General features: G+C 71.6%; 212 protein-coding genes, 8 tRNA genes and 4 pseudogenes (1 of these 224 cut by a window edge). 86 read left to right on the forward strand and 138 right to left on the reverse strand.

All coding sequences use genetic code 11. From position 1 onward, the window contains the following. Nucleotides 1–127 precede the first annotated feature (127 nt). From ACFYOH_RS16545 to pgsA, 7 genes are all read right to left on the reverse strand, one after another. On the reverse strand, nt 128–880 hold the full coding sequence (locus tag ACFYOH_RS16545) for a YebC/PmpR family DNA-binding transcriptional regulator (RefSeq protein WP_228618861.1): 753 nt from the start codon (nt 878–880) through the stop codon (nt 128–130). 48 nt (nt 881–928) lie between these two features. Continuing rightward, nucleotides 929–1,537, reverse strand: a complete 609-nt coding sequence (gene pdxT / locus ACFYOH_RS16550) for a pyridoxal 5'-phosphate synthase glutaminase subunit PdxT (RefSeq protein WP_388626195.1) — start codon at nt 1,535–1,537, stop codon at nt 929–931. A gap of 39 nt (nt 1,538–1,576) precedes the next feature. Then, nucleotides 1,577–2,482 (reverse strand): pyridoxal 5'-phosphate synthase lyase subunit PdxS, encoded by a 906-nt coding sequence (gene pdxS, locus ACFYOH_RS16555; protein ID WP_388626197.1) that lies wholly within the window; start codon nt 2,480–2,482, stop codon nt 1,577–1,579. A gap of 126 nt (nt 2,483–2,608) precedes the next feature. Next, nucleotides 2,609–3,151 carry a hypothetical protein gene (locus tag ACFYOH_RS16560; RefSeq protein ID WP_388626199.1) on the reverse strand — a complete coding sequence of 181 codons (543 nt, stop codon included), beginning with the start codon at nt 3,149–3,151 and terminating at the stop codon, nt 2,609–2,611. A gap of 517 nt (nt 3,152–3,668) precedes the next feature. Then, nucleotides 3,669–4,829 (reverse strand): glycosyltransferase family 4 protein, encoded by a 1,161-nt coding sequence (locus ACFYOH_RS16565; protein ID WP_388626201.1) that lies wholly within the window; start codon nt 4,827–4,829, stop codon nt 3,669–3,671. Next, nucleotides 4,826–5,734 (reverse strand): phosphatidylinositol mannoside acyltransferase, encoded by a 909-nt coding sequence (locus ACFYOH_RS16570; protein WP_388626203.1) that lies wholly within the window; start codon nt 5,732–5,734, stop codon nt 4,826–4,828. Before ACFYOH_RS16570 ends, ACFYOH_RS16565 begins: the two co-directional genes overlap by 4 nt. Beyond that, nucleotides 5,731–6,453: a phosphatidylinositol phosphate synthase gene (gene pgsA / locus ACFYOH_RS16575; RefSeq protein WP_388626604.1), complete on the reverse strand. Its 723-nt coding sequence runs from the start codon at nt 6,451–6,453 to the stop codon at nt 5,731–5,733. Before pgsA ends, ACFYOH_RS16570 begins: the two co-directional genes overlap by 4 nt. Before the next feature lie 241 nt (nt 6,454–6,694). Between pgsA and ACFYOH_RS16580 the strand changes: the two genes are divergently transcribed. Together ACFYOH_RS16580 and ACFYOH_RS16585 are read left to right on the forward strand one after the other, a co-directional pair. Beyond that, on the forward strand, nt 6,695–8,896 hold the full coding sequence (locus ACFYOH_RS16580; protein WP_388626205.1) for an elongation factor G-like protein EF-G2: 2,202 nt from the start codon (nt 6,695–6,697) through the stop codon (nt 8,894–8,896). Nucleotides 8,897–9,108: 212 nt separating this feature from the next. Continuing rightward, the gene (locus tag ACFYOH_RS16585) at nt 9,109–10,755 is read left to right on the forward strand and encodes a hypothetical protein (protein ID WP_388626206.1); all 1,647 of its coding nucleotides are present in this window, start codon (nt 9,109–9,111) and stop codon (nt 10,753–10,755) included. Between the two features lie 30 nt (nt 10,756–10,785). Here ACFYOH_RS16585 and ACFYOH_RS16590 read toward each other — a convergent pair whose 3' ends face one another. Next, complete coding sequence (locus ACFYOH_RS16590; RefSeq protein WP_228618846.1) at nt 10,786–11,343, reverse strand: HIT domain-containing protein; 558 nt, start codon at nt 11,341–11,343, stop codon at nt 10,786–10,788. 67 nt (nt 11,344–11,410) lie between these two features. Between ACFYOH_RS16590 and ACFYOH_RS16595 the strand changes: the two genes are divergently transcribed. Further along, on the forward strand, nt 11,411–12,067 hold the full coding sequence (locus ACFYOH_RS16595) for a potassium channel family protein (RefSeq protein WP_388626208.1): 657 nt from the start codon (nt 11,411–11,413) through the stop codon (nt 12,065–12,067). Between the two features lie 37 nt (nt 12,068–12,104). On the opposite strand, the gene thrS is transcribed toward ACFYOH_RS16595, so the two are convergent. The 3 genes from thrS to ACFYOH_RS16610 form a co-directional block, all read right to left on the reverse strand. Next, a complete protein-coding gene (gene thrS / locus ACFYOH_RS16600; protein WP_388626210.1) occupies nt 12,105–14,081 on the reverse strand; it encodes a threonine--tRNA ligase in 1,977 nt (658 codons plus the stop codon). A 119-nt stretch (nt 14,082–14,200) separates the two neighbouring features. Next, the gene (locus tag ACFYOH_RS16605; protein ID WP_388626211.1) at nt 14,201–15,433 is read right to left on the reverse strand and encodes a hypothetical protein; all 1,233 of its coding nucleotides are present in this window, start codon (nt 15,431–15,433) and stop codon (nt 14,201–14,203) included. Next, the gene (locus ACFYOH_RS16610) at nt 15,430–15,996 is read right to left on the reverse strand and encodes a DUF4365 domain-containing protein (RefSeq protein WP_388626213.1); all 567 of its coding nucleotides are present in this window, start codon (nt 15,994–15,996) and stop codon (nt 15,430–15,432) included. Before ACFYOH_RS16610 ends, ACFYOH_RS16605 begins: the two co-directional genes overlap by 4 nt. Nucleotides 15,997–16,164: 168 nt before the next feature. Here ACFYOH_RS16610 and ACFYOH_RS16615 point away from each other — a divergent pair, with 168 nt between their 5' ends. Next, nucleotides 16,165–16,890, forward strand: coding sequence for a 3'-5' exonuclease (locus tag ACFYOH_RS16615; RefSeq protein WP_388626214.1), 726 nt, complete (start codon nt 16,165–16,167; stop codon nt 16,888–16,890). Here the strand turns inward: ACFYOH_RS16615 and ACFYOH_RS16620 are convergent. The 6 genes and pseudogenes from ACFYOH_RS16620 to ACFYOH_RS16645 all read right to left on the reverse strand — a co-directional run. Continuing rightward, nucleotides 16,862–17,734, reverse strand: a complete 873-nt coding sequence (locus ACFYOH_RS16620) for a DUF2207 family protein (RefSeq protein ID WP_388626216.1) — start codon at nt 17,732–17,734, stop codon at nt 16,862–16,864. The two genes, ACFYOH_RS16615 and ACFYOH_RS16620, sit on opposite strands and share 29 nt — an antisense overlap. Nucleotides 17,735–18,067: 333 nt before the next feature. Further along, nucleotides 18,068–18,298 carry a hypothetical protein gene (locus ACFYOH_RS16625; protein WP_388626218.1) on the reverse strand — a complete coding sequence of 77 codons (231 nt, stop codon included), beginning with the start codon at nt 18,296–18,298 and terminating at the stop codon, nt 18,068–18,070. A gap of 57 nt (nt 18,299–18,355) precedes the next feature. After that, nucleotides 18,356–18,427, reverse strand: a tRNA-Val gene (locus ACFYOH_RS16630). Nucleotides 18,428–18,466: 39 nt separating this feature from the next. Then, on the reverse strand, nt 18,467–18,913 hold the full coding sequence (locus ACFYOH_RS16635) for an SRPBCC family protein (RefSeq protein WP_388626605.1): 447 nt from the start codon (nt 18,911–18,913) through the stop codon (nt 18,467–18,469). Between the two features lie 124 nt (nt 18,914–19,037). Beyond that, a pseudogene (locus ACFYOH_RS16640) lies at nt 19,038–19,385 on the reverse strand (Tat pathway signal sequence domain protein); the annotation flags it as partial. Then, a pseudogene (locus ACFYOH_RS16645) lies at nt 19,355–19,792 on the reverse strand (ABC transporter substrate-binding protein); the annotation flags it as partial. The pseudogenes ACFYOH_RS16645 and ACFYOH_RS16640, both read right to left, overlap by 31 nt. Before the next feature lie 133 nt (nt 19,793–19,925). On the opposite strand from ACFYOH_RS16645, the pseudogene ACFYOH_RS16650 reads away from it, so the two are divergent. Next, nucleotides 19,926–20,153: pseudogene (locus ACFYOH_RS16650) on the forward strand (IS110 family transposase); the annotation flags it as partial. Nucleotides 20,154–20,170: 17 nt separating this feature from the next. Here ACFYOH_RS16650 and ACFYOH_RS16655 read toward each other — a convergent pair. The 4 genes from ACFYOH_RS16655 to ACFYOH_RS16670 form a co-directional block, all read right to left on the reverse strand. Next, the gene (locus ACFYOH_RS16655; RefSeq protein WP_388626606.1) at nt 20,171–20,410 is read right to left on the reverse strand and encodes a hypothetical protein; all 240 of its coding nucleotides are present in this window, start codon (nt 20,408–20,410) and stop codon (nt 20,171–20,173) included. 237 nt (nt 20,411–20,647) lie between these two features. After that, nucleotides 20,648–21,643: an alpha/beta fold hydrolase gene (locus tag ACFYOH_RS16660; RefSeq protein WP_388626219.1), complete on the reverse strand. Its 996-nt coding sequence runs from the start codon at nt 21,641–21,643 to the stop codon at nt 20,648–20,650. Nucleotides 21,644–21,975: 332 nt separating this feature from the next. Further along, nucleotides 21,976–22,047, reverse strand: a tRNA-Val gene (locus ACFYOH_RS16665). Nucleotides 22,048–22,131: 84 nt separating this feature from the next. Then, nucleotides 22,132–22,581, reverse strand: coding sequence for a TIGR02611 family protein (locus tag ACFYOH_RS16670; protein WP_388626221.1), 450 nt, complete (start codon nt 22,579–22,581; stop codon nt 22,132–22,134). 217 nt (nt 22,582–22,798) lie between these two features. Here ACFYOH_RS16670 and ACFYOH_RS16675 point away from each other — a divergent pair, with 217 nt between their 5' ends. Together ACFYOH_RS16675 and ACFYOH_RS16680 are read left to right on the forward strand one after the other, a co-directional pair. Then, nucleotides 22,799–23,212, forward strand: coding sequence for an SsgA family sporulation/cell division regulator (locus tag ACFYOH_RS16675; protein WP_004002642.1), 414 nt, complete (start codon nt 22,799–22,801; stop codon nt 23,210–23,212). Nucleotides 23,213–23,517: 305 nt separating this feature from the next. Next, entirely contained in the window at nt 23,518–24,078 is a 561-nt protein-coding gene (locus ACFYOH_RS16680; RefSeq protein ID WP_388626223.1) for a CGNR zinc finger domain-containing protein, read from the forward strand. 112 nt (nt 24,079–24,190) lie between these two features. On the opposite strand, the gene ACFYOH_RS16685 is transcribed toward ACFYOH_RS16680, so the two are convergent. Continuing rightward, entirely contained in the window at nt 24,191–24,343 is a 153-nt protein-coding gene (locus ACFYOH_RS16685; protein ID WP_165289388.1) for a hypothetical protein, read from the reverse strand. Between the two features lie 123 nt (nt 24,344–24,466). Then, complete coding sequence (locus tag ACFYOH_RS16690; RefSeq protein WP_388626225.1) at nt 24,467–24,910, reverse strand: hypothetical protein; 444 nt, start codon at nt 24,908–24,910, stop codon at nt 24,467–24,469. Nucleotides 24,911–25,174: 264 nt separating this feature from the next. On the opposite strand from ACFYOH_RS16690, the gene ACFYOH_RS16695 reads away from it, so the two are divergent. Continuing rightward, nucleotides 25,175–25,699, forward strand: coding sequence for a DsbA family protein (locus ACFYOH_RS16695; protein WP_388626227.1), 525 nt, complete (start codon nt 25,175–25,177; stop codon nt 25,697–25,699). Nucleotides 25,700–25,713: 14 nt separating this feature from the next. Here ACFYOH_RS16695 and ACFYOH_RS16700 read toward each other — a convergent pair whose 3' ends face one another. From ACFYOH_RS16700 to ACFYOH_RS16710, 3 genes are all read right to left on the reverse strand, one after another. Continuing rightward, entirely contained in the window at nt 25,714–26,538 is an 825-nt protein-coding gene (locus ACFYOH_RS16700; protein WP_388626229.1) for a GNAT family N-acetyltransferase, read from the reverse strand. A gap of 73 nt (nt 26,539–26,611) precedes the next feature. Continuing rightward, nucleotides 26,612–27,433, reverse strand: coding sequence for an aminotransferase class IV (locus ACFYOH_RS16705; protein ID WP_388626231.1), 822 nt, complete (start codon nt 27,431–27,433; stop codon nt 26,612–26,614). Beyond that, nucleotides 27,430–28,485, reverse strand: coding sequence for a chorismate-binding protein (locus tag ACFYOH_RS16710; protein ID WP_388626233.1), 1,056 nt, complete (start codon nt 28,483–28,485; stop codon nt 27,430–27,432). Before ACFYOH_RS16710 ends, ACFYOH_RS16705 begins: the two co-directional genes overlap by 4 nt. A gap of 178 nt (nt 28,486–28,663) precedes the next feature. On the opposite strand from ACFYOH_RS16710, the gene ACFYOH_RS16715 reads away from it, so the two are divergent. The 5 genes from ACFYOH_RS16715 (at nt 28,664) to ACFYOH_RS16735 (ending at nt 29,141) form a co-directional block, all read left to right on the forward strand. Further along, nucleotides 28,664–28,736: transfer RNA gene (locus tag ACFYOH_RS16715), tRNA-Gly, on the forward strand. Nucleotides 28,737–28,774: 38 nt separating this feature from the next. Next, nucleotides 28,775–28,848 (forward strand) — tRNA-Cys (locus ACFYOH_RS16720). Nucleotide 28,849: 1 nt separating this feature from the next. Continuing rightward, nucleotides 28,850–28,921: transfer RNA gene (locus tag ACFYOH_RS16725), tRNA-Val, on the forward strand. A 47-nt stretch (nt 28,922–28,968) separates the two neighbouring features. Continuing rightward, nucleotides 28,969–29,040: transfer RNA gene (locus tag ACFYOH_RS16730), tRNA-Val, on the forward strand. Nucleotides 29,041–29,069: 29 nt separating this feature from the next. After that, nucleotides 29,070–29,141, forward strand: a tRNA-Val gene (locus ACFYOH_RS16735). Nucleotides 29,142–29,188: 47 nt separating this feature from the next. On the opposite strand, the gene ACFYOH_RS16740 is transcribed toward ACFYOH_RS16735, so the two are convergent. From ACFYOH_RS16740 to ACFYOH_RS16750, 3 genes are all read right to left on the reverse strand, one after another. Next, entirely contained in the window at nt 29,189–29,476 is a 288-nt protein-coding gene (locus tag ACFYOH_RS16740; protein WP_388626234.1) for a zf-TFIIB domain-containing protein, read from the reverse strand. Between the two features lie 80 nt (nt 29,477–29,556). Continuing rightward, nucleotides 29,557–30,516, reverse strand: coding sequence for a phosphotransferase family protein (locus tag ACFYOH_RS16745; RefSeq protein ID WP_388626236.1), 960 nt, complete (start codon nt 30,514–30,516; stop codon nt 29,557–29,559). Nucleotides 30,517–30,765: 249 nt separating this feature from the next. After that, complete coding sequence (locus ACFYOH_RS16750) at nt 30,766–30,942, reverse strand: hypothetical protein (RefSeq protein WP_228618820.1); 177 nt, start codon at nt 30,940–30,942, stop codon at nt 30,766–30,768. 602 nt (nt 30,943–31,544) lie between these two features. Here ACFYOH_RS16750 and ACFYOH_RS16755 point away from each other — a divergent pair. Further along, entirely contained in the window at nt 31,545–33,008 is a 1,464-nt protein-coding gene (locus ACFYOH_RS16755; protein WP_388626607.1) for a protein kinase, read from the forward strand. On the opposite strand, the gene ACFYOH_RS16760 is transcribed toward ACFYOH_RS16755, so the two are convergent. The 9 genes from ACFYOH_RS16760 to ACFYOH_RS16800 form a co-directional block, all read right to left on the reverse strand. Beyond that, entirely contained in the window at nt 32,975–33,793 is an 819-nt protein-coding gene (locus ACFYOH_RS16760; protein ID WP_388626237.1) for a TrmH family RNA methyltransferase, read from the reverse strand. The two genes, ACFYOH_RS16755 and ACFYOH_RS16760, sit on opposite strands and share 34 nt — an antisense overlap. An 88-nt stretch (nt 33,794–33,881) precedes the next feature. Then, entirely contained in the window at nt 33,882–35,114 is a 1,233-nt protein-coding gene (gene cobA / locus ACFYOH_RS16765; protein ID WP_388626239.1) for a uroporphyrinogen-III C-methyltransferase, read from the reverse strand. A 167-nt stretch (nt 35,115–35,281) separates the two neighbouring features. Beyond that, the gene (gene cobT / locus ACFYOH_RS16770; protein ID WP_388626241.1) at nt 35,282–39,298 is read right to left on the reverse strand and encodes a nicotinate-nucleotide--dimethylbenzimidazole phosphoribosyltransferase; all 4,017 of its coding nucleotides are present in this window, start codon (nt 39,296–39,298) and stop codon (nt 35,282–35,284) included. Nucleotides 39,299–39,692: 394 nt separating this feature from the next. Further along, nucleotides 39,693–40,922 carry a precorrin-6y C5,15-methyltransferase (decarboxylating) subunit CbiE gene (gene cbiE / locus ACFYOH_RS16775; protein ID WP_388626243.1) on the reverse strand — a complete coding sequence of 410 codons (1,230 nt, stop codon included), beginning with the start codon at nt 40,920–40,922 and terminating at the stop codon, nt 39,693–39,695. Between the two features lie 87 nt (nt 40,923–41,009). Then, nucleotides 41,010–41,648, reverse strand: coding sequence for a GNAT family N-acetyltransferase (locus ACFYOH_RS16780; protein WP_388626244.1), 639 nt, complete (start codon nt 41,646–41,648; stop codon nt 41,010–41,012). 132 nt (nt 41,649–41,780) lie between these two features. Then, nucleotides 41,781–42,611 (reverse strand): MetQ/NlpA family ABC transporter substrate-binding protein, encoded by an 831-nt coding sequence (locus tag ACFYOH_RS16785; RefSeq protein WP_388626246.1) that lies wholly within the window; start codon nt 42,609–42,611, stop codon nt 41,781–41,783. A 71-nt stretch (nt 42,612–42,682) separates the two neighbouring features. After that, a complete protein-coding gene (locus ACFYOH_RS16790) occupies nt 42,683–43,420 on the reverse strand; it encodes a methionine ABC transporter permease (protein WP_388626248.1) in 738 nt (245 codons plus the stop codon). Next, on the reverse strand, nt 43,417–44,451 hold the full coding sequence (locus tag ACFYOH_RS16795; RefSeq protein ID WP_388626609.1) for a methionine ABC transporter ATP-binding protein: 1,035 nt from the start codon (nt 44,449–44,451) through the stop codon (nt 43,417–43,419). Before ACFYOH_RS16795 ends, ACFYOH_RS16790 begins: the two co-directional genes overlap by 4 nt. Before the next feature lie 343 nt (nt 44,452–44,794). Then, a complete protein-coding gene (locus ACFYOH_RS16800; RefSeq protein WP_388626249.1) occupies nt 44,795–45,445 on the reverse strand; it encodes an HAD family hydrolase in 651 nt (216 codons plus the stop codon). Nucleotides 45,446–45,533: 88 nt separating this feature from the next. Between ACFYOH_RS16800 and ACFYOH_RS16805 the strand changes: the two genes are divergently transcribed. Continuing rightward, nucleotides 45,534–45,893 carry a hypothetical protein gene (locus ACFYOH_RS16805; RefSeq protein WP_351021782.1) on the forward strand — a complete coding sequence of 120 codons (360 nt, stop codon included), beginning with the start codon at nt 45,534–45,536 and terminating at the stop codon, nt 45,891–45,893. A gap of 7 nt (nt 45,894–45,900) precedes the next feature. Then, complete coding sequence (locus ACFYOH_RS16810) at nt 45,901–46,332, forward strand: hypothetical protein (protein WP_388626610.1); 432 nt, start codon at nt 45,901–45,903, stop codon at nt 46,330–46,332. Here ACFYOH_RS16810 and ACFYOH_RS16815 read toward each other — a convergent pair. From ACFYOH_RS16815 to ACFYOH_RS16825, 3 genes are all read right to left on the reverse strand, one after another. Next, nucleotides 46,320–46,817 (reverse strand): GNAT family N-acetyltransferase, encoded by a 498-nt coding sequence (locus ACFYOH_RS16815; protein ID WP_388626612.1) that lies wholly within the window; start codon nt 46,815–46,817, stop codon nt 46,320–46,322. The two genes, ACFYOH_RS16810 and ACFYOH_RS16815, sit on opposite strands and share 13 nt — an antisense overlap. Nucleotides 46,818–46,862: 45 nt before the next feature. Further along, nucleotides 46,863–47,369 carry a sigma-70 family RNA polymerase sigma factor gene (locus ACFYOH_RS16820; RefSeq protein ID WP_388626250.1) on the reverse strand — a complete coding sequence of 169 codons (507 nt, stop codon included), beginning with the start codon at nt 47,367–47,369 and terminating at the stop codon, nt 46,863–46,865. Between the two features lie 92 nt (nt 47,370–47,461). Continuing rightward, on the reverse strand, nt 47,462–48,637 hold the full coding sequence (locus tag ACFYOH_RS16825; RefSeq protein WP_388626252.1) for a glycerophosphodiester phosphodiesterase: 1,176 nt from the start codon (nt 48,635–48,637) through the stop codon (nt 47,462–47,464). Between the two features lie 364 nt (nt 48,638–49,001). On the opposite strand from ACFYOH_RS16825, the gene ACFYOH_RS16830 reads away from it, so the two are divergent. Then, a complete protein-coding gene (locus ACFYOH_RS16830) occupies nt 49,002–49,673 on the forward strand; it encodes a lysophospholipid acyltransferase family protein (RefSeq protein WP_388626254.1) in 672 nt (223 codons plus the stop codon). A 112-nt stretch (nt 49,674–49,785) separates the two neighbouring features. Here the strand turns inward: ACFYOH_RS16830 and ACFYOH_RS16835 are convergent, their stop codons facing one another. The 5 genes from ACFYOH_RS16835 to ACFYOH_RS16855 all read right to left on the reverse strand — a co-directional run bounded on the left by ACFYOH_RS16835 (nt 49,786) and on the right by ACFYOH_RS16855 (nt 56,339). After that, the gene (locus ACFYOH_RS16835) at nt 49,786–51,309 is read right to left on the reverse strand and encodes an MFS transporter (protein ID WP_388626256.1); all 1,524 of its coding nucleotides are present in this window, start codon (nt 51,307–51,309) and stop codon (nt 49,786–49,788) included. After that, on the reverse strand, nt 51,306–51,857 hold the full coding sequence (locus tag ACFYOH_RS16840; protein WP_388626258.1) for a TetR/AcrR family transcriptional regulator: 552 nt from the start codon (nt 51,855–51,857) through the stop codon (nt 51,306–51,308). Before ACFYOH_RS16840 ends, ACFYOH_RS16835 begins: the two co-directional genes overlap by 4 nt. A gap of 83 nt (nt 51,858–51,940) precedes the next feature. Continuing rightward, nucleotides 51,941–52,912, reverse strand: a complete 972-nt coding sequence (locus ACFYOH_RS16845; RefSeq protein ID WP_388626259.1) for an aldo/keto reductase — start codon at nt 52,910–52,912, stop codon at nt 51,941–51,943. A 750-nt stretch (nt 52,913–53,662) separates the two neighbouring features. Then, nucleotides 53,663–55,093: an argininosuccinate lyase gene (gene argH / locus ACFYOH_RS16850; protein WP_388626261.1), complete on the reverse strand. Its 1,431-nt coding sequence runs from the start codon at nt 55,091–55,093 to the stop codon at nt 53,663–53,665. A 49-nt stretch (nt 55,094–55,142) separates the two neighbouring features. Then, nucleotides 55,143–56,339, reverse strand: coding sequence for an argininosuccinate synthase (locus tag ACFYOH_RS16855; RefSeq protein WP_388626262.1), 1,197 nt, complete (start codon nt 56,337–56,339; stop codon nt 55,143–55,145). A gap of 169 nt (nt 56,340–56,508) precedes the next feature. Here ACFYOH_RS16855 and ACFYOH_RS16860 point away from each other — a divergent pair, with 169 nt between their 5' ends. The 3 genes from ACFYOH_RS16860 to ACFYOH_RS16870 all read left to right on the forward strand — a co-directional run bounded on the left by ACFYOH_RS16860 (nt 56,509) and on the right by ACFYOH_RS16870 (nt 58,744). Then, nucleotides 56,509–57,351: a hypothetical protein gene (locus ACFYOH_RS16860; RefSeq protein ID WP_388626264.1), complete on the forward strand. Its 843-nt coding sequence runs from the start codon at nt 56,509–56,511 to the stop codon at nt 57,349–57,351. A gap of 97 nt (nt 57,352–57,448) precedes the next feature. Then, on the forward strand, nt 57,449–58,036 hold the full coding sequence (locus ACFYOH_RS16865; RefSeq protein ID WP_388626266.1) for a pyridoxamine 5'-phosphate oxidase family protein: 588 nt from the start codon (nt 57,449–57,451) through the stop codon (nt 58,034–58,036). 3 nt (nt 58,037–58,039) lie between these two features. Continuing rightward, the gene (locus ACFYOH_RS16870) at nt 58,040–58,744 is read left to right on the forward strand and encodes a L,D-transpeptidase (protein WP_388626268.1); all 705 of its coding nucleotides are present in this window, start codon (nt 58,040–58,042) and stop codon (nt 58,742–58,744) included. On the opposite strand, the gene ACFYOH_RS16875 is transcribed toward ACFYOH_RS16870, so the two are convergent. Next, the gene (locus ACFYOH_RS16875) at nt 58,731–60,260 is read right to left on the reverse strand and encodes a sensor histidine kinase (protein WP_388626270.1); all 1,530 of its coding nucleotides are present in this window, start codon (nt 60,258–60,260) and stop codon (nt 58,731–58,733) included. The genes ACFYOH_RS16870 and ACFYOH_RS16875 overlap by 14 nt on opposite strands. Further along, nucleotides 60,257–60,997, reverse strand: coding sequence for a response regulator transcription factor (locus ACFYOH_RS16880; protein WP_388626272.1), 741 nt, complete (start codon nt 60,995–60,997; stop codon nt 60,257–60,259). Before ACFYOH_RS16880 ends, ACFYOH_RS16875 begins: the two co-directional genes overlap by 4 nt. 208 nt (nt 60,998–61,205) lie before the next feature. Here ACFYOH_RS16880 and ACFYOH_RS16885 point away from each other — a divergent pair, with 208 nt between their 5' ends. From ACFYOH_RS16885 to ACFYOH_RS16905, 5 genes are all read left to right on the forward strand, one after another. After that, complete coding sequence (locus tag ACFYOH_RS16885; RefSeq protein ID WP_388626274.1) at nt 61,206–62,558, forward strand: ferric reductase-like transmembrane domain-containing protein; 1,353 nt, start codon at nt 61,206–61,208, stop codon at nt 62,556–62,558. Nucleotides 62,559–62,577: 19 nt separating this feature from the next. Beyond that, nucleotides 62,578–63,087 (forward strand): FMN-binding protein, encoded by a 510-nt coding sequence (locus tag ACFYOH_RS16890; RefSeq protein WP_388626276.1) that lies wholly within the window; start codon nt 62,578–62,580, stop codon nt 63,085–63,087. 73 nt (nt 63,088–63,160) lie between these two features. Then, nucleotides 63,161–64,543 carry a ferric reductase-like transmembrane domain-containing protein gene (locus ACFYOH_RS16895; protein ID WP_388626278.1) on the forward strand — a complete coding sequence of 461 codons (1,383 nt, stop codon included), beginning with the start codon at nt 63,161–63,163 and terminating at the stop codon, nt 64,541–64,543. Between the two features lie 17 nt (nt 64,544–64,560). After that, nucleotides 64,561–65,367: an FMN-binding protein gene (locus tag ACFYOH_RS16900; protein WP_388626280.1), complete on the forward strand. Its 807-nt coding sequence runs from the start codon at nt 64,561–64,563 to the stop codon at nt 65,365–65,367. After that, nucleotides 65,360–66,163, forward strand: coding sequence for an FAD:protein FMN transferase (locus tag ACFYOH_RS16905; RefSeq protein WP_388626282.1), 804 nt, complete (start codon nt 65,360–65,362; stop codon nt 66,161–66,163). The genes ACFYOH_RS16900 and ACFYOH_RS16905 overlap by 8 nt, the downstream gene beginning before the upstream one ends. A gap of 222 nt (nt 66,164–66,385) precedes the next feature. On the opposite strand, the gene ACFYOH_RS16910 is transcribed toward ACFYOH_RS16905, so the two are convergent. The 8 genes from ACFYOH_RS16910 to ACFYOH_RS16945 form a co-directional block, all read right to left on the reverse strand. Beyond that, nucleotides 66,386–67,150 (reverse strand): hypothetical protein, encoded by a 765-nt coding sequence (locus ACFYOH_RS16910; RefSeq protein WP_388626283.1) that lies wholly within the window; start codon nt 67,148–67,150, stop codon nt 66,386–66,388. After that, nucleotides 67,140–67,727 carry an RNA polymerase sigma factor gene (locus ACFYOH_RS16915; protein WP_388626614.1) on the reverse strand — a complete coding sequence of 196 codons (588 nt, stop codon included), beginning with the start codon at nt 67,725–67,727 and terminating at the stop codon, nt 67,140–67,142. The genes ACFYOH_RS16910 and ACFYOH_RS16915 overlap by 11 nt, the downstream gene beginning before the upstream one ends. Nucleotides 67,728–67,825: 98 nt before the next feature. Beyond that, complete coding sequence (locus tag ACFYOH_RS16920) at nt 67,826–68,371, reverse strand: arginine repressor (RefSeq protein WP_055704023.1); 546 nt, start codon at nt 68,369–68,371, stop codon at nt 67,826–67,828. Nucleotides 68,372–68,378: 7 nt separating this feature from the next. Next, nucleotides 68,379–69,584, reverse strand: coding sequence for an acetylornithine transaminase (locus tag ACFYOH_RS16925; protein ID WP_388626284.1), 1,206 nt, complete (start codon nt 69,582–69,584; stop codon nt 68,379–68,381). Further along, complete coding sequence (gene argB, locus ACFYOH_RS16930) at nt 69,581–70,480, reverse strand: acetylglutamate kinase (protein WP_388626286.1); 900 nt, start codon at nt 70,478–70,480, stop codon at nt 69,581–69,583. The genes ACFYOH_RS16925 and argB overlap by 4 nt, the downstream gene beginning before the upstream one ends. Then, nucleotides 70,477–71,628: a bifunctional glutamate N-acetyltransferase/amino-acid acetyltransferase ArgJ gene (gene argJ, locus ACFYOH_RS16935; RefSeq protein WP_388626288.1), complete on the reverse strand. Its 1,152-nt coding sequence runs from the start codon at nt 71,626–71,628 to the stop codon at nt 70,477–70,479. The genes argB and argJ overlap by 4 nt, the downstream gene beginning before the upstream one ends. Nucleotides 71,629–71,743: 115 nt before the next feature. Beyond that, on the reverse strand, nt 71,744–72,772 hold the full coding sequence (gene argC / locus ACFYOH_RS16940; RefSeq protein ID WP_388626290.1) for an N-acetyl-gamma-glutamyl-phosphate reductase: 1,029 nt from the start codon (nt 72,770–72,772) through the stop codon (nt 71,744–71,746). A 158-nt stretch (nt 72,773–72,930) separates the two neighbouring features. Beyond that, on the reverse strand, nt 72,931–73,533 hold the full coding sequence (locus ACFYOH_RS16945; protein ID WP_388626291.1) for an ABATE domain-containing protein: 603 nt from the start codon (nt 73,531–73,533) through the stop codon (nt 72,931–72,933). Nucleotides 73,534–73,615: 82 nt separating this feature from the next. Between ACFYOH_RS16945 and ACFYOH_RS16950 the strand changes: the two genes are divergently transcribed. The 4 genes from ACFYOH_RS16950 to ACFYOH_RS16965 all read left to right on the forward strand — a co-directional run bounded on the left by ACFYOH_RS16950 (nt 73,616) and on the right by ACFYOH_RS16965 (nt 76,279). After that, nucleotides 73,616–74,848: a cysteine desulfurase gene (locus tag ACFYOH_RS16950; RefSeq protein ID WP_388626293.1), complete on the forward strand. Its 1,233-nt coding sequence runs from the start codon at nt 73,616–73,618 to the stop codon at nt 74,846–74,848. A 51-nt stretch (nt 74,849–74,899) separates the two neighbouring features. Next, entirely contained in the window at nt 74,900–75,325 is a 426-nt protein-coding gene (locus tag ACFYOH_RS16955) for a MerR family transcriptional regulator (RefSeq protein ID WP_388626295.1), read from the forward strand. Beyond that, nucleotides 75,322–75,759: a carboxymuconolactone decarboxylase family protein gene (locus ACFYOH_RS16960; RefSeq protein WP_388626297.1), complete on the forward strand. Its 438-nt coding sequence runs from the start codon at nt 75,322–75,324 to the stop codon at nt 75,757–75,759. Before ACFYOH_RS16955 ends, ACFYOH_RS16960 begins: the two co-directional genes overlap by 4 nt. Before the next feature lie 67 nt (nt 75,760–75,826). Then, nucleotides 75,827–76,279, forward strand: a complete 453-nt coding sequence (locus tag ACFYOH_RS16965; protein WP_388626298.1) for a DUF6314 family protein — start codon at nt 75,827–75,829, stop codon at nt 76,277–76,279. On the opposite strand, the gene ACFYOH_RS16970 is transcribed toward ACFYOH_RS16965, so the two are convergent. Next, complete coding sequence (locus tag ACFYOH_RS16970; RefSeq protein ID WP_388626300.1) at nt 76,261–76,854, reverse strand: histidine phosphatase family protein; 594 nt, start codon at nt 76,852–76,854, stop codon at nt 76,261–76,263. The genes ACFYOH_RS16965 and ACFYOH_RS16970 overlap by 19 nt on opposite strands. Before the next feature lie 180 nt (nt 76,855–77,034). On the opposite strand from ACFYOH_RS16970, the gene ACFYOH_RS16975 reads away from it, so the two are divergent. Both ACFYOH_RS16975 and ACFYOH_RS16980 read left to right on the forward strand, forming a co-directional pair. Then, nucleotides 77,035–77,610 (forward strand): IS607 family transposase, encoded by a 576-nt coding sequence (locus ACFYOH_RS16975; protein ID WP_388626302.1) that lies wholly within the window; start codon nt 77,035–77,037, stop codon nt 77,608–77,610. Further along, nucleotides 77,603–79,237 carry an IS200/IS605 family accessory protein TnpB-related protein gene (locus ACFYOH_RS16980; protein ID WP_388626304.1) on the forward strand — a complete coding sequence of 545 codons (1,635 nt, stop codon included), beginning with the start codon at nt 77,603–77,605 and terminating at the stop codon, nt 79,235–79,237. Before ACFYOH_RS16975 ends, ACFYOH_RS16980 begins: the two co-directional genes overlap by 8 nt. On the opposite strand, the gene ACFYOH_RS16985 is transcribed toward ACFYOH_RS16980, so the two are convergent. After that, entirely contained in the window at nt 79,234–79,668 is a 435-nt protein-coding gene (locus tag ACFYOH_RS16985; protein WP_388626305.1) for a GNAT family N-acetyltransferase, read from the reverse strand. The two genes, ACFYOH_RS16980 and ACFYOH_RS16985, sit on opposite strands and share 4 nt — an antisense overlap. Nucleotides 79,669–79,685: 17 nt before the next feature. Then, nucleotides 79,686–81,164, reverse strand: coding sequence for a PLP-dependent aminotransferase family protein (locus ACFYOH_RS16990; protein WP_388626306.1), 1,479 nt, complete (start codon nt 81,162–81,164; stop codon nt 79,686–79,688). Between ACFYOH_RS16990 and ACFYOH_RS16995 the strand changes: the two genes are divergently transcribed. Together ACFYOH_RS16995 and ACFYOH_RS17000 are read left to right on the forward strand one after the other, a co-directional pair. Continuing rightward, nucleotides 81,163–82,074, forward strand: coding sequence for a DMT family transporter (locus ACFYOH_RS16995; protein WP_388626308.1), 912 nt, complete (start codon nt 81,163–81,165; stop codon nt 82,072–82,074). The genes ACFYOH_RS16990 and ACFYOH_RS16995 overlap by 2 nt on opposite strands. 20 nt (nt 82,075–82,094) lie before the next feature. Further along, nucleotides 82,095–82,316: a DUF1918 domain-containing protein gene (locus ACFYOH_RS17000; protein WP_388626310.1), complete on the forward strand. Its 222-nt coding sequence runs from the start codon at nt 82,095–82,097 to the stop codon at nt 82,314–82,316. Here the strand turns inward: ACFYOH_RS17000 and ACFYOH_RS17005 are convergent. After that, nucleotides 82,286–83,512, reverse strand: coding sequence for a glycoside hydrolase family 10 protein (locus ACFYOH_RS17005; protein ID WP_388626312.1), 1,227 nt, complete (start codon nt 83,510–83,512; stop codon nt 82,286–82,288). The genes ACFYOH_RS17000 and ACFYOH_RS17005 overlap by 31 nt on opposite strands. Before the next feature lie 170 nt (nt 83,513–83,682). On the opposite strand from ACFYOH_RS17005, the gene ACFYOH_RS17010 reads away from it, so the two are divergent. After that, the gene (locus tag ACFYOH_RS17010) at nt 83,683–84,558 is read left to right on the forward strand and encodes a 3-hydroxybutyryl-CoA dehydrogenase (RefSeq protein WP_208901850.1); all 876 of its coding nucleotides are present in this window, start codon (nt 83,683–83,685) and stop codon (nt 84,556–84,558) included. A gap of 148 nt (nt 84,559–84,706) precedes the next feature. Continuing rightward, on the forward strand, nt 84,707–84,964 hold the full coding sequence (locus ACFYOH_RS17015) for a hypothetical protein (protein WP_388626314.1): 258 nt from the start codon (nt 84,707–84,709) through the stop codon (nt 84,962–84,964). On the opposite strand, the gene ACFYOH_RS17020 is transcribed toward ACFYOH_RS17015, so the two are convergent. From ACFYOH_RS17020 to ACFYOH_RS17040, 5 genes are all read right to left on the reverse strand, one after another. Further along, the gene (locus ACFYOH_RS17020; protein WP_365717301.1) at nt 84,961–85,497 is read right to left on the reverse strand and encodes an NUDIX hydrolase; all 537 of its coding nucleotides are present in this window, start codon (nt 85,495–85,497) and stop codon (nt 84,961–84,963) included. The genes ACFYOH_RS17015 and ACFYOH_RS17020 overlap by 4 nt on opposite strands. Before the next feature lie 65 nt (nt 85,498–85,562). Continuing rightward, on the reverse strand, nt 85,563–86,903 hold the full coding sequence (locus tag ACFYOH_RS17025; RefSeq protein WP_388626316.1) for a transcriptional regulator: 1,341 nt from the start codon (nt 86,901–86,903) through the stop codon (nt 85,563–85,565). Between the two features lie 124 nt (nt 86,904–87,027). Then, complete coding sequence (locus ACFYOH_RS17030; RefSeq protein WP_388626318.1) at nt 87,028–88,119, reverse strand: PP2C family protein-serine/threonine phosphatase; 1,092 nt, start codon at nt 88,117–88,119, stop codon at nt 87,028–87,030. Between the two features lie 186 nt (nt 88,120–88,305). Beyond that, nucleotides 88,306–88,701, reverse strand: coding sequence for an iron chaperone (locus tag ACFYOH_RS17035; protein ID WP_388626615.1), 396 nt, complete (start codon nt 88,699–88,701; stop codon nt 88,306–88,308). Between the two features lie 137 nt (nt 88,702–88,838). Then, nucleotides 88,839–89,294 carry a carboxymuconolactone decarboxylase family protein gene (locus ACFYOH_RS17040; RefSeq protein ID WP_388626319.1) on the reverse strand — a complete coding sequence of 152 codons (456 nt, stop codon included), beginning with the start codon at nt 89,292–89,294 and terminating at the stop codon, nt 88,839–88,841. 190 nt (nt 89,295–89,484) lie between these two features. On the opposite strand from ACFYOH_RS17040, the gene ACFYOH_RS17045 reads away from it, so the two are divergent. Further along, nucleotides 89,485–91,878, forward strand: a complete 2,394-nt coding sequence (locus ACFYOH_RS17045) for an ATP-binding protein (RefSeq protein WP_388626320.1) — start codon at nt 89,485–89,487, stop codon at nt 91,876–91,878. 69 nt (nt 91,879–91,947) lie between these two features. Here ACFYOH_RS17045 and pheT read toward each other — a convergent pair whose 3' ends face one another. The 7 genes from pheT to infC form a co-directional block, all read right to left on the reverse strand. Continuing rightward, nucleotides 91,948–94,470: a phenylalanine--tRNA ligase subunit beta gene (gene pheT / locus ACFYOH_RS17050; protein WP_388626321.1), complete on the reverse strand. Its 2,523-nt coding sequence runs from the start codon at nt 94,468–94,470 to the stop codon at nt 91,948–91,950. Further along, nucleotides 94,470–95,591, reverse strand: coding sequence for a phenylalanine--tRNA ligase subunit alpha (pheS, locus tag ACFYOH_RS17055; protein WP_388626322.1), 1,122 nt, complete (start codon nt 95,589–95,591; stop codon nt 94,470–94,472). Before pheS ends, pheT begins: the two co-directional genes overlap by 1 nt. Nucleotides 95,592–95,746: 155 nt before the next feature. After that, the gene (locus ACFYOH_RS17060) at nt 95,747–96,883 is read right to left on the reverse strand and encodes an ATP-binding protein (protein WP_388626323.1); all 1,137 of its coding nucleotides are present in this window, start codon (nt 96,881–96,883) and stop codon (nt 95,747–95,749) included. A 51-nt stretch (nt 96,884–96,934) separates the two neighbouring features. Then, nucleotides 96,935–97,792 (reverse strand): TrmH family RNA methyltransferase, encoded by an 858-nt coding sequence (locus ACFYOH_RS17065; protein WP_388626324.1) that lies wholly within the window; start codon nt 97,790–97,792, stop codon nt 96,935–96,937. Nucleotides 97,793–97,988: 196 nt separating this feature from the next. Beyond that, a complete protein-coding gene (gene rplT / locus ACFYOH_RS17070; protein ID WP_004002577.1) occupies nt 97,989–98,372 on the reverse strand; it encodes a 50S ribosomal protein L20 in 384 nt (127 codons plus the stop codon). 98 nt (nt 98,373–98,470) lie between these two features. Further along, entirely contained in the window at nt 98,471–98,665 is a 195-nt protein-coding gene (rpmI, locus tag ACFYOH_RS17075; protein ID WP_003977225.1) for a 50S ribosomal protein L35, read from the reverse strand. A 115-nt stretch (nt 98,666–98,780) separates the two neighbouring features. Then, complete coding sequence (gene infC, locus ACFYOH_RS17080) at nt 98,781–99,443, reverse strand: translation initiation factor IF-3 (RefSeq protein ID WP_078630469.1); 663 nt, start codon at nt 99,441–99,443, stop codon at nt 98,781–98,783. Between the two features lie 375 nt (nt 99,444–99,818). Here infC and ACFYOH_RS17085 point away from each other — a divergent pair, with 375 nt between their 5' ends. Further along, entirely contained in the window at nt 99,819–100,175 is a 357-nt protein-coding gene (locus ACFYOH_RS17085; RefSeq protein WP_228618719.1) for a DUF1844 domain-containing protein, read from the forward strand. An 18-nt stretch (nt 100,176–100,193) separates the two neighbouring features. On the opposite strand, the gene ACFYOH_RS17090 is transcribed toward ACFYOH_RS17085, so the two are convergent. Beyond that, nucleotides 100,194–100,925, reverse strand: coding sequence for an SseB family protein (locus ACFYOH_RS17090; protein ID WP_388626325.1), 732 nt, complete (start codon nt 100,923–100,925; stop codon nt 100,194–100,196). A gap of 129 nt (nt 100,926–101,054) precedes the next feature. Between ACFYOH_RS17090 and ACFYOH_RS17095 the strand changes: the two genes are divergently transcribed. Further along, nucleotides 101,055–102,011 carry a serine hydrolase gene (locus ACFYOH_RS17095; RefSeq protein WP_388626326.1) on the forward strand — a complete coding sequence of 319 codons (957 nt, stop codon included), beginning with the start codon at nt 101,055–101,057 and terminating at the stop codon, nt 102,009–102,011. A gap of 34 nt (nt 102,012–102,045) precedes the next feature. Here the strand turns inward: ACFYOH_RS17095 and mycP are convergent, their stop codons facing one another. Both mycP and ACFYOH_RS17105 read right to left on the reverse strand, forming a co-directional pair. Further along, nucleotides 102,046–103,242, reverse strand: a complete 1,197-nt coding sequence (gene mycP / locus ACFYOH_RS17100; RefSeq protein ID WP_388626327.1) for a type VII secretion-associated serine protease mycosin — start codon at nt 103,240–103,242, stop codon at nt 102,046–102,048. After that, entirely contained in the window at nt 103,239–104,126 is an 888-nt protein-coding gene (locus ACFYOH_RS17105) for a hypothetical protein (RefSeq protein ID WP_388626328.1), read from the reverse strand. Before ACFYOH_RS17105 ends, mycP begins: the two co-directional genes overlap by 4 nt. 1,290 nt (nt 104,127–105,416) lie before the next feature. Between ACFYOH_RS17105 and ACFYOH_RS17110 the strand changes: the two genes are divergently transcribed. Continuing rightward, nucleotides 105,417–106,619, forward strand: coding sequence for an amino acid deaminase/aldolase (locus tag ACFYOH_RS17110; RefSeq protein WP_388626329.1), 1,203 nt, complete (start codon nt 105,417–105,419; stop codon nt 106,617–106,619). A gap of 9 nt (nt 106,620–106,628) precedes the next feature. Here the strand turns inward: ACFYOH_RS17110 and ACFYOH_RS17115 are convergent, their stop codons facing one another. From ACFYOH_RS17115 to ACFYOH_RS17125, 3 genes are read right to left on the reverse strand one after another with little or no spacing between them, the layout of a single operon-like run. Next, the gene (locus ACFYOH_RS17115; protein WP_388626330.1) at nt 106,629–107,411 is read right to left on the reverse strand and encodes a 3-oxoacyl-ACP reductase; all 783 of its coding nucleotides are present in this window, start codon (nt 107,409–107,411) and stop codon (nt 106,629–106,631) included. Beyond that, nucleotides 107,408–108,781, reverse strand: a complete 1,374-nt coding sequence (locus ACFYOH_RS17120) for an aldehyde dehydrogenase family protein (RefSeq protein WP_388626331.1) — start codon at nt 108,779–108,781, stop codon at nt 107,408–107,410. The genes ACFYOH_RS17115 and ACFYOH_RS17120 overlap by 4 nt, the downstream gene beginning before the upstream one ends. Before the next feature lie 23 nt (nt 108,782–108,804). Further along, nucleotides 108,805–110,163 carry a glutamine synthetase family protein gene (locus ACFYOH_RS17125; RefSeq protein WP_388626333.1) on the reverse strand — a complete coding sequence of 453 codons (1,359 nt, stop codon included), beginning with the start codon at nt 110,161–110,163 and terminating at the stop codon, nt 108,805–108,807. 95 nt (nt 110,164–110,258) lie between these two features. Here ACFYOH_RS17125 and ACFYOH_RS17130 point away from each other — a divergent pair, with 95 nt between their 5' ends. Both ACFYOH_RS17130 and ACFYOH_RS17135 read left to right on the forward strand, forming a co-directional pair. Further along, nucleotides 110,259–111,011, forward strand: coding sequence for a FadR/GntR family transcriptional regulator (locus ACFYOH_RS17130; RefSeq protein WP_388626335.1), 753 nt, complete (start codon nt 110,259–110,261; stop codon nt 111,009–111,011). A gap of 52 nt (nt 111,012–111,063) precedes the next feature. Then, on the forward strand, nt 111,064–111,750 hold the full coding sequence (locus ACFYOH_RS17135; protein ID WP_388626337.1) for a gamma-glutamyl-gamma-aminobutyrate hydrolase family protein: 687 nt from the start codon (nt 111,064–111,066) through the stop codon (nt 111,748–111,750). Nucleotides 111,751–111,816: 66 nt separating this feature from the next. Here ACFYOH_RS17135 and ACFYOH_RS17140 read toward each other — a convergent pair whose 3' ends face one another. Next, on the reverse strand, nt 111,817–112,740 hold the full coding sequence (locus ACFYOH_RS17140; protein ID WP_388626338.1) for a LysR family transcriptional regulator: 924 nt from the start codon (nt 112,738–112,740) through the stop codon (nt 111,817–111,819). 70 nt (nt 112,741–112,810) lie between these two features. Here ACFYOH_RS17140 and ACFYOH_RS17145 point away from each other — a divergent pair, with 70 nt between their 5' ends. Further along, complete coding sequence (locus tag ACFYOH_RS17145) at nt 112,811–113,974, forward strand: TDT family transporter (protein WP_388626340.1); 1,164 nt, start codon at nt 112,811–112,813, stop codon at nt 113,972–113,974. Here ACFYOH_RS17145 and ACFYOH_RS17150 read toward each other — a convergent pair. Further along, nucleotides 113,886–114,605: a helical backbone metal receptor gene (locus ACFYOH_RS17150; protein WP_388626342.1), complete on the reverse strand. Its 720-nt coding sequence runs from the start codon at nt 114,603–114,605 to the stop codon at nt 113,886–113,888. The genes ACFYOH_RS17145 and ACFYOH_RS17150 overlap by 89 nt on opposite strands. After that, entirely contained in the window at nt 114,605–115,174 is a 570-nt protein-coding gene (locus ACFYOH_RS17155; RefSeq protein WP_388626344.1) for a helix-turn-helix domain-containing protein, read from the reverse strand. The genes ACFYOH_RS17150 and ACFYOH_RS17155 overlap by 1 nt, the downstream gene beginning before the upstream one ends. Before the next feature lie 395 nt (nt 115,175–115,569). On the opposite strand from ACFYOH_RS17155, the gene ACFYOH_RS17160 reads away from it, so the two are divergent. Continuing rightward, nucleotides 115,570–116,505: a 5'-3' exonuclease H3TH domain-containing protein gene (locus tag ACFYOH_RS17160; protein WP_388626346.1), complete on the forward strand. Its 936-nt coding sequence runs from the start codon at nt 115,570–115,572 to the stop codon at nt 116,503–116,505. 105 nt (nt 116,506–116,610) lie between these two features. Next, nucleotides 116,611–117,456, forward strand: a complete 846-nt coding sequence (locus tag ACFYOH_RS17165) for a siderophore-interacting protein (protein ID WP_388626348.1) — start codon at nt 116,611–116,613, stop codon at nt 117,454–117,456. A gap of 13 nt (nt 117,457–117,469) precedes the next feature. On the opposite strand, the gene ACFYOH_RS17170 is transcribed toward ACFYOH_RS17165, so the two are convergent. The 3 genes and pseudogenes from ACFYOH_RS17170 to ACFYOH_RS17180 form a co-directional block, all read right to left on the reverse strand. Then, complete coding sequence (locus ACFYOH_RS17170; protein WP_388626617.1) at nt 117,470–118,402, reverse strand: 5'-nucleotidase; 933 nt, start codon at nt 118,400–118,402, stop codon at nt 117,470–117,472. Nucleotides 118,403–118,437: 35 nt separating this feature from the next. Next, nucleotides 118,438–118,569: pseudogene (locus ACFYOH_RS17175) on the reverse strand (ABC transporter permease); the annotation flags it as partial. Between the two features lie 7 nt (nt 118,570–118,576). Next, nucleotides 118,577–119,158 (reverse strand): GNAT family N-acetyltransferase, encoded by a 582-nt coding sequence (locus ACFYOH_RS17180; RefSeq protein WP_388626350.1) that lies wholly within the window; start codon nt 119,156–119,158, stop codon nt 118,577–118,579. Between the two features lie 65 nt (nt 119,159–119,223). On the opposite strand from ACFYOH_RS17180, the gene ACFYOH_RS17185 reads away from it, so the two are divergent. Next, nucleotides 119,224–120,174, forward strand: coding sequence for an RluA family pseudouridine synthase (locus ACFYOH_RS17185; RefSeq protein WP_388626352.1), 951 nt, complete (start codon nt 119,224–119,226; stop codon nt 120,172–120,174). 44 nt (nt 120,175–120,218) lie between these two features. Here ACFYOH_RS17185 and ACFYOH_RS17190 read toward each other — a convergent pair whose 3' ends face one another. The 16 genes from ACFYOH_RS17190 to ACFYOH_RS17265 all read right to left on the reverse strand — a co-directional run bounded on the left by ACFYOH_RS17190 (nt 120,219) and on the right by ACFYOH_RS17265 (nt 136,646). Next, nucleotides 120,219–121,706, reverse strand: coding sequence for a cytochrome P450 (locus ACFYOH_RS17190; RefSeq protein ID WP_388626354.1), 1,488 nt, complete (start codon nt 121,704–121,706; stop codon nt 120,219–120,221). 46 nt (nt 121,707–121,752) lie between these two features. Beyond that, complete coding sequence (locus ACFYOH_RS17195) at nt 121,753–122,373, reverse strand: ATP/GTP-binding protein (protein ID WP_388626355.1); 621 nt, start codon at nt 122,371–122,373, stop codon at nt 121,753–121,755. Then, nucleotides 122,354–122,776 carry a DUF742 domain-containing protein gene (locus ACFYOH_RS17200; protein ID WP_388626356.1) on the reverse strand — a complete coding sequence of 141 codons (423 nt, stop codon included), beginning with the start codon at nt 122,774–122,776 and terminating at the stop codon, nt 122,354–122,356. Before ACFYOH_RS17200 ends, ACFYOH_RS17195 begins: the two co-directional genes overlap by 20 nt. Further along, complete coding sequence (locus ACFYOH_RS17205) at nt 122,773–123,177, reverse strand: roadblock/LC7 domain-containing protein (RefSeq protein WP_351242683.1); 405 nt, start codon at nt 123,175–123,177, stop codon at nt 122,773–122,775. The genes ACFYOH_RS17200 and ACFYOH_RS17205 overlap by 4 nt, the downstream gene beginning before the upstream one ends. Beyond that, nucleotides 123,174–124,841, reverse strand: a complete 1,668-nt coding sequence (locus ACFYOH_RS17210) for a sensor histidine kinase (RefSeq protein WP_388626358.1) — start codon at nt 124,839–124,841, stop codon at nt 123,174–123,176. Before ACFYOH_RS17210 ends, ACFYOH_RS17205 begins: the two co-directional genes overlap by 4 nt. A 344-nt stretch (nt 124,842–125,185) precedes the next feature. Beyond that, nucleotides 125,186–128,038, reverse strand: a complete 2,853-nt coding sequence (locus tag ACFYOH_RS17215) for a DEAD/DEAH box helicase (protein ID WP_388626360.1) — start codon at nt 128,036–128,038, stop codon at nt 125,186–125,188. Between the two features lie 84 nt (nt 128,039–128,122). Next, entirely contained in the window at nt 128,123–129,067 is a 945-nt protein-coding gene (tatC, locus tag ACFYOH_RS17220; protein WP_388626362.1) for a twin-arginine translocase subunit TatC, read from the reverse strand. 47 nt (nt 129,068–129,114) lie between these two features. Then, the gene (gene tatA, locus ACFYOH_RS17225; RefSeq protein ID WP_388626364.1) at nt 129,115–129,399 is read right to left on the reverse strand and encodes a Sec-independent protein translocase subunit TatA; all 285 of its coding nucleotides are present in this window, start codon (nt 129,397–129,399) and stop codon (nt 129,115–129,117) included. A gap of 239 nt (nt 129,400–129,638) precedes the next feature. Continuing rightward, nucleotides 129,639–129,833, reverse strand: a complete 195-nt coding sequence (locus ACFYOH_RS17230) for a hypothetical protein (RefSeq protein ID WP_388626366.1) — start codon at nt 129,831–129,833, stop codon at nt 129,639–129,641. 10 nt (nt 129,834–129,843) lie between these two features. After that, nucleotides 129,844–130,104 carry a hypothetical protein gene (locus ACFYOH_RS17235; RefSeq protein WP_388626619.1) on the reverse strand — a complete coding sequence of 87 codons (261 nt, stop codon included), beginning with the start codon at nt 130,102–130,104 and terminating at the stop codon, nt 129,844–129,846. A gap of 143 nt (nt 130,105–130,247) precedes the next feature. Then, nucleotides 130,248–131,237 carry a helix-turn-helix transcriptional regulator gene (locus ACFYOH_RS17240; RefSeq protein WP_388626368.1) on the reverse strand — a complete coding sequence of 330 codons (990 nt, stop codon included), beginning with the start codon at nt 131,235–131,237 and terminating at the stop codon, nt 130,248–130,250. Nucleotides 131,238–131,251: 14 nt separating this feature from the next. Beyond that, nucleotides 131,252–132,205, reverse strand: a complete 954-nt coding sequence (locus ACFYOH_RS17245; protein WP_388626369.1) for a helix-turn-helix transcriptional regulator — start codon at nt 132,203–132,205, stop codon at nt 131,252–131,254. A gap of 180 nt (nt 132,206–132,385) precedes the next feature. Further along, a complete protein-coding gene (locus ACFYOH_RS17250; RefSeq protein WP_228618670.1) occupies nt 132,386–132,757 on the reverse strand; it encodes an FKBP-type peptidyl-prolyl cis-trans isomerase in 372 nt (123 codons plus the stop codon). Nucleotides 132,758–132,868: 111 nt separating this feature from the next. Next, a complete protein-coding gene (locus tag ACFYOH_RS17255; protein ID WP_388626371.1) occupies nt 132,869–133,870 on the reverse strand; it encodes an FKBP-type peptidyl-prolyl cis-trans isomerase in 1,002 nt (333 codons plus the stop codon). A 145-nt stretch (nt 133,871–134,015) separates the two neighbouring features. Then, nucleotides 134,016–135,377: a Pup--protein ligase gene (gene pafA / locus ACFYOH_RS17260; RefSeq protein ID WP_055709514.1), complete on the reverse strand. Its 1,362-nt coding sequence runs from the start codon at nt 135,375–135,377 to the stop codon at nt 134,016–134,018. 9 nt (nt 135,378–135,386) lie between these two features. After that, the gene (locus ACFYOH_RS17265) at nt 135,387–136,646 is read right to left on the reverse strand and encodes an MFS transporter (RefSeq protein ID WP_388626373.1); all 1,260 of its coding nucleotides are present in this window, start codon (nt 136,644–136,646) and stop codon (nt 135,387–135,389) included. 93 nt (nt 136,647–136,739) lie between these two features. Here ACFYOH_RS17265 and ACFYOH_RS17270 point away from each other — a divergent pair, with 93 nt between their 5' ends. Then, a complete protein-coding gene (locus tag ACFYOH_RS17270) occupies nt 136,740–137,756 on the forward strand; it encodes a LacI family DNA-binding transcriptional regulator (RefSeq protein WP_388626375.1) in 1,017 nt (338 codons plus the stop codon). 85 nt (nt 137,757–137,841) lie between these two features. Here the strand turns inward: ACFYOH_RS17270 and prcA are convergent, their stop codons facing one another. The 6 genes from prcA to arc form a co-directional block, all read right to left on the reverse strand. Continuing rightward, entirely contained in the window at nt 137,842–138,597 is a 756-nt protein-coding gene (gene prcA / locus ACFYOH_RS17275; RefSeq protein WP_388626376.1) for a proteasome subunit alpha, read from the reverse strand. Nucleotides 138,598–138,659: 62 nt separating this feature from the next. Continuing rightward, a complete protein-coding gene (prcB, locus tag ACFYOH_RS17280) occupies nt 138,660–139,505 on the reverse strand; it encodes a proteasome subunit beta (RefSeq protein WP_388626378.1) in 846 nt (281 codons plus the stop codon). Then, nucleotides 139,457–139,690: an endonuclease VII domain-containing protein gene (locus ACFYOH_RS17285; protein WP_388626379.1), complete on the reverse strand. Its 234-nt coding sequence runs from the start codon at nt 139,688–139,690 to the stop codon at nt 139,457–139,459. Before ACFYOH_RS17285 ends, prcB begins: the two co-directional genes overlap by 49 nt. A gap of 383 nt (nt 139,691–140,073) precedes the next feature. Beyond that, nucleotides 140,074–140,292 carry a ubiquitin-like protein Pup gene (locus tag ACFYOH_RS17290; RefSeq protein ID WP_023551933.1) on the reverse strand — a complete coding sequence of 73 codons (219 nt, stop codon included), beginning with the start codon at nt 140,290–140,292 and terminating at the stop codon, nt 140,074–140,076. A 172-nt stretch (nt 140,293–140,464) separates the two neighbouring features. Beyond that, the gene (dop, locus tag ACFYOH_RS17295) at nt 140,465–141,976 is read right to left on the reverse strand and encodes a depupylase/deamidase Dop (RefSeq protein ID WP_388626380.1); all 1,512 of its coding nucleotides are present in this window, start codon (nt 141,974–141,976) and stop codon (nt 140,465–140,467) included. Between the two features lie 231 nt (nt 141,977–142,207). Continuing rightward, complete coding sequence (gene arc / locus ACFYOH_RS17300; RefSeq protein ID WP_388626382.1) at nt 142,208–143,974, reverse strand: proteasome ATPase; 1,767 nt, start codon at nt 143,972–143,974, stop codon at nt 142,208–142,210. 521 nt (nt 143,975–144,495) lie between these two features. Between arc and ACFYOH_RS17305 the strand changes: the two genes are divergently transcribed. Then, nucleotides 144,496–144,798, forward strand: a complete 303-nt coding sequence (locus tag ACFYOH_RS17305) for a ferredoxin (RefSeq protein WP_351206632.1) — start codon at nt 144,496–144,498, stop codon at nt 144,796–144,798. A 19-nt stretch (nt 144,799–144,817) separates the two neighbouring features. Here ACFYOH_RS17305 and ACFYOH_RS17310 read toward each other — a convergent pair whose 3' ends face one another. The 3 genes from ACFYOH_RS17310 to ACFYOH_RS17320 form a co-directional block, all read right to left on the reverse strand. After that, nucleotides 144,818–145,399: a hypothetical protein gene (locus tag ACFYOH_RS17310; protein WP_388626383.1), complete on the reverse strand. Its 582-nt coding sequence runs from the start codon at nt 145,397–145,399 to the stop codon at nt 144,818–144,820. Nucleotides 145,400–145,643: 244 nt separating this feature from the next. After that, entirely contained in the window at nt 145,644–146,543 is a 900-nt protein-coding gene (locus ACFYOH_RS17315) for a tRNA (adenine-N1)-methyltransferase (RefSeq protein WP_388626385.1), read from the reverse strand. 76 nt (nt 146,544–146,619) lie between these two features. Continuing rightward, nucleotides 146,620–148,398, reverse strand: a complete 1,779-nt coding sequence (locus tag ACFYOH_RS17320) for a site-2 protease family protein (protein ID WP_388626387.1) — start codon at nt 148,396–148,398, stop codon at nt 146,620–146,622. Between the two features lie 184 nt (nt 148,399–148,582). On the opposite strand from ACFYOH_RS17320, the gene ACFYOH_RS17325 reads away from it, so the two are divergent. Both ACFYOH_RS17325 and ACFYOH_RS17330 read left to right on the forward strand, forming a co-directional pair. Continuing rightward, nucleotides 148,583–149,614 (forward strand): PD-(D/E)XK nuclease family protein, encoded by a 1,032-nt coding sequence (locus ACFYOH_RS17325; RefSeq protein WP_388626389.1) that lies wholly within the window; start codon nt 148,583–148,585, stop codon nt 149,612–149,614. A gap of 14 nt (nt 149,615–149,628) precedes the next feature. Continuing rightward, nucleotides 149,629–150,300: a response regulator gene (locus ACFYOH_RS17330; protein WP_388626391.1), complete on the forward strand. Its 672-nt coding sequence runs from the start codon at nt 149,629–149,631 to the stop codon at nt 150,298–150,300. A 75-nt stretch (nt 150,301–150,375) separates the two neighbouring features. On the opposite strand, the gene ACFYOH_RS17335 is transcribed toward ACFYOH_RS17330, so the two are convergent. The 4 genes from ACFYOH_RS17335 to metH all read right to left on the reverse strand — a co-directional run bounded on the left by ACFYOH_RS17335 (nt 150,376) and on the right by metH (nt 158,519). Next, complete coding sequence (locus ACFYOH_RS17335) at nt 150,376–151,953, reverse strand: ABC transporter substrate-binding protein (RefSeq protein WP_388626393.1); 1,578 nt, start codon at nt 151,951–151,953, stop codon at nt 150,376–150,378. A gap of 98 nt (nt 151,954–152,051) precedes the next feature. Beyond that, the gene (locus tag ACFYOH_RS17340) at nt 152,052–153,656 is read right to left on the reverse strand and encodes an ABC transporter substrate-binding protein (RefSeq protein ID WP_388626395.1); all 1,605 of its coding nucleotides are present in this window, start codon (nt 153,654–153,656) and stop codon (nt 152,052–152,054) included. A gap of 432 nt (nt 153,657–154,088) precedes the next feature. Further along, on the reverse strand, nt 154,089–154,790 hold the full coding sequence (locus ACFYOH_RS17345) for an HAD family hydrolase (RefSeq protein WP_388626397.1): 702 nt from the start codon (nt 154,788–154,790) through the stop codon (nt 154,089–154,091). Between the two features lie 213 nt (nt 154,791–155,003). Beyond that, on the reverse strand, nt 155,004–158,519 hold the full coding sequence (gene metH, locus ACFYOH_RS17350; protein ID WP_388626398.1) for a methionine synthase: 3,516 nt from the start codon (nt 158,517–158,519) through the stop codon (nt 155,004–155,006). A gap of 275 nt (nt 158,520–158,794) precedes the next feature. Between metH and ACFYOH_RS17355 the strand changes: the two genes are divergently transcribed. The 7 genes from ACFYOH_RS17355 to ACFYOH_RS17385 all read left to right on the forward strand — a co-directional run bounded on the left by ACFYOH_RS17355 (nt 158,795) and on the right by ACFYOH_RS17385 (nt 166,565). Then, entirely contained in the window at nt 158,795–159,559 is a 765-nt protein-coding gene (locus tag ACFYOH_RS17355; protein ID WP_388626400.1) for an IclR family transcriptional regulator, read from the forward strand. A gap of 356 nt (nt 159,560–159,915) precedes the next feature. Next, nucleotides 159,916–160,710, forward strand: a complete 795-nt coding sequence (locus ACFYOH_RS17360) for an MIP/aquaporin family protein (protein ID WP_388626402.1) — start codon at nt 159,916–159,918, stop codon at nt 160,708–160,710. Nucleotides 160,711–160,772: 62 nt separating this feature from the next. Continuing rightward, entirely contained in the window at nt 160,773–162,311 is a 1,539-nt protein-coding gene (gene glpK / locus ACFYOH_RS17365; protein WP_388626404.1) for a glycerol kinase GlpK, read from the forward strand. Nucleotides 162,312–162,359: 48 nt separating this feature from the next. Next, the gene (locus ACFYOH_RS17370) at nt 162,360–163,976 is read left to right on the forward strand and encodes an FAD-dependent oxidoreductase (protein ID WP_388626406.1); all 1,617 of its coding nucleotides are present in this window, start codon (nt 162,360–162,362) and stop codon (nt 163,974–163,976) included. A 167-nt stretch (nt 163,977–164,143) separates the two neighbouring features. Further along, the gene (locus ACFYOH_RS17375; RefSeq protein WP_388626408.1) at nt 164,144–164,689 is read left to right on the forward strand and encodes an SMI1/KNR4 family protein; all 546 of its coding nucleotides are present in this window, start codon (nt 164,144–164,146) and stop codon (nt 164,687–164,689) included. A 45-nt stretch (nt 164,690–164,734) separates the two neighbouring features. Then, the gene (locus ACFYOH_RS17380; protein ID WP_388626409.1) at nt 164,735–165,406 is read left to right on the forward strand and encodes a FadR/GntR family transcriptional regulator; all 672 of its coding nucleotides are present in this window, start codon (nt 164,735–164,737) and stop codon (nt 165,404–165,406) included. Nucleotides 165,407–165,581: 175 nt separating this feature from the next. Beyond that, nucleotides 165,582–166,565 carry a PAC2 family protein gene (locus ACFYOH_RS17385; protein WP_388626410.1) on the forward strand — a complete coding sequence of 328 codons (984 nt, stop codon included), beginning with the start codon at nt 165,582–165,584 and terminating at the stop codon, nt 166,563–166,565. 65 nt (nt 166,566–166,630) lie between these two features. Here the strand turns inward: ACFYOH_RS17385 and mshC are convergent, their stop codons facing one another. From mshC to ACFYOH_RS17405, 4 genes are all read right to left on the reverse strand, one after another. Beyond that, entirely contained in the window at nt 166,631–167,860 is a 1,230-nt protein-coding gene (gene mshC, locus ACFYOH_RS17390) for a cysteine--1-D-myo-inosityl 2-amino-2-deoxy-alpha-D-glucopyranoside ligase (protein ID WP_388626412.1), read from the reverse strand. 102 nt (nt 167,861–167,962) lie between these two features. Beyond that, entirely contained in the window at nt 167,963–168,802 is an 840-nt protein-coding gene (locus ACFYOH_RS17395) for an SCO1664 family protein (protein ID WP_388626413.1), read from the reverse strand. Then, nucleotides 168,766–169,356, reverse strand: a complete 591-nt coding sequence (locus tag ACFYOH_RS17400) for a DUF3090 domain-containing protein (RefSeq protein WP_388626415.1) — start codon at nt 169,354–169,356, stop codon at nt 168,766–168,768. Before ACFYOH_RS17400 ends, ACFYOH_RS17395 begins: the two co-directional genes overlap by 37 nt. Nucleotides 169,357–169,455: 99 nt before the next feature. Next, the gene (locus ACFYOH_RS17405) at nt 169,456–170,142 is read right to left on the reverse strand and encodes a histidine phosphatase family protein (RefSeq protein ID WP_388626416.1); all 687 of its coding nucleotides are present in this window, start codon (nt 170,140–170,142) and stop codon (nt 169,456–169,458) included. 62 nt (nt 170,143–170,204) lie between these two features. On the opposite strand from ACFYOH_RS17405, the gene corA reads away from it, so the two are divergent. Next, nucleotides 170,205–171,200: a magnesium/cobalt transporter CorA gene (gene corA / locus ACFYOH_RS17410; RefSeq protein WP_388626418.1), complete on the forward strand. Its 996-nt coding sequence runs from the start codon at nt 170,205–170,207 to the stop codon at nt 171,198–171,200. Between the two features lie 12 nt (nt 171,201–171,212). Here corA and ACFYOH_RS17415 read toward each other — a convergent pair whose 3' ends face one another. Next, nucleotides 171,213–172,001 (reverse strand): ferritin-like domain-containing protein, encoded by a 789-nt coding sequence (locus tag ACFYOH_RS17415; protein ID WP_388626420.1) that lies wholly within the window; start codon nt 171,999–172,001, stop codon nt 171,213–171,215. Between the two features lie 165 nt (nt 172,002–172,166). After that, complete coding sequence (locus tag ACFYOH_RS17420) at nt 172,167–173,222, reverse strand: LLM class F420-dependent oxidoreductase (RefSeq protein ID WP_388626421.1); 1,056 nt, start codon at nt 173,220–173,222, stop codon at nt 172,167–172,169. A 163-nt stretch (nt 173,223–173,385) separates the two neighbouring features. Between ACFYOH_RS17420 and ACFYOH_RS17425 the strand changes: the two genes are divergently transcribed. After that, a complete protein-coding gene (locus tag ACFYOH_RS17425) occupies nt 173,386–174,369 on the forward strand; it encodes an aldo/keto reductase (protein WP_388626423.1) in 984 nt (327 codons plus the stop codon). Next, nucleotides 174,366–176,606: a helix-hairpin-helix domain-containing protein gene (locus tag ACFYOH_RS17430; protein ID WP_388626425.1), complete on the forward strand. Its 2,241-nt coding sequence runs from the start codon at nt 174,366–174,368 to the stop codon at nt 176,604–176,606. The genes ACFYOH_RS17425 and ACFYOH_RS17430 overlap by 4 nt, the downstream gene beginning before the upstream one ends. Nucleotides 176,607–176,704: 98 nt before the next feature. Here the strand turns inward: ACFYOH_RS17430 and ACFYOH_RS17435 are convergent, their stop codons facing one another. Continuing rightward, nucleotides 176,705–177,409, reverse strand: coding sequence for a hypothetical protein (locus ACFYOH_RS17435; RefSeq protein ID WP_388626427.1), 705 nt, complete (start codon nt 177,407–177,409; stop codon nt 176,705–176,707). A gap of 47 nt (nt 177,410–177,456) precedes the next feature. Between ACFYOH_RS17435 and ACFYOH_RS17440 the strand changes: the two genes are divergently transcribed. Beyond that, a complete protein-coding gene (locus ACFYOH_RS17440; protein ID WP_388626428.1) occupies nt 177,457–177,645 on the forward strand; it encodes a DUF5703 family protein in 189 nt (62 codons plus the stop codon). Nucleotides 177,646–177,722: 77 nt separating this feature from the next. On the opposite strand, the gene ACFYOH_RS17445 is transcribed toward ACFYOH_RS17440, so the two are convergent. From ACFYOH_RS17445 to ACFYOH_RS17455, 3 genes are all read right to left on the reverse strand, one after another. Further along, nucleotides 177,723–178,712: a chaplin gene (locus ACFYOH_RS17445; RefSeq protein WP_388626429.1), complete on the reverse strand. Its 990-nt coding sequence runs from the start codon at nt 178,710–178,712 to the stop codon at nt 177,723–177,725. 164 nt (nt 178,713–178,876) lie between these two features. Beyond that, complete coding sequence (gene chpH / locus ACFYOH_RS17450; RefSeq protein ID WP_388626431.1) at nt 178,877–179,110, reverse strand: chaplin ChpH; 234 nt, start codon at nt 179,108–179,110, stop codon at nt 178,877–178,879. 176 nt (nt 179,111–179,286) lie between these two features. Then, complete coding sequence (locus ACFYOH_RS17455) at nt 179,287–180,612, reverse strand: M20/M25/M40 family metallo-hydrolase (protein ID WP_388626433.1); 1,326 nt, start codon at nt 180,610–180,612, stop codon at nt 179,287–179,289. Between the two features lie 217 nt (nt 180,613–180,829). Between ACFYOH_RS17455 and ACFYOH_RS17460 the strand changes: the two genes are divergently transcribed. From ACFYOH_RS17460 to polX, 4 genes are all read left to right on the forward strand, one after another. Beyond that, nucleotides 180,830–180,917, forward strand: a tRNA-Leu gene (locus ACFYOH_RS17460). Between the two features lie 260 nt (nt 180,918–181,177). Further along, nucleotides 181,178–185,038 (forward strand): Pls/PosA family non-ribosomal peptide synthetase, encoded by a 3,861-nt coding sequence (locus tag ACFYOH_RS17465; RefSeq protein ID WP_388626435.1) that lies wholly within the window; start codon nt 181,178–181,180, stop codon nt 185,036–185,038. A gap of 65 nt (nt 185,039–185,103) precedes the next feature. Further along, on the forward strand, nt 185,104–186,441 hold the full coding sequence (locus ACFYOH_RS17470; RefSeq protein WP_388626436.1) for a M1 family metallopeptidase: 1,338 nt from the start codon (nt 185,104–185,106) through the stop codon (nt 186,439–186,441). 9 nt (nt 186,442–186,450) lie between these two features. Next, on the forward strand, nt 186,451–188,181 hold the full coding sequence (gene polX, locus ACFYOH_RS17475; protein ID WP_388626438.1) for a DNA polymerase/3'-5' exonuclease PolX: 1,731 nt from the start codon (nt 186,451–186,453) through the stop codon (nt 188,179–188,181). 6 nt (nt 188,182–188,187) lie between these two features. Here the strand turns inward: polX and ACFYOH_RS17480 are convergent, their stop codons facing one another. Next, nucleotides 188,188–188,502 (reverse strand): dsRBD fold-containing protein, encoded by a 315-nt coding sequence (locus ACFYOH_RS17480; protein WP_388626439.1) that lies wholly within the window; start codon nt 188,500–188,502, stop codon nt 188,188–188,190. A gap of 86 nt (nt 188,503–188,588) precedes the next feature. On the opposite strand from ACFYOH_RS17480, the gene ACFYOH_RS17485 reads away from it, so the two are divergent. Continuing rightward, on the forward strand, nt 188,589–188,963 hold the full coding sequence (locus ACFYOH_RS17485; RefSeq protein ID WP_388626441.1) for a YchJ family protein: 375 nt from the start codon (nt 188,589–188,591) through the stop codon (nt 188,961–188,963). Nucleotides 188,964–188,984: 21 nt separating this feature from the next. Here the strand turns inward: ACFYOH_RS17485 and ACFYOH_RS17490 are convergent, their stop codons facing one another. Continuing rightward, entirely contained in the window at nt 188,985–189,686 is a 702-nt protein-coding gene (locus ACFYOH_RS17490) for a FadR/GntR family transcriptional regulator (RefSeq protein WP_388626443.1), read from the reverse strand. 140 nt (nt 189,687–189,826) lie between these two features. On the opposite strand from ACFYOH_RS17490, the gene ACFYOH_RS17495 reads away from it, so the two are divergent. Genes ACFYOH_RS17495 through ACFYOH_RS17510 form a run of 4 tightly spaced genes read left to right on the forward strand, consistent with a single transcriptional unit; the run spans nt 189,827 to nt 193,599 of the window. Then, nucleotides 189,827–190,345 (forward strand): gluconokinase, encoded by a 519-nt coding sequence (locus ACFYOH_RS17495; RefSeq protein ID WP_388626445.1) that lies wholly within the window; start codon nt 189,827–189,829, stop codon nt 190,343–190,345. Nucleotides 190,346–190,383: 38 nt separating this feature from the next. Continuing rightward, nucleotides 190,384–191,781, forward strand: coding sequence for a GntP family permease (locus ACFYOH_RS17500; protein ID WP_388626446.1), 1,398 nt, complete (start codon nt 190,384–190,386; stop codon nt 191,779–191,781). A 13-nt stretch (nt 191,782–191,794) separates the two neighbouring features. After that, nucleotides 191,795–192,559: an SDR family oxidoreductase gene (locus ACFYOH_RS17505; RefSeq protein WP_388626447.1), complete on the forward strand. Its 765-nt coding sequence runs from the start codon at nt 191,795–191,797 to the stop codon at nt 192,557–192,559. 14 nt (nt 192,560–192,573) lie between these two features. Further along, nucleotides 192,574–193,599 (forward strand): L-idonate 5-dehydrogenase, encoded by a 1,026-nt coding sequence (locus tag ACFYOH_RS17510; RefSeq protein WP_388626449.1) that lies wholly within the window; start codon nt 192,574–192,576, stop codon nt 193,597–193,599. Here the strand turns inward: ACFYOH_RS17510 and ACFYOH_RS17515 are convergent. The 3 genes from ACFYOH_RS17515 to ACFYOH_RS17525 all read right to left on the reverse strand — a co-directional run bounded on the left by ACFYOH_RS17515 (nt 193,596) and on the right by ACFYOH_RS17525 (nt 196,037). Further along, entirely contained in the window at nt 193,596–194,222 is a 627-nt protein-coding gene (locus ACFYOH_RS17515) for a cytochrome b/b6 domain-containing protein (protein ID WP_388626451.1), read from the reverse strand. The two genes, ACFYOH_RS17510 and ACFYOH_RS17515, sit on opposite strands and share 4 nt — an antisense overlap. After that, a complete protein-coding gene (locus tag ACFYOH_RS17520) occupies nt 194,206–194,934 on the reverse strand; it encodes a molybdopterin-dependent oxidoreductase (protein ID WP_388626453.1) in 729 nt (242 codons plus the stop codon). The genes ACFYOH_RS17515 and ACFYOH_RS17520 overlap by 17 nt, the downstream gene beginning before the upstream one ends. Nucleotides 194,935–195,035: 101 nt before the next feature. Then, entirely contained in the window at nt 195,036–196,037 is a 1,002-nt protein-coding gene (locus tag ACFYOH_RS17525) for a hypothetical protein (protein ID WP_388626455.1), read from the reverse strand. Nucleotides 196,038–196,366: 329 nt separating this feature from the next. Here ACFYOH_RS17525 and ACFYOH_RS17530 point away from each other — a divergent pair, with 329 nt between their 5' ends. From ACFYOH_RS17530 to ACFYOH_RS17545, 4 genes are read left to right on the forward strand one after another with little or no spacing between them, the layout of a single operon-like run. Beyond that, nucleotides 196,367–197,263, forward strand: a complete 897-nt coding sequence (locus tag ACFYOH_RS17530; RefSeq protein WP_388626456.1) for a DMT family transporter — start codon at nt 196,367–196,369, stop codon at nt 197,261–197,263. A gap of 22 nt (nt 197,264–197,285) precedes the next feature. Next, a complete protein-coding gene (locus ACFYOH_RS17535) occupies nt 197,286–197,801 on the forward strand; it encodes an NUDIX hydrolase (protein ID WP_388626458.1) in 516 nt (171 codons plus the stop codon). Nucleotides 197,802–197,822: 21 nt separating this feature from the next. Next, nucleotides 197,823–198,215 carry a YidH family protein gene (locus tag ACFYOH_RS17540; protein ID WP_388626459.1) on the forward strand — a complete coding sequence of 131 codons (393 nt, stop codon included), beginning with the start codon at nt 197,823–197,825 and terminating at the stop codon, nt 198,213–198,215. Continuing rightward, nucleotides 198,203–198,526, forward strand: coding sequence for a DUF202 domain-containing protein (locus ACFYOH_RS17545; protein WP_388626460.1), 324 nt, complete (start codon nt 198,203–198,205; stop codon nt 198,524–198,526). The genes ACFYOH_RS17540 and ACFYOH_RS17545 overlap by 13 nt, the downstream gene beginning before the upstream one ends. Here ACFYOH_RS17545 and ACFYOH_RS17550 read toward each other — a convergent pair. Beyond that, nucleotides 198,523–199,527, reverse strand: coding sequence for an NADP-dependent oxidoreductase (locus ACFYOH_RS17550; protein WP_388626461.1), 1,005 nt, complete (start codon nt 199,525–199,527; stop codon nt 198,523–198,525). The genes ACFYOH_RS17545 and ACFYOH_RS17550 overlap by 4 nt on opposite strands. A gap of 114 nt (nt 199,528–199,641) precedes the next feature. On the opposite strand from ACFYOH_RS17550, the gene ACFYOH_RS17555 reads away from it, so the two are divergent. The 4 genes from ACFYOH_RS17555 (at nt 199,642) to ACFYOH_RS17570 (ending at nt 203,448) form a co-directional block, all read left to right on the forward strand. After that, the gene (locus ACFYOH_RS17555) at nt 199,642–199,941 is read left to right on the forward strand and encodes a hypothetical protein (RefSeq protein WP_388626463.1); all 300 of its coding nucleotides are present in this window, start codon (nt 199,642–199,644) and stop codon (nt 199,939–199,941) included. Between the two features lie 169 nt (nt 199,942–200,110). Further along, on the forward strand, nt 200,111–201,133 hold the full coding sequence (locus tag ACFYOH_RS17560; protein ID WP_388626465.1) for a phosphotransferase family protein: 1,023 nt from the start codon (nt 200,111–200,113) through the stop codon (nt 201,131–201,133). A gap of 7 nt (nt 201,134–201,140) precedes the next feature. Further along, nucleotides 201,141–202,355 carry an acyl-CoA dehydrogenase gene (locus ACFYOH_RS17565; protein ID WP_388626467.1) on the forward strand — a complete coding sequence of 405 codons (1,215 nt, stop codon included), beginning with the start codon at nt 201,141–201,143 and terminating at the stop codon, nt 202,353–202,355. Nucleotides 202,356–202,527: 172 nt separating this feature from the next. After that, entirely contained in the window at nt 202,528–203,448 is a 921-nt protein-coding gene (locus ACFYOH_RS17570) for a LysR family transcriptional regulator (RefSeq protein ID WP_388626469.1), read from the forward strand. Here the strand turns inward: ACFYOH_RS17570 and ACFYOH_RS17575 are convergent. The 3 genes from ACFYOH_RS17575 to ACFYOH_RS17585 are packed head-to-tail and all read right to left on the reverse strand — an operon-like array spanning nt 203,387 to nt 206,456. Then, nucleotides 203,387–203,980 carry a TetR/AcrR family transcriptional regulator gene (locus tag ACFYOH_RS17575; RefSeq protein ID WP_388626471.1) on the reverse strand — a complete coding sequence of 198 codons (594 nt, stop codon included), beginning with the start codon at nt 203,978–203,980 and terminating at the stop codon, nt 203,387–203,389. The genes ACFYOH_RS17570 and ACFYOH_RS17575 overlap by 62 nt on opposite strands. A 26-nt stretch (nt 203,981–204,006) precedes the next feature. Beyond that, nucleotides 204,007–205,686: a class I adenylate-forming enzyme family protein gene (locus ACFYOH_RS17580; RefSeq protein ID WP_388626472.1), complete on the reverse strand. Its 1,680-nt coding sequence runs from the start codon at nt 205,684–205,686 to the stop codon at nt 204,007–204,009. Beyond that, nucleotides 205,683–206,456, reverse strand: a complete 774-nt coding sequence (locus ACFYOH_RS17585) for an SDR family oxidoreductase (protein WP_388626474.1) — start codon at nt 206,454–206,456, stop codon at nt 205,683–205,685. Before ACFYOH_RS17585 ends, ACFYOH_RS17580 begins: the two co-directional genes overlap by 4 nt. A 104-nt stretch (nt 206,457–206,560) precedes the next feature. Here ACFYOH_RS17585 and ACFYOH_RS17590 point away from each other — a divergent pair, with 104 nt between their 5' ends. Then, nucleotides 206,561–207,793, forward strand: coding sequence for an exo-beta-N-acetylmuramidase NamZ domain-containing protein (locus tag ACFYOH_RS17590; RefSeq protein WP_388626475.1), 1,233 nt, complete (start codon nt 206,561–206,563; stop codon nt 207,791–207,793). A 93-nt stretch (nt 207,794–207,886) separates the two neighbouring features. Then, nucleotides 207,887–209,188 (forward strand): serine-threonine protein kinase, encoded by a 1,302-nt coding sequence (locus ACFYOH_RS17595; RefSeq protein WP_388626477.1) that lies wholly within the window; start codon nt 207,887–207,889, stop codon nt 209,186–209,188. Nucleotides 209,189–209,513: 325 nt separating this feature from the next. On the opposite strand, the gene ACFYOH_RS17600 is transcribed toward ACFYOH_RS17595, so the two are convergent. Next, on the reverse strand, nt 209,514–212,300 hold the full coding sequence (locus ACFYOH_RS17600) for a penicillin acylase family protein (protein WP_388626478.1): 2,787 nt from the start codon (nt 212,298–212,300) through the stop codon (nt 209,514–209,516). A 220-nt stretch (nt 212,301–212,520) separates the two neighbouring features. Between ACFYOH_RS17600 and ACFYOH_RS17605 the strand changes: the two genes are divergently transcribed. Then, nucleotides 212,521–213,123 carry a hypothetical protein gene (locus ACFYOH_RS17605; protein ID WP_388626479.1) on the forward strand — a complete coding sequence of 201 codons (603 nt, stop codon included), beginning with the start codon at nt 212,521–212,523 and terminating at the stop codon, nt 213,121–213,123. Between the two features lie 111 nt (nt 213,124–213,234). Further along, a complete protein-coding gene (locus ACFYOH_RS17610) occupies nt 213,235–213,963 on the forward strand; it encodes a 3-keto-5-aminohexanoate cleavage protein (RefSeq protein ID WP_388626481.1) in 729 nt (242 codons plus the stop codon). Here ACFYOH_RS17610 and ACFYOH_RS17615 read toward each other — a convergent pair. Next, nucleotides 213,909–214,646: a hypothetical protein gene (locus tag ACFYOH_RS17615; RefSeq protein WP_388626483.1), complete on the reverse strand. Its 738-nt coding sequence runs from the start codon at nt 214,644–214,646 to the stop codon at nt 213,909–213,911. The two genes, ACFYOH_RS17610 and ACFYOH_RS17615, sit on opposite strands and share 55 nt — an antisense overlap. A gap of 151 nt (nt 214,647–214,797) precedes the next feature. On the opposite strand from ACFYOH_RS17615, the gene ACFYOH_RS17620 reads away from it, so the two are divergent. Next, nucleotides 214,798–215,865 (forward strand): RNA ligase (ATP), encoded by a 1,068-nt coding sequence (locus tag ACFYOH_RS17620; RefSeq protein WP_388626484.1) that lies wholly within the window; start codon nt 214,798–214,800, stop codon nt 215,863–215,865. A gap of 34 nt (nt 215,866–215,899) precedes the next feature. Here the strand turns inward: ACFYOH_RS17620 and soxR are convergent, their stop codons facing one another. After that, nucleotides 215,900–216,358 (reverse strand): redox-sensitive transcriptional activator SoxR, encoded by a 459-nt coding sequence (soxR, locus tag ACFYOH_RS17625; RefSeq protein ID WP_388626486.1) that lies wholly within the window; start codon nt 216,356–216,358, stop codon nt 215,900–215,902. Between the two features lie 130 nt (nt 216,359–216,488). On the opposite strand from soxR, the gene ACFYOH_RS17630 reads away from it, so the two are divergent. After that, nucleotides 216,489–216,950, forward strand: a complete 462-nt coding sequence (locus ACFYOH_RS17630) for a MaoC family dehydratase (protein ID WP_388626488.1) — start codon at nt 216,489–216,491, stop codon at nt 216,948–216,950. Nucleotides 216,951–216,963: 13 nt separating this feature from the next. On the opposite strand, the gene ACFYOH_RS17635 is transcribed toward ACFYOH_RS17630, so the two are convergent. The 3 genes from ACFYOH_RS17635 to ACFYOH_RS17645 form a co-directional block, all read right to left on the reverse strand. Next, nucleotides 216,964–217,587 (reverse strand): TetR/AcrR family transcriptional regulator, encoded by a 624-nt coding sequence (locus ACFYOH_RS17635; protein WP_388626490.1) that lies wholly within the window; start codon nt 217,585–217,587, stop codon nt 216,964–216,966. 73 nt (nt 217,588–217,660) lie between these two features. Further along, nucleotides 217,661–217,948 carry a YiaA/YiaB family inner membrane protein gene (locus tag ACFYOH_RS17640; protein ID WP_388626491.1) on the reverse strand — a complete coding sequence of 96 codons (288 nt, stop codon included), beginning with the start codon at nt 217,946–217,948 and terminating at the stop codon, nt 217,661–217,663. Nucleotides 217,949–218,021: 73 nt separating this feature from the next. Further along, nucleotides 218,022–219,173 carry an acyl-CoA dehydrogenase family protein gene (locus ACFYOH_RS17645; protein WP_388626621.1) on the reverse strand — a complete coding sequence of 384 codons (1,152 nt, stop codon included), beginning with the start codon at nt 219,171–219,173 and terminating at the stop codon, nt 218,022–218,024. A gap of 102 nt (nt 219,174–219,275) precedes the next feature. On the opposite strand from ACFYOH_RS17645, the gene ACFYOH_RS17650 reads away from it, so the two are divergent. The 3 genes from ACFYOH_RS17650 to ACFYOH_RS17660 all read left to right on the forward strand — a co-directional run. Beyond that, on the forward strand, nt 219,276–219,935 hold the full coding sequence (locus ACFYOH_RS17650) for a TetR/AcrR family transcriptional regulator (protein ID WP_388626493.1): 660 nt from the start codon (nt 219,276–219,278) through the stop codon (nt 219,933–219,935). A gap of 41 nt (nt 219,936–219,976) precedes the next feature. Further along, nucleotides 219,977–220,690, forward strand: coding sequence for an ArsR/SmtB family transcription factor (locus ACFYOH_RS17655; RefSeq protein WP_388626495.1), 714 nt, complete (start codon nt 219,977–219,979; stop codon nt 220,688–220,690). Between the two features lie 175 nt (nt 220,691–220,865). Then, on the forward strand, nt 220,866–221,089 hold the start of the coding sequence (locus ACFYOH_RS17660) for a DMT family transporter (RefSeq protein ID WP_388626622.1). 712 nt of this gene lie beyond the right edge of the window; 224 of the gene's 936 nt are visible here — the first part of the coding sequence; it begins with the start codon at nt 220,866–220,868; the stop codon falls past the right edge of the window.

Raw genomic sequence — 221,089 nt, forward strand, 5'->3', positions numbered from 1 at the left:
GGGGCCGCCCCTCTCGGTCGTCCGGACCCGATGCGGCGGTCCGGCGCTGCGGTGGGGGGGGGGGGGGGGGGGGGGGGGGGGCCCCCCCCCCCCCCCCCCGCCGGGAATCCGCTGAACCCGCGGAGGGTTACGCGTCGACCTTCTCCATGATCTCGTCGCTCACGTCGAAGTTGGCGAAGACGTTCTGCACGTCGTCGCTGTCCTCGAGCGCGTCGATCAGCTTGAAGATCTTCTTGGCGCCCTCCTCGTCCAGCTCGACCTGCATGGTCGGGACGAAGTTGGCCTCGGCGGATTCGTAGTCGATGCCGGCCTCCTGGAGGGCGGTGCGGACCGCGACCAGGTCGGTGGCCTCGCTGATGACCTCGAAGTTCTCGCCGAGGTCGTTGACTTCCTCGGCACCGGCGTCCAGGACCGCGCCGAGCACGTCGTCCTCGGTCAGCTCGCCCTTGGGGACGATCACGACGCCCTTGCGGTTGAACAGGTACGACACCGAGCCCGGGTCGGCCATGGAGCCGCCGTTGCGGGTCATGGCCACGCGGACGTCGGAGGCGGCGCGGTTGCGGTTGTCGGTGAGGCACTCGATGAGCACCGCGACACCGTTGGGGCCGTAGCCCTCGTACATGATCGTCTCGTAGTCGGCACCGCCGGCCTCGAGACCACCGCCGCGCTTGATCGCGGAGTCGATGTTCTTGTTCGGCACCGACTGCTTCTTGGCCTTCTGGACGGCGTCGTAGAGCGTCGGGTTACCGTCGAGGTCGACGCCTCCCATGCGCGCCGCGACCTCGATGTTCTTGATCAGCTTCGCGAAGAGCTTGCCGCGCTTGGCATCGATCACGGCCTTCTTGTGCTTCGTCGTGGCCCATTTAGAGTGGCCGGACATCTGCCTGTCTCCTTCGCGTAACCAATCTCTGTACGAACGTCAGAGATCCTACAAGGACTCCGACGCCCGGTTGGCGCGCACCATGTCGACGAACAGGGAGTGCACGCGGTGGTCGCCGGTCAGTTCCGGGTGGAACGACGTGGCGAGCGCGTTGCCCTGGCGGACGGCGACGATGTGGCCGTCGTGCTCGGCGAGCACCTCGGCCCCGGCGGCCACGGACTCCACCCAGGGAGCGCGGATGAACACGCCCTCCACAGGATCGCCCGGGATGCCCTTCACGTCGACCGCGGCCTCGAACGACTCGTTCTGCCGGCCGAAGGCGTTGCGGCGCACGATCATGTCGATGCCGCCGATGGTCTCCTGGCCCGAGCGCGGGTCGAGGATCTTGTCGGCGAGCATGATCATGCCCGCGCAGGTGCCGTAGACGGGCATGCCGTCGGCCACGCGCGCGCGAAGGGGCTCCATCACGCCGAAGAGGACGGCCAGCTTGGAGATGGTGGTGGACTCGCCGCCGGGCAGGACGAGGCCGTCGACCTCGGCGAGTTCCTCGGGGCGCCGCACCGGCCTGGCCACGGCGTCGGCCGCGGCCAGGGCGATGAGGTGCTCCCGTACGTCGCCCTGGAGGGCCAGGACGCCTATGACGGGTGCATCAGTCATGTGTGTCGTGCAGTCCTTGGAAGAGTCCTCGGCAGGTGGTCACCAGCCGCGGTTGGCGTAGCGCTCGGTCTCGGGGAGGGTGTCGCAGTTGATGCCGACCATGGCCTCGCCGAGGTTGCGGGACGCGTCGGCGATGATCTTCGGGTCGTCGTAGAAGGTGGTGGCCTTCACGATGGCGGCGGCGCGCTTGGCCGGATCGCCGGACTTGAAGATGCCGGAGCCGACGAACACGCCCTCGGCGCCGAGCTGACGCATCAGGGCCGCGTCGGCCGGGGTGGCCACGCCACCGGCGGAGAAGAGGACCACCGGGAGCTTGCCCAGCTCGGCGACCTCCTTGACCAGCTCGTACGGGGCGCGCAGCTCCTTGGCGGCGGCGTACAGCTCGTGGTTGTCGAAGCCGCGCAGCTTGGCGATCTCGTTCTTGATCTGGCGCAGGTGGCGGACGGCCTCCACGACGTTGCCGGTGCCGGCCTCGCCCTTGGAGCGGATCATCGCGGCGCCCTCGGCGATGCGGCGCAGGGCCTCGCCCAGGTTGGTGGCGCCACACACGAACGGGGTGGTGAAGGCCCACTTGTCGGAGTGGTTGACCTCGTCGGCCGGGGTGAGGACCTCGGACTCGTCGATGTAGTCGACGCCGAGGGACTGGAGCACCTGGGCCTCGACGAAGTGGCCGATGCGGGACTTGGCCATGACCGGGATCGAGACGGCGTCGATGATGCCCTCGATCATGTCCGGATCGGACATACGGGCCACGCCGCCGTCCTTGCGGATGTCGGCCGGGACCCGCTCCAGGGCCATGACGGCGACGGCGCCCGCGTCCTCGGCGATCTTCGCCTGCTCCGGCGTGACGACGTCCATGATCACGCCGCCCTTGAGCTGCTCCGCCATGCCGCGCTTCACGCGGGCGGTGCCGGTCTCGGGAGCCTGGTTGTCGATGGTGGACACGGGTGACCTCACTGATGGTGAAGAGGATTCTCTGCACCACCGAGGAAACGCGAGTGGACCAGGCCACAGCAAGGGCCAATGGCAAGCAGGTGGATCCTTTTCGTCCAGGGAGGGTTCCCCCGGGGTTCAGGAGGCCCGCTCCACCAGGGCCGCGGGGGGCTCGTCGTCCATCTCGAAGGCCAGGGGGAACGGGGCGTGGCCGGCCAGCCGGAACCAGCGGACCTTGCGATGCTCACGGAGCCTTCTGGCGGCTCCTACGGCGTCGTTGTGGAAGCGGCGGGCCATCGGGACCCGGCGCACCGCCTCGGCCAGCTCACGCGCCGCCTCCTCCCCTCCTGGGGCCTCCCTTACGGCCTCCACCTGCGCCGGATCCCCGAAGACCGCGCGCAGGGCCTGGCTCAGCTCGCTCTCGGCGACTTCCCGCTGCTCCTCCTCGGCCTGCCGGGCGGCGTGCGCGGCCTCGTACAGCACGATCGAGGCGGCTGGGTCCAGCACGCCCGAGGTGGCCAGTTCCTGTGCCACGGAGGCCCGGCGCAGCAGCTGCGCGTCGAGCGCGGCCCGCGCGGCGTCCATCCGCACATGCAGCCGGTCCAGCCGCCCGGCCGTCCAGCTCAGGTACACGCCGATCGCGAGGAGGGCGACGAGGATCCAGATGAGGGTTGCGGTCACGGGCGAAGGCTATCGGCACGCTCGGTCCGCCCTCGAAGCCCGTTCGGCCCCGGCCAGTGGGCAGCGGGCCTCCGCGATCCCACCATTCCCACACCGGCCCGAGCGCCACCCGCGACTCCGTCAGTCCCGCCCCACCGGTCCCGGGCCAGCCGGAAACAGGCTCCCGCAATCCCACCATTCCCGCACCGGCCCGAACCCCGCCCGCGGGCCGGCCGCCCACCGCAACGGCCCGAAACGCGTCGGTCGCACCCACGGGCACCCCCCACACCGGCCCGAGCGCCACCCGCGACTCCGTCAGTCCCGAGCCCGACGGAAGCTACGGCGCCAGCCCGGTCTGTCCCGGGCGCGCCCGAATCCACTGCCCCGCCCCGTCAGTCCCCCGCCCGCCCGAAGCGAGCACGCACTCCCGTCAGCCCAGCACGCCCGAAGCCAGCACCCAGTCCCGTCAGCCCAGCCCACCCGAAGCCAGCACCCAGTCCCGTCAGCCCAGCCCACCCGAAGCCAGCACCCAGTCCCGTCAGTCCCGGGCCAGGCCGAAGCGGGCGCGGAGGCCCGACCGCTCGTCCGTGGCGACCGCCGCCGTGCCGGTGGTGACGGTTTCGTACACCGACAGGATGTCCGCGCCGACCGTGGACCAGTCGAAGCGCCGTACATGGGCGCTGCCGCGTTCGCGCAGCTCCGTGCGGCGGGCCGGGTCCGCCAGGAGGCGGACGGCGGCCCCGGCGAGCGCGTCGGCGTCCTCGTTGGCGAAGACCTCGCCGGCCTCGCCCTTGTCGAGGACCTGCACGAAGGCGTCCAGGTCGGAGGCGAGCACGGGCGCGCCCGCCGACATCGCCTCGACCAGGATGATGCCGAAGCTCTCGCCGCCGGTGTTGGGCGCGACGTACAGGTCGACGCTGCGCAGGAAGCGCGCCTTGTCCTCGTCGCTGATCATGCCGAGGAACTCCACACGCGCGCGTAGCTCCTTCGGCAGGTCCTCCACGGCCGCCTCCTCGTCGCCCCGCCCGGCGACCAGCAGGCGCGTCTGCGGGCGGGCCGCAAGGATCTTCGGCAGCGCCTTCATCAGGACCGGCAGGCCCTTGCGCGGCTCGTCGATACGGCCGACGAAGCCGATCGTGTCGCCCTGCCACTCCGGCTTCGGCTCGGCCTTGGCGAAGAAGTCCACGTCGACGCCGTTGGGGATGACCACCGCGTCCCCGCCGAGGTGCTCGACCAGCGTCCGGCGGGCGTACTCGCTGACCGCGATCCGGGCGCTGATCTTCTCCAGGGCCGCCTGGAGGATGGCGTACGCGGCGATCATCGCGCGCGAGCGGGGGTTGGAGGTGTGGAAGGTGGCCACGATCGGGCCGGAGGCCGCCCAGCAGGTCAGCAGCCCCAGCGAGGGCGAGGTCGGCTCGTGGATGTGGACCACGTCGAAGGCGCCCTCGTGCAGCCAGCGCCGCACCCGCGCGGCCGACAGGAAGCCGAAGTTCAGGCGGGCCACCGAGCCGTTGTACGGCACCGGGACCGCGCGGCCGGCCGAGACGACGTACGGCGGCAGCGGCGTGTCGTCGTCGGCCGGGGCGAGGACGGACACCTCGTGGCCGAGGCGGAGGAAGTACTCGGCGAGGTCGCGGATGTGGAACTGGACGCCACCGGGCACGTCCCAGGAGTACGGGCAGACGATCCCGATTCTCACGAGGGTCCCTTCGCGGGGTCGAGGTCGGCGAGCCACAGCCGCTGCAGCATGTGCCAGTCCTCCGGATGGTCGGCGATCCCGGTGGCGAAGGCGTCGGCCAGCGCCTGTGTCATGACAGACGTCTTCTCGGCCCGGGTACCTGACTCGGGCACCTCGACCGGGGGATGCACACGGCCCTGCATGACGGGCGAGTCGTCGTACCAGAGCGTGACCGGCAGCAGCAGCGCGCCGGTCTGCTGGGCGAGCAGCGCCGGGCCCGCGGGCATCCGGGTCTTCTCGCCGAAGAAGTCCACCTCGACGCCGGAGGCGGACAGATCGCGGTCGGCGACCAGGCAGACCAGGCCGCCGTCACGCAGCCTGCGGGCGAGGGTGCCGAAGGCGGAGCCGCCGCTGTGCGGCAGGACCTCCATGCCGAGGCCCTCGCGGTAGGCGACGAAACGGTCGTACAGCGTCTCGGGCTTGAGCCGCTCGGCGACTGTGGTGAACGGCGTCTCCAGCTTGGTGGTGACCCAGGCGCCGGCCAGGTCGTAGTTGGCCATGTGCGGCAGCGCGAGGATCACACCCCCGCCGGCGGCCAGTCCGTCGGTCAGGAAATGTATGTCCTTGGGATCGAAGCCCGACTTCACGCGCTCGCGGCTCCAGGCGGGCAGCCGGAAGGACTCCATCCAGTAGCGCAGGTACGAGCGCATGCCCGCGCGGGACAGTTCGCGCAGGCGCTCGGGGCCTGCGCCGGGCACCACGCGCGCGTAGTTGCTCTCCAGCCGCTGCACGCCCTTGCCGCGCTGCTTCCAGGCGAGATCGGCGATGCTCTGCCCGAGCCGCACCGCGACGGGTTCGGGGAGCTTCTTGACGGTGCTCCAGCCGACCCCGTACAGCCCGTCTGTGAGCCGTTCGGCGGCGCTCACTTCGCGGCCTCGCTGGGGCTCTGCCGGTCCGCGGCGGCCTCGGCCTCGGCGGACTCGCGGCGGACGGTGACGACCCGCTGGATCAGCGTGACGAGGCTGCCGACGGCGACGATCCACAGGGCGATCGGCAGCAGCCACTGGATGCCCGGCACACCGAACTTGTGCAGGCCCGCGAAACCGGCCGCGACCAGCGAGATCACCAGCCGCTCGGCGCGTTCGACCAGGCCGTTGACCGCGACCGGCAGCCCGATGGACTCGCCGCGCGCCTTGGTGTACGACACCACCTGCCCGCTGGCCAGGCAGAAGATCGAGACGGCGCACAGGACGTCGTTGTTCCCGTTGCCCGCGTACCAGAGCGCGAAGCCGCCGAAGATCGCGCCGTCGGCGACCCGGTCGAGGGTGGAGTCCAGGAAGGCGCCCCAGCGGCTGGAGCGGCCCAGCTGGCGGGCCATGTTGCCGTCGACCAGGTCGGAGAAGACGAACAGGGTGATCACGACCGTGCCCCAGAAGAACTCGCCCCGGGGGTAGAAGACCAGCGCGCCCGCGACCACACCGGCCGTGCCGATGAGCGTGACCGTGTCGGGGCTCACGCCCCGGCGGATGAGAAACGCGGCGAACGGCGTGAGGACACGCGTGAAGAATGCACGCGCGTACTTGTTCAGCATGGCCTTCCCGACGGTCGGTGTCGCCGCGGCCCTGGTGGCCTCCGGCTGGCCCATCGTAGCCACGCGCGCGTGCGCGTGACGGGCGGGCACCCGCGGCCCGTGGCGCGAACCGGTGCGGGCCGCCGTGCGCGGCGCGCGCGCGGCGCGATCGGCGTGCGCGATTGTCGTTCGTATGGACGCAGCATGACGGGAGTGGAAAGCTCGAATAACCGCGGGCGTCGCCGGAGCCGCCAGTGCACGCGGGTCCCGCGTGTCCGCGCCCACAGTGACCTCACCGTGCACGGGAGGCAGGATCATGGGCGACAAGACTCAAACGCACCACCCCGGGGCCGCCGGCAGGGCTCTGGAGGCCGACCAGCCCGCATCCGTACGGAACGTGGTGCTGGTCGGCCACTCCGGTTCGGGCAAGACGACTCTGGTGGAGGCCCTCGCGCTGGCCGCGGGGGCGGTGAACCGGGCGGGCCGCAAGGAGGACGGCGGCACCGTCTCGGACTACGACGAGATCGAGCACCGGCAGCAGCGCTCGGTACAGCTCTCCCTGGTGCCGGTCGCCTGGGACGGCATCAAGATCAACCTGCTCGACACCCCCGGATACGCCGACTTCGTCGGGGAGCTCAGGGCCGGTCTGCGCGCAGCGGACGCGGCCCTCTTCGTCGTCTCGGCCTCGGACGGCGTGGACGGCTCCACCCGGATGGTGTGGGAGGAGTGCGCGGCCGTCGGCATGCCGCGCGCGATCGTGATCACGCACCTGGAGGCGGCCCGCGCCGACTTCGAGGAGATGACCCGCGTCTGCGCGGAGGCCTTCGGCGGCGACGACCCCGATGCCGTGCTGCCGCTGTACCTCCCGCTGCGCGGCCCCGAGGGACCCGACGGGCACGCGCCCGTGACCGGGCTCGTCGGACTGCTGTCGCAGAAGCTGTTCGACTACTCGACCGGGGAGCGCAAGGAGTACGAGCCCGGCGAGGACCAGCTGCCGGACATCGAGGAGGCCCGCAACCGGCTCATCGAGGGCATCATCGCCGAGAGCGAGGACGAGACCCTCATGGACCGCTATCTCGGCGGCGAGCAGGTCGACGTCAAGACGCTGATCCAGGACCTGGAGCGGGCCGTCGCCCGCGGCTCGTTCTTCCCCGTCCTGGCGGCCGCCCCCGCCGCCGAGGGCGCCAAACAGGGGCTTGGCACGGTGGAACTGCTGGAGCTGGTCACCGGCGGGTTCCCGACCCCGTTCGAGCACCCGCTGCCCGAGGTCACCACCATCGACGGCAAGGCGCGCGCGCTGAAGCCGTGCGACACCGGCGGCCCGCTGGTCGCCGAGGTCGTCAAGACCTCCTCCGACCCCTACGTCGGCCGGGTCTCCCTGGTGCGTGTCTTCTCCGGCACCCTGCGCCCCGACCAGACGGTGCACGTCTCCGGGCACGGGCTGGCCGACCGCGGCCACGAGGACCACGACGTCGACGAGAAGGTCGGCGCCCTGTCCATGCCCTTCGGCAAGCAGCAGCGCCCGGTGACGCACGCGGTCGCCGGCGATCTGGTGTGCGTGGCCAAGCTCGGCCGGGCCGAGACAGGGGACACGCTGTCCGCGAAGGACGACCCGCTCCTGATGGAGCCCTGGCGGATGCCCGACCCGCTGCTGCCGCTCGCCATCCAGGCGCACAGCAAGGCCGACGAGGACAAGCTCTCGCAGGGCCTGTCCCGGCTGGTGGCCGAGGACCCGACCATGCGTCTGGAGCAGAACCAGGACACCCACCAGGTGGTCCTGTGGTGCCTGGGCGAGGCCCACGCGGACGTCGCCCTGGAACGGCTGCGCAGCCGCTACGGCGTCCAGGTCGACGTCGTCCCGCACCGGGTCTCCCTGCGGGAGACGTTCGCGAACAAGGCCGGCGGACGCGGGCGGCATGTGAAGCAGTCCGGCGGGCACGGGCAGTACGCCATCTGCGAGATCGAGGTGGAGCCGCTGCCGGGCGGCTCGGGCATCGAGTTCGTGGACAAGGTGGTCGGCGGCGCCGTACCGCGCCAGTTCATCCCGTCCGTGGAGAAGGGCGTACGGGCACAGGCCGCCAAGGGTGTCGCCGCGGGATATCCGCTGGTGGACGTGCGGATCACGCTGCTGGACGGCAAGGCGCACTCGGTGGACTCCTCCGACGCCGCCTTCCAGACCGCGGGCGCGCTCGCGCTGCGCGAGGCCGCGGCGGACGCGAAGATCCATCTGCTGGAACCGGTGGCCGAGGTGTCCGTGCTGGTCGGCGACGACTACGTGGGCGCCGTGATGAGCGACCTGTCCAGCAGGCGCGGCCGGCTGCTCGGCACCGAACAGGTGGGTTCCGGGCGGACGCTGATCAAGGCCGAGGTGCCCGAGTTCGAGATCGGCCGGTACGCCGTCGACCTGCGCTCGCTGTCGCACGGCACGGCACGGTTCGACCGCGCCTACGCCCGGCACGAGCCGATGCCGCCGCAGATCGCCGAACGGATCCGGGAACAGGCAGGTGAGAACGGGTAGTTCAGCACCCGCGAGCCGGGTGCGCGGGCGGGCGGCTTCGGCCGTCCGCCCGCGGGTTGTCGGTGGCGGCGGATACGCTGATCACCTGATCGGGTCGTGCCGCAGCCGTCCGGTTGTGACGGGTAATCGACGCGACGGCCCGTTCAACAGGTGTGCGGAGCAGGGAAGTCGGGAAGGCCGCAGAAGCGACACCGGCGGCGATGGGGGCGGGAATGTCGTTCGGAACGGAGTGGGACGGGCCTCAGGTGCCCGTCTCGGGCGACGCGAGTCAGGCGGCGACCGCCGCGCTGGCCTCCGCGGCGTACCGGGACAGCCCGATGGAGGAGATCAAGAAGGCCGACAACGAGTGGCACGAGTCGACCCTCAAGCCCGGCAGGATCGCCCTGCTGCGGCCGAACCTCGGTGAGGCGTTCTCGCGGGCCGTGATCGGCCGGATGCTCGCTCCCGACCGCAAGCCGCTCATCCAGTCCTTCGGCACCGAGCCCCAGTTCGTCGTCGAGCACTGCCTCGCGGCGAACAACATCCGCCGGGAGCGCGACAACCGCCTGACCGCCGTGACGGTCCTGTGCGGCGTCCTCTTCCTGCCCGGGCTGCTCGCCTGGCTGCTCGTCTTCCAGCTGCGCACGTTCGTCGCCACGCGCGAGGACAAACGGGCGGGTGCGCTCGCCACCGCCCTGCTCCTCGGGGTCGGCGTGCTCGCCGCGCTGTTCCTCATCAAGATGCCGTTCACCGGCTTCTGGGCGTGGTACGCCCGGGCGTCGGTCGTGCTCCCCGTGCTCGGCTGGTTCTGGGCCAAGCGGATCTGCGAGCGCACGGCCAAGGATCTGCGGGCCCGCTGGGACGGCCTGCTCTCGGGGACCAGCGTCGGCGCCAAGGTGCCCGAGGCCGTGCCGCGCGGCCCCAACCAGACCGCGGCCGAGGAGCTGCGCCAGTCGCTGGCCCGGCTCAGCGCCGAGCAGCAGTCCAACTCGGTCTTCTACGCCGGTCCCAAGGGCATACTCGGCATGGGCACCCGGTGGGGCGCCTGGCAGCTCGCCGAGGACCTGGTGCCGGCCGACCCGGCCCGGGAGATCCACCCCTTCCGCAGCTGGGACGTGATACGCGCGATCCACGACCAGCTCTCCCTGCTGGAGCGCGGCCCGCTGAACACCGGCGGGTTCCCCAGGCCGTCCATCAAGCACTGGATTGTCACGCCGATCGGCGAGAAGGCCACGGCGGTGTCCCGGCCCGAGGGCACCGACGTCGAGGCCTTCCAGGTCAAGACGCACGCGATACAGGAGATCTGCAACAAGCAGCAGTTCGGCAGCGGTGACCGGCACTATCTGGGCGTGCAGTGGACGCTGTGGGACGGGCAGTTGGTCCTCACCATGCTGATCACGGTGACGGTGCTGCACGAGACGCTGCGCATCGAGGTGACCGGGCATGCGCTGGGTCCGGTGAACGCGCTGTTCACCACCAAGCCGGAGCCGCCGAGCAAGGAGGTGGCCAAGTCCCTCAAGCCCTGGGAGACCAGGAAGATCATGCTGCCGCTGGTCACCACCGACGAGGTGGTACGGCTCGCCGCGCGCGCCCCGCTGACCTGGTACCCGCCGGTGCTCAACTGGCTCGGCGGCTCGCTCGTCCTGCCCGAGCCGTTCGGTCTGCGGCACGCCTGGGCCGACCAGCCCTGGCGGCACCGCTTCATGGCCGACGACGCGCTGCGCGCGGCCACCCCGGTGCTGCGGGTGGTGCACTCGGCGGCGATCCGGGTGCTGGAGGAGAACGGCGTGGACACGGAGAAGTTCGGCACCCGTTCGTCCTTCCTCAGCGGACAGGTCCAGGACCCGACGCCGAAGAAGGCCGACCTCTACGACGCGTGAGCGGTGCCCTCGGCAGAGGGCACCCCGCGACTACGCCGGCCAGGCCTCCGCCAGCATCTTCCTGGTGTCGGCCAGCAGCTGCGGCAGCACCTTCGTGTGGCCGACGACCGGCATGAAGTTCGTGTCGCCGCCCCAGCGCGGGACGATGTGCTGGTGCAGGTGGGCGGCGATGCCGGCGCCCGCGACCGTGCCCTGGTTCATGCCGATGTTGAAGCCGTGCGCGCCGGACGCGGTGCGCAGGGCCGTCATCGCCTGCTTGGTCAGCTCGGCGAGCTCCGCGGTCTCCGGACCGGTCAGGTCCGTGTAGTCGGCGACATGGCGGTAGGGCACCGTCATCAGATGGCCGCCGTTGTACGGGTAGAGGTTGAGGACGGCGTAGACATGCTCGCCGCGCCGGACGATCAGCCCGTCCTCGTCGGACTTGGCCGGGATCGTGCAGAAGGGGCAGCCGTCGTCGGCCCCCGGGCCGCTCGGCTTGTTCTCGCCCTGGATGTAGGCCATCCGGTGGGGCGTCCACAGGCGCTGGAACGCGTCCTGCGTCCCCACTCCGATCTGCTGCTCCGGCTCACTCGTCATGCTAGGCAGCATATGGCTTCGCCCGTTCGCGGCGTGTCGCCGGGGCGGCGGGAGAAAGGTCACCGGCCAAGCTTGGCCGGTGGACGACGACAGCCGCCGGGCGCTCTGGGAGCAGCGCACCGAGATCCCCCTCTTTCTGGCGTCGCTGGTCTTCCTGGCCGCGTATGCCACCCATGTCCTGGCTCCGGGCCTGCCCGCCTTCTGGCACAGCGTGTGCAAGCTGGTGATGCTCGCCCTCTGGGTGCTGTTCGCCGCGGACTACGGGGTGCGCTGGCGGCTCAGCGGGCAGGGGCTGCGCTTCGTCCCCACGCACATGCTGCACACGATGGTGGTCATTCTGCCGCTGCTGCGCCCGCTGCGGATCGTTCCGCTGTACGACGCGGTACAGCGCAAGGCCGGCCAGCCCCGGCTCTCGCTGCACGCACGCGTGATCTCCTACGCCGGCCTGTCCACCCTGCTGCTCGGCTTCTCCGGTGCTCTCGCGGTCTACCAGGCTGAGCGCGGAGCCCCCGGCACCACCATGCGCACGTTCGGGGACGCCGTGTGGTGGGCGGCGTCGACCCTCACCACGGTCGGCTACGGCGACATCACCCCGGTCACCCCGATGGGCCGGACGATCGCCATCGGGATGATGATCGGCGGCCTCGCCCTGCTCGGTGCGGTGACGGGCTCGTTCTCGTCCTGGCTGATGCAGACCTTCACCCGCGAGGGAGACGAAAGGCCCCCGGGGAAGTGAACCTCCCCGGGGGCCTTCGTACGGAGCCGGTGCCGGATCAGACCTGGGCCCGCTCCTGAACGACCTGCGCGATCTTCGCGATGGCCGCGTCGAACGGGATGCCGTTCTCCTGCGAGCCGTCGCGGTAGCGGAACGACACCGAGCCGTTCGACATGTCCTCGTCGCCCGCGATGACCATGAAGGGCACCTTCTGCTTCTGGGCGTTGCGGATCTTCTTCTGCATGCGGTCCGAGGAGGAGTCCACCTCGACGCGCAGGCCCTGCTTCCGGGCCGCCGCCGCGAACTTCTCCAGGTACTCCACGTGCGTGTCGCCGATCGGGATGCCCAGCGCCTGGACCGGGGCCAGCCACGCCGGGAAGGCACCCGCGTAGTGCTCCAGCAGGACCGCGAAGAACCGCTCGATGGAGCCGAACAGCGCGCGGTGGATCATGACCGGACGCTGCTTGGAGCCGTCGGGGCCGGTGTACTCCAGGTTGAACCGCTCGGGCAGGTTGAAGTCGAGCTGGATGGTCGACATCTGCCAGGTCCGGCCGATCGCGTCCTTGGCCTGGACGGAGATCTTCGGGCCGTAGAAGGCGGCGCCGCCCGGGTCCGGGACCAGGGGCAGGCCCTGCTTCTCGGCGACCTGGCGCAGGGTCTCGGTCGCCTCCTCCCAGACCTCGTCGGAGCCGACGAACTTCTCCGGGTCCTTGGTGGACAGCTCCAGGTAGAAGTCGGTCAGACCGTAGTCGCGCAGCAGGCCGAGGACGAAGGTGAGCGTCTTGTCCAGCTCCTCGGACATCTGCTCACGGGTGCAGTAGATGTGCGCGTCGTCCTGGGTGAAGCCGCGGGCGCGGGTCAGGCCGTGCACGACGCCCGACTTCTCGTACCGGTACACGGTCCCGAACTCGAAGAGGCGCAGCGGCAGTTCGCGGTAGGAGCGGCCGCGCGCGTCGAAGATCAGGTTGTGCATCGGGCAGTTCATGGGCTTGAGGTAGTAGTCCACGCCCTCGTCGAGCTGCATGGGCGGGTACATGCCCTCGGCGTACCAGTCCAGGTGCCCGGACGTCTCGAAGAGCTTCCCCTTCGTGGCGTGCGGGGTGTAGACGAACTCGTAGCCCTCCTCCTCGTGGCGGCGCCGCGAGTAGTCCTCCATGACCCGGCGGACGATGCCGCCCTTGGGGTGGAAGACGGCGAGGCCGGAGCCGATCTGCTCCGGGATGGAGAAGAGGTCCAGTTCGGTGCCGAGCTTGCGGTGGTCGCGCTTCTCGGCCTCGGCGAGGAAGTCCAGGTGGGCCTTCAGCTCGTCCTTGGACGGCCAGGCGGTGCCGTAGATGCGCTGGAGCATCGGGTTCTTCTCGCTGCCGCGCCAGTAGGCGGCCGCGTTGCGCATCAGCTTGAACGCCGGGATGAGGCGGGTCGAGGGCAGGTGCGGACCGCGGCAGAGGTCCTTCCAGCACAGCTCGCCGGTCTTGGCGTCCAGGTTGTCGTAGATCGTCAGCTCGCCGGCGCCGACCTCGACGTCCGCGCCGTCGTCGGAGGAGGCCGAGCCCTTGAGGCCGATCAGCTCCAGCTTGTACGGCTCGGCGGCCAGCTCCTCACGGGCGGCCTCGTCGGTGACCACACGGCGGGCGAAGCGCTGCCCCCGCTTCTGGATCTCCTGCATCTTCTTCTCGATGGCCTTGAGATCCTCGGGCGTGAACGGCTTCTCGACGTCGAAGTCGTAGTAGAAGCCGTCCTTGACCGGCGGGCCGATGCCCAGCTTGGCCTCGGGGAACAGCTCCTGCACGGCCTGCGCCATGACGTGCGCGGTGGAGTGGCGCAGGATGTTCAGGCCGTCCTCGGACGAGATCTCGACGCCCTCGACGGTCTCGCCGTCCTCGACCTCATAGGCGAGGTCCTTCAGCTCGCCCCCGACACGCGCGGCGATGATCGAGCGCTCGCCCGCGAAGAGGTCGGCGGCCGTAGTGCCCGTCGTCACCACGCGTTCTTCCCGCTCGGAATCGCGTTGGATGATCACACGGACGTCTGACACCGGTCTCTCCTGACTGAAGGTGGGTGCGGCGCCATACCAGGAGCGCGCGCACAGGCGATCGTACCGACCTCACCGCGCCGACCGCGAAACGGTCACCCACAGTCCCCTGTCGTCACTCCTCAGTCCTCGTCCCCGTACGCCTCCCCGCAGGCCTCCTCGAAGAAGTCGAGGTTCTCCTGCAGCGACTTCAGCAGCCGGTCCCGCTCGCCCTCGTCCACCTGTACGGGTACGACCCCGGAGGCGCCGGTCAGCCGGCGGAAGCCGCCCCGGCGCTCCAGCCGGCCGTGCACGCGCACCGGGAGTCCGACGAGGTGGGCGTGGCCGGCGATGCGGTAGTCCTCCTCGTCCAGGGTGACGCGGACGTGCGGGACGTCGGCTCCGGCGAGGACGCGCAGCCGTACGGTGCCCTCGCCGCCGGGTCCGGAGCGTCGCATACGGACCACGGCGCCGGTGATCCGGACCGGTACGGAGGGTTCCTCGCGCAGATAGCGGGCGGCAGCCTCGCGCAGCACGGGCAGGTCGCCGGGTGAGAACTCGACGGGCTCGGCGGAGGGGGCGCAGCCCTCGGGGACGCCGACGCCGGGTGCCCAGGCGACGGCGATCCGGGCGCCCTCGGTGCCCCGCACGAGCGCGGCCAGCGCCTCGGTCAGTTCGCGGCTGACGCCCGCCTCGACCGCGCCGTCGAAGGCGTCCATGCCGCCGGTGGCTCGCTGGTAGTCGACGGCCTCGCGGGCGGCGTACAGGGCCTGGTGCAGGCGGACGGCGAGCGCGCGGCCGGTGGGCACGGGCACGAAGGCGGTGAGGTGCCGGCCCTCGGCGGCGGGGCCGACGAGGACGTCCTGCAGCAGTGCGGCGGCGGAGCGGCGGTGGCGGGCGCCGTAGTACCCGGCACGCGCGCGTGTGGCGAGTGCGGCGGCGAGCAGCATCTGCCGGGCGGCGCCGCGCAGTTGCTCGTCGGCCGACCAGGGCGCGGCGCCGACGGGTCCGCTCGGGGTGTCACGCCACCAGCGGATCTCGTCGCTGGGCACGGCGAGGGAGATCAGCACCTCGCGCGCCGCGGGGGTGTGGCTGCGGGCGAGGGCGTCGAGGGCCTCGCCGAGCAGGTCGTCGCTGTCGGGGAAGGCGCGGCTCTCGGGCACCAGCAGGCTGGTCCCGCCGGCGCCCGGTCCCGGCGGGGTCCAGCGGCCGTAGCGCCCGGGGGCTCCGCCACGCCGCTGCCAGCCGTGCCGGTGCAGCAGGGCGCCGAGCACGGCGGGATCGACCTCGGCGGGGTCCGGGGGCCGGTTCCAGGCGAGGTCGTCGGGATGCGGCCGGACCTGGCGCGGCAGTTCCTCGTACGGACGGCTCCTCATGGCCTGCCTCCCGTCCCGACCCGCGTCATGATCTCGCAGAGCGCCCGGTCGTCGAAGATGCGTGTGGTCGGTATCCGCACGGTGGTCCGGTGCCGGCCCGTGATGGGGCGGCCGGCGAGGTTGACCCAGTAGCAGCAGTGCCTGAGGTCGAGCCGGTCGTGGCTGGCCCGCAGCCAGTCGTCCTGCGAGCGCGGGACGAGCATGACGACCAGGATCTTGTGCACCGAGACGGGTGTGCGGGCGAGCTTGCGCAGATGGTCGTTGTCGAGGGTGAAGGAGAAGGTGCGCCCCGGAGGGTTCGGCGCGACCTGGTACGTGGCCTTCAGCTGCACCTTGATGGTGACCTCGTCGTCGACGGTGTGTCCGGGCGCGCTGTGGCTGACGTGCCAGTCGATGCCGTTGTCCGGGAAGGGCTGGGACAGCGAGCAGCCGGCCGCGGCGGCGACCGCGTGCAAGTAGCCGACCTGCAGTGTCTCCATGCAGGCGGTGGTGGCGAGCGTGCCGCGAAGGTGGCCCGTGCGATCGGGCAGCAGCCCGCCCCGCTCGGGCTGCGCTATGGCCATGACCAACAGCCTTCCAAGCCAAGAGTTTCCCCGCTGCGGGCCGCTGAACTGCAAAGACCCGTACTCCTGTTGTCTCCCCCCGGCGTACGGCGCAAACGGCCCGGGTATCACCAAACGGGCAGAAGACGGAACGTCACCTGCCCCGGGTGAACGAGGAGTTGGGTTGGGATGACGTACTGGTACGAGGGGCCGCTGGCCGCCTTCGACACGGAGACGACGGGCGTGGACGTCGAGACCGACCGGATCGTGTCGGCCGCCGTCGTCGTCCAGGACGCGCCGGGCACCCGGCCCCGGGTCACCCGCTGGCTGGTGAACCCGGGTGTCCCGGTGCCCGAGGAGGCCACCGCGGTGCACGGGCTGACGGAGGAGCACCTGCAGCGCAACGGCCGCTGGCCGGCGCCGGTGATGTACGAGATAGCCGAGCATCTGGCGGAGCACGCCGCGATGGGCCGCCCGCTGGTGGTGATGAACGCGCCCTTCGATCTCACCCTGCTGGACCGGGAGTTGCGTCGGCACCGGGCGTCCTCGCTGGACCGCTGGTTCGAGGCGACCCCGCTGCACGTACTGGACCCGCGCGTGCTGGACAAGCACCTGGACCGCTACCGCAAGGGCCGCCGCACCCTGACCGACCTGTGCGCGCACTACGGCGTGACACTGCAGGGCGCGCATGACGCGGGAGCGGACGCCCTGGCCGCGCTGGAGGTCGTACGGGCCCTCGGCCGCCGTTTCGCGACCCGGCTGGAGCGCCTGACCCCCGCCGAGCTGCACACACTCCAGACGGGCTGGCACGCGGCACAGGCCCGCGGGCTGCAGGCATGGTTCGCACGCAGCGGCTCGGAGGAGACCGTCAGCACGGACTGGCCGCTCAGGCCGGAACTGCCGGCGGCGGCATAGGCGGAGCGGGTACCGCCCCCGGTACGGCGGTCACCAGGAGCCGCCTCCGCCACCGCCCGCTCCGCCACCGACGCCTCCGCAGGAGCCTCCTGCGCCGGAGCCGCCACCGGAGCCACCGCCGCTGGAGGACGGCGTCCGGGAGGAGAGCGCGGCGTTGACGACGAGTCCCAGGGCCGGCGCCGGCCCCAGCCGCACGGCGGGCGAAGAGGGCTGCCAGGTGGGCACGGCGGACGTCTCGACGGCGTGCCGCCAGGTGTCGCCCAGGCCGAGGGCGGCCCGCCCAGGCCGTGTAGAGCCGGACCTGCTCGTCGTCGAGGGGCTGCTCGGCAAGAGTCACCGACGGGTCGGCGAGGTAGCGCCGGAACGCCTCCACCCGCCGCCACTGGGCGCTGCCCTCGGGTGCGCGGCGGTGCAGCTCCCAGGCGCGCCGCGCCAGCGCGAGGCCGGCACAGAAGACGACCGCGCCCGCGATGAGCACCGGTCCTCCCGCCGCGAGGCGGCTGCCGCCGAGGCCCGCGCCCACCGCTGCCGCGACGAAGCCGAGCACGGCGGCGGCCCTGCCGGCGTACCGTCCGGTGCGGGCCCGGCGCACGGACGCCGGGTCCCACAGACCGGAGTCGGTCTGCCATTGCCGCAGGTGGCGGGCGAGCGCATGCCAGCCCGTCTGGAAGGACGAGTCGTACATGCCCAGGGTGATCCGGTCGCGCCCGGCGAAGATGTACCGCAGGACCTCCCTGGCGACCGGATCGTCGGACCCGGCGCCCCTGCTGCTGCGGCGCAGGGTCGGAGCGTGCCCCTCGCCGCCGAGGACGAGGTGGCCGTCGGCGACGGCGCCGAGCAGCAAGCAGGTAGGGGGCCACGACGTGGATGTCGACGCGGGACCGGTCGACCTGCCAGCCGGTGCCGACCGCGTCCCAGGCCGGCCTGCCCTTCTTCACGACGTCCTGCAGGTGTACTGGACGCGGTAGCGGTGCACGCCGGTCACGGCCTTGCCGGGGTCGCCGGTCTTGATGCGGGCGGCGATCTCCCGGTGGCCGTTCGGCTAGGTGCAGTAGTCGCCCGTGGTGAGTTCCCAGGGGACGCGGTGGCCGTCCATGCTGACGGCGATGTGGACCTCGTCCTCGTCGAAGGGCAGGTCCGGCAGGTCGCGGTAGATGCCGTGCCGTTCCAGGTGCGGTTAGCCGAAGTCGTAGTCGATGACCTCGGTGATCCGGGCGCTGCCGTCGGCGGCGATCCGTGCGCCGACCCACATCGTGGTGACCCGTTCGGTGTTGAAGGTGATCCTGGCGAGCGCCACGACGCCGCCCAGCACGAGTGCGAGCAGGAGGATCCTGATCACACTGCGGACCCGGAGCCGGCGCACCTGCGCGCCAAGTCTCGGTCCTTCCCCGCCCTGTTCCTCGCCCATGACGCCCCCCATGGCATCAAAAGAGCCGGTCCGCTGGGCGGACCGGCTCTTTCCCGGTGGGCGATACTGGGTTCGAACCAGTGACCTCTTCGGTGTGAACGAAGCGCTCTCCCACTGAGCTAATCGCCCGGGAACGCAGTGAACAATACAGGTCCCGGCGCGGATCCTTCAAACCGCTTGGAGGCGGCGCAGCAGCCCGCGCCGTCCGGACCGCATCATCAGGCGGTGGTTGGCGCGGAAGACCGGGCGGCCGGGCACGGCGAGCCGGCGCAGCAGCGGCTTGTGCACGTCCACTTCCTGGTCGTAGCGCGCCAGGGTCCCGGAGCCCTCCGCCGTGACCGTCCAGCGCGCCCAGCCCTCGATGTCGCCGGACAGGGTGACCTCCAGCACACCGGCGTCGGGGTCGCGGTGGGCCTGCCGCGCGGTGAAGGTCATGTCGTACGGCAGGAGGGAGCGGACGGTGATCACCCCGGTGTCGGCGTCCAGCCTGGTCACCGAGCGGACCTGCGGCCACCAGCCCGGATAGTCCTCGGGCCGCTCCAGCACCGCGTACACGACGGCGGGCGGGGCGGGCAGGGACCACCGGCTGCGGAAGCGGTAGTGGGTCCAGTCCATGGGAGGAGTCTGCCCGGCGAGGCGGGAGATCTGAGTACGCGTACTCATGGCGCCGCACCGAGCGCCGGGCCAGACTCGGTGGGCGAGCGCCGCCGCCCGTGCGACGGCGCTCCCCCTACGCCGGCTAGGGCATCCTGTCGCCGAGCAACGCCAGGTTCCCGATGGCCGCGAGGCCGTAGAGCGCGGTGTCGTTGCTGGACACCCAGCTCGCCTCGCCGCCCTCGACCAGGGTGACGGGGCCGGTCAGTCTCTCGGTCTTCCACGGCGAGGACTCGGTGCAGCCGTCCGAGCCGTAGAACTTGGTCCAGGCGCGCCTGGCGAAGGTGGCGTCCCCGGTCTGTACGTAGGCGTCGAGGCGCGAGTGGCCCTGGAAGAGCGGCAGGGTGCCGAAGTCGGAGCCGTAACGGGCCTTCTGCTCGGCCTTGGTGGCGTTGAAGTAACGGCAGTAGTCCAGGTAGGCCTCCTTGAACCGACGACGAGTGCCATGGTGTTGGAGCCGACGGGAATTCCGAGCTGCTTTCCGTCGACCTCGCCGACCTTCGTGACGCCGTTCCGGAAGTGATCCAGGGTCAGATTACCTGCCTGCACCTGGGACTTGAGGTCGAGGAGAATTCCCCGCTTGTCGTATTTCCGGAGAAAGGTGACGGCATTTTGGAAAACGTCCGGGGAATTTCCGCCGGCCGCCTGGGTCTGGAACTTCTCCCAGAAGGACGCGTACGTCTGGAAGTCCGTCTTGACCTTGATCTTCGGGTACTTCTTCTCGAAGAGCGCGATGGTCTGGTTGATCTTCTTGGCCCGCTCCTCGGCACCCCACCAGGAGTAACGGACCGTCACCGCCCAGTCCCCGGCACCGCTTCCGCCCCCGCACCCGGTCGTCGTGCCCGCCGGGGCTCAGGGAGCACGGTGCGGGGTGGCCGTGGGTCCGGCCGAAAGCCGTGGGGCGGCCGGATGTCGGGCGGAACGGGTGCGGGGCGGCCGGAACGACAACGACACGGTGCGAGCCCGCCGCAGCTCAGGCAGCACAATGAGAGGCAGCGGCCCCGGGGTCCGGCCGGCCTTCCTCTCCGCGTTCGCCGCACTGGGCGACTCGGAATCGCGGGCCTACTACGACAAGAAGATCGCGCACGGCAAGCACCACACCCAAGCCCCGCTCTGCCTCGCCCGACGACGGGCCGACGTCCTCTTCGCCATGCTCCGCGACGGAACCTTCGACGAACCTCAACCCGCTGCGGCCAGGTGAGGAGTTCAGACCGTTGGTCAGTCCTCCGGCCGAAGTCGCTGACGAGCGGCCTCAAGCCGCTGGTCGTAGTCAGGCGCGAACAGCTCAGGAAGCGCTTTGTCCAGCGTTCCGGCGATCCGATGGATCGGGGCCCAGACCGCCGGATCGTCGACAACGCGGCTGAAGTCCGTCATCTGCAGCTTCTCCAGCCAGTGCGACAGCACCAGTGCCTCGTCACTCGTCAGCTTGATCGTGACCTGGCTCTCGCCCACGAACACCCCTACAACTCGGCCACCGCCCCCGACGACACGAACCTGCTGGTCTTCGACCTTGACCAAACGCATAGGGGCCCCCGCAGCCCAGCCGACACGATGCGAGGCAGCTGCCCCGAGGTCCGGCCCAAGACCGCCGGTAACCCAGACGTCCGCGAAACCGGCGCGGAGCGACCGGACGTCGCGCGACACGGTGCGAGCGCCGCAGCTCAGGCAGCGCGGTGCGGGGCGGGCGGCCCGAGCTCAGGTGGGCAGGGTGGTGAGCCAGTCGGTCAGGATCCGGTTCGTCTCCTCCGGGCGCTCCTGCTGGACGAAGTGACCGCAGCCGTCGAGGACGTGTGAGCCGAGCAGGCCGGGCAGGGTCTTCGGGTACGCCTCGACCGCGTCGGCCAGCCAGGCGAGCGAGGCGTCCAGGGCGCCGCCGACGAACAGCGAGGGCTGCGTGATCGGGGCGCCCTCGTGACCGGCCAGGTCCGCCCAGTCCCGGTCCATGTTCCGGTAACGGTTCAGCGGCCCGGTCATCCCGGTCCGCTCGAACTCCCCGGCCAGGAAGTCGAGGTCAGCCTCGCTCAGCCAGGCCGGCGGCGGGCCGGCGGGGAACCGTTCGCGCAGGGTGCCGCCGCGGCCGACGAAGTGCGGGTCGGGGGCGCCCGGCGCGGGCATGGTGCCGGCGGACAGGGCGGCGTAGAAGCCCGCGAGCCAGCCGCGTACGTCCGGCTCGATCTCCGCCTCGGCCCGGCCCGGCTGCTGGAAGTAGGACGCGTAGAACTCCTCGCCCCCGCCCATCCGCGCGAGGACCTCGCTGGGCCGCGGGCCGCCGGGCGGGGTGTACGGCACGCCGAGCAGAGCCACGGCCCGGAACACGTCGGGCCTGGTCAGAGCGGAGGTGGCGGCGATCGTGGCGCCCCAGTCGTGCCCGACGACCACCGCCGACTCCTCCCCCAGGGCCTCCACCACGGCCACGTTGTCCGCGACCAGGTCGAGCATCCGGTACGCGTCCACGGCCACCGGCTTGGACGAACGGCCGTAGCCCCGCACGTCGACGGCCACGGCGCGGTAACCGGCGGCGGCCAGGGTCGGCAACTGGTGCCGCCAGGAGTACCAGGACTCCGGGAACCCGTGCACCAGCAGCACGAGGGGGCCACTGCCCTGCTCCACGAGATGCACACGCCCGGCAGGTGACGGGACCAGGCGGTGGGTGGGGGTGGGAGTGGGAGTGGGGGCGGGGGGCTTCGGCATGGGGGCTCCCGGGGTGTTCTCGGGCGGCATGGGTTCTGGGGGGCGCCGGGCCTCTCGAGGGCGGTGCGGCGTCGGTTCTGTCGGTGCGCTGGTCTGTTCGGATTGCCTGCCGGGCGGGCGGCGTACGGAGAGGGGCCGAGCGAGGCGGGCCGGGCGGTGGCGGGCGGCTCGTGGATGCGGTGCGACGACGACCCGGCGGCCGTGCCGCGTCGATTGCGGTCGGTGTCGACGATGGTGCAGTGGGCGGACCGGAGGCCACGAGGGATGTTGCCGGTTCTGCAAAAAAAGCCGGCGGCCCACCTGCTCTTTCGCAGGTGGGCCGTCGGTCCGGGTGGGCGATACTGGGTTCGAACCAGTGACCTCTTCGGTGTGAACGAAGCGCTCTCCCACTGAGCTAATCGCCCGGGCGCAGGAAGAACATTACCCCATGTCAGGGGGTGCTTCCGACCACGGGCCGGGGCGGCGGACGGCCGGTCGCCGGAGGCGCGTCACTGATTCTTGATCTTCCACGGCATCACGAGGCCGAACTTCCACGCGTAGATCCCGACCAGCACGGCCACGATCACCAGCCCGACCACGGTAAGCGTGATGTTGCGGCGGCGCACCTTGGGATCGAGGGCCCGCTGGGCGGCCTCGGTGACCTTGCGCTTGGTCCAGCGGAGCACGAGCTGTGCCCAGACGAACTCGGTCGCCCAGATCGCCATGCCGCCGAAGATCACTACCCAGCCGGGGCCCGGCAGCGGCAGCATGATGACGCCGGCGACGACGACCGCTAGGCCGACCACGAAGACGCCGACCTGCCAGCTCAGGTGCAGCAGCCGGCGGGCCTTGACGAATTCCGGCGCCCGGGAGCCGAGCCCGGTACCGGTCCCAGGTCCGGCGCTCTGCCCCGCTTCCTGCCGATCCGCCCTCTCCCCGTCCGCCGTCACGACGACCACGCCCGCTCGTCACTCCCCGTATTCATACAGACAAACCCTACCGGAGTGAATCCAGTCACCGGAATGGTCGTAGATCTCGTACGAGTTCTCGGCCGGAAGAGTTACGTAAACACACGCAAAACCCTCAGAGGGGTTTACAACGGCATCGTAGGTGGCATGTCGATTTCGCCGACGTGCGAATCCCCGAGCGCACACTGAGCGAAAGGCCCTGGCGCTTATGAACACCACGGTCAGCTGCGAGCTGCACCTGCGCCTCGTTGTGTCGAGCGAGTCCTCCCTGCCTGTCCCCGCAGGCCTGCGGTACGACACGGCCGACCCCTACGCCGTGCACGCCACCTTCCACACCGGAGCCGAGGAGACCGTCGAGTGGGTGTTCGCCCGCGACCTCCTCGCCGAGGGGCTCCACCGGCCCACCGGAACCGGCGACGTCCGTGTCTGGCCGTCGCGGAGCCATGGTCAGGGCGTCGTGTGCATCGCCCTCAGCTCCCCGGAAGGGGAGGCCCTCCTCGAAGCCCCGGCGCGGGCCCTGGAGTCCTTCCTGAAGCGAACCGACGCCGCCGTGCCACCCGGCACGGAGCACCGGCACTTCGATCTGGATCAGGAGCTCTCGCACATCTTGGCGGAGAGCTAGGTCGCGGCCCCCGAAAGCAGCCCGGCGCCGTCCACTCGGGGAGACGGCTCGGGCCAAGACAACCGCATACGGCACAGCCCGGCGCCGTCACCGTGAGCGATTCACGCGGGACGGCGCCGGTCTGTGCACACGGAGCCGCCACGGAAAGGATCGGCGCACGGTGCCGCGGGCGGGAACCAGCTCGGCCGCGCAGGCGTTCTACCGGCAATCGAGGTCGGCGGGGGCCGGTGCGGTGGGCTGGGTTGTCGCTACCATCGGCCAGCATCGGCGGGCGTCCGCCCGACCCTCAGGCCAGGGAGCGAAACGTGCTGATCACCCACGACACCCGGTGCGCCCTCGACACCGTGGTGGATCTGGTGAACACCGCGCCGGAGGACGACGCGGCGGCCGACGGACTGCCCGATGTCCCGGCTCTCGTGGATTTCGTACGAAACCACGAGATCAGCGATGTCGGTGTGCTGTCGGAGTTCGATCTCTCGGCTGTGCGCAGGGTCCGGGGGCGCTTTGCGGCGATCTTCGCCGCGCCGGACGAGCGTTCGGCCGCCGGGTTGATCAACGAGCTGGTCGCCGCGGCGGGCACCACCCCGCGTCTGACGGACCACGACGGCTACGACTGGCATGTGCACTACTTCGCACCCGGCGCCTCGGTGGCCGACCATCTCGCCGCCGACTGCGGGATGGCGCTCGCCTTCTTCGTGGTGGCCGGGGAGCGGGAACGGCTGCGGCGCTGCGAGGCACCGGACTGCCGGCGCGCCTTCGTCGACCTCTCCCGCAACCGCTCGCGCCGCTACTGCGACAGCCGCACCTGCGGCAACCGACTGCACGTGGCCGCGTACCGGGCCCGCCGCAAGGAGGCGACGGGCTGACGAACGCCGGGCGAGGCGCCGTAGGGGATCCTGTCGTGCGCCGCGTGCGGATGATCGGGGGCTGAGAGCGACGTCGGTCCCGGCGGGTGGCGCCGGGACGGACGTGTACGGCTCACAGCAACAGCAGATCGTGCAGCGCAGCCATGAGGAGCAGACACCCGATCACCGCAAGGAAGATCATCAGCGGTGGCTGGGATAGGGCGAAGAGGCACCCGCGCGGCTCGTCCTTCGGCGGCGCGGCCTCGCTCTGTCTCGTGTCCAGCATCTCGCTGCCGATCATGACGCAGGAGAGGCCCCGAGCGCGATCAACGCACCCGCTATATGCGGGAGTTGCCAGATATCGCGCCGTCTCGTCCGACTTGCTTCCGGTTGTGAACGGTTCCTGACGTCATATGCCGTGCTTCTTGAGGATGGCCTCGATGTCGCTGAAGTCGTCGCCGGAGCCGGTGGCGCGCGGGGCGGTGGCAGAGCCGGTCGCGGGCCGGTTGCCCGGCCCCAGCGAAGGAGCGGACGCCCCCGGCGTCACGGCCTCGGAGCCTTCGCCGCGGGCCGCCTTGCGCTGGGCGCGGGTGCCGCCGCGCCGGCGTTCGACCGCCCGGGTGCCGGCGAACAGGAGCCAGGCCGCGCCCAGCACCCCGAAGCCCGCCCAGGCGGTGGGGCTGAAGGCGGTGTCCGCGAGCCAGCCGACGACCCCGGTCATCACCAGGCCGACCGGCACCAGCGAGTAGGCCGCGATGCGGGTCGCCGCGAGGAATCGCTTGCGGTAGGCCATGACCACCGCGATGCCCAGGCCCGCCGCGGACACGGCGGAGCAGACGGTCTCGGCAATCATCCGGTCCTCCTGGCGAGCTCGGTCGGGTGCGGTGCGACGCGCGGCGGGCGCGGCACACCGGAACGGCGCCCGCCTCCGTCCCCTCCATCCTGCACCGCCGCCTCCTCGCGATGCCATGCCCCGGCCGGACATCAGGGACATCTCCGGGTCGTCTCCTACTGGGGTGCCGGTGCGGTGCCGCGCCCCCTGAACACCCTCTGACCGGGAAGGCCGCCGTACCGTCCCGATTGGGTCGCCCGCGTCCGGCCTGGAAGACTGGTCGGCATGAGCGACTCCTCCCCCGTACGCGCCGATGCCCTGATCCTCGACGTCTGGTGCGAACTGCAGTGCCCCGACTGCCGCACCGCCCTGGACGACGTCCGCGCCCTGCGCGCCCGCTACGGCGACCGGCTGGACCTGCGGCTGCGGCACTTCCCGCTGGAGAAGCACAAGCACTCCTTCGCCGCCGCGCAGGCCGCCGAGGAGGCGCTGGAGCAGGGCAAGGGCTGGCCGTACGTGGAGGCCGTGCTGGAGCGGGTCGAGGAGCTGGACCGCGAGGGGGAACCCCTCCTGGTCGAGGTGGCCCGTGAACTCGGCCTGGACGCCGAGGAGTTCGACACCGCGCTGATCGACGGCCGGCACATCCTGATCGTGGACGCCGACCAGGCCGAGGGCAAGGCGATCGGGGTGACCGGCACCCCGACGTACGTGATCGGCGACGAACGCCTCGACGGTGGCAAGAGCCAGGAGGGGCTGCGCGAGCGCATCGAGGAGATCGCCGACCGGCTGCTGGGCGAACAGGGGGCCTGACCCGGCGGGAACCCCTACAGCAGGGGCTTGGAGAGGGCGCGGGTCGTCGTCTCGTAGCCGAGTGACTCGTACAGCCGCTCGGCCGGGGTGTTGCCCGCGAACACATTGAGGCCGAGGACCGGCCGGCCGGCCTCGATCGCCTGGCGCTCGGCCAGCAGCATGAGCGTACGGCCGTGCCCCCGGCCCCGGTGGGCCGCGTCTGTCTCGACGTCGAACACGAACGCCTCGTCGTCCTTCAGGGCCACCCACAGCGTGCCCACCCGGGCCCCTTGATGCTCCAGGACGCTGAAGATCATGCCGTCGGTCGCGAGACCGTGCGGCAGCAGTGTCTCGTGGTCGCGGCGGGACTTGGCGCGGGCCGTGGCCTCGGGGACGCCGCGCTCGATCCACATGCGTGCGTAGTGCTCGCTCTCGTACGCGTGCCACGCCTCGTACTCCACCGCGGTCATGGGCCGCGCGCTGCTGCCCGGCGGCAGTCCGGGCGGGGTGGCCCCGAGGCGCTTCTCCATGCCGCGGTTGCGCAGGGTGTAGCCGAGGGCGCCGAACAGGCGCAGGGCTATGGCGGCGGAGGCGGGGACGAGGGTCTCGATCTGCGTGCAGCCCCAGCCTCGCGCCACCTCCTCGGCGGCGAGCGCGGCCACCGTGCCCCGGCCGCGCCGCCGGTCGGGCTCGTCGATTCGCAGGTCGATCACGCGGGCCACCGAGTCGCCCAGCGACGGCGAGGTGCCGAGGTGGAGCTCGCCGACGGGACGGCTGTTCACGCACACCTGGTAACGGCGGGACCGGGTGCCGTCGGGGTGCTGCTGCAGCGGCTCGAGCGGCCGCAGGGTCGTGGTCATCCCTGGTGTTCTACCCGCAGCCGACGACCGAGTCAGCCTGTTTTTCCGCGCCGCCGTCGGCCCGTCCCCCGGCTCAGGGGTCCAGGTCCTGCCCGGACCGCTCGCCGAAGATCCGCATGGCCTTGGCGGTCACCGGGCCCGGGGTGCCGGGCAGCTCGCGGTCGTCGACCCGGTGGACGGCCTGGACGTCGCGCAGGGTCGAGGTGAGGAAGATCTCCTCGGCGCTCCGCAGTACGTCCAGCGGCAGGTCGGTCTCCTTGGCGCCGGTCCACTCGACGGTCAGCGCGCGGGTGATGCCGGGGAGGCAGCCGGAGGCTACCGGCGGGGTGTGGATCTCGCCGTCGAGGACGACGAAGACGTTCGACCCGGTGCCCTCGCAGAGCTGTCCGACCGTGTTGCCGAACAGCGCCTCGGACGCGCCGTGTTCGTGGGCCCGGGCCAGGGCGACGACGTTCTCGGCGTACGAGGTCGTCTTCAGACCGGTGAGCGCGCCGCGCTCGTTGCGGGTCCAGGGGACGGTGATCACGGCGGTGGTGTCCGGGCGGCGGGTGGTCTCGCCGAGGGCGACCACGAGGGTCGGGCCGTGCTCGCCGCGGTCGGAGCCGAGCGGGCCGTGGCCGCCGGTGTAAGTGATCCGGAGCCGGCCGAGCGGCATCGGGTTCGCCTCCAGGACCGCCGCGCAGGCCTCGCGGACCTCGTCGTGGTCGGGGTCGGGCAGGCCGAGGCCCCGGGCCGAGCGGGTCAGCCGGTCCAGGTGCCGGGTGAGGGCGAACGGCCTGCCGTGGACCGCCTTCACCGTCTCGAAGATGCCGTCGCCGACGGTCAGCCCGTGGTCGAAGACGGAGACACGCGCGGATTCCAGGTCCCGCAGCCCGCCGTCCAGCCAGATCCTCATGCCAACACCCCTCCGCTTGCCTCGTACGTGCCCGACGCTACCGCGAGCAGCCGGGATGCCTTCAGTTCGGTCTCCCGCCACTCCCCCTCGGGGTCCGAGCCCCAGGTGATGCCGGCGCCGGTGCCGAAGCGCAGCACGCCCTCGGCGCGGTCGATCCAGAAGGTGCGGATGCCGACGGCCAGCTCGCCGGTGCCCCGGTCGGCGTCGACCCAGCCGATGCCGCCGCAGTACGGCCCGCGCGGGGCCGTCTCCAGGGCCTCGATGATCCGCAGGGCGCTCGACTTGGGCGCGCCGGTGACCGAGCCGGGCGGGAAGGCGGCGGCCAGCAGGTCCGGCCAGCCGGCCCCGTCCCGCAGCTCGCCGCGGACCGTGGAGACCAGGTGGACCAGGCCGGGGTGCTTCTCCACGGCGCACAGATCGGGAACGGTCACGCTGCCGGTGGCGCAGACACGCCCGATGTCGTTGCGGACCAGGTCCACGATCATCACGTTCTCGGCGTAGTCCTTCTCCAGCAGGTCCGCCTCGGTGCGTCCGGTGCCCTTGATGGGCCCCGACTCCACGACACGCCCGACCCGGCGCAGGAACAGCTCGGGCGAGGCGGTGGCGATCTCCACGCCGTGCTCGGGCAGCCGGATCGTCCCGGCGTACGGCGCCGGGTTGCCGCGGGCCAGCAGGGAGGTCAGGGCGTCCACGTCGGCGTCCGGGGCGACCGGCGCGCCGAGCACGCGGCAGAGGTTGGCCTGGTAGACCTCGCCGGCCGCGATGTGCGCGCGTATCCGGCGGACGGCGGCCGTGTACGCGGCCCGGTCCAGGCTGGAGGTCCAGTCCTCCACCGCCGGACCCCGCCAGCCGCCCGGCACCGGGGCGGGCACCGGCGCCTCGCGCACGTCCGCGAAGCGTGCGCAGGTCAGCCGCCCCTCGAAGTCCGCGCAGACGGCCCAGAAGCCGGAGGAGTCCAGGGCGGCGGGGTCACTGGTCACATCGAGGAGGCCGGTGGCGACGCGGTCGCCGAAACGGGCCAGGGGAAGGAGGCCGGAAGGGTGGTGCAGCACGTGGTCGAGTCTAGGTCGGGTGTCCCGCAGGTGGCCCCGGGATGTCCCGGAGGCGGCTGTGACCACGGGGTGCGCCGGGGGCAGCGCAGCACGCTGCGCAAACGCGTTTTTGTACTGGCCCGGGAATCCGCTAGAGTTCAACACGTCGCCGGGACGCGCAAGCGGATCGAAACGACAAGCGGACGTAGCTCAGTTGGTAGAGCGCAACCTTGCCAAGGTTGAGGTCGCGAGTTCGAGCCTCGTCGTCCGCTCGAAGGAAGAAGGGGTCGTCCCGATCCCCTACACTCCTGGTGGAGTGGCCGAGAGGCGAGGCAACGGCCTGCAAAGCCGTCTACACGGGTTCAAATCCCGTCTCCACCTCCAAGGACGATTAGCTCAGCGGGAGAGCGCTTCCCTGACACGGAAGAGGTCACTGGTTCAATCCCAGTATCGTCCACTGGATCTTCTCGGAGGATCCACGGGTCTTCTCGAAGATCCTCGCCCGCGCGATTAGCTCAGCGGGAGAGCGCTTCCCTGACACGGAAGAGGTCACTGGTTCAATCCCAGTATCGCGCACTGTCCGTGACCCCCGGGTCACGGCCTGCGGACGATTAGCTCAGCGGGAGAGCGCTTCCCTGACACGGAAGAGGTCACTGGTTCAATCCCAGTATCGTCCACACACCAGGAAGCCCCCGGTCTCGCGACCGGGGGCTTCTTCGTGCGCTCAGCTGGAGAACAGCATGTGCGCCCAGCTCTTGTGATGACCGTGGTGTTCATGGTGCCCATGGTGGCCGTGGTGACCGCCGTGCGGGGCGCCCCAGGCGGGCGCGGGCGGCGCCGGGTACGCCTGCGGGGCGGGCGGGACGGGCTTGGACCACTGGGCCTCCAGCTGGGTCAGCGCCTCCAGCTCGCCGTAGTCGAGGAAGATGCCGCGGCACCCGCTGCACTGCTCGATCTGGACGCCGCTGCGGTTGTAGGTGTGCATCGGCGCGTGGCACTTCGGACAATGCATGGTCGGCTCAACTCCTCGCCGGTCGATCCTGCTTCATGCTTCCCCAGGACAGACTCCGTCCCGCCCTGGCCGGTTGCAGCCTAGTCCGTGACTTCGGGCGCCAACTGGTGTGAAATCGGGGCCATTCGGGCACAGGCGTCGACGACTGCCCGTTCCACCTCGTCCAGCGGGCGGCCGGCCGCGAGCGCCTTGGCGACGGCGAGGGCGGCCGTCTGCACGGTCAGCGCGCGGGCCGGGACGTCGAGGGCGGGCCAGGGATCGCCGGCGGCGGGTACGGCCGGGCCGCCGGCTCGCTGGTACGTGGCGAGGAAACGGGTCCACTCGTCGGGCGGCAGGAGCCCGCAGGCGTACCAGGCGGCGGGGCGGCCGAGGTCCCAGGCCGGGACGCCGTGGCCCAGGTCGTCGACGTCGATCAGGCGCCAGGGGCCGTCCGGTGCCGGGTGGCGGACGAGCTGGCCGAGGTGCAGGTCGCCGTGGCAGAGGGCGGGCGGGCCGGGCATCGGGGCCTCGGCGCGGGCCCAGTCGGGGAGCCCCGCCCAGGCGGCGAGGACGGGGCCGGCCGCCGGGTGGGGCTCGGCTCGCAGAGCCGTGCGCAGCCGGGCGACGGCACGGGCGGCCTTGACGGGGCCGCGCATCGGTGGCAGGCCGTCGGGCGGGGGCGTGCGGTGCAGGCGGGCGAGCAGGGCGGCGGTGGCCTCCCAGGGCGCCGCGTCCCGGTCGTCGGGGTCCACGGGAGCGCCGTACGGCCAGAAGGTCACCAGGCGATCCCGCTCGGAGCTGGGGGCCGGGGTGAGCGGCGCCAGGAGGACGTCCCGCAGGCGGGCGGCCACGGCGAGGCGTCGCGTCAGCTCGGCGGGGTCCGTACCGGGGGCGTGGGCCTTCGCGACGGTGTGTGCGTGCCGTACGACGGTGGCGTCGGGGCGGTCGGCGAGAGGGGCGCTGCCACACGCGCAGCGGGCGTCGCCGGTGCCGTTCGGGTGGGCGACGGCTCTGGCCTTCGCGGTGAGCGCGGGTATGAGGGCGGGGCTGTCTGCGGTCAACGGTGCCTCGGGAGGGTCGGCTGCGCGGCTGAGCGTACTGGCGCCGGCCGGGGGCGGGGGACGCTCGCCCGCGCCGGCGGGGCGTCTCCCCCAGACGGCAATGCCCCGCACCCCGCCCAAAAACGGCGCATGCCGGCGCAGCTCCCCAGCTGCGCCGGCATTTGTGCCGTCCGCCGCACCCCCGTCCCCACGGGGTTTCCTGGATGGATGTCCCCGCCCGGACCGCTCTTCCGGGCCTGGGGTCGCCGCTCAGCGCCCCAGCATCGCACCCACGGACGACGCCTGTGTGGCCACCGTCTCCCAGCCGTCGCAGACGAGCAGGAGCAGGGCCGCCAGAGGAAGGGCCATGAGCGTCGCCACCAGGGGGTGGCGGCGGCCCGTCCGGCGCGGTGCGAACGCCGGGCGTCGCGGTGCCGTGTGGGCCATGGTCCCTCTCCTGACCGTGTCGGATGTCCTCGGCAGCGGCGGGTGTCTGACCTCGGGGGACGAGTGCTGCACCCGCCGCTTGACCTCAAATCTAGGCGCGGGGCGGCTGCCGGGCGTCATGCCCTCGTATCGATTGCCGGGCCTCCCCGAGGATGAGCCACAACTCGGGACGTACTCCCCTGGGTGGAGACGCGGGTCAGGGTCTCGGGGTCTTCCCGGAAGGGGTGCCCACTGTGTCCGGTCATTTCCGAAGCATCCGACGGACACAGGGAGTGACTTCGATCACTCCGGGCGGGTGCGGGACCTGCGTCGCCTCCGGTGCGTGGCCCGTCCCGCGCCCGGGTCCACGGCCGTTCCGCGGTGGGTGCCGGACGGCTGTCCGCACCCGCGCCGCCTGCCATGTCGCGACCTCAACACCCGGATGTCCAGGATCGGTTGAGGGTCGCCTCGGCTCAAGGCCCCCATGCGGGCTCACTTCCTGACCGCGTTTCATGTCGTACCGGTACTCGGCGCAATCCGTCCGGCCCGGAGGGCGCGGCCTCTGCGCGCAGGCGGCCGTGGAAACGTAAGCTGTGCCACGTCACAGGGACCGGGCAGCGGGGATGAACATGGCGATGATGCGCCTGAGGCGCGAGGACCCGCGCGTCGTCGGCTCGTTCAGGCTTCACCGACGGCTCGGCGCGGGCGGGATGGGCGTGGTCTACCTCGGCTCCGACAAGAAGGGGCAGCGGGTCGCCCTGAAGGTGATCCGGCCCGATCTGGCGGAGGACCAGGAGTTCCGGTCGCGGTTCGCCCGTGAGGTCTCGGCGGCCCGGCGGATCAGGGGCGGCTGCACGGCCCGGCTGGTCGCCGCGGACCTGGAGGCCGAGCGGCCGTGGTTCGCCACGCAGTACGTACCCGGGCCCTCCCTGCACGACAAGGTCGCCGACGAGGGCCCGCTGAGCGCGGCCGACACCGCGGCGGTCGGCGCGGCGCTCTCCGAGGGCCTGGTCGCGGTGCACGAGGCCGGTGTCGTCCACCGGGACCTCAAGCCCTCCAACATCCTGCTGTCCCCGAAGGGGCCGCGGATCATCGACTTCGGCATCGCCTGGGCCACCGGCGCCTCCACGCTGACCCACGTCGGTACGGCGGTCGGCTCCCCCGGCTTCCTGGCGCCCGAGCAGGTGCGCGGCGCGGCCGTCACCCCGGCAACGGACGTGTTCTCCCTGGGGGCGACCCTCGCCTACGCCTCCACCGGCGACTCGCCCTTCGGGCACGGCAGTTCCGAGGTGATGCTGTACCGGGTGGTCCACGAGGAACCGCAGCTGCTCGGTGTACCGGATGCGCTCGCCCCGCTGGTGCGGGCCTGTCTGGCGAAGGACCCCGAGGACCGGCCCAGCACGCTGCAACTGTCGCTGCGGCTCAAGGAGATCGCAGCCCGCGAGGCGCAGGGCATGAGCGAGGGACGGCCGCCGGCGCCGCGCGCCGCGGAGGCGGACCGGCCCACCGGGCGGCTCGTCGACACCTACCCCGAGCAGGAGCGCACCCAGCGGCGCACCGCCCCCGGCACGCCGGTGCCGCGCGGTGGTGCCCCCGCCCGGGGCGGCGCGCCGTCGCGCGGCGCAGCGCCCTCGCGGACCGGCGGCGGCCGGCGCGGCAACGGTACGGGCTCCACGGCACGGCCGGGCTCCGCGCGCTCGACCCCGGCGCCGCGCGGCTCCGGTGCACGCTCGGGCGGCGCGAACCGTCCCGCTGCCCGGGGCGGTTCCGGGCGGCCGGCGCAGCGTACGACGGGCACCAAACTGCGGCCCGCCAATCCCCGGCTGCTGCGCCAGCGGCTGTTCGTCTTCGTCGTGGTCACGTTGCTCGTGGCGCTCGGCATCGCGGTGGCGCAGGGCTGCCAGGGGCCGGCCCGCGGCCTCGGCGACGACGGCGGCCGGCGTCAGCGGCACGCACAGCCGAGCCGTCTGGCGGACGCCGGTCAGCCGGTGTCCGACCGGTACGGGCCGAAGCCGAGCCAGGACATCGAGAGGTACCCGGCCGGCCGGGGCGGTCAGGCCTCCGGGCGGCCGGTGGTCACCGCGTAGAAGGCGACCGCCGCGGCCGCGCCCACGTTGAGCGAGTCGACGCCGTGGGACATCGGGATGCGGACCCATTCGTCGGCGGCGACCAGGGCCTGGGTGGACAGTCCGTCGCCCTCGGCGCCGAGCATCAGGGCCACCCGGTCCATCCGGTGCGGGGCGGCCTCGTCCAGGCTGCGCGCCTTCTCGTCCGGAGTGAGAGCGAGCAGCGTGAAGCCGGCCTCGCGGACCGACTCCAGGCCCTTCGGCCAGGTCTCAAGACGGGCGTACGGCACCGAGAACACCGCGCCCATGGAGACCTTGACGCTACGGCGGTACAGCGGGTCGGCGCAGTCCGGCGACAGCAGGACCGCGTCCATGCCGAGGGCGGCGGCCGAGCGGAAGATGGCGCCGATGTTGGTGTGGTCGTTGACCGACTCCATGACCACGACCCGGCGGGCGGAGCGCAGGAGCTCGCCGGCCGTGGGCAGCGGCTTGCGCTGCATGGAGGCGAGGGCGCCGCGGTGCACGTGGTAGCCGGTGACCTGCTCGGCGAGCTCGGGACTCACGGCGTAGACCGGGGCGGGGAGTTCGTCGATGACGTCGCGCATGACGTCGATCCACTTGGCCGAGAGCAGCATGGAGCGCATCTCGTAGCCCGCTTCCTTGGCCCTGCGGATGACTTTCTCGCCCTCGGCGATGAACAGGCCCTCGGCGGGTTCGCGCTTGCGGCGCAGCTCGACGTCGGTCAGGCCTGTGTAGTCGCGCAGGCGCGGGTCGTCGGGATCCTCGACGGTGATGAGATCGGCCACAGGGTGATACTGCCTTGTCCTGGGTGTGCTGCCAACGGCTGGGAACGGGTACGTTACCCCGGGTTACGCGTGATCAAGCGATAGATGATCAGGCGGCGGGCTCCGGGCCGACCGTCACGACCTCGCCGATGACGATGACCGCCGGTGGCTTCACTTCCGCGGTCCGTGCCGTCTCGGCGACCGTGGCGAGGGTCGCGTCGACGCGGCGCTGCGCGGCCGTCGTACCCTCCTGCACCAGCGCGACCGGGGTGTCGGGGGACTTGCCGTGCGCGACGAGCGTCTCGGCGATCTTCCCGATCTTGTCGACGCCCATCAGGATCACGAGCGTGCCGGTGAGCTTCGCCAGCGACGGCCAGTCGACCAGCGAACGCTCGTCGTCCGGGGCGACATGGCCGCTGACGACCGTGAACTCGTGCGCCACGCCCCGGTGGGTGACCGGGATGCCGGCCGCGCCCGGCACGGAGATCGAGCTCGAGATGCCGGGGACCACGGTGCAGGGGATGCCGGCCTCGGCGAGCGCCTGGACCTCCTCCATGCCGCGGCCGAAGACGAACGGGTCGCCACCCTTGAGCCGTACGACCGACTTGCCCTGCTTGGCGTGCTCGATGAGCGCGTTGTTGATGGCCTCCTGGGCCATGAACCGGCCGTACGGGATCTTCGCCGCGTCGATCACCTCGACGTGCGGCGGGAGTTCGTCGAGCAGGTCCCGCGGGCCGAGCCGGTCGGCGATGACCACGTCCGCCTCGGCGAGCAGCCGGCGGCCGCGGACCGTGATCAGGTCCGGGTCGCCCGGGCCGCCGCCGACCAGGGCGACGCCGGGGGTGCGGGTGCGGTGATGGGGTGCGACGAGCGTGCCGTCCCGCAGGCCTTCGACGACCGCGTCCCTGATGGCGGCGGTGTGGCGGGGGTCGCGGCCGCGTGCGTCCGTGGTGAGTACGGCGACGGTGACGCCCTCGCTGTGACCGGTCGCCGGGGTCCAGGCCGTGGCCTGGTCGGCGTCGTCCGAGCGCACGCACCAGACGCGGTGACGCTCGGCTTCGGCGGAGGCGGCGGTGTTGGTGTCGGGGTCGCTGGTGGCGATGAGGGCGTACCAGGCCTCGGCGAGGTCGCCGTCCTGGTACGGGCGCCTGATCCAGGTGAGCTCGCCCGCGTCCGCCATGGCCTCGACGGAGGGGGTCGCCTCGGGGGACACGACGACGATGTCCGCGCCGGCCGCGATGAGTGCGGGGAGGCGGCGCTGGACCACCGTGCCGGCGCCGAGGACGACCACGCGGCGGCCGGAGAGGCGGAGGCCTACGGGGTAGGCGGGGTGTTCGGCCATGGCGGTGGCTCCTGCGGTGGCTGGGCGGTGGCGCTGACGTGCGGATTTTATGGGGCGCGGGGTCTTCGCGGGGCAGGTGTCCGGTGGCTGGGCAACGTGGTCGGCCACAACCTCGGCGCGCTGGTAAGGGGTCCGGCACCACAGCCCCGGACCCCTTGCGCAGGCCGCTACTTCTCGGTGACCCCCGCCGAATCGAACGTAGCCACCTCGTGCATCGCCCGTGCCGTGCTCTGCACCAGCGGCAGCGCGAGCAGCGCGCCCGTGCCCTCGCCCAGACGGAGGTCGAGGTCGACCAGGGGGCGCAGGCCGAGCTTGTTCAACGCCGCCACGTGGCCCGGCTCGGCGCTGCGGTGGCCCGCGATGCAGGCCGCGAGGACCTCGGGGGCGATGGCGCGGGCGACCAGGGCCGCGGCGCCGGCGCTGACGCCGTCCAGGATCACCGGCGTACGCAGCGAGGCGCCGCCGAGGAGCAGGCCGACCATGGCCGCGTGCTCGAAGCCGCCGATCGCGGCGAGGACTCCGATCGGGTCGGCCGGGTCCGGCTGGTGGAGTTCCAGGGCGCGGCGGACGACCTCGGTCTTGCGGGCCAGCGTCTCGTCGTTGATGCCCGTGCCGCGACCGGTCACCTCGGCCGGGTCGGCACCCGTGAAGACCGAGATGAGGGCGGCCGACGCCGTGGTGTTCGCGATGCCCATCTCGCCGGTGAGCAGCGCCTTGTTTCCGGCCGCCACCAGGTCGCGGGCCGTCTCGATGCCGACCTCGATGGCCGCCTTGGCCTCCTCGCGGGTCATCGCGGGGCCGGTGGTCATGTCGGACGTACCACCGCGGATCTTGCGGGGCAGCAGGCCGGGGGTCGCGGGCAGGTCGGCGGCGACACCGACGTCCACGACGCACACCTCGGCGCCCACCTGGTTGGCGAAGGCGTTGCAGACCGCTCCCCCGCCCAGGAAGTTGGCCACCATCTGGGCGGTGACCTCCTGCGGCCAGGGGGTGACGCCCTGGGCGTGCACGCCGTGGTCGCCTGCGAAGATGGCGACGGCGGCAGGCTCCGGGATCGGCGGCGGGCACTGCCGGGACAGCCCGGACAGCTGTGCGGAGATGATCTCCAGCATGCCGAGCGCACCGGCCGGCTTGGTCATGCGCTTCTGGCGCTCCCAGGCCTCGCCGAGGGCCTTGGCGTCGAGCGGGCGGATCTGTGCGACGGTCTCGGCAAGCAGGTCGTGGGGTTCCTCTCCGGGCAGGGCGCGGCGGCCGTAGGTCTCCTCGTGCACCACCCAGGACAGGGGGCGTCGCTTGGACCAGCCGGCCTGCATCAGCTCGGGCTCGTCCGGGAATTCGTCGACGTACCCGACGCACAGATAGGCGACGACCTCCAGGTGCTCGGGCAGGCCGAGCGCGCGGACCATCTCCCGCTCGTCGAAGAAGCTGACCCAGCCGACGCCGAGGCCTTCGGCGCGGGCGGCGAGCCAGAGGTTCTCCACCGCGAGCGCCGAGGAGTAGGGCGCCATCTGCGGCTGGGTGTGACGGCCGAGGGTGTGCCGGCCGCCGCGGGTGGGGTCGGCGGTGACGACGATGTTGACCGGGGTGTCGAGGATGGCCTCGATCTTCAGTTCCTTGAACTGCTTGGCCCGGCCCTTCGGCAGCGACTTGGCGTAGGCCTCGCGCTGTCGCATCGCCAGTTCGTGCATCGTCCGTCGGGTCTCGGCGGAGCGGATGACGACGAAGTCCCAGGGCTGCGAGTGGCCCACGGAGGGCGCCGTGTGGGCGGCCTCCAGGACACGCAGCAGCACCTCGTGCGGGATGGGGTCGCTGCGGAAGCCGTTGCGGATGTCCCTGCGCTCGCGCATGACCTTCAGGACGGCCTCGCGCTCGGCGTCGGCGTAGCCGGGCGCGGCGGGGACGGTGGGCTGGGGTGCTTCCGCCACGGCGGCCGTGCTCTCTTCTTCCCGGTCTTCCGGGTCTTCCCGGTCTTCCTGGTCGGCGGCCCTGGTCCGCAGGTCCTCCGCGTGCTGTACGACATCGGGGGCCGCGGTGGATGCGGGCTCGGCCTCGCGGGGCGCCGGCACCGTGGCCACCGGCTCCTGCACGTCCTCCGCGGGGAGGACCAGGGGCTGCGGCGGGGTCGGCGCCAGGTGCGGGGTCGTCGGCACCTGGCCCTCGACCTGCACGAACTGTCCGAGCGGCTGCTCCGGGTGCGCCTGAAGCGGAACGTTGGAGGGCAGCGGCTCGGCCTGCTCGGCGCTCTCGGGGTGCGCGGCGGCCGGTACGGGGGTGCCGTCGGCGACCGGATCGGCGGCGGCCTCGGCGGGCTGGGTCTGCGGGTCGGCGGGCGCGTCCACCCCGTTCGCGGGGGCTGCCTCGGCGACGGCGGCCTGGCCGACCTGGTGGACCGCGTCCTGGGCGACCGGCTCGGCCTGGGCCTCACCCGGCGGCTGCGGCACGGCGGCGGGCTGCGTCATGCCGGGGACGGCCTCGGTGGCGGCCGCGACGGGTCCGGCCAACTGGGGACCCTGGGCCGGGAAGGGGTGCGGCTCGGGCGTGTCGGCGCCGTCAGCGGCAGCTGTTGCCTGCGCCGGCTCCGGAGCGTGGGCCTGAGCGCCGGGCTCGACCACGGCCACCGGCTCGGGCACCGGTACGGCTTCGGCGGCGGGCGCGTCCTGGGCGGCGCCGGGCGCGAACTCGGCGGCGGCGGGCCGGCCCTCCGCCGCGCCGGGCTGCGGCTGCGCGGCGACGGGGCTGTTCGGGTCCGGCTGGGCCGGGGCGGCGGCCCCGTCCTGGGCGGGGACGCCCTCCTCTGCGAACTGGGCCGCGCCCGGCGCCTGCTGCACGGAAACGGAGTTTGCGATCTCGGCGGCGCCCTGCGCGGCGACCGTCTCCGGAGCGTTCGTGACGGCCTGCCCGGAGTCGGCGACGGGCGCGCCCTCGCCCTGCTCCGAGGACTGCACCGGCGCGGACGGCTCGGCGCCGGTGGCTGATGCCCCAGCGTCCTCCGGCACCTGACCGGGCACAGGCTCGTCCGGCACCGCCTGAACCTGGGCCGCATGAGCGGCATCCGGATCGGCGGGGTGCCCCGGCGCCGTCTCCGGCGCGAGGGCGGCCACAGCCGGATCGGCGGCCGCGTCGGCCCCCACGGCGGCGGCCTGCTCGGCCTCGGGCGCCACCACGGCAGCCTCGACTGCCAGGCCGGCCTGTGCCTCGGCCACGGGCGCACCGGCGCCGGCGTCGAGGCCACCCTCCACGGCGGCCGTGGTGTCCACGGGCTGCGCACCGGTCACGCCCTGACCGGCCTCGCCGGAGAGCTGCCGGCCGTTCTCGGTGCCCTCGCCGGGGACAGGCGTCTCCACTCCCTCGGAGCCGTCGGGCCCGTGCCCCGGGACCAGAGGCTGAACGCCCGCGGGTACCGCGTACACGCCGTCGTGGCCATGCACCGGCTGCATGCCGTCGTGGCCGTGGACCACCTCCGCGGGGCCCGGCGCGTGTGCGGCCGCCTGGTTGGCGAGCCGGGCGACGGCGGCCTGGGCGGCGCCGGAGGGGTCGGCCTGGGCGGCGGTGCCCGCCGAGGCGGCGGCCGGGTCAACCGTTTCGGCAGCCGGTGTCTGCACACCCACCTGGGCCACCGCGACCGCCTCGGGGACTGCGGGCGCCGCGCCCCAGGGGGCCGCGCTCTGCGGCGCCATGTCGCGCAGCGGCTGGGCGTCGAGGTACTCGGGGCCGGTCGCCGCCGGACCGGGCTGCCGCAGCGGCGCTCCGGCCGGGCCGCGGTCGGCGAGAGAGCGGACCGGGCTGGCGGAGGTGTCGGGGATCGGCGGGCCGAGGTGCAGCGGACGGCGCGGCGGCTGCGGGGCGGCCGGCTGCTCCTGCGGGGCCGCGAGGATCGGTGAGGGCGGCACGGACACCGGGGCCGGGTTGGGCAGTCGGACGCCGCTGAGGTCGACGGAGCCGCTGTCGCGGCCGGCCGTCTCGTGCGGGCCCGGCTCGTGGACGGCCTCGACGACCGGTTCCGGAGCGGGTGGCGGCACCTCGTTGCCCCATGCGCCCTGGGCGCCCGGCAGCAGCAGCTCGTCGTCCTCGGCGGGTGCCTCGGCGAGGTAGGTGTACGCACCGTGCGCGGGGACGCCCGGCTGCTCCACCATGCCTGCGCTCTCCGGCTGCCCCTCGGCCGGGACCTGGCCGGTGTCGGTCATGCGTACCCCTCGCCCATCGGTTTAGTGCTCCTACGACCAGCTCACCCGGAACGGCGCACCGACCGCCCGTAGTGAAGAACGAGCGTCCGTGCCCAGCGGCACGAACGACCCTCCGGAAAAGGCGACAAAGCCATTCAGTGGCATTGTCCCGGCCGTTGCGCCGTCGCGACAGCATGATCCGCGACAGCCCGCTGTGGACTGCGCCACGTTGCGCGTCCTCCGGTTCCGCAGTACCACACCCACCCCAAAACGGGCGCGCTTTCCGGACATTGACGAACGAACTTCCGGGCCGCCCGGTGTGGCACAACGATCGGCCAGCCTACCGCGCGCAGTACGACAACAGGATCACGGGTTGCGATCCAAGAGCGCCCACCCGTCGCCCGACCACCACCCCTCAACGGGGCGCTTCGCGCCGCAGCAATTCTCCGGTGAGCAGGAACGCGACGCTCCGCTCGGTCTCGGACCAGGTGCGGGTGTCGAGTTCGACCGACTGCAGCAGCGCGCACTCGACCCGGTATCCGTGCTCGGTCAGGTCGCGGCCGACGAGTTCGGCCGCGTCGCGGGTCGCGGCGTGCGTGACGATGCGCTGCGGGCGCCGGTCGGCGACCGCGGTGACGACGGCCGCTCCCCCGCCGCCGACCCGGACGACGTCCGGTTCGGGCAGGTTCTCCAGGACGTGCGGGGCGGTGCCCTGGACCACTTGGAGCTGGACGCCGTACCGGCGCCCGGCCGCCTCGGTCCGGGCGCAGGCCCCCGGGTCCCGGTCGACGGCGATGACGGCCGCTCCGGCGCGCGCGGCCTCGGCGGTGAACGCGCCGGAGCCGCAGCCGATGTCCCAGACCAGGTCGCCGACCCGGGGCCCGAGGCGGGCGAGTTGGGCGGCGCGCAGCAGCTCCGTCTCGCCCTCGCCGAGTCCGCCACCGGGTCCGTCGCCGTACGAGGCGTCGGGCTGCACCCAGCCGCGCGGGCCGGCGCCCGGGTCGCGTCCGGCGATCCAGCCGCCGCTGCCACCGGCCGTCACGGGGCCGCCGATGACGATGACGACGTTGGGGTCGCGCCAGGTGTGGTCGGCGGCCTTGTCGGAGGTGACGACGGTGACCTGCTCGCGTTCGGTGCCCAGTTCCTCGCAGATGACGAAGGTCCGGTGGACGCCCTCCAGCAGGAGTCCGAGTTCGGCGGGTCCGGCGCCGGGTGCGGTGAGGACGGCGACCTTGGTGTGGGCGCGGCAGACGTTCACGGCCCGGCGCAGGGTGCGCGGGTGGGCGACGACGACCTGGGCGTCGTCCCAGGGCATGCCGGCGCGGGCGAAGGCGGCGGCCACCGAGGAGACGGCCGGGACGACCTCGACCTCCAGGCCGAACTCCGGGGCGCGCAGGGTGCGGACGACGCCGAAGAAGCCCGGGTCGCCGTCGGCGAACACGACGGCGCTGCCGCGGTGGGCGGCGATCCGGCGGGCGGCGAGCGCGACGCTGCCCAGGCGGACGCGTTCGGCGGTGGGCGGGACCTCGGGCAGTGCCAGGTGGTGGGCCGCGCCCGCCACGAGCGTGGCGGCGCCGAGGGCGGCGCGTGCCGTGCCGGTCAGCGGCGAGCCGTCCCAGCCGATCACCGTGACCCGGTCGGCCATCGTCGTTTCTCTCCAGGTCTGCGCAGGTCGTCAGGGGTGCGGGCCCGTAGCCGGGCTCCCTGAGCGTACCTGGTGAGGCTCAGGGGCTCAGTTCCAGTCGGAGTACGACGCGAAACCGTCCGTGTCGGCCAGCTGCTCGCCGGCCCCGGCCAGGTCCTCCGGCAGCAGGCTCCAGACGATGACGTCGGTGCGGACATCCGTCCATGTGCCGTCCGCTGCTCTGCTGCGTGCTATCCAGGCGCCCCGCAGGACGCCCTCGCTGATGCAGCCGATCTTCTGGGCGACCTGTTGGGAGGCGGTGTTGTCGGCGGCGGTGCGCAGCTCCAGGCGTTCGAACTTCTGGTCGTGGAACAGCCACTGCGCGGTGGCCAGGGCGGCCTCGGAGGCGTAGCCCTCGCCGCGGGCCCATGGCGCGATGACGTAGGCGATCTCCGCCGAGCGCACCCGCCAGTCGGTGTTGCTCAGACGGACGGTGCCGACCAGGCGCTGGGTGAGGAACTCGTCGACGGCGAACACGATGCCGCGGCCGTCGGCGCGTTCGGCGGGCGCCTGGGCGCTGATCCAGTCCCGGGCGTCCGCCTCGGTGTAGGGCTGGGGAACCGAGGTCCAGGTGGTGACCAGTTCGTCGTTCATCATCTCGGCGAAGGCCTCGATGTCCGACTCCTCGAAGGGGCGCAGGACCAACCGCTCCGTGCTGATGGAGACGTTGGGAAAGGTGCCAGTCATGCGCCGCTCCGTAACTTCTGAAAAACCTTCAGGGCCTGCTGAACTGCCCAGCATGCAGCATGAAACCACTGAACCGCACGACGGGGTCCACCCCCGGGCGAGGGAGCGGACCCCGTAGCTGTGCGGGTCTGCTCAGAAGGACGGGATGACCGAGCCCTGGTACTCGTCCTCGATGAACTTCTTGACCTCGGGCGAGACGAGGAGCTTGGCGAGCTTCTTGACCCGCGGGTCCTTCTCGTTGCCCTTCTTCACGGCGAGGAAGTTGCCGTAGGGGTTGTTCTTCGCGGACTCCAGGACGATGGCGTCCTTGGCGGGCTTCAGACCGGCGGAGATGGCGTAGTTGCCGTTCACCACGGCCGCGTCGACGTCGTCCAGGGAGCGCGGGGTCTGGGCCGCCTCGACCTCCTTGAACTGGAGGTGCTTGGGGTTCTTGGTGATGTCCTGCGGGGTGGCCTCGTTGCCGACGCCGGACTTGAGGGTGATGAGCCCGTTGTCGGCGAGCAGCTTCAGGGCGCGGGCCTCGTTGACGGCGTCGTTCGGGACGGCGATGGTCGCACCGCTCTTCAGCGCGTCGGCCTTCTTGACCTTGTGGGAGTACAGGCCGAGCGGCTCCAGGTGCACCGTGACGACGGGCACGATGTGGGTGCCGCGCTTGCTGTTGAAGTCGTCCAGGTACGGCTGGTTCTGGAAGTAGTTGGCGTCCACCGAGCCGTCCTCGGTCGCCGTGTTCGGCGTGATGTAGTCCGTGAACTCCTTGACCTCGAGGTCGAGGCCCGCCTTCTTCGCCAGGTTCTTCTTGACGAAGTTCAGGATCTCGGCGTGCGGGGTCGGGCTCGCGGCGACGACCAGCGGCCCGCTGTAGCCGGAGGAGGCGGAGTCCTTGCCGGAGCCGCAGGCGGTCAGCCCGAAGGTGAGGGCTCCGGCGGCGAGGACGGCGGTGGTGAGCTTGGCGGTGTTACGCACGAAAAGTGCCTTTCCTTAAGGGTGGTGCGACCCCGTGTATGGGTGAACGGGGAGTCTCAAAGGCGCCGCGCTTACGCGGCCTTTCTGACGTCGGCCGCGGCGGGCTCCGTAGCCTTCAGCAGGCGGAGCTTGGGTGCCGGCCCGGAGCGGCCGCCGCGGCTGTGCAGGGAGCGGGCCGCGAGGTCGCCGGCGAACTGGATCAGGGAGATCACGACGGCGAGGATGGCGACGGTGATCCACATCAGCTCGGTCTCGAAGCGCTGGTAGCCGTAGCGGACGGCGAGGTCGCCGAGGCCGCCGCCGCCGACCGTGCCGGCCATGGCGGAGTAGCCGATGAGCGCGATGACCGTGGTGGTGGTGCTGGCGATCAGCGAGGGCAGGGCCTCGGGGACGAGGACCTTGCGGACGATCGTCCAGGTGTTGCCGCCCATGGACTGCACGGCCTCGACGAGACCGTTGTCCACTTCGCGGACAGCCGTCTCGACCAGCCGGGCGAAGAAGGGGATGCCGCCGATGGCGAGCGGCACGATCGCGGCGGTCGTACCGATCGTCGTCCCGGTGACCCAGCGGGTGAAGCTCATCAGGGCGACCATCAGGATGATGAACGGCATCGACCGGCCGATGTTCACGATCTGGCCGATCACCTTGTTGGCGAGGACGTTCTGCAGCAGGCCGCCCCGGTCCGTGAGGACGAGGAGGATGCCGAGCGGGAGGCCGGCGGCGACGGCGATCAGGGTCGACCAGAGCACCATCCGGAACGTCTCGCTACACGCCTGCGACAGCAGCGGCTGCATCTCGGACCAGGTCACTTGGCACCTTCCTTCACCAGCAGGGCCTCCTGGCCCACCACGTCGATCTGCAGGCCCTGTTCGCGCAGGAACCCGATCGGCACCACGTTGTCCTCGTAGCGGCCGGGCAGCTCGATGCGCATGCGGCCGATCTGGAGGCCGCCGACGGTGTCGATGGCGGCGCCGAGGATCGAGATGTCGATGTTGTAGGTGCGGGAGAGCTGGGAGATGACCGGCTGGGTGGCGGCCTCGCCGTGGAAGGTGACGTCGATGACGGTCCGGTCGGCACCGGTGCGCTCGCCGCTCACCGGGAACAGCGCGGCGGCCAGCTCGGAGCCGGGGGTGGCCAGCAGCTCGCTGACCGTGCCGGACTCCACGATGCGGCCCTTCTCCATGAGGGCGGCGGAGTCGCAGACCGCCTTCACGACGTCCATCTCGTGGGTGATGAGCAGGACGGTCAGACCCAGCTGCCGGTTCAGATCGCGCAGCAGCTGGAGGATGGACCGGGTGGTCTCGGGGTCGAGCGCGCTGGTGGCCTCGTCGGAGAGCAGCACCTTGGGGTCGCCGGCGAGGGCGCGGGCGATGCCGACGCGCTGCTTCTGGCCGCCGGACAGCTGGGCCGGGTAGGCCCTGGCCTTGTCGGCGAGACCGACCAGGTCGAGCAGCTCCAGCGCCTTGCGGGAGCGTTCCTTGCCGGACGTGCCGAGGATCTCCAGCGGCAGCTCGACGTTGTCCTGCACGGTCCGCGAGGAGAGCAGGTTGAAGTGCTGGAAGACCATGCCGATGCGGCTGCGCGCCCGGCGCAGCTCCTTGCCGGCGCGCGGGCCGCGGCCGGCCAGGGCGGTGAGGTCCTGTCCGGCGACGGTCACGGTGCCGGAGGTGGGGCGTTCCAGCAGGTTGACGCAGCGGATGAGGGAGGACTTGCCGGCGCCGGACTGGCCGATGACGCCGTAGACCTCGCCTTCGCGGACGTGGAGATCGACGCCGTCGAGGGCGGTGACGTCACGGCCGCGGGAGCGGTAGACCTTGGTCAGGCCCGAGGTGGTGATCACAGGATTTCCGTCACTGTCGAGTGCGCGGGCGTGGGTGTGCCCGGGCACGGGTGCATGCGGTTCAGGCATGGGGAGTGGATGTGCGTCTCGTACGGACTGCGCGCACGGACAAGCCACGGCTCTCGCTTCGGGGCGCGAGGCTCAGCTGATGCGGGGGCCCTCTAGAAGGCGCACATTCGACACATCAGGCGACACATACAACGAGCACCGGGCGTCATGGTCGCCTCGGTCGCAAGGGTGCGGCAGCTCGTCGTGGTCATGCGATCAGTAAAGCAGACGTATGGTCCTGACCGGTCGCCGCTGTCCGGATAGTGGACAGCGGCGGACAGCCCGGAACGGGCCCTCAGCGGCGGACGGAGATCTCCACACCTCCGTCGGTGACCAGTGCCGACAAGGCCGACAGGTCCGCCACTACGAGGTCGGCGTCGAGGTCCTCCGCGCGGTGGGTTGTGGCCAACGCCACGGTGGTCATTCCGGCGGCGCGGCCCGCCCGGAGCCCGGCCGGGGCGTCCTCGAAGACGACGCAGTGCGCGGGGTCGACGCCGAGCCGCCGGGCGGCGAGCAGGTAGGGCTCGGGGTCGGGCTTGCCACGGGTGATGTCGTCGGCGGCGATCAGCGTCTTGGGCAGGATGCCGACGGCGTCCAGCCGGGCCTCGGCGAGCCGCCGGGTGGCGGAGGTGACGACGGCCCAGCGGTCGGCGGGCAGGAAGTCGAGGAGGTCCCGCGTGCCCGGCAGCAGCCGCACACCGCCATCGGGTACGTCGTCCACCTCCAGCTGCTCGACCCGGGCGACGGCCTCCGGCACCAGGCGGGCGGGCAGCAGGTCGGCGACTATCTCGGCGGCGGGCCGCCCGTGCAGGGCCACGCGCCCGAACTCCTCGGCGGTGACCCCGTACTCCCCGGCCCACCGGGTCCAGCAGCGCTCGACGGAGTCGAGGGAGGAGACGAGAGTGCCGTCGTTGTCGAAGAGGAGGGCGTGCGCGTGGATCGTCATGCCGTGACCCTACGATGTGGTCTAGACCCTGTGGCCTACGGGCGGGGTCGGGGGCCGGCGCCCGTTTCGGCCGTAATAGGGTCACCGCATGCTCAATGCCCTGACGCTGGTGACCGGGGTCGCCGCGCTGTTGCTCGCCGCCTGGTGCGGCTGGGCCGCCTACCGGGACCAGCCGACCAAGGACTGGCACTTCATCGGCATGGCCGTGGTGTCGCTGCTGGCCGTGGTCCAGCTGGTGGTCGGGATCGTGCAGCTGGCGCGGGGCGAGAAGCCGGAACAGGGTACGACGATCTTCGTGGCGTATCTGCTGGGCGCGTTCGCGTGCGTTCCGGCGGCGGGGTTCATGTCGCTGGCCGAGCGGACCAAGTGGGGCTCGGTGACGGTGGCCGCGGGCGGTGTGGTGCTGGCTGTGCTGGAGGTGCGGCTCTATGACATCTGGGGAGGCTGAGACCGAGATGACGGCGGTGGAGGAGAAGCCGGCCCGGTTGATCGGCGGGCCGGGCATGCTGCTCGTCTGGTTCTACGGTGTGATGGTGGTCGGGGCGGTGTCGCGGTCGGCGTACCAGATCTCCACGGAGTTCGACCGGGCGCCGCTCGCCTACGCGCTGTCGGCGGTGGCGGGCGTCGTGTACGGGTTCATCACGTACACGCTGATCCGGGGCGGGGAGACCGCTCGGCGGGCGGCGTTGGTGTGCTGCGCCGCCGAGCTCGCGGGCGTGCTGATCGTCGGTACGTGGACACTGGTCGACCGCTCGGCCTTCCCGGACGCGACCGTGTGGTCGTACTACGGGGCGGGGTACATCTTCATCCCGGTGCTGCTGCCGGTCTCCGCGATGTACTGGCTGCGCAAGGCGCGGGAGCAGGGGCGCTCGGCTCACGCCGTCTGAACGAAAGCCCCCGCCGGTTTCTCCAGGACGATCATCTCCACCCCGTCCGCGCCCTTGGACCGGCCCACCGTCTCGTAGCCCACGCGGCGGTACAGGCGGAGGTTGCCCTCGCTGCGGTGGCCGGTGAAGAGGCGGAAGCGGGTGGCGCCGCGCTCCTCCACGAGCGCCGCCTCGGCCGCGCGCAGCAGTCGCGCGCCGATGCCGTGGCCCTGCAGACGGGGGTGGACGCAGAGCTTGCCGATGTCGGCCGCGCCGTCCTCGCCGACCTTGCCGCGCACCGAGCCGACCACCTCCTCGCCGAGCCGGGCGACGAAGACGCAGTCGGAGGCGACCTCCTGGCGGACGGAGTCCAGGGTTTGGACGAGCGGGTCGATGCGGTAGTTGCCGTACAGCGCCGCCTCGCTCTGGAAGCACAGGTACTGGAGCCTGAAGATCTGCTCCGCGTCCTGCTCGGTCGCCACCGAGATGGTCACGCTCATGCCCATGTGCGCACGCCTCCCGCTCACCTGATCACCTGTCGTCCCTCACTCCTATCCCCGCACTTCGCGGGCTGCAACCTCCGGCGTGAGCAATCGGCGCAGACATCCCAGACATCTGGAGCGTTCCGGGCCGAGACTGCCCTGTGAGATACCCAACTCCCCCGCGATCTCCCGGTATGTCAGGTCCTTCGGCGACAGCAGTGCCTCGATGAGCCGGGGGCAGCGGCCGGGCAGCCGGCGCACCGCGTCGCGCAGCGCGCGGTACCGGGCGGCCGTGAGGGCCTGCTGCTCGGGGTCGGTGCGGGCGTCGTCGGGCGGTTCGGCGCCGTACGGGCGTTCCCGGCGGGTGGTGCGGCGGCTGCGGCGGGCCTCGGCGCGTACGGCCTTGCGCAGCCAGCCGTGCGGGTCCGGCGGCGGCCCCTCGGTCTCCAGCCGCTCCAGCAGGCGGAGCCAGACGGCCTGCTCCAGGTCGCCCGGCTCGCTCCCGGCGGCATATGCCTCGGCCGAGGCCTCGGCGGTGAGCAGCGGGCCCAGGGCGGCTACCAGGTCGTGGGTCATATGCGGAACGACGCGCCGCCCCGGGAGCAGGTTTCCGGGGCGGCGCACAGTCACCCCGAACGGAGTGACGGCAGGGCCGTGGGTTGACGCGGTCAGCCGGCCAGGAAGTCGGCGCGGGCGAGCACGCCGGTGTCGGCGTTGTCCGTGAAGACGCCGTCGATGCCGGTCGCGAAGTACGTCTTGAAGGCGCCGAAGGAGTCGCCGTAGCCGTCGGCCGCGCTGCCCTTGCGGTACTCGGCCGGGAGGAAGGGGTTCTCGTTGCGCATGGTGTAGGGGTGCAGGACCAGGCCCACCCTGTGCGCGTCGGAGACCAGGGTGGTCGGCTTGGTGAGGTTGCCGTTCGCGTCCTTCGGGATGATCAGGTCCAGGGTCGGGCCGATGCCCTGGGCGTAGCCGGCGATCTCCCTGAGGCCCTTGGGCGTGATCAGGTCGGCGACCGTACGCGGGTCACCCGCCTCGACGAAGTCGTAGGGGCGGCTGGCCGCCGAGGAGAGCAGCACGACGAGCGGGTTGTCGACCAGCTGGTTCAGCTTCTGGATGCTGCTGGGCTCGAAGGACTGCAGGATGACCGGCGAGTTCCGGCCGTCCTTGCCGTACTTGCGCAGCAGCTTCGCGACCCGCTCCTCGAGGCCCAGGCCGAGCTTGCGGAAGTAGGTGGGGTGCTTGGTCTCGGGGTAGATCCAGACCTGCTTGCCGCGCTTGCGGGTCTGCTCGTCCTGCCACTTCAGGACCTCTTCGAACGTGGGGATCTCCCAGCGCCCGTTGTAGAGGGTGTTGTGCGGCCGGTTGGCCGGTATGCGCTCGACCGCGCGCAGGGTCTTCAGCTCGGCGAGCGTGAAGTCCTCGGTGAACCAGCCGGTGGTGGCGACCCCGTCCAGCGTCTTGGTGGTCTTGCGGTCGGCGAACTCCGGATGGGAGGCGACGTCGGTGGTGCCGCCGATCTCCGGCTCGTGCCGGCAGACCAGATGGCCGTCCTTGGTGGGCACCAGGTCACCGGCCTCGACGACGTCGGCGCCCAGGTCCAGGGCCAGGTTGTACGAGCCGAAGGTGTGCTCGGGGCGGTAGCCGCTGGCACCGCGGTGGCCGATGATCGCCGGCACCGGCAGGCTCTTCAGGCCCCGGCCGCCCGCTCCGGACGGCCGGGTCCCGGCGGCCTCGGCCGCGCCCGGCAGCCCGAGGACCGCCCCGCTCGCGCCGAACACCGCCGCGCCGAGGATCGCCCGCCGTCCGGTGCCCTGAGTCTTCTCGTTCGCCTGGTCGCTGCCCATCGGCGCCCTCCTGCCATCCGTCTTGAGTGCGGGCCGATCGTAGGGGCGGACAGATGACCGCAGGGAGGCCCTCGACGAAACACGCGGGTGACTCCGTATGTCCTGTGGGAGGCGGGTGGTGACGGGTCGTCGCATCGGTGGCCGGGGCCGGGCCGCCGACCGGGTGACGGCTTCGCGCGATCTCCGTCACACCGCGGCGGAGGTGTTACGGGGCGTCCCCGCGGCGTCACCGCAGGTAAACCCACGTCAACACTTCGTAAGACCTCGGTGAACCGCCCGTACCCGATGTGCGCCGGGCCCGGGGCCGCGAGTAATGTCCTCACCTGCACAGACTCATATCGACCCCTCGACATCGGAGGCCCCGTTGTCCCGCTTCGCGCTCATCAAGGCAGTGCTCGGACCGATCATGCGCCTGATGTTCCGCCCACAGGTGGAGGGCGTGGAGCACATCCCCGGCGACGGGCCGGTCATTCTGGCCGGCAATCACCTCACGTTCATCGACTCGATCGTCCTGCCGCTCGTCACCAAGCGGCAGGTGTTCTTCATCGGCAAGGACGAGTACGTCACCGGCAAGGGCGTCAAGGGCCGGCTGATGGCCTGGTTCTTCACCGGCGTCGGCATGATCCCGGTGGACCGGGACGGCGCGAGCGGCGGCGTGGCCGCGCTGATGACCGGGCGGCGGATCCTGGAGGAGGGCAAGGTCTTCGGGATCTACCCCGAGGGCACCCGGTCGCCCGACGGCCGGCTGTACCGGGGGCGCACCGGTATCGCGCGGCTGACGCTGATGACCGGTGCGCCTGTTGTTCCGTTCGCCATGATCGGCACGGACAAGTTGCAGCCGGGGGGAGCCGGAATTCCGCGGCCGGGCAAGGTGACGGTTCGTTTCGGTGAGGCGATGGAGTTCTCCCGGTACGACGGGATGGACCGGGACCGGTATGTGCTGCGGGCCGTGACCGACTCCGTGATGGCTGAGGTCATGCGGCTGTCGGGGCAGGAATACGTGGACATGTATGCCACGAAGGCGAAGGCCGCCTAGTCGCCGTACCGGGCACGGGATCTCTTGCGGGTGCCGCTCCGTTGTGGTTGCTCGCGCCCACGCGGCGGAGCCGCACATCGACACAGCCACGCGCCCCTTTGGGGCGCTTCGCTCACCCCGCGCTTTCCAGATGCTGCCCCTTCAGCAGGAACCACGCCACCACCGCCGTTCCCAGCAGGACTACCGCTCCCGCGCCCGACGCCAGGTGCAGGCCCTGGAGGAAGGAGTCCCGGGACGCGTTCAGGAGTGCCTCCGCGGTGTGCGGGGGCATTTTTGATGCCGCCTCCACTGCGGCGCCCAGTGATTCGTGGGCCTGGTCCGGGGTGCCGGCCGGGCCGGTGAAGTCGCGGTAGGCGCCCGTGACGATGGAGCCGAGCAGGGCGATGCCCAGGGCCGCGCCCAGTTCGTACGCCGTCTCGGAGACCGCCGAGGCGGCGCCCGCCTCCTCCTTGGGCACGCTGGAGAGGATCACGTCGGCGGTGACGGTGAAGGAGAAGCCCGCGCCGATGCCCACGACCAGGAGCGCGACGCCGAGCACGGGGTAGCCGGTGGACCGGCCGAGAGCGGTGAGCGCGGCCAGAGCCAGGCCGACCGCCGCGAGGCCGCCCGAGACCACGGCGCGGACCGAGAAGCGACGCGCCGCGCGGCCCGCGATGAGGCCGGCCGCCACCGCGCCCACGGCGGCGGGCAGTTCGGCCAGGCCCGCTTCGAACGGGCGCCTGCCCTGGACGAGTTGCAGGTACTGGGAGAGGAAGAACACCAGGCCGGACATGCCCAGCACGGTCAGCAGGTCGGCGAGGACCGCCCCGCTGAAGCCACGGCGCCTGAACAGCCGCATGTCCAGCAGCGGGGCCGGCATGGTGAGCTGACGGTGGACGAAGCCGTAGAGGGCCGTCGCGCCGAGCAGTGCCGTGCCGAGCACCGGCCAGGTGAACCCGTGCGTGGCGGCCTCCTTGACCGCGTACACGACGCCGATCATGCCGACCAGCGACAGGACGACGCTGATCAGGTCCCACGGGCCGGGGTTCGGGTTGCGGGACTCGGGCAGCGTGCGGATGCCGACGAGGACCAGGACCGCCATCACCGGCAGGTTGATCAGGAAGACCGAGCCCCACCAGAAGTGCTCCAGGAGGAAACCGCCGGTGATCGGGCCGACGGCCGTGCCGGCGGAGGCGGTCGCGCCCCAGATGCCCACGGCGAGGCTGCGCTCGCGCGGGTCGTGGAAGAGGTTGCGGATCAGGGCGAGGGTGGCGGGCATCAGGGTCGCGCCCGCGACACCGAGCAGCGCCCGCGCCAGGATCATCAACTCCGGTGTGGAGGCGTAGGCGTTGAGGACCGATATCGCGCCGAACGCCGTGGCACCGCCGAGCAGGATCCGCTTGCGGCCGATGCGGTCGCCGAGGCTGCCCATGGAGACCAGCAGACCGGCGATGACGAAGGAGTAGACGTCGCCGATCCACAGGAGCTGGGTGCCGGAGGGGCCCAGGTCCTCGCTGATGTAGGGGGTCGCCAGGCCGAGGACGGTGGCGTCGACGGCCACCAGCAGCACGGCCAGGACAAGGACGGAGAGCGCGAGCCAGCGGCCGGGGCGCGTCACCGCCTCCGTCGTCGCGGCCGGCTGCAGGGTGCTGGTCATGATTCCTCTCTTCGTAGCGCGCCGCCGAGCAGCAGCTCGGCGACCATCGTCGGGAAGTCCCTGGCGGCCACCCGGCCGTCCAGGGTGGCCCAGGCGCAGGAGGCGATCAGGCCGTACAGCGCCTCGGTGAGCCAGACCGGGGTGAGGTCGATCCGGAACTCGCCCGTCTGCTGGCCGCGCTGGAACACCGCGCCGACGCGGGTGTCCAGGCGCAGCCATCCGTCGTTCTGCCGCTCGCCCTCCCACAACTGGCTCTCGCCGTACAGGAAGGCGAGCAGTCCGGCCGCGGGCTGGATCTCGCGCACCAGCCTGCGTACGGCCTCGCCCGCGGGCCCCTCGTCCAGCCGGGCCCGGTCCACGGCCGCCTCGCACTCCTCGATGCCGAGCGCCTCCAGCGCTCGTACGAGGGCATCGCGGCCGGCGAAGTGGCGGTGCAGCGTGGCCCGGCTGATCCCGGCGGCCTTGGCGACCTCGTCCATGGTCGCGGTGGGTTTACGGGTCAGCAGGGCGGCCGCGCTGCGCAGCACCTGGTCACGATCGAGAGCCATGAGACAAGTGTAGCCCAGATGAGACATCTTTGTCTCATGCTGGGCGTGCGCGACTCATTGCCGTCGGTCGGGACGGGTGTCGGTCAGTGCCAGGGCAGCTGGCCGCGCCGCTCCCAGTAGGCGCGCGGGTCCTCGGCGAGCGTGGCGAGGCGGGTCAGCTGGTCCACGCCGAGGTCGACGGCGGGAGCGTGCAGGTTGGAGACGAGCTGGGTGACCGTCGCGGCGCCGGAGAGCACGACGCCGGCCCACGGCTGGCGCAGGATCCAGGCGAGGGCCACCGCGTCACAGCCGAGGCCGCTCTCCTCGGCGACGGCCCTGAGCATCTCCGGGGCGTGCGGTGCGGCCAGCCGGCCGTTGGCCATGCCCTCCTTGACGATCACGGTGAGCCCGGCGTCGTGCGCCTCGGCGAGCGCGGGGGCCGCCGAGGTCTCGAACACGTTGTACGTCGACTGGACGGTACGGAACAGGGGCTCGCCGTCGGCGGTCAGCCGGAGGGCGGCGCGGATCGCGTCCGCCTGGGCGGGGCCGCTGGTGGAGAAGCCGATGGTCAGGCCCTGGGCGGCGGCCTCGGCGAGCCGGGCGTGGAGGTCCTTGTCGGTGAGGGCCGGGCTGTCCGGGGTCACCGAGTGGATCTGGTAGAGGTCGAGCCGGTCGCCGAGCACGGCGTCGGTCTCGGCGCGCTGCCGCTCGTACGCGGCGAGGCTGTGGTCCTTGACCTCGTGCTGTTCTGCCTCGGTGGACCAGCCGGCGGTGTAGGTGTAGCCCCATTTGCTGCCGATGACCACATCGTCGATGTCGGGGCGGGCGTTCAGCCAGTCGGCGAGGAACTCCTCGGAGCGGCCGTAGGAGCGGGCGACGTCGAAGTAGCGGACGCCTTGGGCGTAGGCGGCGTCGAGGAGTTCGTGGGTGCGGGTGCGCAGCGAATCCGCGCTGCGGTTCTCTCCGAGGTCTTCTTCGCGGCCGAGGTTGATGTAGCCGGGGCGGCCGACTGCGGCGAGGCCGAGTCCGATGTGCGCGGTGGGCGTGGTCACGGTGGCCAGGCGGCTGAACGGCATGGGGGCTCCCTGCACGATCGGCGTAGGGGATCTCACTTCAGGGGAGGATCTCGCACCAATCTACCCAGCCCTGCGCAGTTCAGCCCGCGCCTGGGGCCGTCGTCGGATGTCACGCCCACGGCGTTTTCACTCTGGCGGTCCCGACTCTCTTCTTCGACATCGGCGAAACCCTTGCGGCCCTCAGCGAGGTACGCAAGGACATCATCTCCGACCCCGGGTCCGGCCGGCCCGGCTGAGCGAGTCGGCCGCCACCCAGTAGCGAAATGCCTCGGTGCCGGGCCCGGCGCTGTCCGGCTGCGGCGCGGTCTCCGCGATGGCGTCGGGAAGGGCTGGGTGTCCAGATGGGGGACCGGATGCGGGACGGGCATTGTCGCTTGCTGTGGCTGCACTGTCATGGCAGCTCCATGGGAGGGGATCAGATGGGGGGTGGTGAAGTGCACCAAAGGGACCCTTTTGACCAAGCGGCTCCGGATTCGGTACGAGGCCCCCGTCGCCCGGTGTCAATTCGAACAGGAGCAAGCGGACGCGCCTCCGACCGGCACGGCGGCGGATGAGCGGGCCGGCCCTCCTGGCCCGCGCGCGGTGCACACGGGCCGCCGAACCCGGCGAGGTCGGCGGCCAGTCGGGGACGGTGCCGGCGTCCGGGGCCCACCGTCGGTTCGCCGGGTCGGCGTTGAGCTTCTGTCACCACACGCCCGGCGCAGCCAGAAGGGCCCGGACATGGTGTCCGGGCCCTTCTGGCTGCGCCGGCTAGGCCGTCCTGGCCGTCGCCCACTCGTGTTGTGCCGCCACGTCGGCCTTGACCTCCGACAGCTGGACGGCGACCGCGCTCGGTGCCGTACCGCCCCTGCCGTTGCGGGACGCGAGCGCGCCCGGGACGTTCAGGACCGTCCGGACCTCCGGGGTCAGGTGGGCGGAGATCTTCGCGAACTGTTCGTCGGTCAGCTCGTCGAGTTCCTTGTTCTCGGCCTCGGCCGTCTTCACGCACTCGCCGGCGACCTCGTGGGCGACGCGGAACGGCACGCCCTGCTTGACCAGCCACTCGGCGATGTCGGTGGCGAGCGAGAAGCCGGCCGGGGCCAGTTCCTCCATGCGCTCGCGGTTGACCGTGAGGGTGGCGATCATGCCGGTGAAGGCGGGGAGCAGGACCTCCAGCTGGTCGCAGGAGTCGAAGACCGGCTCCTTGTCCTCCTGGAGGTCGCGGTTGTAGGCGAGGGGCAGGGCCTTCAAGGTCGCCATCAGACCCGTCAGGTTGCCGATCAGGCGGCCGCTCTTGCCGCGCGCCAGCTCCGCGATGTCCGGATTCTTCTTCTGCGGCATGATCGACGAGCCCGTGGAGAACGCGTCGTGCAGGGTCACGAAGGAGAACTCCTTCGTGTTCCAGATGATGATCTCCTCCGCGATCCGGGAGAGGTTCACCCCGATCATCGCGGTGATGAAGGCGAACTCCGCCACGAAGTCACGGGAGGCCGTGCCGTCGATGGAGTTGCCGACGCTGCCGTGCTCGAAGCCGAGGTCCTGGGCGACCGCCTCCGGGTCCAGGCCGAGGCTGCTGCCCGCGAGGGCGCCCGAGCCGTACGGCGACACCGCCGTGCGCTCGTCCCACTGGCGCAGGCGCTCGGCGTCCCGGGACAGGGACTGGACATGCGCCAGGACGTGGTGGGCGAAGAGCACCGGCTGGGCGTGCTGGAGGTGGGTGCGGCCGGGCATCGCGACGTCCGGGTGGGCCTCGGCGAGGCCGATCAGGGCGTCCTGGAGGTCGGCGATCAGGCCGCCGATGGCGCGGGCGTGGTCGCGCAGGTACATCCGGAAGAGGGTGGCGACCTGGTCGTTGCGGGAGCGGCCCGCGCGCAGCTTGCCGCCCAGGTCCGGGCCGAGGCGCTCCAGGAGGCCGCGCTCCAGGGCGGTGTGCACGTCCTCGTCCGCGATGGTGCCGACGAAGGCGCCGGAGGCCACGTCGGCCTCCAGCCGGTCCAGCCCGGCGATCATGCGCTGCAGCTCGTCCTCGGTGAGGAGACCGGCCTTGTGCAGCACGCGCGCGTGGGCACGCGAACCGGCGATGTCGTAGGGCGCGAGCCGCCAGTCGAAGTGGACGGACGCGGACAGCTTCGCCAGGACCTCGGCGGGACCGTCGGCGAAACGGCCGCCCCAGAGCCGTACGTCACCGCTGTTGCTGCTCACTTGCGCTGCTCCTAGAGAGGTGGGTCGGTTACGCGAGGTGTGCGTCAGGCTATGCCTGCAGATCGCGCCGGGCGGCGATCTTCGAGGACAGGCTGTAGATGTCGATGAAGCCCTTGGCGGCGGACTGGTCGAAGGTGTCGCCCGTGTCGTAGGTCGCCAGGTTGAAGTCGTACAGGGACTCGGCCGAGCGCCGTCCGGTGACGACCGCGCGGCCGCCGTGCAGGGTCATGCGGATGTCGCCGGTCACGTGCTCGTTGGCCTCGTTGACGAAGCCGTCCAGGGCGCGCCTGAGCGGGGAGAACCACTGGCCGTCGTAGACGAGTTCGCCCCAGCGCTGCTCGACCTGCCGCTTGTAGCGGGCGAGTTCGCGCTCGACGGTGACGTTCTCCAGCTCCTGGTGGGCGGTGATCAGGGCGATCGCGCCGGGAGCCTCGTACACCTCGCGGGACTTGATGCCGACGAGGCGGTCCTCGACCATGTCGATCCGGCCGATGCCCTGGGCGCCGGCGCGCGCGTTGAGCTGCTGGATCGCCTGGAGGACGGTGACGGGCCTGCCGTCGACGGCGACGGGGACGCCCGCCTCGAAGCCGATGATCACCTCGTCGGCCTCGCGGGGCTCCGCCGGGTCGGCGGTGTACTCGTAGATGTCCTCGATCGGGGCGTTCCAGATGTCCTCCAGGAAGCCCGTCTCGACCGCGCGCCCGAAGACGTTCTGGTCGATGGAGTACGGCGACTTCTTGGTGGTGGCGATCGGGAGTCGCTTGGCCTCGCAGAACGCGATGGCCTTGTCCCGGGTCATCGCGTAGTCGCGGACCGGGGCGATGCACTTCAGGTCGGGGGCGAGGGCGACGATGCCGGCCTCGAAGCGGACCTGGTCGTTGCCCTTGCCGGTGCAGCCGTGGGCGACGGTCGTGGCGCCGTGCTTCTTGGCGGCGGCGACCAGGTGCTTGACGATCGCCGGCCGAGAGAGGGCGGAGACCAGCGGGTAGCGGTCCATGTAGAGGGCGTTGGCCTTGATCGCAGGGAGGCAGTACTCCTCGGCGAACTCGTCCTTGGCATCGGCCACTTCGGCCTCGACGGCACCGCAGGCGAGGGCACGCTTGCGGATGACGTCCAGGTCCTCGCCGCCCTGGCCCACGTCCACCGCGACGGCGATGACCTCGGCGCCCGTCTCCTCGGCGATCCAGCCGATGGCGACGGAGGTGTCCAGACCGCCCGAATAGGCGAGTACGACGCGCTCGGTCATGGGTTTCTCCTCACACTGCACCTGTGTCATGCATGAGTATGCAGAGCAATGCATGATTCGTCAATTGCCGAAGCCTTTGAACGGGGGAAATCGCTTTCCCGTACTCCTCCGCGAACGCAGGCGCCGCGTTGGCAACTCAGGACACTTCCCGACCGAGTGAGGCATTCCTATGTCCAGGGCTCTTCCGAAGTACAACAAGCGACGCGTGGCGCTCATCGGCAGTGCGGCCGCGGTGGCGCTCTCCGGTGCGGTGATCGCCACATCGGCGCTGGCCGGGACGCCGGCGAAGAGCGACGGCGCCGCGAACGCCCGCACCCTCGCCAGCCCTGGCACGATCACCTGCCCGGACGTCGCCTCCGAGCTCCCGGCCGTCCCCGCCTCCGCCAAGGCCGAGGTCGACCGCAACCTCACCCTCCTCCAGACCCAGATCCAGGAAGCCGACAAGCGTCTGCAGACCACCGTCGGCCAAGGCGGACCCAACTTCGTCAACAACGCCATCCTCGGACCCCTCAAGGACAAGCGCGTCTCCACCCTCGACCGCATCGCCATCGCCATCGGCCGCACCACCACCAAGCCCACCGGACTGGACTCCCTGGCCGCCTGCACCCTGAACGCGAGCGGGAGCGGGAGCGCGGCCACCGGTGCCGCCGCACCCAGCACGGCCGCGACCCGGCAGTCCGGCACCGGCGCGAGTACGACCGCCGGCGGCAGCACCGGAGCCGGCACGATCACCTGCCCGGACGTCGCCTCCGAGCTCCCGGCCGTCCCCGCCTCCGCCAAGGCCGAGGTCGACCGCAACCTCACCCTCCTCCAGACCCAGATCCAGGAAGCCGACAAGCGTCTGCAGACCACCGTCGGCCAAGGCGGACCCAACTTCGTCAACAACGCCATCCTCGGACCCCTCAAGGACAAGCGCGTCTCCACCATCGACCGCATCGCCATCGCCATCGGCCGCACCACCACCAAGCCCACCGGACTGGACTCCCTGGCCGCCTGCACGCTCACCAAGTGACGTGACAGGCGGCCGTGGCCGCCCCGACGAGCGCCGGCCGGGGCGGCCACGGCAATTCCTTAGACAGCCAAACGAGTTCCGTCGATAATCGCTGGACATGGGAAAGACCTACGAGCGCATCGACGGCAGGCTCCGTACGTTCATCGAGGAGCAGCCCCTCTTCTTCACCGCGACCGCCCCGCTGTCCGGCGACGGCACGGTCAACCTCTCCCCCAAGGGCCTCAAGGGCTCCTTCGCCGTGCTCGACGAACTGACCGTGGCCTACCTGGACTTCGCGGGGTCCAACGCCGAGACCATCGCGCATCTCAGGGAGAACGGCCGGATCACCCTGATGTGGTGCGCCTTCCAGGGCCCGCCGAACATCGTGCGGGTACACGGCCGGGGCGAGCCCGTCTTCCGGGACGACCCGCGCTTCAAGGAGCTCCTCACCCACTTCCCCGGCATCGACCCCAACCCGCACGGACTGCGCGCGATCATCGTCGTCCACGCGGAACTGGTCCGGGACACCTGCGGATACGCCGTCCCCTACATGGCGTACGAGAGCGACCGCGACCTGCACGGAAAGCGTTTCGCGCGGGAGGACGACGCCTCGCTCGGCGCGTACTTCGAGAAGAAGGAGCACGTCGCGACGAGCCTGGACGGACTACCCGGGCTGCCGTTGCCGCTTCCGCCGTCTACCGTCTGAGCCATGCGCCCCGGTGTCGTGCTCGCCCTCGTGTCCGCCTCCTCGCTCACCCTGCTCGGCCTCGCACCGGGTCCCGAATCCGTGCCGCTGCCCGCACGGATGGCGGACACCGGCGGCGGCAGCCAGCTGATCACCGCCCAGGCGCCCGGCGCGCACTCGACGTCGGGGACGGTCGTCTGGTGGGACCTGCGGGGCGGGCGGTGGGTGCAGGCGGGCTCGGCACCGGCGCGGTTCGGAGCGAACGGGCTGATGGAGGGGGCCACCCGGAAGCAGGGCACGAACACGACCCCGACCGGGCTCTACGGCCTTCCCTTCGGCTTCGGGATCAAGCCGGCGCCGAGCGGGACGAGCGTCGAGTACCGGGCGGTGAAGGAGAGTTCCTGGTGGTGCCAGGACAATGACTCGGCATCGTACAACCGTTGGGTGGACCCGCTGCCCACCGACTGCCGCGCCTCGGAGTCCGAGCACCTGATCACGTACCGCACCCAGTACGCGTACGGGCTCGTCATCGGCTTCAACTACGGCCGTCCCGTGCGGGCGCGGGGTGCGGGGATCTTTCTGCATGTCAACGGGCGTGCGGCGACCGCTGGTTGCGTGTCGGTGCCGGAAGAGGCCATGCGGCGGATCCTGCGGTGGGCGAACCCTGGGAAGCGACCTCATGTCGCCATCGGGACGGCGAGCGGAGCCACCGCTCTCACCCGGTACTGACCGGGCCGTGCGCGGTTCCTCGCGCCCCTTGGGCCGGCAGGCGCACCCTGAATGTCGTGGAGCCCGGGGCGCTGTCCAGCGCCACACTCCCCCCGTGCGCCTCCACCACCGCCGCCACGATCGACAGGCCCAGGCCCGCTCCGCCGCCGGAGGCATCCGTGCGGCGGCGGTGGTCTGCTCTCGTGAAGCGTTCGAAGACGCCCGGCTGGACCTCCTCGGGGACGCCGGGGCCGTTGTCGTGGACCGAGAGGACCGCCGAGTGCGGGTCGGTTTCCAGCGTCACCGTCACCTTGGTGCCCACGGGCGTGTGCAAACGTGCGTTGGCCAACAGGTTGGCCACCACCTGGTGGAGGCGGTGGGCGTCGCCCGGGATCGTCACCGGGTCCTCGGGGAGGTCCAGGGACCAGCGGTGGCCGGGGCCCGCGGCGCGGGCGTCGGTGACCGCGTCCAGGACCAGGTGGGTCAGGTCCACCGGGCGGCTCTCCAGCGGGCGGCCCGCGTCCAGGCGGGCCAGCAGGAGCAGGTCGTCGACCATCTCGCCCATGCGGGCCGACTCGGCCTTGATGCGCTGCAGGGCGCGGGTGACCTCCGGCGGCACCGGGCCGGGGTGGAGGAGCGCCAGCTCGGCATGGCCGCGGACCGAGGCGACCGGGGTGCGCAGCTCGTGGCTGGCGTCGGCCGCGAAGCGGCGCAGCCGCTCCTCGCTGGCGTGCCGTTTGGTCAGGGCGTCCTCGACGTGCCGGAGCATGCGGTTGAACGCCGCCGCGACCCTGCCGACCTCGCTGCGCGGGTCGCTGTCCGGGGCGCGCGGCGGCAGCGCCACCTCACCGCTGGCCAGGGGCAGCTCGCTGACCCGGGTGGCGGTCGCCGCGACCCGGCTCAGCGGGCGCAGCGACCAGCGGACCCACAGCGCCCCGGCGACCCCGGCGGCGATCAGGGCCAGGCCGAGGACGACCACGGCGACCAGTTCGAGGCGGGTGACCGCGGCCCGTACCGGCTCCGTCGGCAGGCCCGTCACCAGGACGTCGCCGTCCTTCCCCGGCCACGCGATCAGGCGGTAGTCGTGCAGGTGCGACAGGCACACGGTGTGGCCCCGGCCGTCCACCGGCAGCCCGGCCAGGGCCGCGCGGTCCGCGGCGGTCAGGGTGATGTCGGGGTTCTGCCGGTCGCTGGCGGGCACCACCGCCGCGTTGGTGACCCGGCCGTTCACCAGGCGGGCGCCGAACGTCTCCGTGGCCTGGCGGCGGGTGTCGCCGTGCTCGTCGCCGTCCCGGTCCGAGGGCTTCGAGGGCTGGTAGCTGCCGTGCTCCAGGCTCTGCGGGAAGGCCGCTCCGGCCTGCTGGATCTGCTGGTCGAGCCGGCGGGTGAGAAAGCCGTTCAGCTCGACGACGGCGGCCACGCCGACCGCGGCGCAGCTGATCGCGAGCAGCACGACCAGACCGGCGGTCAGCCGGGCGCGCAGGGTGCGGGGCCGGGGCAGCCGGGCCAGGGCGCCGCGCAGGCCGAGGCGGCTCACCTGGCCGCCGGTTTCAGGACATAGCCGGCCCCGCGCACGGTGTGGATCATGGGCTCGCGGCCCGCGTCGACCTTCTTGCGCAGGTAGGAGATGTACAGCTCCACGACATGGGCGCGGCCGCCGAAGTCGTAGGACCACACCCGGTCGAGGATCTGCGCCTTGCTCAGCACCCGGCGCGGGTTGCGCATGAGGAAGCGGAGGAGCTCGAACTCGGTGGGTGAGAGCTCGATCAGCTCGCCGCCCCGGGTGACCTCGCGGGCCTCCTCGTCCATCACCAGGTCGCCGACCGTCAGCCGTGGTCCCTCCTCCTGCTGGCGGGCCATGCCGGCACGGCGCAGCAGGCCGCGCAGCCGGGCCACGACCTCCTCCAGGCTGAAGGGCTTGGTGACATAGTCGTCGCCGCCCGCGGTGATGCCCGCGATCCGGTCCTCGACCGCGTCCCGAGCCGTGAGGAAGAGCACACAGACGTCCGGCTTCACCTCGTGCAGCCGGCGCAGCACGGCGAAGCCGTCGGTGTCCGGGAGCATCACGTCCAGGACGACGGCGTCGGGCAGCAGCTCGCGCGCCCCGGCGACGGCGGACGCGCCGTCACCGGCCGCGCGCACCTCCCAGCCCTCGTAGCGCAGGGCGCCGGTGAGCACCTCCGCGAGGTCGGGGTCGTCGTCGACGACGAGGACGCGCAGCGGGGTGCCGTCGGGTCGGGTGAGGGCCGGGCGGCCGGAACGGGTGGTGTTCATCGCGCCTTCCAGCATCACCCATGTGGAGGAGTGCGAGGCACCGCCACCGCTCTGAGTTTTCTCTGAGAGCCCTGAGGTCCGCTGAACGCAGTCTGAGAACCGGCTCTGAATCTGCTCTCAAAAGCCCTGTTCAGCGCCTCGCTCAGAGGACCCTCAGAACTTTCCGCCGCACAGTGGCCCGGTACGACGGACGAAGGGACGGCGATCGATGACCACCGTGGATGCACGGCGGGCGGCCCCGCCCGTGCCCCTGACCGCACGGCGCTCCCCCGCGGGGCCCGTGCTGGCCGTGCTGTGGGCCGGGGCGGCGGCCGTGGTCGCGCTCTGGTGGGCGGACACCGGGTCCGTGGTCGGTGCGGCCGGCTGGCTGACCGGCGCGGGCCGGATCGCCGGGCTGCTGTGCGGGTACGCCTGCGCGGTGCTCGTCGGTCTGATGGCGCGGGTGCCGCTGCTGGAGACCCGGATCGGCTCGGACCGGGTGGCGCGCTGGCACGCGATGGCCGGCCGGTACACGGTCTGCCTGCTCGTGGCGCACATCGTGCTGATCCTCGCCGGGTACGCCGCCCAGGACCGGGCCTCGCTCTGGCACGAGGCGGTGACCGTCGTCCTGGACTACCCGGACATGCTCAAGGCCACCGCCGGCACGGTGATCCTCTTCGCGGTCGGCATCACCTCGGTCCGGGCCGTGCGCCGCCGCACCAGCCACGAGTTCTGGTACTACGTCCACCTGCTGACGTACGCGGCCGTCTTCCTGGCCTTCTTCCACCAGCTGACGCTGGGGAACGAGTTCAACGGCAAGCCGGTGGCGACCGCCGTCTGGTACGCGCTGTACCTGGGCGTCGCCGCCCTGGTGCTGTGGTTCCGCGTCCTCGCCCCGGTCCGCCTCAACCGGCGCCACCAGCTGCGTGTGGACTCGGTTCACCTGGAAGCGCCGGGTGTGTACTCGGTCGTCCTACGCGGTCGGCACCTGGACGAGCTGGGGGCGCGGCCGGGGCAGTTCTTCCGCTGGCGGTTCCTCGGCGAGGGCCTGCGCTGGACCTCGACGCCGTACTCCCTGTCGGCGCCGCCGCGCCCGGATCTGCTGCGCGTCACGGTCAAGGCGCTCGGCGACCACAGCGCGGCCGTCGCGACGCTGCGGCCCGGCACCCGGGTGTGGGCGGAGGGCCCGTACGGCTCGCTGACCGCCGACCGGGCCACCAGCCACCGCTCCCTGCTGATCGCGGCCGGCGTCGGCGTCACCCCGCTGCGGGCGCTGTTCGAGACGCTGCCGGGCGAGGTCACCCTGCTGTACCGGGCGCGCCGCGCCGAGGACCTGGCGCTCGGCGCGGAGCTGGAGGCGATCGCCCGGTGGCGCGGCGCCCAGGTGCTGTACGCGCTGAACGGTCCGCAGGGCGAGCGCCCGGCCATCACGGCGGAGTCGCTGCGCGCGACCTTCCCGGGCCTCGCCGGCCACGACGTCTACATCTGCGGGCCGCACGGCTTCGCGCAGGACGTGTACGGGGCGCTGCGGGCGGCCGGGGTCCCGGACCGCCGTATCCACCACGAGTCCTTCGAGCTGTGAGAGCTGAGAGGCAGATCACGTGCATGCCCTGAAGAAGAACCGTCCGCTCCGCCGGATCGTGCTGGCCAGTGCCGCGACCGTCTCCGGGATGGTGCTGCTGCTGTCGCTGAAGCCGCACACGAGTCCCGTGCTGGCCACCGCCGACACCAAGTCGCCCACGGTGTCGAGCAGTTCGGCCCCGTCGAGCGGATCGGGCGGGTCGTCGGGCGGATCGAGCGGCTCCTCCAGCGGCTCCACCTCGGGGAAGGCCGTCAGCAAGACCGCCACCGGGGACACCGTCCAGACCCGCTGGGGTCCGGTCCAGGTGCGGGTCACGACCAAGAACGGGAAGCTGACGGACGTGACGGCCGTGCAGTACCCGCAGGACAACCCGCGCGACCAGGAGATCAACAGCTACGCCCTGCCCCAGCTGCGGCGTGAGGCGCTGGCCGCGCAGAGCGCGGACATCGACATGGTGTCGGGCGCCACGTACACCAGTACCGGCTACAAGCAGTCCCTGCAGTCCGCCCTGGACTCGGCGGGACTGTGAGGCGGGGCCGCTGAACACTCGGCGCATGCGGCACGTATCTGTGGGCCAAGGGTCAAGTCCCCACGGAGGAACCGTGACCACCACGCTCGCAGGCGGACGTGCCGCCCGCCGCCAGACGATGCGCCGCATCCGCCCGCGCCGCTCCCCGGCCGTACCGCTGCTGCTCGCCGTCTGGGCGGGCGCGGCGGGCGTGCTGTGGCTCTGGTGGCACAACACCCCGTCCATCGCCGACGACACCGGCAGGATCCTCAACGCGGGCCGGATCACGGGCCTGTTGGCCGGCTATCTGATGGCGCTGGTGGTGCTGCAGATGGCGCGCGTGCCGGCGCTGGAGCGGCGGGTCGGCTCGGACCGGGTGGCCCGCTGGCACGCGATGAGCGGCCGCTACACGCTCTGCCTGATCGTGGCGCACGTCTTCCTCACCATGTGGGGGTACGCGCTGCAGGCGGGCAAGTCGCTCGGCGACATCGTCCAGCAGACCATCGACTCCATCAACCAGCTGCCCGACCTGGGCAAGGCGGCCATCGGCACCGGCCTGTTCGTGCTGATCGGGCTGACCTCGATCAGCGGGATCCGCCTCCGGTTGGCGTACGACACCTGGTACCACGTGCACCTGATGACGTACGCGGCGGTGTTCCTGACCTTCTGGCACCAGATCACCACCGGAAACGACTTCGCGGTCGAGCCCATGGCGAAGACCTTCTGGTACGGCCTGTACGGCGTGGTCACCGCGCTCGTCCTCTGGTACCGGATCCTCACCCCGATCCGGCTGAACCTCCGGCATCGAATGCGTGTGGAGGCGGTCATCGAGGAGACGCCGGGCGTCGTGTCGGTGCTGATCGGCGGGCGGAGGCTGCACCGGATGGGCGCGGAGGCGGGCCAGTTCTTCCGCTGGCGCTTCCTCGCTCCAGGCATGCGGTTCAGCTCGCACCCGTACTCGCTGTCGGCGGCGCCCCGCCCGGACATGCTGCGGATTACGGTGAAGGCGATCGGCGACCACAGCGAGCGGCTGCGCGAGCTGACGCCCGGCACCCGGGTGTGGGCCGAGGGCCCGTACGGTGCGCTCACCGCGCAGCGCCGCAGCCAGGGCAAGGTGCTGCTGGTCGCGGGCGGCGTCGGCATCACCCCGATGCGGGCGCTGTTCGAGACGCTGCCCGGGGCGGCCGGTGACATCACCCTGCTCTACCGGGCCAACAGCACCCAGGACCTGGCGCTGTGGGACGAACTGGCGAAGATCGCCGACGAGCGAGGCGCCCGGCTGATGTACGCGGTGAACAGCCCCGACGGGGAGCGGCCGGACATCTCCGCGGAGAACCTCCAGCGGAAGATCCCGGACATCGACCGGCACGACGTGTTCATGTGCGGCCCGGCCGGGTTCGCGCAGTCGGTGTACGAGGCACTGCGCGGCGCGGGGGTCCCCGCCCGCCGCATCCATCACGAGTCCTTCGAGATGTGAGCGGGAGCTACGGACAGATGAGGAAGAGCCACCCCATTCGACGGGTCGTGCTGGCCACCGCCGCGACCGTGTCCGGTGTCGTGCTGCTGCTGTCGCTGAAGCCGGCGTCCGATCCGGCCGCGGCGTCGGCCGCGGGCGCGGCCCCCCAGCAGACGGCGGCGGGGCAGGCGTCTGCGCAGGGCGGTCAGCAGGGCAGCGCCCAGGCTGCCGCCGGCACGGTGACCGGTGACGCGACGCAGACGCAGTACGGAACCGTGCAGGTACGGCTGAGCGTCGCGGGCGGCCAGATCACCAAGGCCGAGGCGGTGCAGGCGCCCAAGGGCGGACTCAGCGACCAGAAGACGGCGCTGGCCGTCCCCAAGCTCAACCAGGAGGCCGTCGCGGCGCAGAGCGCGCAGATCGACGCGGTGTCCGGGGCGACGTACACGAGCAACGGCTACAAGAAGTCGCTGCAGTCGGCGCTGGACAGGATGAAGTCGGCCGCCTCCTCCGGCTCCAAGACCTCCGGTTCCTCCGGTGCCGGGGCCTCCGGCTCCTCCGGTGCGGCGCAGGCCCGCACGGTCACCGGGAAGGTCGCGCAGACGCAGTACGGCCCGGTACAGGTGCGGATCACGGTCAGCGGTGGCAAGATCACCAAGGCCGAGGCCGTCCAGGCGCCCAAGGGCGGACTCAGCGACCAGAAGACCGCGTTGGCGGTCCCCAAGCTGAACCAGGAGGCCGTCACGGCCGGCAACGCGAACATCGACGCCGTCTCCGGCGCCACCTACACCAGCACCGGCTACAAGCAGTCGCTCCAGTCGGCGCTGGACCAGGCCGGTGGCTGACACGGTGGCCGAGTCGGCCGAGGCTCCCGCCGCGGTGCGTCATGCGGAGGAGGTCATGGGGACCGTCTTCTCCTTCGACGTCCGCGGCGGGGAACCCGGTGCGGTACGCGAGGCGCTGGCCGAAGCCGTCGCCGGTCTGCACCGGGCGGACGCGGTGTTCAGCACCTACCGCGAGGACAGCGAGGTCTCACGGCTGGCCCGGGGTGAGCTGACCGTGGCGCAGTGCGCGCCGGAGGTGGCCGAGGTGCTGGACCTCGCGGCCGAGGCGGAACGGGTGAGCGAGGGCTGGTTCAGCACGCGCTACCAGGGCTCGCTTGATCCCACCGGCATCGTCAAGGGCTGGGCCGCCGAGCGGGCCGCGCGGCTGCTCGCGGGGGTGGCCGGGGTGCGCGGGGTGAGCGTCAACGGCGGCGGGGACGTCCAGCTCCTCGGCTCGCCGGAGCCGCAGCGGCCCTGGCGGGTGGGGGTAGCGGATCCGCTTCGGCCGGGTGGTCTGGCGGCGGTGATCTCGGCGGCGGGCGTGGCCGAACTGTCGGTGGCGACCTCGGGCACCGCCGAGCGGGGCGCGCACATCGTGGATCCGCGCACCGGAAGGTCCGCGGTGTCGGACCTGGTGGCCGTGACCGTGGTCGGGCCCCGACTGACCTGGGTCGACTGCTGGGCCACGGCAGCCTTCGCGATGGGCTCCCGGGCGGGGCTGGCGTGGCTGGAGTCGCTGCCGGACGTGGAGGGGCTGCTGATCACGGCCGGTGACGAGGTGCGGTGCACCGGGGGGCTGGCGGCGCGGCTGGGCTGACCGGATTCCTCCCTCACGGCACGACGACGGGAGCATGCGGCGCCGCCGAGGTCACCGTCACAGCCACCACGGCCACGAGGTCAGGGTAAGCAGCGTCACGCGGTCCGGGACCCGGGCCGCCCGCAGCGCCTCGTACCCGTCCTGCGCGAAGCCGTGTGGCCCTGGAGGGGACCCTGCCGCGGCGCCCCTGAGACTCGGGCACCGCCGATGACCGGCCCGGGTTCACACCAGCGGTTGCACCACGTGCCCCATCTCCAGGTGGGCCGTGGCGAGGACGGTGCCGCCGAGGGTCGTCAGCCGGGCGCCGGAGACGGTCGAGAGGTCGCCGGGCGCGGCCACGCCCCACTCGCCGTGTCCGGCGATCAGGGGGAAGTCGCCGACCCGTACGGTCGTGCCGTCGGAGTGCTCCAGCAGACAGGTGACCTTGCCGGTGTACGAGCCGTGGGAGCCGGCGGAGTCGACGGACACGAAGATCCAGCCGGGGGTCTCGGGGTGGACGTAGACCTCGCCGACCTTGCCGCCGCTCGTGGCCGAGGTCATGTCGCCGATCAGCATGGGCTCGGACTCGGTGGCGGGCGCGGTCGAGGCGACGACCTCCTCGATGGCGGTGCCGATCCCCCAGCCGGCGAAGCCGATGGCGACGGTGAGCGCGGTGGCGACGGCCGCGAGCCGCAGCCGGGCACGCCGGGCACGCCCGCGCAGGTCCCGGGACGCACGGCCGGCGGCGCCCGTGGAAGCCTCGGGTGCCGGAGCCTGCTCGGCCAGCCTGCGCGCCACCCGGGCCTCGAACCCGGCCGGCGGCTCGCTGTCCGGCAGCAGGCCGATCAGCCGGTCGCCGACCAGGGTGAGCTGGCGGACGTACTCCCGGCAGTCCGCGCACCGGTCCAGATGCGCGACGGCCTCGGCGCGCTCCCGGCCGGGCAGCACGCCCAGCGCCAGCTCGGCGCCGATCTGCCGGAGCTTGTCGCAGTTCGCGTCACTGGACATGGTCGCCTCGCTTCAAGGGCGCGAGCGTGGTGCGCAGCTTCGCCATGGCGGCCCTGATGCGTGTCTTGGCGGTGCCCAGCGGGATGCGCTCTGCGTCGGCGATCTGCTGGGCCGTCATTCCGTAGATGCCGGCCATCACCAGGGCCCTCGCCTGTTCCCGGGGCAGCCGCCCCACGGCGGCCCGCAGCTGGGAGGAGGCCTCGTCGGCCAGCGCCCACTGCTCGGGGGTCTCGGTGACGACACCGATGACGGAGTCGAGGTCCTCGGGTGCCATCGGCTCGGTCCGCCGGGCCCGGACGGCGTCGACGGCGAGGTTGTGCGCGATGGTCGTCAGCCAGGTGGTGACCGAGCCGCGGCGCGAGTCGTAGATCTGGGCGTGACGCCACGCGCGCTCGAACGTCAACTGGGCGACGTCCTCGGCGAGTTGCGCATCCCCGGTGACGGCCATGGCGACCCCGAAGACCCGGTGCTGGAACCTGCGTACGAAGATCACCGCGAGTTCCGGATCAGCGGAGGCCAGCCCGGCCAGCAGGGCTTCGTCCGGGAGGCGGCCCACGGGGAACCGGAAACCCGACACACCCCCGTATACGGCCGACGGCCGCCAGTGGATTGCCCGCCCGCCGCGGAAGATCACACTCTCATTCTCCGCCGACGGGCTGGGCCCCGCATGCGGGCTCAGTGACCGTTCTGGGCCAGCCGCAGCAGGTGGTCCGCCAGGGCCTGGCCGCCGCTCGGGTCCCGGCTGATCAGCAGCAGCGTGTCGTCACCGGCGATGGTGCCGAGGATGTCGTGCAGCTCCGCCTGGTCGATGGCCGAGGCGAGGAACTGGGCGGCCCCCGGCGGGGTACGCAGGACGACCAGGTTGGCGGAGGCCTCCGCGGAGATCAGCAGCTCCTGGGAGAGCCGCCGCATCCGCTCCTCCTTCGCCGACTCCCCCAAGGGCGCGCGGGGGGTACGGAATCCGCCCTCGCTCGGCACCGCGTAGATCAGCTCGCCGTCGGTGTTGCGGATCTTCACCGCGTTCAGCTCGTCGAGGTCCCGGGAGAGCGTCGCCTGGGTGACGCTCAGCCCGTCGTCGGCGAGCAGCTTCGCCAGCTGGCTCTGCGACCGCACCGGCTGCCGGTTGAGGATGTCCACGATCCGGCGGTGCCGCGCGGTCCGGGTCTGCGGCACGGCCGGTCCGGCACCCGCCGCCTGCTCGTGGTCCTGCGCCTGGCTCATCGTCGTCCTATTCTCCGGATCGTCCGTCCCCATCCACTGGGTTCGCTGCGTCGAGGACACCGGGCAGCGCCTGGAGGAAGGCACCCACCTCGGCGTCCGTGATGTTCAGCGGCGGCATCAGCCGTACGACGTCGGGAGCGGGCGCGTTCACCAGGAACCCGGCCTCCTGGGCCGCCTGCTGCACCTGTGGCGCGTGCGGCCCGGTGAGCACGATACCCAGGAGCAGGCCGGCGCCCCGCACATAATCGATCAACGGGTGGCCGAGACCCTCGATTCCCTCGCGCAGCTTCTCGCCCTGCCGCTTGACGTTCTCCAGCAGCCCGTCGTCGGCGATGGTGTCGAGTACGGCCAGTCCGGCGGCGCAGGCGACCGGGTTGCCGCCGAAGGTCGTACCGTGCTGGCCGGGCCGGAGCAGTTCGGCGGCCCGGCCGAAGGCCACGGTGGCACCGAGCGGCAGCCCGCCGCCGAGCTGCTTGGCGAGCGTGACGACATCGGGCAGGACGCCCTCGTGGGCCTGGTACTCGAACCAGGTCCCGGTACGGCCGATTCCGGTCTGCACCTCGTCCAGCACCAGCAGGGCGCCTGTGGCGGCGGTGATCGCGCGGGCCGCCTTCAGATAGCCGGCCGGGGGCACGACGACACCGTTCTCGCCCTGGACCGGCTCGATGATGACCAGCGCCGTCTCCTCCGTGACCGCGGCGGCGAGCGCCTGGGCGTCGCCGTAGGGCACGTGGGTGACCTCGCCGGGCAGCGGAAGGAAGGGGTCCTGCTTGGCCGGCTGGCCGGTGAGCGCGAGGGCGCCCATCGTCCGGCCGTGGAAACCGCCGGTGGTGGCGACCATGTGGGTGCGCCCGGTGAGCCGGCCGATCTTGAAGGCGGCCTCGTTGGCCTCGGCGCCGGAGTTGCAGAAGAAGACGCGGCCCTCCCGGCCGAAGAGCTGGAGCAGCCGTTCGGCGAGGGCGACGGTGGGCTCGGCCAGGAAGAAGTTGGAGATGTGCCCGAGCTGTCCGATCTGGCGGCTGACGGCCTCGACGACCGCCGGGTGGGCGTGGCCCAGCGCGTTGGTGGCGATGCCGCCGACGAAGTCGTGGTACTCCCGGCCCTCGGCGTCCCACACCTTGACACCCTCGCCGCGCACGAGGGGCAGGCGGGGGGTGCCGTAGTTGTTCATGAGCGCGCCCTGCCAGCGCTGGGTCAGCTCCTGGTTGCTCATGACTCCCCCTGTTCGTCGGGCACGACCATCGTGCCGATGCCTTCGTCGGTGAAGATCTCCAGCAGGATCGAGTGCTGGACCCGGCCGTCGATGACGCGGGCGGTGTGCACCCCGTTGCGCACGGCGTGCAGACAGCCCTCCATCTTCGGCACCATGCCCGAGCTCAGCTCCGGCAGCAGCTTCTCCAGTTGGGAAGCGGTGAGGCGGCTGATCACCTCGTCGGAGTTCGGCCAGTCCTCGTAGAGGCCCTCGACGTCGGTGAGGACCATGAGGGTCTCGGCGCCCAGTGCCGCAGCGAGTGCCGCAGCCGCCGTATCGGCATTGACGTTGTAGACATGTCCGTCGTCCTGACTGCGGGCGATGGAGGAGACGACCGGGATACGGCCGTCGGCGAGCAGCGCCTCGATGGCGCCCGTGTCGATCGCGGTGATCTCGCCGACCCGCCCGATGTCGACGAGTTCGCCGTCGATCTCGGGCTGGTGCCGGGTGGCGGTGATGGTGTGCGCGTCCTCGCCGGTCAGACCGACGGCGAGCGGCCCGTGCTGGTTGAGCAGACCGACCAGCTCTCGCTGCACCTGTCCCGCCAGCACCATCCGTACGACGTCCATGGCGTCCTCGGTGGTGACGCGCAGGCCCGCCTTGAACTCGCTGACGATGCCGTGCCGGTCGAGCGCGGCGCTGATCTGCGGGCCGCCGCCGTGCACGACGACCGGCTTGAGGCCGGCGTGCCGCAGGAAGACGACGTCCTGGGCGAAGGCCGACTTCAGCTCCTCGTTCACCATGGCGTTGCCGCCGAACTTGATGACGACGACCTTGCCGTGGTGCCGGGTCAGCCAGGGCAGCGCCTCGATGAGGATCTGGGCCTTGGGCAGGGCCGTGTGCTTGCGAGTGCTCATGAGGAGTAGGCGCTGTTCTCGTGGACGTAGTCGGCGGTGAGGTCGTTGGTCCAGATGGTCGCGGTCTCGGTGCCGGCGGCAAGGTCGGCGACGATGTGCACCTCGCGGTAGCGCATGTCGACGTTCTCGCGGTCCTCGCCGACGGAGCCGTTCTTGCACACCCACACGCCGTTGATGGCCACGTTGAGCTGGTCCGGCTCGAAGGCTGCCGAGGTGGTGCCGATCGCGGAGAGCACCCGGCCCCAGTTGGGATCCTCGCCGTGGATCGCGCACTTGAGGAGGTTGTTGCGGGCGATGGAGCGGCCCACCTCGACGGCGTCCTCCTCGCTCGCCGCGTTGATCACCTCGACCTTGATGTCCTTGCTGGCGCCCTCGGCGTCCCGGATGAGCTGCTGCCCGAGGTCGTCGCACACCTGCCGTACGGCGTCGGCGAACCCGGCGTACTCCGGGGTGATGCCGGAGGCGCCGGAGGCGAGCAGCAGCACGGTGTCGTTGGTGGACATGCAGCCGTCGGAGTCGACCCGGTCGAAGGTGACCTTCGTGGCGGCGCGCAGGGCCCGGTCCAGGGTCTCGCTGTCGAGGTCGGCGTCGGTGGTGAGGACGACCAGCATGGTGGCGAGGCCGGGGGCCAGCATGCCGGCGCCCTTGGCCATGCCGCCGACGGTCCAGCCGTCCCCGGTGACGACGGAGGTCTTGTGGACGGTGTCGGTGGTCTTGATGGCGATGGCGGCCTTCTCGCCGCCGTGCTCGGACAGCTGGGCGGCGGCCGTCTCGACACCCGGGAGCAGCTTGTCCATGGGCAGCAGGACGCCGATGAGTCCGGTGGAGCACACGGCGACCTCGATGGCGCCCCGGCCGAGCACCTCGGCCGCCTTCTCGGCGGTCGCGTGGGTGTCCTGGAAGCCCTTGGGGCCGGTGCAGGCGTTGGCGCCGCCCGAGTTGAGGACGACGGCTGAGACCTGGCCGCCCCTGAGGACCTGCTCGGACCACAGCACCGGCGCGGCCTTCACACGGTTGGAGGTGAAGACGCCCGCGGCGGCACGACGCGGCCCGTTGTTGACCACGAGGGCCAGGTCGGGGTTGCCGTTCTCCTTGATCCCGGCGGCGACGCCCGCCGCCGTGAATCCCTTGGCTGCCGTGACACTCACTGCATCTCCCTGTTCGCTTCTCCGCCCGTGCAGCGCGCCGGTGCGGGCTTCGTCGTCGACTGCGGCGCGGTGGCTGCACGTGCTCCCCCAGCTACCGCTGGGAGGTACCCCCAGCTCACGGAGCGACTCCCGTCGTGGAAAGCCCCGTGGTCTCCGGGAGACCCAGGGCGATGTTCATGCTCTGGACGGCACCGCCCGCGGTGCCCTTGGTCAGGTTGTCGATGGTGCTGATCGCGATGATGCGGCCCACGGCCTCGTCGTACGCGACCTGCACCTGAACGGCGTTGGAACCGTAGACGGACGCCGTCGCGGGCCACTGGCCCTCGGGCAGCAGATGGACGAAGGGCTCGTCGGCGTAGGCCTTCTCATAGGCGGCGCGGACGGAGTCCGCCGTCACGCCCGCGACAGCGGACGCGCTGCACGTGGCGAGGATCCCGCGCGGCATCGGGGCGAGCGTCGGTGTGAAGGAGACCGAGACCCGCTCCCCCGCCGCCCCGCTGAGGTTCTGGATCATCTCGGGGGTGTGCCGGTGGCCGCCGCCGACGCCGTACGGCGACATGGAGCCCATGACCTCGCTGCCGAGCAGATGCGGCTTGGGCGCCTTGCCCGCGCCGGAGGTGCCGGACGCGGCGACGATCACCGCCTCCGGCTCGGCGAGCTGGGCGGCGTAGGCCGGGAACAGGGCGAGGGTGACGGCGGTGGGGTAGCAACCGGGCACCGCGATGCGCTTGGACCCCTCCAGCGCGGCGCGGGCGCCCGGAAGTTCGGGGAGGCCGTAGGGCCAGGTGCCGGCGTGTGCGGAGCCGTAGAACCTCTCCCAGTCGGCCGGGTCCTTCAGCCGGAAGTCGGCGCCCATGTCGACCACGAGGACATCGGGCCCGAGCTGCTCGGCGACGGCGGCGGACTGCCCGTGCGGCAGCGCGAGGAAGACGACGTCGTGCCCGGCGAGCGCCTCGGCCGTGGTCTCGGTGAGCACGCGGTCGGCCAGCGGCAGCAGATGCGGCTGCAGCGTGCTCAGCCGCTGGCCGGCGTTGGAGTTCCCGGTCAGGGCACCGATCTCGACCTCGGGATGCGCGAGGAGCAGGCGCAGGACCTCACCGCCCGCGTATCCGCTCGCTCCGGCCACCGCCGCACGTACCGCCATGTCCATCCTCCTCGTGGTGGCATGACTATACGTTTCGCCGCAGGTTTATGCAATGACCGCACAGCGCGTAGGAGGCGCCGAGCAGTCCGGCGACCCACCAGCGGGGCGCAAGGTGAGCAGCAGCCAGGCCAAGGCGGCCGCGGCGGAGGCGAGAAACGCTAGGGCGACCCGGCCCTGCGGGCGGCGTAGGCGCGGGCGGCCCGGACCCGATTGCCGCACTTGGTGGTGCACCAGCGGCGGGCGCCGTGCGAGCGCAGGAACCAGCGGGCGCAGCCCTGGGCGGCGCACTCGGTGAGCTGTCCCGCGTCGGCGCCGGTGAGCAGGTCGGCAGCGTCCTCGGCAAGCAGCGAGAGCGCGGCGGCGGCCGGGTTTCCGGTGTCGGGGAGGTCGGCGCGGAGGGGGCCGTCGGCGGTCCAGGCGAGCCGGGGGGTGGCGGGCGCCGCGGCGAGCGCGGCGTTGAGGGTGTCGAGGGCGTCGGCGGGCGGGAGTGCCGCGGCGACCCGGGCCTCGAAGAGCGCGCGCAGCCCCTCGCGCAGGGTGCGCAGCCGGCCGGACTGCCGACCGTTGATCACCACCCGGTCGGGCAGCAGCTCGTGCCGGACGAGCCAGAGATGTGCCGCCTCGGTGTCGTCGAGCAGGTCGACCTGGCCGTGACTGACGGTGAAGCGCGTGTTGACCAGCGCCAGCGAGACATACCGGTCCTCGCCCGGGACCGGGAGCTGGTGCAGGTAGACGGGGGCCTCGTGATCCACGGCTCTCATGGTAATCCTTGCGGTTCTCCGTGAGGAGGACTTAGCGTGACTCATGGAGAATCGCAATCGAAACCGTGAGAGGTGAGCCGCCGTGGCCTTCGACGTGGACGTGCTGCGCCAGGACTTCCCGATCCTGCAGCGGACCCTGGACGGCGGCGCCCCGCTCGTCTACCTGGACTCCGGCGCCACCACTCAGAAACCGCTCCAGGTCCTCGACGCCGAGCGGGACTTCTACCTGCACCGCAACGCGGCCGTGCACCGCGGCGCGCACCAGCTGGCGGGCGAGGCGACGGAGGCGTACGAGCAGGCCCGGCAGACGGTGGCCCGGTTCATCGGCGCCGCCGCCGACGAGGTGGTCTTCACCCGCAACACCACCGAGGGCATCAACCTCGTCGCCTACGCGCTGGGCAACGCCGGCCGGCTCGGCCCGGGCGACCGGATCGTGGTGACGGAGATGGAGCACCACGCGAATCTGGTCCCCTGGCAGCAGCTCGCCGAGCGGACCGGGGCGAGCCTCGACTGGTTCGGGCTCACCGACGACGGCCGGCTCGATCTGTCCCGGGCCGGGGAACTGCTGGACGAGCGCACCAAGGTGCTCGCCCTCAGCCACCAGTCCAATGTGCTCGGCACCCTCAACCCGGTGCGCGAACTCGCCGACCGCGCACACGCGTTCGGCACCCTGGTGGTCGTGGACGGCGCCCAGTCCGTGCCACACCGCCCGGTCGACGTGACGGAGCTGGGCGCGGACTTCCTCGCCTTCTCCGGGCACAAGATGCTCGGCCCGAACGGCGTCGGCGTGCTGTGGGGCCGCGCGGACCTGCTCGCCGGACTGCCGCCGTTCCTGACCGGCGGCTCGATGATCGAGATCGTGGAGATGGACCGCACCACCTTCCTGCCGCCGCCGCAGCGCTTCGAGGCGGGCGTGCCGATGACCTCGCAGGCGGTGGGGCTCGCGGCGGCCGTGGAGTATCTGGAGCGGCTCGGCATGGCGGAGGTGGCGGCGTACGAGGACACGCTCACCGCCCGCGCCCTGGACCTGCTGACCGAGGTGCCCGGCGTCCGGATCGTCGGCCCCACCGAGCTCACGGACCGGGGGTCGGCGGTCTCCTTCACGGTCGACGGCATCCACCCGCACGACGTGGGCCAGGTGCTGGACGAGCGGGGCGTGGCCGTCCGCGTCGGCCATCACTGCGCCCGGCCGATCGTCAAGCGGTACGGCATCCCGGCGACGACCCGGGCGAGCTTCTACGTCTACAACACACCGGCCGAGGTGGACGCCCTGGTGGAGGGTGTCCGGGCAGCTCAGAGGTACTTCGGCGGATGATCGCAGACCGGGCTTGACCTGGAGCGCGCTCCAGGTTCTACCGTTCTTGTCATGACCAGCGGACAGCCCCTCCCGCAGGACCGGGAACCGTCGTTGACCATTGCCCAGGTCGCCGAGCGCACGGGCCTCTCGCAGGACACCCTGCGCTACTACGAGAAGGCCGGCCTGATCGAGCGGGTGGGCCGGACCACCGGCAACCAGCGCCGCTACCGGACGGCGGACCTGGCCTGGCTGGAATTCCTGCTGCGGCTGCGCGGGACCGGCATGCCCATCAGCGACATGCAGCGCTACGCACGGCTGCGGGCGGAGGGGGACGCCACGGTCGCCGACCGGCTGGCGATGCTCCGCGAGCACCGCGCCGACCTGGCCGAGCGGATGCGGGCGCTGCGGCGCAACGCGTCCGCGCTGGACGACAAGATCGCACACTACGAAGGGCTGCTCCACGACGGGCGGCCGGGAACGGACGAGCGGACATGAACCAGAGCACCACCCGTGACGAGCGCTTCGCCCATGGCCTGGAGGTCCTGCGGTCCGTCGACGGTGAGGCGGGGCAGCGGGTCATCGACTCGCTCGCCGACATCAGCCCCGAGCTGGGGCACCAGATCGTCGCCTGGGGCTTCGGCGAGATCTACGACCGGCCCGGACTCCCGCCCCGCGACCGCCAGTTGGTCACCCTGGGCATGCTGACCGCGCTCGGCGGCTGCGAGCCCCAGCTGGAGGTGCACATCAACGCGGCGCTGAACGTGGGGCTCACACCCGAGGAGATCGTCGAGGCGCTGCTGCACTCGGCCGGGTACTGCGGTTTCCCGAAGGCGCTGAACGCGACCTTCGTGGCGAAGAAGGTCTTCACCGAGCGCGGGCTGCCGCCGCTCGCGCAGCGGCCCGCGCCGGACGGCTCTACTTCTGCTTGATCCTGAGGAACGTGATCGAGTTCGCCGGGGAGGTCATGGCGGGCACGGTAGCCCGTAAGCTCGCCTCATGGATGTGCAGCCCCGGTACCGGCCGGTCCCCGATGTGCTGGCCCATCTGGCCGGCCGCTGGCTGGTCGAGCGCCGCGTGCGAGACCTCGCGAGCGGGGCGGAAGGGCACTTCTCAGGGGCGACCGTCTTCACCGCGCTGGAGGCCGGAGGCCTGCTCCACGAGGAGTCCGGCACGTTCACCTGGCAGGGCGTGGCCCGCCCCGCCACCCGCACGCTGCGGTTTCTGCCGGGCTCCACGCCGGGCACGGCGGACGTGCGGTTCGCGGACGGGCGGCCCTTCCACGCGCTGGACCTGACTTCGGGGCGGTATGTCGCCGAGCACCCGTGCGCGGCCGACCTCTACCGGGGCGAGTTCACCGTCCGGGACGCCGACCGCTGGCGCTCGGTCTGGCGGGTCGGCGGCCCGGCGAAGGATCTGGTGCTGACCACGGACTATGTGCGCGAGGGCTGAGCCGACACGGCGTCGAGGCGGAGGTTCCAGCGGCCCGCGCGGCCGGTGACGGTGGTCGTGGACAGCGGGCGCACGTCGATGTTCCAGTAGGTCGAGGGCGGTGCCTTCAGGGCGTAGACCAGGGCGGCGCGGATCACGGCGGGCTCGGCGACGGCGACGATCCGGCCGCCGTCCTCGGCCGGCCGGGTGTCCAGCCAGCCGCCGACCCGGGAGATGAAGCCCAGCAGGGACTCGCCGCCGTGCGGGGTGGCGCGCGGGTCGGCGAGCCAGGCGTCCACGGCGTCCGGCTCGCGGGCCATCGCCTCGCCCAGGGTCAGTCCACGCCAGCGGCCCATGTCGCAGTCGCGCAGCGCCAGCTGGGCCAGCGGGGCGTACCCGAGCGCGTCGCCGGTGGCCCGGCTGCGCGGGGTCGGCGAGCAGTACCGCAGCTCGGCGGCCGCCAGCGGCAGCAGGTCACCGGCGGCGCGCTGCACCTCGTCCCAGCCGGCCTGGTCCAGCGGCCGGTCGTCGTCGAAGCGCTCCGCGAGCAGCGGGGTGCTGCGTGCGGCGGCGACGAACGTCACCCTCAGTGGCATGCGGTGATGGTGTGCCTGGAGTGAGCAGAGGTCAAGGGGTGGCCGCTGTGAGTACGGTCTGTGTGCGCCCGGTCACTCGGACGCGGCCGCTCACTCCGGCTCGAAGGGGTCTCCACCTGCTGGTCCTCGAAGTCGGGTGAGTGAGCGTAACCATGTATGAGTGAGTGTCGTTGTCAGAGTGTGAATCTGACGGAATGGGCGAAGACGCAGAGTGTGCATCCGCAGACCGCGTATCGCTGGTTTCGTGAGGGGACGTTGCCGGTACCGGCTCAGCGGGTCGGGCCACGCACGATCCTGGTGAACATCGACGCGAACGCCACGCCCGAAGCCATCGGCGGTCTGGGCCTATATGCCCGCGTGTCCTCGCACGATCAGAAGACCGATCTGGAACGCCAGGTCGCTCGGCTGTCGGCGTGGGCGGCGAAGGCCGGTCACCGAGTCGTTCGTGTCGAGGCGGAGATCGCTTCCGGGATGAACGGCTGCCGTTCCAAGGCCCGGCGGCTGCTGGCCGACCCGCACGTGACCTGCGTGGTGGTGGAGCACAAGGACCGGCTCGGCCGGATGAACGTCGAGCTTGTCGAGGCCGCCTTGTCCGCGACGGGCCGTCGCCTGCTGGTCCTGGACGACGGCGAGGTCGAAGACGACCTGGTGCGGGACATGGTGGAGGTGCTGACCTCGTTCTGCGCCCGCCTGTACGGGCGCAGGTCGGCGAAGAACCGCGCCCGCAAGGCACTGGAGGCCGCCGAACATGGCTGACCTCCGCCCGATTGCCGCGCCGTTCGTGGCTCTCGGCCCGTCCGGTGTGGCGATCCGCGCCCGGTTGGGGGGCCTCACGCCCGAGGATGAGGATGAGAGGGTTCTGCGCTTGGTGGGGGCGCACCTGGGCTCGCTCGCCTCGAAGGACCTCACAGCGCGTTGCATGGACGGCCTGGAGCACTCCACCGAGTCATGGGCGGCCCGTAAGAGGGTCCTGACGGCGAAGTCGTCGTCCAGGTGGGCCGGGTCGATCACGAAGGCCACGCATGACCAGTGGGCACTCGCCCGGCGCGGCCAGGCCGCACACGTGCAGTCCCTCGAAGCCGGTATCACGACGATCCGGCACCGGCTGTCGCTGCCGGTCGGGGAGAAGGGCACCAAGCGGGCTCCGGGCGGCTACCGCTCCGCGCACGAGTGGTTCCACAAGACGCGGCGGCTGCATGTGCTGGAGGACCGGCTCGAGAAGGTTCGGGCCGAGCGGGAAGCGGGCCGGGTGCATGTCGTGCGTGGCGGCAAACGTCTGCTGGGCACCCGCCACAACCTCGACAAGGCACAGCTCACCGAGGCCGAGTGGCGTGAGCGGTGGGAAGCCGGGCGCTGGTTCCTCCAGGCGGACGGCGAGTCGGGGAAAAGGTTCGGCAACGAGACGATCCGCATCACGCCTGAGGGCGAAGTGTCGCTCAAGCTCCCGGCCCCGCTCGCCGACCTGGCGAACGCCAAGCACGGCCGGTACATCCTCGCTGCGCAGGCGCGGTTCCCTCACCGGGGGCAGGAGTGGGCCGACCGCGTGGAGGCGAACCGGGCCGTGGCCTACCGCATCCACTACGACACGGGCCGCGGGCGCTGGTACGTGGACGCCTCCTGGCAGATCCCTCCCACCAGGACCACCCCACTCGAAGCCGCCCTCGCCGATGGCGTGATCGGCGTGGACACCAATGCCGACCACCTCGCCGCATGGCGCCTGGACACACACGGCAACCCGATCGGCCGGCCGCGCCGGTTCTTCTATGACCTGTCCGGCACCGCCCAGCACCGCGACGCCCAGGTACGGCACGCTCTTACACGGCTGCTGAACTGGGCCAAGAGCTGCGGCGTCAAGGCCATCGCGGTCGAAGACCTCGACTTCCAGGCCGAGAAGACCAGAGAGAAGCACGGGCGCAAGCGCCGATTCCGGCAGCTCATCTCCGGCATGCCGACCGGTAGGCTCCGCGCCCGGTTGACCTCCATGGCCGACGCCACCGGCATCGCGATCATCGCCGTGGACCCGGCCTACACCAGCAGGTGGGGCGTCCAGCACTGGCAAAAGCCGATGGCCGGCCCCACCCGTAAGACCACCCGGCACGATGCGGCGAGCATCGCGATCGGACGACGCGCCCAGGGGCACCCGATCCGGCGGCGGACGACACCGCCCCGTGCACACCAGAGGGATGCGCACGGGCATCGGACCGTCCAGGCCGACCGGCGTGCCCCTGGGCGTGAGGAACCCCGCCCCCGCATCCCCGGACCACGGACACGATCCGTGCCGCCGGACGCGGCGAGTACGCGGGCGACCAGGACATCCAAAACCGTTCGGGGTGTCCGCAGTGACCAGGCGTGGGTCCAAGACTCACTCCTGCTCACTGACTAGGAACGGTGGACCATCCACTTGTCGGGGCGGTCCAGCGGGCGGAAGCCCAGCTTCTCGTACACGCCGTGCGCGTCGTGTGTGCTGAGCAGGATGCGGCGCAGTCCGTACGGCTTCAGGTGGTCGCGGATGTGGCCGACGAAGGCCGTGCCGACGCCCTTGCCGCGCACCGAGGGGTCCACGTACACATCGGCGAGCCAGGCGAACAGCGCCTGGTCGGTGACCACGCGCGCGTACGCCACCTGCGCGCCCGAGGCCCGCTCGTACACCCCGAAGTTCAGTGAGCCCGCCATCGCCCGCTCGTGCTTCTCGCGGGGCCGGCCCATCGCCCAGTAGGCGTCGGTCGACAGCCAGCCGTGGACCCGGTCGACGTCGACGCGGGCGGGGTCGGCGGAGAACTCGTAGCCGTCGGGGAGGCGGGGTGTGCTGTCCATGACGTGATCCTCGCAGGTCAACGCGGCGCCGGTCGAACGGCTTTCGGCGCGCCGCGCAGGCCCTGGAACGCCTCGTCACAGGCCGTCCGCAGCCGCCGTACCCCCTCCGTGATCTCCCCGGTGCCGGCGACCGCAGCGAAGCTCAGGCGGAGGTGGGCCGCGGGGGGTTCGGCGCTGAAGTAGGGGCGGCCGGGGGTGAGGGCGACGCCCGCGCGCAGGCCGGCCGCGGTGAGGGCGGACTCGTCGGTCCGGTCGGGCAGCCGGAGCCAGAGGTGGTAGCCGCCGGACGGGACGTGCGGCAGGGCGAGTTCGGGCAGGTGCAGGGCGAGCGCTGCCGTCATGGCGTCGCGGCGGTCCTTCAACTCGGCCGACAGCGCGCGCAGATGGCGGGGCCAGGCCGGGGAGCCGACGAGTTCCAGGGCAGCCTCCTGCAACGGCCGGGGGACGAAGAAGCTGTCCACGACCTGGATGGCGCGCAGGCGTTCCAGCACCGGGCCGCGCGCGGCCAGGGCGCTCACCCGGAAGCTGGGCGAGGTCGCCTTCGTCAGCGAGCCGACGTGCACGACCACGCCGTCCGGGTCGTCGGCGGCCAGGGGGCGGGGCAGCGGGCCCGCGTCGGCGTGCACCAGACGCCGTACGAAGTCGTCCTCGATGACGAAGGCGCCGGCCTCGCGGGCGATGCGCAGCACCTCGGCGCGCCGGTCGGGGGCCAGGACGGCGCCGGTGGGGTTCTGGAACAGGGGCTGGCAGACGAACACCCGGGCACCGCTGGCCCGGAAGGCGTCGGCGAGCAGTTCCGGGCGCACCCCGTCGGGGTCGACGGGCACCGGGACGGGGCGGAGTCCGGCGGCGCGGGCGAGGGCCAGCATGCCGGGGTAGGTGGGCGACTCGACCAGGACGGGGGCGCCGGGCGGGGCGAGCGCACGCAGGGCGGTGGCCAGCGCGGACTGGCCGCCGGCCGCGATCAGCACCTCGGCCGCGGTGACGCCCCCGCCGATCCCGCGCGCGAACCACTCCCGCAGCTCCGGCAGCCCCTCCAGCGGCGGCCTCTCCCAGGCGCCCGGCCGCCGCCCGGCCCGGGCGAGCGCCGCCGCCATGGCCCGCTCGGGCTGGAGGGAGGGATGGAGATAGCCGCCGTTGAACTCCAGCACGCCGGGCGGCGGCGCGGCCAGGGAGACCGTGACCCCGGAGGCGTCCACCGTGCGCGGTACGAGCTCGGCGGCGCCGTCGGCGCTCAGCGCGACCTCCTGCCAGGAGGTGTCCCCGGCAGGGGTCTGCTGCGCGCGCGGCCGGGCCCGGAAGGCGCCGGCGCCGGGCCGGGTGACCACCAGCCCCTCGGCGGCCAGCTGGGCGAGGGCGCGCGAGACGGTCACCGGGCTCACATGGAACCGCTCGACGAGCGCCCGGCTCGACGGGAGCTTTCCACCGGGAGAGTAGCGGTCCAAGTCTCGCCGGAGCTGTTCTGCCAGATCACTCACGCTGCTACGCTGGTGCATGAGAACACAGAGTAGCGCTACTGCTCCGAGCCCGATAGCGGTCACCGCTCCCCACGAGCGCCGCGGCCTCGGCACCGGTCTCGCCGCCCTCGGCGTCGCCTCCTTCTCCCTGACCTTCCCGGCCACCGCATGGGGTCTGCAGGGCTTCGGCCCCTGGTCGCTGGTGGCCGTGCGCAGTGCGCTCGCCGCGCTCGTCGCGGGCGGCTGCCTCCTCGCGCTGCGGGTACCGCTGCCGGAGCGCCGGCATCTGCCGGGTCTCGCCGTCGTCGCCGCCGGTGTCGTGATCGGCTTCCCCCTGCTGACGACGCTCGCCCTGCAGACCTCCACCACCGCGCACGCCGCCGTCGTGGTGGGGCTGCTGCCGCTGACCACGGCCGTGTTCTCCGCGCTGCGCACCGGCAACCGCCCCTCGCGCCGGTTCTGGACCGCCGCGCTGGTGGGCGCCGCGGCCGTGGTCGCCTTCACCGTCGGGCAGAGCGGCGGCGCGCTCACGGCCGCCGACGGGTATCTGTTCGCGGCCCTGCTGGTGTGCGCGGCCGGCTACACCGAGGGCGGCCGGCTGGCCCGGATCATGCCGGGCTGGCAGGTGATCGGCTGGGCGCTCGTACTGTGCCTGCCGCTGAGCGTGCCGGCCGCCGCGGTGGCGCTGACGTACGAGCCCGTCCGGCTCACCGGGCACGGCATCGCCGGCCTGCTGTGGGTGGCGCTGGGCTCGCAGTTCCTCGGCCTGGTCGTCTGGTACCGGGGCATGGCGGTCATCGGCATCCCCCGGGCCAGCCAGTTGCAGTTGGCTCAGCCGCTGCTCACACTGGTGTGGTCGGCGCTGCTGCTGGGCGAGCACTTCACGGCGGCCGCACCGGTGACCGCCGTCGCCGTGCTCGTGTGCATCGCCGTCACCCAGCAGTCGTGATCGTGAGGAGGGTCTGCGACATGCGCGCATCCAAGGGCGACCGGCTTGTCCAGCACGGCAGGGTGGTCGGTCAGCACGACCAGGTCTCGGAAGTCGTCGAGGTGCTGGGTCAGGAGGGCAACCCGCCCTACCGCGTCCGGTTCCAGGACGGACACGAGGCGATCATGTCCCCCGGACCCGACTGCCAGGTCAAGCACCCGGACGAGCGGAATCAGCGAGGTGGCTTCGCCGATCGCCCGTAGTGGTCGGTGATCACGCGTGACATCGCCCCGATGGGATCGGCCGCCACGTCCGCGGCGGCGAAGAACACATGCCCCCGCACCTGCGGGTAGCCGGCGGCGAGGGTGAGGTGCCGGGACAGCTCGACCGGGTCCTGCCAGGCCGAGGGCTGTCCGGCGGCCCCGGCCCGGTACAGGGCCTCGCCGATGTACAGGTGTGTCTTCGTGCCCTTCGCGACCGCCGCCCACCATGCGACCAGCTTCGCGTAGTCGGCGGCGGCGAAGCCGATGTGCCAGTACAGCTGCGGGACGATGTAGTCGATCCAGTGGCTGCGCACCCAGGTGCGGGTGTCCGCGTACAGGTCGTCGTACGTCTGCGCGCCCGCCCGGGTGTCCGAACCGCGCGGGTCGGTCGAGGCGTTGCGCCACACCCCGAACGGGCTGATCCCGAACCGGGTGCCGGGCCGCACCTTCCTGATGCCGGCGGCCATCCCCTTCACCAGCCTGTTGACGTTGTCCCGCCGCCAGCCGGCCCGGCTGGAGAAGTCGCCGCCGTAGCGGTCGTAGGCGTCATCGTCGTCGAAGGTCTGCCCCGGGACCGGATACGGATAGAAGTAGTCGTCGAAGTGGACGGCGTCGACCGGGTACCTGGCGACCGCGTCGAGGATCGCCCGCTGGACGAAGGCCCGGACCTCGGGCAGGCCGGGGTTGTAGTAGAGCCTCCCGCCGTAGGGCACCGCCCAGTCGGGGTGCGTGCGCGCCGGGTGCGAGGCGGCGAGCCGGCCGGGGTCGGTGTGGTTCGCGATCCGGTACGGGTTGAACCAGGCGTGCAGTTCCAGGCCTCGGGCGTGGGCCTCCCGCACCGCGGTGCCCAGCGGGTCCCAGCCGGGGCTCCGGCCCTGGGTTCCGGTCAGGTACTCGGACCAGGGCTCGTACGGCGACGGCCACAGGGCGTCGGCGGTGGGCCGCACCTGGAAGATCACCGTGTTGAGCCGGTCCCGGGCCGCCCTGTCGAGATGGGCGATCAGCTCCTTGCGTTGCACGTGGGCCGGGAGCCCGGGCCGGGACGGCCAGTCCCGGTTGGACACGGTGGCGAGCCACACGCCCCGCATCTCGGCGGCGGCCCGGGGCCGCCGATCCACCGCCACCGCCGGGCCCGGCGCCATGGCCAGCGCCGACAGCGCCGCCGTGGTGAAGGCCCGCCGCGAGAGTCGCCGCATCCGCGCACCCCATACGCTCCGGATCCGCTCCATCACGGATCGTTCCGCGCCCCAGGATGCCCCCACCCCGCCGATCGATCATCGATACTTGACGGTAACGTGCTCGATCGGAGCAGGCGCCGAAACCCGGAGTCCTGCCAGCGAGCCGGAGAACCAGCGAAGGGGACGATGTGACGGGCATCCCAGCGGGAGACATTGCGCGCGTCGGAGTCGTGGGCTGCGGCCAGATGGGCGCGGGCATCGCCGAGGTGTGCGCCCGCGCAGGACTGGACGTGAAGGTCGCCGAGACGACCGGCGAGGCCCTGGAGATCGGCCGTACCCGGCTGTTCGGCTCCCTGGCCAAGGCCGCCGAGCGCGGCAAGATCACCGAGGAGGAGCGGGACGCCACGCAGGCGCGGCTCACCTTCACCACCGACCTCGGCGAGTTCGCGGACCGCGACCTGGTGATCGAGGCCGTGGTGGAGAGCGAGCCGGTGAAGACGGAGATCTTCCAGGTCCTCGACCAGGTGGTGACCCGCCCGGACGCGATCCTCGCCTCCAACACCTCCTCGATCCCGCTGGTGAAGCTGGCGGTGGCCACCTCCCGCCCGGACCACGTGGTGGGCATCCACTTCTTCAACCCGGCTCCGGTGCAGCAGCTGGTCGAGCTGATCCCGGCCCTCACCACCTCCGAGGGCACCCTCAGCCGCGCCCAGGTCTTCGCCGAGAAGGTGCTCGGCAAGCACGCCATCCGCGCCCAGGACCGCTCCGGCTTCGTGGTCAACGCGCTGCTCGTGCCCTATCTGCTCTCCGCGATCCGGATGTTCGAGTCGGGCATCGCGAGCCGCGAGGACATCGACAACGGCATGGAGATGGGCTGCGCCCACCCGATGGGCCCGCTGAAGCTGTCCGACCTGATCGGCCTGGACACCATCGTCTCCATCGCGAACAGCATGTACGCCGAGTACAAGGAGCCCCTGTACGCCGCTCCCCCGCTGCTGCAGCGCATGGTCGAGGCGGGCCGGCTGGGCCGGAAGACCGGCTCGGGGTTCTACACCTACGGCTGATCACGGACAACGGCGCTTCACACTCCGTGTGTGCGACGGGCACGCATATGCCCGTCGCACACGCTCCCCACGTGTCCGCCGGGCGAGTTGACTCCTCATGCCCATGCAAGGGATGCAACAACGTCCGACTACGGAAAGGAGTGGACACGTGACCGCCCATCCGGAGCATCCCGTGATCCGGGGAGAACTCGCGGAGTTACGGCGCCGCCTCGACGTGGCCTACGCACACGTCGAGGGCGGGCTGGCGCTGCTGCGGCACCGGACCGACGAGACCGCCAAGGAACTGGACGAGCTGGACACCCGCCTGAACTCGCTGGAACACGCACGCTGGCCGCTGCCCTCGCTCGCCGCGCTCACCTCCCTGGGCGCGCTCCTCGTGACCATCTGGCAGGCGCTGGCCCGCTAGCCCTCGGCGAGCCTGAGGTGGTGCAGCAGGAGTAACGCGGCCGCCATGTTGGCGGCCGGGACCTCCCCACGGGCGATCAGGTCCGGGACGAGTTTGAGGGGGACCCATTCCCGGCGGTCCGACTCGAAGTCGTCCACGGGATGCCCGATGTACTCACCCCGGTCGGACCAGTAGATGTGGTGCCGGGCGTCGGTGAGGCCGTTGGACGGCTCCACGCTCATCAGGTGGTGCAGGGGCCCCGGCCGCCAGCCGGTCTCCTCCTCCAGTTCCCTGGCGGCCGCGCTCGCCATGTCCTCGCCGTCCTCGACGACGCCCGCGGCCAGCTCCCAGCCCCAGCTGTCGGTGATGAAGCGGTGCCGCCACAGCAGCAGCACCTCGTTGGCCTCGTTGACCACGGTGGCCACGGCCACCGGCCGCAGCCGGATCAGGAAGTGGTCCAGGTGCCGGCCGTCCGGCAGCTCGACATCTGCGAGATTGACGCTGAACCAGCGGTTTGCATACACGGTTTGTTCGTTCTGCTTCGTCCACTGCACGGTTCTGCCACCTTCCGCCGAGTAAGTGGCAATATCGCAGCAGGGACTGTGCACCTACAGGGGGCCTACAGCGGTACGCGCAGTGCCCCGTCGATGAGTTCGGCGGCTTCGGCGGTGCCGGCCGAGCCACAGCGCACCAGGTGTTCGCGCACCGCGCGCAGTCTGTCGCGCAGCCGCTGGGACTCCATTCCGCGGGCCTGCTCGGCCATCTGCACGGCGGCGGCCACCGCCTTGTCGGCGTTGCCCTGGCGCAGCTCGATGGTGCTGAGCATGGCGAGCCGGTGCACCCGCCCCCGGTCGTGTGCCGGGTTGTCGACGGCCGCCGCCGCGTGCTCCCGGGCGGCGGACAGCTCACCCAGGCTCAGCAGCGCCTCGGCCACCTGCACATTGACCAGGCCCGGCTGGACATAGCCGGTCTCGTCGGGCTCGTGGCCGCGCCGGATCCGCTCGGCCGCCGCCTCCGCGCGCCGGATGCAGGACAGGGCCCCCGCGGAGTCGCCGAGGTGGGCGTACGCCTTGGCCTGCATCGCGTACAGGTCGGAGGCGAGCGCCGGGGTGATGTGCTTGCCGGCGGCCCGCAGCGCGGCCTCGGCGAAGGCGACGGCCTGCCGGTACTCCCGCATGAACAGCGACTGGTTGACCAGCAGCGCTATGACGTACGCGCCAAGTCCCCGGTCGCCGCTGGCCTTTGCCAGCCGGAGCGCCTGGTGGAAGTAGCGCTGGGCGAGACCGTGGGCGTCGGAGTCGTACGCGCAGATGCCCGCGATCGCCACCAACCCGCCGGTGGCGCGGTGCAGTTGGCGTCCGGTGGCGTCGGTGTAGCTGCCGCGCAGCAGCGGCGCCGCCTCGGCGTTGAGGAAGCCGACGATCCGGGTGCGGGTGGCGATGCCGCCGGCCTTGCGGTACATCTGCTCGTAATGCGTCCGCGCGGCGCGCAGCATCTCGATGTCGGCCGCGGTGACCCGGTGCCGGCCGCCGCGGGAGACATCGACGTCCTCAGGCGGGTTCTCCCACTCCCACACCGGCATCACGGCCGGGGTCCCGGTGACGGCGGGGGCGCCCAGCACATGCGGCCGCTGCTGTTCGTCGGAGCGCCACAGGGCCGTCGCCCGCTCCACGAAGCCGTTCAGCGAGCCGGCGTGCGGGGTGCTGGGCTCGCCGGGCACGCCCAGGCCGATGTCGTCGAGGGTGACGGGGCGGCGCAGGCGGCTGGCGAGCACCTCGCAGATCAGGTCGGGGACCTGGCCGCGCGGCCGCTGACCCTTCAACCACCGTGCCACGGCGGTGTGTTCGTACCGGAGCGCGAGGCCCCGTCTCCGGCCCGCCTGGTTGACGTGGGCGGCGAGACCGGCGTGCGAGATCCCCGCCTCGTCCAGGATCGCGTCGAGCAGAGTGTTGGGCTGCATGGGATGCCCCCCGAGTGGCCTGGTGCCGTTCAGCGTAGTGGGCTCGCCTTCACACGGGGTGTGAACGGAACACGTGCATCCGCGCTGTACACGCGCTGTCGCTCAGCGTGCTGCACCGATTGACTTAGGTGCCGGCCAAGCCGCCGGCTCCCCCTCGAAAAGCGGTGGCTTGGCCGGGCCGACTACTGGGGTGGCGCACCCCCGGGCAGGAACGCTCGCCCCGCGTTCGATCGCTCCGTAGGACCAGTAGCGCCATGTCGTCCGTGAGTCTGCCGCTCGTGTGGTGCAGGAGCGCCGTGAAAACGTTGCGCAGGACCGTCTGAGGAGAGACGGTATGAGCCCGTACGAGGTCGCTCAGCGTGTCCGGCAGCGAGAAGAACCGGCCCCGGCTGTCCCGCGCGTCCTCCACTCCGTCCGTGAAGAGAACCAGGGACTCACCTGGAACCAGATGACCGCGGGACTCGGCCTCCAGCTCGGCCGGAAGCGGGAACGGACCCAGCGGCGGAAGCGGGTCGACGCGCGTCAACGGCTCGACTCTCGGGCCACTGAGCAGATACGGCCACGGGTGACCGCAGTTGAGGACGCGCAGCCGGCCGTCGCGGTCGATCTCCAGGAGCAGGACGGTGACGAACTCCTCGGCGACCGGGTGGTCGGGGTCCTGGCCGCCCTTCGCGGGGTGTTCGGCGCGGGCGCGTTCGCGCAGGTGCCGGGCGAGGGCCCGGTCCAGCCGGCCGAGGACGCCGCCGAGTTCGGGCTCGTCGTGGGCGGCCTCGCGGAAGCTGCCGAGGACCGCGGCGACCGTGCCGAGGGCGGCCAGTCCGTGCCCGCGTACGTCGCCCATCACCACCCGCACCCCGTGCTCGGTGGCGATCGCCTCGTACAGGTCGCCGCCGACGCTCGCGCCCCGGTCCGCGGACAGCTGGGCGGCGGCGATGTTCAGCCCGTCGAGGCGTGGCGGCAGGGGCCGCAGTACGACGCTCTGCGCGGCCCGCGCCACCCGGCGGACCTGCCGCAGCTCCCGCAGCAGCGCGCGGCGGACATGGGCGATGAGCCCTGTGCCGACGGCGAAGAAGACGGCGCTGGTGACGATGCGCGCGCCGAGCCCGTTCTGCTGGGCCAGGGGGCAGCCGAACTTGTAGGCCACCGCCACGGCTCCCCAGACCGTGGGCAGTACCGCTCCCCGCGCGGTGGGCGCCCGTGCCTTGATGCGGATCATGCCTCTGGTCCCCCATGTGGGCCCTGAAAGAGCGGACGGACCGACCCCGAAAGGCCGGTCCGATTCTGTCGAGGGCATGGCCCGAGGAGCCAGATCGTCGTCAGTTCCCACCCGAACGAGTGAGCCCGCGTCGGTCAACCCGCATTTATGCAGCTCGCCGCAGGGGTGAACCCCTCCCGCGACCCCTCAGCCGACGGCCTTCCGCACGAGTTCGCCGATCCTCGCCTCGTCGGCGGCGGACAGCTCCGTCAGGGCGTAGGAGGCCGGCCACATCGTGCCCTCGTCGAGGTTCGCCCGGTCGCTGAAGCCGAAGGTGGCATAGCGCGACCGGAACTTCTCCGCGCTCTGGAAGAAACAGACGACCTTGCCGTCCAGGGCGTACGCGGGCATCCCGTACCAGAGCTTCGGGGCGAGCTCCGGCGCGGCGGCCCGGACGACGGCGTGGAGCCGTTCGGCCATGGCCCGGTCCGAGTCCTGCATCTCCGCGATCCTGGCGAGCACGGCGGCCTCGTCCTGCGCGGTCTTGGCGGCGCGCGATCCGCCGCGCGCGGCCGCCTTGACCTCCTTGGCCCGCTCCTTCATCGCCGCTCGCTCCTCGTCCGTGAATCCCTCGGACGTGGCGGCGGTGCTCCGGGCGGTCTTCTGCGTGGCGTTCACAGCGGGTCTCCTTCGGTTGCGGGGAGGTCGGGGTGCGGACGGTGGGGGCGGGGCGGTGGGGGTCAGCCCCAAGCGCCGGCGATCTGGCGGGTGGTGGCGTTGAGCCGGTTGAACAGGTTGGTGACACCGATCATCAGGACGAGCGCGGCCAGTTGCTTCTCGTCGTAGTAGGTGGCGGCCGTGTCCCAGACGTCGTCGCTCACCGCGTCGGGACGGTCGGCGAGTCGCGTCGCGGCCTCGGCCAGCGCGAGGGCCGCCCGCTCCTCGTCGGTGAAGTACGGGGCCTCCCGCCAGGCGGCGACCGTGGCCAGCCGCTCGTCACTCACTCCGGCCTTGCGGGCCGTCCTGGCGCCGGCGTCGACACAGGCGCTGCACCCGTTGATCTGGCTGACCCGCAGATGCACCAGCTCCAGCGTCTGCGCGTCCACTCCGCCGGAGTGCACGGCCTTGAAGAGCTGCTGGACGGGCTGCATCGCGTCGGACAGGACGACGGCGGGGTTCTGCATACGGGACTGCATCTCGGTCCGCTCCTCCACTGGTTGTCTTGAGTTCTTCGGCCCCTGTCGTCGGGGCGTGACTCCATCACAGCCGCAGCGGCCTGCCCGGGCCAGCCCGATGGGACACCGTGGGACAGCTGAAACCGCCTTGACCAGCGGTGAGTTGGCTCGGAAGACTGCAGCCCGAACGGGACGGAGAGCCGGGGGGACAGTGGACGCGCACGCACGGACGACGACCGACCCGCAGGAGGAACTGGCGGCCCGGCTGCGCCTGCTCCAGGAGCTGTCCGGGGTGGGGGTGCGGGCCCTCGCCCGGGACACCGGCCTCAGCTCCTCGTCGCTCTCCCGCTATCTCAACGGGCAGACCGTGCCGCCCTGGCCCGCTGTGGTAGGCCTCTGCCGGCTCGTCAAGCGCGACCCCCGCCCCTTGCGTCCGGTGTGGGAACGGGCCTCGAACCCCTTGCCCGCGCCCCCGAAGAGCACCCGCCAGGGCCGCCCGCCGGTCCGCAACGATCTGCCGCGCGACGTGCCCGACTTCACCGGGCGTGCGGAGCAACTCGCCGCCGTGCTGGCCGCCGTCGCGAGCCATCGGGCGGTCTCCGTCGACGGCATGGCGGGCGTCGGCAAGACCTGTCTGGCGGTGCACGCCGCGCACCGGCTCGCCGCCGACTTCCCGGACGCGCAGCTCTACGTGGACCTGCACGGGTTCACCGAGGGCCGGCCACCGCTGGACCCCGACGCCGCGCTGCGGATGCTGCTCGGCGCACTCGACGTCCCGTCGGAGAAGGTTCCGCAGGAGGGCCTTGAGCAACTGGCCGCCTGCTGGCGTTCGGAGCTGGCCGGCCGGCGGGTCGTCGTGGTCCTCGACAACGCCGCCGACGCCGAGCAGGTGCGCCCGCTGCTGCCCGGTGCCGGGCCCTCCGTCGCTCTGATCACGAGCCGCAACCGGCTCCTCGGACTGGACGAGGTGCCCCCGGTCTCGCTCGACGTGCTCAGCCCCGAGGAGAGCGCCCGGTTGCTGGCCCGGGCCAGCGGCGACACCGCCGGGCCCGACGGCAGACTGGCCCGCGATCCCGGCTCCGCGGCCGAGGTGCTGCGGCTGTGCGGCCATCTGCCACTCGCGCTGCGCCTGGCCGGGGCGCGGCTGCGGCACCGGCCGGGCTGGACCGTGGGCGTCCTCGCCGAACGGATGGTGCAGGGCGCGGGCGGGTTCGACGCCGCGTTCAACGCGGCGTTCGCGATGTCGGTACGCCAGCTGAACCGGTCCCAGGCCCGTCTCTTCCGGCTGCTGGGCGTGCTGCCCGGCGAGTCGTTCGACGAGTACGTGGTGGCGGCCCTCGCGGACGTGCCGCTGCACAGCGCCCGGGCGATGCTGGAGGACCTGCTCGACGCGCACCTGGTCCAGCAGCCGACGGTGAGCCGCTACCGGCTGCACGACCTGGTGCACCAGCACGCGCGACGGGCCGCGGCCGAGCAGGACTCGACGGCCGACCGGGAGCGGGCCCTGGGCCGGGTGCTCGACTACTACGTGCACGCGGCGGCCGCCGCCGACGCCGCGATGCCGTTCCTGTCCCCCCGCCGGGCACCCTCCGCCGGACACCGCCCGGCCGAGCTGCCGCAGTTCAGGGACAAGAACGCGGCCTTCGGCTGGTACGTCACGGAGTACGCGAACCTGATCGCGGCCTTCGAGACGGCGGCCGCCGTCGGGGCCGACGCGCATGTGTGCGAGCTGCCGCGCTTCCTGCGCGCCTACTTCGCCCGGCGCTGCGGCACGACACATCTCAACGTGCTCTTCGAGCGGTCGCTGGCCGCCGCCGAGCGCCTGGACGATCCGGTGCAACTGGCCGAGGCCCACAGCGATCTGGGCTACGCACGCTACAACGCGGGCCGGATGGCCGAGGCCGCCGCCGCGTACGAGGCGGCCGGACACCGGCTGTCCCGGTCGGGCGACCCGCGCGCGGAGGCGGAACTGGCCGTCCGCCGCGGCTACTTGAGCTGGGACGCGGGGCGGGTCGAGGAGCCGCTGGAACTCTTCCGGCTGGCGCGGAAGCTCTACGAGCAGGCCGGCTGCCCGACGGGAGCGGCCCACGCGGCCGCGTCGGAGGCCTGGACGATGCTCCAGCTGGGACACCGTGAGGAGGCGGCCCGGCGGGCCCGCGAGCTGCTGAGCCTGCGGCCCGCCGACCCCGCATGGTCGCCCGGCCTGACGGCCCGGATCACGCTCGGCCTGGCCGTCGCCCAGCAGGACCCGGACGAGGCGGTGGAGCAACTGGACCGGGCCCTGACACTGGCCCGCGAGGACGGACACCTGAACAACCAGGCGTGGTGCCTCAACTGCAGGGGCGTGGCGCTGCGCCAGACGGGCCGGTACGAGGAGGCACTGGCCAGTCACCGGGAAGCCTTCGCGCTCCTGGACGAGCTGTTCGAGGAACACTGGAAGATCCATTTCCTCAACGGCTACGCCGAGACCTGCCGCCTCGCGGGCCTCCCGGAAGAGGCGCTACGACTGCACCGCGAGGCCCTCGAACTGGCCCGGAGGCTCGGCAACCAGCACGTGGAGGCGCTGGCGCAGGAGGGCATCCAGCAGCTCGTGCCGGCTGGGTAGCGCCCCGAACGGGCGCGGCCGGCCACGGAAGACCCGCGGCCGGCCGACGACAACAACGCGCTACGGCGACTAGCCCCTGAGGACAGCCCCCGTGCGCTCTCCCGCGAGGGCAACCGCCGCATCCCGAGCCGCCGACGCCTCGTCCACCGTCAGCGTCCGGTCACCGGCCCGGAACCGCAGCGCGTACGCAAGAGACTTCTTGCCCTCGCCCAGCTGCTCCGCGTTCTCGTACACGTCGAACAGCCGGATGGACTCGAGGAGTTCACCCGCACCCTCACGCAGCGCCGCCTCGACCTCCCCGGAGGGGATGGGCCTGTCGACCACGAGGGCGACATCCTGCGTGGCGACCGGGAACGTGGAGATGCTCGGCGCCTGCGGGGCGCCGTCGCCCACCGCCTCCAGGGCGTCCAGGTTCAGCTCCATCGCACAGGTGCGCTCGGGCAGCCCCAGGGCCTTCAGGACCCGCGGGTGCAGTTCGCCCGCGTGGCCGACGACCCGCTCCGCGCCGTCGGCGAGGACCACCAGCTCGGCACAGCGGCCGGGGTGCCAGGGGCCGTACTGGCCCTTGCGGACGATCAGCTCGGCACCGGCTTCCCGCGCCACGGCGCGTCCGGCCTCCAGCGCGTCGGCCCAGTTCGCCGGGCGGCCCTTGCCCCACCAGCCGGCCTGCTCGCGGGCCCCGGTGAGGACGACGGCCACATGCCGCGGCTGCTCGGGCAGCGCGGCGTTCAGCGCGGCGATCTCCTCGTCGGTGGGACGCCGGTCGACGGGCAGGTGCGTGGCGACCCGCTGGTCCTCACGGGGGTGGAACACCAGCCCCGTCTCGAACAGCGCCAGGTCGTGCGAGCCCCGGCCGTCGTTGCGCCGCAGGGCACCGAGCAGGCCCGGCAGCAGCGTCGTACGCAGCGCGGGCTCCTCGTCGCTGAGCGGGTTGACCAGCTTGACGACACGGCGGGCCGGGTCGCCGGCCTCCAGGCCGAGCTGGTCGAAGACCTGCTCGCCGACGAAGGGGTAGTTCGGCGCCTCGACATAGCCCGCGCCGGCCAGCGCGCGGCCGACCCGGCGGTGCAGCCGCTGGCGGTGGGTCAGGCCACGGCCGGAGGGGAGCTTGGGCAGCGTGGAGGGCAGGTTCTCGTAGCCCTCCAGGCGGATGACCTCTTCGGCGAGGTCGTTCGGGTCGACCAGGTCGGGCCGCCAGGACGGGACGGTGACGATCAGCTCATCCTGCCCGTAGACGTCGCAGCCGACCTCCTGCAGGCGGCGGACGACCGTCTCACGGCCGTAGTCGACACCCGCGACCTTGTCCGGGTGGTCGGCCGGGATGGTGATGGTGTGCGGCGCGGAGGGCGCGACGATCTCGGTGACGCCGGCCTCGGCGGTACCGCCCGCGAGCAGCACCAGCAGGTCCACGGTGCGCTGCGCGGCGGCCGCAGCGGCCTGCGGGTCGACGCCGCGCTCGAAGCGGCGGGAGGCCTCGGACAGCAGCTTCTGGCGGCGGGACGTCCGGGCGATCGCGACGGCGTCGAAGTGGGCCGCCTCGATGACCACGTCGGTGGTGCCGTTCACGCCGTCCTCGGTGACCTCGTGGTCGGCGATCTCGGTGTTGGCGCCGCCCATCACACCCGCGAGGCCGATGGCGCCGCGGTCGTCGGTGATGACCAGGTCCTCGGCGTGCAGCTTGCGCTCGACGCCGTCGAGGGTGACGAGCTTCTCGCCCTCCTGCGCGCGGCGCACGCCGATGGTGCCCTGGACCAGGGACCGGTCGTAGGCGTGCAGCGGCTGGCCCAGCTCCATCATCACGTAGTTCGTGACGTCGACGGCGAGCGAGATCGGGCGCATGCCGACCTTCTGCAGCCGGCGCTGCAGCCAGATCGGCGAGCGGGCCTCGGGGCGCAGGCCGGTGACGGTGCGGGCGGTGAAGCGGTCGCAGCCGTGGGGGTCGGAGACCTGGACCGGGTAGCCGTAGGCGTTCGGGGCCGGTACGTCGATCAGGGCCGGGTCGCGCAGCGGCAGGCCGTAGGCGATGGCGGCCTCGCGGGCGACACCGCGGATGGACAGGCAGTCGCCGCGGTTGGCGGTGACGGCGATGTCCAGCACCTCGTCGACCAGTTCCAGCAGCTCGACGGCGTCCTTGCCGACCTCGGTCTCCGGCGGCAGCACGATGATGCCGTGGGTGCCGTCGTCGCCCATGTTCAGCTCGTCGCTGGAGCAGATCATGCCGCGCGAGACCCGACCGTATGTCTTGCGCTCGGCGATCCGGAAGTCGCCGGGCAGCACGGCGCCGGGCAGGGCCACGACGACCTTGTCGCCGACGGCGAAGTTGCGGGCACCGCAGATGATCTCCTGCGGCTCGCCGGTGCCGTTGGCCTGGGCGACGTCGACGGTGCAGAAGCGGATCGGCTTCTTGAACTCCGTCAGCTCCTCGACCGTCAGCACCTGGCCGACGACGAGCGGGCCGGTGAGGTCGGCGCCGAGCTGTTCGACGGTCTCGACCTCCAGGCCGGCCGAAATGAGCTTGGCCTGGACGTCGCGGCCGGTCTCGGTGGCCGGCAGGTCGACGTACTCCCGCAGCCAGGAAAGCGGGACCCGCATCAGATCTCCATCCCGAACGGCCGGGTGAACCGGACGTCACCCTCGACCATGTCTCGCATGTCTTCGACGTTGTGGCGGAACATCAGCATCCGCTCGATGCCGAACCCGAAGGCGAAGCCGCTGTACTTCTCCGGGTCGACGCCGCAGGCGGTGAGCACCCGCGGGTTGACCATGCCGCAGCCGCCCAGCTCGATCCAGCCCTCGCTGGAGCAGGTGCGGCAGGGCCGGTCCGGGTTGCCGACGGACTCGCCCTTGCAGACGTAGCAGAGCATGTCCATCTCGGCGCTCGGCTCGGTGAAGGGGAAGAAGTTCGGCCGCAGCCGGGTCTTCATGCCCTCGCCGAACAGCGTCTGGACCATGTGGTCCAGGGTGCCCTTGAGGTCGGCCATGGTCAGGCCCTCGTCCACGGCGAGCAGCTCGACCTGGCGGAACACCGGGGTGTGGGTGGCGTCCAGCTCGTCGGTGCGGTAGACGACGCCGGGGCAGATCACGTACACCGGCAGCTCACGGTCGAGCAGCGAACGGATCTGCACGGGCGAGGTGTGGGTGCGCAGCACCACACCGGACTCGGTGCCGCCGTCCGGGCCCTGCACGAAGAAGGTGTCCGCCTCGCCGCGGGCCGGGTGGTCCGGGCCGATGTTCAGGGCGTCGAAGTTGAACCACTCCGCCTCGACCTGCGGGCCCTCGGCGACCTCGTAGCCCATGGCCACGAAGATGTCCTCGATGCGCTCCGAGAGCGTGGTGAGCGGGTGGCGGGCGCCGGCCGGGACGCGGTCGTACGGCAGCGTGACGTCGACGTCCTCCTCGACCAGCACGCGGGCGTCCCGCTCGGCCTCCAGCTCGGTCTGGCGGGCCGCGAGGGCCTTGTTCACGGCGCCGCGGGCCATGCCGACGCGCTTGCCGGCCTCGGCCTTGGCGTGCGGGGGCAGGGCGCCGATCTCGCGGTTGGCGAGGGCCAGCGGGGAGGCGGGGCCGGTGTGGGCGACCTTGGCCTCGTGGAGCGCGTCGAGGGAGCCTGCGGCGGCGAAGGCGGCGAGCGCCTCGTCCCGCATGCGCTCGATCTCTTCCGGTTTCAACGCCTCGACCTCGACAGGGTCGTACGACTTATTGGGTGCCGACATCTCTTCCCGTGCTTCCGATTGTCCCCCAGCTGACGCTGGGAGGTGCCCCCTGGCGGATGGTCCCCGTCACCGACTCGCGAGGGCCGCGTGAAGGACACAAAGGTGCCAAAGGCCGAGTCTAACGGGGTGGAGACAGACGAATGGCCCGTGGCCCGTCAGGCGAGATACGCCGGCGCGGCCACGGGCAACGTAAATCGGAACTCGGCGCCGCCGCCGGGGGCGCGGCCGACCGTGATGGTGCCGCCGTGGGCCTCGACGATGCCCTTGACGATGTACAGCCCGAGGCCGGTGCCCCCACGCTTGCTGCCCCGCCAGAAGCGGGTGAAGACGCGGTTCATGGACTCCTCCGGGATGCCGGGACCCTCGTCGCTCACCGTGACCGACGTGCCGGTTTCCTCGCCCTCGCGCGGGGATGCGCAGGGCGTCACGTCCATGGTGACGGTTCCCTCGCCGTGTCGCACGGCATTTTCGATGAGGTTGCTGAGCACCTGGTCGATCTTGTCGGGGTCGGCCCACAGACCGGGCAGCGGCTGTTCGATGCGGAGCAGGAAGCGGTCGGCGGGCTGGCCGGCGGTGACATAGGCCTGGATGTGCCGGGAGACGGCGGCCCCGATGTCGACGGGCTGCCGGCGCACCTCCAGCCGCCCGGAGTCGATCCGTGAGATGTCGAGCAGCTCGGCGATGAGCCGGGTGACCCGGTCGGCGTCGGCGTCGACGGTCTCCAGCATCAGCCGCTTCTGGTCGTCGGTGAAGCGTTCCCACTTGGCGAGGAGGGTCGCGGTGAAGCCCTTCACGGAGGTGAGGGGCGAGCGCAGTTCATGGGCGACCGTCGCTATCAGCTCGGCGTGGCTGCGCTCGGTACGGCGACGGGCCTCGGTGTCCCGCAGCGAGACGACGACCCGCTGGACGGGTCCCAGGGGCCGCTCCCGCACATACCGGGCGGAGACCAGCACCTCCCGGCCGCCGGGCAGCAGCAGATTGCGCTCCGGCTGCCGCATCCGGATCGCGAGGCCTCCGTAGGGATCGGTGAGCTGCCACCAGCGGCGGCCCTCCAGATCCTCCAGCGGCAGCGCCTGCTCCAGCGGCCGACCGAGGGCGTCGGCGGCGCGCAGGGCGGTGATCCGTGCGGCGGCGGCGTTGAAGCAGACGACCCGGCCGCGCTCGTCGGCGACGACGAGGCCGTCGGGCAGCTGGTCGGGGTCGAGGGCGTAGCCGTGGTCACCGGGCCGGGGCACGGGTGTACGTCGCGCGCCCCGCCCCTCCGGCGTGGTGCTCGTGCCGGCCACACTCATCCCCGTACCCCACCTCTCAGACGGCGCAGGGCCCCCGAGTTGGTCACCCTACTAGCTCTGGGTGACGGAGCGGCACCCTCCGGAGGCGCGCTGCGCACGGGCCGACGCATAGAGACATACGGCGGCGGCCGTGGCGAGGTTCAGGCTCTCGGCCCTTCCGTGGATCGGCACGCGTACCACGGCGTCCGCGAGCGCGCGGGTCTCCTCCGGCAGGCCCCAGGCCTCGTTGCCGAACACCCAGGCGGTGGGCCCGCCCATGATGCCCCTGTCCAGCTCCTCGTCGAGGTCCCGGTCCCCGGCCCCGTCGGCGGCGAGAATGCGCACCCCGGCGTCCTTCAGCCCCGCGACGGCCCGCTCCACCGGCACCCCGACGGCGACGGGCAGGTGGAAATGGGATCCCACCGAGGCGCGTACGGCCTTGGGGTTGTACAGGTCGACGCTGGCGTCGGTGAGCACCACCGCCTCGGCGCCGGCGGCGTCGGCGCACCGTAGCACGGTCCCGGCGTTCCCGGGATCCCGCACATGCGCGAGCACGGCGACCAGCTTCGGCCGGGCGGCGAGGATCTCCTCGAAGGGCGCGTCGAGGAACCGGCACACGCCGACGAGCCCCTGCGGGGTCACGGTGGTGGAGATGTCGGCGATGACGTCCTCGGACGCGAGATGCACCCGGGCGCCCGCGTCCCGCGCGGCCCCGATGATGTCGGCGTACCGCTCCGCGGCCTGAACGGTGGCGAACAGCTCGACGAGGGTGGGCGCGCCGCCGACCCGATGCCCAGCCGCCTCCCGAACGGCCTGCGGCCCCTCCGCGAGAAACAGCCGGTCCTTGCCCCGGAAGTTCCGCTTGGCGAGCCGCCGGGCGGCGGAGACACGGGCGGACCGGGGGGAGATCAGCTCGGGAGCGGGTGTCATCCTCTTCTTCACCTTCGGGAAATTCATCTGTTCGTGGCGCCGGCGGGTCTCAGCGCCCCGTCAGGGGCGCGGGGAACTGCGCGAGCGACCACGACGCGCCCGCAGCCGAACGAGCACCTTACGGACGCCAACAACAGGACCCGCAAGCCGTAAAGCCTGCGGGTCCAGTGAGCGTCGGCTCAAAGCCGGCGCAGCGTCACGCGGCCTTGGGCGCGTTGACGTCCGAAGGCAGCGCCTTCTGCGCGACCTCGACGAGCGCGGCGAAGGCGCCCGCGTCGTTGACGGCCAGCTCGGCCAGGATCTTGCGGTCGACCTCGACGTTCGCGGCCTTCAGACCCTGGATGAAGCGGTTGTAGGTGATGCCGTTGGCGCGGGCAGCGGCGTTGATGCGCTGGATCCACAGCTGACGGAAGTCGCCCTTGCGCTTCTTGCGGTCGTTGTAGTTGTAGACCAGCGAGTGGGTGACCTGCTCCTTGGCCTTGCGGTACAGACGCGAACGCTGACCGCGGTAGCCGGAGGCCTGCTCGAGGATCGCCCGGCGCTTCTTGTGGGCGTTGACTGCCCGCTTGACGCGTGCCACTTGTTAACTCCTTGTAGCGGGGTCGTGGTGGTCCTCACACGACCCGGAAACGATTCGGTCCCGGTCCAGACGCACGGCGCTCAGTCGGCGCCGCCGTGTCACTTGCCGAGAAGCTTCTTGATCTTCGCGGCGTCGCCCGGGGCCATCTCGGCGTTGCCGGTGAGGCGACGCGTGACGCGGGACGACTTGTGCTCGAGCAGGTGGCGCTTGCCGGCGCGCTCGCGGAGCACCTTGCCGGAGCCGGTGATCTTGAAGCGCTTGCTGGCACCGCTGTGCGACTTGTTCTTCGGCATAGCGCCGTTATCTCCTCGTCGGTGGCGCTCCGGTGCCCGGTCGCGAAACCGGGCACGGTGGAGCGTCGCTCTCTTCTGTCGGTTACATCCTCGGGGACCTGGGGTCCCCCGGGGATCACGCCTCGGCGGGCTCCTCGGCGGACGCCTCAGCCTCGGCAGGGTTCTGCGAACGACCGGGGTTGGCCTTCGCCTCCGCCTTGCGGGCTTCCTGCGCCTGTCGGGCCTCGGCCATGGCCTCGGTCTTCTTCTTGTGCGGACCGAGGACCATGATCATGTTGCGGCCGTCCTGCTTCGGGTTCGACTCCACGAAACCGAGGTCCTGGACGTCCTCCGCGAGGCGCTGCAGCAGTCGGTAGCCCAGCTCGGGACGGGACTGCTCGCGACCACGGAACATGATCGTGATCTTGACCTTGTCGCCCTGCTTGAGGAACCGTACGACGTGACCCTTCTTGGTGTCATAGTCGTGCGGGTCGATCTTCGGCCGGAGCTTCATCTCCTTGATGACCGTGTGCGCCTGGTTCTTGCGCGCCTCACGGGCCTTCATGGCCGACTCGTACTTGAACTTCCCGTAGTCCATGAGCTTGCACACGGGCGGACGGGCGTTCGCCGCGACCTCGACCAGGTCCAGGTCGTACTCCTGCGCAAGCTCCAGTGCCTTCGCGAGCGGGACAATGCCCACCTGCTCGCCACTGGGACCGACAAGTCGCACCTCGGGAACGCGAATCCGGTCGTTGATGCGGGGCTCGGCGCTGATGGATCCTCCTCGGTAGCACCACACGGCGGTCTGGCGGACAGCCGCGTATGTCTGTTCGTTAGACCTAACCGCGCCGAAGCACAAAAAATGCCCCGGACGATCACAGGCGGGGCTCCAATGACTACCGGAGCACCGCCGCGGCGACCGCGGGGCGCACTTTCGGGCGACTCCATCGTCCGTACGGAACGATGGTGGCCGCCTGACCGGGTGACCCGCCGTCCCGAGGGACGGTCAGGTGGGAGATCGGAGCCTCCACTTGTGGGCTGGGCACGCACTGCTGTCCAGCCGGTCGTTACACAAGGTTAGCAGCACCGACGGGGAAGGGCTAATCGAAGCACACCCACGGTCTCCGCCAGGGCTCTCCCGGGGCGCTCCGGCGCACCGCTTATCGTGTGGGGCATGAGTGAGACCCCTCCTGAGAACCCCGACTTCGACGCGATGACCCGCGATATCGCCGAGGTCCCCGCCGTCGAGGTGATCGTGACGGTCGCCGTCAACCTGATGAGCGCCGCCGCCGTGAAGCTCGGGCTGAGCGAGGAGGGCGAGAAGTACAAGGACCTGGACGAGGCCCGCAAGCTGATCACCGCGCTCGCCGGCCTGCTGGACGCGAGCACGACCGAGATCAGCTCCTTCCACGCGGCGCCGCTGCGCGACGGTCTGAAGTCGCTGCAGCTGGCCTTCCGCGAGGCGTCGATCGTCCCGGACGAGCCGGGCCAGGGGCCGGGCGAGAAGTACACCGGCCCGGTCTACGGCTGACCGAGGGCCGTAGCTCTACTACCCGCGTACGTACAGGGGCTCGCCCGGAGGCGTGGTCCCGGCCGGCAGCAGTGCCAGGTCGAGGCCGCGCACCAGGCGGGCCCTCAGTGTTTCGTCGGCGGCGAGCCGCTCGGCGACCGCGCGGGCGGCCTCGGCGGGCGGGGCGGCCGGGTCGAGGACCAGGGCGAGGGTGCCGTCGGCGTGTCCGGGCCCGAGGTGGGCGCGCAGCACGGCGGGCTCCGCCGCCACGACCGTACGGACGGCCTCGACGACGGCCGGGTCGGCGAGCGGGTCGGTGCTGGTGCGGCCCTCGGCGAGGGCGAGCAGCGCCGGGCCGGTCAGCTCGAAGGGCACGGGCCCCGCGAGGTCCAGCACGACCGTGTCGGCCTTCTCGTGGGCGGCGGCCTGCAGCGCCTGGTGCAGGGGTACGGCGACCGGGCGGGCCGCGGGGTCCCAGCGGGCGAGGGAGTCGGTGGAGGTGAAGGCGGGCAGGGCGGTGCGGTCGCCGGCCTTCAGGGTGGGTACGGCCATGTCGCTGGTCTTCTCGCGACGCAGCCCGTTCTCATCCACCTCGGTCTCGCCCAGCACGGCGACCACCGGGACGAGCAGGCGGGCGCCCTTGAGCGCCTCCAGGACGGGCCCGAGGGCGCTGCGGTCCTCGGCCCAGGCGGCGAGCGCGGCGCTCAGCCGGGGGTCGGCGGAGCCGTCGTCGTCGGAGAAGCCGGGGTCGGGAATGTTCTTGTTCGCCACGGTCACCGACCCTATAGGCACCTCGCCGACCCGCTGCACGGGAGCCTTCACAGGAATCTCAGCGTTCCCTGAGCCCCGTCTCATGTCCGTCCAACGAGGTGCACAGTCGCCGGCCCGAGCATCGCGGCCATGGAGTCCGCCAGAGCCCGCCGGCGCCGTCGTGCGCGCCCGTCCCGGTGCCGTCCCTGCTGTTACACCGCTCTCGCCGTGGTCGCCGTGGGCGGGGTGACGGCCGGCGGCACGGCCTATGTGAGGGCGCGGGCGCATCCGGGCACAGCGGCCGTATCGTCGGCGGCGACGCCCTCGGCCTCCTCCTCGGCCGGGGCGGGCGAGGAGGCCTCGGTGGAGCCCGTGACGGAGCCGGCGGTGGACCGGAAAGCGCTGCTGGGCAAGGCGCTGACGGCGGTGAGCGTGCCGTCGGGCGCACAGGTGTCGGCGGCGGTGCTGGCGGTGGACTCCGGGGAGGGCGCCGCGTACGGCGACGCGGCCTTCGACACGGCGAGCATCGTGAAGGTCGACATCCTGGCCACGCTGCTGCTCCAGGCGCAGGACGCGGGCCAGCGGCTGACGGCGGCCGAGCAGGCGTACGCCACGAAGATGATCGAGAACAGCGACAACGCCTCCGCCACGGCGCTGTGGCACACCATCGGGCGGGCGGACGGCCTGGACACGGCGAACAAGCGCTTCGGGCTGACCGCGACCTTTGGCGGCGAGGGTGAGCTGTGGGGGCTGACGCAGACCACGGCGGCGGACCAACTCGTCCTGCTCCAGCAGGTGTTCGGCAAGGACTCCAGGCTGAGCGAGGCCTCCCGGACCTATGTGCAGGGGCTGATGAGGTCGGTCGAGGCGGACCAGCGGTGGGGGGTGTCGGCCGCCGCGGAGGGCAACTCCTGGGCGCTGAAGAACGGTTGGCTGGCGCGCAGCACGACGGGGCTGTGGGACGTCAACAGCATCGGGCGGATCACGGTGGACGGCACCGACTATCTGGTGGCGGTGCTGTCGAAGGGCACGCAGACACAGGCGAAGGGCATCGCGCTGGTGGAGGCGGCGGCGAAGGCGGCGGTGTCGGCGTTCGCCGGTGAGTGATCCGGCTACCGGTGCCAAGTGATCGGGGTGCGCCTCAGAGCCGCTGCCTGCGCCCCCGCCACAGCACCACGCCCGCCACCAGCAGGACCCCGCCGGTACCGCCGGCCAGGGGGCCCGCCCAGTCGGCGGTCGAGGACGTGGCCCTGGGGGCGTCCGGACCTGTGCCGAAGTACTTCTTCCCGTACGACGCCGCGCGCAGGCTCTGCGGCCTGAGCCGCTCGGCCGCCCGCAGTGCCGCCGCCGGGTCGATCATGCCGAAGCCCCGGGAGTCGTCCCGGCCGCCGACCGGCGCGTCCCGGGCCGTGTCCTCCAGGAGCTTCTTGATCTGGGCCGGGGTCAGTTCGGGGTGGGCGGCCTTGACCAGGGCCGCGGCGCCGGAGACGAAGGCGGAGGCGGCCGAGGTGCCCCAGCCCTCGTAGTACTTGTGGTCGGGGTCGGCGATCACCACGTCGACGCCGGGCGCGCTGACCGCGGCGTACCAGCGGCGGGTCGAGAAGGAGGCGCGGGTGCCGTAGCGGTCCACCGCGGTCGCGGCTATGACGCCGGGGTAGGCGGCCGGGTAGGAGACATGGTCGCCCTTGTCCCCGCCGTTGCCCGCGGAGGCGACGACCACCACGCCCTTCTTCAGGGCGTACTGCACGGCCTCGTCCTCGCTGGGCTCGGGGTGCGCGGAGTTCGAGTCGTCGCCGAGGGAGAGGTTGATGACGTCGGCGCCGTGGTCGGCGGCCCAGCGGATGCCCTCGGCGAGGGCGTTGCCGCGGCTGGTACGGGCCTTGGCGCGGGCGGGGTCGCCGTCCTCCAGGATCACCCGCACGGGCAGGATCTTCGCCTCCGGAGCGACGCCCATGACACCGGCGCCGCCGCCGGGGCCGTGGCCGTGCCCGGCGATGATGCCGGCCATGGCGGTGCCGTGCCGGGCCCAGTCGCGGTCGCCCTGCCTGGCCCCGAAGCCGATCATGTCCTTGGCGGGCAGGACGTTGCCGGCGAGGTCCGGATGGTCGGCCTCGACGCCGGTGTCCAGGACGGCGACGGTGACGCCCCGGCCCTTGGTGGTCCGCCAGGCCTCGTCCAGGTGCAGCGCGGACAGGCCCCACTGCTGGGCGCGGATGCCGTCGGCGTGGGCCGTGGTGGCCGGCGCCAGGGCGAGGGCGCCGGCGAGCAGCAGGCTCAGCGCCGCGCCGGCGGGTTCCACCCGGTGGCGGCCGCGTATCGACTGCCTCGATCGCCTCATGAAGGTTTCTCCGTGGCCGTGCCGATGCTCTGGCGCAGGCGCCGTTCGACGCGGTCGGCCAGGCCCTGGGCCTCGTTGCCGAGCCCGGCCTGGGCCGGAGCGGTGGTGGCGCCGGCGCTGACGGCGTCGGCGGCGGGCTGGGGCACGTCGACGCTGCGGCCGTCGGCCCAGCCGGAGACGGCGTAGGCGACGACGGGGGCGTCCGTGAGGACGGAGATGGTCCAGGAGGCCCGCTGCCTGTCGCCGAAGCCGGCCGCGGCGGTGCCCTTGGCCGCGTACGGCCGGGGCATCAAGTCGGCACGCCGGTCCAGGCGCTGGGCGCGGAACTGGTGGGCGAGCGCGGACATGCCGGCCGGGTCGGCCTTGGTGAACAGCAGGCCGACGGTGGTGACATGGCTCTGGGTGGCGTCGGTGTACGTGGCGCGCAGCAGGCGCCGGCAGCCGACCGGGGCGAGCACCTTGGCCAGCAGCGGGTCGAAGGCGTGCGCGCAGCCGGTGTCCGGGGCCACGGCGATCCTGGTCCAGGTGCGGTCGGCGCCGCCGGGTCCGGCGCCGGTGCCCTGGACGGTGGGCGGGAACAGCTGGTCCACGGGCATGTCGTGCCAGAGCGCCCCGGCGGTGGCGAAGTGGTCGCCGGAGGTGTCGTCCCCGCCGTCGTCGGTGAGCCAACTCCCGGTAACGGCACCGCCGATGAGCCCGAGACCGAGCACGAGACAGGCGGCAGCGGCGGCGGTACGAGGGCCGATGCGGTGCCATGTCCGCCCACCGAACGGCTCGCTGTCCCCGTCCGCCATGACGGGCCGCGCGGCCGGAGAACTCCAGGACAGCGCCGGGTCCGGCGACGACGTGGGCGGTGGGGGGCCGACGGGATACGCCGGCGCCATGGGACTCCAGGCGCCCGTCCCCGGGCGCCCGGCGGACACCGTGGAGGGGGACGCGGAGGCGGCAAGGCGCTCTCCGCCCGACCCGCCGGAGGACCGGCCGGGCGCGGCGGCGGGGCGCGCCGCGTTCGGGGCGCCGGTGACCGGGCGGAGCCGGGCCGTCGTCTCCGAGGGGGTGACCGGGCGGAGCCTGGCCGTCGTCTCCGTGGGGGTCTCGACGGGGGCTCCCGGCCGCCGGGACTCCCGTCCGGGGCGGTGCGCATCGCGCCCTGTGCTCGGCGGCGCGTCGGGGAACCGGGCCGAAGCCGGCGGCGGAGGCGGGCTAGCCGGTGCGCCGGCCGCGGGCACGACGGGACGCGGCCCCACGGACCGACGCGCTTGCCCGGCACGGGGACCAGGGCCTCCGGGGAACGGCCGGCCCTCTGGCGCCGCGGCCTCACCGGACGGCGAGCCGTCGGCGGCGCGCCGCGAGTCACTGGCGGCAGTCCGCCCGACGGAACGCGAGTCACTGGCGGCAGTCCGCCCGACAACAGGCGCGCCGATGCCCGCGGACGGCCCGGCGGAGCGGGAGCCGCTTCCCGCAGAGCCCGCGGCGGAAGGCGAGCCCGTGCCCGCGGCCCCTGCGGCCGAGGCCGGGCCCGCACCCGGGTCCCCTGTGCCCGAAGCAGAGCCCCTGCCCGTGAGCCCCGCGGCCGACACCCGGGCATCGCCTCTGGCGGACCCCGCCAAAGACCGGCCATCGCCCATGAAGTCCCCGCCCGAAACCCAGTCTTCGCCTCCGGCTGACCCCACCGAAGACCGGCCCTCAGGCACGTAGCGCCCGGCCGACGGCCGGCCCTCGACCGGGGCGGCTCCCGGAGAAGCGCCCTCCTCGCCTGCCGCGCCCCCGGTGGCCTGGCGAGGGGCGCGCGGGGTGAAGACCGACGGCTCGTCGTCGGGGTCGTCGGGCGGGGTGGACGGGCGGGGCGGGACCGGGGGGCGCGGCGGGACGGGGGCGTGGCGCGCTTCCGTGCTCATGCACCCCCCCGTTTCCTCGTGCCCGGGCCCGTCCTCACGTACGCGGGCCGCTGCGCTGCTCGGCCGCGCCCGGCGCCGAAGCTCCGTCCCGGGCACGCATACCCGTACGTCCGGACCGGCATCCCGGTTCAGGTGAAGCGGCCGTGCGCGTTGCGCCGTACGTGCGCGTCACTCTACGGGTTGTGCGGGCCGGAATCAGAACCAGTCCGGGGCGCCGGGGCATCTGCCCGGAACGTCCCCCTACCCTGCGGTAATCCTGTCTGGCAGGCTTCCGTCATGACTGCGCGCGCCGCCGACCGGGCCCGTTACGACCGGGCCACCGCCCATCTCGACGCCCCTCTCGCGATCGTGGACCTGGACGCCTTCGACGCCAACGCGGCCGATCTCGTCCGCCGGGCCGCGGGCAAGCCGGTCCGGGTCGCCAGCAAGTCGGTTCGCTGCCGGGCCCTGCTGGAGCGCGCCCTGGCGATGGACGGCTTCCAGGGCATCATGTCGTTCACCCTGGCCGAGTCGCTGTGGCTCGCCCGCTCCGGTTTCGACGACGTGCTGCTGGCCTATCCGTCCGCCGACCGGAGCGGTTTCGCCGAGCTGGCCGCCGATCCCAAGCTCGCCGGTGCGGTGACCGTGATGGTGGACGATCCGGCGCACCTCGACCTCATCGACGCCGCCCGCGACGGCGGACGCGAAGTGGTGCGTGTCTGCCTGGAGTTGGACACCTCGCTGAAGCTGCTCGGCGGCCGGGTCCGGGTCGGGGCGCGGCGTTCTCCGCTGCACTCCCCCACCCAACTCGCCGAGCTGGCCCGGTCGGTGGCCCGGCGGCCGGGCTTCCGGCTGGTCGGGATCATGGCGTACGAGGGGCACATCGCGGGCGTCGGGGACGCGGTGGCCGGGCGGCCGCTGAGGTCCCGGGCGATCCGGCTGATGCAGGCGGCGGCGCGCCGGGAGCTGGCCGAGCGACGGGCCGCGGTCGTGCGCGCGGTGCGGGCCGTCGTACCGGACCTGGAGTTCGTCAACGGCGGCGGCACGGGCAGTGTGCAGCACACTGCCGCCGAGGACGCGGTGACCGAGATAGCGGCCGGTTCGGGGCTGTATGTGCCCCGGCTCTTCGACAACTACACCTCGTTCACCGGCCGCCCGGCCGCCCTGTTCGCCCAGCCCGTCGTACGGCGCCCGGGGGTCGGCGTGGTGACCGTGCTCGGCGGCGGCTACCCGGCCTCCGGCGCCGCCGGCCCGGACCGGCTGCCGGTGCCGTACCTGCCCGAGGGCCTGAAGTACGACCCCCAGGAGGGCCCCGGCGAGGTGCAGACCCCGCTGCTCGGCTCGCCCGCCGACGATCTGCTCATCGGTGACAGGGTGTGGTTCCGGCACGCCAAGGCCGGCGAGCTGTGCGAACGGTTCGAGGCGCTGCACCTCGTCGAGGGCGACGAGGTGACAGCGACCGTACCCACCTACCGGGGCGAGGGCCGGACCTTCCTGTGACCGGACGGCCTACAGGGGCGTGACGTACGCGCCCGCGATTCCGCCGTCCACCAGGAAGTCGGTGGCGTTGACGAACGAGGAGTCGTCGCTGGCCAGGAAGGCGACGGCGGCGGCGATCTCCTCGGCCTCGGCGAACCGGCCGACCGGGATGTGCACCAGGCGGCGGGCCGCCCGCTCCGGGTCCTTCGCGAACAGCTCCTGCAGCAGCGGGGTGTTGACCGGGCCCGGGCACAGGGCGTTCACCCGGATGCCCTCCCGGGCGAACTGCACGCCCAGTTCGCGGGACATGGCCAGCACGCCGCCCTTGGAGGCCGTGTACGAGATCTGGGAGGTGGCCGCGCCCATCCGTGCCACGAAGGACGCGGTGTTGATGATGGACCCCTTGCCCTGGCGCCGCATGTAGGGGATGGCGGCCTTGCAGCACAGGTACACGGAGGTGAGGTTGACCTCCTGGACCCGCTTCCAGGCCTCCAGGCCGGTCTCCAGGATGGAGTCGTCGTCGGGCGGGGAGATGCCGGCGTTGTTGAAGGCGACGTCGACGCTGCCGTAGGTGTCGTACGCCGTCCTGAACAGCGCCTCGACCTGCTCGGGGTCGGTGACGTCGGTCTTCACGAAGAGTCCGCCGACCTCGTCGGCGACGGCCTTGCCGCGGGCCTCGTCCACGTCCGCGCAGACCACGTGGGCGCCCTCGGAGGCGAGCCTGCGGGCGGTGGCGAGGCCGATGCCGCTGCCGGCTCCGGTCACGACGGCGGTACGGCCGACCAGGCGGCGGCAAACACTGTTGTCGGTCACTGTGCGGGGCCCTCCGTGCTGATGAAGACGTTCTTGGTTTCGGTGAAGGCGGTCAGGGCGTCGGGGCCCAGCTCCCGGCCGAGGCCGGACTGCTTGAAGCCGCCGAACGGGGTCCAGTAGCGGACGCTGGAGTGGGAGTTGACGGACAGGTTGCCCGCGCGGACGGCCTGGGAGACGCGCAGGGCGCGGCCGAGGTCCCGGGTCCACAGGGAGCCTGAGAGGCCGTAGGGGGTGTCGTTGGCGAGGCGGACGGCGTCCTCCTCGTCGGTGAAGGGGAGGAGGACGGCGACCGGGCCGAAGATCTCCTCGCGGGCCGCCCGGCCGTCCGGCCGCTCCCCCGTCAGGACTGTGGGCGGGAACCAGAAGCCGGGGCCGTCGGGGGCGCTGCCGCGCAGCGCGGGGGCGCCCTCGGGGACGTACGACCGTACCCGGTCGAGCTGCTGACGGGAGATCAGCGGGCCCATCTGGGTCTTCTCGTCGGCGGGGTCGCCCACCACGACGGAGGCGAGGGCGTCGGCGAGGAACTCACGGGCCTCGTCGAGGACCGTCTCCTGGACCAGGATGCGGGTGCGGGCGCAGCAGTCCTGGCCGGAGTTGTCCAGGAAGGAGAAGGGGGCGAGGGCGGAGGTGAGGTCTGCGTCGGCGAAGACGATGTTGGGGCTCTTGCCGCCGAGTTCGAGGGTGACCGGCTTGACCAGCTTCGCGCAGCGCTCCATGACCTCGCGGCCGGTGCGGGTGGACCCGGTGAACACGATCTTGGCGACGTCCGGGTGGTCGACGAGGGCACGTCCGGCGGTGTGGCCGTAACCCGGCAGCACCTGGAAGACGTGCTCGGGCAGGCCCGCGTCCAGGGCGAGTTCGGCGAGGCGGAGCGCGGTGAGCGGGGTGGTCTCGGCGGGCTTGAGGACGACCGCGTTGCCGGCCGCGAGCGCCGGGAAGGAGCCCCAGGCGGCGATCGGCATCGGGAAGTTCCAGGGGGCGATCACGCCCACGACACCCAGGGGCTCCTGGAAGGTGACGTTCCAGCCGCCGGGCACCGGGATCTGCCTGCCGAGGAGGCGTTCGGCGCCCCCGGCCGCGTACAGCAGCAGGTCACGGGCGTTGCCGGCCTCCCAGCGGGCGTTGCCGAGGGTGTGGCCGGCCTCGCGGACCTCCAGCCGGGCGAGTTCCTCGGTGTGGGCGTCGACCACGTCCGCGAAACGGCGCAGCAGCCGGGCCCGGTCGGCGGGGGCGAGGGCGGCCCACCCCGTCTGGGCGCGTGCGGCCCGTACGACGGCGGCGGCGACGTCCTCCTCGCTCGCGGCGGGGACGGCGGCGACGACCTCTTCCGTGGCGGGGTTGAGGACCTTCAGCTCGTGCGGGTCGGACACGTGATGACCTTTCACAGGCGTTGTCACAGGCGTTCGAAGGAGCGGCGCAGCTCCCAGTCGGTGACGGCGGCATCGAAGGCCTCCAGCTCGACGCGCGCCATGTTGCGGTAGTGCGCCACGACCTCGTCGCCGAAGGCCGCCTTGGCGATGGGGCTGTTCTCCCACAGCTCGGCGGCCTCGCGGAGCGTCGTCGGCACGTGCTCGAAGTCGGCGGTGTAGGCGTTGCCCGGGCACGGCTCGGGCAGTTCCAGCCGCTGCTCGATGCCGTACAGGCCGGCCGCGACGAGGCCGGCGACGGCGAGGTAGGGGTTCACGTCCCCGCCGGGGAGGCGGTTCTCGAAGCGCAGGGAGCGGCCGTGGCCGACCACGCGGAGGGCGCAGGTGCGGTTGTCGTGGCCCCAGGCGACGGCGGTGGGGGCGAAGGAGCCCGGCTGGAACCGCTTGTAGGAGTTGATGTTCGGGGCGTACAGGAGCGAGAAGTCGCGCAGCGCGGCGAGCTGTCCGGCGAGGAAGTGCCGCATGACCTCGGACATTCCGTCGCCGTCGGCCATGGCGTTGGTGCCGTCGGCGTCGGCGAGGGAGAGGTGGATGTGGCAGGAGTTGCCCTCGCGCTCGTTGTACTTGGCCATGAAGGTGATCGAGACGCCCTCCTGGGCGGCGATCTCCTTGGCGCCGGTCTTGTACAGCGCGTGCTGGTCGCAGGTGACGACGGCCTCGTCGTAGCGGAAGGCGATCTCGTGCTGGCCGGGGTTGCACTCGCCCTTGGCGGACTCGACGGTGAGACCGGCGCCGGCCATGTCGTTGCGCAGCCGGCGCAGCAGGGGCTCGATGCGGCCGGTGCCGAGGATGGAGTAGTCGATGTTGTACTGGTTGGCCGGGGTGAGGCCCCGGTAGCCCGCGTCCCAGGCCTGTTCGTAGGAGTCCTTGAAGACGATGAACTCCAGCTCGGTGCCGACCTGGGCGGTGTAGCCGAGTTCGGCGAGCCGCTCCAGCTGGCGGCGCAGGATCTGGCGGGGCGCGGCGACGACCGGCGAACCGTCGTTCCAGGCGAGGTCGGCGACGAGCAGGGCGGTGCCGGGGTGCCAGGGGATGCGGCGCAGGGTGGCGAGGTCGGGGTGCATGGCGAAGTCGCCGTAGCCGCGGTCCCAGGAGGACATGGCGTAGCCGTCGACGGTGTTCATCTCGGTGTCTACGGCCAGGAGGTAGTTGCAGCCCTCGGTGCCGTGCCGCAGCACCTCGTCCAGGAAGAACCGGGCGGCGAACCGCTTGCCCTGCAGCCGCCCTTGCATGTCGGGGAAGGCCAGGACGACAGTGTCGATCTCACCGCTCGCGACGAGGGCGTGCAGTTCCTCGACGCCGAGCGGGGGTGTGCGGTCTGCCACGGGAGAGCCTCCTTCGGCGCCTTCGCGCTTTTTCGGCCGGGCCGGGAGCCATAAGGTATTGCTCAGGACCATTGCTTGGGAAGGGGGTACGGCGGATGTCGCGGGAGATGGAATGGCAGGAGGCGCATACGCCGGGAGTCGTCGACCGGCTCGCTCCGGTGCTGCGGCCGGTGCGGGCGGGCAACGGCTTCGAGGAGGCGCTGGAGCAGATCCTCCAGGTCGTGCGGCTCGGGCTGGTGCCGGGCGGGGAACGGCTGCCGGCCGAACGGGAGCTGGCGGAACGGCTCGGGATCAGCCGGGTGACGCTGCGCGAGGTGCTGAAGGTGCTCACGGACCAGGGGCTGGTGGAGGCGCGGCGCGGGCGCTATGGCGGAACGTTCGTCCTGCCGCGCTCGGACGCCGGCGGCGAGGACGAGCTGCGGCGGCGGATCGCCGAGGTCGACATCGAGGACGTGCTGCGGTTCCGTGAGGTGCTGGAGGTGGGTGCGGCCGGGCTGTGCGCGGCGCACGGGCTGACGGACGAGCAGGCGGACCGGCTGCGCGAGGCGCTGGCCCGCACGCACGACGCCCCGCTGGCGGACTATCGCCGGCTGGACACCCTGCTCCACCTGACCCTCGCCGAGCTGTGCGGGTCCCCCTCCCTGACCGCGCAGTACGCGGCGGTCCGGGCCACGGTGAACGACCTGCTCGACTGCATCCCGCTGCTGGTGCGCAACCTGGAGCACTCGCAGCGCCAGCACACCGCGCTGGTCGAGGCGGTGCTGGACGGGGACGCGGACGGCGCGCGGGAGATGATGCGGGAGCACTGCGCGGGCACGGCGGCGCTGCTGCGGGGCTTCCTGGCGTAAGGCGGTTCTGGAAAGGTATGGAAGTAAACCTTTGACTTTCGGGGAGGGCGGCATGACGGTACGACCGCTGATCGGCATCAGCACCTACCTGGAGTCCGGCGCGCGCTGGGGCGTGTGGGAGCTGGACGCGGCTCTGCTGCCGGCCGGCTATCCACGGCTGGTGCAGCGGGCCGGCGGGCTGGCCGCGATGCTGCCGCCGGACGCACCCGAGCGCGCGGCGGAGACGGTGGCCCGGCTGGACGGACTGGTGATCGCGGGCGGCCCGGACGTGGACCCGGACCGGTACGGCGCCGAGCGCGAGCCCCGTACCGGTCCGCCCGCCCTGGCCCGCGACGCCTGGGAACTCGCCCTGATCGAGGCCGCGCTGGACGCCGGAACGCCGGTGCTGGGCATCTGCCGGGGCATGCAGCTGCTGAACGTGGCGCTCGGCGGCACGCTGGTCCAGCACCTGGAGGGACACGCGGAGGTGGTCGGCGTGTTCGGCGGCCACCCGGTGAAGCCGGTACCGGGGACCCTGTACGCCGGAATCGTCCCGGAGGAGACGACGGTGCCCACCTACCACCACCAGGCCGTGGACCGGCTCGGCGCGGGACTGGTGCCGTCGGCCTACGCGGCGGACGGCACGGTGGAGGCGGTCGAACTGCCGGCGGACCGGGGCTGGGTCCTGGGCGTGCAGTGGCACCCCGAGATGGGTGAGGACCTGCGGGTGATGTCGGCGCTGGTGACAGCCGCTTCCTGAGTCACAGTCCGGCGGTGCCGGGTTCGTTCAGGGCGAGCGCCCCCGGTCCCGGCCGAGCCGCGCCCGTCACCCCCGCGTCAGCGACAGCAACTCCCGGGCCGGGCCGGTGGGCCGGTGTCCGGTCGGCCAGACCGCTCGCAGCTCGCGGTGCAGGGACACGCCCTCCACCGGGATGCTGACCAGGCGGCGCATCGCCAGCTCCTCCCCCACGGCCAGCTCGCTGAGCACCGAGGGACCCGCGCCGCTGACCGCCGATGCCTTGACCGCCGTGGTGGAGGACAGCTCGATCAGCGGGCGGGCGAGGCCGCCGAGCGCCGCGTCCAGGACCTGCCGGGTTCCGGAGCCGCGCTCGCGGAGGATCAGCGGGGTGCCCGCCAGCTCCTCCGCCGTCACCGGGCGCCGGCGGCGGGCCCAGGGATGGCCGGGCGCGGCGACGACGATCAGCCGGTCACGAGCGATGACGGCGGAGTCCAGACCCGTGGGGACGGACAGGCCCTCCACGAACCCGAGGTCCGCCTCCCCGGCCAGCAGGAGTTCCGCCACCTTCGCCGAGTTGCCCGCGAGCAGCGACACTGCCGTGTCGGGCCGCCCGGCGTGCAGCGCGAGGAGCCAGCCAGGGAGCAGGTACTCGGCGATGGTCATGCTCGCCGCGACCCGGAGGCGCGAGTCCCGCCGGTCCCGCAGCGCGCGCGCACCCGCGTCGAAGGCCGCGGCCGCCTCCACGACCCGGCGGGCCCAGTCCGTCACCAGGGCGCCCGCGTCCGTGAGCCGGGAGCCGCGGGGCGAACGGTCGACCAGGGCCACGCCCAGTTGCCGCTCCATGGAGCGGATCCGGCTGCTGGCCGCGGGCTGGGTGATGCCGACCTCACGCGCCGCCGCCCCGAGACTGCCCAGCCGCGCCACCGCCAGCAGCAGCTCCAGCGCGGCCAGGTCAGGCACCCGGTGTGCCAGTGATGCCGTGTGCTCCTGCCGCCCCTCCACGTCACTCATAAGACCAGCTTATGCCCTGATAGAAGGGAACTCCCTGGTCAGGCCGAGACGGCAGCGGCACGGTGGAGCCATGGTCACCGCAGCCCAGCCCTTGTCCACCGCCGCTGTCCCACGTGCCGCCGGGGTCCGGCACCTGGGCCCCAACTGGTACGCCGCCGTCATGGGCACCGCCATCCTCGGCTCGGCCGGTGTCGCGCTGCCCGCACCCGCGGCAGCTCTGCGCGACGTCTTCGCCGGGGCCTGGGCGCTGTCCCTGATCATGCTGGTGGCCCTGCTGGCGGCCCGGGCCGTGCACTGGACCCGCCATCGCGACCAGGCCCGCGCCCATCTCCTGGACCCGGCCATGGCCCCGTTCTACGGCTGTCTGTCGATGGCCCTGCTGGCGGTCGGCGGCGGTGCCATGACGGCGGGGCAGGAGGTGGTCGGCACCGGCACGGCCGTCGCCCTGGACTCCGTACTGTTCAGCGCGGGTACGGCCGTCGGGCTCGCGGCCGCCGTCGCCCTGCCGTACCTGATGGCCGTTCGGCACCGCGTCCAGCCCGCGCAGGCCACCCCGGCCTGGCTGCTGCCCCTGGTCGCACCCATGGTGTCGGCCGCGCTCGGCCCGCTGCTGGTGCCGCATCTGCCGGCGGGCCAGCCCCGGGAGACCCTGCTGCTGGCCTGCCTCGCCCTGTTCGGGCTGAGCCTGCTCGCGACGCTGCTCATGCTGTCCCTGGTCTTCGCCCGGCTGGTCACCGGCCCGCTGCCGCTCGCGCTCACCCCGACCCTGTTCCTGGTCCTCGGCCCGCTCGGGCAGTCCACCACCGCGGTCGGCAAGATCGCGGACGCGGCACCCGGGGTCGTACCGCCCCTGTACGAGCGCGGCCTCGCCGTCTTCGCCGTCCTCTACGGCGTACCGGTCATGGGGTTCGCGCTGCTGTGGCTGGCGCTGGCGACCGCGCACGTGCTGCGGGCCCGCCGGCGGGGCATGGGGTTCGCGATGAGCTGGTGGGCCTTCACCTTCCCGGTGGGCACGTGCGTCACCGGCGCGATGGCGCTCGCCCGGCACACCGGTCTCGCGGCCTACGACGCGCTGGCCGTCGCCCTGTACGCCCTGCTCGCCGCAGCCTGGCTGGCTGCCGCCGCCGGCACCGTACGCGGCCTGCTCAGCGGCGAGCTGCTCGCAGCGCCTCGGCCAGCACCCGTGGCGCCTCGACCAGAGACGGTCCGTACCAGGTCAGGTGCCGCCCGCTGACCAGGGCGCAGGGCGGGCCGGGAAAGGCCTCCGGGCCGTCCTCGGCGGTGAAGCGGTAGGGCTCGTCGGGCAGCACCACCAGCTCCGGGGCCGCGGCGCACAGCTCGTCCAGCGGAACGCGGGGGTAACGGTCGCGGTGATCGGCGTACAGGTGGTCCACACCGAGCCGGGCCAGGACATCGCCGGCGAACGTGTCCCGGCCGAGGACCATCCAGGGCCGGCGCCAGATCGGTACGACCGCGGTCCTGCGCTCGACCGGCTCCGGCAACGCGTCCCAGGCCGCCCCCGCCTCCTCCAGCCAGCGGGGCCGTCCCTCGGCACCGCACGCGGTGAGCACCCGGTCCAGCTCGGCGAAGGCCTGCGGAACGTTGCGCACCTCGGTGACCAGCACCTCGAGGCCTGCGCCGCGCAGAGCGTCGAGGTCCGGGGCGCGGTTCTCCTCCTCGTTGGCGATCACGAGGTCGGGGGCGAGGGCGAGGATACGGTCGAGCCTGGGGTTCTTCGTCCCGCCGATCCGGGTGACCTCCAGGTCGGCCGGGTGGGTGCACCATTCCGTGGCCCCGGCCAGCACGCCGGGCAGCGTCCCGGCCACCGCCTCGGTGAGGGACGGGACCAGTGAGACGACCCGCACTACCGGGACCGGTCCTGAACGGCCTCGATGTGCTCGGCGACCGCCACCACGATCACCCGGGTGTCCGGCACCGTCGCCCGCCAGCGATGGCGTACCCCACCGGTCAGATAGAGCGTGTCGCCTCGCCCGAGGCGATACGCGCGTCCCTCGGCCTCTATCTCCACCGCGCCGTCGGCGACGTACATCAGCTCGTCGTTGCGGTGCTGGAACTCGCGGCCGGCATCGTGGTCGCCGGTGAACTCGGAGGCGTGCAGCTGATGGTGGCCGCGCACCAGGGAGCGGGTCCGGGGGTGGAAGTCGCCCTCGGCGACCGGGTCGGCGCGGACGACGTCCACGCTGGCGGCCGGGTCGGCGGCGGCGAGGAGTTCGACGGCCGTGGTGCGCAGGGCGTCGGCGAGCTTCTCCAGCGAGCCGCGGCTGGGGCGGGCCCGGTCGTTCTCGACCTGACTGAGGAAGGGCACCGACAGACCGCTGCGCTCGGCCACGACGGCGAGGGTCAGTTCCAGGGCACGGCGGCGCCGCCGCACGGCCGCGCCCACCCGCACGGGCTGCTCTTTGTGGTCGCCCATCGCTCCGGCTCCCTCCCTCGCTCGTCGTGCCGCTGTCCGGGTGCCCGGGTCGGGACACACCTCTTCTGATGACTTCTCTGCACCCTACGCATGTTCGGCAAACCGTTTCACGCGGCTGTCACATACCCGACATGCCGCCGAGCCGCCACCCTCACGGTTCGCGCCAGCGTGACGGGGCCCCGGGCCGGTCCTGGGCGGCATCCGGAGCGGGGGCGAATACGCCGACCAGCAGGGGCGGGGGCGCGGGGCGGGGCCAAGGGTCGTCACGGAATGTGGTTGGCCGGATCCTTGCCGTACCCTGTGCAGCGCGCCCGAAGTACCGAAGACACCGCGAGGAGCCCTTCCGGAGAGCTCGCCGACCGGGGGCTGTCGGTGCCGTACGGCATGATGCGAGCGTGACCGGACGACTCATGCTGCTCGACACCGCATCGCTGTACTTCCGCGCCTATTTCGGCGTCCCGGACTCCGTGAAGGCGCCGGACGGCACGCCCGTGAACGCCGTGCGCGGACTGCTGGACTTCATCGACCGGCTGGTCAGGGACCACCGTCCGCAGCACCTGGTGGCCTGTATGGACGCCGACTGGCGGCCGCAGTGGCGGGTGGACCTCATCCCCACCTACAAGGCGCACCGCGTCGCCGAGGAGCACGAGGACGCGCCGGACGTCGAGGTGGTGCCGGACACCCTCTCGCCGCAGGTGCCGGTCATCGAGGAGGTGCTGGACGCGCTCGGCATCGCCCGGGTCGGTGTCGCGGGGTACGAGGCGGACGACGTGATCGGCACGTTCACCGCGCGCGCCGACGGCCCGGTGGACATCGTCACCGGCGACCGCGATCTGTACCAGCTGGTGGACGACGCGCGCGGGATCCGGGTGCTGTATCCGCTGAAGGGCGTCGGCTCACTGCAGCTGACCGACGAGGCGGTGCTGCGCGAGAAGTATGGCGTCGACGGGCGGGGGTACGCGGACCTGGCGCTGCTGCGCGGCGACCCGAGCGACGGCCTGCCCGGCGTGGCCGGCATCGGCGAGAAGACGGCCGCCAAGCTGCTGGCAGAGTTCGGTGACCTGGCCGGGATCATGGCGGCGGTCGACGAACCGGGGGCGAAGCTGACGCCGTCGCAGCGCAAGCGGCTCACCGAGGCCGGCCCGTATGTCGCGGTCGCGCCGAAGGTGGTGCGGGTGGCGGACGACGTACCGCTGCCGGACGTCGACACGGCTGTGCCGCGGGCGCCGCGGGACCAGGCGGCCCTGGAACAGCTGGCCGAGCGGTGGGGGCTCGGCGGCTCCCTGCAGCGGCTGCTGGCCACACTCGCCGTGGGGCCGGCCGGGGCGTGACCGGAATATTCCGGCAAAGGCTCACCGCGGGTGTCCGGGACAGAGGTGTGACCGCAGGGCGAGATGCTAACTTAGGTAAACCTAACCATCTTGCAGGAGGCCGTGATGGCAGAGCGTCCGGTACGAAAGCCGCGCAAGCCCCGCACCGCCCACGTGGTCCGCACCGAGCGGCTGACCCCGCACATGCAGCGTGTGGTGCTCGGTGGCGAGGGTCTTGCCGACTTCGGGGCGGACACCTGCACCGACCACTATGTGAAGCTGCTCTTCGGCCCCGAGGGCGTGACCTACCCGGAACCCTTCGACCTGGAGCGGATCCGCGCGGAGTTCCCGCGGGAGCAGTGGCCGGTGACCCGGACCTACACCGTGCGCGCGTTCAATCCCGAACTCCGCGAGCTGACCCTGGACTTCGTCGTCCACGGCGACGAGGGCCTGGCCGGCCCGTGGGCATGCCGGGTGCGGCCGGGTGAGGCCGTGCGCTTCATGGGCCCCGGCGGTGCCTACGCCCCCGATCCCGCGGCCGACTGGCATCTGTTCGCCGGTGACGAGAGCGCGCTGCCCGCGATCGCACGGTCCCTGGAGGCGCTGCCCGCCGACGCCCGCGCGCATGCCTTCGTGGAGGTGTCCGGCCCCGAGGAGGAGCAGAAGATCGACTCCGATGTGGCGGTCGTCTGGCTGCACCGCGGGGACCGGCCGGTCGGCGAGGCGCTGGTGGAGGCCGTACGCGCCCTTGAGTTCCCCGAGGGCCGGGTGCACGCGTTCGTGCACGGCGAGGCGGGCTTCGTGAAGGAGCTGCGCCGGCTGCTGCGGGTCGAGCTGGACATCCCGCGCGAGGACCTGTCGATCTCCGGTTACTGGCGCCTGGGCCACAACGAGGACGGCTGGCAGGCCTCCAAGCGGGAGTGGAACGCCCGTATCGAGGCCGAGCAGGAGAGCGGCGCGGCGGCGGCCTGAGCGCGGCCCCCGCTCAGGTCTCGTTGATCCTGCCGAACGGGATGTGCACGCTCGGCGTGGTCCGGGACGTGCTCTGCAGGTGCGTCACCTGGTCGTCGAAGAAGATGTGCGGTCTGAGTACGGTCATGACCGCGCTCTTGTCGATGCCGCCGAGGAAGAAGGCGCCGTTGACGGTGACGCCCCACTGCTTCAGGCTCCGCACGGCCCGCTCGTGGGCCGGTGCGGCGCGCGCGGTCACGATGGAGACGTGGATCCGGCTCGGGTGGTCCGGGTCGGTCCTGCGCCGCTCCTCCTCCCGGCGCTGTATCCGGTTCACACCGGCGAGGAAGTCTCGCAGCGGTCCCGGGTCGTGCGGGGTCGCCGCGTTGCGGGTCTCGTGCGCGCGGAACTCCTCCAGGCCGCCGGACTGGTACACCTGCTCGGCGGCATCGCTGGCGAGCACCCCGTCGAAGTCGAACGCGATCCGCAGTTCCGGGTCGTCCAGGTCGTCCGCGTACGACGATCCGAGCACATGCCCGGCCGGCAGGCCGGCCGCGACCGCCTCGCGTACGTCGTCACCGTTCGCGGACAGGAACAGGGACATGTTCAGCGCGGTCATGAACGCGTACGGCGACCTGCCCTGCATGAACACGGCCCGGCTGACCGGCAGTTCATGGGCCTCGATCGAGCGCATGACCCTGAGGCCGGTGTCGGGGTCGTTGCGGGAGAGGATGATGACCTCGACGAGCGGGTCTCCCGGCTCGCCGAGGTCGTTCAGCGACAGCAGCCTGCGGATGAACGCGAACGCGACCCCGGGGCGGAGCGTGTTGTCCACGTTCTCCTCCTGGTGGGCCCGGTAGGCTTCCTCGCCCTGCTCGCGGAAGACGGCGTCCGACTCGCGCAGGTCGAACAGGGCGCTGGAGGCGACACCGACGACGAGCCGGTTCGCGAGGTCGTAGGACGGCATGTCCTCCATCTTCACACCGGGCACGGCATACGCGTTCACACCGACCGCTGGTAGGAGCGGAAGGTGCGGATGGACAGCCACACCGCCGCGATCGCCGGCGCGAGCAGCGCGCCCCCGCGACCGAGGACCTCGCCCCACTCGGGATGCTCGGCCAGCGCCGAACGGCCGCCGGGCTCAGTCGCCCCGCACGCGCGCGTGCAGATGCATGTCGTGCCAGCCGTCGGCATGGAGCAGGGCGCTGCGCTTGGTGCCCTCGGCGGCGAAACCGGCCTTGACGGCCACGCGGCAGGAGGCCTCGTTGGCGGTGGCGTGCGAGAGTTCGAGGCGGTGCAGACCGATCTCCTCGAACGCCCAGCGGGACAGCGTGGCGGTGGACCGGACCGCGACACCCCGGCCACGCGCGCGTGCCACCGTCCAGTACGCGACCTCGGCGCAGCCGTCGCCGAGCGCGATCTCGCGCAGCGCGACCCGGCCGAGCAGTTCGCCGGTGTCCGCGTCCACGACGGCCCACTGGGCCTGGCGCTCTTCCTTCCAGCAGCTCTGCCACTGCGCGATCCAGCCGGCGACCTCCTCCTCGGAGTCGGCGGACCTGATGTGCCACTGGTGCATCAGCGGGTCCTGGAAGGCGGCGTACACGTCGGGCGCGTCCCTCGCCTGCCAGGGGCGCAGCAGCAGCCCGTCGCCGGTGGGAAGGCTGGGCTGGGGGACACGGGCGAGGGTGCCGGCCGGCACGACCGGGCTGTTGAGATACGGCATGATCGACATCCTGCCCCCCGCACGGCCGCCGGCCCACCGGTTTGCGCCTCGTACCCTTGACCCCGATGAGACGCCGTACGCCACTCCCGCCCGCCCCGCTCCCCCAGCGCGACGGGGTCGACCCCGTGCGGGTCCGGCTGCCGTACGGCGGGACGTGGGCCACCGTGCGGGAGCATCTGGTGGAGCGGCTGACGGGGGCCGGGCCCGGGATGATCGAGTCGATGTTCGACTCCGGGCTGATCGTCGGTGCCGATGGGCGCGCGGTGGCGCCGGACGCGCCGTACGAGCCGGGGATGTTCGTGTGGTTCCACCGCGAACTGTCCGCCGAGGTGCCGGTGCCGTTCCCCGTGCACGTCCTCCATCGCGACGAGCACATCGTCGTCGCCGACAAGCCGCACTTCCTCGCCACGACCCCGCGCGGCAGCCATGTGGCCGAGACCGCGCTGGCCCGGCTGCGGTGCGAGCTGGACATCCCGACGCTGACCGCCGCGCACCGCCTGGACCGGCTGACGGCGGGGCTGGTGCTGTTCACCGTGCGGCCCGAGGAGCGCGGGGCGTATCAGACGCTGTTCCGGGACCGGCGGGTGCGCAAGGAGTACGAGGCGGTCGCGCCGTACGACCCCGCGCTGGCCCTGCCCCGGACCGTGCGCAGCCGGATCGTGAAGGAGCGCGGGGTGCTGGCGGCCCGGGAGGTAGAGGGGGAGCCGAACGCCGAGACCCATATCGAGGCGGCCGGGCACCGCGGCGGGCTGGCCCGGTACCGGCTCGTCCCGGCGACCGGGCAGACCCATCAGCTGCGGGTGCATCTCAACGCGCTCGGTGTGCCCGTCCTCGGCGACCCGCTCTATCCGGAGGTGACCGCCCCGGTGCCGGCCGGCGACTTCCGGCGTCCGCTGCAACTGCTCGCGCGGAGGCTGGAGTTCACCGATCCGGTCACCGGCGCGGAGCACACGTTCGTCAGCGGACGCGCGCTCCAGGCCTGGGAGTCGTACGAGGGCTGGGCGGCCCGGGGCTGAGCACTCCGGGGGAAGAGCCGCGACGGGCCGCCCTTGGGGCGCGGTTACTCCCCGCGCCACCAGTCCAGCAGCCGCCGCCAGACGCCCCGTCGGCGCGCCGCCGGCTGCGGAGCCGTGGGGTAGGGCTCGGGCACGAGGGGAGGGGGGGTGGTGGGGCGGGGCTCCATGGCCGCGGGCTGGTCGAGGTGCGCGGTGCCGGGCTGCCCGGTGCGCTGCGGCGGGACCGGCACGGGCCTCGGCAGCGCGTTGACGTCCTGCTGCGGCTTCGGCTCGAAGCGCACGGGCAGCGACACCAGATGCCGGGAGGCGATGGACGAACGCCAGGTCAACTCCTCCTCGGCACAGTCGAGCTGGATGTCGGACAGGCGGATCAGCAGGGCGTCGACGCCGACGTCGGCGATGGCGCGGCCGATGTCCTGGCCGGGGCACTCGTGCGGACCGCCGCCGAAGGCGAGATGGGAGCGGTTGCCCTGCATGCTCGCGGACAGGTCGGGGCGGATGCGCGGGTCGAGGTTGCCCGGCGCGGGTGCGAAGAGCAGGCCGTCGCCCTTGCGGATGCGCTGCCCGCCCAGCTCGGTGTCCTGCTTGGCGTAGTAGCCGAGGACGGTGCTGAACGGCGGCTCGTCCCACAGGGACTGCTCGATCGCCTCCGGCACGGTCATCTGCCCGCCGCTGAGCTGGGCGCGGAAACCCGGCTCGGTGAGGACCATGCGCAGCGCGTTGGAGAGGAGGTTCACGGTGGCCTCGTAGGCCGCGAAGAGGACGAGCCGCAGATGTTCGCGGACCTCGTCGTCGGTGAGCCCGGCCGGGTGGGTGACGAGGTGACTGGTGAAGTCCTCCTGGGGCCGGGCGCGGCGCCGGGTGGTGAGCCGGCTCAGCGCGTCCATGACGTAGGCATGGCTCTGGATGGCGGTCTCGGTGCCCTTCAGGGCGTCCCGGGCGGCCTGCACCATCCGGTCGTTGTACTCCTCGGGCATACCGAGGATCTCGCACATCACGGCCATCGGCAGATGCTCGGTGAACTGCGAGACCAGGTCGGCCCGGCCGCGTTCGCAGAAGCTGTTGACCAGGCCCTGGGTGTGGCGGCCGATGTGGCGGCGCAGCGTGCGGTGGTCGATGGTCTCCATGGCCGCGGTGACCGCCGCGCGCAGCCGCTGGTGCTCGTCGCCCTCGGCGTGCGAGCAGATCGGCTGCCAGGCGATGTGCGGCATCAGCGGGTGGTCGGGCTTGACCATGCCCTCGGTCAGCGGGCCCCAGATACGGCTGTCACGCGTGTACACGGAGGGGCTGCGCACCAGCTGCTGGTTCTCGGCGTGCCCGAGCACCACCCACATCGGTACGTCGTCGTGCAGCAGCACGGGTGCCACGGGGCCGTGCTGTTCCCGCAGCCGCTCGTAGAGGTCGCCCAGATCCTCCGCGTCGGGGCCGTAGAGCCGGTGCAGCCCGCCGGGGCCCAGGCGGTGCGCGGGGCAGCCCGGCGGAGGTCCGGGGGTGGGGTCTGTGTCGGTCAGGGACGGGGATTCAGACGTCACGGTGTCGCTCCGGAACGAAAGGGGGTGGGGGTCGGTCGGCCGGGGATCAGATCAGGGCGCGGGACAGGGCGATCGAGTGCAGGAAGCGCATCAGGGTCATCAGCACGTCCTTGCTGGAGGCCCGCCGGCGTACGTCGCACTCCATGATCGGGATCTCCGGGGTCAGGTCGAGCGCGGTGCGCAGTTCCTCCACGGGGTAACGGGGCGCGTCGGGGAAGGAGTTGACGGCGACGACGAAGGGCACGCCGCGCTCCTCCAGCCGGCCCATGACGTCGAAGCTGACCTCGAGACGCCGGGTGTCGACGAGGACGACCGCGCCGAGCGCGCCCTCGAACAGCCCGTTCCACAGGAACCAGAAGCGTTCCTGGCCGGGGGTGCCGAAGAGGTAGAGCACCAGCTTGTCGGTGATGCTGATGCGGCCGAAGTCCATGGCCACGGTGGTGGCCGTCTTGGACTCGGAACCGTAGTTGTCGTCCACGCCGATGCCGGCCTGGGTCATGGTCTCCTCGGTGGTCAGCGGTCTGATGTCGCTGACGGAACCGACCATGGTGGTCTTGCCGACGCCGAAGCCGCCCACGATCACGATCTTCACCGCGGTCTCGGCCGTGTGCGGCAGATGATCCTCGGTGCGTGGTCCGGGGATGGTGTCAGAGCCGTTGAAGTCCATGCATCACCGCTTCGAGGAGTGAACGGTCGGGGAGCGCCCGGCGGACGATCGGGGCGCGCACCTGCACCAGTTCGGCCGTGATCAGCTCGGTGATCAGGACGGTCATCGCGCTGAACGGCAGATTCAGGTAGGCCGAGAGCTCGGCCACGGACAGGGGGTTGGCACACAGCCGCAGGACGGCGGCCTGCTCCGGTGAGGCGGCCATGTGCGGCGCGTCGCGCGCCACGATCAACGTCACGAGGTCGAGCTCGGCGCGTGCGCCGTCCTCGGATCCGGCGACGGTGTACAGCCGTTCGGGATTCTTGGGCTCGGCCTCGCCGTCGGCCGGCCCCGGTGCCGGTGGCTGCGGGTGTGGAGGCGGTGGGGGCTTCGGCTCGCGCCGTTTGCGTCGTGGAGGAGTCATACGGTCTGCCCGTTCCGCCGGGGCGGACTGGTGAGGTGGGCTCCGATCCGGACGACCAGGTCGCGCATCATGCCGCTCATCCGGCCCGGTTCGCAGGTGACGTCGGCGAGTACGGCGAGGTAGGCGTTGTCGCCGGCGTTCATGAGGTAGAAGTAGCCGCCGTCGATCTCGAAGACGACGACCTGCATGTCGCCGGCGCCGGGGAGTTCCTTGATGATGGCGCCGGCCAGGCTCTGCACGCCCGCGCAGGCGGCGGCCACCCGGTCGGCGGCGTCGGGGTCGCCGCCGTAGCGGGCGATGCGCAGTCCGTCCGCGGAGAGGACCACGATCATCTCGATGCCCGGCACGCCGTCGTTGAGCTGCTTGAGCATCCAGTCGATGTTGCCTCGCTGCTGGATCACTTGAGGTCCCCCTCGTCGTCGGCCTCGGTGGTGCCCTCGACGGGCTCGTCCGCATAGTCGTTGAGCAGGTGCACGTACTTTTCCGGGTGCCTCGTGAAGTCGGTCAGCTCGGGCCCGGTGGCGCCCTCGGGCATGCCCTTGCGCAGGCCGTTCCAGAAGTCCTCGATCCCCTGGCCGAGCGGCCGCTCCATGAGCTTCTTGCGCACGGGGTCGATCTCGGGCTCCGGTTCCGGCTTGGGCTGCGACCAGATGGTGGGCCTGCCCTCGCGCTCGGCCTGCTCGATCTCGGCCTGCTCGGCGAAGCGCTGGCTGATCGGGGTCTTCATCCGGCTGCGGCGCTGCGGCAGGCCGCCCGCCGTCCACTCGGTGACCACCGGGACGTCGTCCTCCATGGAGATCCCGGCCGGGATCTTGGGACTGGTGGGGCGGCGCCGCTTCGGCGGGCGCTTGGGTCCCTCGACCGCGCCGAGCGCGGGAATGGGGGTGCCGGTGGCACCGATGCCGTGGGCGGCGCCGACACCGGGCTCGGTGGTCGTCATCACGCGCGGCACGACGAGGATCGCGCGGCAACCGCCGTAGGCGGAGGCCCGCAGCGAGACCTCCATGTCGAACATCTTGCACAGGCGGCCGACGACCGCGAGGCCGAGGCGCGGGTTGTCGCCGAGGTTGTGGGCGTCGTCGAGGTTCTTGGCGTCCTCGATCATCTTCTCGATGCGGGCGCGGGACTCCTCGGTGAGGCTGACCCCGGCGTCCTCGATCTCGATGACGATGCCGGTCTGCACCTCGGTGGCGGTGACGTGCACCTTGGCCGTGGGCGGCGAGTAGCGGGTGGCGTTGTCGAAGAGCTCGGCGGCGGCGTGGATGACCGGCTCGACGGAGGTGCCCTTGATGTTGATGTTGACGATGGAGTTCAGCTGGATGCGGCGGTACTCCAGGATGCGCGACATGGCACCGCGCAGCGTGCTGTAGAGGGAGACCGGCAGCGGCCACTGGCGGCCGGGACGACCACCGCCGAGGACGGAGATGGTGTCGGCGAGCCGGCCGATGAGCGAGGTGCCGTGGTCGATGCGCAGCAGGTCGTCGAAGACCTCGGGGTTGCGGCCGTGGTCCTCCTCCATCTCCCGCAGTTCGTTGGACTGCTGGTGGACGATCGCCTGGACGCGGCGGGCGACGCTCACGAACGACTGCTCGGTGGCGTCACGCATGATGATCTCGCGCTCGGCTCCGCGCATCGCGGCGCGGAACATCTCCCGGTAGGAGTCGGGCAGGCTGCGCAGTCCGGGGTCGACGTCGTAGCCGTTGACCATCACGTCCCGCAGCGGTTCTCCGGCCCGCAGCCGCAGATGGCCGTGCGGGATGATGTCGCTCGCGAAGCGCCCGATCAGTTCGTCGTGGGCGGCGAGCCGGTGCTCCAGATACGCGGTGTGACGGGCGTGCTCGGCCTGTTCCTCGCGGAGTCTGCGGCCACGGCGGGCGGCCTCCGCGCCTGTGACGAGGACCAGCAGCAGGGCCACGGCCCCGACCACGCCGACGACGATCCGGGCCGACGCCGGCCCCAGGGCGATGGCCGCACCGGTCGCGGCGACCATCAATATGGCCGGCGGCAACAGCACGCGAGCGTAAGGCCGTTCACGGCCACCGGGAGGCTTCTGAACACTCACCATGGATGCCTTCTGGGATGAATCGGCTGGGTGTCGGGGGAGCTTTTGCGGGGAAGGTTCATGGAACTGTCGGGATCTATCGCATGATTGGGAACAGGCGCACGAATTCACCTCAACTCGCTGCGCCGCGGGCGAGCTTAGTCCGACCGGATCATCGCCGTGTCATATTCAGCAAGCACCTGAAATCGCCCGTGCGACAGGAGTACGCTCGCTCCATTTGCACGCTCAGCACGTATTCGAACACGTTCGGTCACGGCGTACAGGCGTGCGAAAGTGACTCACCGTGATAGGCGAATGGGGGCCCGAAAGGGCCCCCAATGCAGTCGTCCGCTCCGGCGAACCGGAGATCACCCGACCGACGAGTAGGCGACGACTCCCCGCAGCAACTGGTCAACGGCCTTGCGCGCGGCCTTCGCCACGGTCGAGCCCTCGAAGGGGGCCGCCGCGGAGACCTGGCCCAGCACGTCGATGACCTGCTTGCACCAGCGCACGAAGTCTCCCGCGGGCATGTCCGCCTCGCGCAGCACCTCGTCGAGCCCCTTGCCCGAGGCCCACATGTACGCCGCCCAGGCGAAGCCGAGGTCCGGCTCACGCTGCCCGACGCCCTCGGTCTGGTTGATCCGGAACTCCTCCTCCAGAGCGTCCAGCCGGCCCCAGATCCGGACCATCTCACCGAGCGCCGCCTTGGCCTTGCCCGAGGGCAGCTTGGGCGCCATCGCATCGTCGCCGACCCGTGCCTCGTACACCAACGCCGAGACGCAGGCGGCGAGTTCGGCGGGGCTGAGCCCCTCCCAGACCCGCTCGCGCAGGCATTCGCTGGCCAGCAGGTCCAGTTCGCCGTACAGCCGGGCCAGGCGCTTGCCGTGTTCGGTGACCTCGTCGGCGCGCAGATAGTCCAGCTCGGTCAGCAGGGCCACGATCCGGTCGAAGGTCCGCGCGATGGTGTTCGTACGGCCCTCGATGCGGCGCTCCAGCTGCGAGGTGTCACGCAGCAGCCGGTGGTAGCGCTCGGCCCAACGGGCGTGGTCCTCACGGTCGTTGCAGCCGTGGCAGGGATGCGCGCGGATCGCGGTCCGCAGGCGGGCGATCTCGCGGTCGTCCGCGGCCTGCGAACGCTTCTTGCGGGCACGCTCCGGCGGGATGTGCCCGGCCTTGGTGCGCAGCGCGGAGGCGAGGTCCCTGCGGGACTGCGGCGAGCGCGGGTTGAAGGACTTCGGGATCCGCATCCGGTCCAGCGGCTCGACCGGCACCGGGAAGTCCATCGACGCCAGCCGCTTGACCTGACGTTCGGCGGTCAGCACCAGCGGGCGCGGGCCGTCGAGGTGGTCGAGGCCGCGGTGGCCGTTGGACCGGCCGGCGGGCAGGCCGGGGTCCAGCACCAGGGCCAGGCCGGCGTACTTGCCCGTGGGGACGTGGATGACGTCGCCCGGCCTGAGCCGCTCCAGGGCGCTGGCTGCCTCGGCGCGCCGCTGGTTGGCGCCCTGCCGGGCCAGCTCGGTCTCGCGGTCCTTCAGCTCGCGGCGCAGGCGCGCGTACTCCTCGAAGTCGCCGAGGTGGCAGGTCATGGAGGCCTTGTAGCCGGCCAGGCCCTCCTCGTTGCGCTGCACCTGGCGGGAGATCCCGACGACCGACTTGTCGGCCTGGAACTGCGCGAAGGAGGTCTCCAGCAGCTCGCGCGAGCGGTGCCGGCCGAACTGCTCGACCAGGTTGACCGCCATGTTGTACGACGGCTTGAAGCTGGAGCGCAGCGGGTACGTGCGCGTGCCCGCGAGACCGGCCAGGTGCTCGGGGCTCATGCCGCGCTGCCACAGCACGACCGCATGGCCCTCGATGTCGATGCCCCGGCGGCCGGCGCGGCCGGTCAGCTGGGTGTACTCGCCCGGCGTGATGTCGGCGTGCTGCTCGCCGTTCCACTTGACGAGCTTCTCCAGCACCACCGAGCGGGCGGGCATGTTGATGCCGAGGGCGAGGGTCTCGGTCGCGAACACCGCCTTGACCAGGCCGCGGACGAACAGCTCCTCGACGACCTCCTTGAAGGTCGGCAGCATGCCCGCGTGGTGGGCGGCGATACCGCGCTCCAGGCCCTCCAGCCACTCGTAGTACCCAAGGACGTGCAGATCCTCCGGCGCGATGTGGGCGGTGCGCTCCTCGACCAGGGCGCGGACCTGTTCCCGCGCCTCCTCGTCGTTCAGCCGCAGGCCCGCGTACAGGCACTGCTGGACGGCTGCCTCGCATGCGGCGCGGCTGAAGATGAACGTGATGGCCGGGAGCAGGCCCTCGGAGTCCAGGCGCTCGATGACCTCGGGCCGGCCCGGTGTCCATACCCGCGAGCGCTGTCTGCGCTCCCGCTCCCGGTCGGCCTCGCGCATCGCACGGCCGCGTCTGCGGTCCTGGTACGACGGCCGGGTCGCCTCCATGCGGGCGAGGCGGGCGAGGTCGGGGTTGACGGCCTTCTTGTGGCCCTCGCCCTCCTCGAACAGGTCGTACATCCGCCGCCCGGCGAGGACGTGCTGGAACAGCGGCACGGGCCGGTGCTCGGAGACGATCACCTCGGTGTCGCCGCGGACCGTGTCCAGCCAGTCGCCGAACTCCTCGGCGTTGGAGACGGTCGCCGACAGTGACACCAGGGTCACCGACTCGGGCAGGTGGATGATCACCTCTTCCCAGACGGCGCCGCGGAAGCGGTCGGAGAGGTAGTGCACCTCGTCCATGACCACGTAGCCGAGGCCGAGGAGGCTCTGGGAGCCGGCGTAGAGCATGTTCCGCAGGACCTCGGTGGTCATCACTACCACCGGGGCGTCGGAGTTCACGCTGTTGTCGCCGGTGAGCAGGCCGACCTTGCCGGTGCCGTAGCGGCGGCACAGGTCGGCGTACTTCTGGTTCGACAGCGCCTTGATGGGTGTCGTGTAGAAGCACTTCTTGCCCTGCTGCAGGGCGAGGTGGACGGCGAACTCGCCCACGATCGTCTTGCCCGAGCCGGTGGGGGCGGCCACCAGTACGCCCTTTCCCTCCTCGAGTGCCTGGCAGGCCTCGATCTGGAAGGGGTCGAGGCCGAAGTCGTACATCTCGCGGAAGGACGCGAGCGCGGTGGCCTGCTCGGCTGCCCGCCTGCGGGCTGCCGCGTACCGCTCGGCCGGAGAGAGGTCCTCTGTCATCGTGCTTTCGAGCGTACCGGGCCCCACTGACAACAGGACGATCATTATCCGGAACGTGCGCTGATCGGCAAAGCCGGATGCCCCCGACCCTGGGGGCGGGGGCATCCGGCGCGGTTGTGGTGCGGCGGCTCAGGTCACGTCGTCGTAGCCGTTGACCCGGTCCGTGCCCGTCTGCTCGGGCAGCGCCCGGCTGGCCGCGACGGGCTCGATCTCGCCGATGTCCTCGGGGGTGAGGTCCAGCTCGGAGGCCTCGTCGTCGGCGGGGCCCTCCGCCTCGCGTCGGGCCCGGCGGCGGTCGTTGAGCAGCGAGAAGCCCACAGCGATGAAGAACAGTCCCCAGATCGGCGCCGCCAGCGCCAGCATCGTGCCCGGGTCGGGGCTGGGCGTGGCCACGGCCGCGAAGGCGGCGATGCCGACGATCATGCCGCGCCACCAGCCGAGCATCCGCCGGCCGGACAGGATGCCGGTGAGGTTGAGCATCACCAGCAGCAACGGCATCTCGAAGGCGAGGCCGAACACGACCACCATGCGCGTGACCAGGTCGAGGAGCTCGTCCAGCGGGAGCAGGTTCTCCGTACCGCTCGGCGTGAGGTCGACCAGGAACTTCGCCGTCACGGGCAGCACGTGGTAGGCGAGGTAGCCGCCGACCAGGAAGAGCGGGAAACCGAGACCGACGAACGCGTAGGCGTACTTCTTCTCGTGCCGGTGCAGGCCCGGTGCGACGAACGCCCACAGCTGGTAGAGCCAGACCGGCGCCGCCAGCACGACGCCGGCCGTCAGCGCGGTCTTCAGGGCCAGAGTGAACGGCCCCAGCAGACCGCTGACCGTGATGTGCGCGCAGTGGGCGTTCTTGGTCTTGACCAGCTGCCCGAAGGTCTGCCCGCAGCCGACCGAGTCGAGCACCGGCCGGGTGATGAAGTTGATGATGTCCTTGTAGAAGAAGGCCGAGATCACCGCGACAACGACGATCGCCAGGACGCCCTTCGCGAGCCGGTTGCGCAGCTCACGCAAGTGATCCGCGAGCGGCATCCGCCCCTCGGGATCCTTCTCCTTGTTGCGGGCAGACTTGGGCAACCCACATCCTCATCTCGTGCAGCGGACCGGATGCCCCGGTCCTCGCGTCAGCGCTGGGTCGTGTCCGTCGGCTCGTTGACCGGCCGGGAGCTGGTCACATCGCCGGGCGCGGCCTGGATCGTGCGCTGAGCCGGGGACTGCTCCTCGGCGGGCTGGGCAGAGGTGGCGGGCTGCTTGCCCTCGTCCTTCATCGCCTTGGCCTCGCTCTTGAGGATGCGCGCGGACTTGCCGAGCGAGCGCGCCATGTCCGGAAGCTTCTTCGAGCCGAACACGAGAACGATCACCAGAACCAGGAGCACCAGGTGCCACGGCTCAAGTGCGTTGCGGAACATAGTCTTCACCTTCTCACTGAGGCGGGGCGGCGGGCTGTGTCCGGCCGGTCGGACATGTGTCCGAGCATCGTGCTGGCAGCGATCGTAACGCCCGGGGGTGAACACAGGACAATCCCCGTGCGTACTACCGCTCCCTCTGCGGACCGCGCCTTGTCATCCGGGCCGCGATCACCAGCGTACCTGGACGGGCCGGTCGGGTGACAGGGCGAAGTGACCCAAAGCGCACGGTCCTGCGGGTATTACAGCGCGTCCACCGCAGAGGCCGCGCTGACCGCGGCCCGCTCCAGATCCTCGGCCGCCCTGCTGATCCGGCGCGCGGAGTCCGCGACCTGCTGCCCGAGACGCCGGGCCTCCAGGAAGACCCGGACGGCGAGCACCCCCAGCACCGCGAGACCCAGGAAACCCATCGCTACCGCGAACATCGGCCAGAACATGACGTCGAGACTAGACGGTGCTGTGCAGCCGCAGCGTGCGCACCCCGCCACCGGTGAGCAGCTCGACGATGCGCTCCCCGGCGGGCTTGCGGACGGCGGCCCCGCACTCGGGGCAGGTGAAGGAGTAGAACGTCGTCCGGCTGGTGGCGCCGATGGCCAGGCGCAGCGCGCTCGCGGCGAGCTCGAAGCGGCCCCGGCAGTCGGGACAGCCCGCCTTGAACACCACGGGGACCACTCTCCGCATCCCGGCGAAGGCGGCCGCCACCGTCATCTCACCCGCACGCTCGCTCACAGCCCTCGCTCCTTCTTCTGGTCGTGCAGCGATCGCCGGCTTCGCCCGCGACGCCGTCGTGGCTGCGCCCACGCGGCAAAGCCGCATGTCCGACACAGCTCTGCGCCCTCGGGGGCGCTGCCTCACTGCGACGCCGTGTCGTACGCCGCCAGCGCCTCCGCCGCCGCTCTGCGGGCGCTGTCGGCCAGCTCCGGTGGGGAGACGATCCGGCCGTCGCGGCCGAGGCGCAGTGCCAGGCGACGCAGGGAGGCCGGATCGGGGGTGCGCAAAGTGATACGGAGCCCGCCGTCGGGAAGCTCATCGGCGCTGTCGTGCGGGTAGTACTCGGCCACCCAGCGGCCTCCCGGGCCGACCTCGACCACCACCTCGGGGTCCTCGGCGGCCGGCTGCACCAGGGCCTCGGAGAGGTCGCGCAGCTCCACCTCGGGCGGCGCGGACGGCTCGTCCAGGATCCTGATCTCCGCGACCCGGTCGAGCCGGAAGGTGCGCCGGGCCTCGGAGCGGCGGCACCAGGCCTCCACATAGGTGTGGCCGACGCTGACCAGGCGGATCGGGTCGATCTCACGCTCGGTGACCTCGTCGCGGGCCGGGGAGTAGTAGCGGATCCACAGCCGGCGGCGCTCGGAGATCGCCCGGTCGACGTCGGCGAAGACCCCGCCCTCGGACTCGAAGGTCACCGACAGCCGGGCGCTGGCGCCGGCCGCCTCACCGGCGGCGGCCTCCACCTTGGCGGTGGCCCGCAGCAGCGCTTGACGGTCGCCCTCGCGCAGGCCCGGCAGGGTCGACACCGCGCGGGCGGCCACCAGCAGCGCGGTGGCCTCGTCGGCGGCCAGTCTGAGCGGCTCGGCCGCCTCCTCGCCGAGCGCCGCCGGGTTGTGCCACCAGATGCGCTCGCCGTCGGTGTCGATGTCCAGCAGATCACCGCCGCGGAAGCTGGTGCCGCACATGGGCAGCAGATCGAGGTCGGCGACCAGCTCGTCCTCGGTGATGCCGAAGGCACGCGCGACGTCCGCGATCCGGGCGCCGGGGCGCTCCCGGAGATAGGTCACCAGGGAGAGCATCCGCCGGGTCTGGTCGATGGCGTTCACGGGCCTGACCGGTTTGCCTGCCACAGTTCTGCTCCCCCTCAGCCCTTGGCCACGGCACGCAGCCGGTCCACCACGTCCGCGCGCAGCTCGGCCGGCTCCAGAACCACCACGTCCGGCCCGAACTCCACCAGCCAGGCGTCCAGGCCGTGCCCGTACGGAATCTCCAACTCGTCCCAGCCGTCGCCGAGTTCCCGCACCATGGTGGCCTTCGCCCGAAGGGGGTAACCGGCCCCGGAACGCAGCCGGATCAGCGCCGTACCGTCGGCGATCTCCCCCGCCCAGCTCGCCACCGTCTCGCGCACGGTGACGACATCGGGCACGGGCGCGGTGAAGCCCGTACCGCGCGAGCGGACCCGGCCGGTGATCCGGGACAGCCGGAAGACACGCTCGGCACCCCGGTCCCGGTCGAAACCGGCCAGGTACCAGTGCCCGCGCCAGCACTCCAGCGCCCACGGCTCCACATGCCGGGGCTCGGGGCGGGCCGCGGAGGCCTTGCGGTAGTCGAAGACGACCGGGCGGCGGTCCCGGCAGGCCAGCATCAGCGGCTCGAAGGCGGCCTCGTGCACCGGGATGCGCGGCTCCAGCGCGCCGTGCGCCTCGTACGGGTCGACGTCCTCGGGGAGGCCTGCGGCGCGCAGCTTCTGCAGGGCACCGCTGGCCGCGCCGGCGAGACGGGCCTGCTGCCACACCTTCGCGGCGAGACCGAGCGCCGCGGCCTCCTCGGCGTCCAGGGTGATGGGCGGCAGCCGGTTGCTGTCGCGGCGGGCTAGGTAGCCGACCTCGCCGTCGACGTTCTCCACGGTCGCGATGACCAGGCCCAGCTCGCGCAGATCGTCCTTGTCCCGCTCGAACATCCGGTTGAAGGAGTCGTCGGAGCCCGCCTCCAGGTAGGCCTCGATGGACTCCCGCAGCTCGCGCTTGCTGAGAGGCCGCCGTGTGCCGAGCAGACACAGCGCGAGGTTCATCAGCCGCTCGGCCTTGGCAATGGCCATCGACGCCCTTCGCCCTTCCTATGGTGCTTCCGACCGATGACCGTACCGCTCCCGGGTGCAGTGACAAAAGCCGAGGGCCCATGCCCGAACAGGCATGGGCCCCAGGTGATCGGAACCGGTCGGACACGACCGGTCGATCAGGTGTGGATCACGTGTGGATCACAGGGGACCGGGCGGGGATCAGACGCCCAGCAGGTCCACCACGAAGATCAGCGTCTCGCCGGGCTTGATCGCCGGGGTCGGGCTCTGGTTGCCGTAGGCGAGGTGGGCGGGGATGGTCAGCTGGCGACGGCCGCCGACCTTCATGCCCTGCACGCCCCGGTCCCAGCCCGCGATGACCCGGCCCGCACCCAGCGGGAAGCGGAACGGAGTGCCACGGTTCCAGCTGGCGTCGAACTCCTCGCCGGTGCTGAAGGCGACACCCACGTAGTGGACGGTGACGGTCTGACCCGCCTGCGCCACCGGCCCGTCGCCCTCCCAGATGTCCTTGATCTCGAGGTCCGCCGGGGGCTCGCCACCAGGGAAGTCGATCTCGGGCTTCTCGATGCTCACGTCAAAAGCTCCTGCTTGTGTACGACACGAAACGTGGACAGTCTTTCATCTCGGCAGCCCCGAAGCCCGCCACGGACCACCGGCGTCCCCACGGGCCACGGACACCACCGGCTACATCGCCGCGAGGATGTCCACCGTGTAGACGAGTGTGGAGTCCTTCTTGATGACCCCGCCGGGCGGAGTGGTGGCGTAGCCCAGCCCCGGCGGTACGACGACCAGCACGCGGCTGCCCACCTTCTTGCCGGTCAGGCCCTGCGCCAGGCCCGGGACCACCTGCTGGATCTGCGCCAGCGAGAACTGGCTCAGCCGCCCCGAGCCGTACGTCCGCTCGAAGGTCTTGCCGCTCTCCCAGACCAGCCCCTGGAACTGGCACAGGACCGTCTGGTCCGCCTTGAGCTCGGGGCCGTCGCCCTCCAGGACATAGGTGGACACGAGCTTCTTCGGCGGGTGCGGCTGCCGGATGGTGACCTTGGGAACCTTGCCGTCGGTGTTCGTGGCGACCTCCGGCAGCGCCGTGTCGGTCTGCGGGACCGGCTTGCCCTGGGAGGAGCTCTTGGAGTTGAAGACATCGATCAGGTCGACGACGAAGACCATCGTGTCGGTGCCCTTGATGCCCGCCTGCGGTTCACCCGACTTGCCGTAGCCCCAGGTGGGCGGCACCGCCATCAGGACACGGCTGCCGGCCTTCTTGCCCGCCAGCCCGTACCGCCAGCCGTCGATGCTGCTGCCCTGGGCGAGTTGAATGACCAGCGGGCTCTTGCGGTCGTAGGAGTTGTCGAAGACCTTGCCCGTGTTCCAGATCTGACCCAGATAGTTCGCCTGGACGAAGTCGTTCTCCGCGACCGTACGCCCACCGCCCGCGATCACCGTCTTCACCGTCAGGTTCTCCGACGGCTCGCCCGGCCCCTTGGCCACGGTCGGCTTCTCACCGAACTTGGTGCCCGCCGTGATCGCCGGCAACGGCCCGTCCACGATCTTCGGCGGAGGCACCGTGGACACCGACGGCGACGGCGAGACACTGGCCTTGCTGGAGCCGGACTTGCCGTCACCGCATCCGGCGAGCGTGACCAGTCCTGCGGGAACGGCGGCGAGGAGAAGTGAACGTCGGCGCACGGGAGAGCCTCGTAATCGATCGATCTTGCGGATGGCGTGCGCGCAACTCTACGACGCGAGAAGGGCGCCGTACGGGAAACGTACGGCGCCCGTGTGGCGTTCCGGCATTTCACCACCCGAAACGCTTGACTCACCCGCTTGTCCGCTACATCCCGGCGATCAGCTTCTCCACCCGGTCGTCCACCGAACGGAACGGGTCCTTGCACAACACCGTGCGCTGCGCCTGGTCGTTGAGCTTCAGATGCACCCAGTCGACCGTGAAGTCCCTGCGCTGTTCCTGTGCCCGCCGGATGAAGTCACCGCGCAGCCGCGCCCGAGTCGTCTGCGGCGGGACCGACTTGCCCTCGAAGATCTTCAAGTCGTTGCAGACCCGGGCCGCCTGACCCTTCTTCTCCAGCAGGTAGTACAGGCCACGACGACGATGGATGTCGTGGTAGGCGAGGTCTATCTGCGCGACCCGCGGATGCGACATCGTCATGTTGTTCTTGGCCCGGTACCGCTCGATGAGCTTGTACTTCATCACCCAGTCGATCTCGGTGGCGATCCGGTCCAGTTCCTCGGTCTCGATCGCGTCCAGGGTGCGGCCCCACAGCTCCAGGACCTGCGCGACCGTACCGGTACGGATGCCCCGCCGGTCACAGAAGTCCACGGCCTTGTCGAAGTACTCCCGCTGCACCTCCAGCGCGGAGGCCTCCCGGCCGCTGGCCAGTCGCACCTTGCGCCGGCCCGTGATGTCATGGCTGACCTCACGGATCGCCCGGATCGGGTTCTCCAGCGTGAGGTCGCGCATCACGGTGCCCGCCTCGATCATGCGCAGCACCAGGTCCGTCGCGCCGACCTTCAGCAGCATCGTCGTCTCGGACATGTTCGAGTCACCGACGATGACATGCAGTCGGCGATAACGCTCCGCGTCCGCGTGCGGCTCGTCGCGGGTGTTGATGATGGGCCTCGAACGGGTCGTCGCCGAGGACACACCCTCCCAGATGTGCTCCGCGCGCTGACTCACGCAGTACACGGCACCACGCGGTGTCTGCAGCACCTTGCCCGCACCGCACAACAGTTGCCGGGTCACCAGGAACGGGATGAGGATGTCCGCGAGCCGCGAGAACTCCCCGTGCCGGGCCACCAGATAGTTCTCATGGCAGCCGTACGAGTTGCCCGCCGAGTCGGTGTTGTTCTTGAACAGGTAGACGTCGCCCGCGATTCCCTCCTCGTGCAGGCGTCGTTCCGCGTCCACCAGGAGTCCTTCGAGAATGCGCTCGCCGGCCTTGTCGTGGGTGACCAGTTCGATCACGTTGTCACATTCGGGGGTCGCGTATTCCGGATGTGAGCCCACGTCGAGATAGAGCCGGGCGCCGTTTCGCAGAAAGACATTGCTGCTGCGGCCCCATGACACGACACGGCGGAAGAGGTACCGCGCCACCTCGTCAGGAGACAGGCGCCGCTGTCCCCTGAACGTGCACGTGACGCCGTACTCGTTCTCCAGCCCGAAAATGCGGCGGTCCATGACTGAACATTACGCCCGATCCCCTGAGCTGAAACGGGGTTCGACAGCACGATTTGGATCATTTTCCGATGAAGACGCAACGACCCCGCCCCGCGCGGGAGCTGCGAGGACCCGCCCCGTGGCGAGCAACACCAGCAACGACACGGCTCCCGCCGCCCCCGGAACCGCGAACCCCCACACCGTGCCACCGGCCTGGACCACGGGCCCCGCCACACCCGTGCCCACCGAGGCACCCACGGTGAACGTCGTCACAAGCCAGGAGAACGCCTCGGTGACCGTCCCGCTCGGCGCATGCCGGTCCACGATGATGAACGCACAGGCGATACACGGCGCGAGAAACACCCCCGAGACCACCGTGAGCAGCACCATCGCCGGCGCACCCGGGGTCAGCAGCAAAGGCAGATAACACACCGCCAGAAGGGCCACGAGCACGCTCAGTCGCCGCTCGGGCGAACCACCCCACCGCCGCGCCCCGTACACGGTGCCGCCGGCCAGCGCGCCCAGGCCCAGCCCCGCCATCATCCAGCCGTACACCGCGTCACCGCCATGACCGTCGGCGTACGACACCGACGCGACCGTGATCGAGCCCAGCGCGATCCCCACGAACAGGAAGGCACTCAGCAGGGCCAGCAGCCCCGGCGAGCGCAGCGCACCCAGCCAGTGCGCCTCACGCGGCGCCGACCGCCACGCGCGCGAGGGCGGCGACACGACCACGGAGAGCGCACCCAGCACCCCCAGCAGGTTCAGCACCAGCAGAGCGGCCCGCTCGTCCCACAGCGACACGCACAGCGTCACCAGCAGCGGCCCCACCGTGAACATGATCTCCTGCGCGACCGCGTCCATGGCGTACGCCGTGTGCACCTGCTCCCCCCGGCGCAGCACCGACGGCCACAGCGCCCGCAGGCCCCCCTCCAGCGGCGGCGCGAACAGGCCGGCCGCCGCCACGGCCGCGTACGCCAGCGGCAGCGGATCCGTGCCGAAGAACGCGAAGACCGCCATGGACAGGGCCGCGAGGACCGCCGCCGGCAACTGGACGCGCGGCTGGCCGTACAGATCCACGAGCCGGCCCAGCACCGGCTGCCCCACGGCGTTCGCGACACCATAGACGGCGGCGAGGGCACCGGCGAGGCTGTAGGTGCCGCCCTCGGCACGCACGAACAGCACCAGGGCGATCGCGGCGGTCGCGTTCGGCAGCCGGCCCACCAGGGTGCCCGTGAGCAGCCGCAGCGCATGCCTCGCCCGGAGTATCTCCAGATAACCCGCGGCCATCCGCCGCCTCCAACCTCAAGTTTTACGTATAACGCCCCTCCCCATACGTACCATGTGCGCTGTTCGGAGTCCACACGAAAAGGCAGGCCCACGGTGGCACGCAGCAGCACGCGCCCGACCAGCCGCGACGTCGCCCACGCAGCCGGAGTCTCCCAGGCCGCCGTCTCCCTCGTACTCGGCGACAAATGGCGCGGACGCGTCTCCCAACCCGTCGCCGAACGAGTCCGCGAAGCGGCCCGCGAACTCGGCTACCGCCCCAACCTCGCCGCCCGCAACCTCCGCCTCGGCCACACCCGCACCGTCCTGCTCGTGGTACCGGCCCTCACGACAGAGTTCTTCGCCGGCGTCTACACCGGCGCCGCGCGCGTCGCCGCCGACAACGGCTTCGGAGTCGTCCTCTACCCCTCCCCCGAAGGAATCGGCCCGGCCCGCGACCCCTTCGCCTCCGCACAAGCCGCCCTCGACGGCGTCATCGCCTCCTCCATGGCCGCCGACGCCCTCACCGCCATCCGCGGCGACCAACTCCCCCTGGTGATGCTCGACAGCGACCCCCAAGGCAGCCTCGGCGCCGCCACCGTCAACCTGGACATCACCGACGGCATCCGCCAGGTCACCGACCACCTGCTCACCCTCGGCCACCGCCGCATCCTCCACCTGGCCGCCGACGTCCCCTCCTGGACCTTCGAGGTACGCGCGCGTGAACTCGCCGCACGCATGGCAGCCGTACCCGGGACGGAGGTACGCACAGCCCGCGCCCCCATCTCCATCGAAGGCGCCCTGACCGCCACCGAGACCGCACTCACCGCACCCGGACCCCGACCCACCGCCGTCGTCTGCGACGACGACAAACTCGCCGCCGGCGCCTACAAGGCCCTGCGCCGCCTCGGCCTGCGCATCCCCGACGACGTATCCGTCACCGGCGTCGACGACCTCGGCCTCGCCACCGCCATCGACCCAGAACTGACCACTGTACGCCTCGACGCCGAACTCTTCGGCGAACGCGGCATGCAAGCCCTCCTCGCCGTCCTGGACGGCCGCGAGCCCGAGAGCGGGGACATCCCCGTCCGACTCGTCGTACGCGGCTCCACAGCCCCGCCACGCGCCGCCTAGCCTCCCCGGCCGGTACCGGAACGCCCGTGTGCCCCGGCCAGGACAACGGCCGGGGCACACAGGAGCAGGCGATCAGGGCTGCGGGTCACTCCTCCTCGGAGCCGTCCTCCTCCTCCGAGCTCTCCGCCTCGGTGGCCGCACCGTCCGCCGCCAGCAGACGGGACAGCTGACGGCGGACGATGCGCTTGAACTTGCGCTTCTGCGGACGCGTACGGTCCAGCACCGCCACCTCAAGACGCTCCGCGGGAATCTCCCGCTCGCTGCCATTGGTGTCGCGGGACAGCGCCTGCACCGCCAGCTTCAGGGCCTCCGCCAGCGACATGCCGTCACGGTGACGCTGCTCCAGGAAACTGCTGATCTGCTCCGCATTGCCACCCACCGCGACCGAGCCGTGCTCGTCCACGATCGACCCGTCATGCGGCAGCCGATAGATCTGGTCACCCTCCGGGGTCTCCCCCACCTCCGCCACGACCAGCTCCACCTCGTACGGCTTCTCGGCGGCCGAGGAGAAGATCGTGCCAAGCGTCTGGGCGTACACGTTCGCCAGACCACGAGCGGTCACATCATCACGGTCATAGGTGTAACCCCGCAGATCGGCGTAACGAACACCACCGATGCGCAGGTTCTCGTACTCGTTGTACTTACCGGCGGCCGCAAAACCGATCCGGTCATAGATCTCGCTGAACTTGTGCAGCGCACGGGACGGGTTCTCACCGACGAACACAATGCCGTCGGCATACTGCAGCACGACCAGGCTACGGCCACGGGCGATGCCCTTCCGGGCGTACTCCGCCCGGTCGGCCATGGCCTGCTGGGGTGAGACATAGAACGGCGTCGACACCGGTTATCCGTCCCTTTCTGTCATGGTCACTGGATCACCTTGATAAGAACCGGGGCCCGCACTCAGAGCAGGGCGGCCTTCGGGCCGTCCGGCTCCTCCAGGCGCTTCTGCAGCACCGCACGAGCGATCTCGGAGGACTCGTCCTCCGTCAGCCGACGGAAACCGTCCTCGGTGATCACGGTGACGATCGGGTAGATCCGGCGGGCGACATCGGGACCACCGGTCGCCGAGTCGTCGTCAGCCGCGTCGTAGAGAGCCTGCACCACCAACGTGATCGCCTGCTCCTCGGTCAGGTCGTCACGGAACAACTTCTTCATCGCACCACGAGCGAAGATCGAGCCGGAACCCGTCGCCGCGAAGTTGTGCTCCTCGCTGCGGCCACCCGTGACGTCGTAGGAGAAGATCCGCCCCTTCTCCCGGTCCAGGTCATACCCCGCGAACAGCGGCACGACCGCCAGCCCCTGCATCGCCATGCCCAGGTTCGACCGGATCATCGTCGACAGCCGGTTCGCCTTGCCCTCCAGCGACAGCTGCGCACCCTCGACCTTCTCGAAGTGCTCCAGCTCCAGCTGGAAGAGCTTGACCATCTCCACGGCCAGACCGGCGGTGCCGGCGATACCGACGGCCGAGTACTCGTCCGCCGGGAACACCTTCTCGATGTCCCGCTGAGCAATGATGTTGCCCATGGTGGCCCGACGGTCACCGGCCAGCACCACGCCGCCCGGGAAGGTCGCGGCGACGATGGTGGTGCCGTGCGGCGCCTCGATCACACCCTGCGTGGGCGGCAGCTGCCGGTTGCCGGGCAGCATCTCGGGCTGGTGCTCGGACAGGAAGTCCATGAAGGAGGAGGAACCTGGCGTCAGGAAGGCAGCTGGTAGACGCCCGGTGCCACGAGAGTTGGCTTCCACAAGTTTCCTTCCAGATAGGCGGCGGCTCGGCGTGCGGCCTCGGGGTCGTCACGCAACTTGCCGATGGCCGAATTGCAGTTGAAGCACAGTACGCCACGGACCCTACCCGTGTTGTGGCAGTGATCCACATGCGCGGGCGGGGCAGTCAGACAGATCGCGCAGAGGCCGTACTGGGCGGCGATCATCGCGTCACGCTCGGCTTCGGTGAGGCCGTATTGGCGTCTCAGGTGGCGCCTGCGGTCGTCAACGGCACGGCAGGCCTTGCACCGCGAGGCTTTCCCTCGATGCCAGGCGGAGCGCGGCTTGACCTCTCCACAGCCCTGACAGTGCTTGTGGCCGTCTGGGACAGCTCCGCGCGGCGGAACTGTTCTACCCATGGCCTGCTGGCGCTTCCGGTCGGCCTCAGCCGCACACTCGCGGCAACGGTGCTGCAAGCCGTCAAGATTGCTTCGCTTGGCCGCGAAGGCTGCGCGCGGCTTGACCTCTCCACACCGCGCGCAGCGCTTCACTTCCGGCTCCCCCAACACTTCCGATCTCCGTTCGCCTTCGATTCGAAGGGAAAAGGGCCCTACTGCCCACCCTTCTGAACGAAGGAGCGCACGAAGTCCTCGGCATTCTCCTCGAGGACATCGTCGATTTCATCGAGGACGGAGTCCACGTCGTCGCTCAGCTTTTCGTGCCGCTCCTTGAGGTCCTCCGAAGCCTGCGCGTCCTGCGCCTGCTCCTCGACCTCTTCGGTCGCTCGCGTGGCCTTCTGCTGGCCGCCGCCGGTGTCCTTGGTTGCCATAACCCTCACCCCGCTCAGTTCGCCTGCCGATCGGTGATGATCAGACCCTACAAGCCGGGTCCGACATCGGCCCCGCAGTTTCTCCAACGTACGGGGGCCACTCCGATGATTCCCGGGCGGTCAGGGTTTCCACCCTGCCCGCCCGGGCCGCACCGAGCGCCCCCTGGCCCGCTCACCCGCCTGACAGGACCCTGACCAGGTCTTCTGCGGTGCGGCAGCGGTCCAGCAGTGCCTTGACGTGATTTCGCGTTCCGCGTAGCGGTTCGAGGGTTGGAACGCGCTGGAGGGAGTCGCGGCCGGGGAGGTCGAAGATGACCGAGTCCCAGCTCGCCGCGGCGACGTCGTCGGCGTACTGCTCCAGGCAGCGGCCGCGGAAGTAGGCGCGGGTGTCCTCCGGTGGCTTGGTGCGGGCCTTCTCGACCTCGGACTCGTCCAGGAGGCGCTTGATGCGGCCGCGGGCGACGAGGCGGTTGTAGAGGCCTTTCTCGGCGCGTACGTCGGCGTACTGGAGGTCGACGAGGTGGAGGCGTGCGGCGTCCCAGTCGAGGTTGTCGCGGCGGCGGTAGCCCTCCATGAGTTCCCGCTTGGCGACCCAGTCCAGCTCGCCCGCCAGGCTCATGGGGTCGTTCTCCAGCCGGGTGAGGGTGTCCTCCCAGCGGGTCAGGACGTCCTTGGTCTGGTCGTCGGCATCGGCCCCGTAGCGTTCCTCGACGTATTTGCGTGACAGCTCGTAGTACTCCATCTGGAGCTGGACGGCGGTCAGGGTGCGTCCGCTACGCAGTGTGATCAGGCGCTTCAGGGACGGGTCGTGGGAGACCTGGTGCAGTGTCCGTACCGGCTGGTCGACCGCCAGGTCGACCGCGATGAAGCCGTCCTCGATCATGGACAGGACCAGGGAGGTCGTGCCCAGCTTGAGGTAGGTGGAGATCTCGGAGAGGTTGGCGTCGCCGATGATCACGTGGAGGCGGCGGTATTTCTCCGCGTCGGCGTGGGGCTCGTCGCGCGTGTTGATGATGGGCCGCTTCAGCGTCGTCTCCAGGCCTACCTCGACTTCGAAGTAGTCGGCGCGCTGGCTGATCTGGAAGCCGTGTTCGTGGCCGTCCTGGCCGATGCCGACGCGGCCGGCGCCGGCGAAGACCTGGCGGGAGACGAAGAAGGGGGTCAGGTGGCGCACGATGTCGGAGAAGGGGGTTTCCCGCTTCATCAGGTAGTTCTCGTGCGTGCCGTAGCTGGCACCCTTGTTGTCGGTGTTGTTCTTGTAGAGGTGGATGGGCTGGGCGCCGGGGAGCTGGGCGGCTCGTTCGGCGGCCTCGGCCATGATGCGTTCGCCGGCCTTGTCCCAGAGGACGGCGTCGCGGGGGTTGGTGACCTCGGGGGCGCTGTATTCGGGGTGGGCGTGGTCGACGTAGAGGCGCGCACCGTTGGTGAGGATGACGTTGGCGAGGCCGATGTCCTCGTCGGTGAGCTGGCTGGCGTCGGCGGCCTCGCGGGCGAGGTCGAAGCCTCGCGCGTCCCGTAGCGGGTTTTCTTCCTCGAAGTCCCAGCGGGCCCGGCGGGCCCGGTGCATCGCCGCCGCGTAGGCGTTGACGATCTGGGACGAGGTGAGCATGGCATTGGCGTTCGGGTGGCCGGGGACGGAGATCCCGTACTCCGTCTCGATGCCCATTACTCGCCGTACGGTCATGCGGCCCTCCTTGCCCGGCGGCACCCTCGGTCGTGGGGCCGCTCACGTACCGCTGGAGCTCCGGTGCGTGTGCGGTGCCCGTCCCCGCACTGCGCGACTCGGCGGTAGGAACGAGCCTAGAACGCCTTTGCGCTGGTGGGGAGATCATTTGCGTCATTGGCTGCTCCGGTCGTGGCCTGAAAAAGCGAGGGCTGCGGGTACCCGGTGAGGGCACCCGCAGCCGCCCTGCTGTTACAGGTACTGTCCGGTGTTCGCCACCGTGTCGATGGAGCGTCCGGTGTCTGCGCCCTGCTTTCCGGTGATGAGGGTACGGATGTAGACGATCCGTTCGCCCTTCTTTCCGGAGATGCGGGCCCAGTCGTCGGGGTTGGTGGTGTTGGGGAGGTCTTCGTTCTCCTTGAACTCGTCCACGCAGGCCTGGAGGAGGTGGGAGACGCGGAGGCCCTTCTGGTTCTTTTCGAGGAAGTCCTTGATCGCCATTTTCTTGGCGCGGCCGACGATGTTTTCGATCATGGCGCCGGAGTTGAAGTCCTTGAAGTAGAGGACTTCCTTGTCGCCGTTGGCGTAGGTGACTTCCAGGAAGCGGTTCTCCTCGGATTCGGCGTACATCTGCTCGACCGCCGTCTGGATCATGCTCTGGACGGTGGTGGCCTTGTCGCCGCCGTGTTCGCCGAGGTCGTCGGCGTGCAGCGGGAGGCGTTCGGTGAGGTACTTGCCGAAGATGTCCTTGGCGGCCTCGGCGTCGGGACGCTCGATCTTGATCTTCACGTCGAGCCGGCCGGGGCGGAGGATGGCGGGGTCGATCATGTCCTCGCGGTTGGAGGCGCCGATGACGACCACGTTCTCCAGGCCTTCGACGCCGTCGATCTCGGCGAGCAGCTGGGGGACGATGGTGTTCTCCACGTCCGAGCTGACGCCGGAGCCTCGGGTGCGGAAGAGGGATTCCATCTCGTCGAAGAAGACGATGACGGGGGTGCCCTCGCTGGCCTTCTCTCGGGCACGCTGGAAGACGAGGCGGATCTGCCGCTCGGTCTCGCCGACGTACTTGTTGAGCAGCTCGGGGCCCTTGATGTTGAGGAAGAAGCTCTTGCCGGCGGCCTGGCCGGTGACCTCGGCGACCTTCTTGGCGAGCGAGTTCGCGACGGCCTTGGCGATGAGTGTCTTGCCGCAGCCGGGGGGGCCGTAGAGCAGGACGCCCTTGGGCGGGCGCAGCTCGTGCTCCTTGAACAGGTCCGGGTAGAGGTAGGGCAGCTCGACCGCGTCGCGGATGGCCTCGATCTGGTTGCCGAGTCCGCCGATGGCCTCGTAGCCGATGTCCGGGACCTCTTCGAGGACGAGTTCTTCGACCTCGCTCTTGGGTACGACCTCGTAGACGTAGCCGGAGCGGGGTTCGAGCAGTAGGGCGTCGCCGGCGCGGATGGTGACGTCCAGCAGTGGCTCGGCGAGCCGTACCACCCGTTCTTCGTCGGTGTGCCCCAGCACGAGGGCGCGCTCGCCGTCCTCGAGGATTTCCTTGAGGGTGACGATGTCGCCGACGCGCTCGAACTCCATGGCTTCGACCACGTTGAGCGCTTCGTTGAGCATGACCTCCTGGCCGCGCCGCAGGTCGTCGAGGTCGACGCTTGGGCTGACGTTCACCCGGAGTTTGCGGCCGCCGGTGAAGATGTCGGCGGTGCCGTCCTCGTTGGCCTGCAGGAAGACGCCGAAGCCGGCGGGCGGCTGGGCGAGCCTGTCGACCTCTTCCTTGAGGGCCACGATCTGGTCGCGGGCCTCGCGGAGGGTGTTGGCCAGCCGTTCGTTCTGGGCGGACACGCCGGCCAGGTTGGTCTGCAGCTCGACGATCCGCTCTTCGAGAATCCTCGTGTGTCGCGGAGAGTCGGCGAGCTTGCGTCGCAGGACGGCGATCTCCTGCTCAAGGTAGGCGATCTGCCCGGCCGGGTCGTCGGACCCTCGTCCCGGGCGGATGCCGCGGTTCATGTCGTCGTCGTGGGCTGCCACGGTCCTCACCTCCTCCAAGGGGAGCTGGACGCTTCCAGACCCTACCTGGGTGGGTGTCGATTGAAACCCCTAGATCACAGAGACTGTCAAGGTGTGTCGTCGGTCACCCGTTGCGCTCTCCCTCGCACGGAGGGGATACCCACTCAACGTGATACGGAAGCGGCTTGTTCCAGGCATCGCGTGGTCAAAACCCTTCAGGAGTGGCCGGAGTTGTCCGATCCGGGCGGGTGGGCCCGGAGATGGGCAGCCGGGAGCGCGCTTGCGTGTGTCATCACGCAGAGCGACGGTGCGGGCGGCGGGTGTCACGGCCGGCCTGGCCTGAAGTGGTGGGTGTCATAGCCGGGGGTGTGTCTGTCCTGATCGAGCGCTGGTACCCGAGGGGGCGGGGGTGGAAACCCGGGGCCGGTGGAGGGTGGCCGGAATGCGGGCGGGGGTAGGGTCGGGGTGTTCAACAGCCGCTGGTGCGGACCCGGCTGGCCCTGGTGGTGCCGGTTCCGCGCGGCGTACCGACGGCAGGAGAGGTGACCGTGCAGCAGGAGGCCCCGGGCGGGGAGGCGCTGGAGGTCTGGATCGACCAGGATCTGTGTACCGGTGACGGGATCTGCGCCCAGTACGCCCCTGAGGTGTTCGAGCTGGACATCGACGGGCTGGCCTATGTGAAGGGCGCGGACGAGGAGCTGTTGCAGGCGGTGGGTGCGACGGTGCCGGTGCCGTTGCCGCTACTGGCGGATGTGGTGGATTCGGCGCGGGAGTGTCCCGGCGAGTGCATTCATGTGCGCCGGGTTTCGGACAGGGTCGAGGTGTACGGGCCCGACGCGGAGTGAGTCCGGGCCGGGCCGGGTGTCAGACGCTGTGGGCGTCGGCGGGGGTGGAGCGGATGAACGCGGTGCCGTTCCAGTGCCACTTGGTCGGGGTTTTCAGGTCGGGGCAGCAGTTGGGGACGGCGTCGGAGGAGTAGCCGAGCAGGGTTGCGGCGACGGTGCCCGCGCGTATGGAGAAGTCGGTGACGGTGAGCCGGTTCTTGGGGTCGACGAGGGTGGCGACGACGCGTGGTTGGTCGCCGTCGGTGGAGCGGGTGAGGACGTAGACGCCGTCGGGTGGTGTGCCCATGGCGGAGTCGCAGTGGACTACTGCGACGGTTTCCGGTCTGCCGTCGCCGTCGAGGTCTCCGGTGGCTTTTTTGGCGACCACGGCTTTGACGGGTCCGCACTGGAGGGGGAAGTCCACGCCGGTGGTGCTGGGTGGTGCGATGGCGGCGGGGGCGGACTTGGTGGGTGTGCCGGTGGCGGACTGGGCGGCCGTGGCCGATCCGGGCTGGACGAAGGAGGAGAGGGCCACGACGCCGGCGACGGCCGTGGCGGTGGCGACCCAGTGGATGGGCCGGGTCTGGTCGTGAGCGAGCTCCGGAACGGCGGATTGCTGCACTAGGAGTGTCTCCTGTGAGGGCTGTACCGGTGGGGGTGGCCAGCATGGTGCCACACGTCACAGTGCGGGGGAACGGCGGGGTCGGGGATTCCCGCGGGCGGGCCGCGCGCGTGCGGGGCGTACGCGCTGTGGGGGCCGGGGAATCTCCTGGTGCCCTGTCAACGAAGGGGCGCCGTGCCGGAGTTCCCGTCGGTCTGGGGGAACTCCGGCACGGCGCCGTTGCGTTGTGCTGTGTGCGGGTGGGTCAGCGGCCGGCGCCGTCGGCGTTGGGTCCGGCGTAGTCCTCGCCGTAGGCGCCCTTGGCGGGGCGGCGGCGGCGCATGGGGGGCTCGACGCCGTCGGCGAGGCGGCGGGCGGTGAGCAGGAAGCCGGTGTGGCCGATCATGCGGTGGTCGGGGCGGACGGCGAGGCCCTCGATGTGCCAGTTGCGGATCATGGTCTCCCAGGCGGTCGGCTCGTTGAAGCAGCCGATCTCCCGGATGGACTCCACGGTCCGGGCGAGCTGGGTGGTGGTGGCCACGTAGCAGCAGAGGATGCCGCCGGGGACGAGTGCCTTGGAGACGGCTTCCAGGCATTCCCAGGGGGCGAGCATGTCGAGGATGACGCGGTCGACGTCGGTGTCGGACAGGTTGTCCTGGAGGTCGCCGACGGTGAGCCGCCAGGCGGGGTGGGGGCCGCCGAAGTAGCGCTCGACGTTCTGCTTGGCGATCTCGGCGAAGTCCTCGCGGCGCTCGTAGGAGTGCAGCATGCCCTGGTCGCCGATGGCGCGCAGCAGGAAGCTGCTGAGCGAGCCGGAGCCGACGCCGGCCTCGACGACGCGTGCGCCGGGGAAGATGTCGGCGAAGGCGAGGATCTGCCCCGCGTCCTTGGGGTAGACGACGGCTGCCCCGCGGGGCATGGACAGGACGTAGTCGGGGAGCAGGGGGCGCAGCGCGAGGTAGGCGACGTTGCCGGTGGTGCGGACAACGCTGCCCTCGGGAGCGCCGATCAGTTCGTCGTGCGGGAAGGAACCCTTGTGGGTGTGGAAGTTCTTCCCGGCTTCGAGCGTGAACGTGTAGTGGCGGCCCTTGGGGTCGGTCAGCTGTACCTGGTCCCCGACCTTGAAGGGCCCGCGCCTGCGGGCGGCACCGGTCGGTTCGGACATGTGACCAGCCTACCGGGTCCCGTCCGGGGGTTTGGCCGACGGAGTGATGGGGAGCGGCGGTCCGTTCCGCACGGCGTTATGAGGCGGGCCTTGCCATGGCCCTGACGAAGGCCCGCTCCACGTCCGCCGCTGACAGGACGCCGTAGATCTCGCCGGTCTCCTCGACGACGAGGTATTCGGTGGCGGGGGTGGCGCGCAGGACGTCGAGGAGTTCTTCGCCGGCGAGTTCGGCGGAGACGCGCATGCCGTCGGTGAGGTCCTGGGCGAGGCCGCTGACGGCGACCCAGGGGCGGCGGTGTTCGGGTACGCCGACGATGGCGGACTCGCGGACCAGGGAGAGGGGGTTGCCGTGGGCGTCGACGACGACGAGGGCGCGGGCGCCGGCGGCGTTGGCGCGGCGCAGGGCCTCCGAGAGCGGGGTGTCGGTCTCGACGGGTACGGCCCGCCGGGTGAGGGTGCGGGCGCGCAGTTCGGGGAGGTGTTCGCGCAGGCGGGCCATGCGCAGGCTGTTGCCGGCGCCGGTCCAGATGATGGCGGCGAGGATGGCGGCGAGCAGGGCGTCGGTGACGGTGTCCATGCCGCCCGTGTTCTCGCTGTTGCCGCCGAGGGCGCCGGACTGGTTGAGCAGCGGCAGGCCGATCAGTACGGCGACGGCGAGGGCGCGGCCGACCCAGGCGGCGGCGACGGTGCCGCTCATGGGTTTGCCGGTGATGGCCCAGACGACGGCGCGGAGCATGCGGCCGCCGTCGAGGGGGAGGCCGGGGAGGAGGTTGAAGATCGCCACGATGAGGTTGGAGATCATCAGGCCGGCCAGCAGGACGCCGGGTACGGTGCCGGGCTGGACGGGTTTCATGGCGAGGTAGAACAGTCCGGCGAGGACGAGGGAGAGCAGCGGGCCGACGAAGGCCAGGACGAATTCCCGGGCCGGGGTCTCGGCTTCCTTCTCGATCTCGGAGACGCCGCCGAAGAACTGCAGCTGGATGCGGCGGACCGGGAGCTTGAAGCGGATCGCGGCGACCGTGTGGGCCAGCTCGTGGACCAGCACGGAGGCGTAGAAGGCGACGGCGAAGAACAGGGAGACCAGGTAGCGGAGGGCGCCCAGCTCGGGCAGCACGCGGTCGAGCTGGCCACCGAAGACCCAGGTGATGAGCGCGGCGACGAGGAACCAGCTCGGCGCGACGTAGACCGGTACGCCGAAGGGGCGGCCCATGAGGATGCCGCCACCGGGCTCTTTGGGTCGTGGCTGGGGCGGTTCACCCTTGGCGATTCCGGAGTGGGCGAGGGTCCGGTGCTGCTCGGGCTGCGTGTCCGGCCGACTCCCGGGCGGGACGGTCGTTTCGCGGGACGGGGTCTGCGAGCCGCCGGTGTGGCCGGTCGTGGCGGTGGTGCCGGTGGCCTCCGAGCCGCCGGTGCGCCCGTCGGCGTCCGCGCCACCACCGGGGCCGGTGACATCGGGGCGGCCTTCTGCGCCGGCCGCGTCCCAGCCGCCGGCGCCGGTCCCACCGGTGCCATCCGTCGCGCCGCTGGTGTCACCCGTCGCGCCGCCGGTGCCGGCCGGGCCGCCGGGGGTTCCCTCGGCGCCGCCGGTGCCGCCCGTCCCGGCCGGAGTCACAGCGGTGTCCGGACCGGCGCCGGTGCTGTCCGCGCCCTGCGCAGGAGCCGCGGTGTCCGGACCGGCGCCGGTGCTGTCCGCGCCCTCCGGGTTCGCGGTGGTGTCGTGGTCCGCGGTGGGCGTCGCGGGCTGCGGCTCCGGGCCCGCATGGTCGGTGTGGTCGGTCGTCGGGGCCGTTGGACCTGCGGGGTGCTCGGCCGGCTTTTCGTTGCCGGACCGCGGCTGCCCGCTCCCGCCGCTCACGTCCACGGTGTCCCCTCGTTCGAAGCGTCTCCCGTACCTGCCGGCCGGAAGGGTCTCTGGTCGATGGTATGCGGCCTTGGTGACGCGTTCCGCCCCGGCACCCCTTGTGTTTGCCCCGCGGACGCGGGCCGGACTCGGGCGGCGGCTGGGTCACTGTCAGTGGTGGGCCGTAAGGTCTGTGGACATGGACAGCAGCATCGAGGACGCGGGCGCCCTGTCGGGCAGCGCCGAGCAGACGGATCCGGCCGGGGCGCCGCAGCCGACGCCTGTGGCGGCTTCGGTGCCGGGGCCCTCGACGGCTGTGGAGGCCGCCGAGCCCGACGCGGCGGTGCCGGCTCCGCCGGAGGCCGGTGCCGAGCGCGTCGCCATCCCGCCCTCCTCCCTGTCCCCGTCCCGGGCCAGTGACTTCATGCAGTGCCCGCTGCTGTACCGGTTCCGGGTGATCGACCGGCTGCCGGAGAAGCCGAGCGCGGCGGCGACCCGGGGCACCCTGGTGCACGCGGTGCTGGAGCGGCTGTTCGACGCGCCGGCGGCGGAGCGGACCGCGCCGCGGGCGAAGTCGCTGATTCCGGGGCAGTGGGACCGGCTGCGGGAGAGCAGGCCGGAGCTCGTGGAGCTGTTCGCGGACGATCCGGACGGGGAGCTGCTGGCGGGCTGGCTCACCGAGGCCGAGCGGCTGGTCGAGCGCTGGTTCACGCTGGAGGATCCGACGCGGTTGGAGCCGGCGGAGCGCGAGCTGTTCGTGGAGGCCGAGCTGGACTCGGGGCTGCGGCTGCGCGGGATCATCGACCGGGTGGATGTGGCGCCGACCGGTGAGGTGCGGATCGTCGACTACAAGACGGGGAAGGCGCCGCGGCCGGAGTACTCCGAGGGCGCGCTGTTCCAGATGAAGTTCTACGCCCTGGTGGTGTGGCGGCTGAAGGGGGTGGTGCCGCGGCGACTGCAGCTGGTCTATCTCGGCAGCGGGGACGTGCTGACGTACGACCCGGTCCTCGCCGATCTGGAGCGGGTGGAGCGCAAGCTGCACGCGCTGTGGGAGGCCATCAGGCAGGCCACGGAGAGCGGGGAGTGGCGGCCGCGGCCGACGAAGCTGTGCGGTTGGTGCGACCACCAGGCGCACTGCCCGGAGTTCGGCGGCACTCCCCCGCCGTATCCGTTGCCGGTGAGGGCGCGCGAGTCCGGGGGCGTGTCGCAGGGCAGAATGGGCCCGGACTAGCGAAGGAGTGTCAGGTGGCCATCCGTGTCCTACTGGTCGACGACCAGCCCCTGCTGCGTACGGGTTTCCGGATGATCCTGGAGGCCGAGCAGGACATCGCGGTCGTGGGCGAGGCCGGTGACGGCCTGCAGGCCCTCGATCAGGTGCGGGCCCTGCAGCCGGACGTCGTGCTGATGGACATCCGTATGCCGCGGATGGACGGGGTGGAGGCGACCCGGCAGATCACCGGGCCCGACCGGTCCGGTCCGGCGAAGGTGCTGGTGCTGACGACGTTCGACTTGGACGAGTATGTCGTCGAGGCGTTGCGCGCCGGGGCGAGCGGCTTTCTGCTGAAGGACGCGCCGGCCAATGAACTGGTGCAGGCGATCCGGGTGGTGGCGGCGGGTGAGGCGATGCTGGCGCCGAGCATCACGCGCCGCCTGCTGGACAAGTACGCCACGCATCTGCCCTCCGGTGAGGAGCCGGTGCCGGAGACCCTGAACACCCTCACCGACCGTGAGGTGGAGGTGCTGAAGCTGGTGGCGCGGGGTCTGTCCAATGCGGAGATCGCCGCCGACCTGTTCGTCAGCGAGACCACCGTGAAGACGCACGTGGGGCATGTGCTGACCAAGCTGGGTCTCAGGGACCGGGTGCAGGCGGCGGTGTACGCGTACGAGAGCGGTCTGGTGCGTCCCGGCGCGCAGTGAGCGCGGACGCGTCCGCTGCGACGGCGAAGGGCGCCCCTCCCGCGTGGAGATGGGCGCCCTCGCTGTCAGCGGGCGTCAGCTCTTGCTGAGTTCCCAGAACCGGAACACCGTGGAGGCGTCCAGGCAGTACTCCAGGCCGTAGACGCCGTCGCGGACGACCGCGTACTGCTTGGCCTGCCAGACGGGCAGGACGGGCAGTTCGGTGGCGACGATGTTCTGCAGCTGCCCGAAGTCCTTGTCGGTGGCGGCCCGGTCGCTCTGTGCGGCGGTGTCGGGGATGAGGGTGCCGGTGATGGTGCGGTTGCTGTAGTTGTTGTCCAGTACGTTGCCCTTGCCGAAGAAGGGTGCGGTGAAGTTGTCGGCGTCCGGGTAGTCCGGGACCCAGCCCTTGACGTACACGCCGTATTTGCCGGCCGCGATGTTCTTCTCGTACTGGCCGAAGGCGACGGACTTGACGTCGGCGTCGAACAGGCCGCTGGCGTTGAGCTGTCCGGCGATGGCCTTCAGTTCCTCGTCGGTGGCGGGGCCGTAGCGCGACGGCGTGGACCACAGGGTGAGCCTGACCTTGCCGGTGATGCCGGCGGCGCGCAGTGCGGCGGCGGCCTTGGCCTGGGAGGGGCGGGCGCCGTAGGTGTCGAAGAAGGCCGTGTTGTGGCCGACGATGCCCGCCGGAATGATCGAGTACAGCGGGGTGGCGGTGCCCTGGTAGACGTTCTTGATGAGGGCGTCGCGGTCGACGAGGTAGGCCATGGCCTTGCGGACGCCGAGTTTTCCGGCGACCGGGTCGTTCATGTTGAAGACCAGGTGCTGGACTTCGGCGCTGCTGCCCTCGATGACGTCGACGCCCTTGCCTTCCTGCTGGTCGAGGCCGGCGATGTCGGAGGCGGACAGGCCTCGGTAGGCGATGTCGACCTTGCCGTCGAGGAGGGCCTTTTTGAGGGCGGCGCGGTCGTCGTGGAAGAACTTCAGGGTGACGCCGGAGTTCTTGACCTCGGCGGTGCCCTGGTAGTTGCCGTTGACGGAGAAGACGGCCTGGTCCTTGTCGAAGGAGTCCAGCTTGTAGGGGCCGGAGCCGATGGCCTTGTGGTCGGTGCGCAGGCCGTTCGCGTCGTACTGGCGGTGGTCGACGATGGAGCCGGCGCCGGAGGCGATCTTGCTGGGGAAGGTGGCGTCGGAGGACTTCAGGTGGAAGACGACCGTCTTCGCGTCGGGGGTGTCGACTCTGCCCAGCATCGGGAACATGATCGCGGGCCCCGAGGGGTCGTTGATCTTCAGCATGCGGTCGAAGGAGAACTTCACGTCCTTCGAGGTGAGCGGGTCACCGTTGCTGAACTTCAGGCCGTCCTTGAGCGTGCACTGGTAGACGGTGGCCCGGGAGTCGGTGAAGGTGCATTCCTTGGCCAGTTCCGGCTGGGGCTCGGTCCCGCCCTTGGGGAAGCTGAGCAGCGACTGGAAGACGTTGTCGAACAACAGCCAGGAGCCGGGGTCGTAGCCGGAGGCCGGGTCCGTGGCGAGGACGTCGTCGGACATCCCCATCACCATGGCGGAGCCGGTACCCCCGGAGTCACCGGATCCCGAGCCGCAGCCGGTCAACAGGCCGGAGGCCAGCCCCGCCACGATGGGCAGGACTGGCCACTGGTTGCGCATGTTCACTTGAAATGTGCCTTGTCGTCGGTTCGTCACCCCGGGGCCGCCGTCCTGGCCCCGGGCAGTCCGGGGCAGCCGTCCCTGGCCCCCGGACGAGAGAGCCGTCAGCCGCTCACACCACGGCCGAGCTCCCACAGCTGAAGCGTCGAGGAGGAGTTGAGGGCGTAGGCCACGCCCGTGATGTCATCCCGTGCGGCGACGTACTGCTTGCCCTGCCACAGGGGCAGGACCGGGACGTCCTCGGCGACGATGTCCTGGATCTCCGTGAGGCTCTTGGCGGCGTTGAGCCGGTCGGCCTCGCGGCGGGACTCCGGGATCAGGGTGCGCTGGATGGTGCTGTTGGAGTACGGCGAGCCGAGGAAGTTGTCCTTGTCGAGGAAGGGCGCGAGGAAGTTGTCGGCGTCCGGGAAGTCGGGGAACCAGCCCATGCCGTAGACGTCGTACTGGCCCTTCTGCTCGGCGGGCCGGAAGGTGTCCCAGGAGTGGCCCTGGATGGACGCGTCGAAGAGGCCGCTGTCGTTGAGCTGCTTCTGCAGGACCTCGAACTCCTTCTTCGTGGCGGAGCCGTAGTGGTCGGTGGTGTAGTGCAGGGTCAGCTTGACCGGCGCGGTGATGCCGGCCCCGGTCAGCAGGGCCTTGGCCTTGGCGACGCTGGGGTTGCCGTACTTGTTGAAGAACGAGTTGGAGTGGCCGGTGACGGTGGCCGGGACGAGCGAGTACAGCGGCTCGGCCTGGGTGCCGTAGACCTTGGAGAGGATTTCCGCGCGGTCGATGAGCTGGGCCATGGCCTGGCGCACGGCCTTGGACTTCACGCTGGGCGCGTTGGTGTTGAAGGCGAGGTAGCGGATTTCCAGGCCCGGCATGTCGACGAGGTCGACCTTGTTGGTGCCGCCGGCGTCCAGCTTCTGGATCTGGTCGGGCGACATGGTGCGGGTCATGACGTCGATGTCACCCTTGTCGATGGCGGCGCCCATGGCGTCGGCGTCGGTGAAGGAGCGCAGTTCGACCTTGTCGTTGTTGACCTTCACGGCCCCCTTGTAGTTGGGGTTCTTGGTGAAGGTCATGGCGGTCATCGCGTTGCCGCTGACGTCGCCCTGGAAGGTGTAGGGGCCCGACCCGTCGACCTCGAAGCCGCCGCGCAGCTTGTCCTTCTGGTAGTCCTTCGGGTTGATGATGCCCGCGACCGGGGTGGACAGCTTGTACGGGAAGGTGGCGTCGGCGGTCTTGAGGTGGAAGATCACCTCGCGGTCGCCCTGGGTCTCGACGGTGTCGATGGTGTTCAGCAGGGAGGACACGCCACTGCTGGACTTGAGGCGCAGGGCGCGCTCGATGGAGTACTTGACGTCCTGGGCGGTCACCGGGTCGCCGCTCGCGAACTTCAGGCCGTCGCGGAGCTTGCAGGCGTAGCGCTCGCTGCCGCTGTCGGTGAAGGAGCAGCTCTCGGCGGCGTCCGGGACGGGGTCGCCCTCGCCCTTCGGCTGGGCCATCAGGGTCTGCACGGTCTGGCGCAGGATGTTCCAGGTGCCTACGTCGTAGGCGTAGGCGGGGTCGAGGGGCGCCGGGGCATCGCTGGTGGTCGTGAACCGGTCCGTGGTACCGACGACGATGGCGTCACCGCTCTTGCTCCCGCTGCCGGATCCGCCACACGCGGCGAGAACCGGGGTGAGCAGGCCGGCCACCGCCGGCAGCACCAAAGTCTTGCGGTTCATGCGGGAGTTTCTCCAGAGCTGTTCGGGTCCGTGTATCCGGCATGCAGGGTGGTGCGGCGGATCACGGGGGGTTGCGGCGATGTTCTCGCGATGAGATTAGTCCGCGCCCGCAGGAGGGTTCACGGCCCCGTGAGTTGACCCCCCATCACGCAGTGGAACCAGGTGCGGACACACCGAAAACCCGACAGCGGCAGGATTAGTGCAGCATCCCATCAATCGGGACACAAAGACCCGTCCTTCCGGCCCGAACAGTGCCGTTCAGCACACTTGACGCGGGTTGTCGAGGGTGGCCGGGGTGGGGAACGTCACACTTTCAACTGTGCCGGGAGTCAGTGGAATTCGGCCGGACGGCCGGCCGTGAATTCCACTCGGGTGTACTTCCCCGGAAATTTGTCCAACCGGGCCAATGGACTTTTCACGCTGGGTGAACGGCTAGGGCATTTGCGTCATCAGGCCACGCAGAAATGCCAGGTCGACCTCTTCCAGGGAGGTCACCACGGTGCGTCCGGCGGCCGGGCTGATGGGGGCGACGGAGGGTACTGCGACGACACGGCAGCCCGCTGCCTCGGCGGCGGCGACACCGGTGGCGGTGTCCTCGACCACCGCGCATCTGTCCGGCCGGGCGTCGAGCCCCGCCGCGGCGAGCAGATAGGGGTCGGGGAAGGGCTTGGTGCGCGAGACCTCGTCACCGGCGATGGACAGGGCGAAGTGGTGCGCGCCGAGGATGCTCAGCACACGGTCGATGATGCGCCGGTGGGAGGCGGAGACCAGGGCGGTGGGGATGGCGTGCTCGTGGAGTTCGGCGAGCAGGCGGGCGGCGCCCGGCATGAGCGGCAGGGCCCGGTCGATGCGGTCCTCGAAGCCCTCGTTGAGCAGCACGGTGAGTTCGGCGAGGCTGATGTCGGCGCCGGTGGCCTCGATGAGGAAGCCGGCGCTGCGGGTCATGGGTCCGCCGACCACGACGTGCCGCCAGGACTGGTCCAGGGTGTGACCGAGGGCGGCGAAGACCTCGACCTCGACGTCCCACCAGAAACCCTCGGTGTCCACCAGGGTGCCGTCCATGTCGAGGAGCACCGCCTGCAGGGCGGAGCCTTCGGCCGTAAGGGTTCCGAGCGCGGGGACCGTGCTGGTCATCCTGGCGCACCTCCTTGAGGGACGATCAGGCCGGTTCCCGGACAGGGAACCGGCCTGGTGGACCGACCAGTGTACGTCTCCGGTGCGCAAAACGCCTCGTTTATCACTCGCGCCCGGGGGTATGCCGAAAATCACCCTTACGCAGGCCGGAGGGCCGTTGGTGTGTGCCGTGGAGCCGCCGGCGCTGCGGCTCGGGCCGAACCCCCGGAGGGCTCAGCGGGCGTTGAAGTACTTCGCCTCCGGATGGTGGATCACGATGGCGTCCGTGGACTGCTCGGGGTGCAGCTGGAACTCCTCGGACAGGTGGACGCCGATCCGCTCCGGCCGGAGCAGGTCCGCGATCTTGGCGCGGTCCTCCAGGTCGGGGCAGGCGCCGTAGCCGAGGGAGAAGCGGGCGCCCCGGTACTTCAGGGCGAACATGTCCTCCATGTCGGCCGGGTCCTCGCCGCCGAAGCCGAGTTCGGCGCGGACGCGTGCGTGCCAGTACTCGGCGAGCGCCTCCGCCAACTGGACGGAGAGGCCGTGCAGTTCGAGGTAGTCGCGGTAGGCGTTGGCCTCGAAGAGCTTCGCGGTCTCCTCGCCGATGCGCGAGCCGACGGTGACGACCTGGAGGCCGACGACATCGGTCTCGCCGGACTCCTCCGGGCGGAAGAAGTCGGCCAGGCACAGGCGCCGGCCGCGGCGCTGGCGCGGGAAGGTGAACCGGGTGCGCTCGTTGCCCCGCTCGTCCAGGATGATCAGGTCGTCGTCCTTGGACACACAGGGGAAGTAGCCGTAGACGACGGCGGCTTCCAGCAGGTTCTCCGTCTGGAGCCGCTCCAGCAGTCCGCGCAGCCGGGGGCGGCCCTCGCTCTCCACGAGTTCCTCGTACGACGGTCCCTCGCCGGTGCGGGCCTGCTTCAGGCCCCACTGGCCCTTGAACAGCGCGCCCTCGTCGAGCCAGCTCGCATACTCCTTGAGCTGGATGCCCTTGACGATGCGGGTGTCCCAGAACGGCGGGGTCGGCACGGGGTTGTCGGTGGCGACGTCGGAGCGGACGTGCCCTTCCTCGGGGCGTTCGGCGACCTCGACGGCGGCGGTGGCCCGCACCCTGCGCCGACGCAGCTCGGGCAGCTTGGCGCCCGGCACGCCGCGCTTGACCCCGATGAGGGCGTCCATCAGGCGCAGGCCCTCGAAGGCGTCGCGGGCGTAGCGGACCTCGCCCTCGTAGATCTCGTGCAGGTCCTGCTCCACATAGGCGCGGGTGAGGGCGGCACCGCCGAGGATGACCGGGAACCGGGCGGCGAGGCCGCGCTGGTTCAGCTCCTCCAGGTTCTCCTTCATGATCACCGTGGACTTCACCAGCAGCCCGGACATGCCGATGACGTCGGCCCGGTGCTCCTCGGCGGCCTCCAGGATCGCGGAGACCGGCTGCTTGATGCCCAGGTTGACGACGTTGTAGCCGTTGTTGGACAGGATGATGTCGACCAGGTTCTTGCCGATGTCGTGGACGTCGCCGCGCACGGTGGCCAGCACGATGGTGCCCTTGCCCTCGGCGTCGGACTTCTCCATGTGCGGTTCGAGGTAGGCGACGGCGGCCTTCATGACCTCGGCGGACTGCAGGACGAAGGGCAGCTGCATCTGGCCGGAGCCGAACAGGTCGCCGACCACCTTCATGCCGTCCAGCAGGGTCTCGTTGACGATGTCGAGCGCCGGGCGGTCCTGCAGGGCCTCGTCGAGGTCGGCTTCCAGGCCGTTGCGTTCGCCGTCGATGATGCGCCGCTTGAGGCGCTCCTCCAGCGGCAGCGCGGCCAGTTCCTCGGCCTTGCCCGCCTTCAGGGACTTGGCGGTGGCGCCCTCGAAGAGCTGCATCAGCTTCTGCAGGGGGTCGTAGCCCTCGCGGCGGCGGTCGTAGATCAGGTCCAGGGCCGTGGTGACCTGCTCCTCGTCGAAGCGGGCGATCGGCAGGATCTTGGAGGCGTGCACGATCGCCGAGTCCAGGCCCGCCTTCACGCACTCGTCGAGGAAGACGGAGTTCAACAGGATGCGGGCGGCCGGGTTCAGGCCGAAGGAGATGTTCGACAGGCCGAGCGTGGTCTGGACGGCCGGGTGGCGCCGCTTCAGCTCGCGGATCGCCTCGATGGTGGCGAGGCCGTCCTTGCGGGACTCCTCCTGACCGGTGCAGATGGTGAAGGTCAGGGTGTCGATGAGGATGTCCTCCTCACGGATGCCCCAGTTCCCGGTCAGGTCGTCGATCAGCCGTTCGGCGATCTCGACCTTCTTCTCGGGTGTGCGGGCCTGCCCCTCCTCGTCGATCGTGAGCGCGATCAGTGCGGCGCCGTGCTCCTGGGCGAGCTTGGTGACCTTGGCGAACCGGGAGTCGGGGCCGTCGCCGTCCTCGTAGTTCACCGAGTTGATCACAGCGCGGCCGCCGAGTTTCTCCAGGCCCGCCTGGATGACGTCGACCTCGGTGGAGTCCAGCACGATCGGCAGGGTGGAGGCGGTGGCGAAGCGGCCGGCGAGTTCCTCCATGTCGGCGACGCCGTCGCGGCCGACGTAGTCCACGCACAGGTCGAGCAGGTGCGCGCCCTCGCGGATCTGCTCCCGGGCCAGCTCCACACAGTCGTCCCAGCGGCCCGCCAGCATGGCCTCGCGGAACTTCTTGGAGCCGTTGGCGTTGGTGCGCTCGCCGATGGCCAGGTAGGAGGTGTCCTGGCGGAAGGGGACCGTCTGGTAGAGGGAGGCGGCGCCGGGCTCGGGGCGCGGGTCGCGGGCGGGCGGGGTGCGGCCCTGGACGCGCTCGACGACCTGGCGCAGGTGCTCGGGGGTCGTGCCGCAGCAGCCGCCGACGAGGGAGAGGCCGTACTCGCGGACGAAGGTCTCCTGGGCGTCGGCCAGCTCGGGCGCGGTCAGCGGGTAGTGGGCGCCGTCCTTGCCGAGGACGGGCAGGCCCGCGTTGGGCATGCAGGACAGCGGGATGCGGGCGTTGCGGGCGAGGTAGCGCAGGTGCTCGCTCATCTCGGCCGGGCCGGTGGCGCAGTTCAGGCCGATCATGTCGATGCCGAGCGGCTCCAGCGCGGTGAGCGCGGCGCCGATCTCGGAGCCGAGGAGCATGGTGCCGGTGGTCTCGACGGTCACGGAGACGATCACCGGCAGGTCCAGGCCGAGGGCTTCCAGGCCGCGCCGGGCACCCAGGACGGCGGCCTTGGTCTGCAGCAGGTCCTGGGTGGTCTCCACGAGCAGCGCGTCGGCGCCGCCGGTGACCAGGCCCTCGGCGTTGCGCTGGTAGGCGTCGCGCAGGGTGGTGTACGGGGCGTGGCCGAGGGTGGGCAGCTTGGTGCCGGGGCCCATGGAGCCGAGGACCCAGCGGGTACGGCCGTCCTTGGCGGTGAACTCGTCGGCGACCTCGCGGGCCACGCGGGCGCCGGCCTCGGACAGCTCGTGGACGCGCTCGGAGATGTCGTACTCGCCGAGGGCGGAGTGGTTGGCCCCGAAGGTGTTGGTCTCGACGCAGTCGACGCCCACGGCGAAGTACGCCTCGTGGACGGAGCGGACGATGTCGGGGCGGGTGAGGTTGAGGATCTCGTTGCAGCCTTCGAGCTGCTGGAAGTCCTCGAGGGTGGGGTCCTGGGCCTGGAGCATGGTGCCCATGGCTCCGTCGGCGACCACCACACGGGTGGCGAGTGCCTCTCGGAGCGCGGACACACGGGTCCGGCTGTCGGCGGAAGGGGACGGTGGCAACGAGGCCATGAAGGGGCTCCCTAGGTGCGACGGCTGTCGGCTTTGCGGTGTCCCGGACAGGCGGGGAGGCCGCACGGCGCCAGAGTAGCCGGGAGTCGGCTTGGATGGGCACCGGCGTCCACGAGGCGGACGCCGGTGGCCCGTGCACCACGGGCAGGTCACGTGTGATGTAACAAGTGCCGACCGACCGTTAGCGGGAGGTCGTCATGGACCGGTAGTGTTCGACATTGCCGAACGGTGTTGAATGCCGTGCGGTAGTCGAAGGGGACGGAGGCAGGACGGCGATGGCACGGAACATCCAGTCGCTCGAACGGGCGGCCGCGATGCTGCGCTTGCTCGCGGGTGGCGAGCGGCGGCTCGGTCTGTCGGACATCGCCTCGTCTCTGGGCCTCGCCAAGGGCACCGCCCACGGCATTCTGCGCACCCTCCAGCAGGAGGGCTTCGTGGAGCAGGACGACACCTCCGGGCGCTATCAGCTGGGCGCGGAGCTGCTGCGCCTGGGGACCACCTACCTGGACGTGCACGAACTGCGCGCCAGGGCCCTGGTGTGGACCGACGACCTGGCCCGTTCCAGCGGGGAGAGCGTGTACCTGGGCGTCCTGCACCAGCAGGGCGTGCTGATCGTGCACCACGTCTTCCGGCCGGACGACAGCCGGCAGGTGCTGGAGATCGGCGCCATGCAGCCACTGCACTCCACCGCGCTGGGCAAGGTGCTGTCGGCCTACGACCCGGTGGCGCACAGCGAGGCGCTGGAGGCGGACCGGAAGCCCTTCACCGACCGCACGGTGTGCGACATCGAGGACTTCGAGCACCTTCTCGACATCACACGCGCGCGTGGCTACGCGGCCGACGTCGAGGAGACCTGGGAGGGCGTGGCGTCGATCGCCGCGCCCATCCACGACCGGCGCCGCATGCCCGTGGGCGCGGTCGGCATCACCGGGGCCGTGGAACGGCTGCGCCGGGACGGGGAGCTGCGTCCCGAGCTGATCGCGGCGGTGCGCGACTGCGCCCGCGCGGTGTCGAGGGACCTGGGCGCGGGACGGTTCTGACCGCTGCCCCGAGGGGATGCCTGGGTTCCTCCCAGGGAGGACCGGAACGCCGGGCGGCGTTCCGGTCCTCGCCATACCCTGAAACCGACATATCAGGCTAATGCCCACGTCAGCATGCGAAGAGTGACAACCCGCAGCGATCAATAACGATCCTGTTTTCGATAACAGAACCCTTGACGCATGCGTAACGCCGAAGCGAGACTCCCGTCCATCGGTCGGCATTGTCGAACACCTACCGGCAATACGCGCTAGAGTGTGACAACGCCAAGGGCCGGCATCGCTCTCACCCCCGAGGGCGCCAGAACCCCGGCGGGACCCGGGGTTCGGCCCCTGGACGAAGGACAAAGGAGTCGCGGGTGTCCAGCTCCGACATCTTCATCGGCGAGACCATCGGTACCGCCATACTCATCCTGCTCGGCGGCGGCGTCTGCGCTGCCGTCACGCTGAAGGCCTCCAAGGCCCGTAACGCCGGTTGGCTCGCCATCACCTTCGGGTGGGGCTTCGCCGTCCTGACGGCTGTGTACATCTCCGGACCGCTCTCCGGTGCGCACCTCAACCCGGCCGTCACCGTCGCCCTTGCCATCAAGAACAGCGACTGGAGCAACGTTCCGGTCTACTTCGCCGGCCAGCTGCTCGGCGCGATGATCGGCGCGACCCTGGTGTGGATCGCCTACTACGGCCAGTTCCACGCTCACCTGACCGACAAGGAGATCGTCGGCGGTCCGGGCGCGCAGGCCACCGCGGCCAAGGCGGTCGAGGCCCAGGAGAAGGGCGCCGGTCCGGTCCTCGGCATCTTCTCCACCGGCCCCGAGATCCGGAACGCGGCGCAGAACCTCGCCACCGAGATCATCGGCACGGTCGTGCTGATCCTCGCGGTCCTCACGCAGGGCCTGAACGACAAGGGCAACGGCCTCGGTGTCCTCGGCGGTCTGGTCACCGCGTTCGTGGTGGTGTCGATCGGTCTCTCCCTCGGCGGACCGACGGGCTACGCCATCAACCCGGCCCGTGACCTGGGCCCGCGCATCGTGCACGCCCTGCTGCCGCTGCCCAACAAGGGCGGTTCCGACTGGGCGTACGCCTGGATTCCCGTGGTCGGTCCGCTGATCGGCGGCGCGATCGCCGCAGGCATATACAACGTCGCCTTCGCCTAGAAATCACTTCGAAGCACGCGCCGTACGCACCGCCCTATCACCAGGATCTTTTGGAGCACACAGTGACCGACGCCCACACCGCAGGCCCGTTCATCGCCGCGATCGACCAGGGCACCACCTCCAGCCGCTGCATCGTCTTCGACCGGGACGGCCGGATCGTCTCCGTCGACCAGAAGGAGCACGAGCAGATCTTCCCGAAGCCGGGCTGGGTCGAGCACAACGCCAACGAGATCTGGACCAACGTCCAGGAAGTCGTCGCCGGCGCCATCGCCAAGGCGGGCATCACGCGTGACGACATCAAGGCCATCGGCATCACCAACCAGCGCGAGACCACCGTGCTGTGGGACAAGAACACCGGTGAGCCCGTCCACAACGCCCTCGTCTGGCAGGACACCCGCACCGACGCCCTGTGCAAGGAGCTGGGCCGCAACGTCGGCCAGGACCGCTTCCGCCGCGAGACCGGCCTGCCGCTGGCCTCGTACTTCTCCGGTCCCAAGGCCCGCTGGCTGCTCGACAACGTCGACGGCCTGAAGGAGCGCGCCGAGGCGGGCGACATCCTCTTCGGCACCATGGACACCTGGGTCATCTGGAACCTGACCGGTGGTGTCAACGGCGGCAAGCACGTCACCGACGTCACCAACGCCTCCCGCACCATGCTGATGAACCTGCACACCACGGAGTGGGACGAGAAGATCGCCGAGTCCATCGGCGTGCCGCTGCAGATCCTGCCCGAGATCCGCTCCTCCGCCGAGGTCTACGGCGAGGTCACCGGCGGCAAGCTCGGCGAGCTGCTCGGCGGCATCCCGGTGGCCTCCGCGCTCGGCGACCAGCAGGCGGCCCTGTTCGGCCAGACCTGCTTCTCCGAGGGCGAGACCAAGTCGACCTACGGCACCGGCACCTTCATGGTGATGAACACCGGTGACAAGATCATCAACTCCTACGCCGGTCTGCTGACCACGGTCGGCTACAAGATCGGCGACCAGCCGACGGTCTACGCCCTGGAGGGCTCGATCGCCGTCACCGGCTCGCTGGTGCAGTGGATGCGCGACCAGATGGGCCTGATCTCCACCGCCGCCGAGATCGAGACGCTCGCGCTCTCGGTCGAGGACAACGGCGGCGCCTACTTCGTACCGGCGTTCTCCGGTCTGTTCGCCCCGCACTGGCGCTCCGACGCCCGCGGTGTGATCGCCGGCCTGACCCGGTACGTCACCAAGGCGCACCTCGCCCGCGCCGTCCTGGAGGCCACCGCCTGGCAGACCCGGGAGATCGCCGACGCCATGGTCAAGGACTCCGGCGACGAGCTGGTGGCCCTGAAGGTCGACGGCGGCATGACCTCCAACAACCTGCTGATGCAGACCCTCGCCGACGTTCTGGACGCACCGGTGGTGCGCCCGATGGTCGCCGAGACCACCTGCCTCGGCGCCGCCTACGCCGCCGGCCTGGCCGTCGGCTTCTGGTCCAGCACCGACGAACTGCGCGCCAACTGGCGCCGGGCCGCCGAGTGGACCCCCCAGATGGACGCGGACACCCGCGACCGTGAGTACAAGAACTGGCTCAAGGCCGTCGACCGGACCATGGGCTGGATCGAGGACGAGAGCTGAGCCGCCCGACACAGCTCAGACATCTCTGACGAGGAGTAAGTACCCGACATGACCAGTCAGTCCACCCTGAGTTCCGTGCCTGCCCTGGGGACGCACCCGGCCTCCGGCTCCAACCCGAGCCGGGCCGAGACCAGGGAGCAACTCTCCAAGGCGTCGTACGACCTTCTGGTGATCGGCGGCGGCATCCTGGGCATCTCGACCGCCTGGCACGCCGCGCAGTCCGGCCTGAGGGTGGCTCTGGTCGACGCCGGCGACTTCGCCGGTGCCACCTCCTCCGCCTCCTCCAAGCTGCTCCACGGCGGTCTGCGCTACCTGCAGACCGGCGCGGTGAAGCTGGTGGCGGAGAACCACTTCGAGCGCCGTGCGGTCTCCCGCCAGGTGGCCCCCCACCTGGCGAACCCGCTCACCTTCTACCTCCCCGTGTACAAGGGCGGGCCGCACGGCGCGGCGAAGCTCGGCGCGGGCGTCTTCGCCTACTCCGCGCTGTCCGCGTTCGGTGACGGCGTCGGCCATCTGCTCTCCCCCGCCAAGGCGGCGCAGGACGTGCCCGAGCTGCGCACCGAGAACCTCAAGGCCGTGGCCGTGTACGGCGACGACCAGATGAACGACGCGCGCATGGCGCTGATGACGGTCCGCGCGGCCGTCGAGTCGGGCGCGGTCGTCCTCAACCACGCCGAGGTCACCGGCCTGCGCTTCACCAATGGCCGGGTCACCGGTGCCGACCTCAAGGACCAGCTGTCCGGCGAGGAGTTCGGCGTCAACGCCCGCCTGGTGCTCAACGCGACCGGCCCCTGGGTCGATCACCTGCGCAGGATGGAGGACCCGAACGCGGCGCCGTCGATCCGTCTGTCGAAGGGCGCGCATCTGGTCCTGAAGCGGACCTCGCCGTGGAAGGCCGCGCTCGCGACTCCCATCGACAAGTACCGCATCACCTTCGCCCTCCCGTGGGAGGACATGCTGCTGCTCGGCACCACCGACGAGGAGTACGAGGGCGACCCGGCGGACGTGTCCGTCAATGACAAAGACATAGCGCAGATCCTGGACGAGGCCGCGTTCTCCGTGCGCGACCAGCAGCTGCAGCGCGACCTGATCACCTACGCCTTCGCCGGTCTGCGGGTGCTGCCGGGCGGCCCCGGCGACACCGCCAAGGCCAAGCGCGAGACCGTGGTGACCGAGGGCAAGGGCGGCATGCTGTCCGTCGCGGGCGGCAAGTGGACCACCTTCCGGCACATCGGCCGTACGGTGATGCAGAAGCTGGAGGCGCTGCCGGGTCACCCGCTCGGCGACGACTTCGAGCCGATCTCCTCGCTGCCGAAGAAGCTGCCGCTGCCCGGCGTCGCCAACCCGCGCGCGGTCGCCCACCGGCTGCTCGTGGACCGGCCGGCTCCGGGTCCGCGGATGGCCGCCGACACCGCCAGGCACCTGGCCACCCACTACGGCTCCCTGGCCTTCGACATCGCCCGCCTGGCGAACGAGGACCCGGAGCTGGCCGAGCGCGTCCACCCCGACGCGCCGGAGATCTGGGCGCAGGTGGTCTGGGCCCGTGACCACGAGTGGGCCGAGACCGCGGACGACGTCCTGCGCCGCCGTACGACGCTGACGATCCGGGGCCTGGCCACGGACGAGGTCCGCGCGGGGGTGCAGGACCTGCTCGACAAGAAGTAGGCCACGGTGGCGGCCGGTCCGCTCCCCTGACCGGGACCGGCCGCCACCGCAGCGCCGGACCGCCGCATCGGGTCCGGACGACCGAGAGGGGCGGCCCCACGCCGATGGGGCCGCCCCTTTCGGCTGCCCTGGGGGTGTTGTCAGTGCCGGGTGCTTCCATGGGGGGCATGAACAACGATCAAGCGGATCCCGGCGAACTCGCGGCGCTGCGGGAGGCCTTCGCGGTGGACGACGGCGGCGAGTCCGCTCTGGGCTGGGCGGCGGTGCGCGCGTTCGAGACGGAGCACGGGGTGGTGCTGCCGGAGCCGTACCGGACGTTCGTGGCGGAGGTGACGGACGGGTCGTACCAGGGGCCGCCGGAGTACGGGCTGGTGGGACTGGTCGAGGGCGGCGCGAAGCAGAAGCTGGCCGAGCCGTTCCCGCTCTCCGGCGCATGGCTGTGGGAGGAGGACGAGGGGCCTTACGAGGATCCGGACGCAGTGATCGAGCAGGTCGGCCGCGACGGCTCGCTCATGCTCGGCACCGACGGCTGCGGCATGGACTGGCATCTGATCGTCACCGGTCCCCACCGGGGCCAGATATGGCAGATCACCGGTGAGGGCGCGTTTCCCTTGGGGGCCGAGTTCGGGTGCACCACCGCCGAGTCCGGTTTCGCCGGCTGGGTGCGGCACTGGGCGGCGGGCAGGGAGTGGTTCGACGCGCCGCCCGCATAATGGCCGCTGAGACATCCGATGTCTGGGCGACCAGGGAGGCCGGTCATGGCAGTCACCGATGAGGCGATCGAGAAGATCAAGGGCATGATCGTCTCCGGTGCGCTGCGGCCCGGGGACCGGTTGCCCAAGGAGAGCGAGCTGGCCGCCGAGTTGGGGCTGTCGCGGAACTCGCTGCGGGAGGCCGTGCGGGCGCTGTCGCTGATCCGGATCCTGGACGTGCGGCAGGGCGACGGCACGTACGTCACCAGCCTCGATCCGCAACTGCTGCTGGAGGCGCTGAGCTTCGTCGTGGACTTCCACCGCGACGACACCGTCCTGGAGTTCCTCGCGGTGCGCCGGATCCTGGAGCCGGCCGCGACCGCGATGGCGGCCTTCCGGATCGGCGAACAGCAACTGGACGCGCTGTCCGCCCAGTTGGACGCCCTTGGTGACCAACCCTCGGTGGAGGAACTGGTCGCCGCCGACCTGGAGTTCCATCGCGGCATCGTGCGCGGCGCGGGCAACTCGGTGCTGTGCTCGCTGTTGGACGGTCTGTCGGGGCCGACCACGCGGGCCCGGATCTGGCGGGGCCTCACCCAGGAGGACGCGGTCGGCCGCACCCTGCGCGAGCACCGGGCGATCCTGGCCGCGCTGCGCGACCGGGACGCGGAGGCGGCCCGCTCCTGGGCGACCGTGCACATCGCGAGCGTGGAACAGTGGCTGCGCAGCACCCTGTGAGAGGGGGCAAGCGCCCGTGCGGATCCGCTCGGGCTCCGGGTTGACGGCGGGTGTTCGACGGTGGCGAACGGGGCAGTGATCCGGTCACTGGCCCACGCAAAGGGGCTGCGGGCGCCCCCGCCGGACGCCGTAAGGTTGGTGAGTCAAGCGAGGGCACGTCGGAAGGAGGCACTGGGTGATCGAGCTGGAGGGGGTTCCCGAGCTGATCGACCCAGTCATGGTGGCCGCGTTCGAGGGCTGGAACGATGCCGGCGACGCCGCCTCCACGGCGGTCGCGCATCTGGAACGCGAGTGGAAGGGCGAGGTCTTCGCGGCGCTCGACGCCGAGGACTACTACGACTTCCAGGTGAACCGGCCCACGGTGTTCATGGACGCCGGTGTGCGCAAGATCACCTGGCCGACGACGAGGTTGTCGGTGGTGCGGGTCGGCGGCGAGAAGCCGCGCGACCTGGTGCTGGTCCGCGGCATCGAGCCGTCCATGCGCTGGCGCTCGTTCTGCAACGAGCTGCTCGGCTTCGCGCACGAGCTGGGCGTGGAACTGGTGGTCATCCTGGGCGCCCTGCTCGGTGACACCCCGCACACGCGTCCCGTGCCGGTCAGCGGGGTGACGTCCGACCCGGACCTGGCCCAGCGGATGGACCTGGAGGAGACCAAGTACGAGGGCCCTACGGGCATCGTCGGCGTCCTGCAGGAGGCGTGCACGCACGCCGGCGTCCCGGCGGTGTCGCTGTGGGCGGCCGTACCGCACTACGTCTCCCAGCCGCCCAACCCGAAGGCCACGCTGGCGCTGCTCAACCGGCTGGAGGACCTGCTGGACCTGCGCATCCCGCAGGGCGAGCTGCCGGAGGACGCGCGTGCCTGGCAGGTGGGCGTGGACCAGCTGGCCGCAGAGGACAGCGAGGTCGCCGAGTACGTCCAGACGCTGGAGGAGGCCCGGGACACCGCCGAACTGCCGGAGGCTTCGGGTGAGGCGATCGCCCGCGAGTTCGAGCGGTATCTGCGGCGCCGGGACGTCAGCCCGCCGGGCGGCCACGCGACGGCCGACGGCGGGGACGGTGGCGCCTTCCGCAGGGACAACCCCGGCGGAAGGAACCGGCCGCCGAAACCGCCCAGGCCGGATGCGGCCGAGGGTGACGACGAAGACAGCTCTGAGGAGTGAGACACCGGAAGGGGCGGTTCCCAAGGAGGGAACCGCCCCTTCCGCATCCATCGGAGGTGCCGGAACTAGAGCGCTACCCCCAGCAGCGCGTCCACCGCACGCGTGACCACGCCGGGCGCGCCCGTGTCAGTGCCACCCTGCTCCTCCTGCCGGGCCGCCCAGCGGTCCACCGCCGCGAGGGCGGCGGGGGCGTCCAGGTCGTTGGACAGGGCCTCGCGGATCTCCTCGACCAGCGCGTCCGCCGGCGGGCCGTCGGGGCGGGAGACGGCCGCTCGCCAGCGGCCGAGGCGGGCCACCGCATCCTGCAGGACCTGGTCGGTCCACTCCCAGTCGGCGCGGTAGTGGTGGGCGAGCAGCGAGAGGCGGATGGCTGCCGGATCGACGCCGTCCCGGCGGAGCTGGGAGACGAAGACCAGGTTGCCCTTGGACTTGGACATCTTCTCGCCGTGCAGGGCGACCATGCCGGCGTGGACGTAGGCCTTGGCCATGGGGAACTCGCCGGTGAGCACCTGGGCGTGCGAGGCGCCCATCTCGTGGTGCGGGAACGCGAGGTCGGAGCCGCCGCCCTGGACGTCGAAGCCCATGCCGAGGTGGTCGAGGGCGATCGCGACGCACTCGATGTGCCAGCCGGGCCGGCCCCGGCCGAGGGAGCCGCCGTCCCAGCTGGGCTCGCCCTCGCGGGCCGCCATCCACAGCATCGGGTCCAGCGGGTTCTTCTTGCCCGGGCGGTCCGGGTCGCCGCCGCGCTCGGCGGACAGCAGCCGCATGGCGGCCGCGTCGAGGTTCGAGACCTTGCCGAAGTTCGGGTCGGACTCGACGGAGAAGTAGATGTCGCCCTCCAGCTCGTAGGCCGCGCCGAGTTCCCGCAGCCGCTCCACGAGCGGGACGATGCCGGGTATCGCCTCCACGGCGCCTATGTAGTGCCGGGGCGGGAGCATCCGGAGGGCGGTCATGTCCTCGCGGAAGAGGACGGTCTCCTTCTCGGCGAGGGCGACCCAGTCGACGCCGTCCCGCTCCGCGCGCTCCAGCAGCGGATCGTCGACGTCGGTGACGTTCTGGACGTAGTGGACCTGCCGCTTGGTGTCGAGCCACACGCGCTGCACGAGGTCGAACGCGTTGTAGGTCGCCGCGTGACCCATGTGGGTCGCGTCGTACGGGGTGATGCCGCAGACGTAGATACGGGCGACGGGACCGGGGTCGAGGGTGACGAGGCCGCCGGTCGCGGTGTCGTGGATCCTCAGGTCGCGGCCCTGACCAGGCAGGGCGGGGACCTCGGAAGCGGGCCAGGCATGCATGTACATGAGCCTAACCGGCTGCCCGCCGCGTATACGAACGGGATCGCGGCCGATGGCCGGTTTCGCGGTCTTGTACATCGGCGCCCGATGTGCTGATCGCGCTCACACCGGCGGCCAGGGAATGGCGGGCCACTCGCCGTTCGGCTCCGGGTGCACTCCCGCGGTGAGCAGCGCCTCGACACGCGCGCGTGTGGCGTCGATCTCGGCCGCGGTGATCAGTGCGGTCAGCCGCTCGCCCAGCGGCCCGCCGAGGGCCTCCCGCAGTCCCTGCAGGGCCTCGACGGCTTCGGCGGTCAGCGGCTCCCCGGCCCAGCCCCACAGCAGCGTGCGCAGCTTGTTCTCGACGTTGAAGGTGACGCCGTGGTCGATGCCGAAGAGCCGGCCATCGGTGGTGGGCAGCAGATGGCCGCCCTTGCGGTCGGCGTTGTTGATCACCGCGTCGAGGACGGCGAGCCGGCGCAGCCGGTCGTCGTCGGCGTGCACGAGGAGCGCGGTGCGGCCCTCGCCGACCTCGGCCAGGCCGATCGCCTTCCAGCCCGGCTCCGGTTCCTCGGCGTCGACCAGGGCGAGCAGCTCCGCCTCGGCCTGGACGTCGATCCACAGCTGGCACATGCCCTCGCCGTACGGCCCGTCGCGCAGCACGGTCGGCGGGACGAGCCCCCAGCCGATGGCCTCGGAGACCTCGTAGGCGGCCACCTCGCGGCCGGCCAGGGTGCCGTCGGGGAAGTCCCACAGCGGGCGTTCCCCGGCCACCGGCTTGTAGATGCAGGAGGCTTCCCGGCCGTCCAGGGCGATGGTGCAGAAGAGTGCGGCGTTGGACGCCTCGCGGATCCGGCCGCGCACGGTCAGCTCACCGCGCGCGAGCAGCTCGGCGGCGGCCGAGTCGGCTGCGGCGTCGGTGGGCGTCACGCTCCGCGGCGGTATCCGTTCTGGCGCGGACATACGTGTCCTTCCGGATCGAGCGGGAGGCTGCACAGCGGACACGGCGGCCGCCCGGCGTTGACGACGTCGAGGGCGCGCTTGGCGAAGGCCCGGGCCTGCGCACCGGTGAGCCGGACCCGCAGCATCGGGGGCCCGTTCTCCTCGTCCTGGAGCAGGCGCTCCTCGGCCTCGGCGAGGTCCTCCTCGGTGTCGGCCTCCAGCTCCACCAGGGCCTGCGCCTCGACGATCATGCGCTGTTCCTCGCCGTCCCAGGCCAGCGCCATGGTGCCGACGCGGAACTCCTCCTCGATGGGGGTCTCCAGCGGCGCGGTGTCGGCGATCTCGGTGGGCGCCATGGCGGGGACGGCGGCGCTACCGCCGCTGCGCCGTACGACCTCGTCGAGCAGTTCGTCCATGCGCTCGGCGAGGGCGGCCACCTGGGTCTTCTCCAGAGCCACGCTGGTCACCCGGGAGCCTGCGGTGGCCTGGAGGAAGAACGTACGGCGTCCGGGCAGTCCGACCGTGCCGGCCACGAAGCGGTCCGGCGGGTCGTAGAGGAACACCTGACGGGACACGTCCTGTCTCCATTGAGAGTGAGTTCGAGAGTTTCGGCGGTGCGGGCCGCCCACGGATGCGCGACTGTGTGGATCGCTTCACCCTACTGCGGCCGACGATCACGGTGCGCCCGCACCACCTCCGACCGGTGCGTCGCCCTCACCAGGTTCCTCGCGCGGGACGAGCGAAGCGAAATCCCCGGTGTCGCCGAGGCGAACGAGGAACGGCCGCAGCCGGGTGTAGCGGATCGCGGTGACGGAGCACGGTTCCACGGAGATCCGCTGGAACAGGTCGAGGTGGAGTCCGAGGGCGTCGGCGACCAGGGATTTGATGATGTCACCGTGGGAGCACATGAGGTAGACGGCGTCGGCGCCGTGCTCGCGCTCCACGCGCGCGTTCCACTCGCGTACGGCCTCGGCGGCGCGGGTCTGCATGGCGCGCATGGACTCGCCGCCGGGGAAGGCGGCGGCCGACGGATGGGCCTGGACGACCTCCATCAGCGGCTCGTCCTTGAGCTCGGCGAGCTTGCGGCCGGACCAGTCGCCGTAGTGGCACTCCCCGATCCGCTCGTCGGTGTGGGCGCGCAGGCCGGGACGGGCCTCCAGCAGCGGCCGTACGGTCTCCTGGCAGCGCTGCAGGGGGCTGGTGACGACCTCGGAGATCGGCAGTGCGGCGAGCCTTTTGGGCAGCGCGGCGGCCTGGGCGGCGCCGCGCTCGTCCAGGGCGACGCCTGGCGTCCAGCCGGCGAGCACACCGGAGGTGTTGGCGGTGGAGCGTCCGTGCCTGACGAGGATCAGCGTGGGCATGCGGCCCAGGGTAGGCGTATCAGCACATGCACCGGGGACCGGGCGAAGGGAGAATGCGCTCCGTGATCGTCGACTGCGCCATCTACCGGCACGGGCACCGCACCGAGGGTCCGGAGGACCTGTCCGACGCGCTCTCGGAGGCGCGGGCCGAGGGCGGGTTCGTGTGGATCGGCCTGTATGAGCCGTCCGAGCGGGAGTTCGACCTGGTCACCCAGGAGTTCGGGCTGCATCCGCTGGCGGTGGAGGACGCGCTCAACGCGCATCAGCGGCCCAAGCTGGAGGTGTACGAGGACTCGCTGTTCATGGTGCTGAAACCGGTCGTGTACGAGGCGGAGAGCGACACCGTCTCGGCGGGCGAGATCATGGTCTTCGTCGGCGACGGTTTCGTGGTCACCGTCCGTCACGGCGAGGGCTCGCCGCTGGCCGCCGTACGGCGTCGGCTGGAGGACGAGCCGGAGATGGTCGACAAGGGCCCGACCGCCGTGCTGTACGCGATCTCCGACGCGGTCGTCGACCACTATCTGGAGGTGGCGACGGAGCTGGGGACCGATCTGGAGGAGCTGGAGGCGGAGGTGTTCCTGCCGGACGGCGGCGGCTCGCGGGGCACCGCGTCCCGGATCTACGGCTTCAAGCGGCAGATCCTGGAGTTCCGCCGGGCCACCGGCCCGCTGGCGCTCCCGCTGACCCGGCTGGCCGGCACCGGACCGATGGGCGCGTCGGTGCCGTTCGTGCACGACAAGGCGCGCCCGTTCTTCCGGGACGTCGGCGACCACCTCACGCGTGTGAACGAGTCCGTGGAGGCCCTGGACCGGCTGGTGTCGGACGTCCTGTCGGCGCATCTGGCGCAGATGAGCGTGCGGCAGAACGACGACATGCGGAAGATCTCCGCGTGGGCGGCGATGGCCGCGGTCCCCACGATGATCGCGGGGATCTACGGCATGAACTTCGACCACATGCCGGAGCTGCACTGGTTGTGGTCGTATCCGGCGGTGATCCTGGCGATGGCGGCTCTGGAGGTGCTGCTGTACCGCCTGTTCAAGCATCGCGGCTGGCTGTAGGACCGGTGCGGCTCAGGCGAACTCGGGGGCTGGGGTGGCGGGGCCGCCGAGGGGGTCGCGGCGCTCGGGCATGCGGAGGGTGACCATGCGCCGCCAGCCGGCGAGGCGCTCGTAGGCGTACACCGCGTGGATGCCGGCCGCGAGGAGGGCGTACCTGGCCCTGGACCAGCCCAGGATGCGGCCCATGCGGGCCATCACGGCGAGGCTGACGTCCCGGTGGACGCGGATCTCGGCGAGGGCGCACTCGCGCAGGGTGCGCTGGATCAGCCGGCCGTGTCCGGCGGCGGCGAGCCGCAGCAGTTCCTCATGGGTGTAGGCGAGGTGGTCGTCCTCGTCGTCGGAGATCATGCGTAGGGCCCTGCCGACCTCGGGATGGCCGGCGAAGTGTCCGAAGAGCAGCGCCATCTGCTCGGCGGCACGCTGTTCGGTGACGCGGCTGTGGGAGAGGTAGACGACGATGTCCCGCTCGGTGAGCGGTTCGTCCCGCCTGAGCTTGTCGTGGGCGAGGCCGATGCCGTGCCGCTCCAGCAGCATCGTGTAGTCGGTCTCGGGCGGTACGGCGACGGGGGTGAGCCCGCGCTTCTTCATCAGGGCGGTGAAGATGCGTCCGTGCTTGTCCTCGTCGGCGCCGTGCCGGGCGATCTTCGGGGCGAGGGCGCGTTCGCCGGGCGGGACCAGCGCGGCGATGCGCCCGTTCTCCCAGCCGCCCTGGGACTCTCCGCTGGCGGCGATGGAGCAGAAGAGCCGGAAGGCCTCGTCGTTGTCGAGGATCTCCTTGAACAGACTCTTGGCCGAAAGCATGAATAGAGTCAAATGCGCACAGGGTGGGGCATGCAACAGCTGTGCGTGTCCGCTCGGCCAAAAGAATGAGTTCCCGGTCGTAACCGCGCGGCGCCTGGCGCGTTGTTCCCTGTGACGGCCGTGGCGGGGAAGACCCCCGAGCCCCCACCACGGCCGCTGAAGCTCCTAGGCCAGCCCGGCGCGCTCCAGGGCCTCGCTGCCGGCCCGCAGGGAGGCGAGCCGCTCGTCCAGGGTGAATCCGGCCGGCGACAGGCTGAGCGTGGTGACGCCGGCGGCGGCGTAGGCCTTCATCCGGTCCGCGATGCGGTCGACGGAACCGAGCAGAGTCGTCTTGTCGATGAGGTCCTGCGGGACCGCGGCGGCGGCCCCCTGCTTGTCCCCCGCCAGGTACTTCTGCTGGATCTCGGCGGCTTCCTTCGCGTATCCCATGCGCTGGGCGAGCTGGTTGTAGAAGTTCTGCTTGGCGCTGCCCATGCCGCCGACGTACAGCGCGGTGTACGGCCGGAAGGTGTCGGCGAGCCGGGCCACGTCCTTGTCGTCACCGACGGCGATCGGCAGGGTCGGGCAGACGTCAAAGCCGTCGAGGGTGCTGCCCGCCTTCTCGCGGCCGGCGCGCAGGTACTTGAGGGTGGTCTCCTCGAGGTGTTCTGCGGCGGGGAAGATCAGCAGGGCGCCGTCGGCGATCTCGCCGGTCTGCTCCAGGTTCTTCGGGCCGATCGCGGCGATGTACAGCGGGATGTGCTCGCGCTGCGGGTGCACGGTCAGCTTGATCGGCTTGCCCGGGCCGCCGGGCAGCGGCAGCGTCCAGTGCTCGCCCTCGTAGGTCAGCCGCTCCCGGGTCATGGCCTTGCGTACGATCTCCACGTACTCGCGGGTGCGGGCGAGCGGCTTGTCGAACTTGACCCCGTACCAGCCCTCGGAGACCTGCGGGCCGGACACGCCGAGGCCGAGCCGGAAGCGGCCGCCGGACAGCGAGTCGAGCGTCGCGGCCGTCATCGCGGTCATCGCGGGCTGACGGGCCGGGATCTGGAAGATGGCCGAGCCGACGTCGATGCGCTCGGTCTGTGCGGCGACCCAGCTGAGCACCGTGGCCGCGTCGGAGCCGTAGGCCTCGGCGGCCCAGCACACGGAGAAGCCCAGCCGGTCGGCCTCCTGGGCCACGGCCAGATTGTCCCCGTCCATTCCGGCACCCCAGTAGCCGAGGTTGATCCCGAGCTGCATGGCCGATTCCCCTTACCCATGAGTAACGTCCTTGTCGAGGCGACCCTAGCGCGGGGACGGATGCCGGGGCAGGCACAGGGCACCTGAAAGCACCGTGCCACGGCCCGGCGCGGTTATCCACAGGCCACCCACCGCACCGGTTCTGGCCAGTAATCTCGGCCGCATGGAGCAGAGGCATCTCGGCCGTACCGGCCTGCGCGTGTCCCGGATCGGGCTCGGCACCCTCACCTGGGGCCGGGACACGGACGAGCACGACGCCGCGGACATGCTGAAGGCGTTCTGGGAGGCCGGCGGAACCCTCGTCGACACCGCCGACGTGTACGGCAACGGCGAGGCGGAGTATCTGCTCGGGCAGCTGATGGACGGCCTGGTGCCGCGCCGCGACCTGGTGATCTCCACCAAGGCGGGCAGCGTCCCCGACCCCGACCGCCGCTTCGACGGCTCCCGCGGCCATCTGCTCGCCGCCCTCGACGCCTCGCTCGCCCGCCTGGGCACCGACCACGTCGACGTGTGGCACGTCCACGCCTTCGACCCCGGCACCCCGCTGGAGGAGACCCTCCAGGCCCTGGACATAGCGGTCAGCAGCGGCCGCGCCCGGTACGCGGGCGTCTCCAACTTCTGCGGCTGGCAGCTCGCCAAGGCCGCCACCTGGCAGCTCGCGGCGCCGGGCATCCGCACGCGACTGGCCAGCACGCAGATGGAGTACTCGCTGCTGCAGCGGGGCGTGGAGCGTGAGGTGCTGCCCGCCGCGCTGGATCTCGGCGTCGGCCTGCTGCCTTCCTCCCCGCTCGGCCGGGGCGTACTGACCGGGAAGTACCGGCACACCACCCCGCCGGACTCGCGCGGCGCCTCCGAGCATCTGGCGCCGTTCGTCGAGCCGTACCTGGACGACACGGCGACCCGCATCGTGGACGCGATCACGACGGCCGCCGACGGACTCGCCGTCACCCCGCTCCAGGTGGCCCTCGCCTGGGTCCGGGACCGGCCCGGCGTGGCCGCGCCGATCGTCGGTGCGCGCAACGCGCAGCAGCTCACGGCGGCATTGTCAGTGGAGGCCCTTAGTCTTCCTGACGAGATCTGCCGGGCGCTGGACGATGTGTCGGCGCCCGTGCACCGCTATCCCGATCACGACTGGAGCACGCTGTGAGCACGGAGCCGGAGACCACGGAGGAAGCCGGGCCGGGGACGCCGGACACGCCCGAGGGCCAGAGCAGCACGGGCGCAGGCGAGAGCGCGGGGGGCGACACGGGGACCGAGGAGACCGGCGCCGGCCGGGCCGACGGCGGTGACGGCGCGGGCAGCCCGAGCGGTGCCGGCGCCGAAGCAGCGGCGGGCGCGGGTGGCACCGAGGGCGAAGGCTCAGGCTCCGGCCAGTTGTCCGAGGCCGAGGCCGAGTTGGCTGCGCAGCGGGTCGAGCGGGAGCGGATCGAGCGGCGCAAGGCCGAGAGGAAGGGCCCGATCGAGAGCGGCACCAAGCTCAGCGGCGAGGCGGCCGACCTGCTCGCGGCGGTGCGGGCGGTGGAGAGCGGCGAGAAGCCGGTGGACACGGTGTTCGCCGGGCCCGCGCCGGCGCCGCGCCGCCCGGCCCCGGAGCCCGTACGCCGACCGCAGCCCGCACCCGCATCCGCCGCCGTCGCGCCCGGTGCCCCGGCACCGGAGACGGTGGAGGGTGTGCGCCGGGTGCTGGCGGAGGGCGGCGCGCCCGAGGCCCTGGCTCCCCAGGTGGCCGCGGCGCTCGGCGAGGGCGCCGACGCGACGCTGCGCGAGGACCCCTGGCAGCTGCTGCGGATCAGCGGGGTACGGCCCGACCAGGCCGACGGCTTCGCCAGGGCCCTGCTCGGCGCCGCCTGCGGCCCGGGCGACGAGCGGCGGACTCGCGCGATCACCGTCTGGCTGCTGGAGCAGGCGGCCCTGGCCGGGCACACCGCGCTGGAACTGCCCACGCTCACCGCGGCGCTGGACAAGCAGGGCGTCCCGGACCCGGACGCGGCGGTGCAGAGCACCCTCGCGCAGGGCGAGGCCCTGGCGTTCCAGGACGCTCTGGAGGAACCGGGAGCCGCCCCGCCTCAGGCGGCGGAGGAGGGCGAGGACGAGGAGGAGCGGCCGGTCCGGGTCCTCGTCGGCCTGGAGCGGTACGCACTGGCCGAGGAGAGCCTCGCCGACGGCCTGGCCCGGCTGGTCAACTCGCTGCCCAAGGAGACCGAGCAGGCCTGGCAGGCGGCGGTCGACGCCGTCTCCGGCGGCGCGGCCGAGCTGGTCCGCGCGGTCGCCGGACACGGCCTGGTGCTGCACACCGGCGGGGAGGCGGCCCGCGCCGAACCGGCCGCGCTGCTCGGTGCCGCCCGCACCGCGGGCCTGCGGGCCTTCGCCGTCTGCCACACGCCCGACGGACGCCACCGCCTCGCCGCCCTGCTGGGCGCGGACCCGGCGGAGCACGGCGTGGGCACGGTCGCCGGTCTGCTGTCAGGCGCCGAGGGACCGGGCCGGGACGCGGAAGGCGCGCTGGAACTCGATCTGCTGATCGTGCTGGACGCGCCGCAGCTCGACGTGGAGAGCGCCGCGATGCTGGTGGAGTCGCTGCCCGACGGGGCCCGGCTGGTGCTCAGCGGCGACCCGGCTCTGCTGTGGTCGACCGGACCGGGGCGGGTCTTCGCCGACCTGCTCGCCGCCCGCGTCTGCCCGCAGCTCGCCTCCCGCATCCCGGACCAGGGCCCGATCGGCGAGCTGGTCTCCGGCATCGGCATCGGCGAGCTGAACCAGGTCGCCGCTCCGGGCAAGGAGATCGTCATCGTCCCGGTGCGGGACGCGGGCGAGGCCGTGCACCGGACCGTCCAGCTGGTCGCCGACTCGGTGCCGCGTGCGCTCGGTGTCCCGGCCGACCAGACCGTGGTGATCACCCCGGGGCACGGCGGCGCCGCGGGGACCCGCGCCCTCAACTCCGCGCTGAAGGAGCGCCTCAACCCCGGCCCGGGCCGCTTCGGCGGCTTCGACCCCGGCGACCGGATCGCCTACTCCCCCGCCCCGGGCCGTGCGGTGCCGGGCGTGGTGGTGAAGGCCGACACGGACGGGCTGCACCTGTCGTGCGCGGGTGCCCCGGTGGTCGTACCGCGCGAGCGGGTGGAGGGCGCCCTGCGGCACGGCTGGGCGCTCACCGCGCACCAGGCGGCGGGCACGCGCTGGCCGGCGGCGGTCGTCGTGCTGCCCGGCGACGCCGCGCAGGCGCTCAGCAGACCCTGGGTGTACACGGCCTTCGGCCGCGCCGAGCGGCATCTGTCCGTGGTCCACGGCGTGGAACAGGCCCTGCCGAAGGCGGTGGCGGAGACACCGGCCAAGCCCCGCACGACCCGCCTGCAGTCGCTGCTGCGCACGCAGGTACCCGCATAGGTCGTCCGGATCTCCTTCCGCCGTGACGGCGCTCGGTCACAGCGGCGGAACCCGGCGGTGCCGTGCCGGCCTCAGGCCCACGGCACCGCCGGACACCCTCATCCCCGGGCGCCCTGAACCTGGTCCTCGACCTCGTCCTCGTCCGCTTCCTCGACGAACTCGAGATCTTCGTCCTCGTCCGCTTCCTCGTCGTCCTCGTCGTCGAACACCGCGCTCACATCGAACCGGCACACCACTCCTTGCGGATCGATGTGCTCGAACGGCGCCTCCAGCCACTCCCCCGCCTCGGGGGCCTCGTCCGCCGCGGTGACCCAGAGTGTGGAGTCGCCCTCCTCCAGGCCGAACTCCTTGTGCCGGGAGGCGATCTCGTCCGGTTCGAACTCGCCGAACAGGATGCCCAGCGCGCCCGGAACCGTACCGGCGGCGTCCTCGGCCAGGCCGCCTGCGGCCTCGTACTCCGCCGCCTCGACCCGCTGGGCCTGCGCCAGCAGCCGCTGGGGTTCCGCCACGGCGTAGTCGCGGCGGATCAGCACGCTGATCGCGTTCGGTTCCTCGGGGCCCGCGTACGGCGGCAGCTCCTCGGCACCGGGGATCTCGAAGGGCGTGACCTCGTCGTAGCGGTCGTAGAGCAGCTCGTCGTACGCCTCGGCGGCCGCGGCCAGCTCGTTGAACGCCTCCAGGACGGCCGGGTCGTCCTCACCCGACCTGCGTTCGACCGCGGCCAGATGACGGTCGAGCGCGGTCTTGATCGCCTCGGCGGCGGCGCGTACCTCGGCAGCGGTGGGCTGCGCAGCATCAGACATAGTGCAGACGCTATCCGTACCGGGCCCCAGCCCGCACAATAGATGCGATGCCGGAATACGAATTTGTCGACGTGTACGTGCCTCGCGGGGTGTCCCGCAAGGAGGCCACTCGTATGCTGACGGACCATGCCGAGTACGGACACTGGGAGTTGGACCGACTGAGCCTGCTGCGCGACGGCAGCCGCAGGGTGCGGTTGCGCCGGCGGATCATCCGCCAGGTGCGTGCCACATGGTGAGGTCGGTCACCTGACGGAGCGGGCCCCGCCGGTCTGGCAGGACCCGCTCCGGTTCCGGCCCGGCGTACCCGGGCCGGCTACGCGCTCGCCCGCGCCTTGCGGTAGAGGACCGCGCCCGCGAGCAGCGCACCTGCGCCGACCGGCAGCGCGAGGCCCAGCGGCAGATCGCTTCCCGTGTGCGCGAGCTGGGCGTTGCCCAGGGGCTGGGCCGAGCGGCCGCCCGACTGCTTGACCTGGCTGGACCCGTGGGGCCCCTGGGGCGTGTGACCGCCCCGGCCGGGCGGGGTCGTCGGATTCCCCGGGTGGCTCGGCTTACCGGGGTGGCCGGGATGACCCGGGTGACCAGGATGACCCGGGTGACCAGGGTGTCCGGGGTGGCCCGGGTGACCAGGGTGTCCGGGGTGGCCCGGCTGACCCGGCGGGTTGCTGCGGCCGCCGCCCGGCGGCTGACCGTGGTGCTCGCCGCCTCCGTTGGCGCAGTCGTTGCCCATGGTGGCGTTGCCGGCCCCGATGACGTTCACGCTGTTGCCGCAGACGTTCACCGGGGCGTCGATCGGCACCTGCACGGTGTTGCCGGAGCCGACGCCGGGCGAGCCGCCGGTGTGGCCGCCCGCGTGCGAGCCGCCGGAGCCCGCCGAAGTGCCGCCGTGGTTGGCGCATGCATTGCCCACGGCCGGGTTGAGCAGCCCGACGACGTTCACGCTGTTGCCGCAGACGTTCACCGGGGCGTCGATCGGCACCTGCACGGTGTTGCCGGAGCCGACGCCGGGCGAGCCGCCGGTGTGGCCGCCCGCGTGCGAGCCGCCGGAGCCCGCCGAAGTGCCGCTGTGGTTGGCGCATGCATTGCCCACGGCCGGGTTGAGCAGCCCGACGATGTTCACGGTGTTGCCGCAGACGTTCACCGGCACGTGCACCGGTGCCTGCACGACGTTGCCGGACAGTACGCCGGGTGAGCCGACGGCGGCGCCGGACGCGCCCGCGTCGGCGTGGGCGTAGCCGCTCGCGGCGGCGATCACACCGGTCGCGGCGGCCATGGTCATCAGGCCCTTGCGGGTGCTCTGTCGCATGGTGGGTTCCCCCCTGCCTTCGTTTCGGTTCTTCGAATCCCCGAGACCGGGTCCGAATGCGTGTGAAAAGACCGGTCGGCCTCGGAGCGCATGGCGCGCGCTACGAGGCCGACGGCTCGTGGAAGACGCCCCCTCGGGACCAACGCCCCCTCAGGGAGCCGACGTCAGTGGTTGACGCAGGTGTTGCCGAAGGCGGGGTTCAGGAGCCCGATCACGTTGACCGTGTTGCCGCAGACGTTCACCGGCACGTGCACGGGCACCTGGATGACGTTGCCGGAGACGACGCCCGGGGACTGCACGGCGGCTCCCTGGGCACCGGAGTCGGCGACGGCGAGGCCCGCGCCCGCGAGAACCAGCCCACCGGTGGCAGCCGCAGCAGCGACGACCTTCTTGATCATTCTTCCTCCTTGTTGGCAATGCGATCCCAAGGTGCGGGATCGCATCACCTGTAACGAGGAGGGAGTAATGGGGCTACGAGCTTATGGTCGCATTCACCCTTCTCAGTCGGTCTCGTACGACTGCCCGAATCCCCAGGGCCACGGCCTGACCACGCGTCCCGCCTTGGCCCGGGGGCTCACGACGCGTCGATGAACCGGTCGAGCACCCGCACGCCGAACTGCAGCCCGTCCACCGGCACCCGCTCGTCCACGCCGTGGAACATGCCGGCGAAGTCCAGCTCCGGCGGCAGCTTCAGCGGGGCGAAGCCGAAGCCGCGGATGCCGAGGTCGTCGAAGGACTTGGCGTCGGTGCCGCCGGAGAGCATGTAGGGGATCGCCTTGGCGGTGGGGTCCTCGGCGACGAGTGCGGACTGCATGGCCTCCACCAGTGCCCCGTCGAACCCGGTCTCGACCGCCTTGTCGGTGTGCACGTCCTCGCGCCGCACATGGGGTCCGAGCAGCCGGTCGAGGTCGCCGAGGAACTCCTCCTCGTAGCCCGGCAGGAAGCGCCCGTCGATGTGTGCGGTGGCCTCGCCCGGGATGACGTTGACCTTGTAGCCGGCGCTCAGCTGGGTGGGGTTGGCGGTGTTGCTGAGGGTGGCGCCGATGAACTTGGCGATGCCGCCGAGCCGGACGAGGGTGGACTCCATGTCCTCCGGGTCCAGCTCGGTACCGAGCGCGTCGCCGAGCTCATCGAGGAACGCCCGGGTGGTCTTGGTGACCCGCACCGGGAACTTGTGCCGGCCGACGCGGGCCACGGCCTCGGACAGCTCGGTGATGGCGTTGTCGCGGTGGATCATCGAACCGTGCCCGGCGGTGCCGGCCACGGTCAGCTTCATCCAGTGCATGCCCTTCTCGGCCGTCTGGATCAGATAGAGCCGGCGCTGCTCGTTCACGGTGAACGAGAACCCGCCGACCTCGCTGATCGCCTCGGTGACGCCCTCGAACAGCTCGGGGTGGCGGTCGACCAGGTGGCGGGCGCCGTACGTGCCGCCCGCCTCCTCGTCGGCGAGGAAGGCGAGCACGATGTCCCGCGGGGGCCGCCGCCCGCTCCGGAGCCGGTCGCGCACGACCGCGAGGGTCATGGCGTCCATGTCCTTCATGTCGACGGCCCCGCGCCCCCACACGCACCCGTCGGCGACCTCGCCGGAGAACGGGTGGTGGGTCCAGTCGATGGCATTGGCCGGTACGACGTCCAGATGGCCGTGGATCAGCAGCGCGGGCCGGGACGGGTCCTCCCCCTCGATGCGGGCCACCGTCGAGGCGCGGCCCGGGTGCGACTCGAAGATCTCCGGTTCGAGACCGACCTCGGCGAGCTTCTCGGCGACCCACTCGGCGGCCTGGCGCTCGCCGGGGCCGGAGTGGTCGCCGTAGTTGCTGGTGTCGAATCGGATCAGCTCGCGGCAGAGGTCCACGACCTCGTCCTCGCCGGTGACGCTCCTGGCCGTGTCCGTCTCGCTCACGTGCTTCCTCCCGCGCTGTCGCTGCTGGTGGTCGTCCTCATCCTCCCTCTCCCCCGCCCGCGGCCCAAGACCGGTCCCGGCCCGTCACACACCGTTCACGGGCGGCCGGCGCCGCAGGCGGGGGGTGATCAGCCACCCTCGAAAGCCTGGTAATGTTTCCTTCGTCGCCGCGAGGGAAACCCCGCCGAAAGGGTTCCCCGAGCACTACAGACACCTTGTCCGGGTGGCGGAATGGCAGACGCGCTAGCTTGAGGTGCTAGTGCCCTTTATCGGGCGTGGGGGTTCAAGTCCCCCCTCGGACACCAGTGAGGGCCCCTGCTCAGCAGGGGCCCTTCGCTTTGCCCGCGAGTAGACGCGGAAGACCCAACCATCCCGGCACACCCCCTCCTTGACGGTGTGTGAGGCATGTCTCGCCCGGCGTGAGGATCGGCAGGTCAGGGCCCCGAAGTCGCGGTAGGCCAGTCACCCGAACGGCCCTCTCGGGCGGCCGGACGAAGGGAGTGGACCCTAACGTCGTACTAATATTTCCGGCTTGTCACTCAGCCGGACACGACGTGAGGACCCGATGGCAGCCATAGACGAGAGCAGCGCTCTCGGCCTGCTCGACGAAGAGATCCGCACGCAGTTCGGCGACCTGGCGCGCTTCTCCGCCGGGCCCGCCGCCTCGCCGCGCACGCTGGTCGACGTCTTCGAGGCGACCGTGCGGTCCCATCCGGACGAGCCGGCGCTGGACGACGGTACGACGTGCCTGAGCTACCGCGCGCTGGCCGGCGAGGTGGAGCGGCTGCGGCGGCGGCTCGCCGGTGCGGGCGTCGGGCTCGGGGACCGGGTCGGTGTGCGGGTGCCCTCGGGGACCAACGAGCTGTACGTCGCCGTCCTCGCCGTCCTCGCCGTCGGTGCCGCCTATGTCCCCGTCGACGCCGAGGACCCGGACGAGCGGGCCGACCTGGTGTTCGGGGAGGCAAAGGTGCGGGCCGTCATCGGGGCCGGGCACACCATCACCGTCCAGGGCACCTCCGGCTCCCCCGCGGCGCGGCCCGGCATCGAGCACGACGCCTGGATCATCTTCACCTCGGGGTCCACCGGGAAGCCCAAGGGTGTCGCCGTCACGCATCGCAGCGCCGCCGCGTTCGTGGACGCCGAGGCGGCCCTGTTCCTCACGGAGGAGCCGATCGGGCCCGGCGACCGGGTCATGGCCGGACTCTCCGTCGCCTTCGACGCCTCCTGCGAGGAGATGTGGCTGGCCTGGCGGTACGGCGCCTGTCTGGTGCCCGTGCCCCGGTCGCAGGTCAGGAGCGGTGCCGATCTCGGGCCCTGGCTGGTCGAGCAGGAGATCACCGTCGTCTCGACCGTTCCGACGCTGGCCGCGCTGTGGGAGCCGGAGACACTCAACGACGTACGGCTGCTGATCTTCGGCGGCGAGGCCTGCCCGCCCGAACTGGCGCAGCGCCTGGTCATCGAGGGACGCGAGGTGTGGAACACCTACGGGCCGACCGAGGCGACCGTCGTGGCCTGTGCGGCACTGCTGACCGGTGCCGAGCCCATCCGGATCGGGCTGCCGCTCGACGGCTGGGAGCTGGCCGTCGTCGACGAGGCCGGTGAGCCGGTGCCCATGGGCGGCAGCGGGCAGCTCGTGATCGGCGGGGTCGGGCTCGCGCGGTATCTCGATCCCGGGAAGGACGCCGAGAAGTACGCGCCGCTGCACTCGCTGGGCTGGGAGCGGGCCTATCGCAGTGGTGACCTGGTCAGGGCCGAGCCCGAGGGGCTGATCTTCCTGGGCCGGGCCGACGAGCAGATCAAGCTCGGCGGGCGGCGGATCGAGCTCGGTGAGGTGGACGCCGCGCTGCAGGCCCTGCCCGGGGTCGCCGGGGCCGCGGCCGCCGTGCGCACCGCCCGCGGCGGCAATCAGCTTCTCGTCGGTTACGTGGTCACCCAGGACGGCTGGGACCATGCGGGCGCCGTGGAGAGGCTGCGGGCCGAGCTGCCCGCCGCGCTGGTGCCGCTGCTCGCGCCCGTCGCCGAGCTGCCGACCCGGACGTCCGGCAAGGTGGACCGAAACGCCCTCCCGTGGCCCCTGGAGGGCGTCGAAGCGCCCAAGGCCGAGCTGTACGGCACCGAGGCCTGGCTGGCCGAGCAGTGGGCCGAGGTGCTGGGCATCCCGGTGACCGGCGCGTCCGACGACTTCTTCGCGATCGGCGGCGGCTCGCTGGCCGCCGCCCAGCTCACCACCCGGCTGCGCACCCGCTACCCGAGCGCCGCCGTCCTCGACATCTACCAGCAGCCGACCCTGCGCAAGCTGGCCCGGCGGCTGGAGGCCTCGGCGCAGGACGACGGCGGGGCCCGCACGATCGCGCCGGTTCCGGTCCGCGCCCAGGCCGTCCAGCTCCTGCTGCTGCTTCCGCTGGTCACCCTGCTCGGGCTGCGCTGGACGGTGGTCCTGGCCGCCGCCGGGAACCTGCTGCCCGGCTACTCCTGGCTGCCGACCGCCCCCTGGTGGCTGCTCGCGGCCGCCGCGCTGCTGTTCTTCACCCCGCCCGGCCGGATCGCGCTCGCGGCGGGCGGGTCGCGGCTGCTGCTGCGGGGCGTGCAGCCCGGCCGGTACCCGCGCGGCGGCAGCGTGCATCTGCGGCTGTGGACGGCCGAGCGGCTGGCCGAGTTCAGCGGGGCCACCTCGCTGACCGGGTCCTGGCTGGAGCGGTACGCGCGGGCGCTGGGCGCGAAGGTCGGGCCCGAGGTGGACCTGCACTCGCTGCCGCCGGTCACCGGCATGCTCAAGCTGGGCCGGGGCGCGGCCGTGGAGTCCGAGGTCGATCTGTCCGGGCACTGGCTGGACGGCGACCGGCTGGAGATCGGCCCGGTCAAGGTCGGCGCGCACGCCACCGTCGGCACCCGCAGCATGCTCTTCCCGGGCGCCCGCGTCGGCAAGCGGGCCGAGGTGGCTCCCGGCTCGGCGGTCGGCGGGCAGGTCCCGACCGGCCAGCGCTGGGCGGGCGCGCCCGCGGTCAAGCTCGGCAGGGCCAAGCGCAACTGGCCGAAGGAGCGGCCGCAGCGGGGCACGTACTGGCGGGTGATGTACGGCGTCACCGGATTCGCGCTGAGCGCGCTGCCGCTGCTCGCGGGGGCGGCCGCGCTGCTGGTCGCCCGGGTCTTCGTGACACCCGGAGGCTCGCTCACCAAGGCGTTGCGCGGAGCGGCTCTCGGGCTGGTGCCGGCCACGCTCGCCTACGGGCTGGCGTACGCGCTGCTGATCCTGGTCGCCGTACGCGTGCTGGGTCTGGGGCTGCGCGAGGGCACGTATCCGACGCACAGCCGGGTGGGCTGGCAGGCGTGGACCGTGACGCAGCTGATGGACCGGTCCCGGGAAACGCTGTTCCCGCTGTACGCGGGGCTGGTCACGCCGGTGTGGCTACGGCTGCTGGGCATGCGGATCGGGCGCCGCGCCGAGGTGTCGACGGTGCTCGCGCTGCCGAGCCTGACCACGGTCGGCGACGGGGCGTTCCTGGCGGACGACACGCTGACGGCGCCGTACGAGCTGGGCGGCGGCTGGGTGCGGATCGGGCGTGCGGAGATCGGGCGGCGGGCCTTCCTGGGGAACTCCGGGATGACCGGGCCGGGCCGGAGCGTGCCGGACGGCGGTCTGGTCGGCGTGCTGTCGGCGACGCCGAAGAAGGCGAAGAAGGGCACCTCGTATCTGGGGCTGCCGCCGGTGAAGCTGCCGCGCAGTGCGGCCGGCGGGGATCAGAGCCGTACCTTCGAGCCGCCGGCCCGGCTGCTGTGGGCGCGCGGTCTGGTGGAGCTGTGCCGGATCGTGCCGGTGCTGTGTTCGGCGGCGCTGGCCGCGGCGACGGTGGCGGCGCTGTGTGCGCTGGGGCCGTGGGCCTGGGCCCTGTCGGGGGCGGTGCTGCTCGGGGCGGGTGTGGTCGCGGCGGTCGTCTCGGTCGTCGCGAAGTGGCTGCTCGTGGGGCGGCACCGGGCCGGGGAGCATCCGCTGTGGAGTTCCTTCGTGTGGCGGAACGAACTGGCGGACACGTTCGTCGAGGTGCTGGCGGTGCCGTGGCTGGCCGGGGCCGTGCCGGGGACGCCGGTGCTGACGGCGTGGCTGCGCGGGCTCGGCGCGCGCATCGGCAGGGGCGTGTGGGTGGAGAGCTACTGGCTGCCGGAGACGGACCTGGTGACCCTTCAGGACGCGGCGACCGTCAACCGTGGCTGTGTGCTGCAGACACACCTCTTCCACGACCGGATCTTGCGGACGGATACTGTGGTCCTCCGTGAGGGCGCCACGCTGGGCCCTGGCGGCATCGTGCTGCCCGGCAGCACGGTCGGGGCCCGTACGACCCTGGGGCCCGCGTCGCTCGTCATGGCCGCGGAGTCCGTCCCGGACGACACCCGCTGGCTCGGCAATCCGATCGAGGCATGGCGTCCCTGAGCGCGGGCCACTCGGTTCCGGCCCCGGCACCCAGTGGTGGCACAGCGCAGGGAGCGGACACAGCAGTGGCAGTTCAGCAGTCGGCCGGACGGGACCCGTACTTCCCGGACAACGGTGACGCCCGGTACCGGGTGCACCGCTACGAACTCGCGCTGGACTACCGCCCCGGCCCGAACCGGCTGTCCGGCACGGCCCGGATCAACGCCATAGCGGGACCGGCGCCGCTCACCGAGTTCCAGCTCAACCTGGCGGGCTTCAGGATCGGCCGGGTCCGGGTGGACGGCCGGCAGCCGCACTTCACGCACCGCGGCGGACGGCTGCGGATCCGCCTGGCCAAGCCCGTCCGGGCCGGTGCTGCGTTCACGGTGGAGGTCCAGTGGTCCGGCAACCCCAAGCCGGTGGCCAGCCCGTGGGGCGGGCTGGGCTGGGAGGAGCTGGCCGACGGGGCGCTGGTGGCGAGCCAGCCGATCGGGGCGCCGTCCTGGTACCCGTGCAACGACCGGCCCGCCGACAAGGCCTCCTATCTGATCTCGGTCACCGTCCCGTCCGCGTACGCGGTCGTCACGGGCGGGCGCCTGCTGACCCGTACGACGAAGGCCTCGACGACGACCTGGGTGTACGAGCAGTCCGCGCCCACGTCCAGCTATCTCGTGGGCCTGGCGATCGGCCGGTTCCAGACGGTGCTGCTGGGCGACCCCGGCCCGGGGGGCGTGCCGCAGCACGGGCACATCCCGGCGCGGCTGCTGCCGGAGTTCTCCCGGGACTTCGCGCGGCAGCCCGCGATGATGGAGCTGTTCCAGGAGCTGTTCGGGCCGTACCCGTTCGACGGTTACGCGGTCGCGGTGACCGAGGAGGAGCTCGATGTGCCGGTCGAGGCACAGGGATTGTCGCTGTTCGGCTCCAACCACGTGGACGGCGCCCGGGGTTCGGAGCGGCTGGTGGCGCACGAGCTGGCGCACCAGTGGTTCGGCAACTGCGTGACCATCGCCGACTGGCGGCACATCTGGCTGAACGAGGGCTTCGCCAAGTACGCGGAATGGCTGTGGTCCGAGCGCTCGGGCGGCCGCAGCGCGCAGCAACTGGCCGCGGCGGCACACCGGTTGCTGGCCACGCTGCCGCAGGACCTCAGGCTGGCCGATCCGGGCCGCAAGGCGATGTTCGACGACCGGCTCTACGAGCGGGGCGGCCTGGCCCTGCACGCGGTGCGCTGCGCGCTGGGTGACGACGCGTTCTTCCGCATGCTGCGCGGCTGGGTGCGGCTGCACCGGAACGGGTCGGTGACGACGGAGGCGTTCACCGGGCACGTGGCCCGGTTCGCTCAGGAGCCGCTCGACGGGCTGTTCCAGGAGTGGGTGCACGAGGCGAAGCTGCCGTCACTGCCGGTGCTCGGGGGAGTTTCCTAGACTTGAAGGGTGGCCCGGCCCAACGACGAGGTCGAGGCGCTCCTGCGGGAGTACGCGGACCTCATCGCGATCACCGGAGGCGACGCCTTCAAGGCGCGCGCCTACGAGAAGGCGGCGCGTGCCATCGGCGGGTATCCGGCCGACATCTCCAAGCTGGACGAGGGCGGCCTGAAGGAGATCCCGAACGTGGGGAAGTCGATCGCCGACAAGGTGGCCGAGTACCTGCGCACCGGGAAGATGGCGGTCGTCGAGGAGCGCCGGGCGAAGATCCCCGCCGGGGTCCGGGAGCTGATCACGATCCCCACGCTGGGCCCGAAGAAGGCGCTGCGGCTCTACGAGGACCTGCACATCTCGTCGGTGAACGAGCTGGCCGCGGCGATCGAGGCGGACGCGCTGGCCGATCTGAAGGGCTTCGGCGAGAAGACGCAGGACAACATCCGGCACGGCATCGAGCTGCTGCAGCGGGCGGGCGCCCGGGTGCCGCTGTCGCTGGCCCTGGACACCGCCGAGGAGATCGTCGCGGAGCTGTCCGCGGTGACCGGGTGCAAGCGCTGCGCGTACGCCGGGTCGCTGCGCCGGATGCGGGAGACCGTAGGGGATCTGGACGTCCTGGTCGCGGCGAAGAAGTCGGAGCCGTTCATGGCGGCGCTGTGCGAGCTGCCGGCCACCGCGGAGGTCATCGCGCGGGGCTCGAAGAAGACGTCGATCCGCACGGGCAAGGGGCTCCAGGTGGATCTGCGGGTGGTGCCGCCGGAGTCGTGGGGTGCCGCGCTCCAGTACTTCACCGGCTCGAAGGCGCACAACATCCGTACTCGCACCGTCGCCGTGCACCAGGGTCTGAAGCTGTCCGAGTACGGCCTGTTCGACGCCGAGAGCGGGGACTCGCTGGCCTCCCGCACCGAGGAGGAGGTGTACGCCCGGCTCGGGCTGCCGTGGATCGAACCGACGCTGCGGGAGGACCGCGGGGAGATCGAGGCGGCCCTGAACGACGGGCTGCCCGAGGTGGTCACCGAGAAGGACATCCGCGGTGACCTGCACACCCACACCGACCTCACCGACGGTCTCGCCCCGCTGGAGGAGATGGTGGCGGCGGCCGCCGAGCGGGGTCACAAGTACTACGCGGTCACCGACCACGCGCCCAACCTGTACATGCAGCGCATGACCGACGAGAAGATCCTCGCCCAGCGGGAGCGGGTGCGGGAGCTGGACGGCACCCGTCACAGGATGCGGCTGCTGCACGGCACGGAGCTCAACATCGACCCGGACGGCTCGGTGGACTGGCCCGAGGAGTTCCTGGCCGGCTTCGACCTGTGCGTGGCCTCGCTGCACTCGCACTTCGACCTGGACCGCGAGGCCATGACCCGGCGGCTGGTGCGGGCCTGCGAGAACCCGTACGTCAACATCATCGGGCATCCGACGACGCGGCTGATCGGCAAGCGGCCGGGCGTCGACGCCGACTGGGACGAGGTGTTCGCGGCCTGCGCGCGCACCGGCACCGCGCTGGAGGTCAACGCCCAGCCGGACCGTCTCGACCTGCGCGACGAGGACATCCTGCGCGCCCGGGAGCAGGGCGTGAAGTTCGCCGTGAACAGCGACGCGCACTCCGTCCCGCACCTCGCGCAGCTGCGCTACGGCGTCGGCACCGCGCAGCGCGGCTGGCTCACCGGGGAGGACGTGATCAACACCTGGCCGCTGACCCGGCTGCGGCGGTTCCTGCAGAAGGGCCGCAAGGGCGGGTGAGGGGCGTCATTCCCGGTCCAGCCACAGGGGTGACAGGTCCTCCTCGGTGTCCGCCGCTCCCACCGCCTTGATGTCCCCGTCCGCGGCGCGCAGCAGCCTGCGGCCCATGGCGACCAGGGCGCGTCCGGCGGCGAGTTCGTCGCCTATCTCCGGTACATCGGGGTCGTAGGGGTTGCGGCGGGCCTCCGCGTGGCTCTCCAGGACGTTGTCGCCGGTGTCCAGGACGATCCGGGCGGTGGTGTCCGGGTCGTGCTCGGAGAGGTACAGGTTCAGCCGCCACTCCTTGACGGTCGGAGGACGGCTGGTCACGGGTCGGGTCATGGTCCGCCTCCCTGGGCTGCACTGCCCTTCCACTGTGCACCCCGCCCGGGACGAACGCCTCCCCTGGTGCGGGCACAATGATGGCCATGACCTCGCGCACCTGCCCGTGTGGACTCCCCCAGCCCTACGACGCCTGCTGCGGCCGTTTCCACTCGGGGGCCGCGAGCGCGCCGACCGCTGAACTGCTCATGCGCTCGCGGTACAGCGCGTTCGTGAAGGGGGACGCGGGGTATCTGATGCGCACCTGGCATCCGCGGACCCGGCCCGGGCGGCTGGACCTCGACCCGCCGATGAAGTGGACGGGACTGGAGATCCTCGGCACCACCGACGGGTCCGCCTTCCACAGCACGGGCACGGTGACCTTCCGCGCCTCCTACCGGGGCGGCTCGCTGCACGAGCGGAGCCGGTTCGAGCGGGTCGACGGGGCGTGGGTGTACGTGGACGGGGACTTCCTGGACTGAGACCTGCGCGAACAACCCGAACTAGGGCGCCAGGATGTCCAGTTCGTGCAGGGCGCCCACGGTGATCTCCCTGGTCAGCTGTTCGGCGCGGGTCGCATCGCCCGCGCGGACCGCCTCCGCCACCTGCACATGCAGGGTGACCGCCGCCGGGTCGGGGTCCTCGAACATGACCTCGTGATGGGTGCGGCCGGCCAGCACCTCCGCGACGACGTCGCCGAGCCGGGCGAACATCTCGTTGCCCGAGGCGTTCAGGATGACCCGGTGGAAGGCGATGTCGTGGACCAGGTACGCCTCCAGCTTGTGGCCGCGTGAGTTGGCCACCATGCCGAGCGCGCACTCGGTGAGTTCGGCGCACTGCTGAGCCGTGGCGTGCTTGGCGGCGAGGCCGGCCGCGACCGGTTCGATCGCGGAGCGCAGCACGGTCAGCGAGCGCAGTTGGTGCGGGCGGTCGGCGCCGGCCAGGCGCCAGCGGATGACCTGCGGGTCGTAGACGTTCCACTCGGACTTGGGGCGGACCGTCACCCCCACTCTGCGGCGGGACTCGACCAGGTGCATGGATTCGAGCACCCGGACCGCTTCCCGCATCACGGAGCGTGACACCTCGAAGTGCTGTGCCAGCTCGTCGGTGCGCAGCACGCTGCCCGGCGGGTACTCGCCCGCGGTGATCGCGGGGCCGAGGGTGTCCAGTACATGGCCGTGCAGCCCCCGGCCCGGTGTGGTCATGCACTCAGCGTACGGCGTGGATCACCGACGGAAAAAGTCAGACTTATATGTCACAGAGTCTTGAATTCGTCGTACCTAATGGGTTTCAGTGTGGCGACGCCGCTGCGGCGTCGGATGTCGAGGAAGACAGCGAGGCAGTAATGCGAACCCCCCAGGTCGTCGTCGTGATGGGCGTCGCGGGGACGGGCAAGACCACGATCGGTCCCTTGCTCGCCGCGCGGCTGGGCGTCCCGTACGCCGAGGGCGACGACTTCCACCCGCAGGCCAACATCGACAAGATGTCGGCCGGGGTCCCGCTCGACGACACCGACCGTTGGCCCTGGCTGGACGCCATCGGTCACTGGGCGCACGGGCGGGCCGGACTGGGCGGGGTGGTCAGCAGCTCGGCGCTGAAGCGGTCGTACCGCGACCGGCTTCGGGCCGCCGCTCCCGGAGTGGTGTTCGTGCACCTCTCCGGCGACCGGAAGCTGATCGAGGACCGGATGACACAGCGGCAGGGGCACTTCATGCCGACCGCGCTGCTGGACTCCCAGTTCGCGACGCTGCAGCCCCTGGAGCCGGACGAGGCGGGAGTCGCCGTGGATGTCAGCGGCAGCCCCGAGGAGATCACCGAGCGTGCCGTGAAGGCACTCGAAGCGCTTCCCGACACCACCGCGTAGCACTCACCCCCGTCCCCCCGTAACGCAAGGGAACCCCCGTGACCAGACTCAGCGTCGAGATGCTGGCAGCGGACACACCTCCGCCGATCACCTCCGCCGGACACGCCCAGCTGGGCATCGCGGTGCTGGTGGGCATCGCCGTGATCGTCCTGCTCATCACCAAGTTCAAGCTCCATGCCTTCCTGGCGCTGACCATCGGGTCACTGGCGCTCGGGGCGGTCGCCGGAGCGCCGCTCGACAAGGCCATCACCAGCTTCACCACCGGGCTCGGCACCACCGTGGCCGGCGTGGGCGTCCTGATCGCGCTCGGGGCGATCCTGGGCAAGCTCCTCGCCGACTCCGGTGGCGCGGACCAGATCGTCGACACGATCCTCGCCAAGGCCGGCGGGCGCGCCATGCCCTGGGCGATGGTGCTCATCGCCTCCGTGATCGGCCTGCCGCTGTTCTTCGAGGTCGGCATCGTGCTGCTGATCCCGGTCGTGCTGATGGTCGCCAAGCGCGGCAACTACTCCCTGATGCGCATCGGCATCCCGGCGCTCGCCGGTCTGTCCGTGATGCACGGTCTGATCCCGCCGCACCCCGGCCCGCTGGTCGCGATCGACGCGGTCAAGGCCAACCTGGGCGTGACCCTGGCGCTGGGCATCCTGGTCGCCATCCCGACGGTGATCATCGCGGGTCCGCTGTTCTCCAAGGTCGCCGCCCGCTGGGTGGACGTCCAGGCGCCCGACCGGATGCTGCCGCAGCGCGCCTCGGACGAGCTGGAGCGCCGTCCCGGCTTCGGCGCGACGCTCGCCACCGTGCTGCTGCCGGTGGTGCTGATGCTCGCCAAGGCGCTGGTGGACATCGTCGTCGACGACCCCACGAACATGAACCAGCGGGTCTTCGACATCATCGGCTCCCCGCTGATCGCGCTGCTCGCCGCCGTGATCGTCGGCTTCTTCACGCTGGGCCGGCCCGCCGGCTTCAGCAAGGAGCGGCTGCAGCAGACCGTCGACAAGGGCCTGATGCCCATCGCCGGCATCCTGCTGATCGTGGGCGCGGGCGGCGGCTTCAAGCAGACGCTGATCGACTCCGGTGTGGGCCACATGATCCTGGACATATCCAAGAGCTGGTCGATCCCGGCACTGCTGCTGGCCTGGCTGATCGCGGTCGCGATCCGGCTGGCCACGGGTTCGGCGACGGTGGCGACGGTCTCGGCGGCGGGCCTGGTGGCTCCCCTCGCGGCCGGCATGTCGACCACCCACACCGCCCTCCTGGTCCTGGCCATCGGCGCCGGCTCGCTCTTCTTCAGCCATGTCAACGACGCCGGCTTCTGGCTGGTGAAGGAGTACTTCGGGCTGAGCGTCGGGCAGACCGTCAAGACCTGGTCGGTGATGGAGACGATCATCTCGGTGGTCGCCGGCGGTCTGGTGCTGCTGCTGTCACTGGTCATATAGGAGCGGTACGACGATGACGGCTCACCCTCTCTTCGACATCAGCGGCCGCACCGCCCTGGTCACGGGCTCCAGCCGGGGCATCGGCCTCGCGCTGGCCCGGGGCCTGGCCGAGGCCGGCTGCACGGTGGTCCTCAACGGGCGCGACCCGGACCGGCTGGCAAAGGCCGCGTCCGAACTTCCCGGCGACCGGGTCCGTACGGCGGTGTTCGACGTGACCGACGGACCGGCCGTGGCCGCCGGCATCGCGGACGTCGAGGAGCGGGTGGGCCCGCTCGACATCCTCGTCAACAACGCGGGCATGCAACTGCGCGCCCCGCTGCTGGAGTTCACCGACGCCGACTGGCACCGGATCCTGGGCACCAACCTCACCAGTGCGTTCCTCGTCGGCCGCGAGGCCGCCCGGCGGATGACGGAACGCGGCCACGGCAAGATCGTCAACATTTGCTCGCTGCAGAGCGAGGTGGTCCGGCCCGGCATCGCGCCATACGCCGCCACCAAGGGCGCGCTGAAGATGCTCACCAAGGGCATGTGCGCGGACTGGGGGCCGTACGGCGTCCAGGTCAACGGCCTGGGCCCCGGCTACATCGAGACCGAGCTGACCCGGCCGCTGGTGGCGGACGAGGAGTTCAGCGCCTGGGTCCGCCGGCGCACCCCGGCGGGCCGCTGGGGCCGCACCCGGGACCTGGTGGGCGCCCTGCTCTTCCTCGCCTCACCGGCCTCCGACTTCATGGGCGGACAGATCCTGTACGTCGACGGCGGAATGACGAGCGTGCTCTGAAGGGGGCTGCGGGGATGCTTGGTTGTGTGATCCACGGCGCGGGCGAGCTGCGGGTGCAGGAGCTGCCGGTGCCCGAACCCGGGCCCGGCGAGGCCGTGGTGGCCGTCCGCTACGGCGGGGTGTGCGGCTCCGACCTGCACTACTGGCGGCACGGCGGCGTCGGGGACTTCCGGCTCCGGGAGCCGATGGTGCTCGGGCACGAGGTGGTGGGCACGGTGGTGTCGTACGGCGCCGGGGCCGGCGGTCCCAAGCCGGGTACGGCCGTCGCCGTGCACCCTGCGACCCCGTGCGGGCGCTGCCCGGAGTGCGCCGACGGGCGGGCGAACGTGTGCCGGGACACCCGGTATCTGGGCAGCGCGGCCCGCTTTCCGCATGTCCAGGGCGGCTTCGCCGAGCGGATCGCCGTACCGGCCGGTCAGCTACGGGCGCTGCCGGACGGGCTCGGGCTGCGGCGGGCCGCGCTCGCCGAGCCGCTGTCGGTCGCGCTGCACGCGGTGCGGCGGGCCGGGGACCTGTCCGGCCGGCATGTGCTGGTGACCGGGGCGGGGCCGATCGGGTGCCTGGTGGTCGCGGCGGCGAAGGCGGCGGGCGCGGCACGGGTGACGGTGACGGATCCGGTGCCGGAGGCGCTGGGTCACGCCGCCGCGGCCGGCGCCGACACGCTCGTACGGGCCGACGATCCCGGTGATGCCGGATGGCCGGTCGAGGTGGACGCGGCCGTCGAGGCGTCGGGGGTCGCGGCCGGGCTGGACACCTGTCTGCGGCGGGTGCGGCGCGGCGGTGTGGTCGTACAGCTCGGGATGCTGCCGCCGGGGCAGTCGCCGTTCGCCGGGAACCTGCTGGTGAGCCGGGAGATCGAGCTGCGGGGGGCGTTCCGGTTCGACGCCGAGTTCGACGACGCGCTGGAACTGCTGGCCGCACGGGACCAGTTCGACGGGCTGGTCAGCGCGGTGGTTCCGGTGCGGGACGCTGCCGCTGGGTTTGCGCTGGCCGCTGACAGGAGCCGGTCCTGCAAGGTGCTGCTGGACTTCGGGAACTAGGGCCGCCACAGCGGGTGTTCCCGCTTCGCCCACTCCCTGCTCACCGTCCCGGTGCGCAGGCCCCGTCTCGCCTCCGGATCGCCCAGGGCCATGCCGATGTGGCCGGCCAGGACCACGCCGATGGTCAGGGCGAGCCAGTCGTGGACGAAGGTCGCCGAGGTGCGCCACACCAGCGGGGCGAGGTGGGTGAACCACATCAGCAGGCCGGTGCCGAGCATGACCAGGGTGGCGCCGGCGATCCAGGCGGCGTAGACCTTCTGGCCGGCGTTGAACTTGCCCGCCGGGCGGGAGGAGCGGCGTTTGTCGCGGACCAGCGCGGCGCGCAGCCATACCTTGTCGTGCGGGCCGAAGCGGTTTAGGAAGCGCAGGTCGGCGCGGAAGGCGCGGGAGGCGAGGCCCAGCAGGACCGGCACGGGGAGGGCGAGCCCGGCGCACTCGTGGACGCGGACGACCAGTTCCCGGCGGCCGACTATCACCGCCAGCTCGGGGATGTAGAGCACGGCCGCCGTGACCACGCAGATCCCCATCAGCGCGGCCGTCGTGCGGTGGACCCAGCGTTGGACCGGGCCGAAGCGGCGGATTCGGGCGCTCGGCGGGGCCGGGGTGTCAGTTCGTAGGCTCATCGGTCCGTCCGTTCGACCGGCCGACCCAGGCGTCGACGTCGTAGCCGAGGCGCTCCCAGTAGCCGGGCTCGACGCTGTCGGTGACCGTGATGCCGGAGAGCCACTTGGCCGACTTGTAGAAGTACATGGGGGCGACGTAGAGGCGGACCGGGCCGCCGTGGTCGTGGGAGATGTCCTTGTCCTGCATGCGCAGGGCCACCAGGACGTCCGGCCGGCGGGCCTGGTCGAGGGTGAGGCTCTCGGTGTAGGTGCCGTCGAAGCAGGTGAAGTGGATCGCCTTCGCACCGGAACGGACCCCGGCCGCGTCCAGGAGGTGGGAGAGGCGTACGCCCTCGAAGGGGGTGCCGGGGACTCGCCAGCCGGTGACGCACTGGACGTCCTTGACCAGCCGGGTCTGCGGCAGGGCGCGCAGATCGGCCAGGGTGTAGGTGTGCGGGCGGTCGACCAGGCCGCCGATCTTCAGGTGGTAGTCGGTGGCGTTCAGACGCGGCACCGACGCGGCGACGGAGTAGTAGCGGAAGCCGCCGCCGTTGGGCAGCAGGCCGGTCAGGCCCGTGGGGTCCTTGCCGGCCACCGAGCCGAGGAAGCCCTCCAGGCCGCGTTGCAGCGAGGGCGCGGCGACCACGCCTAGCGCGCCCAGGCCGAGGGTGCCGAGGAAGACCCGGCGGCCGATGGGCTTGCCGTCCCGCTCCTCGGATTGTTCAGAGTTCACGCGTTCATTCGAGCACTCGGGGCCCGAGGGGGCCAGGGGATCCGGTCAGTGGTCAGGGTTCTGTAATCACTTCTTGCGTACCTGCCGCAGGGGCGTGCCGTTCAATGCCCGAGCGCACGCGTGCGGGCCGTCCGGAAGGCGGCGCGGGGGTCGCGGCGGGCGTAGGACCAGGGTGCCGGGGTGGCGTGCCGGCCGATGCGCCGGAACAGGGCCGCCGCCTCGGCCGGGCGGCCGGCGCAGGACAGGGCGAAGGCGAGGTGGTTGAGGTCGATGTGGCGGCGGGGGTGTTCGTCGTGCTCCCACTCCAGCCACCAGTCGAAGCAGGCGCGCAGGATGCGGCGGGCCCGGGGGCCGGACCAGTGCCCGGAGGCGGGCGGGTCGGCCGGTGCCAGTCCGGCGGCGGCGAGGACCCGGTAGCGCTCGGCGTAGGCGACGACCGGCAGGACGGCCAGCGGGGAGTCGGCCGGGGCCTCGGCGGCGGCCAGCTCGGCCAGGTCGTACACCTCGTGGTCCTCGGCCGCCCGGCCGCCGGAGGGCCGTTCGGCGAGGCGGGCGAGGAGCAGATGGTGGGCGTGGTGGTGCTCGGGGTGGCGGCGGCGCAGCTCGGTGAAGGTGCCGAGCACCTCACGCTCCGGGCCGAGGGTGCGGGCCAGCAGGAGTGAGCCGAGCCAGGGGGTGGGGTCGTCGGGGGCGAGCGCGGCGGCGGTGGCGCAGGCCTCGCGGGCCCGGTCGGGGTCCTCCTTGCCGCGCAGGGCGCGCTGGACCAGGGCGAGGGCGTACAGTGCGGCGGCGTCGGCGGAGCCGGGTTCGGCGTGCAGCCAGTCGCGGGCCCAGGCCACGGCGTACGGCTCCCGGGCGAGCACGGTGAGGCGGTGGCCGCGGCGGTCCCAGTCGTCGCCGGTGTGCCGGAGCAGGGAGCGGGCGGCCTGCCGCCGGCCCTGGGTGAACGCGGCGCGTGCGGTGCGCAGTTCGGCGTCGTCGAAGGTGTCGTCGAAGACGGCGTCAGAGCCGCCGTCGAAGGCGCCGGAGTCGTCCGGGGCGGTGTCGCCGGACTGGTCCGTGGAGGCCCGGCGGTCGCCGAGCAGGGGTGGGAGAGGGGGCACCGCGGGACTTCCTGTTTCTCGGGCTGCCATCGGCCGATCACGCACAGCAAACCCTCAGCCAAGGTTTGCGTCAAGCGGAACCGGGCTGTTAACGGGTTCAACTACATTGACCTGCAGGGAAGTTGAGGAAGTCCGCACAGGTGGGCCGGGGCCCGGGCGGGGGTGCGGGCGGCCCGCTGTGGCGTACGCCATGGCGCGGAGCGGACCGGCCCAGGAGCATGGCGAGTCAACCGCCCTGTTCCGCGCACTTACGGGTCATTGCCGTCCCGGGGGCGCTACAGTCGGCCACTACGCACCCGTGGTCCGGCCGGATGATCGAGGTACGCAGCGTGTCCGTTCTGGTTCTCCTTCTCGCCGTGAGTGCTGCCTGCTGTCTGGGCTTCGGGTTCGTACTCCAGCAGAACGCGGCGCAGAAGGCACCACTGAGCGACTTCCTGTCCTTCCGGCTGCTGCTCGACCTGATGCGGGTGCCGCGCTGGCTGGGCGGGCTCGGCCTGATGATCGCCGGCATGGTGCTCGGCGCGATGGCCCTCGGCAGGGGCGAGATCTCCCTGGTCGAGCCGCTGCTCGCGACCAATCTGCTGTTCGCGCTCGCCCTCTCCCGGCACCAGACCAGACAGCCCCTGGGCCGCCAGGGCTGGGCGGGGCTGCTGCTGCTCGCGGGCGGGGTGAGCGCGTTCATCATGGCGGGCGAGCCCCGGGCCGGCAGCGCCATCTCGGATCCGCTGCGGCACTGGCTGATCATCGGGGCGATGGTCGGCGCCGCCCTGGTGCTCACGACGTACGGCAAGCGCTCCCGGCTGAGCTGGGGCCCGGTGCTGCTGGCCACCGCCGCCGGGCTGCTGTACGGCGTGCAGGACGCGCTGACCCGGGTGAGCGGCACCCGCTTCTCCGAGGGCGGCCTCACCGAGCTGTTCACCGGCTGGCAGCCGTACGGCGTGCTGGTGTGCGGGGTCACCGGTCTGGTCCTGGTGCAGAGCGCCTTCGAGACGGCCCCGCTGCGCATGTCGCTGCCGGCGCTCACCGCGGCCGAGCCGCTCGCCGGGATCCTGTGCGGCGTCGGCTTCCTCGGTGACCGGCTGCGCACCGACACCGGGGCGCTGGCCTGGGAGGCGGCCGGGCTCGCGGCGGTGGTCGCGGGCATCGTGCTGCTCGGGCTGCATCCGGCGATGCCGTGCGGCGCGGGGGAGACGGAACCGTCGGCCCGGGACCTCCAGCGGCGCTGAGCGGCCTGCTTGGATGTGGGGCATGAACCCTGCTGACGAGATCCTCGACATCGTCGACGAGAACGACCAGGTGCTCGGCCAGTCCCCGCGCGGCGAGGCGTACGCCCGCGGACTGCGCCACCGGTGCGTGTTCATCCAGGCCCGGGACGCGTCCGGCCGGCTCTTCGTCCACCGGCGCACCGCGACCAAGCTGGTCTTCCCGGCGCTGTACGACATGTTCGTCGGCGGCGTCGTCGGAGCGGGCGAGTCCTACGACGAGGCGGCACTGCGGGAGGCCGAGGAGGAGCTGGGGGTGACGGGGCTCCCCCGGCCGACGTATCTCTTCAAGTTCCTGTACGACGACGGGGCCGGGAACAGCTGGTGGTCGGCGGTGTACGAGGTGCGCTGCGAGCTGCCCGTACATCCGCAGGTGGAGGAGGTCCAGTGGCACGATTTCCTGCCCGAGGAGGAGGTCGAGGGGCGGCTCGGCACGTGGGAGTGGGTGCCGGACGGGCTGGCGGCGTACGAGAGGCTGAGGGCGTTCCGGGCGGGCCGGTGACCGCCGGGTAAGGTCGGCCGCGTGAGCGAATTCGTACGGAACATCCGGCTGTGGTTCGCGCCGGAGCAGGTGCGGGACGAGGGCGGCACACCCGACTACCGGTTCTCGCTGGCCAACGAGCGCACCTTTCTCGCCTGGCTGCGTACGGCGCTCGCGCTGATCGGCGGCGGATTCGCGGTGGACCAGTTCCTGCCGGAGCTGCGCTGGGCGTGGCGGGTCGGGCTCGCGCTCGCCCTGCTCGGCGCCGGGGTGCTGTGCTCGCTGCGCGCGGTGAACCACTGGGTGCGCTGTGAGCGGGCGATCCGGCGCGGTGAGGACCTGCCCGCATCCCGGTTCCCGGCGCTGCTGAGCCTGGTCGTCGCGGTGGTGGCGGTGGCCATGGTCGTGGTGGTGCTGGCCGGATGGGCGGGGTGAGCACGGCCGGGCGCGACCCCGGGCTGCAACCGGAGCGCACCCGGCTGGCCTGGCGTCGTACGACCCTCTCGGCCGCCGTGGCCGCCGTACTCGCCGTCAAGACCGCCCTGCACGGTGGTGCCTCGGCCACCGAAGTGACCGTGTGCGCCCTGTGCTGTGTGCTCTTCCTGGGCTTTCTGGCGGTGGCCCACCGCCGGATCCGGGCCCTTGCGACCGGTCGCCGCCCGCGGGCGCTCGCTCCCCGGCACGCGACGGCGGCGGCGCTGTGCGCGGTGGCACTGGCGTTGTGCGCGGCGGCGCTGGTGGTCTAGAAGGTGCCCTCCTGACTCCTGCTGTAGAGGGTGCCCTCTTCTCCCCTGGTCCAGATGGCGCCCTCCTCTTCCTCCCGGCCCACTGTGACCACGATCTTGCCGCGGGTGCGGCCCGTCTGGTTCGTCCGGTGCGCGTCCGCCGCCCGCTCCAACGGGAAGATCTCCTGGACGTGCACCGAGACGACACCCCGTTCGGCCAGCCGGGAGAGCGTGCTCAGGTCCTGGGGGTCCGGGCGGACGAAGTAGTAGCGGCCGCCGAGGCTCACCACCCCCGGGTCGGCGATCGACGCCAGCCGGCCCTCCGGGGCGAGCAGGTTGGCCGAGGTCTTCAGGGTGTCCCCGCCGACGGTGTCGAAGACCGCCTCCACGCCGTCCGGGGCCAGCGCGCGCACCCGTTCGGCCAGGCCCTCGCCGTAGGTCACCGGCGCGCCGCCGAGGCCGCGCACGAAGTCGTGGTTGTGTTCGCTCGCCGTACCGATGACCCGGGCGCCGAGGTGGGCGGCGATCTGGACGGCGAGGGAGCCGACCCCGCCGGCCGCCGCGTGCACCAGCACGGTCTCGTCGCGCGCCACCTCCAGCACCTTGACGAGAACCTGATAGGCGGTGAGCCCGGCGAGCGGCAGGCCGGCGGCCTCCTCGAAGGACAGGTTGCGCGGCTTGCGGGCCAGGGCGCGCACGGGCGCGGCGATGTACTCGGCGAAGGTGCCGCGGCAGAGGAAGTCCTCGCGGCAGTAGCCGATGACCTCGTCGCCGACGCCGAACTCCGTGACGGAGGCACCGGGCTGGACGACCACCCCGCTGACGTCCCAGCCGGGGATCACCGGGAAGACGGCGTCCAGGATCGCGTCGAGATGGCCCTCGCGGCACTTCCAGTCGACCGGATTGACGGCCGCGGCACGGACCTTGACGAGCACCTGGTCGGGGCCGACCTTCGGGTCGCGCACCTCGCCGTACTCCAGCACCTCGGGTCCGCCGTAGTGGCGGTAGCTGATGGCCTTCATGTCCTCGACCCTCCGGGGTACTCGGACGCCACGCAAGCCGTATGAACCGATATGCACTGATTCACCCCATAGCCTGTCCGTCGCCGACACCCCGTGCCTCCGAAGGTGAGCACCATGACCACCCTTCACCACGAACACACCGAACACGGCGCGCACTGCCACGGCCCGGACTGCGGGCACAACGCCGTACCCCACGGCGACCACCTGGACTACGCGCACGACGGGCATCTGCACCGCGAGCACGAGGGCCACTGGGACGAGTGCGAGCCGGCCGGACACCTGGTCCACGAGGGCCATGAGCACGTGCACTACGACGAGTGCGGGCACGCCCAGGTGCCGCACGGCGATCACATCGACTATCTGCACGGCGGCCACCGGCACGCCGAGCACGACGGCCACTGGGACGACCACTGACGCGGGACCGCGACAGGACCGACGGCTCCCCGGGCAGCGCACCGGGGGGCCGTCGGCCTATCGTGGCTCCGGTCACGTTTGGCCGCGTGATCGCTCCGCGCACTGGACTACATACCGACCGGTCGGCATCATGAGTCGGGTCCTGTTCACCCGTTCGTAGGAGTGATGTATGAGCGCCGACCACCCGCCCGGACTCGACCTGGACCGGCTGCGCGCCCACCTCGACCGCGAGCGCCCCGGACTGGTGACCGGCCCCCTCACCGGCCGGCTGATCGAGGGCGGACGGTCGAACCTCACCTACGCGCTCTCCGACGGCACCGCCAAGTGGGTCGTACGCCGGCCCCCGCTCGGTCATGTGCTGGCCACCGCGCACGACATGAAGCGTGAGCACCGGGTGATCAGCGCCCTGCACCCGACCCGGGTTCCGGTCCCCCGCCCGGTGCTGCTGTGCGAGGACGAGGAGGTGCTCGGGGCGCCCTTCTACGTCATGGAGTTCGTCGAGGGCATCCCGTACCGCACGGCCCAGCAGCTGGCCCCGCTGGGCCCCGGGCGCACCCGGAACGCGGTGCTGTCCCTGGTGGACACGCTGGTCGAACTGCACGCGGTCGACCCCGCCGAAGTCGGACTCGCGGACTTCGGGCGCCCCGAGGGCTTCCTGGACCGGCAGCTGCGCCGCTGGGGCAAGCAGCTGGACGCCTCCCGCAACCGCGAACTGTCCGGCATCGACGAACTGCACGCCGCCCTCGGCCGCTCGCTGCCCGCCTCTCCCGCCCCGGCCGTCGTCCACGGTGACTACCGGCTCGACAACGTCCTGATCGGCGACGACGACAAGATCAAGGCCATCCTCGACTGGGAGATGTCGACCCTCGGCGACCCGCTCACCGACCTGGGCCTGCTGGTGATGTACAGCCAGCCGCTGGGCATGGCCGAGTCCCCGGTCTCCACCACCGCCGAGGCCGCGGGGCACCCGTCCCCGCGAGAGCTGATCGAGCGGTACGCCGAGCGCTCGGGACGCGACGTCTCCGGCGTCTCCTGGTACACGGCGTTCGCCTGGTTCAAGCTCGCCGTGATCCTGGAGGGCATCCACTACCGGTACACGCTGGGCCAGACGGTCGGCCGCGGCTTCGACCGGATCGGCGACCTCGTGCCCGTCTTCATCGACCACGGACTGACCACTCTTCAGGAAGGCTGATCCGGACATGGACTTCGCGTTCGACGCGCGCACCGAGGAGCTGCGCGCCAAGCTGCTCGCCTTCATGGACGAGTACGTCTACCCGGCGGAGGCGGTCGCCGAGGAGCAGCGTGCCGCGCTCGCCTCCCCGTGGGACACCCCGGCCGTGGTCGAGGAGCTGAAGGCCGCGGCCCGCAGGCAGGGCCTGTGGAACCTCTTCCTGCCCGACGCCGAGTACGGCGCCGGGCTCACCAACCTCCAGTACGCGCCGCTCGCCGAGATCACCGGCCGCTCCCCGCACCTCGCGCCCACCGCGACCAACTGCGCCGCGCCCGACACCGGGAACATGGAGGTGCTGGCGCAGTTCGGCAACGAGCAGCAGAAGAAGCAGTGGCTGGAGCCGCTGCTGGCCGGTGAGATCCGCTCGGCGTTCGCGATGACCGAGCCGGAGGTGGCCTCCTCGGACGCCACCAACATCACCACGCACATCGAGCGGGACGGCGACGACTATGTGATCACCGGCCGCAAGTGGTACATCTCCGGCGCGATGAACCCGGACTGCAAGATCTTCATCGTGATGGGCAAGACGGACCCGGACGGCGCCGACATCCGCCGCCAGCAGTCGATGGTCCTGGTGCCGCGCGACACCCCCGGCGTCACCGTCAAGCGCGCCATGCAGGTCTTCGGCTACGAGGACCACTCGCACGGCGGCCACGCCGAGGTGGTCTTCGACCACGCGCGCGTGCCGGTCACCAACCTCATCGGCGAGGAGGGCGGCGGCTTCGCCATCGCCCAGGCCCGGCTCGGCCCCGGCCGGATCCACCACTGCATGCGGCTGATCGGCATGGCCGAGCGGGCCATCGAGCTGATGTGCCGGCGGGCGGTGTCCCGTACGGCGTTCGGCAAGGCACTGGCCCAGCAGGGAGTGGTCCAGAACTGGATCGCCGACGCCCGGGTCACCGTGGAGCAGTTGCGGCTGCTGGTGCTGAAGACGGCCTGGCTGATGGACACCGTCGGCAACAAGGGCGCCCACGCCGAGATCCAGGCCATCAAGATCGCCACGCCGCGTGCGGTGGTCGGCATCCTGGACCGCGCGATCCAGCTGCACGGCGCGGGTGGGGTGAGCCAGGACTTCCCGCTGGCCGAGCTGTACGCGAGCGCCCGCACCCTGATGCTGGCCGACGGCCCGGACGAGGTGCACCAGCGGTCGCTGGCGCGGCGGGAGTTGAAGCAGTACCTCTGAGGGGCCTCTAGTAGCCGCCCGAGTAGTGGTGGTCCGCGCGGGCGAGGGCCCGGAGGAAGGACAGAAACCGGTGCAGGAGAATCGGTCCGCATGTCATGCGTCCAGCGTGGCCCGCGGGCCGTCCACCGGTCCAACAGATGGATTCGCTGGCTCGCATCTCTAGGATGGATGGATGGAGATGCGTCAGCTGCGCCACTTCATGGCGGTGGTGAACGAGGGCAGCTTCACCGCCGCCGCACGCGCCGAGCTCATCGTGCAGTCCGCGCTCAGCACCTCCGTCCGGAACCTGGAACGGGAGCTGGGCGCCGACCTGTTCGACCGTGCGGGCCGCCGAGTGGTGCTCACCGAGGCCGGCCGGGCCCTGCTCCCCCAGGCGCGTGCGCTGCTCGCCGGCGCCGAGGCGGCCCGAGACGCGGTCGCGGCCGTGGCGGGACTGGCCGTGGGCCGGGTGTCCGTGGGGACGATCCAGACGCTGACCTGCGTCGACCTGCCCGCCGAACTGGCCGCCTTCCACCGGGAGTTCCCCGGCATCCAGGTGTCCGTGCGGGACGCGACCGTCGCCGAGCTGACCGAGGCGCTGAGAGCCGGCGAGCTGGACCTGGCGTTCGTCGCCCCGGAGGCGCGGGACCTGCCCGAGGGGCTGCACGTGTACGCCCGCTGGCACGAGGAGCTGGTGCTGATCACCGCACCGGGTCATCCGCTGGCCGAGGCGGGCCGCACGCTCATCAAGGACCTCGCCGAGGAGCCCTTCGTCGACTTCCGCGCGGGCACCGGGCTGGAGACGGCCGTACGGCGCCTCGCCGCCCACTGCGGCCTGGACCGCCGTATCACCTGTGACGTCACCCAGATCGGGCTGCTGGTGGACCTCGTCCGGGCCGGGATCGGGGTGGCGTTCGTGCCCCGGGCCATCGGCGAGCGGGCCGGGCTGCCGTGCGTGCGGATACGGCAGCCGGAGCCCGGCCGTACGGTCGTTCTCGCGGGACGCGGCCCACAGCCCCGGAACCCGGCTGCCGCGGCCCTCGTCCGTCACCTCACGGACGCAGTGCCCGCAGCAGCAGGTCGGCCAGGTGGTCGGCGACCTGCTGAGGGGTGAGGGGGCCGTTCGGGCGGTACCAGGTGGACAGGTGGTGGACGGAGCCGAAGTGGTAGTCCACGACCAGGTCGGCCGGGGTCGCCGTGGAGAAGACGCCCGTCTTCTGGCCCTCCTCGATGAGCGCGCGGAACCGTTCGTGGTAGCGCCGGCGCTCGGCGCGCACCTGCTTGTTCTTCTCCGGGCTGAGGTGGTGCATGGACCGGAAGAAGATCATCGCGTCGTCGAGGTTGTCGATCGTGGTGACGACCACGTCCGCCGCGGCGGCTCTGAGCCGTTCCTCCACCGGCGCGTCCATCTCGGCGAAGTGGTCGAGCCGCTCCTGCTGGACGCGCAGCACGCGCGCGTACACCTCGTGCAGGAGGTCGTCCTTGGAGCCGAAGTAGTGGTACAACGCCCCCTTGGTGACGCCGGCCGCCTCCACGATCTCCTGCACGGAGGTGCGGTCGTAACCCCGCTCGGCGAAGAGCCGGGTGGCGGCGGCCAGCAGCCGCTGCGGAACGGGCGTCCCGTCTCCGTCCGTCGTCCTGGGCACTGCCGCCACCTGCCTTTCCGTGATGCTTACCGAATGTCCTGCGCGAGGTCCTGCGCGTGGGATCGCAGTTCCCGCCGGAGGATCTTCCCACTCGCCGTCTTGGGCAGGTCGGGCAGGATCTCCACCTGACGCGGGTATTTGTAGGCGGCCAGTCTCTCCTTGCAGTACACCGCGAGTTCATCCGGGGCCGCCTCCGCGCCCGGACGCAGGCTGATGTACGCCTTCACGGTCTCGCCACGGTAGCCGTCGGGGACGCCGACGACGGCCGCCTCGCGCACCGCCGGGTGGGTGTACAGCACGTCCTCGACCTCGCGGGGCCACACCTTGAAGCCGGACGCGTTGATCATGTCCTTCTTGCGGTCGACGACATAGAGCCAGCCCTGGGCGTCCATGAAACCGATGTCGCCGGTGCGCAGCTCGCCGTCCGGGAAGGACTCGGCGGTGGCGTCCGGGCGCCTCCAGTAGCCGGGAACGACCTGGGGCCCGCGCACGACGATCTCGCCCTGCGCCCCGAAGGGCACCTCCTCGCCCTGCTCGTCCACGATCCTGACGACCGTGTCGGCGCCGGGCAGGCCCACCGACAGCGTCCCGGAGACGGGGTCCACGGGTGCCTCCAGGCCGGGCGGGACCGAGGCGCAGGGGGCGGTGCACTCGGTGAGTCCGTAGCCGACCCGGATGTACGGCCCGAAGCGCTCGCGGAACTTCTCCACCAGGGCCGGGGGTACGGGCGCGCCGCCGGAGGAGATGTTCACGAAGGAGGCGAAGTGCTCGCGGGTGGCGTCCGGGTGGGCGGCGAGCGCCATGTAGGCGGTGGAGGGGCCGACCGTGTAGTGCGGGTGGTGCTCGGCGAAGGCCTCCAGGACGAGTCCGGGCTCGAAGCGGTAGGTGAGCACGAGGGTGCCGGAGCTGTTCAGGCAGGCGCCGAACTGGCACACCATACCGGTGATGTGGAACAGCGGCGCGAGCGCGTAGTAGACGGGCGGCTCGGGCAGCGCGAGCCCGGTCCGCTGCCGCTCGGCGTTGTGCATGATGTTGGCGTGCGTGTTGGTGGCGCCCTTGGGGGTGCCGCTGGTGCCGGAGGTGTAGCTGATCAGCGCGATGTCGTCCGGGCGCGGGTCACGGCCCTCGGGCGCCTTGCAGCCCTGGCGGGCGACGGCCACGAGGTCGTCGGCGTCCGGCGTCTGGGGCAGCCGCTCGAAGCCGAGCACGCGCGCGTCGTTGCGAGTTTGGAAGTCCAACTCGCTCGCGGTGAGCACGACCCGCACCGGCGAGTCGGCCGCGGTCTGCCTGAGGTACGACTCCCAGGCCCGCTCGGAGCAGATCAGCGCGGCGACATCTCCGTCCCGCAGGATGTGCCCCATCTCGGCCGACTTGTACATGGGATTGACCGGGACGACGGTCGTGCCGGCCTTCCAGGCGCCGAGGACGGCGAGCACGAAGTGCGGGGAGTTCTGCAGCAGCACCGCCACCCGGTCCCCGCGCTCCAGCCCCCGCCCGGCGAGGTGGGCGGCGACGGAGTCGCTCAGCTCGTCCACCTCGCGGTAGCTCAGCCTGGCGTCGAAGTAGGCGAGGAACGCGCGCTCGGGTGCCTCGGCCACGGCCGCCCGCAGGGCGTGCACCAGCGAGTCCGCGGGGTCGATCGGGGCACGCTGGGCGTCGTCGAGCAGGGCCAGCCAGGGCCGTGCGGCGTACCGGGAGGTGGTCACCGCGCCTCCTCCCACTTGCGCTGGATGTGGTTCATGCCGCTCAGCCAGCGGTCCGGATCGCCGGCCCGCGCCTGGTAGTACCCGGCCACCTCGGGGTGCGGCAGGATCAGGAAGCGGTCCTCCTCGATGCCCCGGAACAGGGCGTCGGCGACGGCCTCCGGTGCGATCGCGGTCGGCTGCAGCACCAGGTCCCCGGCACTGCCGGTGGCGGCCAGCATGTCCGTGCGCACGCCCTGCGGGCAGATCGCGTGCACCTTCAGGCCCCGGTGGCGGTACGTCAGGGACAGCCACTCGGCGAAGGCGTAGGCACCGTGCTTGGTGACGCTGTAGGAGGGCGCGCCGATCATGGTGAGCAGCCCGGCGGCGGACACGGTGGACACGAACCGCCCGGCACCCCGCTCCAGCCAGGAGGGCAGCAGCTCGTGGGCGGCGCGGACGTGCGCCATCACATTGACGTCCCAGGCGACCGCCCAGGACCGTTCGTCGAGCGGCCCGCCCGCGTCGCCGTCCTCGAAGGCGACACCGGCGTTCGCGCAGTAGACGTCGATGGTGCCGCCGAGCGCGTCACGGGCGTCGCCGACGATCGCGGAGGCGTCGCCCGGCACGGCGATCCCGCCGATCTCCCCGGCCACCGCCTTGGCCTTCTCGCCGTCGAGGTCGTTCACGACGACCCGGGCCCCCTCGGCGGCGAACCGCCGGGCCAACGCGGCTCCGATCCCCCCGCCGGCCCCGGTGACGACCACTCCCGCATCCTGCACGGCTTCCACCATCGGTCTCCTTCGACACGACTCAGCGCGGCGCGCATCGGCTCTGGTCGAGTCAGACTAACCGGTCGGTATGTGTGAAGGAAGGGCCACCGCTCCAACCTCTAGCCATGCATCTGTCTCGACGGAACCTCCTCGCATCGGCCTCGTTGGCGGCCCTGCCGGCCGCGCTGCCGGCCGCCCCCGAACACCGCGAAGAACTGCGCACCGGCTTCGAGAGACTCGCCGTCGACGGTTACTCCCTGCTGAAGGGCCGGCGCGTCGGCATCGTCACCAACCCCACCGGCGTCACCCGTGACGTCCGGCACATCGTCGACGTCATGCACGCCGACCCCCGGGTGAACCTGACAGCCGTCTTCGGCCCGGAGCACGGTTTCCGGGGCACCGCACAGGCCGGCGGCTCCGAGGGCCGCTATGACGACCCGGCGACCGGACTGCCCGTGTACGACACATACCTGAAGAACGGACAGCAGCTCGCCGACATCTTCACCGCCTCCGGCGTCGACACGGTCGTCTTCGACATCCAGGACGTCGGCGCCCGCTTCTACACGTACATCTGGACGCTCTACGACTGCATGGAGGCCGCGCAGCTCGCCGGCAAGCGGTTCGTCGTCCTGGACCGGCCCAATCCGGTGACCGGCCGTGAGACCCAGGGCCCGGTCCTGCACAAGGAGTTCGCCACGTTCGTCGGCCGGCAGCCGATCGCACAGGCGCACGGGATGACCGTCGCGGAGCTGGCGCGGCTGTTCAACGGGGAGTTCCTGAGCAAGCCCGTACCGCTGGACACCGTGCTGATGACGGGCTGGAGGCGGACGCAGTTCTACGACGCCTCGGGACTGCCCTGGGTGCCGCCGAGCCCGAACATGCCGACCCCGGACACCGCTCTCGTCTACTCCGGCACCTGTATGTTCGAGGGCACCAACGTCTCGGAGGGCCGGGGCACGACCAGGCCGTTCGAGCTGCTCGGCGCCGAGGGCGTCGATGGCCGCTGGGCCGCCGCCGTGAACGAACTGGCGCTGCCCGGCGTGCGGTTCAGGGAGGCCTACTTCGCGCCCACCTTCTCCAAGTTCCAGGGCAAGACCGTCGGCGGGGTGCAGATCCATGTGGACGACCGGGCCGCCTACGATCCGGTCCGCACCGGGATCGCGCTGCTGGTGACCGTCAGGAAGGTCTGGGACGGCTTCGCGTGGCGGCCGGACAACTGGATCGACAAGCTCACCGGCTCCGCCCGGGTGCGCACGATGGTCGACGCGGGGGCGAGCACCGACGAGGTGACCGGCGCCTGGCAGGAGGAGCTGGCCGCGTTCCGGCGGGTTCGAAAGGAATATCTCCTCTACAGGTGAGGCGCGGTGTATGGCCAACCTTGCCCCGGAGCAGGACGATGCGTCCGCAGCACAGCGTTACGCATCGTTTCCGGCGGGACGAGGGAGCCTGGCATGGCGGATCCCGGGATGAGCGTGACTCCCTACTGGGAGCTGACCTTCGACGCGGACGGGGACGTGGACGGTCCCGAACGCGACCGCCTGATGACCCAGGTCACGGCGCACGGCGTCCGTGACCTGCTCGTCTTCGCACACGGCTGGAACAACGACCGCTCGGGCGCGACCGCCCTGTACCGGAGCTTCTACGCACCGGTCCCGGCGCTCGCGCCACAGGCCCGGCTCGGGTACGTCGGCGTGATCTGGCCGTCGATGCGGTTCAGCGACGAGCCGATCCCGGACTTCCCGAAGTCGGTGGCGGCCGTGGCGGCGGAACCGGCACCGGGTCCGGCGCTGGACAAGGACACCCGGCGCGCCCTGCTGGAGACCTTCCCGGGGCGGGCCCCGGTGATCGACCAGCTGGCCCGGATGCTGGACGAACGCCCGGGCGGCGCCGGTCGTCTGGCCGAGTTCGGGCGGCTGGTGCGGCTGCTGGTGGACGACGGGCGGCAGCGGGGCGTGGCCGACACCGACGAGGAGGGCGAGCCGACGGTGTTCACCGAGGATCCGGCGACCGCCTGCGACGAGTTCGCCGAGGCGCTGGCCGCCGTCCGGTCGCCCGGCGCACCGGCCGGGTTCAGCATCCCGAACCCCTGGGAGGGCGCAAAGGAGCTGCTGCGGCAGGCGACGTACTACACGATGAAACGGCGGGCCGGGACGGTCGGCGAGCACGGGCTCGGGCCGGTGATCGGCCAGTTGGCGCAGGCGGCGGCCGGGGTGCGGGTGCATCTGATCGGGCACAGCTTCGGCGGGCGGCTGGTGTCGTTCGCGCTGCGCGGGCTGCCGGACGGGGTGGACACGGTGAAGTCCGTGACCCTCCTCCAGGGTGCCTTCTCGCACTACGCGTTCGCCGGCCGGCTGCCGCAGGACCCGGCCAAGGCGGGGGCGCTCAAGGACCGGCAGCAGCGGATCGACGGCCCGCTGGTGTGCTGCTACTCGCACTTCGACGCGGCGCTCGGCACGTTCTATCCGCTGGCCTCCCGGCTGTCCGGGGACGACCGCTCGTGTGCGGGCAGCGAGATCGCGGTCGTGTTGGGGCCGGAGTGGGGCGCCATGGGGCACGACGGGGTGCAGGCGGTGCCGGGCACCGCCCGGCTGGACCTCGCGACGGCCCTCGCCGGACCGCTGCCCGCGTCGGGGTGCGTGAACGTCGACGCCGCCGCGGTCGTCTGCCACGGCGGCCCGCCGTCCGGGGCGCACAGCGACATCGTCCACCCCGAACTGGCCCGGCTGGTGCTGGCCGCGGGCCGCGTCACCTGACCCGCCGCGGGCGTCGTCGGCCCACTGATGTTTGCCAACGACCGATGGCCTACTGGTGTTGGCCAACGGCCGTGGGCTGCCGACGTCGGCCGACAAGCGTTGACCTGATGGGCGACGGCGCAGCGGTGTTGGCCCACCGGCGTCGGCAAACCGGCGTCGGCCCACCCGCGTCGGCAAACCGGCGTCGGCCCACCCGCGTCGGCAAACCGGCGTCGGCCCACCCGCGTCGGCAAACCGGCGTCGGCCCACCGGCGTCGGCCCACCGGCGTCGGCAGACCGGCGTCGGCCAACAGCTTTTTGCCGGCGCCGGTTTGCCACCGCTTGGTCACCGGTGCGACGTGTACTCCACCACCTGCTGGAACGTCGGCCGGTTCTGCCAGCTGATCTTGCCGTGCTTGATGCCGCCCAGGGTGCGCTGGACGATCGAGTCGGCGCACCACTGGTCGCCGGCCGAACACTGGTCGTCGCCCGGGTAGACCTGGGCGGCGGTCATCTGGGCCGCCTGGTCGAGGGTGCTGATCAGGGCGTCCCGGCAGGCGCTGAGGCTGCCACCGCCGCAGTACTTCTCGGCGAGCCCGCCCTGCACGTTCTCCCCCAGCACCGCCCGGATGTCCTTGTCGACATAGCTCCACCAGCCGTACTGGAAGGAGCTTCCGGCGTGCGAACCGGTCGGGCCGTGGCCGGCGGACGGTGCCTCGTCGATCGGCAGGTCGTTGGTGAAGGCCGTGTACAGGTCACTGCCGAGGCCCGGTTCGAACTCCGCCTTGACCAGCAGCGGCCACCAGGCGTCCAGGACGCGGATCGCGTCGGCGTCGGCGTACGCCTTCGAACCGGTGGAGGTCTCCGTGCGCCTGGCGCCCTTGTCCACCCACGCCTGCAGCTTGCTCACCGCCGCGGCGGCCGTGGAGTCGGTCACCGTCGAGGAGTCGATCACCTTGAGCAGCTTCGGCAGCACGTCCTCGGCGCGCAGGTCGGCGAGGGCCGCGTCCGCCATGGCCTGCACCAGCTTGGTGCGGGTCACCCCGCCGGCCGCGACCAGCTTCTTCACCCGGTCCTGGAGCAGGTTGCCGCGGTGCACGGAGCCGTCGCCCCAGGACGCGGTCGTGTAGTCCTTGGCCTGCTTGTTGTTCCAGGAGATGTAGTAGTCCTGGTCGATGGAGTTGGGGTGGGCCGAGGCCGGGGTGTAGTCGGCGGTGTTGGTGGCCGGGTCCCAGTTCTGCCACTCGTACGCCGGCTGCGCCCAGACCGGGAACTCGGCGTCGACGCCGGCCGCCCGGACCGGGTTGTCGCCGCTGTTGTAGTACGCGGTGTGCTGGGAGTCGGCGTAGAACCAGTTGAAGGTGTAGTTGATGTGCTGCGCCGCGCTCTGGAAGTCCTTCGGGCCCTTGACGTAGTCGGGGTCGTTCAGCATCTGGAAGCCTATGATCGAGTCGGCCTCGTGCAGATACGAGGAGCGCAGCGTGGTGTAGGCGACCTTCTTGCCGCCGACCGTCGCGCGGTACTCCACCGGGCCGTACTTCGTCCGCCACACCCGCATGGTGTACGACCCCGCCGGTGTGCTGTCGGCCGTGGTCGGCGACCAGGAGTTCTTCTGCTCGACCTCGTCCATGGCCGTACAGGTGCCGTGGTACAGGTAGTGGTGGTCGTCCTGGCACAGCTCGACGGCGTAGGTGTCGATGATGTCCTGGCCGGAGGTGGTGGCGCTCCAGGAGTAGTCCTGCCCGCGGCCGAGTTCGACGTACATGCTCAGACCCGCGAAGGAGGCCCCGCGGGCACTGATGCCCGGGCCCTGGATCTCCTGGAGCATGAGCAGCTGCGGGGCGAAGTAGCCGGTCTGCGGTCCGAAGACGGCGATCGGATGGCCGCTGGCGGTGTACTTGCCGCTGACCACGAGCGCGTTGGACATCCCGCGCTTGGCGGAACCGAGCGTGGTCCTGGCGGCCGTGGCCGAGGTGCTCTTGGCCGCCGCGGTGGCCGCGCTGCCCGTACGGTCGTAGACCAGCGGCTCCTGGGTGACCGAGCCGGCGTCCGGGAGGGCCTGGCCCTTGGCGTCGGCGGGCTTGCCGCCGTACGGGAAGCTCGTGCCGTCATGGACGGTCAGGGCGGCCTCGGGGTCGTTGCGCTCGCGGAAGGATTCCCAGACCTTGGTGCCCTCCTCGACGCCGTACTTCTGCTGGGCGGCGAGCAGCGAGAGTGCGTTGGTGACCTCGCCGCCGCCGCCGGAGCCGAACAGCGAGCCGATCACGGAGGCCAGTGCCACGAGGTCGGTGACCTTGAAGTGATCGATGGTGCCGGCGTTGGTGATCGGGTCCTTGTGGCCGGTCAGGTCGTACTCGCCGGGGAAGTAACGGCCGCTGTCGGAGGCGTCGATGTAGGCGTTGACGCCGTCGAGATAGGCGTTGACGTCGGCGAGGGCCTGCCGGCCGCGGGCGCCGTTCTTCGCGACGGCGTTGTCGATCTGCGCCTGGAGGTCGGCCTCGGTGTAGGGCGCGCTGCGGTAGAACTGCTGTTCCAGGCCCTGGTTGGCGGCCGCGCCGCCGGCGAAGGAGGTCAGCCGGCCGCGGCCGACGTGCCGGAAGACGTCCATCAGCCACAGCCGGTCCTCGGCCGCCGCGTAGCCGGCGCCGTACTCGGTGCCGTAGCGGGTCGCGCCTGTGATGTGCGGCACACCGGTCTTCTTGTCCCGGACGATCGTCACGTCGCCGCGTCCGCCCGGCTTCTCGGTGGAGGCGACCTGGTCGGAAGGTACGCCGAAGGAGGCGTCGTTGAAGAAGTTGTCGATCGTGGAGTCGGTCAGGCCCGAGTAGCCGGTCGCCAGGTTCGCGTACGGGCCGAGCTGGTCCTCGGCGTGCGAGGGCTGGGTGCCGAAGGCCTGGTTGAGCAGGATCTGGGCGAGCGTGGCGTTGCCGTTCTCGCCGGGCGGCAGGATGTCCGAGCACTGGCCGCCGCAGTAGTCGTTCGAGGCGGTGGCGGTCGCGGCGGTCGCCGTCTGGGTGAGGGGCGAGAGAAGTCCGGCGACGAGAACGCATATCGACGCCGTCTTCAGGAACCCGGAGAAGCGGCGGGACGTTCTCAGTCTGTCAAGGGGGATACGTGGGGTTCGCCGTGGCATGGCAGCTCCTAGCGACAGGGGTGGCCGAAGGTTACCGCCGGTATCCCCAGCTTTGAAGATGAACATGCGTCAGTTTCCGGAGTCCGCAAGGAGAACGCATGAGAAGACCACGAGAAGAGATGGAGCCGAATCGCCTGTCGATACGTCTATTCGGCGACGTCCGTGCGACGACGCCGAAGTGACCGAAGTACAGGTGCAGGTGTGACGGAGGTGCAGGGCGATGGCCGGTTTCCGGAGTCTGGCGAGACAGGTACGCGATCCGGACTGCGATCTGGCACTGCGGCGCTACTCACTGCGCAAGTGCCTTGAGAAGTTCGCCCCTTACGGGCATCGGGCGACCTGGGACCATCTGTGCTCCCGGGCGGGCTTCGGCCCCGAGGACCGCTCCCCCGACCCGGCGCGGCTCGTGGCCGCACTGGAGGAGCTGGAGGAGGCGCGGTCCGTCTGGCTCGCCTATGAGACCGACTTCACCGAGCGGCGCAGGAAGGAGAAGCACGACGGGCTGCGCCGGCCGGGCAGCGTGGACGACTGGCACCGGCTGACCTGGGGAGGGTTCGGGGTCGCCTGGTGCGACGACCCGCGGATCCACCCCGCCGAGCCGCTGGCCGAGGTGCTGCGCCGGCTGATCGCCGCCCTGGAGCGGGAACCGGGCTCGGGCTGCCCGGTGTGCGGCGGGCACCGCCTGGTCTGGCGCTACGGCCTGGACCACGAGCCGTCGTCCGGCCCGGTCTGCACGGACTGCGGCATCCTGGTGCCGCGTCCGGTACTGACGCCGCAGGCGCTGGAGTTCGCGAGGCGGGGGCGGCTGCTGATGTCGGCCTGAGCAGCGAGGTACCAACGGGGGGCATGTCCGGGGGGTGCGTTGGGGGATGCCGCGCCCCCTGCTGTGCGGTGACCGGAGCCGTTGTCGGTGCCGGCTGGCACCATCGACGGCATGGTGCAGGTGTGTCTCAATGGAAGCCGTTCGGCCGCCGACGGCACGGGGCTGCCGATGTCGCCCGAGGAGATGGCCCGTTCCGCGGCGCAGGCCGTGGCGATCGGGGCCACCTCGGTCCACGTTCACCCGAAGACGCCGTGCGGACACGACAGCCTCTCGCCGCGCGTCCTCGCCCCCACCCTGGAGGCGATACGGGCGCGGGTGCCGGTGCCGGTCGGGGTGACCACCGGTGCCTGGGCGGAGCCCGATCCGGCAGAAAGGCTCGCACGAGTGCGCAGCTGGTCCGTGCTGCCCGACTTCGCCTCGGTCAACTGGCATGAGCCGGGCGCCGAAGCGGTCGCCGAACAGCTCATCGCCATGGGCGTGGGCGTAGAGGCCGGCATCTGGTCCGGCACCGACGGCGCGACCCGGTTCGCGGCCTCACCCCTCGGCCCGTGCGTGCTGCGCGTGCTCGCGGAGGTGACCGACCAGGACCCGGCGACCGCGGAGGCCTCGGCGCGGGCCCTGCTGGCCGAGCTGGACTCCGCCCACGGCCGCCCGGTGCTGCTGCACGGCGAGGAGGGCGGCACCTGGCCGGTGCTGCGGCTGGCCGGACGCCTGGGCCTGGCCACCCGCATCGGGCTGGAGGACACGCTTTTCCTGCCGGACGGCACACGGGCGACAGGGAATGCTCAGCTGGTCGCGGAGGGTCTGGTCCAGTACGGGTCGTTCCAGCGCTCGTCGTAGGGCAGGCCGACGAGCCGGGCACGGGTCGCTCGCCAGATCCGGCTCACCCCGGGCCCGCAACCGCTCGGGTGCGTGCCGGGCGAGCCAGGACCGCAGTTCGGCGACAGCGGCGGCCTCGTCCTCCGGCTCCCACCAGGTGAACGGCCAGTCGTCGCTGACCAGGTCGTACAGCCAGGAGCGGGCGCAACCGACGAGGTGGGCGTCGGCGACGGGACCGGCCGGCACCGGTCGAGCAGCGGGGTGATCGTGCGCAGGATCGAGGCGCAGGTCTCGAAGACGTGCTCGGGGCTGTACGGCGGCTCGGGCGCCGCGAGCACGTCCTCCCACCAGGCGAGCACGAACGCCTCGACGGCCGAGGCCTGCTCGGCCGGCCAGGATCGCCAGTCCACCCGGCTGAGCCCGTGCGGAGCCCAGCCGACGTCGTCCAAAGTGCCGTCCGCCATCGCGTGCGCGCACTGGGGCAGCAGGCGCCGCATGACGGCGGGTTGGTCCTCGAAGTGGCCGGGCACCTCGTGGACGAAGCGGCTCAGCAGCTCCGACGGGAGCCCGGTGCAGGGCGTACGCAGATACGCCGTCTCCTCCGGTGCGTAACAGCGCTCGCAGCCGGTCTCCGTGGGGCTGGAGAAGCCGTTGAAGACGGTGTCGATGTCCGCGAGCGCGGCGGCAAGGGCCGGCGTGGGCAAGGGAGTCGGGCCCCGTTCGGTACTCCGTGCGCGGCACCGGGGCCGGCCGAAGGGGCCGACGCTATCAGCCGTAAATCGGCTCGCTCCACCCGATTCCCGTCCGGACAGTGGAGCCGATGAAGCCGAACCCATGAACAACACGGGGAGTCCCATGTCCACGCTGCGGGTCACCGCCGAAGTGCTGACCGTCCACGAGCATCCGAACGCCGACGCGTTGGAGTTGGCCCAGGTGGGTCTGTACCGGGCCGTCGTCGCCAAGGGTGCGTACCGCACCGGTGAGGCCGCCGTCTACATCCCCGAGCAGTCCGTGCTCCCGGCCGAGCTGATCGAGGAGCTGGGGCTGACCGGACGGCTCGCGGGCGGCGAGGCGATCAGGGTCAAGGCGGTGCGGCTGCGCGGCGAGCTGTCGCAGGGCATCGTGTGCCGGCCGAAGGCGCTGGCGGACGTGGACCTGGCGCGGGCGGCGGCCGAGGGGACGGACTTCGCCGAGCGGCTGGGCATCGCCAAGTGGGTGCCGCCGATCCCGCCGACCATGAGCGGCGAGGTGGAGTCCGCTCCCGGCCTGCTGCCGTGGGTCGACATCGAGAACATCCAGCGTTACCCGGGCATCTTCACCCCGGGCGAGCCCGTCGTCCTGACGGAGAAGCTCCACGGCTCGGCCTGCCTGCTGACGTACGTCGCCGGCGAGGATCGGGTGTACGTCTCCTCCAAGGGCTTCGGCGCCAGGTCGCTGGCCCTGAAGGAGGATCCGCGGAACCTGTACTGGCGGGCGGTCCGGGGTCACGGGGTCGCCGAGGCGGCGGCCCGGCTGGCCGAGCGGCTCGGGGCGCGCCGGGTCGGCATCTTCGGGGAGGTGTACGGCGCGGGGGTGCAGGACCTGTCGTACGGCGCGGACGGACGCCGGGACACGCTGGGGTACGCGGCGTTCGACGTCTCGGCGGACGTGGACGGCACCGTGCGCTGGCTGGACGCGGCGGAGGTGCTGGAGGGGGAACTGCCGGTGGTGCCCCGGCTGTACGCGGGGCCGTACGACATCGAGCGGGTGCTGGAGTTCGCGAGCGGACGGGAGACGGTGTCCGGGCGGGGGCTGCATCTGCGGGAGGGCGTGGTGATACGGCCGGCCGTGGAGCGGTACAGCACGGTGACCGGGGGGCGGGCGATCGCGAAGGCGGTGAGCCCGGCGTACCTGACGCGCAAGGGCGGCACCGAGTACGAGTGACCGGTCGCCCGGCGCGGTGGCCGGGCGCCGGATCTCACCGCCCCTCCGCGAACAGCCGCGAGCCCGTGAGCCGGTCGCCGAACACGTCGTCCGGGTTGGACAGGACACAGTTCTCCAGGGACAGACACCCGCACCCGATGCAGTCGGTCAGGTGGTCGCGCAGACGGTTGAGCTGCCTGATGCGTTCTTCGAGCTCCGACCGCCACTTCTCCGACAGCCGCGCCCAGTCCTCCCGGGTCGGTGTCCGTTCGTCGGGAAGCTCGGCCAGGGCGTCCCGGATCGTGGACAGCGGGATGCCGACCCGCTGCGCCGCCCGTACGAAGGCGACCCGGCGCAGGGTGTCGCGGCTGTACCGGCGCTGGTTGCCGGGCGTGCGGCGGCTGCTGATCAGGCCCTTGGACTCGTAGAAGTGCAGCGCGGAGACGGCGGCGCCGCTGCGCGCGGACAACTGGCCGACGGTCAGCTCGTGGATCTTCTCGGGGATCTGGGGCACCCCTCAGAGCCTAGGCCCTGCGCCCGGCGCCGGTCGCGATCCGTTGACAGGCGCCCCTCACCCGACCATGCTAAGCAGTTGCTTAGGTGCGCGAGAGACGCGACCGAGACGCGAGCGAGAGGCCGGGAACATGGCAGAACCGAGGACCTTCACCTCCCCCGACGAGCTGAAGGCAGCCGTGGGCGAGCAGCTGGGGTACACCGACTGGCTGGAGGTCGACCAGAAGCGCATCGACCTGTTCGCCGAGGCCACCGGCGACCACCAGTGGATCCACGTGGACCCGGAGAAGGCCGCCGCGGGCCCCTTCGGGACGACCATCGCGCACGGCTATCTCACCCTCTCGCTGCTCCCGCTCTTCGGCCCGCAGCTGATCCGGGTCGAGGGCGTGAGGATGGGCGTGAACTACGGCACCAACAAGGTCCGCTTCCCCTCCCCCGTCCCCGTCGGCTCCCGGCTGCGCGCCACCGCGACGATCAGCGGCGTCGAGGACGTCGCCGGCGGCGTCCAGGTGACGGTCGCCTTCACCGTGGAGCGCGAGGGCGGCGACAAGCCGGTGTGCGTCGCGGAGTCGGTGGCCCGGTACTACCTGTGACCCGGCGGGCGCCCTACTTGGCGCCCACCATCCGGAGCACGAGGTCGGCGTAGAGCGCGCCGACCTCGTCGGGGGTGAACGGGCCGTCCACGTTGAACCAGCGGGCCACGTCGATGCACAGCGACAGCACGGCGAGCGTGGTCCCCTTGACGTCGAGCACGTCGAACTCGCCCGAGGTCACGCCGTCCTCGATGATCCCGCGCACCGCGGCGTCGACCTGGTGGCGCAGCGCGACGATCTCGGCGCGGGCCTCGGGGCCGAGGGCGTCGAGTTCGTACTGCACGACCCGGGCGGTGGTGCGCCGCCCCGCGTGCCAGCGGACGAAGGAGCTGACCGCGTCCGCCAGCCGCTCGGTCGCGGTGCCCTCCCGCCGCGCAGCCGTGCGCAGGATGTCGAGGGCCTTGTCGTGACCGATGCGGCTGATCCGGTGGAGCAGCTCCTCCTTGGTCTTGTAGTGGATGTAGAGCGCGGCCGGGCTCATGCCGGCCCGGCCCGCGATGTCCCGGGTGGTCGTCGCGTGGTACCCGCGCTCGGCGAAGGCCTCGACGGCGGCGACGAGCAGCCGCCGGGCCGCGTCCGGGGTGACCTCTTCCCACGGCTCCACTTCGCCGCCGGTCGTCTCCTCCGCCGTACTCATCGCTCGCTCGCCCCTCTCGGTGACAGGAACACCACCATACCGCCGACGGTGAGCGAGCGCTTAGCGCGCCTGCTCAGATCTTCTCGAAAGGGTCGTGCTCGGCGAGGAGCTTCTCCAGCCGCGCCTGGTCGACCCGGCTGACGATCTGCCCGGCCTCCTGGCGGTCCCGGATCACCTTGGCGAGGGTGAAGGCGGAGGTGACGAGGTACAGCACCGCGATCGCGAGGAAGGCCCGGACCCAGGCACTGGTGTCCAGCTGGTAGATGCCGACGGCCGTGGCCGCCATGGCGATGGAGAACGAGGCGACGGCCTGACCGTAGAAGGCGGCCGTGCTCTGCTGCTTGACCGGTGTGTCACTCATGGGAGGAGCATCGGCGGACGTGGTCCGCGCCACATCCGCCGAAGTACTCAGACGCGTACTCAGACAGCGGCGCTCAGAACGCCGAAACCCCGGTCAGGGCACGGCCGATGAGCAGCTTCTGGATCTGGCTGGTGCCCTCGTAGAGGGTCATCACACGGGCGTCGCGCAGGAGTTTGCCGGCCGGGTACTCGTCGATGTAGCCGTAACCGCCGAAGACCTGCAGGGCGTTGTTGGCGGCGCGGACGGCGGCCTCGGAGGCGAACAGCTTGGCCTTGGAGGACTCGACGGCGAACGGCTGACCGCGGTCGATCAGATCGGCGACCCGCCAGGTGAGCAGCCGGGCGGCGTCCACGTCGACGGCGATGTCACTGATCAGCTCCTGCACCAGCTGGTGGTGGGCGATCGGCCTGCCGAACTGCTCGCGCTCACCGGCGTACCGCACGGCCGCGTCCAGTGCGGCCTGGGCGATGCCGACGCAGCCCGCGGCCACCGACATCCGCCCCTTGGCCAGTGCGGACATGGCCACGGAGAAGCCCTTGCCCTCCTGGCCGAGCATCGCCGTCGCCGGCACCCGCACGTCCTGAAGGACCAGCTCGGCGGTGGCCTGTCCGCGCAGGCCGAGCTTGCCGTGGATGGTGCGGCGGGTCAGGCCGGGGGTGTCGGTGGGCACCAGGAAGGCGGAGACGCCTTTGTGGCCGGGGGCGTCGGTGGAGCGGGCGAAGAGCAGCACCACATCGGCCCAGGTGCCGTTGGTGATGAACATCTTGGCGCCGTTGATGACGTAGTCGTCGCCGTCGCGTACAGCGCGGGTGGTGAGGTTGCCCGCGTCGGAACCGGTGCCGGGCTCGGTGAGGCCGAAGCAGCCGACGTACTCGCCCGCGGTCAGCCCCGGCAGCCAGCGCCGCTTCTGCTCCTCGTCACCCCAGGCGGCAATCGTCTTGGCGACGAGTCCGAGGGACACGGACACGATCCCGCGCACGGAGGAGTCGCCGCGCCCCAGTTCCTCGGTGACCAGGCAGTAGGCGAGATGGTCGCCGCCCGAGCCGCCGTACTCCTCGTCGACGGTCAGCCCGAGGAAGCCGACCTCGCCCAGCTTCTTCACCATGTCCCGGTCGACCGCCTCGCTCCGGTCCCATGCCACGACGTGCGGGGCGATCTCGCGCTCCACGAAGTCCCGGGCGAGCTGCCGTACGGCGGCCTGCTCCTCGCTCAGCTCCAGGTTCACCACGTGATCACCCCACACAGAAAGGATCCATCGACGGATCTTGAAAGCCGTACATTTAAATTAGCACTGCTAGTTTCTGGTCGCAGCCCTACTATGTGCGCCATGGCCCGACCGCGCAAGCCCCTCCTCAGCACCGACCGGATCGTCGAGACGGCCCGGGAACTCGTGGACCGGGAGGGCCTGGCGACCGTCTCCACCCGTCGGCTCGCCGCCGAGCTGGGCGTGAGCGGGCCCTCGCTCTACAACCACTTCCGCACCAAGGACGAGATCCTGGAGGCGGTCGCCGACTCGGTGAGCGCGCTGGTGGACCTGTCGATGTTCGAGGACGGCCGGGACTGGCGCACCGCGCTGCACGACTGGGCCGTCTCCTACCGGGCCGCCCTGCGCGACCACCCGAACATCGTCCCGGTGCTGGCCAGGGGTCCGGGGCGCCGCCCGGCCGCACTGCGACTGGCCGACGCCGTGTACGGCGCGATGGTCGACGCCGGCTGGCCGCCGGCCCAGGCGACCTCCATCGGCGCGCTGATGCGGTACTTCATCATGGGCTCCGCGCTCGGTTCGTTCGCCGGGGGCTTCGTGGACGACGCGAGCGCGTACGACCCCGCCGACTATCCCCACCTCGGCCAGGCCCATCTGCTCGCCGAGCAGCAGGAGAAGATCGACGAACGGGCCTTCGAGACCGGCCTGACGGCGCTGCTGGACGGGCTGGCGCAGCAGTACGAGCAGGTACGGCAGCAGGTGCAGCAGGGCACGCAGCGATAATTCGGTGGGCGCCGAAGTGTCCGTACCGCATGCTGGGCGGTATGACCGCCAAGGACCCACAGGCGGCGGGCCTGGCCGCGCTCGCCTCTCTGATCGCCGACGAGACCCGGGCGGCCTGTCTGCTGGCGCTGCTCGACGGGCGGGCCTGGACCGCCGGTGAACTGGCCCGGCGCGCGGGGGTCGCCGCGTCGACGCTCAGCGAGCACCTGGGCAAGCTGGTGGCCGGGGACCTGCTCGCGGAGGAACGGCAGGGGCGGCACCGGTATGTCCGGCTGGCCGACGCGCGGGTGGCGGCGTTGGTCGAGGATCTCGCCGCGCACCTGCCTCCGGCGGCTGTACGGCGGTCTCCTCGCACCCTGCGCGAGTCGAGTGCCGGGTCGGCCATGGCTCGGGGGCGTACCTGTTACGACCATCTCGCGGGGCGGCTCGGGATCGCGGTCACGGACGCGCTGACCGTGCGGGGGTTGCTGCGGCAGGACACCGGGTTCGCGCTGACGGACGCGGGCGTGGACTGGTTCCGTGTGGCGGGGATCGCCTTTGAGGTTTCGGGGCGGCGTCCGCTGGCCCGCGCGTGCCTGGACTGGACCGAGCGGCGGCCTCATCTCGCGGGGGCGGCGGGGGCCGCGCTGTGCCGGCATGCGCTGGATGCGGGGTGGTGCGTGCGGATCGGGTCGGAGCGGGCGGTGAAGGTGACTCCGTCGGGGGAGCGGGAGTTGGCGTCCTTGCTGGGTATCTCGCGGGAAGAGCTGTGCTGATGGCGGCTGCTGGGGTGGAGAGTTCGGTCGTCTGCCTGGTGCGGTCCGTGGTGGGCTGGTCGCGCCCACGCGGCGGTAGCCGCATATCAAATACAGCCCCGCGCCCCCTCGGGGCGCTTCCCCGTCCGATTTCCGCCGGCCCTGGCAACGACCGGAACCTAACCTCGGGAGCATGATGAGCACCGTCCCACGTCAACGTCTTCTCCCCGCCGGCGCCGCCTGCGTGACCGTCGTGCTCTGGGCGTCGGCCTTCGTGGCGATCCGGAGCGCGGGGCAGGAGTACTCCCCCGGCGCGCTGGCCCTGGGGCGGCTGGCCTCGGGGGCCCTCGCGCTGGGGGTCATCTGGGCGATACGCCGGGAGGGGCTGCCACCCAGGGCCGCCTGGCGCGGCATCCTGCT

This window comes from Streptomyces sp. NPDC007856 (genome assembly GCF_042868225.1).
In the GTDB taxonomy this organism is placed as follows: domain Bacteria; phylum Actinomycetota; class Actinomycetes; order Streptomycetales; family Streptomycetaceae; genus Streptomyces.

What these genes read in the sequence shown, in the direction of transcription:
- ACFYOH_RS16545 (WP_228618861.1), bottom strand. Translation starts at nt 880, where the DNA reads ATGTCCGGCCACTCTAAATGGGCCACGACGAAGCACAAGAAGGCCGTG.
- pdxT (WP_388626195.1), bottom strand. Translation starts at nt 1,537, where the DNA reads ATGACTGATGCACCCGTCATAGGCGTCCTGGCCCTCCAGGGCGACGTA.
- pgsA (WP_388626604.1), bottom strand. Translation starts at nt 6,453, where the DNA reads ATGGGCCAGCCGGAGGCCACCAGGGCCGCGGCGACACCGACCGTCGGG.
- ACFYOH_RS16580 (WP_388626205.1), top strand. Translation starts at nt 6,695, where the DNA reads ATGGGCGACAAGACTCAAACGCACCACCCCGGGGCCGCCGGCAGGGCT.
- ACFYOH_RS16585 (WP_388626206.1), top strand. Translation starts at nt 9,109, where the DNA reads ATGTCGTTCGGAACGGAGTGGGACGGGCCTCAGGTGCCCGTCTCGGGC.
- ACFYOH_RS16590 (WP_228618846.1), bottom strand. Translation starts at nt 11,343, where the DNA reads ATGCTGCCTAGCATGACGAGTGAGCCGGAGCAGCAGATCGGAGTGGGG.
- ACFYOH_RS16605 (WP_388626211.1), bottom strand. Translation starts at nt 15,433, where the DNA reads ATGAGGAGCCGTCCGTACGAGGAACTGCCGCGCCAGGTCCGGCCGCAT.
- ACFYOH_RS16610 (WP_388626213.1), bottom strand. Translation starts at nt 15,996, where the DNA reads ATGGCCATAGCGCAGCCCGAGCGGGGCGGGCTGCTGCCCGATCGCACG.
- ACFYOH_RS16615 (WP_388626214.1), top strand. Translation starts at nt 16,165, where the DNA reads ATGACGTACTGGTACGAGGGGCCGCTGGCCGCCTTCGACACGGAGACG.
- ACFYOH_RS16625 (WP_388626218.1), bottom strand. Translation starts at nt 18,298, where the DNA reads ATGGGCGAGGAACAGGGCGGGGAAGGACCGAGACTTGGCGCGCAGGTG.
- ACFYOH_RS16635 (WP_388626605.1), bottom strand. Translation starts at nt 18,913, where the DNA reads ATGGACTGGACCCACTACCGCTTCCGCAGCCGGTGGTCCCTGCCCGCC.
- ACFYOH_RS16660 (WP_388626219.1), bottom strand. Translation starts at nt 21,643, where the DNA reads ATGCCGAAGCCCCCCGCCCCCACTCCCACTCCCACCCCCACCCACCGC.
- ACFYOH_RS16675 (WP_004002642.1), top strand. Translation starts at nt 22,799, where the DNA reads ATGAACACCACGGTCAGCTGCGAGCTGCACCTGCGCCTCGTTGTGTCG.
- ACFYOH_RS16685 (WP_165289388.1), bottom strand. Translation starts at nt 24,343, where the DNA reads ATGCTGGACACGAGACAGAGCGAGGCCGCGCCGCCGAAGGACGAGCCG.
- ACFYOH_RS16690 (WP_388626225.1), bottom strand. Translation starts at nt 24,910, where the DNA reads ATGATTGCCGAGACCGTCTGCTCCGCCGTGTCCGCGGCGGGCCTGGGC.
- ACFYOH_RS16695 (WP_388626227.1), top strand. Translation starts at nt 25,175, where the DNA reads ATGAGCGACTCCTCCCCCGTACGCGCCGATGCCCTGATCCTCGACGTC.
- ACFYOH_RS16700 (WP_388626229.1), bottom strand. Translation starts at nt 26,538, where the DNA reads ATGACCACGACCCTGCGGCCGCTCGAGCCGCTGCAGCAGCACCCCGAC.
- ACFYOH_RS16705 (WP_388626231.1), bottom strand. Translation starts at nt 27,433, where the DNA reads ATGAGGATCTGGCTGGACGGCGGGCTGCGGGACCTGGAATCCGCGCGT.
- ACFYOH_RS16740 (WP_388626234.1), bottom strand. Translation starts at nt 29,476, where the DNA reads ATGCATTGTCCGAAGTGCCACGCGCCGATGCACACCTACAACCGCAGC.
- ACFYOH_RS16750 (WP_228618820.1), bottom strand. Translation starts at nt 30,942, where the DNA reads ATGGCCCACACGGCACCGCGACGCCCGGCGTTCGCACCGCGCCGGACG.
- ACFYOH_RS16755 (WP_388626607.1), top strand. Translation starts at nt 31,545, where the DNA reads ATGAACATGGCGATGATGCGCCTGAGGCGCGAGGACCCGCGCGTCGTC.
- cobA (WP_388626239.1), bottom strand. Translation starts at nt 35,114, where the DNA reads ATGGCCGAACACCCCGCCTACCCCGTAGGCCTCCGCCTCTCCGGCCGC.
- cobT (WP_388626241.1), bottom strand. Translation starts at nt 39,298, where the DNA reads ATGACCGACACCGGCCAGGTCCCGGCCGAGGGGCAGCCGGAGAGCGCA.
- cbiE (WP_388626243.1), bottom strand. Translation starts at nt 40,922, where the DNA reads ATGGCCGACCGGGTCACGGTGATCGGCTGGGACGGCTCGCCGCTGACC.
- ACFYOH_RS16780 (WP_388626244.1), bottom strand. Translation starts at nt 41,648, where the DNA reads ATGACTGGCACCTTTCCCAACGTCTCCATCAGCACGGAGCGGTTGGTC.
- ACFYOH_RS16800 (WP_388626249.1), bottom strand. Translation starts at nt 45,445, where the DNA reads ATGACGATCCACGCGCACGCCCTCCTCTTCGACAACGACGGCACTCTC.
- ACFYOH_RS16805 (WP_351021782.1), top strand. Translation starts at nt 45,534, where the DNA reads ATGCTCAATGCCCTGACGCTGGTGACCGGGGTCGCCGCGCTGTTGCTC.
- ACFYOH_RS16810 (WP_388626610.1), top strand. Translation starts at nt 45,901, where the DNA reads ATGACGGCGGTGGAGGAGAAGCCGGCCCGGTTGATCGGCGGGCCGGGC.
- ACFYOH_RS16815 (WP_388626612.1), bottom strand. Translation starts at nt 46,817, where the DNA reads ATGGGCATGAGCGTGACCATCTCGGTGGCGACCGAGCAGGACGCGGAG.
- ACFYOH_RS16820 (WP_388626250.1), bottom strand. Translation starts at nt 47,369, where the DNA reads ATGACCCACGACCTGGTAGCCGCCCTGGGCCCGCTGCTCACCGCCGAG.
- ACFYOH_RS16825 (WP_388626252.1), bottom strand. Translation starts at nt 48,637, where the DNA reads ATGGGCAGCGACCAGGCGAACGAGAAGACTCAGGGCACCGGACGGCGG.
- ACFYOH_RS16835 (WP_388626256.1), bottom strand. Translation starts at nt 51,309, where the DNA reads ATGACCAGCACCCTGCAGCCGGCCGCGACGACGGAGGCGGTGACGCGC.
- ACFYOH_RS16840 (WP_388626258.1), bottom strand. Translation starts at nt 51,857, where the DNA reads ATGGCTCTCGATCGTGACCAGGTGCTGCGCAGCGCGGCCGCCCTGCTG.
- ACFYOH_RS16845 (WP_388626259.1), bottom strand. Translation starts at nt 52,912, where the DNA reads ATGCCGTTCAGCCGCCTGGCCACCGTGACCACGCCCACCGCGCACATC.
- ACFYOH_RS16855 (WP_388626262.1), bottom strand. Translation starts at nt 56,339, where the DNA reads ATGACCGAGCGCGTCGTACTCGCCTATTCGGGCGGTCTGGACACCTCC.
- ACFYOH_RS16860 (WP_388626264.1), top strand. Translation starts at nt 56,509, where the DNA reads ATGTCCAGGGCTCTTCCGAAGTACAACAAGCGACGCGTGGCGCTCATC.
- ACFYOH_RS16865 (WP_388626266.1), top strand. Translation starts at nt 57,449, where the DNA reads ATGGGAAAGACCTACGAGCGCATCGACGGCAGGCTCCGTACGTTCATC.
- ACFYOH_RS16870 (WP_388626268.1), top strand. Translation starts at nt 58,040, where the DNA reads ATGCGCCCCGGTGTCGTGCTCGCCCTCGTGTCCGCCTCCTCGCTCACC.
- ACFYOH_RS16880 (WP_388626272.1), bottom strand. Translation starts at nt 60,997, where the DNA reads ATGAACACCACCCGTTCCGGCCGCCCGGCCCTCACCCGACCCGACGGC.
- ACFYOH_RS16885 (WP_388626274.1), top strand. Translation starts at nt 61,206, where the DNA reads ATGACCACCGTGGATGCACGGCGGGCGGCCCCGCCCGTGCCCCTGACC.
- ACFYOH_RS16900 (WP_388626280.1), top strand. Translation starts at nt 64,561, where the DNA reads ATGAGGAAGAGCCACCCCATTCGACGGGTCGTGCTGGCCACCGCCGCG.
- ACFYOH_RS16910 (WP_388626283.1), bottom strand. Translation starts at nt 67,150, where the DNA reads ATGTCCAGTGACGCGAACTGCGACAAGCTCCGGCAGATCGGCGCCGAG.
- ACFYOH_RS16920 (WP_055704023.1), bottom strand. Translation starts at nt 68,371, where the DNA reads ATGAGCCAGGCGCAGGACCACGAGCAGGCGGCGGGTGCCGGACCGGCC.
- ACFYOH_RS16925 (WP_388626284.1), bottom strand. Translation starts at nt 69,584, where the DNA reads ATGAGCAACCAGGAGCTGACCCAGCGCTGGCAGGGCGCGCTCATGAAC.
- argB (WP_388626286.1), bottom strand. Translation starts at nt 70,480, where the DNA reads ATGAGCACTCGCAAGCACACGGCCCTGCCCAAGGCCCAGATCCTCATC.
- argC (WP_388626290.1), bottom strand. Translation starts at nt 72,772, where the DNA reads ATGGCGGTACGTGCGGCGGTGGCCGGAGCGAGCGGATACGCGGGCGGT.
- ACFYOH_RS16945 (WP_388626291.1), bottom strand. Translation starts at nt 73,533, where the DNA reads ATGAGAGCCGTGGATCACGAGGCCCCCGTCTACCTGCACCAGCTCCCG.
- ACFYOH_RS16955 (WP_388626295.1), top strand. Translation starts at nt 74,900, where the DNA reads ATGACCAGCGGACAGCCCCTCCCGCAGGACCGGGAACCGTCGTTGACC.
- ACFYOH_RS16960 (WP_388626297.1), top strand. Translation starts at nt 75,322, where the DNA reads ATGAACCAGAGCACCACCCGTGACGAGCGCTTCGCCCATGGCCTGGAG.
- ACFYOH_RS16965 (WP_388626298.1), top strand. Translation starts at nt 75,827, where the DNA reads ATGGATGTGCAGCCCCGGTACCGGCCGGTCCCCGATGTGCTGGCCCAT.
- ACFYOH_RS16970 (WP_388626300.1), bottom strand. Translation starts at nt 76,854, where the DNA reads ATGCCACTGAGGGTGACGTTCGTCGCCGCCGCACGCAGCACCCCGCTG.
- ACFYOH_RS16980 (WP_388626304.1), top strand. Translation starts at nt 77,603, where the DNA reads ATGGCTGACCTCCGCCCGATTGCCGCGCCGTTCGTGGCTCTCGGCCCG.
- ACFYOH_RS16985 (WP_388626305.1), bottom strand. Translation starts at nt 79,668, where the DNA reads ATGGACAGCACACCCCGCCTCCCCGACGGCTACGAGTTCTCCGCCGAC.
- ACFYOH_RS16995 (WP_388626308.1), top strand. Translation starts at nt 81,163, where the DNA reads ATGAGAACACAGAGTAGCGCTACTGCTCCGAGCCCGATAGCGGTCACC.
- ACFYOH_RS16990 (WP_388626306.1), bottom strand. Translation starts at nt 81,164, where the DNA reads ATGCACCAGCGTAGCAGCGTGAGTGATCTGGCAGAACAGCTCCGGCGA.
- ACFYOH_RS17000 (WP_388626310.1), top strand. Translation starts at nt 82,095, where the DNA reads ATGCGCGCATCCAAGGGCGACCGGCTTGTCCAGCACGGCAGGGTGGTC.
- ACFYOH_RS17005 (WP_388626312.1), bottom strand. Translation starts at nt 83,512, where the DNA reads ATGCGGCGACTCTCGCGGCGGGCCTTCACCACGGCGGCGCTGTCGGCG.
- ACFYOH_RS17025 (WP_388626316.1), bottom strand. Translation starts at nt 86,903, where the DNA reads ATGCAGCCCAACACTCTGCTCGACGCGATCCTGGACGAGGCGGGGATC.
- ACFYOH_RS17030 (WP_388626318.1), bottom strand. Translation starts at nt 88,119, where the DNA reads ATGATCCGCATCAAGGCACGGGCGCCCACCGCGCGGGGAGCGGTACTG.
- ACFYOH_RS17035 (WP_388626615.1), bottom strand. Translation starts at nt 88,701, where the DNA reads ATGAAGGAGCGGGCCAAGGAGGTCAAGGCGGCCGCGCGCGGCGGATCG.
- ACFYOH_RS17040 (WP_388626319.1), bottom strand. Translation starts at nt 89,294, where the DNA reads ATGCAGTCCCGTATGCAGAACCCCGCCGTCGTCCTGTCCGACGCGATG.
- pheT (WP_388626321.1), bottom strand. Translation starts at nt 94,470, where the DNA reads ATGCGGGTCCCGCTTTCCTGGCTGCGGGAGTACGTCGACCTGCCGGCC.
- pheS (WP_388626322.1), bottom strand. Translation starts at nt 95,591, where the DNA reads ATGTCGGCACCCAATAAGTCGTACGACCCTGTCGAGGTCGAGGCGTTG.
- ACFYOH_RS17060 (WP_388626323.1), bottom strand. Translation starts at nt 96,883, where the DNA reads ATGAGTGTGGCCGGCACGAGCACCACGCCGGAGGGGCGGGGCGCGCGA.
- ACFYOH_RS17065 (WP_388626324.1), bottom strand. Translation starts at nt 97,792, where the DNA reads ATGACACCCGCTCCCGAGCTGATCTCCCCCCGGTCCGCCCGTGTCTCC.
- rpmI (WP_003977225.1), bottom strand. Translation starts at nt 98,665, where the DNA reads ATGCCGAAGAACAAGTCGCACAGCGGTGCCAGCAAGCGCTTCAAGATC.
- ACFYOH_RS17085 (WP_228618719.1), top strand. Translation starts at nt 99,819, where the DNA reads ATGAGTGAGACCCCTCCTGAGAACCCCGACTTCGACGCGATGACCCGC.
- ACFYOH_RS17095 (WP_388626326.1), top strand. Translation starts at nt 101,055, where the DNA reads ATGGAGTCCGCCAGAGCCCGCCGGCGCCGTCGTGCGCGCCCGTCCCGG.
- mycP (WP_388626327.1), bottom strand. Translation starts at nt 103,242, where the DNA reads ATGAGGCGATCGAGGCAGTCGATACGCGGCCGCCACCGGGTGGAACCC.
- ACFYOH_RS17105 (WP_388626328.1), bottom strand. Translation starts at nt 104,126, where the DNA reads ATGGCGCCGGCGTATCCCGTCGGCCCCCCACCGCCCACGTCGTCGCCG.
- ACFYOH_RS17110 (WP_388626329.1), top strand. Translation starts at nt 105,417, where the DNA reads ATGACTGCGCGCGCCGCCGACCGGGCCCGTTACGACCGGGCCACCGCC.
- ACFYOH_RS17130 (WP_388626335.1), top strand. Translation starts at nt 110,259, where the DNA reads ATGTCGCGGGAGATGGAATGGCAGGAGGCGCATACGCCGGGAGTCGTC.
- ACFYOH_RS17135 (WP_388626337.1), top strand. Translation starts at nt 111,064, where the DNA reads ATGACGGTACGACCGCTGATCGGCATCAGCACCTACCTGGAGTCCGGC.
- ACFYOH_RS17140 (WP_388626338.1), bottom strand. Translation starts at nt 112,740, where the DNA reads ATGAGTGACGTGGAGGGGCGGCAGGAGCACACGGCATCACTGGCACAC.
- ACFYOH_RS17145 (WP_388626340.1), top strand. Translation starts at nt 112,811, where the DNA reads ATGGTCACCGCAGCCCAGCCCTTGTCCACCGCCGCTGTCCCACGTGCC.
- ACFYOH_RS17155 (WP_388626344.1), bottom strand. Translation starts at nt 115,174, where the DNA reads ATGGGCGACCACAAAGAGCAGCCCGTGCGGGTGGGCGCGGCCGTGCGG.
- ACFYOH_RS17165 (WP_388626348.1), top strand. Translation starts at nt 116,611, where the DNA reads ATGGCAGAGCGTCCGGTACGAAAGCCGCGCAAGCCCCGCACCGCCCAC.
- ACFYOH_RS17170 (WP_388626617.1), bottom strand. Translation starts at nt 118,402, where the DNA reads ATGCCGTCCTACGACCTCGCGAACCGGCTCGTCGTCGGTGTCGCCTCC.
- ACFYOH_RS17180 (WP_388626350.1), bottom strand. Translation starts at nt 119,158, where the DNA reads ATGCCGTATCTCAACAGCCCGGTCGTGCCGGCCGGCACCCTCGCCCGT.
- ACFYOH_RS17185 (WP_388626352.1), top strand. Translation starts at nt 119,224, where the DNA reads ATGAGACGCCGTACGCCACTCCCGCCCGCCCCGCTCCCCCAGCGCGAC.
- ACFYOH_RS17195 (WP_388626355.1), bottom strand. Translation starts at nt 122,373, where the DNA reads ATGGACTTCAACGGCTCTGACACCATCCCCGGACCACGCACCGAGGAT.
- ACFYOH_RS17200 (WP_388626356.1), bottom strand. Translation starts at nt 122,776, where the DNA reads ATGACTCCTCCACGACGCAAACGGCGCGAGCCGAAGCCCCCACCGCCT.
- ACFYOH_RS17210 (WP_388626358.1), bottom strand. Translation starts at nt 124,841, where the DNA reads ATGGTGAGTGTTCAGAAGCCTCCCGGTGGCCGTGAACGGCCTTACGCT.
- ACFYOH_RS17215 (WP_388626360.1), bottom strand. Translation starts at nt 128,038, where the DNA reads ATGATCGTCCTGTTGTCAGTGGGGCCCGGTACGCTCGAAAGCACGATG.
- tatA (WP_388626364.1), bottom strand. Translation starts at nt 129,399, where the DNA reads ATGTTCCGCAACGCACTTGAGCCGTGGCACCTGGTGCTCCTGGTTCTG.
- ACFYOH_RS17230 (WP_388626366.1), bottom strand. Translation starts at nt 129,833, where the DNA reads ATGTTCTGGCCGATGTTCGCGGTAGCGATGGGTTTCCTGGGTCTCGCG.
- ACFYOH_RS17235 (WP_388626619.1), bottom strand. Translation starts at nt 130,104, where the DNA reads ATGACGGTGGCGGCCGCCTTCGCCGGGATGCGGAGAGTGGTCCCCGTG.
- ACFYOH_RS17245 (WP_388626369.1), bottom strand. Translation starts at nt 132,205, where the DNA reads ATGGCCATTGCCAAGGCCGAGCGGCTGATGAACCTCGCGCTGTGTCTG.
- pafA (WP_055709514.1), bottom strand. Translation starts at nt 135,377, where the DNA reads ATGGACCGCCGCATTTTCGGGCTGGAGAACGAGTACGGCGTCACGTGC.
- ACFYOH_RS17265 (WP_388626373.1), bottom strand. Translation starts at nt 136,646, where the DNA reads ATGGCCGCGGGTTATCTGGAGATACTCCGGGCGAGGCATGCGCTGCGG.
- ACFYOH_RS17285 (WP_388626379.1), bottom strand. Translation starts at nt 139,690, where the DNA reads ATGATCGCCGCCCAGTACGGCCTCTGCGCGATCTGTCTGACTGCCCCG.
- ACFYOH_RS17290 (WP_023551933.1), bottom strand. Translation starts at nt 140,292, where the DNA reads ATGGCAACCAAGGACACCGGCGGCGGCCAGCAGAAGGCCACGCGAGCG.
- dop (WP_388626380.1), bottom strand. Translation starts at nt 141,976, where the DNA reads ATGACCGTACGGCGAGTAATGGGCATCGAGACGGAGTACGGGATCTCC.
- ACFYOH_RS17315 (WP_388626385.1), bottom strand. Translation starts at nt 146,543, where the DNA reads ATGTCCGAACCGACCGGTGCCGCCCGCAGGCGCGGGCCCTTCAAGGTC.
- ACFYOH_RS17325 (WP_388626389.1), top strand. Translation starts at nt 148,583, where the DNA reads ATGGACAGCAGCATCGAGGACGCGGGCGCCCTGTCGGGCAGCGCCGAG.
- ACFYOH_RS17340 (WP_388626395.1), bottom strand. Translation starts at nt 153,656, where the DNA reads ATGAACCGCAAGACTTTGGTGCTGCCGGCGGTGGCCGGCCTGCTCACC.
- ACFYOH_RS17345 (WP_388626397.1), bottom strand. Translation starts at nt 154,790, where the DNA reads ATGACCAGCACGGTCCCCGCGCTCGGAACCCTTACGGCCGAAGGCTCC.
- metH (WP_388626398.1), bottom strand. Translation starts at nt 158,519, where the DNA reads ATGGCCTCGTTGCCACCGTCCCCTTCCGCCGACAGCCGGACCCGTGTG.
- ACFYOH_RS17355 (WP_388626400.1), top strand. Translation starts at nt 158,795, where the DNA reads ATGGCACGGAACATCCAGTCGCTCGAACGGGCGGCCGCGATGCTGCGC.
- ACFYOH_RS17370 (WP_388626406.1), top strand. Translation starts at nt 162,360, where the DNA reads ATGACCAGTCAGTCCACCCTGAGTTCCGTGCCTGCCCTGGGGACGCAC.
- ACFYOH_RS17375 (WP_388626408.1), top strand. Translation starts at nt 164,144, where the DNA reads ATGAACAACGATCAAGCGGATCCCGGCGAACTCGCGGCGCTGCGGGAG.
- ACFYOH_RS17380 (WP_388626409.1), top strand. Translation starts at nt 164,735, where the DNA reads ATGGCAGTCACCGATGAGGCGATCGAGAAGATCAAGGGCATGATCGTC.
- mshC (WP_388626412.1), bottom strand. Translation starts at nt 167,860, where the DNA reads ATGCATGCCTGGCCCGCTTCCGAGGTCCCCGCCCTGCCTGGTCAGGGC.
- ACFYOH_RS17395 (WP_388626413.1), bottom strand. Translation starts at nt 168,802, where the DNA reads ATGTCCGCGCCAGAACGGATACCGCCGCGGAGCGTGACGCCCACCGAC.
- ACFYOH_RS17405 (WP_388626416.1), bottom strand. Translation starts at nt 170,142, where the DNA reads ATGCCCACGCTGATCCTCGTCAGGCACGGACGCTCCACCGCCAACACC.
- ACFYOH_RS17415 (WP_388626420.1), bottom strand. Translation starts at nt 172,001, where the DNA reads ATGCTTTCGGCCAAGAGTCTGTTCAAGGAGATCCTCGACAACGACGAG.
- ACFYOH_RS17420 (WP_388626421.1), bottom strand. Translation starts at nt 173,222, where the DNA reads ATGCAGCTCGGGATCAACCTCGGCTACTGGGGTGCCGGAATGGACGGG.
- ACFYOH_RS17425 (WP_388626423.1), top strand. Translation starts at nt 173,386, where the DNA reads ATGGAGCAGAGGCATCTCGGCCGTACCGGCCTGCGCGTGTCCCGGATC.
- ACFYOH_RS17435 (WP_388626427.1), bottom strand. Translation starts at nt 177,409, where the DNA reads ATGTCTGATGCTGCGCAGCCCACCGCTGCCGAGGTACGCGCCGCCGCC.
- ACFYOH_RS17440 (WP_388626428.1), top strand. Translation starts at nt 177,457, where the DNA reads ATGCCGGAATACGAATTTGTCGACGTGTACGTGCCTCGCGGGGTGTCC.
- ACFYOH_RS17445 (WP_388626429.1), bottom strand. Translation starts at nt 178,712, where the DNA reads ATGCGACAGAGCACCCGCAAGGGCCTGATGACCATGGCCGCCGCGACC.
- chpH (WP_388626431.1), bottom strand. Translation starts at nt 179,110, where the DNA reads ATGATCAAGAAGGTCGTCGCTGCTGCGGCTGCCACCGGTGGGCTGGTT.
- ACFYOH_RS17465 (WP_388626435.1), top strand. Translation starts at nt 181,178, where the DNA reads ATGGCAGCCATAGACGAGAGCAGCGCTCTCGGCCTGCTCGACGAAGAG.
- ACFYOH_RS17480 (WP_388626439.1), bottom strand. Translation starts at nt 188,502, where the DNA reads ATGACCCGACCCGTGACCAGCCGTCCTCCGACCGTCAAGGAGTGGCGG.
- ACFYOH_RS17485 (WP_388626441.1), top strand. Translation starts at nt 188,589, where the DNA reads ATGACCTCGCGCACCTGCCCGTGTGGACTCCCCCAGCCCTACGACGCC.
- ACFYOH_RS17490 (WP_388626443.1), bottom strand. Translation starts at nt 189,686, where the DNA reads ATGACCACACCGGGCCGGGGGCTGCACGGCCATGTACTGGACACCCTC.
- ACFYOH_RS17495 (WP_388626445.1), top strand. Translation starts at nt 189,827, where the DNA reads ATGCGAACCCCCCAGGTCGTCGTCGTGATGGGCGTCGCGGGGACGGGC.
- ACFYOH_RS17505 (WP_388626447.1), top strand. Translation starts at nt 191,795, where the DNA reads ATGACGGCTCACCCTCTCTTCGACATCAGCGGCCGCACCGCCCTGGTC.
- ACFYOH_RS17510 (WP_388626449.1), top strand. Translation starts at nt 192,574, where the DNA reads ATGCTTGGTTGTGTGATCCACGGCGCGGGCGAGCTGCGGGTGCAGGAG.
- ACFYOH_RS17515 (WP_388626451.1), bottom strand. Translation starts at nt 194,222, where the DNA reads ATGAGCCTACGAACTGACACCCCGGCCCCGCCGAGCGCCCGAATCCGC.
- ACFYOH_RS17535 (WP_388626458.1), top strand. Translation starts at nt 197,286, where the DNA reads ATGAACCCTGCTGACGAGATCCTCGACATCGTCGACGAGAACGACCAG.
- ACFYOH_RS17545 (WP_388626460.1), top strand. Translation starts at nt 198,203, where the DNA reads ATGGGCGGGGTGAGCACGGCCGGGCGCGACCCCGGGCTGCAACCGGAG.
- ACFYOH_RS17550 (WP_388626461.1), bottom strand. Translation starts at nt 199,527, where the DNA reads ATGAAGGCCATCAGCTACCGCCACTACGGCGGACCCGAGGTGCTGGAG.
- ACFYOH_RS17555 (WP_388626463.1), top strand. Translation starts at nt 199,642, where the DNA reads ATGACCACCCTTCACCACGAACACACCGAACACGGCGCGCACTGCCAC.
- ACFYOH_RS17560 (WP_388626465.1), top strand. Translation starts at nt 200,111, where the DNA reads ATGAGCGCCGACCACCCGCCCGGACTCGACCTGGACCGGCTGCGCGCC.
- ACFYOH_RS17565 (WP_388626467.1), top strand. Translation starts at nt 201,141, where the DNA reads ATGGACTTCGCGTTCGACGCGCGCACCGAGGAGCTGCGCGCCAAGCTG.
- ACFYOH_RS17570 (WP_388626469.1), top strand. Translation starts at nt 202,528, where the DNA reads ATGGAGATGCGTCAGCTGCGCCACTTCATGGCGGTGGTGAACGAGGGC.
- ACFYOH_RS17585 (WP_388626474.1), bottom strand. Translation starts at nt 206,456, where the DNA reads ATGGTGGAAGCCGTGCAGGATGCGGGAGTGGTCGTCACCGGGGCCGGC.
- ACFYOH_RS17590 (WP_388626475.1), top strand. Translation starts at nt 206,561, where the DNA reads ATGCATCTGTCTCGACGGAACCTCCTCGCATCGGCCTCGTTGGCGGCC.
- ACFYOH_RS17595 (WP_388626477.1), top strand. Translation starts at nt 207,887, where the DNA reads ATGGCGGATCCCGGGATGAGCGTGACTCCCTACTGGGAGCTGACCTTC.
- ACFYOH_RS17600 (WP_388626478.1), bottom strand. Translation starts at nt 212,300, where the DNA reads ATGCCACGGCGAACCCCACGTATCCCCCTTGACAGACTGAGAACGTCC.
- ACFYOH_RS17605 (WP_388626479.1), top strand. Translation starts at nt 212,521, where the DNA reads ATGGCCGGTTTCCGGAGTCTGGCGAGACAGGTACGCGATCCGGACTGC.
- ACFYOH_RS17610 (WP_388626481.1), top strand. Translation starts at nt 213,235, where the DNA reads ATGGTGCAGGTGTGTCTCAATGGAAGCCGTTCGGCCGCCGACGGCACG.
- ACFYOH_RS17620 (WP_388626484.1), top strand. Translation starts at nt 214,798, where the DNA reads ATGTCCACGCTGCGGGTCACCGCCGAAGTGCTGACCGTCCACGAGCAT.
- ACFYOH_RS17630 (WP_388626488.1), top strand. Translation starts at nt 216,489, where the DNA reads ATGGCAGAACCGAGGACCTTCACCTCCCCCGACGAGCTGAAGGCAGCC.
- ACFYOH_RS17635 (WP_388626490.1), bottom strand. Translation starts at nt 217,587, where the DNA reads ATGAGTACGGCGGAGGAGACGACCGGCGGCGAAGTGGAGCCGTGGGAA.
- ACFYOH_RS17640 (WP_388626491.1), bottom strand. Translation starts at nt 217,948, where the DNA reads ATGAGTGACACACCGGTCAAGCAGCAGAGCACGGCCGCCTTCTACGGT.
- ACFYOH_RS17650 (WP_388626493.1), top strand. Translation starts at nt 219,276, where the DNA reads ATGGCCCGACCGCGCAAGCCCCTCCTCAGCACCGACCGGATCGTCGAG.
- ACFYOH_RS17655 (WP_388626495.1), top strand. Translation starts at nt 219,977, where the DNA reads ATGACCGCCAAGGACCCACAGGCGGCGGGCCTGGCCGCGCTCGCCTCT.